The organism is Flavobacterium anhuiense (assembly GCF_001705175.1).
In the GTDB taxonomy this organism is placed as follows: Bacteria; Bacteroidota; Bacteroidia; order Flavobacteriales; family Flavobacteriaceae; genus Flavobacterium; species Flavobacterium anhuiense.
In genome coordinates, this window is record NZ_CP016907.1 from 1,038,086 (window position 1) to 1,268,771 (window position 230,686).

Sequence of the window (230,686 nt, forward strand, 5' to 3'; positions counted from 1 at the left end):
CGACGGATTCATTCAAATGGCAGAGAAAGCTCAGATTTACGACTTAAAGTTTAAAACTCCTACTTCATCTTTTACCAATTTCTTAGGCTTAATTCCTTCGGCTTACGCTGCTGGTTTAGATGGCGTAAAAACAACTGGAGATTTTACCGTAAATGGTTTTGCAAAAGGGGAACTTACAGATACAACTGTACCTAAATTTAATATTGAAATCGCATCAAACAATGCTTCTTTCCAATATCCAAACCTTCCAAAATCGGTTCAAAATATTGTAATTGATACGAAAATCATTAACGAAACTGGAATTTTAAATGATACTTATGTGAACCTAGACAAGCTATCATTTAGAATTGACCAAGATGTTTTCAACGCTAAAGCGAATATCAAAAACATTACTGTAAATCCTATTATCGATGCGGCTTTAAAAGGAACAATCAACTTAGCTAATCTTTCAAAAGCGTATCCAATTAAAATGGATAAACCTTTGGCGGGTATTTTAAAAGCAGATGTTACTACCAATTTTGATATGGCTTCTGTAGAAAAGAGCCAGTACCAAAACATCAAAAATGCTGGTACAATGAGCTTGTCAGGATTTAAATATACTGATGAAAACAATAAATCGATGAACATCAGCACAGCGTTGGTCGAATTCAATCCGAGCAAAATTAACTTAAAGCAGTTTGATGCTACGACTGGAAAAAGCGATATCAGTATTAACGGAGTTTTAGAGAATTTCTATGGTTTTATGTTTAAAAAACAAGAACTGAAAGGAAACTTCAATATGAGCTCAAACCAATTAGCTGTTGATGATTTCATGACTGCTGGCGAACCTGCAAAAGAGGAAACCAAAACTCCTGCAAAACCAGCTGATGCAATGAAGATTCCTGCTTTCTTAAACTGTACGTTAAATGCAAAAGCAACAACAGTTTTATATGACAATCTGAAACTAAAAGATGTTTCTGGAAGATTGCTTATTAAAGATGAAAAAGCAACGCTTGAAAACTTTAAAACAAACATTTTCGGAGGGTCTATCGGTCTTAACGGAGCGGTTTCTACAAAAGAAAAAGTGCCGACTTTTGACATGAATTTGGGTTTCAATCAAGTTGATATTGCACAGACTTTTACACAATTGGATATGATGAAAAAAATTGCGCCAATTGCCGGAATCATTAACGGAAAACTGAATTCGACTATCAAACTGAATGGTAATTTGGATGCAAAAGAATTGACACCAGATTTAAAATCGATTTCAGGAGACTTATTAGGTCAGCTGTTATCTACTACGGTAAATGCCAAAAATTCAACAGTTTTAAATTCACTTACTTCAAACGTGAAGTTTCTGGATCTAAACAAATTGAATCTAAACGATTTAAAAATGGCATTGACTTTTGATAACGGAAAAGTAAATGTTAAACCGTTTGATATTAAATACCAAGACATTAAAGTAAGCGTTGGCGGAACTCATGGCTTTGACCAAACCATGAATTACAATCTAAAATTTGATGTTCCTGCCAAATATTTAGGAACTGAAGCTAATAATTTAATTGCGAAAATGTCTCCTGCAGACGCTGCAAAATTAGATAACATTCCAATTAATGCTTCTTTGACAGGGAATTTTTCAAATCCTAAAGTCAGTACAGATATGAAAGCTGCTGTTAGCAATTTGACTACGCAATTAGTCAACCAGCAGAAAGAAAAACTGACTCAAAAAGGAACTTCAGCACTTACAGATTTGATCAACAAAAACACTAAAGCAAAAGATACGACTCAGGCTGCTAAAACTGAAAAAGAGCAAAAAACTCAGGAAGTAACTAAAAAAGCAAGTGATTTATTGAATGGATTGTTTAAGAAGAAGAATCCATAAAGAAAGATGCTGAGATGCTAAGCTTCTAAGATACTGAGTTTATTCTAAAGCTAAAAAATCTTAGAATCTTAGAATCTTAGAATCTTAGAATCTTAGAATCTTAGAATCTTAGAATCTTAGAATCTTAGAATCTTAGAATCTTAGAATCTTAGAATCTTAGAATCTTAGAATCTTAGAATCTTAGAATCTTAGAATCTTTAAAAAAAATCCTGTTCATTTTGAACAGGATTTTTTTTATATCGCTTTTGACAAACCATTCAATCTACCGTTATTTAAAATAGTATTTATCGTTTTTATGTATTTCTTTTTCGTGTAGAGATTTACATCTATCCCAATGCTGCAATTATCGTACGGCTCATATTTTTTCAAATTTGATACGGAAAACAGCCCAATAGTTGGTGTATGTACCGCACTCGACAAGTGCATAATGCCACTGTCTGCACCAATAAACAACTCTGCATTTGCAATAACAGATCCTATTTCGCGAATATCTTTACTATAAAATGATGGTGCTTTAAACCCGATTTGCGATACATTTTCTACCGGCAGAATTTCAATAATATTATAATCTTTATATTCTGCAGTAAGCTGAGAATAAAATTTTTCCCACCACTCTTCCGAAAGACATTTTGCTCCTGTCGCATAAGTAAAAATGCAAATCGTTTTTTTATCGTTGTCTGTAATTTCTTTTAGTTTTTTTCTACCTTCTGTAATTTCAGAAGCAGACAATTTGAGATCTATAGGCGCAATTATTTTATTGCTGTTTGTTGGCAACCTAAGTTTTGATAAAAAATTTCGAAAATTATAGACTGGATATTTTGCAATGTGTTCAAAATCATTCTTTTGTTCTACAGACTCATCGATGGAATCTCCAAAAAACTTGTATTTTGCATTTGAAAATTGAACTGCCAATCGGCCCGAAGAAGAATTTTGATCTACATTAATAGCTAAATCGTAGTGTGCTTTTTTTAATGAAATCCAAACTTTTGAGTATTCTACCAAACTTTTAAATGGCTTTTTAGGCAAATGAATTATTTTGTCAACGCTATCATATTTTTCAAAAATAATGGGAGCTAATGTGCCTTTTACAAATAAATCGATTTTACAATTTGGAAACATTTCAGACACTTCTTGAACGAGTGGGGTAATCAATAAAAGGTTACCTAACCTTCCATTTGGTCTGCAGATAAGAACTTTTTTGATTTCACTCTTGTCGACCAAAATAAAATCGTCCTGTATATTTGCTTTTCCAACATTCTTTGTCAGGTTCCGCATTATGTTTCTTCTGTGTACATTAATTTTGCTTAAAACACTCATTTATGGAATAATTTAGGGGGATTACAAATCTCAATTAAAATTTAAAATAGTGGCAAACTCAAATCTACCTCCTTTTATTTTCTAAAAATAAATTCTTCCAATAAGCATTTGTTACAAAATTGTAACGAAATGTATCAATATTTACATCTTTTTGTTTTTGGAATTGAGTTAAAATTACAATAAATTATAATATATTTAACATTTTAATAGACGTATACATAAAAATTATCGACAAATACCGACTAAACCTAGACATTAATTGTGACAACATAACCTTCAGAACCGCGGATATTAAATACTGTTCCGTTCTCAAATAACAAATACTGGCCTTTAATCCCCGTTAGTTTCCCACTGAAAGAAGGTGTTTTATCTAAATTTAAACTATTCACTTTTGCAGGATAACTTAAAACTGGATATTGAAGTTCGTAAACATCATTTTTTTGAGCATAAAAATAATCTTTAACTTCTGACGGAATCAAACTTTCGATTTTGGCTTTTTCTGCAATCAGGTCAAAAGTCTCAACAGAATTTTGCAGCATTTTTCTCCAATTCGTCTTATCTGTATAATGATCTTTTAACGCCACCTCTGTTATTCCAGCCAAATATCTGTTCGGAACCTCAACAATTGCAATAGCTTGCGAAGCGCCTTGATCTATCCAACGAGTTGGCACTTGGGATTTCCGCGTTACACCCACTTTTATCTCACAAGCCGAAGCCAAATACACAATGTGGGGCTGTAACTGCGCTTTTGATTCGTATTCTAAATCTCGGTCTGCAATTCCTAAATGTGCTGTACTCAATTCTGGCCTCATAATCCAATCTCCAACAGCTGGACTTGAATAAAAGCATTCGTAACAAAAACCTTGTCGGTATATTTTTTTCTTCTTCCCGCAATTCAAGCATTGACAGCCTACAAAATTGATTTCAATTTCTTTGTCTAATAATTGATTCACATTTAAGAAACTATCTTCGAACACCAAATAATATTGAATTGGACTTCCAAGTTCAGTTTGCATTTTTGTCAGTACGCCTTGATATTGCATTCGTTTTTTTTTATAATTGCTGATTTAGATTTATCAAAAGATTTAAAATTTTTTGTGTTAAAATTCGTTTATATAGTTGGAATCTTTACTTCAAATAGAATTGTTTTTTACAAAAAAATAGTATTTTTGATATGAAGACAAAGTTACTATTTGTCTCTCGATATTCAAATTTTATGTTTTTTGTTTTGCAAAGATTGTAAGATTTAAAACCTAAAATCAGTTAACTTAAAAACAAATTCATGCCTTTATCTATTATCAATTCGTTTGCATCTTGGGTCCTAAAACAAAGGATTCATCAAATAGAGCTTTTTTTAAAATACCCTAATGAAGTTCAGGAAGAATTATTGCACAACTTATTGACGGCATCTGAGAATACAGTTATTGGAAAACAATATGAATTTTCGAGTATTAATTCTTATCAGACCTTTGCAGAAAGAGTTCCTATTGCAACTTATGAAGAACTGCAGCCACTTATTGAACGCACACGTTTAGGCGAACAAAACGTTTTTTGGGAAAGCCCTATTAAATGGTTTGCCAAATCGAGTGGCACTACAAATGCTAAAAGTAAATTTATTCCGGTAAGTAATGAGGCTTTGGAAGATTGCCATTATAAAGGCAGTAAAGATCTTCTTTGTCTTTATTTGAATAATAATGAAGATTCTGAATTGTTTTTAGGAAAAAGTCTCCGTTTGGGAGGAAGTTCTCAGATTTACGAAAACAACAATACTTACTTTGGAGATTTATCGGCAATTTTAATTGAAAATATGCCAATTTGGGCAGAATTCAGCAGTACCCCAAGCAGCAAAACTTCATTGATGAGCGAATGGGAAACCAAACTTGCAGCTATTATCAACGAAACCAAAAATGAAAATGTAACTAGTTTTGCAGGGGTTCCATCTTGGATGCTGGTTTTAATGAATAAAGTTTTAGAGAATACCGGAAAACAAAACTTATTGGAACTTTGGCCAAATCTTGAAGTATATTTTCATGGCGGTGTGAGTTTTTCTCCATATAAAGAACAATACAAGAAAATTTTACCTAGTTCAGATTTTAAATATTACGAAATTTACAATGCTTCAGAAGGCTTTTTTGCGATTCAGGACCTAAATTATTCGAGCGATTTACTACTGATGCTGGACTACGGAATCTTCTACGAATTTATTCCGATGGACACTTTTGGAACTCCAAACCAAAAAGTAGTTCGTCTGGCAGATGTTGAATTAAATAAAAATTACGCTATTGTTATTACCACAAATTCTGGTTTATGGCGATATTTAATTGGCGATACAGTTCGTTTTACTTCTTTAAATCCGTACAGAATTAGAGTTACAGGAAGAACGAAGCATCACATTAATGTTTTTGGTGAGGAATTAATGGTTGAAAACACCGATCAAGCTATTGCAAAAGCTTGTCAGGTGACTCAAACTGAAGTTATAGATTACACAGTTGCTCCTATTTTTATGCAGGACAAAGAAAAAGGCGCGCACGAATGGATGATCGAATTCAAGAAAAATCCTGCTGATGTAGGTCTTTTCCAAAAAGTGCTTGATGAGACTTTACAAACGTTGAATTCTGATTACGAAGCGAAACGCTACAATAATATGACTTTAAATCCTTTGGTAGTTAATGTTGCCCGTGAAAATTTATTCTATGACTGGCTAAAAGAGAGAGATAAATTGGGGGGTCAGCATAAAATTCCCAGACTTTCGAATCAGAGAGATTATTTAGAACAATTAAAAGAAATGTGCTAAAAACAATATAAAATGAAAGACACAAAATTTAGCGAAATGACCACTGAAGAACTGATTAAAAATCAGAAAACACTAAAGACCGTGAATACCGTATTTTGCGTTGTGCTTTTTATGTTGTTCATTCTTAATATATTCATCGTTTTCATGAAGGGTTTTAGTGCCATGAATGTTATTCCTGTTGCCTTATTGCCTATTCTTTTCTTGAATCTTAAGAATTTGAAGGAGATTAAAAATGAATTGGAATCTAGAAAATAAAACGTTAATTCCACTAAACCCGCATGAGGGATAGAAGTGGAAATCCTTTTTATTTTTTCTTTAAAAATAAAAAGATTGAAACGGATAGCCCGACCCGGAGGGACATGCCCATAAAAAACAAACCTCAGCCTTTTATTGCAAAGACTGAGGTTTGTTTTTTATTTTGATTATGGAATTCTGAATGCTATTTCTTCTTTGTCGAATAATAGATGAATTTACTTTGTCAGGCTGAGCGGAGTAGAAGCCCTTTTCTACAAGAAATCCCTCCGACTCCGCTCAGGGTGACAGATTGCAAATTACATCATATCAATATATCTATCGTGATATCCTAATAAGTATAAAACACCATCAAGACCTAAACTTGAGATGGATGTTGAAGCGCTTTCTTTTACTTTTGGTTTCGCATGGAAAGCGATTCCAAGACCTGCTAAGTTTAGCATTGGCAAGTCGTTGGCTCCATCTCCAACTGCGATTGTCTGATTGATGTGAATTCCTTCTTTTTCTGCGATTGCTTTTAGATATTCGGCTTTTTTCTGGCCATCTACGATGTCTCCTAAATATTTTCCCGTCAGTTTACCATCTTTTATTTCTAATTGATTGGCGTGAACGTAGTCTATTCCTAATTCTTTTTGAAGATATTCTCCGAAATAGGTAAATCCTCCTGAAAGAATTGCAGTTTTATAGCCATAATATTTTAAAGCTTTCATCAAACGGTGTGCTCCTTGTGTTATTGGCAGATTTACGGCAACATTTTGCAAAACTTCTTCGCTGAGACCTTCTAATAAAGCCATACGCTTTTTGAAACTTTCGTTAAAATCAATTTCACCGTTCATAGCCGATTCTGTAATAGCACGAACTTGATCTCCTACTCCATTCAATTCCGCAAGTTCGTCGATTACTTCGGTTTGAATTAAGGTCGAATCCATATCGAAGCAAACCAAACGGCGGTTTCTTCTGTAAATATTGTCTTCTTGGAAAGAAATATCAACGTTTAGCGTTCTGGAAATTTCCATAAAACTCGCTGTCATTATGATCTTGTTTACAATTTCACCCGTTACAGACAATTGAATACAAGAACGCGGATATTCTTCTTTTTCTACAACAGAAGTTCTTCCTGTTAATCGAATAATCGAATCGATATTTAAATTTTGGTCTGACAATATTTGGGTCACTGCAGACAATTGTGAAGCCGCCAGTTTTTCTCCCAAAATATTGATAATATAACGTTGTTTTGATTGTGATTTTACCCAAGTTTCGTAATCTTCTATAGAAATCGGAATAAATTTCACTTTGATTTCCAATTCGTATGCTTTAAACAAAAGATCTTTTAAAACAGGTGCAGATGATGATCCTGCGGCAATTTCGAACAAAATTCCTAGAGAAAGCGTATCGTGAATATCAGCTTGCCCGATATCTAAAATATTGGCATCATATGCCGCCAATACAGCTGTTAATCCTGCTGTAACTCCAATTTTATCGTGTCCAGAAACTTTTAGTAAGATTATTTCTTTGTCTTCTGCTGCCATTTTTCTTTCTTGATTATGAAGCGACAAAAATCGACAATCTCTCGATGATAAAAAAGAATAATCTTTGTTTTTTTGAAACAAAAAAGCACATTTTCATGTGCTTTTTTGAGTAATTTAACAATTATGTCCCGCTATTAAAATAACGTAACTTTTATGTTATTTCATTCCTTCGTTTTTGTCAAAACTCACCATCCAGTTGATGCCGAATTTATCTTTAAACATTCCGAAATAAGATCCCCAGAAAGTGTCATTCATCGGCATTTCTACTTTTCCACCTGCCGAAAGTCCGTTGAAGATTTTGTCTGCCTCTTCTCTGCTTTCTGCATTAATAGAAACAGAAAAATTATCTCCAAAACCGACATCTCCATATCTTGGATGTGTGTCGCTTCCCATTAAAATACTATTTCCAATTGGAAGCGATACGTGCATAATTCTATTCAAAGCTTCTTCAGAAAGCACCTCGCCTTCTTCTGCTGGAGCATCTTTAAATTTTCCGATATAAGGAAAATCTCCGCCAAAAACTGATTTGTAAAACAGAAATGCTTCTTCGCATGTTCCGTTAAACATTAAATATGGATTTACCGCTGTTGCCATGATATTTTGTTTTTAATTGTTAATTATCAGTATAAATTGTAAATTCTCTTTCTTCTATTCTCTTTCTTCTATTCTCTTTTCACTCTCTTCTGACTTTACTTCTCTGACAATTCTTTAATCAATTCTACCGCTTTTGGAAAGGCATCTTTGAAATAATCAATATGTTTTTCGATTACATCTACCTCAACATGAAGATCTACAAGATCTCCTTTTTGAGTCAGTCTGTATGTTTCCATAGAACCACTCCATTTTTCCGTTTCCTCATTTGGCGGCACTTCTTTAAAATCTTTGATTTCGCCAAGATGTTTAAAAGCCATATATTCGTTTGGAATTTTAGTCTCAATAAGACTATTCATCCCTGTTCCTCCAGGTCCAAGAAAATAAATTTTGTCCCCTTCGTTCCAATTCGATTCAGCGTAACTTCCTTCACAAAAAGCGCTTGTCCACTTTCGGTAAGTTTCATCATCCCATAAGACTTTCCAAATTTTTTCTTTAGAAGCCTTTATCTCAGTATTAAATATTAATTTTTCCATCTTAACCTGGTAATTTACTAAAATCCATAAATAGAATATTCCAACGATGACCATCCAAATCGGCAAAACCACAGCCATACATCCAACCTTGGTTTTCTGCAGGAGGAGCAAAAATGGTTCCGCCAGCTTCTTTGACTTTTTCAGCTAATTCATCAACTTCTTCCCTGCTTTCTGCGTCGATTGAAATCAAGACTTCCGAACTTGAATTCGTATCGGTAATGTTGTTCTTGGAAAAACTTGAAAAAAGCATTTCTTCAAAAAGCATTATCACAAAATGTCCTTCACCTACAACCATGCACGTCGAACTTGGCGTATCATGTTGTTCATTAAACGAAAAACCAATTTTCCAGAAAAAATCTTTCGCTTTTGCCACATCCTTTACAGGAAGATTCAACCATATTTGTTTTGTCATTTTTTTGTTTTTTTTTGTTGGGTTAGATATTTATTTCTTTTAAACCATATGAGTAATGCAAGCTAATTTAAGTTTGTAATCTTTGAACCTTTGTCACTTTGAGACTTTAGAGTCTAAAAACTAATTCGCTTCAATGTAACTTTTAAAATTATCCAAAATTGCCTGCCAGCCAGCGCGCTGCATCTCTTCTGGATTTTGTGTTTCTGGATCGAAACTTTCAATTATTTCAACACCTTCTGCTGTTTCTGTAAAAGTAATTTCAACCTTTCTTCCGTCTCCCATAACATACGAAAGCGCTTGGTTTGGTTTTACTAAAGTAAATTCGCCTTCAAAGTCAAAACTCATACTTCCGTCTTTTGCAGCCATAGTTGATTTGAATCTTCCTCCTTCTCTCACATCGGCTTCTGCATAAGGCGTGTGCCAATCAGGAGAAGCAAAGCTCCATTTTGTAATATGTTCTGGAGTGTTCCAAAAATTCCAAACTTTGTCAAGAGATGCATTAACGGTCTTTTTAATTGTGATCATTTTTTAAGTTTTTTAATAATTTATTTTCCGTTTGATTTTGTTCTTACTTAATTACATGTTTTCTGGAATCTGACTTTCATCCATAAAGAAAACTTCCCAATGATGTCCGTCTACATCTAGAAAAGTTCTTTGGTACATCCAGCCATAATCTTGAGATTGCTCGTAATCTGTTCCTCCAGCCTTAACTGCCTTCTCAATCATTTCATCTACCTGTTCTCGAGTTTCTACAGAAAGTGCCATAAGCGCTTCGCTGGTTGTTGTAGAATCACAAATTTCCTTCTTTGTAAATGTTTGATAAAACTCTTTTACCAAAAGCATTACAAAGATGCTTTCGCTTATAACGATACAAGCTCCTTTGTCATTAGTAAATTTCGGATTAGTTGGAAAGCCGAGTTCGTTAAAAAAAGATATTGCGCGATTTAAATCTTTTACAGCAAGATTTAAGAAGATTTTTGTTTTCATCTTTATAAAATTACGAATTAATTAAAACAAATTTAATTTTTTAAGATTACTTAAAAATGCCAATAAAAGTCATTTTTAGGGGCATTTGAGACAATTTGCTTATTTTTGTAAGATACTGAAATTCCAAAAGACCAAAAATCATGAGCAAGAAACTAGGATTAATCGTACCTCACGACTATAAATTACTGAGCATTGCTGCAATATTAGAAGTATTCGAAACCACAAATAAACTTACGTCTGGAGATGAGAAACCATTCGAAATTATGATTTTTCAATCCCAAGAGCAGTCCGATCAAGGAAATGTATTTGGATATAAAAGCAATGCCATTGAAACTTCGGATAGTATTCTAGACTTAATTTTAATTCCCGCCTTTACTACCGACAATATGAGCGAAATGATCAAGAAGAATAAAAGTTTTATTCCGTGGCTGCAAAAACAGCACAAGGCAGGAGCCGAATTGGCGAGTTTTTGCACGGGAGCTTTTTTGTTTGCTGCTTCTGGTTTACTAAATGAAAAATTGGCCACCACACATGTTGATGCTTGCAGCGCTTTTACAAAAGCTTTTCCGATGGTAAAACTAAAACCTGAAGAAACGCTAACTGCAGACGGAAGTTTATACACCAGCGGAGGATCAACTTCAACTTTTCACTTATTAATTCTTTTGGTTCAGAAATTCTGCGGTAATGAGATGGCTGTTAAAATCGCCAAAATATTTTCTATCGATTTGAACAGATACAAACAAAGCTATTTCAGTACTTTTAGACCCAATCATTTACATAATGATTCTTTAGTAGCTATGCTACAGCAAAAAATTGAAAGTCAGTACCATTCCATCGAAAAACTGGAAGAAATCACGAAAGATATTCCGACAAGTGCTCGAAACATGACACGCCGTTTCAAACAAGTGACAGGAATTCCGCCAATTGAATATTTACAGAATATTAGAGTTGAAAGTTCGAAGAAATATCTAGAGCAAACCCAACTTTCAATCTCTGAGATTATTGAAAAAACAGGTTACAACGATCCTAAAGCTTTTAGAAAAGTGTTTTATAAAATGGTCGGCATGAAACCTATTGAATATCGCGAAAAATTTAGAGTGCAATAATAAAAAAACCTGCTCAAATAAATGAGCAGGTTCTATAATTGAACTTTGTCAAAGTTATTTTTTACTTTAAGAAGCAATTTCCATACGCTTCAATAAGTTTTTGCTTAGCGTATGTTCTGCATATTCTTTGTCGATTGTCAAACTTATATCATCTGATGTTGGCAGTTCGTACATGGCATCTGTCAAGATAGCTTCACATAATGAACGCAATCCACGAGCTCCTAGTTTATACTCTAAAGCTTTATCTACAATAAAATCTAAAGCCTCGTCTGTAATCGTAAATTCAACATCATCCATTAAGAATAATTTCTGATATTGTTTGATCAATGCATTTTTAGGCTGTGTTAAAATCGCACGAAGCGTTGCTTTATCCAAAGGATCCATGTGCGTTAAAACTGGCAAACGTCCAATAATCTCAGGAATCAAACCAAAGTCTTTGATATCTTTTGGTATGATGTATTGCAATAAATTATCTTTATCAATATTGTCAGTGTTTTTAGAAGTAGAGTAACCAACTGCCTGACGGTTTAAACGTTTTGAAATAATACGTTCTACTCCATCAAAAGCACCACCAGCAATAAATAAGATATTTTGAGTATTCACCTCAACGAATTTTTGGTCTGGATGTTTACGTCCTCCTTTTGGAGGTACGTTTACGACTGTTCCTTCCAATAACTTCAATAATGCCTGTTGAACACCTTCTCCAGAAACGTCACGAGTTATAGATGGATTATCACTTTTACGAGCGATTTTATCGATTTCATCAATAAATACGATTCCTCTTTCTGCTTTTGCTACGTCATAATCTGCAGCCTGAAGCAAACGAGTCAAAATACTTTCAACGTCTTCTCCAACATATCCAGCTTCTGTCAATACAGTTGCATCAACAATTGCCAAAGGAACGTCTAACATTTTAGCAATAGTTTTTGCCACTAATGTTTTCCCTGTTCCTGTCTGACCAACCATAATGATGTTGCTTTTTTCAATCTCAACTTCATCATCCAATTGCTGTTGCATTAAACGTTTGTAGTGATTGTAAACCGCAACCGACATTACTTTTTTAGTCTGATCTTGACCAATAACATATTGATCTAGGAAAGCTCTAATTTCTTTTGGTTTCTTCAAAATCAAGTCCCCAACTAGTTTCGCGCTTCCGCTAGATTTTAATTCTTCTAAAACAATTCCGTGTGCCTGTTCAATACACTTATCACAAATATGTGCATTGATACCAGCTATTAATAAATTAGTTTCTGGCTTCTTTCTTCCACAAAACGAACATTCTAATACTACTTTTGCCATTCTATTTAAGTTACTAAGCTGCAAAGATACTAAGTTTCTAAGCTTTTTGATTTAATTAAAACTTAAAAACTTAATTCTTTGCAGCTTAATATTTATTTTTTGTTTCAAGTTTCAGGTTCCAAGTTTCAAGTTGGTTTGTGTTATACACCAAATTTGAACTTGAATCCTTAAACAATTTAAAGCTTAAAAAATTATCCTCTTCTTAATACCTCGTCAATCATTCCGTATTCTTTTGCTTCGTCTGCTTTCATCCAGTAATCACGTTCACTGTCTTTGTGAACTCTTTCGAAAGTCTGACCAGAATGATGAGAAATAATATTGTAAAGCTCATCTTTTAATTTTAACATCTCACGTAAATTGATTTCCATATCTGTTGCAACACCTTGCGCTCCTCCAGACGGCTGGTGAATCATAACTCTTGAATGAGGCAATGCAGAACGTTTTCCTGCAGCTCCAGCACATAATAAAACTGCTCCCATAGAAGCTGCCATTCCTGTACAAATTGTCGCTACATCAGGCTTGATGTATTGCATAGTATCGTAAATTCCTAAACCTGCGTAAACACTTCCTCCTGGAGAGTTTAAATAAATTTGAATATCTTTTGAAGCATCAGCGCTTTCTAAAAATAACAACTGAGCCTGAACGATATTAGCAATCTGATCGTCAATACCAGTTCCTAAAAAGATAATTCTGTCCATCATTAATCTTGAGAAAACGTCTAATTGAGAAATATTCAGCTGACGCTCTTCTATAATATATGGAGTCATGTTGGTTGGAGTCATTGCCGCTACGATTTTATCGTAATACATTGCGTTTACCCCTTGGTGCTTTGTAGCAAATTTTTTGAATTCTTTACCGTAGTTCATATTTTTAGTTTAAAGTTGAAAAGTCTAAAGTCAGAAAATGACTAAAACGAATTAAACAAAGTTCATACCTTTTTATGAAGGATGCCAATTTGTCTTCTTTTTTTAAGATGCTAAGATTCTAAGGCGCTAAGGTTCTAAGTTTTTTTGCTAAGGAACATTTACCAACTTGAAATCTGAAACAAAAAAAGAACGTCAACAGAATAAAAATTCCATTGACGTTCAAATATAATTATTTTTATCTTTCAGTTTCTGTAATAAAATCTTAATTTTTAAAAAGTATACTTCCTAACTTTCGACTTAAAAACTTTTGACTTTTCAGACTTAGATTTATTCACCGTAAGAAGCTGCGATAAATTCTTCGTAAGTAACCTCTTTAGTAGTTGGGTTAGCTTTTTCTTTGAAGATTTCCAACATCTTAGATGCTACAACTTGCTCAGAAAGTCTTTTCACTTCATCTTGGTTAGATAAAACTCTAGCTACGATTCCTTGAACTTCTTCGTCAGTTGGGTTTGTTTGACCAAATTGAGCCATCTGCTGTCTGATTGCGTTTGATGTAAACTCTTTCAAATCTTCAAATGTAATTTGGATATTGCTTTGAGCTAAAGCTTTTCCTTCAATTAGTTGGAAACGTAAACCTTTTTCAGATCTTGCGTATTCTACCTCAGCTTCTTCTGGAGTTAATTTCTTCTCTCCAACAGTTTGCAACCATTTTTTCAAGAATTTAGCTGGTAAATCGAATTTTGTGTTTTCGATTAAGAAATCCTGAACATCTAATAATAATTTTTGTTCTGCTTGCTGCGCGAATTGTGCTTCAGCATCTTCTTTAATTTTAGCTTTTAAATCTTCTAAAGAAGCTACTTTTCCTTCTCCAAAAAGTTTATCAAATAATTCTTGGTTCAATTCAGCTGGTTCAGAACCGTTGATAGCTTCGATTGTGAAGTTTACCTCAACATCTAAACCGTGAACACCTTCGTGACCTACTTTTAAGTAATCCATTAATTGGTGATCGTCATCAAATAAACCTTTTGTGCTTACTATAACAACATCTCCAACTTTTTTACCTATGAATTGTTTTTGAGCTTTTTTGCTAAATGTATCAACAGAAATTGTAGTAGTATTATTGATTCCGTTTGCTTCGCTTGCGAAAGTTCCAGTTAAGTCAGATTTTGCATCAGATACTTCTTGTGGAACTGCTTTTCCAAATTGTTTTTGTATACGCTCAACTTGTCCGTCGATTAATTTATCGTCAGCAGTAACAACGTATTTTACGATATTATTTTTAGCTTCCAAATCAATTTCAAAGTTTGGCACTAAACCAATTTCGTACTCGAAAGTTAATTCTTCTGCATCCCAGTTAAAATCTTCGTTTACTTTTGGAAGCGGAGTTCCTAAAAGATTTAATCTTTCAGATTGAATATAACGCTCTAAAGCCAAATCAACTACTTTTTTGATCTCTTCTTGCTTAATAGCTTTTCCGTATTGTTTTTCAACAAGATCTTTAGGAACTTGTCCTTTTCTAAATCCTTTTACTTGCGCTAAAGGCATTTTTTCGTTGATTCTTTTTGCTACTTGACCTTTATAATCCATATGAACAACGTTCATAACAATCGTCTCGTTTACAGCGTCTATTGCTACTCTTTTAATATCCATCTTCTTCTTTAATTTACGTAATAAAATTGGGTTGCAAAATTATAAAATTTTTGCAACCCAACCAAGTTTTTAATCTATTGTATTTGAAGCAGTTTTAATCTGCTCGATTTGTTTTTATTTATCGTCTCCCAATATTTTATAAGTAAGGGATTGGAGTATAGACAAAATAATACTGAATATTAATGCTGTCCAAAATGAATTTACTGCAAAACCGCCTACAATATTAGTGCACAGCAAAATAATTACCGCGTTGATCACCAGCAAAAACAAACCTAATGTGACCAATGTAACTGGCAAAGTTAAAATCACTAAAATTGGTTTTATAAAAACATTCAGTAATCCTAAAACTACTGCAACAATTAGAGCTGTACCAAAACTAGCCACATGCACTCCAGTCAAAATATTAGACAACAACAAAACTAAAGCAGCAGTAACAAGGAGTCTAAGTAATAATTTCATGGTTCTTGAGGTTTAAAATTTATTTAAAAGTAATAAAATTTCATCAAAAAGAACTACTCTTTTAAAAACGTAGTGGTCAATTCGAAAAACAGCTGCGGATTTTCAGCATGAAGCCAATGCCCAGCATTTGGAATCGTTTCTAATTTTAAATTTGGAAAATGCTTTCGGATTCCGTCAATATCCTGATCTTGAATATAGCCCGAATTTCCTCCTCTAATAAATAATGTCGGATTATTAAAAACCAGATTATCTGCCAAAGGCTTCCCAATAGCATCTAAATTATTATTGAAAACCTCTAAATTAAATCGGAAAGCCAATTGCCCAGGTTCTTTCCAATATAAATTCTTTAGCAAAAACTGGCGCGTTCCAAAATCTGTTACATATTGTGATAAAATTGCCTCCACATCATTTCGACTTGGTTTTACCGAAAAATCAACAGCATTTAATCCTGCCAAAATATCTTGGTGATGCTGTTTGTAGAATCTCGGACCAATATCTGCCACAATCAATTTGTCTACAATTTCAGGATGAGTCGTTGCAAAAAGCATCGCTACTTTTCCTCCCATTGAATGGCCTAGGATATCAATTCGCGTTAGATTATTTGCCTGACAGTATTCATAAACATCTCGAACCATCGCCTCGTAACTCCATTCATCCGAATGAAAACTGCGGCCGTGGTTTCTTAAATCTAAAATATGAACTTGAAATCCGGCTTCTACATATTGTCCCGCAAGAGTTTTCCAGTTATCAGACATTCCCAGAAAGCCATGCATGATGATAAATGGTTTTCCTTCGCCTTCTATTTTTGAATAAAGCATATTTTTATTTTTTTCCTTTAAACGAATTATTTCAATTTATTCAGATACATATTTACAGTATTATCCAGACCAAGATAAAGCGCCTCTGAAATTAAAGCATGACCAATAGAAACTTCTAATAAACCTGGAATATTCTGTTTGAAAAACTTGATATTATCTAAACTTAAATCGTGTCCAGCATTGATTCCTAGGCCAAATTCATTTGCCAATTCTGCCGCTTTAGTGTACGGTTCAATTCCTTTTTCGTTTCCTAAACTATATTGATGCGCAAAAGATTCTGTATACAATTCAATTCTATCTGTTCCTGTTTTCTTTGCACCTTCAATCATTTCTAAAATCGGATCAACAAAAATAGACGTTCTAATTCCGTTTCTTTGAAATTCCTGAATAACTTCAGTTAAATAATCTTGATTTTTAATGGTATCCCATCCTGCAGATGAAGTTATCGCTCCAATTGCATCTGGAACCAATGTCACTTGATCTGGTTTGCATTCTAAAACCAAATCAATAAAATTATGCTGCGGATTTCCTTCAATATTATATTCTGTTGTAACAATAGCTTTTAAATCACGTGCATCTTGATAACGAATATGACGCTCGTCTGGACGAGGATGAATTGTAATTCCCTGCCCTCCAAAACGCTGAATATCTGTCGCTACTTTTAATAAATCGGGAACATTTCCGCCGCGGGCATTTCGAAGCGTTGCTATTTTATTGATATTTACACTTAATTTTGTCATATAAATAGATATTAATTCTAGTAACATTATATTTGTTACGACAAAAATACAAAGTAAAACAGAGCGGTTTTCGGTATTTTTTGATTATTTTGCATCAAATATCCTCAATTGATTTATGACAGAAATTACAAACTATATCACAAACGATTTCAGGGCAATTGACAGTCAGGAAACAATAGCGTCGATTCAGGACTTTTTTGTCGATGTAAATTTTTCTCATTTTCCGATTTTAGAAGATGGTGTTTTTATTGGAAGCATCTCTTCTGACGATGTTGAAACATTTGACATTGAAAAAAAAGCAATTGATTACAAATATACTTTAGAACGTTTTTTTGCCAGAAAATCGATGATTTGGCTAGACGTTCTAGAAGTTTTTGCCAAAAACCACACCAACCTTCTTCCAATTCTTGACGAGAATAATAATTACATTGGATATTACGAAATGGAAGACATCATGAAATTTTTTCAGGAAACTCCATTTTTAAAAGAGCCAGGCGCGATTATTATTGTTCAAAAAGGCCTTTTGGATTATTCTATGAGTGAGGTGACTCAAATTGTAGAAAGCAACAATGGTAAAATTTTAGGATGTTTTGTTTCGGAGGCTGATACAGAGAATGTTCAGATTACTGTAAAAATTGGTTTAGGGGCAATTAATGAAATCATCCAAACCTACAGAAGGTATGGTTACGAAATCATTTCAGAACATCAGGAAGACACCTATATTAACAGTTTAAAAGAACGATCAGATTACTTAGACAAGTACCTTAATATATAAGTTATGAATGTGCCAATGGGAAAATTAGATAATTAGATGATTTTAGCATTTCCTAATTCTCTAATTGAAACATTGACCAATTCTCTAATTTAACAACGAATGAAAATAGCCATTTACGGACAATATTATCAGAACAGTACCGAACCTATCATAAAAGACATTTTCAATTTCTTTAATACCAATAATATCGAGATGGTAATTGAAGAAAATTTTCTGAATATGCTTTATGAAAAACAGCTTGTAAAAAAAGAATACAAAACTTTTTCCCCAAGTACTGCTTTAGACAATAGTTTCGAAATGTTAATCAGTATTGGTGGTGATGGAACAATTTTAAGAGCCGCTGCTTTCGTTCGTAATTCTGGCGTTCCTTTATTAGGAATCAACGCTGGAAGATTAGGTTTTTTGGCTAAAGTTCAAAAAGAAAACATCGATATTTTGCTTCAATATGTTATTAGCCAAAACTATACAACTTCTGAAAGAACCTTATTAGGAATAACATGTGAACCGTATAACGAAGCTTTTAAGGAACTAAATTTCGCTATGAACGAAGTTACAGTGAGTAGAAAAGACACGACTTCGATGATTACAGTTGAAACTTACTTGAACAACGAATATTTAAATTCTTACTGGGCCGACGGACTAATCATTTCAACGCCAACCGGATCAACTGGTTATTCTCTAAGCTGTGGCGGGCCAATTTTAACACCAGATGTAAAGAGTTTAGTTATTACACCAATTGCCCCACATAATTTAACCGCTAGACCGCTTGTTATTCCTGACGATACCGAAATTACATTGCGTGTTACAGGAAGAGAAGACCAATATTTGGTTTCTTTAGACTCGAGGATTTCTTCTGTAAAAAACGAGTCTATTTTAAAAATAAAAAAAACAGATTACAAAATTAAAATGGTTGAAATACCAGGCGAAACTTTCTTGAAAACCTTAAGAAATAAATTGCTCTGGGGAGAAGATAAAAGAAATTAAACTCTTTTCTGATTCTTCACTATACGATAATACCACATTTTCTCGTTCTGCATGTAGTGAATCATCATTAAATGGCTCAAAATCATATCATAAAATGAAAAAAAAGCACATTTAACTAAAGGAACTTTGATTCGTATTGATAATTATTATATTTGCACGCAATTTTGAATTAAATGAAGAAAATTTTTAATTTATTGTTATGTTTTTTCCCTCTTATTACACTAAATGCTCAAATAAACGAGATTGGTGTTTTTTTTGGCGGAAGTAACTTTATAGGCGATGTTGGAAAAACAACCTACATCTCACCTGAAAAACCAGCTTTTGGTATTCTTTACAAATGGAATAGAAGTCCAAGGCACTCTTGGAGATTTTCTTACACACAATCAAATATTACTGGAAATGATTTTAAATCTGATGAAACAGGAAGAAATCAAAGGGGCTATCGTTTCGACAATGACATTAAAGAGCTATCTGCAGGATTAGAATTCAATTTTTTCGATTTTAATCTCCACGATTATCATACAAAAATAACGCCTTATGTTTTTACAGGATTAAATTACTTTTTCTTTAGCAACTTATACCGATACACTACAAGCCCAAACACAGTATACGAACTAAAAAATCAAAGCTCTATAGCCATACCTATTATATTAGGTATAAAATCAAATATATCGCCACGTTTTATTTTGGCCGCTGAAGTCGGGGCGCGTTACACTTTTACTGATAATATAGACGGAAGCAATCCTAATACAAGTAATCCAAATATTATGAAATTTGGAAATTTAAATAATAATGACTGGTATGTTTTTTCAGGTGTTACTTTAACGTACACCTTTGGACAGAAACCTTGCTATTGCCCAGAATAAAATGAATTTAATAGAATCAATAGATCACACAAACTTACCTAAACACCTTGCCATTATCATGGACGGCAATGGACGCTGGGCAAAACAACAAGGCTATTTACGCGCGTTTGGCCATGAAAATGGGACAAAATCTGTAAAAGAAATCATCAAAACCTCAGCCAGACTTGGAATTGAATATTTAACCCTATATGCTTTTTCGACAGAAAATTGGAATCGTCCTAAATTGGAAGTACAGGCATTAATGAAAATATTGATCAATTCATTAAAAAAAGAGCTTGTTACCCTTCAGGAAAACAATATCAGACTTAATGCAATTGGAAATCTTGATAAATTACCAAAAACAGCCCAAAAAGAACTTTTGGATGTTATGGAAAAAACTAAAAATAATACTCGTTTAACCCTTACCCTCGCTTTAAGTTATGGCTCCAGAGAGGAACTGGTGAATGCTGTAAAAGCAATTAGTGATAAAGTTAAAAATAATATAATTTCAATAGACACTATTGACGATTCAATTATAAATGAGCATCTTTACACGCAAAATTTACCTGACGTAGATTTATTAATACGAACAAGTGGAGAACATAGAATAAGTAATTTTTTGCTGTGGCAGATTGCCTATGCAGAATTATATTTTACTAATGTCTTGTGGCCAGACTTTAAAGACCAAGATTTATATGAGGCTATTATTAGTTATCAAAAAAGAGAACGTAGATTTGGAAAAACCAGTGAACAAATTAAATAATTTTTTAGTGTTGCAAAAAAAAATACAAATAGTCCTTACCCTTTTACTATTGGGTAGTTTTTCACAAATTAAAGCACAAGAAAGAGTTCCTTTTGATCAAGGGAAAAAATATATTCTAGCTAAAGTTTCTGTTGTTGGTAAAATAAGCTTCAATGAGCAGACTGTTGTTACCTTTTCTGGGCTTCAAAAAGGTCAGGAAATCACTGTTCCTGGAGAAGAAATCAGTAGCGCAATTAAAAAATTAGGTAAACTGGGCCTTTTTGACGAAATCGCTTTCTATGTTAATAAAGTAGAAAATGATAGTATTTATTTAGATTTAGATATTGTTGAGCTTCCTAAATTAAACGAGGTTAAAATTGTTGGTGTTAAGAAAAGTAAAGTCGAAGGCTTAATTAAAGATAACAACCTGACAAAAAACAAAATTGTCAACGAAAACTTAATTACAACGACCAAAAATTACATCGAAAACAAATACAAAAAAGAAGGGTTTTATAACACAAAAGTTACTATCACCAATACTCCAGACACTATCAACGGGCATCAGGTAAACATGCTTGTCAGGATAGATAAAGGAGACAAAGTAAAAATCAGCAGCATTGATTTTACAGGAAATAAACAGCTTACAGACAACCAATTGCGAGCTGCAATGAAAGACACGAAACAGAAAAATTTCATTCGCGTATTTAAAGCCTCTAAATTTATTCCTGAGAAATATAAAACTGACTTAGAAAAAGTAATCGCAGCCTACAAAGAAAAAGGATACCGCGATGCTCGTATCATCTATGACTCTGTACAATATAATAAGAAAAAAAATACGCTTGCAATTAAAATTGACGTAGAAGAAGGAAACAAATACTACTTCGGAAATATTAAATTCTTAGGTAATACGGTTTATTCAGATCAGCTATTGAGCCGTTATTTAGGAATCAAAAAAGGAGAAACTTATAACGGAGTTTTACTTGAAAAAAGAATTGCCGATAAGACAAAACCAGACGCAGAAGACATTACCAATTTATACCAAAACAATGGTTATTTGTTCTCAAACATTAATGCTGTAGAGGTAAAAACGGTTAATGACACTATCGATTTTGAGATTAGAGTAACAGAAGGTCCTATTGCTTATTTCAACAAAATTACAGTTGTTGGAAACGACAAAACAAATGACCACGTTATTTACCGTGAGTTAAGAACAAAACCAGGCGAAAAATACAGTAAAGAACAATTAGTTAGAACGATCCGTGAGATTGGTCAATTAGGTTTCTTTGATCCTGAGGCAATCGATCCTAAATTCAAAAACGTTGATGCTGGAGCTGGAACTGTTGATATTGAATACAACGTAGTAGAAAAAGGATCTAGCCAAGTCGAACTTCAAGGAGGTTATGGCGGCGGAGGTTTCATAGGAACTTTAGGACTTTCGTTCAACAACTTCTCTGCTCGAAAATTATTTGACAAAGAAGCTTACAAGCCTTTACCAATGGGAGATGGACAAAAAGTAGCGCTTCGTTTACAAGGAAGTACTTATTTCCAAACCTATAGTTTATCTTTCTCAGAACCTTGGTTTGGAGGAAAAAAACCGGTACAGTTTAGTTCATCTATTTCATACAGTAAGCAATTTCTTAACAATTACATCACTAGAACTGTTGATAAAAGCAAAAGTTTTAATATTTTTACAGTACAAGTTGGTTTAGCAAAAAGATTAACAGTGCCAGATGACTACTTCGTATTATCACAATCTGTAAGTTATCAGCACTATGACTTGAACAATTATAATACTGGTTTGTTTACTTTTGGTAATGGTGCATCAAGAAACTTAGCGTATACTATCGGACTTTCAAGAAGCAATAAAGGGGTAAACCCAATATTCCCGACATATGGTTCTGAATTCAGTATTACAGCAAAAGTTACGCCTCCATATTCATTATTTAATGGAGTTGATTATGGTGATTTACAAAACCAAAAAGAATATAAAACACAATATACAGGAACATCTGGAAGTGGTATAGACGGAAAACCGCTTAATAATGGTGACTACGTTAAAACAGAAACCATAAATGGAACAACTGGATATGTAAGCGTTGGATCTGATTATGCAAGCGCTGATACAGATGTAGCAAAAGTCGATCAGAAGAAATATAACTGGTTAGAATATTATAAAGTTAAATTTAGAGGAGACTGGTATACTAAAGTTTATGGAAAACTAGTATTAAGAACCTTAACAGAGTTTGGTTTCTTAGGAGCGTATAATCAAGAAAGAGGTGTAATTCCGTTTGAGCGTTTTTATTTAGGAGGTGATGGTATGGCAAACTACTCAATGGACGGTAGAGAGACGATTCAGTTGAGAGGTTATCCAAACAACTCTTTGACTCCTGTAAATGCAAATGGAGATGCAATTGGAGCAACGATTTACAACAAGTTCTCGATGGAATTGCGTTACCCAATTACATTAAAAGCATCTGCTTCGATTTATGCCTTAACGTTCTTAGAAGCAGGTTCATCATATCCAACGTTCAAAGATTATAACCCATTTGACTTAAGCCGTTCTGCTGGTGCTGGTTTACGTGTATTCATGCCTGCATTTGGTTTATTGGGTATTGACTTTGGTTACGGATTTGATGCTCTTCCAGGACAAACAAAAGCTAATGGTTGGGAAACACACTTTATCATTGGACAACAATTTTAGTGAAATAACGTTTGGTTAAAAATCATCAAATAAAGTTATGTTATGAGAAAACAATTTTTATTTATATTTTTAGCCTTGATTGTAGCAAATACAAGTCAGGCACAAGGAAAGACTACTCGAATTGGCTACATCGACATGGAATATATTTTAGAAAATGTTTCCGATTATAAAGAAGCTAAATCACAATTAGAGCAAAAAGCTCAAAAGTGGAAACAAGAAGTTGAAGCCAAAAAATTAAATATAAATAATTTGAAAGAAAGCTTAAAAACAGAAAAAGCTTTACTAACAAAAGAATTGATAGAAGAAAGAGAAACAGAAATTAAGTTTCTTGAGCAGGAAATGATGGATTATCAGCAGAAGCAATTTGGTTCTGATGGAAATCTAATGAGACAAAAAGCGGCTTTGGCAAAGCCAATACAAGATCAGGTTTTTACTGCCGTACAAGATATAGCCGAAGCAAAAAACTATGATTTTGTTTTTGATAAATCATCAGATCTAACTATGCTTTTCAGCAATAAAAGATTTGACATCAGCGATCAGGTTTTAAGAATCTTAAACCGTACTGAAAAACGTGAACAGCTGACCAAAAAGCAATTGAAGGAGCAAGAGGCTAAAGAAAATATGGAAAATGCTATTGACGAAAATCCAGCAATGGCCGATCGCCAAAAAGCACTTGACGAGAAAAGAGCTGCAAGAGAAAAACTAATTCAGGATAGAAAATTAGAACAGGAAGCTAAGAGAAAAGAATACGACGACAGAAGAAAAGCGTTGCAAGAAGAAAGAGAAGCTAAAAAAAATGGCACGGTTTCTGGAACAGCTCCAGCAGTAGTCCCTGCCTCAGCTGCAGATGCTGCCAAAACAAACTCAACTGCTAAAACTGCAACGCCAACAGCAACTGGAGAAACACCTGCCGCTCAACAGCCAGCAATGACAAAAGCAGAGGAAAGACAATTACTTTACGAACAGCGTAAAAAGGAATTGGAAGAAAGAAGAAAGAAAATTTTAGAAGAAAGAGAAGCGGCCAAAAAAGCAAAAGAAGCCGAATCGCAAAAAACAAATACGACCAATAATTAATTAATATTTTAAAAATGATGAAACAAATCAAAACTTTACTAATTGCTGCAATTCTTATTTTAGGAGCAAGTAACACAATGAACGCACAAGCGAAGGTAGCTCATGTTGATGTAAGCGAGATCATGTCGAAAATGCCTGCTATGCTAGATGCTCAAAATCAACTGCAAAAATTAAGTGGTACATATGATGCTGAATACAAAAAAATGGTTGACGAATATCAAGTGAAAATTAAAAAGTACGAAGCTGAAGCTGCAACTGTAACAGATGCTGTAAACGGTGAGCGTTCTAAAGAAGTTCAAGATATGCAAAAGAGAATTGTTGATTACAGAGACAATGCTCAAAAAGAATTACAACAAAAAGAAACAGATATCGTAAAACCTTTAATGGAAAAAGTAAGAGCTTCTATCCAAAAAGTTGGAAAAGCTAAAGGTTTCCAATATGTTTTAGACGGTTCTACTTTATTATTAGCTGATGGTCCAAACATCACTGCTGATGTTAAAAAAGATTTAGGATTCTAAGAAATTAAATTCCGATAATTAAGCTGCTCAATTTATATAATTTGAGCAGTTTTTTTTTACAAAAAATTAAACCTAATTTTTGGTATTATTTCAAGATTTCGCTTAATTTAGAATAACGAATTTTATTAAAAAATATTAAATTTGCTTTATGATAAACAATAATCCTATAGGTGTTTTTGATTCTGGCATTGGTGGAACTTCCATTTGGAGCGCCATTCATGACCTTCTTCCAAATGAAAAAACCATTTATCTGGCTGACAGTAAAAATGCTCCTTATGGGCAAAGAAGCAAAGATGAAATTGTTGCATTAAGCAAAAAAAATGTAGAATTTTTACTAGAGAATAATTGCAAGCTAATTGTTGTTGCTTGCAATACCGCAACCACAAATGCTATAGTAGAACTTCGCGCAGAATATGATGTTCCGTTTGTGGGAATTGAACCTGCTATCAAACCAGCGGCCAACAATTCTCAAACTCAGGTTATCGGAATTTTAGCTACAAAAGGAACTCTTAATAGTGAGCTGTTTAATAAAACTGCTGAGATGTTTCATAACACAAAAATCATTGAGCAGGTTGGGCATGGACTTGTACAACTTATTGAAGATGGCAATTTGTATTCGCCAGAAATGACTCAATTGTTAGAATCATATCTTCAGCCCATGATTGAAGCTAATATTGATTACTTGGTTTTAGGATGCAGCCACTACCCTTATCTGATTCCTCAGATAAAAAAAATTCTCCCAGATCATATTAAAATAATAGATTCAGGAGAAGCTGTTGCGCGCCAGACTAAAAATCTGCTTAAAGATAAAGTTGGATTTTCTGAAAGTACAGATATTGATCCAGTGTTTTATGTCAATTCTGACCCTAAAGTTTTAGAATCAATTTTAGAATATAAATATCCAGTAATCAAAAAAGACTTTTAGATTATTATTCGAATTTTCGCTTGACGAACCAAATTCCGTCTAACGATAGATTGAGTGATATTTTATGGTAGTTTTCTTTTATTAAATCATTTGCGATTCTCCCTTTCTGTCCATAAGAATAAGAAATATTGAGTGACGAAAACGTATTTTCAATTGGCAGATTTAGTCCAATAGAAATAGAAGCACTGTTAACACGCTGTTTGTCAACTTCGAGATAACCATTGTCAAAGTTTATACCTGCCGCATATCCTACTCTATCCCAATATCTTCTAACATTCTTTTTGGTACTGTAAGTAAACCCCAGCGCAAAACGATCCTGATTTACAAACTTTCCATAAAGCTCAGACTGGTTGGTATCTTTCCATAAACTCCTTTCGTAATCTAAAGTTACATTCAGATTATTTTTAAATCGCTTACTAGCTCCAAAACCTATTTCTAAAGGCATATAGTAATCATCTACGTCTGTAGCTTTGTCCGTTTCTATAGAAGTCTCTACTTCATCTGCAATACTTGTTACCGTTTGCACTTTGGAAGCATTTATCCTTGTTGGAACTTTAACTGTAGTTCCAATTGTAAATGTAGAATCTATTTTATATTGAGCACCCAAAGTTGCGCGAACTCCTCTATAATCTGTTTTTTTATGTATCGTAGTAATTGTATTTGAAATTAAAAAAGCGCGATCATCAACCGTGTTTCCAAAAAGCACTGTTCCAGTCGCCCCTACCGTTAATTTTTTTCCAAATCGATATCCGTATGAAAAATCCAGATTGTTTAAACCTCCTGATCCTTGTGCTGTTACATAGTAATATTCCTGACTGTCAGCAATTGGAAGTTTTAAATTAGAAATTTTAAATACAGAACTAGAATATGGACGAAGCGCTAAACTAAAACCAGAATTTTTAGAAACCGGAAAAGCAAAAGCCAAATGAGAAAATTGAAAATTATTTCGCTTTTCTGTGCGATTACTACTCTGATATGTGGTTGCGATAGCTTTTCCGCCAATATCAAAAAGAAAGTGATTCTGATACATAAATCCTAAAGAAGCTGGATTTAGATTATTGATAAAAGTATCTGAAGGCAAAGCAATTCCAGAACCGCCTATGGAAGGCAGATAACCAAAATCTGAATCATATAAACTTCCAACACCGTAAAGCGAATATGGAGAACTTGAAATACTTTGAGAAAATGAAGTCAGCGACATTAGAAAGAAGCAGCTCCATAAAACAATTCTATTTTTCATTTAGTAAGAGATGTAATAAATTTTCAGCTGAATTTTGTTGTTTGCATGTTTTTGGTTACCCAAAACAATTCGGTCAACAGATTTAGAAATTCCAGATAATGTCAAGATGAGAGATGATCTTGAATCGGATTGTTTGAGCATTTCTTTCTGAAGGAAATTCCCTATTGGAATGGTATAACCAACATTTTCATTAAACTCATCACTTTTTTTATTCAATATTCCGTAAACAGTGCTTCCAGCAGAATTTACCAATGTTCCGCTTATTCGATTTAAATTATCACCCACATACACAGCCAGCGAATCTGCCAATGGATATTTCTCAGAATAAGAATTATTTACTGGCTTCAAAATCAGTTCAGCATTTACAATAGCTCCATTAGTTGAAATATTTTTAAACTGCTTAATATTAGGAAATTCAACTCTGCAGGCTACTCCAGTTCCAGATTGAATAAACCCTTGGTTATTTGTAAGGTTACTTGATAAATTGCTGCTCGAGATGGGAAGATTTTGCAGCATTGTCCCCGTTTTATTCAAAGAAATAGAATTAAACTGCTTTGCATGATCTATAATCGTAAAATCAAGAAAAAAAGAATCCTGATCTGAATCTCCCATATATTTTGAATAATACAATCTTACTTTGCTATTTCCCGCACTAAATCCAATTACACTTGAAGAATTGGAGGTTTCTGGAACTAAAACCAGCCCTTTCAAATATTCGGTAAAGCTGTCAAAATCTGTAATTTCTCTTTTTTTTATTTTCTGAAAAAGAGCATCTCCAAATTCATTGCTCATTTTAATATTTATAGAGTCCTTTTCGGTTGGCCTTGGTATAAAAGATATTTTTCCCAAGCTTTCGGGACTATAACTTAATGTAGAATTATTGTAAAAACTGCTGTCGTCAGTATTAGGCTTCACCTTCTGAATTAAGCGATGAATATCAAATGTTTGCACTTTGGTCGTATCTCCATAATAATATTTATCATATTTAAGAATCATAGAAATCGAATCGAAAACATAATTTATCGATTCGGTATCGGAACCCGAACTATTTAAAGCATAATTAGTACCTGAAAGCTGAAAATAACTGTCTGATTTTACTTTTCCGAAAATAGGATCATCGTAATTTCCTATCAAGATTCTACTCATGTTCGAAGTTACAAGCGAATCAAAATTGATGGTTGACATTTCTACCGTAACAGTATCTATCATGATCACTTTATTGCTTAAAGCCAAATAATCTGACCCAACAGTAAATTCTCCAGTATCTGTATCTGTACCGCACGAAAATAAGCTAAGTACAAAAAGCAGTATCAAAATAAACTTGTGCATAATTTAATTTTTGAGCAAATATAAATTGCACGCTTTGGCGACACACTATAACATATACTACTGCGCTTTTTATGGCTACAAACTGTACAAAACAATCTATAATCTGAATTCTATTCTCAAAATTTAATTCGACCCTAAAAACGGCGATTTTGTCTATCAAAACACGTCATATATATATCTTCTTTTTTTTAAGGACTTCATCCGTCTAATTTTGAGCCAATAAAATAAGTAATGAAAGTAAGGTTTTTAGTTTGTTCTCTTTTTTTGATTTCATTTTTAGGTTTAAAAGCTCAGGAAAATTTTGGCGCCGCTTTTAATTTAAGAACCGAGCCAACAGAAAAGATAAATTTTAGCGAAACAGACCTTGCTATTTTTTATCAGAAAAAATTAGGAGCAAAAAGCAAAATAGCGAACACTTTAGAATATTCTAATTTGAAGGTGAATTACGAATTGAATCCTTATAATTTTTATGCGGATCAGGATAAATTCAACCAAGTTCAAAACAAATTTGAATATTCATCTGAAATAGCAGAAAGAACAAATTGGAAACTTTCTGTTATTCCGACGGCAAATTTTCAAAGCAAATTGGATTTTTCAGAAGTTACTGTTTTAGGAAGTTTAGAAATCATTCAGCAAATCGGTTCAAAACTGAGTGTAATTGCCGGAGTTGGCAGAACATCAATTTTTGGAGCGCCCAAGATTACACCAATTGTTGCTTTTGATTATAACATGAATGAGAAAACCGATTTTAAAATTGGATTCCCCGACTCAAAGATTTCTTATTCTAATAATGATCGAAACAAATTTAGTCTTGCGAATAGTTTTAATGGAAATTTTTATCATTTGGATAAAACATCTAGTACAGGAAACAATGCTGAAAAAGCTGTTTTATCGAAAATGACTTCGGCTTTAGAATACGAAAGAAATGTTGCCGGCAATTGGTTTTTAAATTTTAAAGCTGGTTATGATTTCAACAAAAAATACAATTTACTAGATAGTAATGACCATAAGGTTTACGACTATAATACCGGAAACGGTTATGTTTTAGGAATAGGGATCAAATACAAACAATAAATTAAATACACTATGATTAATCTAAAAAAAGGAATTTTATTCACAGCGCTTTTTTCAAGCCTCTTTTTTATAAGCTGCAGCAATGATGATGACGATGATGATTTGGTAGGAAACTGGATTAAAAAATCAGCCTTTGATGGCCCTGCAAGATCTAGTGCTACAAGTTTTGTTATCGGAGATTATGCTTACGTAGTAGGTGGTTATACTGGCGACGTTTATTTAAAAGATCTTTGGGTTTACAATTCAAATGGAGATTATTGGGAACAGAAAGCTGATTTTGGTGGCATCGGAAGAAGTTCTGCTTCTAGTTTTGCATTAAACGAAAAAGGTTATGTAGGTCTTGGTTATGACGGAACAAACAAGCTGAAAGACTTTTATCAATACGACCCTACTGCAAACAGCTGGACACAAAAAACAGATTTTGCAGGAACGGCACGTTATGCAGCTGTAGGTTTTCAGGTTGGCGGTAAAGCGTATTTTGGAACAGGTTATGACGGGAATTATCTGAAAGATTTTTATCAATACGATGATCAGGCCAATACTTGGACTCTAGTAAATGGTTTTAGCGGTAACAAAAGACGTAATGCAACTGTATTTACAATTGCAGACAAAGCATATTTAGTAACTGGTGTAAATAATGGTGTTTATCAAGAAGATTTCTGGGAGTTTGATCCATCAACAGATGTTTGGACAAGAAAACGTGATATTGATAAAGATACTGATGACGATTACAGCTACAACGACGATTATGCGATTGTACGTTCTAATGCTTCAAGTTTTTCTATGAATGGTCTAGGATATGTTGTAGGAGGTGAAAACATCAAAACAGTTTGGGAGTACAATCCGTCAACAGATTTATGGACAGAAAGAACTCCAATGGAAGGTGCTACACGAACAGATGCTGTTGGTTTCTCAATAAATAATCGCGGATTCTATATGCTAGGAAGAGTTGGTTCTACGTACTTTGATGATGCTTGGGAATTTAAGCCATTAGACGAACAAAGTGATGACGATAACTAATATTAAACAATTCTTCTGGAGTAATGTCCAGAAGAATTTAATGGTTTTTACAGTTTTTTTACTTTTTGCTGCGTGTGCAAAAAAAGAAGCTTTAACTGCCACATCTTTTAAAACAAATTCTGGATGGGGATATTCAATTGCCTACAAAGAAAAAGTTTTAATTAAACAATCCATTATTCCCGTAATAAGCGATACTAAAAGTTTTGAAACAGAAAGTGATGCTCTAAAAGTTGCAGAGCTTGTAAAGCAAAAACTCAAACAAAACTTATCTCCAACGGTAACCAAAAATGAACTAATTTTATTAAAAATAAAATTATAAATGCAGATCGATACCATTAAAAATACAGGCTATAACAAAATATTATTCCATTTCATGATTTGGATTTTCTTTATTCTGACTTCATTAATTCAGTTTTATGAAAGTCCGTTTAAGCTCGACAATGATTTTTATGCCCAATGGCTTTCAGGGATTTTCTTGTTTTATCTGAACTATTTTTATTTGGTTCCAAATTATTTGCTGCAAAAAAAATATTGGCTGTACGGCGCATTTGCCATTGGTCTGATTGCGCTATTTATGGTAATACGGTTAAATTATTTTATTCCTGAATTTAGACATTTAAGGCCGGAAAACATGATGCATGCTGACACCATTATTCGTGATCCGCATTTTTTTCCAAGAGGAGGCAGAATGCGTCACAGAATAGAAATGAGACAGCCATTTTTTTTCAAGATTGCTCCATCATTTTTCTATATCCTGATTATTACGATTTCTGCAATTATTAGAACATTAACTGAATTTTATAACAATCAGCAAAATAAACTGATTGCTGAAACTCATAGAACAAATACTGAATTAATTTATTTGCGCAAACAAACCAATCCGCATTTTTTATTTAATTCGCTAAACAGTATTTATTCTTTGGCACACAAAAAATCTGATTTGGTCCCTGATGCCATCGTAACCTTGTCTGAACTAATGCGCTATATGCTGTATGAAACAGACAATAAAACGGTGGCTTTAGAAAAAGAGGTCAATTATATTCAGAACTATATCGAATTGCAAAAACTGCGATTAAATAATATTGAAGACATTGTCATCAATGTTCATGGCGATACTAAAAACAAATTTATTGAGCCTTTACTATTGATTTCATTTGTTGAAAATGCTTTTAAATACGGAACCGATTATAAAGGTGCAGCTCACGTAAAAATCAAAATTCTGATTACAGACTACAATCTTGATTTTTGGATTGAAAATACAATTGAAAATTATGTGAAAGATCCTGAAAATTCAGGAATTGGATTAGTAAACATTCAAAGCCGTCTTGATCTTCTTTATCCAAACGCACACGAACTGACCATTACGCAAGATGATAACTATTACCGAGTCCATTTGAATTTAAAATTAGATGAAATTAAAACCGCAATAGATTAAAAAATGATTTCAGTGAGCAAAAAATCAAAATATTTTTTACTCACAAAAACGATAACACTTAACGCTTAATTTGATTTGTAAAAACCAGTATTTTATGAAAATTTTAAAACTTAATTTACTGGTTTCAAACTACTTTTGAATGCGAAATGAAATTTTAAAAACTAATCCAGAAAAGATGAAATGTGTAATTATTGATGACGAACCTTTAGCGGTAGAACTATTAGAGGATTTTGTCAAAAAAGTAGATACTCTTGAACTGATCAGCACTTTCAATAATGCTATCGATGCCGTTTCATTTATCAATCAAAATAATGTTGATTTGATTTTTCTGGATATTCAGATGCCCCATTTTTCTGGAATTGACTTTTTAAATACTATAGAGAAAAAACCTCTAGTTATTTTCACGACCGCTTATTCAGATTATGCTGTGGAGGGATTTAATCTTGGCGCGGTCGATTATTTAGTAAAACCGATTCCGTTTCATCGTTTTTTAAAAGCGGTAGTTCGTGCTCAGCAAGTTTTACAGCCTGCGGCAACTCCAGCACTTACAGAAAGCACTAATACGCCAGAAATTGAACAGGATTTTATGTTTGTTAGAGCTGAATATGAAAACGTAAAATTGAATTTTGCCGATATTCTTTTTATTGAAGGCCTTAAAGATTATGTCAAAATTTACACTACAGACAATAAATTTACACTGACATTAATCAGTTTAATCAAACTTGAAAATTTGCTTTCAAGCAAAGGTTTTGCGAGAATTCACAGATCGTATATTATTAATATCAAACATGTAAAATCAATTCAGAAAAACAAAGTGTTAATAAGCGATAAAAGAATTCCAATTAGCGAAAGTTATAAGAATACTTTCTTTGAAAAAATCAACCTCTAAATTTTTTAAATTCCAATAAAAAAAAATCCAAATTCCAAAAAGCTAAAAACTCTTGGAATTTGGAATTTCTATTTTGAGGTTTCCATTTTGAATTTCTATTCTTCGTTTTTGAACCAACTCGAATACATCACGTAATTATTCGAAATGCGTTCAATTTCGCCAGCAAAATCAGACTGATCGATGTCTTTAACTTTTTTGGCAGGAACACCGGCATAAATACTTCCAGAAGTTACCACCGTATTTTGTGTTACTACAGCTCCAGCAGCAATTATGGCATTGCTTTCTACCACGCAATTATCCATTACAATTGCTCCCATTCCGATTAAAACATTATCATGAATTGTACAGCCGTGAACTATTGCATTGTGACCAATTGAAACGTTATTTCCTATAATCGTTGGGTGCTTTTGATACGTACAGTGGATTACAGCTCCATCTTGAATATTTACTTTGTTTCCAATTTTAATAAAATGAACATCTCCTCTCACAACAGCATTAAACCAAACGCTGCAAGATGTTCCAAAAGATACATCTCCAACAATAGTAGCATTTTCGGCCACATAACAATCCTCTGGAATAAGAGGCGATTTTCCGTTTACAGATTTAATCAGCATAAAAAATAAATTTAGTTAATGGCAGGACAGTTACAGTCGTAGCGTTCTTTTTTACAGAATAAATTAATTCCTAAAGTAATTTGATGATATCCTCCAGTGTCAAACTTAACATCTCCCATTACTTGAGAATACGTATAAGCGAACATAAAGTTCTTGTAGTTAACCCCAATAATGGGTGTAAAGTATTGTAATTTTTGAGACTCTACACCGCTTCCTGAAATATATTGTGCTCCATCAAAACCTCTCCTATACGATAAAGCAGCCCACAGACTTCCAAAATCCATGTTTTTATAGGCTTTCATATTTATGTCAAGTGTTTTTTCTTTCGTCTGGTCAAACAGCTGAAAAAGGATCGAAGGCTCCCAAGCCCAATTATCATTTTTACCAAACACATAACCAGCGCTTAATAAAAACTTCCTCAAGTTATCACTTTCATAATCTGAATATAACTCTCTCCTCGTTTCCAATAGACCTTGAACTGTTGCATGTGCATAGAAATTCAAATAATTATAAGAAGCTCCAACATCAATATTGAAATAGGAATCTTTCTGAATGGAACCAAAAACTATTGGATCAAATGTGTTGCCAAATTTTGTTTCGTCTAATTGGTTTTGAATCAAGCCTCCGCTAATTCCAAAAGACAACTGATTTAAATCCAGTTCATCTCTCGAAAACATAATATGATGTGCATAAGTCAATTTTACCCCTTTTTCAGAATGGTATCCGTTTTTGTCATTAAAAACAATAATCCCAGCTCCAGAACGCTCTCCTATTCTTCCATTAAAACTCAAAGTTTGAAGCGATGGAGAATCTTCTTCTCCAAACCATTGTTTTCTAGCTGTTAACCGCACTTTGGCACAATTGGCTGCACCAGCCATAGAAGGATGAATAAGGTAATAATTATCAGACAAATAATCAGAATAAACAGGGATTCCCTCTTGGGAATAAGAGTGAAAAACAGTAATGAGAAAAATTAATAAAACCCTGATTTTTAATTTCATAAAGACAAAATTCTTACTATATATTTTTCACTCTTTCAATTTAACACGATTTATTTGAAAAGAGTCTTAATTATTTCATTAAAAAATCAAATATAGCCATTAGTAGAAAATAACTTTAGTAAATTTGCAAAAAATATATTATCATGACTAAAATCACTATAAAAGAGACTCAAAATCCAACAATTTTAAAGTTTGAATTTGAGGATTTCATCACTCAAAATCAAAATTTTGAGTTCAAAAATATTGATGAAGCGCAAGCTTCTCCGCTAGCTCAGCAATTATTTTATCTGCCGTTTGTTAAAACAGTTTATATTTCTGGAAATTTTATCGCTATCGAAAGATACAGCATTGTAGATTGGGATGATGTAAAAGATGCTGTAGCAGAACAAATCAGCGCTTTTGTTGATAAAGGTGGCGTTATCATTAAAATTGATGAAACAAAACCAAAAAAACAGCCTATTACGGTATACGGAGAAACCACTCCAAATCCATCCGCATTGAAATTTGTTGTGAGCCGAATGCTTACTCGCAATGCCGTAGAATATAAAAATATTGATCAGACTGCTTCTTCTCCTTTAGCTCAGGAATTATTCAAATTTCCTTATGTGAAAGAAATTTTTATTGATGAAAATTACATTTCGGTTACAAAATATGAAATCAATAACTGGGACGAAATTACTTTAGAATTGAGAACTTTCATTAAACAATTTATTGAAAACGGAGGAACTGTTTTAGATGAAAGCTTAATCGAAACTAAAGCGAAAACTGAAGCAAAAAAAGATGAAGCTTTTGATAAGTTGGATGTTACATCACAACAAATCATTAACATCTTAGAAGAATATGTAAAACCAGCGGTTGCTGCTGATGGAGGAAACATTGCTTTTGAATCTTATAATGAAGATGACAAAACGGTAAAAGTATTATTGCAAGGTGCTTGCAGCGGATGTCCTTCATCTACATTTACTTTAAAAAGCGGAATTGAGAATATGCTGAAAAGCATGCTGAATGATGAAGCTATTAAAGTGGAAGCTGTAAATGCTTAGTTCACTAAAACACTTATAAAAAGCGCCTCATTTGAGGCGCTTTTTTATTGTTAATCTCTAGCTTTCAATTATTTATCATTAAAAAAACAGTAATTCTATAAAATTAATTAATATTGTATTCTTAACCAATTAATTAAAAACCATGGGATTATCTGCTGGCGCGAGCGTCTCGCTGGTGCCAGCAGGGAATTTCATTTACAAATAAACATTTCAAATGTTATTTATAGGAATCATTAAATTCCCGTTTACTGTTAGGATAAATTCTAATACTATCAACCTCCAATTTTTGATTGTTTAATAAAACCTCCAGGCTTCTATTGTCTTTGTCAATTTTCACCTGAATTTCATTATCTCCTGAAAGTCCTTTAAAACGGTTGAAAATCTCATTTTGATTGAAGAAAATCCTGCCTTCAAATTTTTGTCCTATTCCGGTCTCCCAGAAAAACTGAAAGACATTTGGCAGTGCCCTGTCTCTCATTTTATTTTCCAGCAGCCAGGGACGCATCATCTGGTCTTTTTCTCCATTATAATACTCTGTAATTATTGTAAATAATCTGAAATTGGGATTTTCAGAAGTGAATACGGGTTTCCAATTGTATCGCAGACGAAACATATCCCATAGCTCGCAATTGGCATCTGGAACAGAAAATTCTTTTGCCAACTCATCAAAGCGGGCAGGTGAAAAACGCCAGATCTCTAAATACCTTTTCTTTGCCGATTCCAATTCTTTTGGGTCAGTTATCACTTTAGCCTGATATCTGCCAATTTCTATCACTGTCAAGCCATAGTTTACCCAAACCACTACCATGCCTTTTGGTGCAAATCCAAAAATAAGGCTGGACATTCTATCATAGGATTTGTAAGCCCCATCTGTATCATCCATAATGTATTGCAAGTCACTATCACCATCATATTTGTATTCCTCGATTGCTTTGTTTTTTACTTCACGATAGGCATAATTCCTCCTTACCAAATCTTTCATCCGCTCTACAGGAAAATCAATTTTTAACCTGTAAAAAGTATTATCATAACCGGCATAGTACGTTAGGTCTGCCCCTATGGGCGTACCGTGCTGTTCCGTCCACATTCCTCCAGAATCTCCCCATCTGCCTGAGGAGCCACCGTAAGGCATGCCTGCGCGGGCTCCTTCGAGAGTAAAAATTTGGTCTTTTACCATGTCAATTCTATACTCATTTGCAGGGTGGCACATTTCGGCATGCCACTCGGGTATTTTTTCATTTTTCATCTGACAGCTATTTATCTGTATGCCTAATAAAAAGCATACTATTATTTTTATATATTTATTAGCCATTGTGTATTTCATTTACAAATAAGCATTTCAAATGTTATTTATAGGAATCATTAAATTCCCGTTTACTATTAGGATAAATTCTAATACTATCAACATCCAATTTTTGATTGTTTAATAAAACCTCCAGACTTCTATTGTCTTTGGCAATTTTCACCTGAATTTCATTATCTCCTGAAAGTCCTTTAAAACGGCTGAAAATCTTATTTTGATTGAAGAAAATCCTGCCTTCAAATTTTTGTCCTATTCCGGTCTCCCAGAAAAACTGAAAGACATTTGGCAGTGCCCTGTCTCTCATTTTATTTTCCAGCAGCCATGGGCGAAGCATTTGGTCTTTTTCGCCATTATAATATTCTGTATTTATTTCAAATAATCTGAAATTAGGATTCTCAGAGGCGATTACGGGTTTCCAATTGTATCGCAGACGAAACATATCCCATAGCTCGCAATTGGCATCTGGATTGTATAGTTTTTTCGCTAGTTCATCAAAATATTCTGGAGTAAACCTCCATGTTTCCAGATGTCGGTTTTTTGCCGATTCTAATTCTTTTGGGTCAGTTATTACTTTAGCCTGATATCTGCCTATTTCGATCACTGTCAAGCCATAGTTTATCCAAACCACCACCATGCCTTTTGGCGCAAAACCAAAAATAAGGCTGGACATTCTATCATAGGATTTGTAAGCCGCGTCTACATCATCCATAATGTATTGCAAATCACGATCACCCTCATATTTATATTCCTCGATTGTTTTGTTTTTTACTTCACGATAAGCATAATTTCGCCTCACCAGATCTTTCATCCGCTCTAGAGGAAAATCAATTTTTAACCTGTAAAAAGTATTATCATAACCTGCATAATAGGTTAGGTCTGCCCCTGTGGGCGTACCGTGCTGTTCGGTCCACATTTTGCCTGAATCTCCCCATCTGCCTGAGGAGCTCCCGAATGGCATTCCTGCACGAATGCCTTCGAGGGTAAAAATTTCGTCTTTTACCATTTGTACTCTATATTTATTTGCAGGATGGCACATTTCGGCATGCCACTCTGGTGTTTTTTCATTCTTCATCTGACAGCTGATTATTTGCATACCTATTAAAAGGCATACTATTATTTTTAGATGTTTACTAGCCATTGTGTATTTCTCTTTTTCTATATCTCCCTTCAAAAGCACCATCTTTTGCGGGTGCCTGGCTCTCACGGGAGCCCAGCCCCAGTTCGTTGGCTTTTACAGACCAGTGTAAATATTGATTTCTTAATTTTTTTAATACCTCTTCGTCAATATAATTCAGGTAAGATTTTCGTTTGAGTTTTGATAAATATTCTTCATTTATCGAATTTTTATCGTACAGACCGCCATTATACATTTCGATATAGCTATTGCGCAAACCGTTGCAGGCGTTTACATAATTATATAAACTGTTGCTGACTGATTTTATAAATTCATCAACGATGGTATGTCTTTTTTCTAGATTTGTATCATATTTTACTTCAGCATCTTTAGAAAAATGGAACATTAATTGCAGCGGAATTTGGTCGTAAGTATTATATAGATTTCGTGTCCCTACTACCGCGTAAAATCGCTCTGAGTCTTCTACAGATCCTTTTTTTATTTTATCATCAATGGCAGATTTATGCAAAACCCCAGCTTCAATCTGGTGTTTTTTATACCAGCCTTCGCTAATCACTATTTCTTTTAATTTTTGAATCTCTCTGTCTGAGCTATGGATCATTTGGTTGTAAAGCGATTCCCGTTTGTAGTAAAGAGCCGAAACTTCTTTGGCATTGTTTATATAAGAACCCCCAATGTCTGAGTGCACCCCTGGCAAAGTGAGTTCTAAGCCATGCAAGCCGGCGCTCTGGATATTGACTAAATCGAAATTTTCGCGATATTCATCATCAGATGACAGCTGCAAAACAAAACGTGCTTTTTTAACAGCATCTAGATGCAAATCTATACTGTCGTTGCCATGATAAAATCCATAAGAAGCCACAGTATCATAAAGCCCCACAAAATTGATCTCAATTTTTTTTATGTTGAAATCATTATTTAATAAACAAGCGGCAAAAAAGCCATGCCAGTTTAAAAGAGGATTATTTGGTATAGTTATTATGTTGTTTTTATCCTCCATACCCTGATAATATCCAGGTGCCAATACCTGTACTTTATTATCTGGAAGCTGGCTATATATAAAAGCAGGACTAGTGGCAATATGCAAAAAATGTCTGGCCGCGGTTGCACCACGGCTAAACCCATAGACATTTAATTTTAAAACAGATATTTCTTTGCCTCTATATTCTTTCAACATTTCTGGTGCTTTTACACATGCTTTTACCACTTTTGCCACTACGCCACGATAACCCATACCTATAGCAACGTCTGGAAAAACATCATCGCTTTCTAAATCTTCGGTACCAATGCCTTCTATATAAAGTCTCTTTTGAAAAGCAGCAGCAGAATTTATAGCATCATAACCTCTGGCAACATTGGTATACTCGTTTTCAAAACTGTCATCTTTCTTATTCCCTACTTTTAGATAAGCATCATGATCTTTTGAATCTGTTTTTTTAGCATCGGTATTGGTTTTATTATTCTGAGTGCCGTCAAAAAAAATATTTAAGCTTACATTAATAGTATTATTTAAAGAGTCCTCGGGATGCAAAGGCTTATAATCTTTCTCAAAAATCCCTTTTTCGCCACCAACCCAGCGATTTTTTCCTGCAGCGTGAATTATATAATCTCCATCTGTGGCACGCAAATCCATTTTGCTCGTTGTGGTGTTTTTCATTTCACCCTCAACAATTCTTAAAATACTCATCAGTTATGAATTTATTGAATTTTCTCCGCTGTATTTATTCAAGTTTTTAGAAGCATGTACATTTATATGTTCTTCTGAACTTATTAACGAAGCTGTTTTGGCAATTTCTTTTCGTTCTCCTGTCTCGGATTCCCTATTCCCTTTTACAAATTCTGTTAGATTACCTATTACTTTTGTCATAAAATCGATTCCTATAGTGAGGAATTTTGAACCTGTAATACTTTCTGTATAGTCACCTCCAACATTATCAGTTTTATGAAGCCCTACATTAGTATTCATATTATGCCCGGCATTTGTATTGATATCTTCTCCTGCATTTAGTGTTAGATTTTTAGGAGCATCGCAAGTTGTATTACCTTTACCATCCATAAAATATTTGTTACCACTCGGATCCTCAATCAAGACACTTCCTTCTGCATCATTCATAACGATTTTTATTCCAGAACGGGTGTGCACAGCTTTAATGTCATTTTTTGGTGTGTTGTAACCAGAAGATTCGTTCCCATTGTAATGCGTTCCCATTACATAAGGATTTTGTGCATTTCCGCCTTCAAAACCAACAAGCACTTCCTCTCCAATTTCTGGGATAAAATAAGTGCCTTTTCCAGCTCCTGCATGAGGCTGGATCATTCTTATCCATTGGCTTGACTTGGTTCCTTGTGCCCAGTAAAAATCTACTCTTACCCTGCCAAGCCCTTCCGGATCGCTGTTGTCCCTTATTTTTGCAGGCTGGGTTTCCGCTCTGGCGAAAGCTTTTGTGTCCGTATAATGCGGTGCCGAAACATCTGCAGGAATGGCTTTGAACTCGCAGGTATAGTTGCCATGCACTTCTGAGTGGTGCGTTGCTTCTATGCAAACCAAATGGTGCTCTATAGTTTGGTTTACAATGGTAAAAATCTGACCTAATCCTAACGGAAAATAGGATATTCCGCTGTAATACACGCTGTTTGCATCGCTTCCTGCTGTCTGAAGCGCTATCATTTCCTGCATTTCTTCTTTATTCTGTGCGTTGCTGGTGTAAGCTCCAACACTCAATTCGCCTTGTGTTACAGTGCCCTGATTAAAGCCTACTATAGAAGCAAAACTGTCTTTGCTTCCTGTATTCGTTTTTGCAGACGCATCCCGAATGCCAGACGCATTTTTGTAATCATAACCCGCCAATGAAATGTTATGCGCGGCCATATTGGTCTGTATCTTAAAGCTATGCAGAGAAGCTCCGTTTATGAGTTTGATTTTAGAATTCTTAAGCTGTCCGAACTGCATGCGCATTCCGTCAAAATAAAACCATTGCCCATATCTGGCAGCGAGCCTTTTAAGAAATTCAAAATTGGTTTCATTGTACTGCGCCATATAGCTGAATTCTTTCAGATAAGTGGACCTGATAGCATCTCTCTGATAAAACTCTGTCGGACCTTCAGACAATAAATCCAGAACAATGTCATCCATTCCCCTTTCCAGATAGGTTCTCGATTTAGGCATGTCATCAATCACTTTGCTATGGCTTATTCCTGCAATATGAAGCCCTGCCGGACTGCCATTCCTGTCGATAGAAGATACCTCGGTAATGATTCCTTTGCTCATCAGCCTGATTCCGGTTAAGCTTTTGAAAGTAAAAATAACCTCATCTCCAATGTATTTTCGCATTGCCTGCGCCTGGTCTTCTGGCTTAATGACGGCCTTGCCCGTATATTGCCAGACAAATGAAAAATAATGATGGTCTGCCATTTTCTGCGACAGCCTTAAATCGTAGTAAATAATATTTTGCGTAAAACTTCCAATAGAAATATGCACCTGATCCGAAAAATGTCCCATAAAGCACTTTTAAATGTTTAAAATATTTAAATAAATTCTTACAATTTAAGCGGTTTTATTAAGTGCCACAATACCTAGATTTAGGGATTTTTCGACAAAAATTAGGGAAATCGTATTTTTTTTAAAAAACTCATATACTTTTAACAATCAATATTTTACATCAATTTTTTATTAAAATCATTAAAAAAGTTTAATATTGTATTCTTAACCAATTAATTAAAAACCATGGGATTATCTTCATTTTTTAAAAATTTATTTGGCTCAACTAAAGAGTCTGTAACTGAATTGGCAAATAATGCCGAAGAGACTTTTGAACAAGCAAAAGAAGCTGCCGCTCCGTATATTGAGAAAGCTGAAGCTTTTGCAGAAGAAACAATAGAAAAAGTAAAAGAAGTTTCGGATCCGATTATTGACCGCGCTTCAGAATATGCTGAAAAAGCAAAAGAAACTGTAAGCGAGTATGCAGATAAAGCATCTGAAGCCATAAATGACGTTGTAGATACTGTTAAGGAGAAAACGGCTTCTCTGGCTTCTGAAACCCCAGAAACTATTTCTGAAACCGTTGTTGATGTAAGCGAAAAATCTGTTGCAGAAACAGAAGAAATAGCCGACGAAGCTGCTGAGAAAGCATAAACACAGTTTTCTGATAATGTAAATATTTTTATATTTGCACCGCTAATATACCTTCTCTTTTGAGAAGGTTTTTTATTTTAAAATCATGAATCTTAGTCCAGAACAAGTCAGTAAATACATCAGTCGATTTATTGACATTTTAGTTGATTATTCGCCAAAACTTATTTCTGCATTTTTAATTCTATTTGTTGGTTTATATGCCATCAGATTAATCAACAGAATCATTCGAAAAGTAATGATTCAGCGAAATCTAGATCCTACATTAACAAAATTCTTAGCCGATATTTTATTGTGGGCGCTACGGATTTTATTATTTGTAACCTTTATTTCTAAATTAGGAATTGAAACCTCTTCGTTCGTAGCTATTTTAGGAGCAATGGGTCTTGCTGTTGGTTTATCATTGCAAGGATCGCTTTCAAATTTTGCCGGCGGAATGCTTATTATCGTTTTCAAACCGTTTAAAGTTGGAGACACTATAGAAGCTCAAGGAGTTATTGCAACTGTTCTTGAAATTCAGATTTTTGTAACTAAGATGCTAACTGGAAATAACCAGACGGTGTTTGTTCCGAATGGCGCATTATCTAACGGAAACATCATTAATTACTCTATGCAGGGAGAAAGAAGAGCCGATTTGACCTTCTCTATTTCGTATGATTCTGACATCAAAAAGGCTAAAGAAGTACTTTTAGCGGTTTTGAACAATAATCCAAAAGTATTAAAAACGCCTGCACCAGAAGTTTTTGTAAAAAATCTTTCTGCAAGTTCAATAGATTTTGCTGTTCGTCCTTGGGCAAAAAACGCCAATTATGGAGCCGTTTTTTCTGAAACATTAGAAAATTGCAAAACAGCTTTAGATGAGGCAGGAATTGCTATTCAGCCTTACACAATACAGAAATAAAAAATATTATTCCTTTTTTGAAGGAGCAGTAATAATAAAATCTTTTAAATAATAAGGTTCAAAATAAGCGACATCTACAGTGTCGCTTTTTTGATACTTATCAAAACTGATTTTACTCATAGCTTGTGCTGATGGGTATTTTATATTTTCTAAAAACACAAAGTTGTCTTTAGTCAGAACCGTTTTACATTTTTCTGCACAATCGCCAACAAAGTAAAGTTTGTCTGTATATTCCTGAAATGAATTTTCATCAATAATTTCGGCTTTAATAGCTCTTTCGACAGTCAAATCAGAATTAAAAATGGCACTGTAAACTTCCATACGGCGCGCATCTAGCATAGGTATAATTTTTCCGTTTGTCACTCCTGCTTGCGATGCTAAAGTCTGCATCGTGTCAACAGCAATCAACGGAATATTTAAAGCATAACACAAGCCTTTTGCCGCCGAAACGCCAATTCTCAAACCTGTATACGATCCTGGGCCTTGGCTAACTGCAACAGCTTTTAAATCCTGCGCCGATATTCCCGCTTTTGCGATTACTTCTTCAATAAAGACATGAAGTTTTTCGGCATGCGAATATCCTTCATCAGCCAATTCGCTGCAAACAATGGTCTGACCATCTTTTGCAATAGATACTGAACAATTTTTAGTAGCCGTTTCGATATTGAGAATAAAAGACAAAGTATTAAATTTTAAATTATTGTGGTTTTATATTATTTCTTTGGAGCTTCAGCTTTCTTAAGCTTTACCTTGTCTCCAGAATTTAGTTCTTTAGAAACTGTTGTGTATGGACCTGTAATAACAACATCACCAGGTTTTAATCCCGACATTACTTCAATATTAGTATCGTCCTGAATTCCAGTTTTAATGATCCTAATTTTAGCTTTATCTCCAACTTTTACAAAAACACATTCGAATTTTTTATCGCTTTTTGGAGCTGCTTTTTTATCTTCATTTGGATCTTCAACCTTAAAATCTTTCACCGCCGTAGTATCTGATTTTACTACAACAGAACTAATTGGCACTGCCAAAACATTTGTTTTTGTTGTCGTAATAATATCGACTGTAGCCGTCATTCCAGGTCTGAAAGGAGAGTATGTGCTTGGCTTTCCTTCTAACAAATCTTGGTAAGAATCTTTAAGTATACGAACTTTAACTTTAAAATTAGTTACCTGATCTGAGGTTAAGGTAGTACTCGCAGAATTAGAAATGCTGGTTACAACACCTTTAAATTTCTTCTTCAAATAGGCATCCACTTCAACATTTGCTTCATCCCCTATTTTAATTTTTACAATGTCATTTTCATTCACATCAACTTCGACCTCCATATTGTTTAGGTTGGCAACACGCAAAAGCTCAGTTCCTGCCATTTGCTGCGTTCCTAAAACTCTTTCTCCCAATTCTACATTCAATACAGAAATAGTTCCGTCAGCAGGAGAATAAATCGTTGTACGTCCTAAGTTATCTCTGGCTTCTGTAACAGATGCCGAAGCACTTTGAACATTATAATAGGCGCTTTGTTTTGTTGCTTTTGCAACTTCAAAAGTAGAAACCGCTTTATCCCAATCTGATTTTGAGATTACTCCTTTGTCATACAATATTTTATTACGCTCATAATTTGCTTTTGCTTCTTTAAAACTCGCGTCAGATTGAGTAAGACTTGCTTTTGTTCCAGCTAAATTTGCAACAGATCTTTCTAATCCTGAAGTATATAAATCTGGATTTATTTTTACCAATAAATCGCCTTTTTTAACCACCTGCCCCTCTTTTACATTAAGTGAAATAATCTCGCCCGAAACCATCGAGGCAATTTTAACTTCAATTTCGGGTTGGATTTTCCCTGTTGCAGAAACTGTTTCAACAATTGTTGATGCCGTAACTTTTGCAGTTTCTACCTCTTTTCCTTCGTCCTTATTCCCTATTACTCCAGCCTTAGAAAGACCAACCAAAGCCACAATAAGCACTACTGCAGCACCTAATAAAGAATAAACTGTTTTTTTCTGCATAATAAATTATTTTGTAATAATTGGAACGATTGGAATTCCGAAATAAAACTCTAATATTTTAATTTTAAACATGTAATCGTATTTTGTCCTGATAACATCAGACTGCGCATTGGTCAATAAGGTTTGAGCTTGCGTAAAGTCAAATGAATTCATCAAACCAACATCATACTTTTCTTTTGCATAGTTGTAAGCTTGCTGTCTTGCTTCTAAAGTTACAGTAGCCGATTCATAAGTATTTAAAGCTCCTCTTGCATCGGTAAATGCTGTATAAACGTTACGCTGCAAATCTAAACTTTTTTGTTCTAAATCTATTTTAGATTTTTCTAAACTTACTTTATTACGCTCTACATTGTTTTTAACTGAGAAACCATTAAAAATAGGAACATTTAATTGTAAACCAAAATTATGTCCTTTATTATCACTAAACTGTTTGAATATAGGATCTGGCCCAACAGTGTACGGATTACCGTTTTCATCCACCTTAACCTGATCACTGTAACTAGCTCTTGTATTAAATCCATAAAAGCCAGAAAGTGTTGGCTGATAAGCTCCTTTAGCTATAGCAACATTTTTTTCAGCAATCTCAAGATTAGTTTGAGCTAATTTTAATTCTGTTCTCGTTTCTTTAGCTTTGTTATAGATTTCAAGTGGAGTTTGCGCTAAAATATTATTTTCATCCGATACATTAGTATCATCAACTACATCAAAATCTGCGAATTCTTTTAATTGTAAGAGCTGAGCCAAACTCAATTTAGAAATCAGTAAATTGTTTTCAGAAACTGCTATATTTTGTTTGTCTGTTGCAACGGTAGCTTTTAAGTCGAACAAATCTCCACGCGGAATGGTTCCTGCATTTACCATTTCTTCAGAACGAGCAAATCTTTTCTCATCGATTGCCAACTGTTCTTTCTTAACTTTTAAATCTTCTTTATTAGATAAAATTTGCAAAAATGCACTAGCCACATTTAAAGAAATATCTTCTTGCATTTTTAATAGCTGATAATGAGAGGCAATGATACTTAATTTTGCCTTCCTCATTGTGTTTTGATTCTGCAGACCTTTGTAGATGTCAACTCCTGCATTTATCCCAACTGAAGAGTATTGTGTAGTTTGATTACGTAAAATACCTGTTGTAACATCTTGGTTCAAACCTATGTTCCAAGAGTGAGAAGCATTCCCGTTTACAGATGGAAGATAGTTCCCTAAAGCTCCTCTTTTATCAATCTCAGCATTTTTTACATCTAATTCAGATAGTTTTACTGTGATATTATTTTCAAGTGCATATCTCACACACTCTTCTAGTGTCCATTTCTTTGATTGCGCCTGCCCAGTTAATCCGAAACCGAATAACAATGCTATAACCAGACTATTATATTTATTTATTTTCATATACTTTTAATGAAGGCGCAGTAAACCGAACTACGCAAATTTAACATTTTTAAAACCAAAAAGATCCTTAACCTTCAAATTAGCTTATTTTTTTTCTTTGTCTCCTTCGTTAATTAAGCCTTGATTCCAGATTTTAATTTTATCTGTATCATTTACACCGCTTTTAACTTGAACGTAGATTCCGTCGCTTACCCCAAGAACCAAATCTCTTCTTTGAAATTTCTGTGGAGCAGTTTCAACTTCTACATAAGGCTTTTGTGTTTTTTTGTCAAATTGAACTAAAGACTCTTTAATTGCCAAAACTTTCTCTGCTTTTTCTAAAATAATTGAAGCATTGGCACTTAAACCAGCTCTAATAAAAGTATCATCTCTGTTAACCATTTGTGCTTTGATTTCAAACTGGATTGCTCCATTTTCAGTAACTCCTTTTGGGGCAATATAGTTTAAAACTGCATCAAATTTTTTATTTTCGATTGCACCAATTGTAATCTCAATTGGCATTTTTTCTTTAATTTTTCCAACCTCAGATTCATCGATTTTTCCAATAAAAATCATTCTTCCAACATCAGCAACACTTGCAATTGTGGTTCCTTCGTTGAAGTTATTACTTTCGATAACTTGGTTACCGACTTTTACCGGAACATCCAATACCATTCCGTTAACTGTAGAACGAATTAATGTATTAGCATAACTTCCCAAAGAAGAAGTTGTTCCTGTTTTAACGATATCTAAACCTTGTTTTGCAGCCAAATAATTTTGTTTTGCCTGATTGTAAGCCAACAAAGCCGCATCATAATCATTTGCAGAAATCACATCTTTCTCAAATAATGTTTTCTGTCTTTTATAGATTTTTTCCTGATTGTCTAATGCAATTTTAGCGGTCTGAACCTGGTTTTGAGAATTGCTTACATTCGAAACGTTTGCTACAACTCTAATTTTAGCAATCATATCGCCGGCTTTAATTTTTTCACCCGCTTTGATGTACACTTCCTCAATAATCCCTGAGATATTTGGTTTGATTAGAACTTCTTCATCAGGCTGAATATTACCTGTCGCAATAGTATTTTTTACGATGGTCTTAATTTCTGCTTTTTCCGTTTTAAAAACAATCGGCGATTCTTGGTTTTTAGCATACAAATAGTAAAGCGCGCCAAAAAAAACAATTGCAATAAATATTAAAATGGTTACGGTTACTCCTTTTTTCATTTGTTCTGGGTTTAATCGATTTATTTTGATTGATAATTTATTCTGTTCTTAGTGCATCTACAGGTTTTACATTGATCGCAGTCTGTGCTGGGATAAATCCGGCAAGCAAACCAGATCCGACCAAGATGATTAATGCAACAAATACAACTCCTAAATCTACAGTTGGATTCGCAAACATAGTATTTTGATCTGGAGGCATCGAGTCTAATACCATATTTAAAACCGCTATAATTCCTGTGGCAACAGCAATTCCGAGCATACCCGAAATAATAGTTAAAAATATAGACTCTGTTAATATTTGACTTCTAATTGCTCCAGGTGTTGCGCCTAAAGCTCTTCTGATTCCGATTTCTTTTGTACGTTCCTTAACCACAATCAACATGATATTCGAAATTCCGATTACACCAGAAATCAAAACTAATGTCCCTACGAAATAGGCAATTACTTTTAAAATATTGAACAAGCTTTGCACTTTGTTAAACTGCTCGTACAAATCAAAATTTCCAACTGCCCTATCATCTGTTGGATTTATAGAATGCAATGATTTTATAATTTCTAAAATTTTAGGCTTTAAATCGGTTATAGAAGTTTCATCTTTCGCGGTAAGCGCCATCCACCCTACTTTATCGCCATAATTAAAGGCTTGCTGAAAAGTTGTAAAAGGAATAAAAATATTCTTCTGTTCCTGCTCTGCATTTCCTCCTTGTTGTTTGGATTTATAAACCCCGACTACCATAAAATTGATGCTGTTAATCTTGATATATGTTCCAACAGCTTCTTCTTCTTTTCCATAAAGTTCACTGATAACCCCTTTTCCAATTACACAGACTTTTCTTCTTTGCTCAATATCCTGCTGATTTACAAATCTTCCTTTAATGATATCCATTGGTTGCTGTTTAATCAGCTCTGGATAATCGCCATAAATTGTAAAAGCCGAAGTTTTAGTACCTCTTACAACGTTATTTGTTCCGTTAAAATCACCTAGCTGATTTCTTGGCGAAACATATAATAGATCTGGCAATGCTGCTTTTAAAGCTGTTACATCACTATTTCTAAAGTCATAACGTCTTGTTTTTGGCAAACCTTTATAAGCTTTAGAAGTAGTCTGGCTCCACATAAACATAGTATTGGTCGCAATTCCATCAAAACCTTTTTTAATACCATTTTCCAAGCCATTACCCGCAGCAAGTAAAATTACCAAGATAAAAATACCCCAAAAAACACCAAAAGCCGTCAGGATAGTCCTGAAAGGGTTGGCGGTTAAGGCCTGTAAAATCTCGTCCCAATTATCTTTTTTAAACATAATTATTCGTCTCTAAGTGCTACAATAGGTTTAATTTTGGCTGCTCTGTAGGCTGGGAAAAATCCTGCCATTGCTCCTGCAAAAACAAGTAATACCAAAGTAGTTAAAGCTACACTAAAATCTACTTCAGGATTTCTGAAATATTCACTCTGAACCATTGGCCCAACAAATTCCAATAATGCAAGACTAGCCAATAGTCCAACAAAACCTGCAATGGTAGTAATAAAGATAGATTCATGAAGAATCATCGTGATAATTGAAAAAGGCGAAGCTCCCAATGCTTTTCTAATTCCAATTTCTTTTGTTCGTTCTTTTACAATAATAAGCATGATATTACTTACTCCAACCACTCCTGCAATGATAGTACAAATACCTACCCACCAGAAAAACAATCTTATATACAAGTTTAAATCGTAAAACTGTTTGGCATCTTTAACTGAATTGTAAACTCCTACACCACCATCATCTTCAGGAGCCACAACATTTTTACTCTTCAATAAATCTTTTAAATCTTGGGTAAACTTTTCCGATTGAGCCAGCGCTTCATCATAATCTTTTGTCTTTTTTAAAGTAAAAAACAAATTGCTGATTTTGTCGCCTCCGCCAAATGTTTTCTGGACTGTAGTCAATGGCAGATAAGCACGAGTTTCTTCTCTTTCACCTCCTGGATCCGTAAAAACTCCAACTACTTTAAAGTTGATATTGTTAATCAGAATTTCTTCCCCTATTGCCTCTTTGTCTTTAAGCAAATCGTTTTTAAGTTTCATTCCAATGACAGCCACTTTTGCATTACTTTCTAAATCCTTAGCATTGATATAGCGACCTTGAACTATGGTTAAATTTTCTATTCCACCATAATCTGGATTTACACCTCTAAACTGGTAGCTTCCAGATTCCTTCCCGTAAGCAAAAGACTGTCCCCAGTAATTATTGGTTGAAGCTCTCAGATCTAATTTATCTTCAAATTTCTGTACCGATTGATTGTAATCGCTATTGCGAAATTGAATCTGTCTTCCTGGATTTAATCCTTTGTATTCTTTAGTTGTTGTTCCAGACCAAACTTCAATAATTCCAGCTGCATCACGCTCAAATTGTTTTTCAATTCCGTTTTGCAAACCTTTACCTGCCCCAAGCAGGATCACCAAAATAAAAATTCCTGAAGCCACAGAAACACCTGTTAAGAATGTTCTTAAACGGTTTTTAGAAATGGCTTCAAATATTTCCTGCCAGCGTTCAATATTAAACATAAGACGAAGCTCTAACTTGTTCTACTTTTTTATCATCGATAATTAATCCATCTTTTAGGACTACATTTCTTTTGCACATTGCTGCAATATCAGGTTCGTGTGTAACAATCAAAATTGTTTTTCCCTCATCATTAATTCCTTGAATAAGTTCCATAACTTCATAAGAGGTTTTAGTATCTAATGCCCCTGTCGGCTCATCGGCAAGCAAGACTTTCGGGTTTGATGCCAATGCTCTTGCAATAGCCACACGCTGTTTTTGACCTCCGGAAAGTTCGTTTGGCAAGTGGTGAACGTGAGAACCTAAACCTACTTTTTCCAAATATTTCATTGCAATATCGTAACGTTCTTTTCTTTTAACACCTTGATAGTATAGCGGCATTGCAACGTTGTCTAATGCAGATTTATAATTGATTAAGTTAAAAGATTGGAAAACAAAACCTAAAAATTTGTTACGGTATTTTGAAGCAAGGGTTTCATTTAATTTTTTTATCGGAGTTTTATCTAAAATATAACTTCCAGAATCGGCTTCATCCAAAATTCCCAAGATGTTAAGAAGTGTTGACTTACCAGAACCAGACGATCCCATAATCGCAACCAATTCTCCTTCTTCTATATTAAAATTAATGCCTTTTAATACATGTAATTCTGAACTTCCCATCTTATAGGATTTGTGTAAATCTTTAATTTCGATCATGGTATTGTTAAATTTTTTAGACAATAATAACGTTTTTATTAAGTAATTTATGATAATAAAAAGTTAATACTTTTGTTACCTATTTTGTATTAGACTGCATTTTTTTGTTATTGTTACACTTTTTACATAAAATATGATTGTTTTCGTAATTTTACCTCGTAATAAAAATCATCTTAAATGAAGCTTAGTTCTATTATTTCAATGTTTATAGTACTTGCGGTACTAACGAGCTGTTCATCGGCTCAAAAATTAGAAACATTAAAACCTGAACCAGACGATGCCAGTCCGTTAATTTATGACAGCAATCCTTCTTTTATTAACCTTCCTATAACCATCAAATTAAGCGATATTGAAAATCAGACCAACTCTTTGCTTAACGGTTTAATTTATGAAGACAACAACATCGAAGACGATGATATCGAAATGAAAATCTGGAAACAGGCTCCAATTAAAATTCAAAATGATCCTTCAAATCTTGACAAAAGAATCAAGACCATTTTACCGCTTAAAGCGAATATCAAGTACCGAATTGGCACAAAAAAACTGGGAGTAGAATTGTACGATGTGAGAGAATTTAACTTAAACGGAGTTATAACACTTTCCAGCGAAACGGCTTTAACCAATTGGAAACTGACCACGAAAACAGAGTTTAAATCTCTAGATTGGAACGAAAGTCCAACTATGACCATATTTGGCAAGAACATGCCAATTACGTATTTGATAAATCCTGCGATTTCTATTTTTAAAAGCAAATTGGAAAAGAAAATAGACGAAGCAATTGAAAAATCAATGGATTTTAAACCTAATGTTCTTCAAGCGGTTGAAAAAATCTGCACTCCTTTTCAGATGAGTGACACTTACGAAAGCTGGTTACGAATTGTCCCTATCGAAATATATTCGACAAATGCCAAACTTAAAAACGATTCATTCCTACTTGACATGGGTATGAAATGCAACATGGAAACTATCGTTGGCAAACAGCCAGAATCAAAATATAGCGCTAGTAAAATTGTTCTGAAACCTGTTGCTAAAATTCCAAATCAGATTTCTGCCAATATTGCCGCCATTTCAAGTTATGTAGATGCCTCTAAAATTATGACCAAGAATTTTGCAGGTCAGGAATTTGGTTCTGGCAGTAAAAAAGTGACTGTAAAAAATGTTTCTATCTGGCATAAAGATGGCAAAATGGTAATTGCTCTAGACGTTTTAGGCTCTATCAACGGAACACTTTATCTGAATGGCTTTCCTTCATATAATGCTCAGACAAAAGAAATTTACTTTGAAAAATTAGATTATGTTTTGGACACCAAAAGCAAATTGATGCGCACAGCAAACTGGCTTGCACAAGGCTACATTTTGAGAAAAATGGAAGAAAGCTGCCGATATTCTATTCAGCCGAATTTGGATGAAGGCAAAAAAAGCATGGCAAGCTACCTGAAGAATTACTCGCCAATGCCAGGCGTATTTGTTAACGGAAAAATGGAAGATATTCAGTTTGATAAAATTCAGCTAACCAATCAGGCCATTATAGCTTTCATCAAAATAAACGGAACAGTGAATGTCTCAGTTAACGGACTTAAATAAAAAAAAGCAGTGTAAAATTACACTGCTTTTTTCTTTTTAGAATACATTCGATAAATCAAATATCCTATTATCAATACGAGTAAATATGGAATCACCATTAGGTAAACAATCCCATCATTTACTGCTTCAGCTTTTTTAATATTAGAATCTCCACCTAACGCAGCACGACACATCGCACATTGGGCATTAACTGAAATTCCAATTAAAAAAATACAAATCCCAAGAATGAAACTTTGGAATCTGGAATTTGATTTTTGGATTTTATTTTTAGTGTACATAATAAGGCGAAATCATTAAATAAACCACTACTCCCGTTACAGCAACATACAACCAAAGCGGAAAAGTGATTTTAGCTATTTTTCTATGTCTGTCAAAACGTTGTGCAAGCGCTCTTACGTACGTAATTAAAACAAGAGGAATAATGGCAATTGACAGTAAAATATGCGTTATAAGAATAAAGAAATAAATGTAACGCAACGCCCCTTCTCCTCCATACTTTGTAGAATCCGAAGTCATATGATACGCTACATACATAACCAAAAACGCAACCGACAATGCAATTGCAAAAGTCATTAATCTTTCGTGTAATTTTTGGTTTCCCTTTTTAATTGCTAAAACAGCCCAAACCAGTACTACAGCTGTAATACCATTTGTAGTTGCATAAATAGGAGGTAAAAAAGATAGGGGCTCTATATTAACTCCAAAATCTTTTAATTTAACTCCAAACAAAATTGCTACAACAACAGGGATTATTATTGAAACCGCAATAATAAATTTACTAAATTTTTTCTCTAAAGTATTATCTTCCATTTTTATTCTGCTAATAAAATTTTAATGTCTTCTTGAATATCTCTTACTCCTTTTTTATCTAGACCATCATAATAAATATTCGGATTTCCGTATTCATCTTTTCTGCAGCGGATATTTCCATCTTTATCAATTAAAGCAAACAAACCAGAATGCTCAAATCCACCGCTTACTTTATCATTTTCTCCTGCATAAAGATTAAAGCCTTTATTAGACAAATCCATAATTACGTTTCTGTCTCCAGTCAAGAAATTCCAATTAGAAGACTTTACCCCAAGTAATTTTGCGTGATCTTTTAAAACCTGTGGCGTATCATGTTTTGGATCGATTGTAATCGAAACAATTCCGAAGTTCGGATTTCCGAAAAAGGTCTTTTCTATCTCCAGCATACTCATATTCATCTTTGGACAAATTGATGGGCAAGTTGTGAAGAAGAATTCCAAAACATATACTTTTCCTTTATAGGTTTCATTTGAAACTTTAACATTATCTTGGTTTGTCAATTCGAATTTTGGCGCTGGGCCAATTGTCAAAAGTTTAGCTTCTTTGGAAGATTTTGCTCCAACATTATCCAAACGGTTTCCTTTTACTACGTCCCCGTTTTTAATTCTATCAACAATTTTAGGTACGGCGTAAATCCCAAAAATCAGAATGACAAAAGAGATCCCAATATATGATTTGTTCTTAAACATTATAAATGATTATTAAAGTTGCTTTGTAGCGTTATGATTCTTCTTTAAAGCGGCGCGGTATTCGTAAAGGATAATCTTAAAGTCATCCAGCATTTCATTGCTTAACTCAGACGGATGAAAAGTATCGTAGCCTTCTTTGTATTCTTTAGGATCCTTTCTTCCTCTTAAATTACGTTCTTTATCAATAATATAAACATTGGAAGTTCCAAGATTCTCATTCAGTTTTTCTTTTAAATGTAATCCGTCATAAAATTTCTGAATATCTTCTTTTGAAGCAAAAACAAAGTTCCAGTTTTTAACATCTGTAAAAGGAGACAAAGCATCAACAATTTTTTGAGCTTCCGCTTCAGTTCCAGTTGGACACAGCACTACAAACTGAAGATCTTCAAAACCATTATAACGTTTGTAGATTTTTTCGTTTAAATTGAAATAATTACCTCTATTTTCAAGAATGTTTGTACCAGAAAAACCTAATACTGTAATTTTTTTATCAAGGGAGATTTTTTTTCCGTTTAATGAATTCCAATTTCCAAAATCAGCCACTTTAGGTGTTATTACAGGAAGTGTCGTAAAACTATTTACACCAGAAGCAAAAAATAAATACGCTACAATTGGCAATACAAAAAGTACAAAGAGAACTATATTTTTTTTCATTGTATTAACGGAGAATTATTGAGGTACAAAAATAAAAAAATCCCGATGTTATCGGGACTCTTTTCGAATTAATATCATGTTAAAAATTCCATTTAATAGTAGAATCTTTAAAAACCCCATAAATATAATGTCCTTCTGTTAACAGAATAAACAATAAATATAAAACTAGGAAGATAACAGGAGAAACTACAGACCATCTAAGGCTGCTTTTTTCACCTTCCATGTGCATAAATGCCCATACAATATAATATGCTTTGAAAATTGTAAGGATATAGAAAATCCAGTTTAACAAATTCAAACCAATAAAATGAGTAAATTCTAATGATGCAGGTTTGTAGATACCTAAGATAACTTCAATTGTAGTTACTACTGAAAGCAATCCGAAAACAAACCAGATTCTTTTTGTATTTGATACGTGCTCGTGTGACATAATAATTAAATTCTAAAATTAAACTAGGTAGAAAACTGTAAATACAAATACCCAAACTAAATCTACGAAGTGCCAGTATAATCCAACTTTTTCTACCATCTCGTAGCTTCTTCTCTTCTCGTAAGTACCTAATAATACATTAAAGAAAATAATGATATTGATGATAACTCCAGAGAATACGTGGAATCCGTGGAAACCTGTAATAAAGAAGAAGAAATCAGCAAATAATTTATTACCGTACTCGTTTCTAATCAAGTTAGCACCTTCTACTACATATTTAGCACTAGCTAAATGTTTTTCAGATTCTTCTCTTGATAAGATTGTCTTTTTCTTTTTATCTGTAAGTTTTTCTGTTCTTATTAAAATTTCAGGATGAGCTTTAAAACCAGCCTGAACTTCAGCAACTGTGTAAGTAGGAAGAGTCTGAGCATCTTCCATAAACCAAGTTGATTTGCTTCTTGTTAAAGCTTCTCTTTGCTCTGGCAATTTAACAGCAAAATCAGCTAAAGCTACTCTTTTACCATCTTTATCCACAAATTGAAGTAAACTTCCTCCAACTGTTTCAACTGCACCATATTCTCCTTTAATGAAGTTTTTCCATTCCCAAGCTTGAGAACCAACGAAAATTAAACCTCCAATAATAGTTAAGAACATATAGATTGCAACTTTTGTCTTTTTCAGTTGGTGTCCTGCATCAACAGCTAATACCATTGTCACAGAAGAAAAGATCAAAATAAAAGTCATTAAAGCTACATAATACATTGGAGCCGCAACACCATGCATAAATGGGAAGTGAGTGAACACTTCATCAGCCAAAGGCCAAGTTTCGATAAATTTAAATCTAGAAAAACCATAAGCTCCTAGAAATCCAGAGAATGTTAAGGCATCTGATACGATAAAAAACCACATCATCATTTTACCATAACTTGCTCCTAAAGGCTCATTGTGACCGCCTCCCCAAGTTTTTTCGTCGTTGTTTGCAGTAGTAACTGTCGCTCCCATAAAAGATATTCGTTAAAAAGTTCCCAAATTTACGTTTTTTTCTTATTTAAAGAAATATAAAAATAAAAATAAATATACCCATAATAAATCCAAAAAGTGCCAATACATCGCACCTAGCTCTATCCCAAGAGTTTGAGTCGAATTGTATTTTTGTTTAAAATGATTATAAATTATAATTAAAAGTGAAATTAATCCGCCAGCCAAGTGCAACAAGTGTGTAACTGTCACCACATAAAGGAAAGTTGTAGTAATCGAACTACCTTCTCCTGTAAAGTAATACCCTTCAGCAACGATTTGTCCAAATCCTTTGAATTGCAATACCACAAATAAAACCCCTAAAGCTAAAGTGCCAAGAAGCAATCCTGTAACTGCGCTTCTATTGTCTTTCTGAATAGCTTTTTTTGCCAAGTGAAAAGTAACGCTACAAGCAATAATTACTGCTGTACTCCAATAGAAAGCAGAAGGAAGTTCAAAATTCTTCAACCAGTCTGCTCTTGATTTACTTACTACAAATGCGCTTGTCAAACCAGCAAACATCATGGTCATACTAACCATTGCGAAAAGCAGAATCAGTTTTGCTGATTTTGATTTTCTTACTTGTTCTTCATTTGTTTTTAATGTCATTTCCATAACTATCTTAAAAATTTATCTACTATAAATACAATCTGCAGAAGTGAGATGTAAGAAACACTCACCAGCATTAATGTTCTCGCTGCTTTTGGAGTTCTCAGCTTATACAAACGAACTGCATAAAAAAGCATCCAAATCCCCAACAGAAACACTAAAACCGCTGCAATTGGAGAAATAAACAATTGTCCCGTAAAACCTAATACTGGTAATAACGAAGCTATAATAAGCCAAATTGTATACAATATGATTTGCAATGCTGTCCCTTTATCTTTTTTACCTGTCGGAAGCATAAAAATTCCTGCTTTCTCATAGTCTTCATATAAAAACCATCCGATAGACCAAAAGTGTGGAAACTGCCAAAAAAATTGAATTAAAAATAAAGTTCCTGCCTCAATACCAAATTCGCCTGTCGCCGCTACCCAGCCCAACATGAACGGAATCGCACCAGGAAAAGCTCCAACAAAAACAGATAACGAAGTTACTGTTTTTAATGGCGTATAAACACTTGTGTATAAGAATATAGAAATTGCAGCAAACATTGCCGACTTCGCGTTTATCGTATAAAGAAGCGCAATTCCAACAATAGTAAGCAGGCTCGCCACTAACAAAGCCACTTTAGGAGACATACGCCCTGAAGGAACGGGACGATTTTTAGTACGATCCATTAAAGAATCGATATCTTTTTCTATTACTTGATTGAAAGCGTTTGAAGCTCCAACCATACAATAACCGCCAACTGCCAAAACAGCCAAAACACTCCATTTAAAAGGATGATCAGCATCTACTCCCAATAAATATCCAGCAATAGAAGAGAACAAAACACTAATAGCCAAACCCGCTTTAGTAATCTCCTTAAAATCTAGAAATATTGATTTGATTGATAATGTATTTTTTGCAGCGTTCAATACCGTTGTATTTTGTGTATTTTTTTTTGAGTGGTGCAAATGTACAAATTAGATTGTAGAATATTAACCTATAAAAATAGATTTTTTTCAATAAAACCTTTACAAATTAAGATCTCAGCATTCTTTAACACTATTATTTCGAAAAATCTTATTAAAAAGACTAGTAATCGAAATACCAGTTAAAAATATCTGAACGTAAACCAATACTAAACCAAGTGGTACTTTGTTTAAAAGTTGTCGCTGTTTCTTGAGTCGGGTCAAAATTTCTGTAGATTAAACTTCCAAACAATTTCAAATTTGTCATTGGGTTAATTAAATATCCTCCTTGAATATCAGCAATAAAAACATTAGTTTTATTTCCTTGTCCAATTTTGACACCTGTATCATAAGGACGTTTTACATCATAGCTTTTATAAATATTTCCGCCATAGTTATATGAGTCTGTAGCGGTATCAAAATCTAAGCCTCTTGTGCCAACAGTCAGTTTGGCATCGGCAAGCCAGCGCCCTTTATGATATCTTGCAATTGCAATAAGTTCTTTAAAATTACCTCCCCATTGGTGTCCAACACTCTGATTGTTGTGTCCGTAATTTGTAATAACGGCACTGTGCGAGTATACATAAGGACGCACTCGGTTGTACTCAACCTGCACTAACAAATCTTTTACATTAAATGCATTAAAGTATTTTGCTCCAAACTGAAATCCAAATTTGTTTTTCCAGCTTTGATTTCCTGCCCCAACATCAGAAACAGAAAACTCGTCAATCAAAAACTGCGAATACAGATTTATACTATTATTCCATTTGTATTTACCAGTAATTCCTAAAAGCGCGTTTCCACTTTTAGATGAAGAACCAAATTCTACCGCTCTGTAGAAGATAATCGGATTCACAAAATTAGCATCAAAACCTCTGTTATTAGTATTTGTCCAAACTACAGATTCAAAAAACCCTAAGTTTACTCTATTGGAAACATTCCAGCTCAAATAGTGATTGGCCATGAATTTTGTTGCGTAAGTCTTTTCGGCCGTTACTTCTGGACGAACATCTTTCATCCACATATACGTATTGGTGTATTTGATTTTCCAGAATTTGGTATTCAGTTTAAAATATGGATACGGACTTGCCCCATCGCTTTCTAACAAAGAACGATAACCGTCACCAATAAAATTTCTTCCGTAACCCAATTGAAAATCAAATATTTTTCCTGGTGCGAAAGTAATATTCGCTTCCGCTAAAGGAAAATCGTAAGCATCTGTTTTGAATCTTTTTGCAATTCCAACTCCTGGAATGATCGCTGGATTTCCTCCTGATGGCTTAATAGATTCAGCATAATCGTTAAAATATCCTGCAAATCTTCCTTGGCTTTCAAAAAATGTAGTCGTAAAGTTGATCTGTTTTCCCAAACCTCCTCTAAAATTAAGAGCTCTGGTATTTACGTAAGTGTAAGAAGCATCCAAATCTGAAGCTTTACCCATTTGTAAATCTACAATCGGATTTAAGGCAAACCAATAGTCTTCTCCCTGAATCTGCACTAAATTTTCATTCCACCATTTTCTTCCTAACCAAGTCGATGTCTTTTTCTGCAACGATTCATTCACTGCTCTCAAATTATAATACTTTGAAACCTCAGCATAAGTATATGGCTTAGAAGCTGTATGGTTATTGCTTCCAACTTGATTCATCTCTGCATCAAACTGAGCATAATAACTATGCGAAAAAGGAATATTTAAATGACTTTCAAATTCTGGATTATTGTATTTTTTGTATACAATACTATCCAATTCTGTCATTGGTTTTTCGGCTGGTTTTAAAATTTCTGCCGCCGCCTGAGCTTCTGCTTCAAGCTGTGCCGCACTTTTTAGCGGAATATCGATAGAAATTGTATATTTAGAATACGTTGGTTTTCCGTTGTAAGTTGAAGGTTTTATTTTTGGAAATGTCCCAAAAACCCTTTTAGCTTCTTCAGACAATTCTTCTGCTTCTGCAGAGACATAAATTACTTTAAATTCTCCTTCTGCATTTACTTCAAAAAGTAATTTTACTGCCCCTTTATAATTGCTCTGTTTTAATTTTTCTGGCACTTGAAAATTGTTAAAAACAAAATCTTGAACTTCTTTATAAAAACAGGTTTCTAATTTTTTACTATCTAAATTTTCGCAGTTAGGAAAAACTGGAAACATTTCTGCCGTAAAACCGGGTTGAACTGAAGAATTGCCATTTTGCTGAGAAAAAACAATAGAGAATGAAAAAATTAAGACAAGGGACAAAAAAAACTTATTCACTTAAAATTGGGGTATTTATTTAATATTGATTTGGGGAAATTTCTCCGTTGGCAATTGCTTTCGCAGCCGAAGTTCCGATACGTTTTACTCCTAAACGAATCATCTCAGCCGCTTCTTCAAACGAACGGACTCCGCCGGCAGCTTTTATTGAAAGCGGAGAAGCATTTTCGAGCATCATAATTATTGATGGAACCGTTGCGCCATTCGGAAGGTCATTTTCTGTTTTGTAAAAACCAGTAGAAGATTTTACAAAAACCGATTCAAAATCATCTTCTTTAAAATTAGATACTACAACATGTTTTATTAAGGCAGATAACTGTATAATTTCTTTATCTGTTAAGGCTGCAACTTCAATAATCCATTTTACTGTTTTATCGTTTGCTAATCCAATTTGTGTTCCGATCAGGATTTCTTTTTTTACTAAATCGAGATCGCCATTTTTGAATGCTTCGTAATTACATACAAAATCTAAATCATCTGCTCCGTTAGCAATGGCTTCATTTGCTTCTTTAATCTTCTCTTCTAGGCTTGACTTTCCTTCAGGAAAATCGATTACGGTTCCAATTAACAAAACGGAATTGGCTTCTACAATCATTTCTTTTGCCATTGCCACATATTCCGGGCGAATCATAATCAGCTTGAAACCTTCATGAATTGCTTCGGCAATTGCATTTTTGACCACAATAGTATTTTCTGCTTCCGAAAGACCAGCTTGCGATGCAGTTTTTAAATACGTAGAGTCCAAATATTGCTTTACATTCATTATGATTAAAGTTGCAGGAAACCAGCACAAAAGTACATTTTATATTGAAAAAACATAGCTTTTTAACTGCTTGATTTTCTTGTAATAAAAAACCCACCGAAGTGGGTTTTATAATTATATTTTATCGATTTGCTTTTTAAATCCTATTGCAGAGAAAACTGCCACAACTGCTCCAAGCGCATTTGCCAAAACATCTGTAACATCTGAAGCTCTTGTAACTGTAAGAGCACTTTGGAGAATTTCGATTGTGATTCCAAAAAAGACAGAAAATATAAAAGAAATCAAATACGCTTTATAATCGTCTGCATCTTTTCCTTTTAATTCTTTTTTGAAAAATAAAATCCACGAAATTGTAAATCCAAAATGAAAACAGAAATGAACAATTTTATCAATACTTGGAAAATTAACCGCCGGTATATTACTAGAATCTGTAAGACAAAAATAAGTAATGATTCCAGAGCAGATAATTGCCCAAATTAATAAGAGTTGTTTAGGCACCGATTAAATTTTTATAAGCTTCATCAGACAATAAAGAATCTATTTCTGATGCATCAGCAATTTTTATTTTAATCATCCATCCAGCTCCGTAAGGATCTGAGTTTACTGTCTCAGGAGCACTTTCTAAATCGTCATTAAAAGCAATGATTTCACCTGTTAATGGCAAGAATAAATCAGAAACTGTTTTTACAGCCTCAACAGTTCCAAAAACCTCATCTTTTGAAAGTGTCTGATCTAAAGTTTCTACTTCAACATACACGATATCTCCTAACTCTTTTTGTGCAAAATGAGTGATTCCCACTGTTGCAACATCACCTTCGATGCTAACCCATTCGTGATCTTTTGTGTACTTTAAATTTGCTGGTATGCTCATAATAGTTGTGTTTGAAAATTGATTGTTTAAAATTTAAGCCACAAATGTAATAATCTTCTAATAAAATCTAGTTTAGAAACTCAAATTTAATTTCCGAAATTATAACGAAGTGTGAAACCTGATCTGATATTCGTTAAAGGGAAAGAAGTCGAAATAACTGCTTTCGAAAACGAATGGTCATAATAGAATATTGCTGTTAAGTTTTTACTGAATGCATAATCTGCCGTCAATTTCAACGTCCAGATATTCTGTCCTGCTGCCAGCTGATTATTATCGTAATCTAAATAGCGAACCAGAGTTTCGTTATTTCTATATGAAAAATCGGCTTTTATGTTGATATCACTTTTAATAATTCCAGTTGGATTATCTGCCAATCTTGATGAAATAATTACGTCTTTAAAACGGTATCCTACTCCTACAACGTACTCTACTCCTCTTACTTCGGTCAATAAATTATTGTCAAAACTCATAGACAAAGCACGATCTTTTTTAACTTCTGTCAATAAGCGGAATGAATTCTTCAACTCAAAATCAACTCTAAGAAGCGGACTAAACTGTTCTACTAAGTTGACATTAGACATAATGGTTTTATTGAAGAAGTTCGTATTTACATCTTGGCCCGTTGGATTTTCATAATAATCAAAATTAGATCTAAACTGGCTAATCGTATATGATGCTCTATAATTATGCTGTAAAGAAAAACGTCTAAAATGATCTTTGAAATATTTATAGCGCATTAATCCATTATACTTCACATTCCAGTTCGGAATAGGGAAACTTCTAAAAATACCCGTTGAGCTCTTAGAAGCGTCTGCTCCAGTATAAGCCGCCATAAACGAAGGCAATAAGACAGCCTGATTACTTTTTGAGAAACCAATAGGATATCCTTCATTGGCTACATATATTTTATAATTAGGATCTGTTTCTGCCGGAATTGGGTTATTTGCATCTCCATATCTAGGAATTTCTCCGCCACCATAATGCTGTTCTGCCAAACGGTTTGCAATAACCAAACGATTGCTTCTAAAATCATCAAATGCAGACGATTCCGTTTCTGTACTTGTTGAAAAAGCCGTTTTAATTAATACGGTCGAAATAGAAAACATTCCGTAAGTATATGGAGACAACGGCACATATTCATTTGTTGCAGGATCTACACTATATTGTTCTGACGAGTTTTCAGAATAAGCACGATCCATGGCCAAATCAATTTTTAAATCTGGCAGTAAATCTACGTTTGCCGTTACTTTTAACAGTTTGTTGCTTACCTGCGTAAAGTTTTGGTTAAAATTCTGATAGCTGGTCAACCATCCGTTTTTAGCCGCTTCAAAACGCACATCATCTTGGCTACCAAATACAAATCCCAAAGAAGGTTTAGATGTACCAAAGAAACCTACACCAGGAATGTAACCTGGTAAAACTGTTCCGCTGTTTTTGGTATAGTTAATCTGAACGTTTTTAATACTTGTCAACACTCCTATCAAACCATCATAAAACGGGTTACTGCTTGTAACTGGTTTAGCCGTGTTTACAATTTTCTCACCTGGCTTTGGCGGCGCAGCAGGTTTTGCTTTTGCTGGTTTTGAACCTGGCGTTAGACCTAAATATTTATACAGTGTATTCATATTTAATGTCGTAGAGAAAGTGTTCGAATTTGCATTTTGAACTGTATTTCCTAAGTCCCAAGACACTCCATTTTCGTCAACATATTGCGAAAGCGCAGTTGATGATCTCTGCCAGTTATAATCGGCTGTATAAGAATAAGTCGCTTTTACAAAACTAAATATTGGAATTTTATTAATTGGAATATCATAATTCAAAACCAATTGCTGTAAATGCTGATTTGGTATACCAATGTCAAAATAATCATCCCAGATATTAAAATCTTCTTTTGGCGTATTATCGTCATTCAAGAAATTTCTAACAATATTGTTTGATGCTGCTGTATAGTTCAGTTTTAATGATTTTGTCAAATTAAATCCAAATCCATATTGGTAATTAAATGCAAAATTTCTTCTATAAAGCGGATCAAGTCCGATGCCTTGAACGTCTTCAACTTGTCTATATTGCTGACGGTTGCTTTGTCTTAAAATATTAGTATTAAACGAAACATTTGAAGGAAGATAATTAAAGTTAAAGTCACTCAGCATTTTCCAATAATCACTTTTTTTCATGAACTGGGTTTGCTTAAACGGCACCACCTCTTTTGGCTGGAAAGTATAAGCATAGTTTACAGCAGTATTAGACTGTTCATCATTATAATTCTCCACTTCATAATCGTGTCTTTCCACCTGATTGTATGATTGAGAAAAAGTAAAGTTTTCTACATCGTAAACATGAGGTTTCTTCTCTGGCGCTCTATCTTTTCGTACTCCAATAAAATTGATGCTTTTACGCTTAGTGTAATCAACTGCACGTGTTCTAATATTTTCTTTTTCTGCTGGATCTGTAGTTTCTTTAATCAATTGATCTAACTTGATATCCTGATTAAATGGATCGTATTCTGGCGTAATAACTTCTTCTCCAATTGCATAATTGAACGGAAGATTAATACCCCATTTTGGAGGCAGCAACTTTCCTAAATTTATATTGGTTACAATGTTATACTGCTGAATATCTTCACGGTCTCTTTCGTTTGCTCCCTGTTCCAGAGAACCAAAACCAATCGTGCTCTTTTTACCAGACGCAGACAATGTCATTAAGTCGGCCATATTGGTGTCTACATTCAATAATGCAGCCATACCACCCTTGTTTTCTAAGTCTGACATACGAAGTTCGTTAAACCAAACTTCTCCCATAATATCTTTATGATTAGCCGCACTTTTTACTCCGACCATTAAATTTCGAACTAAACCAAAGTTTGGATTTCCTTTAATACCCAATGTTAATTTACCGTCTTGGTCACCGCCTTTAACATCTGGATCTCGATCTGGATAATAAATACCATTTATATCTCTTTTTGGCGAATTGATATCGATATTCATTCCCAAAATCTTCATTCTTGTCAATAAAGACAAAGCTAAATCAATATTATTTTCTTCTAGCCAAACCTGATCGGCACTGATGGTACAAGATCCGCCTGTTCTTGTTACTTTTAATGGAATCTCTACCTGATAAAAGTTTTGCGTAAAGTCGTTACCAAAACGAATAAATCCGATCATTTCATCATCTAAAAGCTGAGTTTCATTTGGAAGCGATTCCGCGTGAAGGAACATTTTCAGCTTTTTGTACTGCCGCATATCAACACTTACATTCTTGAAAACCGCTCTAGAATCTTGATATTCTAATCCTGTACCTCCAATTCTAACTGCTAACGACTGCTCATTTTGGTTAATGATTGTATTGTTATTGTACAATTGTTCTCTTTGAACTCCTGGCGGAATAACATAGTTTACAGGACATTTTGTACCGTTTTCTTGAATATTTACAGCCGCAACATCAAATTGGGTTCCATCATCATCAGGATTAGTGTCGTTTGCATCTAACGTCCCTGTGTATTTTCTCCATTCTCCTCTAACTAGATCTAAAGCTCCAAAACGAACTGTCATTTGATCATTAAATCCAGTCATAAACATACGCATGAAACGAATCGATCTAAAGTCTGTAATATTTCCGATGGTATTTTGAGGTTTAGAAACTGGAATCTTAAATTGAATCCATCTTGCATTGGTTGAACCTCCATTCGGAAGTTCTACGTTTTGAACGTCTCTAATATCCGTAATGTAATTTTCTCCAACTTGCATTCCCGGTCTCATATCAATACTGTATTCATAATACGCATTGATTGTACTCATGGTATTGTCACGATTAATATCTTCAACATCTGGAAGAGTTGTCGAACCACGGTTCGGATCATCAACACTTACTGCAGAGTTTCCTTCTGTTCCGTTGTATCTTTTATATCGCTGTAAAACGCCTCCTTCTGTATTTAAGAAGTATTTATAGTTATCCGCCGCAGGATCTTCTTCTCCTGCATAGTTGGTATAAATCGATGCTTCTTTTGCATCTGGCAAACCGTCTAAACCGACATCTTGATTCTTACGATTGTCTGGATTGGTATCAAATGCATAAATCAAGGATTGAGATGCTGGCACGTCTCCCCAAATTGGCTGAGGGTTTACCATAATTTGATCTGGTCCTAAACCATTTTCGTATTGTTTTCTTCCGTCTTTTAAAACGTCTTCGGAAACTTCACCTAAATTGAAATAGATTTTTCCGTTGTTAGTTGGCAATGCTTGTCCAGTACCAACATAAGGATCAAGAACCCAAAACTGAATATATTCAACATTCCCCTGCTCAAAGTTAGTTGAGTTTAATGCACGCATAATTCCACCAAAATTGGCAGATGGATTACCTAAAGCAAAATCAGGGTTATTATTATATGGCCCTCTATCTGATGGATAATAGGTTAAATCCAAAGTATTAATCACCTGAATCTGTCCTTGTGCAATATCTGTATTTGGATAAAGCTCTTTACTATAAATTCTTCTGGTTGTATTTAAAGATAAATCATCATTTGAAATTCCAGATGGTTTTGAAGTATAAAAAATCGGGTCAATACTATACCAAGACAACTTAGCACGTTTGTAACCGTACTCTAGTGTATTTGAATTAGCGTTAAAAGTGTTATCGTTAGCCGAATTAATAAATGGTGTCGAAGCCAGACTCCAAGCATAAGCAGATCTCATATCGATCGTAGTCTGAGTTCCTTCAAAATCATCAATATAAATAGTAGCCTCGCCTTCGAAATCACTTGCTTTTGGAGCGTCTGGCTTCAAAAATGCAATTTCCCCACGAATCGAAAGATTAGAAGGAACATCTGTATCTATATTTGGCAGTTTATTAGCTAATCTTGTTAAAAACGGAACTTCTGTTGAGTAATTTCCATTAAAACCAAAAATGGTATTATTTACAGATTCTTGTCCGTAGCTTGATTTTTGAGTAAAAGGGCGTTCTGTCATTTTTAAGAAAGTACCTCCCACAACAAACTTTTCAGAGATTTTATGTTCAATATTGAATCCCATGAATCGTCTTGTCTGTTGTCCAAAAATTGAATTGTTCTCTAACGAAACCTCAATTGGAGTATTAGAAGCTTGAAGTGATGGATCTAATATCTGTACTCTTCCTAATTGATAATCGACACTATAATCTATACCTTCTACCAAAACTCGTCCTGCAGCTGTTACAACCACAGATCCTTGAGGCACGTTGAAGGCGCCAATAGGAATTCCATTACTTCCAGAAGATTTATACTTACCTCTTAATAAGAATTTGTTTTTATCGCTATCCTGCAAAGCACCCGCCTGAGTGTTTCGATACATATTTCTAAACACATACTTTCTCTGGTTTGGGTTGTATGTACTTGGATCATTATAATTTTCACCAGTTCCTGTGTTTAATTTTCTAAATAAAAGTTCTCCAAAAGGTTCTTTTGTCGTAAAAATAATTCGTGCGTTCTGTACATCTACAGTTACTCCTGGCACATAATCAAAGAATCCGTCTCCTCCGGTCTGCGGGTCATTATTGTAATTTAAACGGTCAAGATTAAAAACATTCAATAATGGCGTTTGATCTAATTTATCATCTGGTGCAGGATTTGGAGGGAAAGAGCTTCCTTGAACCGGCGTAATATAATTGATTGGAGATGGATCTGTATAAAGAATATTAAGTCTGAAATCTTCTTGTTTGATTTGGTAGGCTTGCGGAATTTGATAGACATTTTTCATCATCAAGTTCCAAACCGGATTCTGTACGTTTGTCAAACTACTTTTCAGCATTTTCAAAACCAAACTCTGTGTTATAATAGCTTGATTTCCATTATTATTTCCTGTAACTACCGTTCCATCGACACCATCACTACCAAATTCCCCAACTTGGTACACTTTTCCTCCAACCGTATATTCAAATGCAACTGCCAAAATCTCATCATTGGCCAAGCGTTGCTGTAAAGAGATATAACCCAATTGTGGATTGAAAGTATATTCTTGCGTCGTTAATTTTCTAGCATTTTCTAGAACAGAATAATCTGTGCCTTCATTTGTATTCGCATTATTAAATCCAGATTTTGCTGTTACAATTTCTCTAATGTTAGAATTTAAATAGCTTCCCGGTTTTCCAATTGCTGCAGGATCGTATTTATTATTGGTATTGTCTGTTGGAGAATCTATAGGGTTATTAAAGAAACCTGTTGGATCTGTAATTACAACCACTTCGTCATCTGGAACTCCAGAAACCTGGCCTTCTCCTAAATCCTGAAGTGCAATAATATTTCTTAAGTTGTTATTTCCTGTTGTGATTCTGTTTTGCTTATTGGTTACCCAAACTTCAATCCTTGTAACTTGAACACGGCTGTCGATTAATGGATAATTTTTTAGCGAAGCATCATACTTATTTCTAAAGTATTGTGATAAGAAGAAATGTCGGTCATTATCATAATCTAAAGCAAATAAATCAAAGTTTTGCACGGTTCCGCCACCTTCTGCGACTATACTTTTGGTTTGAGACTTTTGTTCTGAGAAAACTCCAGTAACAGTTGTCTTACCAAATTGCAGCTGTGCTTTGACCCCAAATAAACTTTGCGCGCCTCGAATAAGTGTACTGTTTAAAGGCATGCTGACGTTACCTACCTCAACTTTCTGAACAATGTCGTCTTCTGAAGGCGTATACGCCAGTTTAAATAAGTTTTGAAAAGCAAACGTTGATTGTGTATCGTAGTTGGCATTTACTTCAAGACGAGTTCCAATTTTACCCATCAAACTCATACTGATCCTTTGATCAAAATCAAAAGTGAGTGAAGATCTGTTTCTTGGAGAAAATGAAGGATTATCTTGTTTAGTATATCGCAAACCCAAGTCCATTTCTACTGATCCTGTGGGTTTTACATCTATAGTGTTACTTCCAAAAATACTTTCGAACAAACTCGAATTGATATAATATCTTGGCAATAAATCTTTTTTGGCAGCTTCGGCACCAGCTTTTTTGCCATCAATGGCATCCGATTTTTTTCTAAAATAATTTCGTCTAGATTCTTTTAGAACTAAATCTTCGTATTCTTTTGGCGTTAAAATTAAAGGGTAATTGATAGAAAAACCATCTACAGAAGTGGTGTAAATATAGCGATCTGTAATAGGATCGTACTTATATGCCGAAAGTACACTTGGAGGATCTTCGAGATCTATCTTACCTACTGAAAACTGAGTTTTAGTTGTATCTTGAGTTACCGGTGTAACCTGTGCACGCAAAACATTACCGCAGAGCAATACCAGCAACAAAATACAAATTTTACGCATAGAATTCTTTTATATAAAATGAAAATTATAAGCTTTTTAAAGCCTTTTTGATAATTGTTTCAGCAGTAGCTTCAGGATCTTCTTTTACGATTCTTTCTACCACTTTTTCAGAAGCTTTTCGCACAAAACCTAGAACTTCTAGAGCAGATAACGCTTCATCTCGATTTCTATTGTTTTGAACAGCAAAAACTTCATCTATATCATACAATTTAACAACTTTTTCCTTTAAATCAAGTATAACCCTTTGTGCTGTTTTGTTTCCAATCCCTTTGATAGACTGAATTATACCTACATCTCCAGATGCAATGGCATTTATAATTTGCTTTGGCTCTATAGACGAAAGCATTGTTCTTGCGATTCCAGCTCCGATTCCTGAAACAGAAATCAGCATCCTGAAAATTTCACGCTCGGTTTTTTCGGCAAAACCATATAAAGTATGCGCATCTTCTTTAATTTGAAGATGCGTATACAATTTTATATTTTCAGAATTTGGAATTAAAGAGAAGGTATGCAGCGATATATTCACCTGATAACCAACTCCTCCACAATCAATTACAACCTCTGTAGGATTCTTTTCTACTAATCTCCCCTGCAAATGTGCTATCATAAATATAGTTTATTAGTATCAAATATAACAAAAATGCCATAAAACTACGACAAATTTGTTCAATCCTTGTAAGAACGTTTTATTGTGTTATTTTATTCTTTTTAATTTCTTTTTCTTGTGCATCAATAACGGCAATTGCTGCCATATTCACCATTTCTTCAACGCTAGCACCCAATTGGAAAATGTGAACTGGTTTACCCATACCCATCATAATAGGCCCAATTGAGTTCACTTTATACAATTCTTTTAATAATTTATAAGTGATATTTGCTGACTCTAAATTAGGGAAAACCAACGTATTTACTTTTTTTCCAGCTAATTTAGAAAATGGGAATTTCTCTTGAAGCATTTCTGGATTCAAAGCAAAATCTGCCTGAATTTCTCCATCAACAATTAATTCTGGATGATTTTTATGCAAGTAAGCTACAGCTTCTCTCACTTTTGATGCGCTCTCACTTGTTGAAGAACCGAAGTTTGAGAATGAAACCATTGCAATAACTGGCTCAATTCCGAACATTTTTGCTGTTTTTGCCGTCATAATCGCAATATTAATCAAATCTTGTGCAGATGGATTAATGTTGATTGCTGTGTCAGACAAGAACATTGGTCCGCGAGATGTAAGCATCATGTTTGCAGTTGCAATAAGTGAAGCGTTCTGTGCTTTTGGAATTAATTGCATCATAGGTTTTACAACAGAAGGATAACTTCTTGAGTGCCCTGTTACCAATGCATCTGCCTCTCCTTCATTAACCATCATGGCTGCAAAATAGTTTCTTTCACGCATGAATTTTTCTGCATCCAGTTTAGAAACGCCTCTTCTTCCTCTTGTTTCCCAGAATGATTTCGCAAATCGGTTACGTCTTTCTACTTCTTCATCTGTTTTAGGATCAATGATTTCAAGATCAGCATCAAAACCTAATTCTTGTTTCAATTCTAAAATCACTTCTTTGTTTCCTAATAAAATTGGGAATCCGATTCCGTCTTCGTAAACAATTTGAGCTGCTTTTAAAACGTTTAATTGATCTGCCTCTGCAAAAACAATTCTTTTCGGATCTAATTTAGCACGGTTTGTAATCAAACGCACCATTTTGTTATCGTTACCCATACGCTCGCGCAATACATCTTCGTAAGCTGCCCAATCTGTAATAGGATTTTTTGCCACTCCAGATTCCATTGCTGCTCTTGCAACTGCAGGTGCTACAACAGTAATCAATCTAGGATCGAATGGTTTAGGAATGATATATTCTTGTCCAAAACCAAGTTTTGTTGCACCATAAGCTACGTTAACTTGCTCTGGAACTGGTTCTTTTGCCAAAATAGCTAAAGCTTTTACAGCCGCCATTTTCATTTCTTCGTTGATTTTTGTCGCTCTTACGTCTAGTGCTCCTCTAAAAATATAAGGGAAACCTAATACGTTATTTACCTGATTAGGAAAATCTGAACGTCCCGTAGCCATAATAACATCTTTACGAGTTTCTACAGCCAAATTATAGTCGATTTCCGGATTTGGATTTGCCATTGCAAAAACAATCGGATTGTTTGACATTGTCAATAACATTTCTGGTGAAAGAATATCTCCAGAAGATAATCCGATGAAAACATCTGCACCTTTTACGGCCTCGTCTAAAGGAATTTTAGCTCCGTCGATAGCATATTTTAATTGTAAATCTGAAAGTGCTGGATTGTCTTTTGTTAAAAGTCCTTTACTGTTGTACATTAAAATGTTCTCAACTTTTACTCCAAGCGAAACATATAAATCTGTACAAGCAATTGCAGCAGATCCTGCACCAGAAACTACCATTTTTACATCTTCAGCTTTTTTACCTGCTAATTCAAGTGCATTGATTAAAGCTGCAGAAGATATAATTGCTGTTCCGTGCTGATCGTCGTGCATAACTGGAATGTCCAATTCTTCGATCAATCTTCTTTCGATTTCAAAAGATTCTGGAGCTTTAATATCTTCCAGATTGATACCTCCAAAAGTTGGAGCAATATTTTTTACAGTCTGAATGAATTCTTCAACATTTTCTGTATCAATTTCGATATCAAAAACATCAATGTCTGAGAAAATTTTAAACAATAAACCTTTTCCTTCCATTACAGGTTTTCCTGCTTCTGGACCAATATTTCCAAGTCCTAAAACAGCTGTACCGTTTGAAATTACGGCTACTAAATTTCCTTTTGCTGTATATTTATAAACGTCTTCTTTATTTGCTGCGATTTCTAAGCATGGTTCTGCAACTCCTGGCGAATAGGCCAATGATAAGTCTCTCTGTGTTGCATATTTTTTTGTTGGAACTACCTGAATTTTTCCTGGAGTTGGTTCTGCGTGATACAGTAACGCTTCTCTTCTTTTACTCTCTTTGTTCATTGTTTTTAGCTTTTATTCTAGCTTACAAAGATATAAGTCTTGTTTTAAAATGGCGTCTTTTTAGCGTTTTCTTTTCCTAAAATCTATTCGAATAAATAAAAAAAGTCCAATAGAAATTGGACTCGTTTGAATTTTTATCGTTTTTAGGTATGCTTTATTGAGAAATATAAGAATTCAAATGGTTGATTGTGTCTTTCTGAATTTCTATAATTGCCTTCACTACATCGCTAATTGAAATGACTCCAACCACATTTCCGTCTTCTAAAACAGGCAAGTGTCTTATTCTTTTTTCGCTCATAAGTTCCATACAATCTTCAAGATTATCTGAAAGTTTTACTGTAAAAACATGACTTTCCATAATCTCATGAACAAAAGTTTCTTTTGAAGATTTATCTTTCAGTACAATTTTTCGGGCGTAATCTCTCTCCGATAATATTCCTTTTAAAACATTATCATCCATCACTAAAATTGCCCCAATGTTTTTTTCTCCCATAACTTTTAACGCATCATAAACCGTTAAATTGGAGAAAATAGAATAAACATTTCTTCCTTTTGCTTTAAGTATTTGATCTACAGTCATAATGAAAAATTTTTAGATTTATAAAGTTAAAACAAAAACCAACACAATCTGCAACGAAATCGATTTTTTAAAATCATAACCAATTCATTTTAAACATAATACATCAAAATTTAAATTTTCAAAATTATAGTGTAAAGAATGAATTTGTTTAGAATTGTTTTTTGAGGAAAATTAGATTTTTTAACTTTTACCAACCAGAAACTCCTAGCGGAGTTTTTTTCATTTTTTGACCATTAACGATACTATAGCCTACTGGGAATCAAGGAAATAATATTTTAGATTAAAAATCAAGCAATTCACTTATTGAAATTTCTAACCCTTTAGCCAGTGCAAGTAAATAAATATAAGTAGGATTAAATTCACCTGCTTCAACTTTATGTATAGATTGTTGATCTTTCAATATCAACAATCCTAGTTTAGCTTGTGATAATCCTTTGGCATTTCTAAGCTCTTTAATTCGAGCTCCTAAACGCTTTAATTCTTCTGACTGCTCCACTTCTTTTAATTTCAGACAATTTGCGTTTTCTATTTATTATTTTTAACATACTATAGTATGTTATTTAAAGTTTTTCGTACATTTGAATTTCATCATAGAAATACTAAACATTATTATGGAAGCGACCGAAATCAAAAATTTAGATAATCTAAAAAAATTAACCACTTTATATTTTCATACTTTAAAACCAGCAAATGATAAAACCGATTCAAATGTTGCTCAGATTAAATTTCAAAATTATTCTGAAATGGGTTATTTCATTTCCGACATGCTGAAAATGTGTATTTTGGCTTTAGATCAAAACGCTCATAATTTTTTAGAGAATAATAAAAAACAGTCTATAAATGTGAGTTTAATATTAGAAACTATATTGCAATTAATTCCTTTGGATGAATTTGAATTTTTAAGTGAGATTAATGAAATAGTAATGAACGATTCTAATTGTATTAATTCATAAATAAAACATTATTTCACTGATTTTATTAACCAATCAAATGTCCCTACGGGACATTATAAATACGGATAAACATTTGCATTCTACCAATCAGTCACTCCTAGCGGAGTGTTTTTTTCACACATTATATATAATTCGAAACCCACTCCGCTAGGAGTGACTGATCGGTAGAAAAAAAAAAAAAAATCACACCACCCATCCATTATCCCGTAGGGATTATTTCTAAACAAAAAAACCTTTTCTAAAATTTAGAAAAGGTTTTTTGTAATTTATAAAGAAATGATTTTTACATCGATACAATAATAAACTCGCTTCGTCTATTTTGCATGTGTTGTTTTTCTGTACATTTTACACCATCAGCACATTTATTTACTAATTGCGTTTCGCCATAACCTTTTGCAGTTAGTCTGTCTTCGCTAATTCCTTTTTGAATCAACCAATTTTTAGTTGACTGTGCTCTTTTCTCCGAAAGAATCTGATTGCTTTCTGAAGAAGAACGGCTGTCTGTATGCGAACGAATATCTAGTTTCATGGCTGGATATTCATTTAAAAGATTGACCACTTTCATTAATTGCGGTTCTGATGTTTTCTTGATGGTTGCTTTACCCAAATCAAAGAAATTCATAGGCAGGTTTAGCAATTTTGCAATATCTACTCCTACTCTTATAGAACCTACTTTAACAGGACTGATTGTCGTTTTTTTGATCGCTACAGTTTTTGCCGCAAGTGGCTTAAATACTTTATTTAATGCAATCATTTGAGTAGTTTCTCCTTTTTCTTTAAGGATTGCTACCAAAACTTCTTTGGCATTATAATCGTTTTTAGCCGTTCTAATAGTATATTTTTTACCGCATCTTAAATCAGGAAAAATGTAATTTCCTTTTTCGTCTGTAGTGATTGTTCCTACTGGATCAAATTTTTCGTTAAACAAAGTCAGAGATGTATTTGCTAAGATTTCATTTGTTTCTGCATCGGTAACCGTTCCAGATAAGTTTTGTTCGCAGATTAATCTTCTTGTTTCTGTAAATCTATAAATATCATCTAAACCTAGTCCGTTTTCTCTGTTTGAAGAAAAATAACCGCTTCTGCTTTTACTGTCAATGCTAAAAGCAAAATCGTCTTGCTTGCTGTTTACAGGTTCTCCAACATTTAAAACGTCATCAAAAGTTCCGTTTGCTTTTATACGAGAAGCAAAAATATCCAATCCGCCTAAGCCTGGACGTCCGTCAGAAGCAAAATACAATTCGTTTTCTCCAGAAATGAACGGAAAAGTTTCTCTTCCTTCCGTATTAATTGCTGGCCCTAAATTTTCTGGCGTACCAAAAGTTCCATCTTGATTGATTGCAACTTTATAAATATCAGACTGCCCTAACGTTCCCGGCATATCTGATGCGAAATACAACGTTTTTTCGTCCACACTTAAAGCTGGATGCGCCGTACTATATTGGTCGCTGTTGAACGGAAGTTCTTTTACATTTTGCCATGTGTTATCGATAAGTTCTGCTTTGTACAATTTAAGAAGCGTTACGTTTTTATCATTGCTTCTTCTTTTACCGTCTGTAAAATTATTTCGCGTGAAATACATCGTACGTCCATCTTTTGTAAAAATCGGACTTGACTCATTGAAATTGTCTTTTTTCCTTTTTACTAAAAGCTCTGGTTTTCCAACGCTTCCGTCTGGCATTAAATCGGCTGTGTACAATCTAGAAAACGATCTGTTTGTCCATTGAAAATTGGATTTCACAACTCCGCCCGTATCGCGCGCAGAAGTAAAAACAATTTTGTTATTGTAAACAACGCTTCCGTAATCTGAATATCTAGAATTGACTCCTGCATCGGCTATTTGAAATCGGCCTGAGTTTTCTTTGATATCTTCTAGATAGTTTTTATCACTTCTGATTAAATCTGCTCTTTTTTCTGCACTTGCCTTATGATTGAATTTCTGTAAAATCTCATCAGACTTACGATAATCTCCAGCTGATTTTAATGATTGTGCATATCGATATAAATATTCAGCATCTTGGTTTTCGTTTATTATAAATAATTGCTCATACCATTTTAATGCGCTTTTTAGTTCTCCATTAAAATAATATGAATTTGCCAAACGCTGAATTATTCCTTGATCGGTAGTCTGCTCAGTTACCAAACTCTCGTAAACTTTTATGGCATCCGCGTAAGCGTACTCTTCGTATTTTTTATCTGCATATTTTATGTTCATGTTCGTGAATGGGTTTTGTGCATTCACATTTGAAATAAAACTAGACAGTAAAAAGATCAAAATTAATTTTATAGCTTTCATAGGTTGTATTAAAAGAATCTTGGGGATATCATTTTATTGTAATTATTGAAGAATTCGAATCTTAAGAAAATCTCATGAGATCCAGAATTGTATTTTCTTAACTGTGTAGTTTCATGATCGTAACCATAACCTATATACATTCCTTTTGTCACTTGAAATCCTGCCATAGCACTAACAGAGGCACTCCAACGGTAAGCAAGTCCTAAAACGAATTTATCATTGAACATGAAGTTTCCCGAAACATCTACTTGCAAAGGTGCTCCTTCTACCATTTTGGCCATTAAAGCCGGTTTGAATTTTATGTATTCTAAACGATCCAAATTAAATACGTAACCTGCTATTAAATAATAATTGATTTTATCTTTAAAAATAGCCACGTCATTTGAATCATAACGATTTGTTTCTATAAAATTAGGAACCGATAATCCGATGTAAGCTCTGTCTGAATGATAATAAATTCCAGCTCCAACGTTTGGTGAAAATTTATTTTTTAGATTCTGAAATTGCGGATCATCTTGATCTTCATAGCTCAATTTATTAATATCGATATTGAAAAGATTGGCTGTTCCTTTTATACCAAAAGACAAATTCCATGATTCTGAAGTTGGAATCGTATAAGACAAATCTGCCGATAAAGTATTCTCTACGGTTGGTCCAATTTTATCATTTACCAAAGAAACTCCAAGTCCTAAATCGCTATTTTTTAAAGGTGTATTAACCGAAAATGTGCTCGTTTCTGGCGCTCCGTCAAGTCCAATCCATTGTGTACGATATAAACCAAAAACGCTTAAAGCTCCTCTTGAACCTGCATACGCTGGATTGACTTCGATTGTGTTGTACATGTATTGCGTGTACTGCGCATCTTGCTGCGCATTGGACACAATCGAAAAAAACATAAAAACTAAAATTAACTTTTTCATTTATTAAGTTTTAGAACGGCTTAGCTTTACCTAAGCCGTATTCCATTTTATTTATTAAGGTATAAGTAACCAGATTCTTGGTGAGACTTCTGAGCGTTGTCTTTGTATTTTAAGATATAGAAATACGTTCCAACTGGAAGACCATCTGTTTGTTTGATTGTAGAACGTCCGTTAGAATATCCGACAAAAACTCTATCATTATTGTTATACTGATCTATACTGAAAACCAAAACTCCCCAACGGTTATAAATTTCAACCGTATTGTCTGGATAACATTCTATTCCTCTGATGTAGAATCTCGCATTCTTGCTGTCTCCGTTTGGAGAGAAAGCATTCATTACTTTAATAGAACATCCGTTTAAGTCCAAGACTGTTGGACTATCTCCGCTATTGCTTGCATCGTCTGACTGATCTTCAACTACAACTCCTCTTACACTGCTTCCTTTTACGGTTGCCTGATTACTCACACTGCCTCGATTAATATCTTCTTGAGTGATTTTGTAAATCGCTGTGAAATTCGTTTCATTAGATTCGTTTACACCCAAATTAATTGCTTGTCCTGAAACTACAACTCCTGGCAATGGATCGTTTATTGTGATTCCAACTAAAGGCACATTTCCTGTATTGGTTACTGTAAATTTGTATGTAATGGTTTCTCCTGCATTTGCAAAACCGCTCTTATTTTCGTCATTGAAAACCGCTGTTTTGATAACCGAAATAGCTGGCACTTCAACAAAAACATTTAATACGGCTGTTGAACAATTTGTACCATTAGCTTTTTCACAAACCTGATAAGTCAACGGATAATTTCCTCCTGGTGTGTTTGGCTTAACATTTACTGTTCCGTCAGCATTCCATTCAAAATATGGACTTTCTGTTACAGGTTTAATTGTAACATCTGCAGGATTTATTGGCTTACCGTTTATCAAGTCATTGTCTAAAACATTTACAAATTCTAATGAACCGTTAATTCCGTCGGCACTAACATCACTATCATTGTTCAGAGTAATTTTGTTATCTGTCGGCGTAGCTGGATCTACAACATTGTCTACTATAATCTTAATTACTGCTTGACTGCAATTTGATATATTTGCAGCTTCACAAATCTGATAAGTCAATTCGTAAACTCCATCTGCTGTATTTGCAGCGATGTTGATTGAACCGTCTGCATTCAATGAAATATTTGGATGCACAACCGGTACTGATAAAATAACATCTGAAGCTTTTATTTTTGCTCCATTTAATAAGTCATTTTCAAAAATATTAATCGTAGCATTTGCTCCTTTTTTCACATTTATAGGTCCTGCTTCATCATTATTTGCTTTAATGCTAAATGTTGGACGCGCATTACAATCTGGCGTTGCTGGCGGATAAGCCACAGAAACTGTAACTGTCGGATTTAATGAAAACTGAATTTTTACTCCATTTCTGGTAGCCTCAAATCCGTCTGCTCCTTCTGCCCATATTCCGTTATCTAAAATCCATCCTGGCCAATCTGTTCCATTTTGTTTGCTATCAATCTCAGCTCCCGGCCATAAAATGTTTCCGCTTAATGGCAGATTTGTCTGAGTTGCCACAACATTATTATTACTATCAATCCATTTAACTGTTAATAAGTTATTTGTCGTGAAATTGTCTGGCGTAACAGTATAATTAACATAAGGAACATTGTTTGAGCAATAGCTATTTGCAACTACTGTCATTTTTGGTTCTGTTACGGTAACTTTTACAACATTTGAATCACAGTTATTTGGATTTAATTTTTCGCATATATTGTATGTCAATTCATACTCTCCTGCAGGCGCATTAGGTGCTAGTACAACATTTCCGTCTGCATCAACAGTTAAGTATCCTTTTGGATCTGCTTGAGTTACTTTAAGATCTACATCAGATGGCACTAATTTATTTCCATCTTTAGTATCATTCTCAAAAACGTTGATTACTTTCTGCGGAACGTTTACTCCAACTGCCGGCACAAGATCTTCATTCGCTATAAGATTTCCACCTGTAACTTTTATTATTGTAATTACAGAATCACAATTTGTTGGATTTGTGTTTTCACAGATTTTATACTCCACATTATAATCCGCAGCTGGCGTATTTGGTGCAACAGTGATAGTGTAATCTGAATTTAAAGTTAATCCCGCTGGAAGCGTTCCGATAATTTCAAACTTAACTTCTCCTGCTGCTGTTCCAACTGTGATTGGGCTTCCGTTTAATTTATCATTTGCAATTAATGAAATTGTTTTTCCTCCGATATTTCCGTTTATCGAAGCTACCGCATCTTCAACCGCATCGATTACTGGAGCTCCTACCGTTACCTTCACAGTATTTGAGCTGCAGTTGTCCGGATTTAATTTCTCGCAGATTTCATAAGTCAGCTCATAATTTCCCGCTGGAGGATTTGCCCCTAAAACAATGTTTCCGTTTGCATCTACAGTCAGATATCCTTTTGGATCTGCAACCGTAGTTTTCAGAGTAACATCCGATGGATTTAAAGGCTGGGCATTTTTAGTGTCATTGTCAAAAACATTTTTCCCTAATGTCTGAGGAGCATTCGATCCTAAAACTGACGGAATTTCATCTGCATTTGCAACCAGATTCCCTGCCGTAACCGGTACGGTGATAATTACTGAATCGCAGTTTGCTGGATTTGTGTTTTCACAGATTCTATATTCTACATTATAGTTTCCTTTTGGCGTATTTGGCGCAACTATAATCGTATAATCTGAATTTAAAGCTAATCCCGCTGGAAGCGTTCCGATAATTTCAAACTTAACTTCTCCTGCTGCCGTTCCAACTGTGATTGGGCTTCCGTTTAATTTATCATTTGCAGTCAATGAAATTGTTGTCCCTCCGATATTTCCGTTTATCGAAGCTACCGCATCTTCAACCGCATCGATTACTGGAGTGCCAACTGTCACTTTCACAGTATTTGAGCTGCAGTTGTCCGGGTTCAATTTCTCGCAGATTTCATAAGTCAGCTCGTAATCTCCCGCTGGAGGATTGGCTCCCAAAACAATGTTTCCGTTTGCATCAACAGTCAGATATCCTTTTGGATCTGCAACCGTAGTTTTCAGCGTAACATCTGCTGGATCTAATGGCTGAGCATTTTTAGTGTCATTATCAAAAACATTTTTGCCTAATGTCTGAGGAGCATTCGATCCTAAAACTGACGGAATTTCATCTGCATTTGCAACCAGATTCCCTGCCGTAACCGGTACGGTGATAATTACTGAATCGCAGTTTGTTGGATTTGTGTTTTCGCAGATTTTATATTCTACATTATAGTTTCCTTTTGGCGTATTTGGCGCAACAGTGATAGTGTAATCTGAATTTAACGTTAAACCTGTCGGAAGCGTTCCGATAATTTCAAATTTAACTTCTCCAGCTGCTGTACCAACTACGATTGGATTTCCGTTTAATTTGTCATTTGCTGTCAATGAAATTGTCGTTCCTCCGATATTTCCGTTTATTGGAGTTATTACATCTTCAACCGCATCGATTACTGGAGTGCCAACTGTCACTTTCACAGTATTTGAGCTGCAGTTGTCCGGGTTCAATTTCTCGCAGATTTCATAAGTCAGCTCGTAATCTCCCGCTGGAGGATTGGCTCCCAAAACAATGTTTCCGTTTGCATCAACAGTCAGATATCCTTTTGGATCTGCAACCGTAGTTTTCAGTGTAACATCCGATGGATTTAAAGGCTGGGCATTTTTAGTGTCATTGTCAAAAACATTTTTCCCTAATGTCTGAGGAGCATTCGATCCTAAAACTGACGGAATTTCATCTGCATTTGCCACAAGGTTTCCTGCCGTAACCGGTACGGTGATAATTACTGAATCGCAGTTTGCTGGATTAGTGTTTTCGCAGATTTTATATTCGACATTGTAATTTCCTTTTGGCGTGTTTGGCGCAACTGTAATCGTGTAATCTGAATTTAAAGCTAATCCTGTCGGAAGCGTTCCCACGATTTCAAAATTAACTTCTCCAGCTGCTGTTCCAACTGCAATAGGGTTTCCGTTTAATTTGTCATTTGCTGTCAATGAAATTGTCGTTCCTCCGATATTTCCGTTTATTGGAGTTATTACATCTTCAACCGCATCGATTACCGGCGTGCCAACTGTTACCTTCACAGTATTTGAACTGCAGTTGTCCGGATTTAATTTCTCGCAGATTTCATAAGTCAATTCATAAGTTCCTGCTGGAGGATTAGCTCCTAAAACAATGTTTCCATTGGCATCTACAGTCAGATATCCTTTCGGATCTGCCACAGTAGTTTTCAGCGTAACATCTGCTGGATCTAATGGCTGAGCATTTTTAGTGTCATTGTCAAAAACATTTTTCCCTAATGTCTGAGGAGCATTCGATCCTAAAACTGACGGAATTTCATCTGCATTTGCCACAAGATTTCCTGCCGTAACCGGTACGGTTATAGTTACTGAATCGCAATTAGCAGGAACTGCGTCTATTTCGCAAATTCTATACTCTACATTATAATTTCCTTTTGGCGTATTTGGCGCAACAGTAATAGTTCCATTTGCATTTAATGTCAATCCTGATGGTAAAGTGCCAACAATATTTATTGCAACTTCTCCAGAATTGATTCCAATTGCAGCTTGTTTTCCATTTAATGTATCATTTCCTATTACAGATACCGTTGTTCCGCCTATATTTCCATTAATTGGATCAATAGCATCTAGTACTGCGTCTATTGTATTTACAACTTTAACTTCCGCTGTTGCTGTTTTACAGTTTGCATGATTCGCGTTTTTCTCACAGATTTCATATGTGATGCTGTAAGTTCCGCTTGGCGTGTTTGCCGCTAGAGTTACATCTCCGTTTGCATCAACACTCAATGGTCCCGATGTACCCGCCGTAACAACTGTATTGGCTGCAGTAACCGATGCACCATTTAAAGTGTCATTTATTTTTACATTTCCGATAGATGCCGATGCTGATCCCGAAGATTTTGTACCAAAATCATCGTTAACCGCAATTAGACCGTTTACAACTTTAACTTCCGCAACTGCTGTTTTACAGTTTGATGGATTTGCATCTTTCTCGCAGATTTCGTAGGTAATGCTGTATGTTCCGCTTGGCGTATTTGCTGCTAAAGTTACATCTCCGTTTGCATCAACACTCAATGGTCCTGATGTGCCCGCCGTAACAACAGTATTGGCTACCGTAACCGGTGCACCGTCTAAAGTGTCGTTTGTTTTAACATTTCCGATAGATGCCGATGCTGATCCCGAAGTTTTTGTTCCGAAATCATCATCATTAGCACATAATATTGATTTAATAACAAAACTCACATCGCCAGAAGAACATCCATTAGAAGATACAGAAATAGTATAACTTCCTGCAGGTGCTGTAATTGTACCTGCATTATTTGTAACTCCGGCTGAAGGAGTTATTGTGTAATTATAAGTTGAATTGTAATTATTAATAGTAAAACTTCCCATCGCATCTAAACATGTTGGCTGTGTTATAGCACTTAATACTGCCGTAGACGGCGTAGTATTCACCGTAACCGATACTGAAGCTCTTGAACTCTCGCATCCGTTTGATGTCTGGCTTACGTAATACGTTCCTGTCGCAACCGCTTCTGTTCCTGCATAAAGAGTGCCGCCTGTGCTGGCGCTGTACCATTTATATGATGCTCCTGATGGAGACAGGTCGCCTACTTTTTTATTGTCCGATGAACAGAATGTTTGAGCTGAAGCTGTTGGTGCTGATGGCGTTGCATTTACCGTAACCGATACTGAAGTTCTTGAGCTCTCGCATCCGTTTGAAGTCTGGCTTACGTAATACGTTCCCGTTGCAAGCGCTTCTGTTCCTGCGTATAAAGTTCCGCCCGTATTGGCGCTGTACCATTTATACGATGCTCCCGATGGAGACAGATCGCTTACTTTTTTATTGTCCGCCGAACAGAACGTCTGAGCCGAAGCCGTCGGCGCTGATGGCGTTGCATTTACCGTAACCGATACTGAAGTTCTTGAACTCTCGCATCCGTTTAAAGTCTGGCTTACGTAATAGGTCTCAGTTGAAAGCGTTTCTGTTCCCGTGTACAAGGTGCCGCCTGTGCTGGCGCTGTACCATTTATATGATGCTCCTGATGGAGACAGATCGCTTACTTTTTTATTGTCTGATGAACAGAACGTTTGGGCAGAAGCTGTCGGTGCTGATGGGGTAGTATTCACTGTAACCGATACCGAAGTTCTTGAGCTCTCGCATCCGTTTATTGTTTGGCTTACGTAATACGTTCCCGTTGCAAGCGCTTCACTTCCCGTGTATAGGGTGCCGCCTGTATTAGCGCTGTACCATTTATACGATGCTCCCGATGGAGACAGATCGCTTACTTTTTTATTGTCCGCTGAACAGAACGTCTGAGCCGAAGCCGTCGGCGCTGATGGCGTTGCATTTACCGTAACCGATACTGAAGTTCTTGAACTCTCGCATCCGTTTAAAGTCTGGCTTACATAATAGGTCCCAGTTGAAAGCGTTTCTGTTCCCGTGTACAAGGTGCCGCCTGTGCTGGCGCTGTACCATTTATATGATGCTCCTGATGGAGACAGATCGCTTACTTTTTTATTGTCTGATGAACAGAACGTTTGGGCAGAAGCTGTCGGTGCTGATGGGGTAGTATTCACTGTAACCGATACCGAAGTTCTTGAGCTCTCGCATCCGTTTATTGTTTGGCTTACGTAATACGTTCCCGTTGCAAGCGCTTCACTTCCCGTGTATAGGGTGCCGCCTGTATTAGCGCTGTACCATTTATACGATGCTCCCGATGGAGACAGATCGCTTACTTTTTTATTGTCCGCTGAACAGAACGTCTGAGCCGAAGCCGTTGGTGCAGATGGCGTTGCATTTACCGTAACCGATACCGAAGTTCTTGAACTCTCGCATCCGTTTAAAGTCTGGTTTACGTAATAGGTCCCAGTTGAAAGCGTTTCTGTTCCCGTGTACAAAGTCCCACCTGTGCTTGCGCTGTACCATTTATATGATGCTCCTGATGGAGACAGATCGCCTACTTTTTTATTGTCCGACGAACAGAATGTTTGAGCTGAAGCTGTCGGTGCTGATGGTATAGCATTTACCGTAACAGTTGTTGCTGTTGAAAATGCACTATAACATCCTGAAGCATTAGATACTTTAACACTATAATTTCCTGAAACTGATACAGTAATTGATTGTGTTGTTGCTCCTGTTGACCATAAATAACTGCTTCCTCCCGTAGAAGTCAAAGTTATACTATCTCCTTGACAGAAAGTTGTTGCTCCATCTGCTGAAATGGAAGGTGCTACAGGTGTAGGGTTTACAGTAACTGATACTAAAAGTCTTGTGCTTTCACAGCCATTAAGTGTTTGGCTTACGTAATAGTTCCCTGAAATTAAAGTTTCATCCCCTAAATATTGTATACCGCCCGTACTGGCATTATACCATTTTAAGTTAGATCCTGTTGCAACTAAATCTTTTACTTTTTTATTTTCTGATGAACAGAAAGTCTGTGCTGATGCTGCAGGTGCCGCCGGAGTTTGATTTACAGTTATATTTACAGCTGTTCTTAAACTTTCACATCCATTTGCTGTTTGGCTTACATAATAAGTTCCTGTTACAAGTGTTTCATTTCCTCCGTACAAAGTCCCGCCTGTGTTAGCATTATACCATTTATATGATGCTCCTGAAGGAGATAAATCACTTACTTTTTTTAATTCTCCAGAGCAAAAAGTTTGAGCTGAAGCTGTTGGCGAAGTCGTATTATTTATTGTTACAGATACAGCTGTTCTTGCACTCTCACCGCAACTATTTGTTTGACTTACATAATAATTCCCCGATGATAATGTTTCAGTTCCTGCATATAAGGTACCTCCTGTAGCGGCACTATACCATTTATAAGTAGCTCCTGAAGGCATTAAATCGCTTACTTTTTTATTATCATTTGCACAAAATGCTTGAGAAGAAACCGCTGGTGCAGAAGGTATAGAATTTATAGTAACGGTAACCTTCGTTCTCTCACTTTCCCCACAACTATTTGCTGTTTGGCTAACATAATAGTCTCCATTACTCAAAGCTTGTGATATTGCAAGTGCTGTTCCTCCTGATGATGAACTGTACCATTTTAGATTAGCTCCTGTAGCTTGCAAATTTTGAACTTTACTATTCTCTGCAGCACAAAATGATTGTGACGCAGCAGCAACTGGAGCCGAGGATTTAGAATTTACAGTTACTCGTATTCTAGTTCTTAAGCTTTCGCATCCATTTAAAGTTTGACTTGCATAATAATCTGTGTTATTAGTCAATGCTAAATTTGATGCTAATGCAGTATTACTACTATTACTACTATACCATTTTATAGCACTTCCTGTTACAGCCAAATCACCTACAGTTTTATTCTCTGAAGAACAAAATGTCTGATCAGTTGTTGCAGGTGCAGGCGAAAAATTAACTGTAACAGGGGCTGAGCTATTACTAACGCAACCTGAACTATTTACTATTTGAAGAGTATATGTTCCATCAGTTGTAACCGTTATACTTTGTGTAGTAGCACCAGTTGACCATAAATAAGAAGTTCCATTATATGAAGCGGCAGTATTATCTGCCTTTAAAACTGTAGAAGCTGAAGTTACACACAATGTCGCGTTTCCATTAATTTTTGGAGTTAATGGTTGCGAATTAATTGTCACCATAACTGGTTTTACAAATGTACATCCATCTGCAGAAACTGCTTTTATGTAATAAGTTCCTGAAGCAGTAACAGCATTCGGTGAAGATAATGCTGTTGTTGCACCTGAGTTTGTCCAATAAGAAAGTGTTAGGTTTGAAGAACTTCCTGCTGTCACAGCAGAAGCTGTCAAATTAACAGTCGAAGGTGCACAAACTGAAGCTGGATTAGTTACAACAAGATTCGCAGATTTTGGATTTACCGCCGCACTCGCAGAATTGTTTGCTGTATTGTTATCTACTCCATTTGGCAATGATGCTGTATTGGTATAATTTCCAGATGCATTCACCGTTGCAACAATCTTTAATGTCATTGAAGATTGAGCCTCTACATCACCAATCGTCCAAATCCCTGTTGTTGAATCATACACTCCAACTGATGGTGTTGAACTAACATAAGTATAACCAGAAGGAAGCAAATCGGTTACTGAGATTCCAGATACATTGTTTCCTCCCAAATTACTAACTTTAACTGTAAATTCTACATTAGATCCAATACAAGGCGTTGCATTATCAACTGTTTTAGTAATTCCTAAATCTGTACATAAAGTTACTGCAGCTGTTTTAGAAGGGGTTTGGGCTCCACATGCCAATGTATAAGACACTGAATAATTACCTGTCTTTGTTGCAATATATGTCGAAGAATTAGCTCCACTAATTGCCACGCCATTGTAATACCATTGATAAGGATCAAAACCTGATTGTGTTGTTAATTTGGCAGTATTGTTTGTACATCCACCTCCTTCAATATAAGTTAAAGTAGGATCTTCTGGTAGAGATGCAAACGTCGAGAAAAAACCAGCCATCGAAAAACCTCCTGCTTGCTGCACGATAGAAACGGTAAGTTTGGCTTTACTCTCAATTGAAAGAACTTCAGGTCTTCCAATTTGTTCACTATTAAAATTTATTATGTACCAGCCTGTAGAACCAATCTGATAACGAGCCCCAACTCCAGATATGCTGGTTGTTTTTACACCATTAATTGTAACATCCTCAGTAGCACTTCTCAATAAAATATATCCAAAATAATCTAAATTAGATGAGTTATAGCTTTTAAATTTGGTAGTTTCTACAAACTCTGAACCACCACATTCTGATACTGGTGCAATTGTCGAAATATCAACTTCGCAATTTTGTGCAGTACCTGAATAAACTGCTACTCTCTTATCTGCGACAATTCTCGAAGCTGTAAAATTTGTATTTTGCACACCATTAACAAAAGTGTAAAAAGAGCCGGCCAATGCTAAATTCTTAGTTGTTCTATTTACTAAAACTCCTGTAGTTGAGTAACTCTCCACTGTAATATTAGTATCATCTTTTGTAGCCACAACTGTAGTTTGTTCAGCAGTATCATTACCTGTTCCTCTTTCAAGAAAATATTCAGTTCCTAATACTGATTCGGGCGGAATTTGATTAAAAGCACCATCTCCACAACCACCAGGCATGTCTATCGCTGCTGACGTATTCATAACTGCCGGATTCGATGACTCCACTAATGTTCCAATCGGAGCTTTAAACAAATAGCTCTGACCTTGATTTAGTGTAGTTGTAACAGCATTATTAATTTTTATCGTAGTGTTATTGGCTGTAGCCATAATACTATATATCGGTCTTTGATCTCCAAAAGTGCTAAAGGATCCCAATGATCCATCTCGATAGTAGCCTACCCTAAATCTTATTCCAAGTCCAGCATCTCCAAAACTTGTCAGAGCTGCATTTCCTTTAATATTGGCATCTCTATTTTCATCATTACTATAATCATCTGAAGCAATATTCCTCAAGTTTACAGCTGTAGGCCCAGTACTTGTTACGATTAATCCTGCTCCGTTAAGAACAGTATTCAAAGCATTCATAGGAAGATTTCTTGCTAAGAGTGAAAACCTATAAACTGCTGGATTTCCTTTTTTAGCCTTCAACGTTGTCACTGTTGTACCATCACTTTTCGCGACTGTAATGTCAATTTCGGTAAGCGAATTTGTAGAAATTACAATTTCATTGGCTTTACTGAAATATTGCCAAGGTGCTGGTGCAATGTAATGCTTAGTATAAAATTGAGCTGAAGCACTGTGTACCGTTAGTAATAAAAAAACAATAAGAAAAATTAGTCTAGAAAATCCAGACTTACAAAAAGTAGAGTTACGCATAGACGATTTGTGTTTGTGGAACAGAAATTTCGGACACTAAAAAACGGATGATCGTTTTTAGCATATGTGTGAGATACGTGAAAAAAAACAAATTGGATTTTGAAAAACTTGAAAAAGTTTTTCTAAGACTTACACAAAAAAAGGATATTATGTAGACCATTACATTGTATTAAAAAGACTAAAAAAGTCTCTTTGGTTTTAAATTACGTAGATTTGGAAAGCGCGAAAGTATATCGAGGAATGAAACCTTACATCATTATTTCGACAAAGTGCACATAAAGTCGTCAAACAACAGTTTTTAACAATTGTTCATCGCTTGAAAATCAAATTTTTATAAATATTTGATAATGAAATAGCTGAATTTTCTTAAATAATTATGACAATTTAAAATTCTTACAGAATTTGTTGACAAATAAGTAAATTAACGTAAGAAACAATAAAGCCAAAAAAAGAATGGCACATTAAATGAATACGCTGAAAATCAACAACATAAATACAAAACAATCAATAGCTAAATGCTATTTCAAAAAATTGATATTGCGTTTTAAACCGTCAAATTTTGTTCTTTTGATAGGGGAATTTTTAAAGACTGTTCTGAAAGTTTCCTCTGTAATTTCTAACCAGTCTTTTTTGGTAAAAGAAAGCAAGTCTGGATTCGGATTAAACAAAGGTTCTGAATGTGGTTTTGAAAATCGATTCCATGGACAAACATCTTGACAGGTATCACAGCCAAACATCCATTCATCAAATTTTCCTTTCATTTCTTCTGGAAGGTTTTCTTTTAATTCGATGGTATAGTACGAAATGCACTTACTTCCATCTACAATGTAAGGAGCTACAATTGCCTGAGTGGGACAGGCATCGATACAGGCGGTACAAGAACCGCAATGATCTGTTACAGCATGATCGTATTCTAATTCTAAATCAATAATAAGCTCGGCAATGAAATAAAATGAGCCAACTTTTTGAGTAATTAAATTGCTGTTTTTTCCAATCCAGCCCAAACCGCTTTTGGCCGCCCAAGCTTTATCCAAAACAGGTGCAGAATCAACAAAAGCACGTCCAGAAACTTCACCAATATTTTCTTGAATAGAATGAAGAAGTTCTTTCAGCTTATCTTTAATTACAAAATGATAATCTTGTCCGTAGGCATATTTAGAAATCTTAAAACTCTCATCATTTTGAAAAGAATCTGGATAATAATTCAGTAAAAGCGAGACAACACTTTTACCATCATCAACCAATAAAGTCGGATCTAAACGCTTGTCAAAATGGTTTTCCATATACGCCATCTGACCATTCCGATTATTTTTTAGCCAATTTTCAAGTCGAGGAGCTTCTTGCTCCAAAAAACCTGCTTTCGAAATACCGCAAGAAAGAAATCCAAGTCTTTTGGCTTCTTCTTTAATAAATTTCGAATATTTCTCTTTAGCATTAATCATCTTTCAGAAAAAACAACTTCAACACCAACAGGCTTTAAGGTAATCAAAGGATTAAAATTGACTGTATTTTGCACTGAAACAACTTTATATTTTTTTATGATATAGGAAATAGCCAAGCACATTTCATAGATAGCAAAACCAGCACCAATGCACATTCTTGGTCCTGCTCCAAAAGGATAAAAATATTGCATAGAATGTTTCTTCTGCTCTCCTAAAAAACGATTTGGGTCGAATTGATCTGGATTCTCCCAATATTTCGGATTTCTATGTAATTCATAAAAAGAAACACCAATGAGCGTATCTTTTTTGATAGTAAACTTTCCTAAAACATCATCGTCAACATTTTGACGATCTGTAATCCAAGCAGGCGGATACAAACGCATTGATTCATTCAAAACTGCATTTATATAAGTCATTTTTTGGAGTTGCTCTACAACATCCTCACTTTCCGATTCAACTTTAAGGATTTCTTCAAATACTTTTTGCTGCACATCTAAATGACTTCCTAGCAATTGCAATGTAAAAGTCAAAGCATTAGCAGTTGTTTCATGTCCAGCTATAAAAAGAATTTTAATCTCATCTATTAGCTGCTCAACAGACATACCTTCGCCAGTATCTTCATAACGGGTTTCCAAAAGCATGTTCAACAAATCATTCACTTCATTTTGAGAAGCAACTCTTTCGTCTATGATACCTCTTATGATCTCATCGTTTTCTTCTGCTAACTGAAGGTGTTTTTTTACTTGGCCACTAATCGAAAACCACCATGCCTTATGGGGTAATCTAATTTCTTTGATTAGAAAATTCTGAACAGCTTCAATAATGTATTTTATACGATTAAGCTTTTCTTCTTCAATAGAAAATTGAAATAATGATTTAGCAACAACATTAAATGCTACTTCACTCATTATAGGAAAAAGATCAACTTTTTTATCTGTAACAATTTCTTTTAGCTCAGACACTATAGTTAGCTTCATGTTATCAACTAACTGATTCATTTTTTGCTTATGAAAAGCAGGTTGAATAAGTCTTCTTTGTTTCAGCCAAAATTCCCCATCAACCGTTAAAAGACCTTTGCCTAAATATTTAGAAAGATAAACAGATTGAAATTTGGATTTATAATAATTCCTCTGATTTTTTTGCAGTATATATTGCGCCACTTCATTGTCCCTTGACAAAATAATGTGTCTCGATTTTCCAATTCGTATAGAAAAAGAATCTCCAAAACGCTCAAAATATCTTTCATGATAAGGTATCGGATTTCTACGAACTCCTTCTGCATCAACAAAAAATCTTAAAATTGAGAGCTTAGGCGGATAATTATATTTTTTACCTATAGACATTTCTATCAGTATTAAAACAATTCTCCTTGAGTATTTGTATTTACTTTACCAAGATGTTTATAAGCCTTATCCGTAACTTCTCTTCCACGAGGTGTTCTCATTATAAATCCTTCTTGAATTAAAAAAGGTTCGTATACCTCTTCGATGGTTTCGCTACTTTCACTAACGGCCGTTGCCAAGGTTGAAAGTCCAACTGGACCTCCCTTGAATTTATTGATTATGGTCAGTAATATTTTATTATCCATTTCATCCAGACCGTGAGCATCTACGTTAAGCGCTTTTAAAGCGTATCTGGAAATTTCTAAATCAATTCTTCCATTTCCTTTAATTTGAGCAAAATCACGTACTCGTCTCAATAAAGCATTTGCAATACGAGGAGTACCACGACTTCTACCTGCAATTTCAATTGCCGCTTCCAAATCAATAGGCATTTTTAATATAGACGCACTCCTCTCAACAATTGTAGTTAAAAGTTCAGTAGTATAATATTGTAATCTGGAAGATATTCCGAAACGGGCACGCATTGGAGCTGTTAGTAATCCAGATCGCGTTGTCGCTCCAATCAAAGTAAATGGATTCAAATTGATTTGAACTGTCCTTGCATTTGGTCCAGATTCAATCATAATATCTATCTTGAAATCCTCCATTGCCGAGTACAAATACTCCTCAACAACTGGACTTAATCTATGAATTTCATCAATGAACAAAACATCTCTTTCGTCTAAGTTAGTCAGCAAACCAGCCAAATCACCAGGCTTATCCAATACTGGACCAGAAGTAATTTTAATGCCTACCTGCAATTCGTTGGCTAAGATATTCGCTAAAGTAGTTTTTCCTAAACCTGGAGGACCATGAAAAAGCGCATGATCAAGCGCTTCACCACGTTGATTAGCTGCAGCAACAAACACTTTCAAATTTTCCAAAACTTGATCTTGCCCAGCAAAATCATCAAATGACAGCGGACGCAATCTTTTTTCAAGATCTAACTCTTCTGAGTTATATCCTTTAGTAGTAGGATCTAGATTTTCATTCATCCCACAAAGATATATAAACTAATCAGTTTCTAAAATAGTTAAACTGAACGATTAAAACTTTAACTAAACAAAAAAGGCTGTCATTTCTGACAGCCTTTGATTATTTCTAGTGGTGTAAAACTTCTTCACCTTCTTTCATTGGTACATTTTGAGGAACAAAATCTACATCGTGATTAGGGTTACTGTAGTCATACGGCCAACGGTATACGTGAGGAATTTCTCCTGGCCAGTTTCCGTGAATATGCTCAACTGGAGTAGTCCACTCTAAAGTAGTAGATTTCCATGGGTTTTGAGTCGCTTTTTTACCGTAGAAAATACTGCTAAAGAAGTTATATAAGAATACTAATTGGAACGCACCTCCTACAAGAGCAAATGTTGTAATTAAAACATTCACATTTTGTAAATCATCAAATAATGGGAAGTTTGTATTAGTATAGTAACGTCTTGGTAAACCAGCTAATCCTATAAAGTGCATTGGGAAGAAAACTCCATAAGCACAAACTGCAGTTACCCAAAAGTGGATGTAACCTAAGTTTTTGTTTAACATTCTACCATACATTTTAGGGAACCAGTGGTAAATACCAGCAAACATTCCGTAAAGTGCAGAGATACCCATTACTAAGTGAAAGTGAGCAATTACGAAGTAAGTATCGTGAACGTTAATATCTAATGTACTATCTCCTAAAATGATTCCTGTTAAACCTCCAGTGATGAAAGTAGAAACCATTCCAATAGAGAATAACATTGCAGGGTTAAATTGTAGGTTACCTTTCCATAAAGTTGTAATCCAGTTAAATGCTTTTACAGCAGATGGAATTGCAATCAATAAAGTTGTAAAAGTAAATACAGATCCTAAGAAAGGATTCATTCCTGAAATAAACATGTGGTGACCCCAAACGATAGTTGATAAGAATGCAATTGCAAGAACTGACATAATCATCGCTCTGTAACCGAAAATTGGTTTACGAGCATTTGTAGCCATAATTTCTGAAACAAGACCCATCGCTGGTAAGATTACGATATAAACCTCAGGGTGACCTAAGAACCAGAATAAGTGCTCGAATAATACTGGAGAACCTCCTTGATAGTGCAAAACTTCACCAGCAATATAGATATCAGATAAAAAGAATGAAGTACCAAAACTTCTATCAAAAATCAATAATAAAGCAGCTGATAATAATACTGGGAATGAAATAACACCAATAATAGCTGTTACGAAAAATGTCCAGATTGTAAGAGGAAGTCTGGTCATAGACATTCCTTTAGTTCTTAAGTTAAGTACAGTAACGATATAGTTCAAAGATCCCATTAAAGAAGATGCAATGAAAATAGCCATAGATACTAACCATAAAGTCATACCAGTTCCAGATCCAGGAATTGCTTGTGGTAAAGCACTTAAAGGAGGGTAAATTGTCCATCCTGCAGATGCTGGTCCAGCTTCAACAAATAAAGAACATAACATTACAACTGCTGATAAGAAAAACAACCAGTATGAAATCATATTCATAAATCCAGATGCCATATCTCTCGCTCCAATTTGAAGAGGAATCAATAAGTTACTGAATGTTCCACTCAAACCTGCCGTCAGTACAAAGAATACCATGATGGTACCGTGAATTGTAACTAAAGCCAGATAAATATCATTTGCCATTACACCATCAGGTGCAAATTTATCTCCTAATAAAACATTAAATATTTTGAAAGACTCTTCTGGCCACGCTAACTGCATTCTGAAAAGCAAGGACATTGCAATCCCAATTACTCCCATAACAATACCAGTAATCAAGTATTGTTTAGCAATCATTTTGTGATCAATACTAAAAATATATTTAGTAATGAACGTGTCTTTATGATGATGTTCGTGCTCGTGATCGTGTCCGTGATCGTGACCGTGCGCTTCTGCTGACATATATTTGTACTTTAAATTTTCTTAATAATATTATTTCATCGCAACTTTAGCTACAGCAGCTTTAACAGTATCAACAACCGTTTTAACAGTGTCAATTACTTTTGCAGCAGTATCTGTAGTTGGTGCAGCTCCTTCAGCTGGTTTCTCAGCAGCAGCTGCCGCTTTAATATCTTGAGCTAAAGTAGTTTTCTCACTTAACCATTTTTTGTAATCTTCTGGAGTATCAACTACCACTTTCATTTGCATGTTATAGTGAGAAGCTCCACAAATTTTATTACATAATAATAAATAATCAAATGTGTAAGGATCCAAAGCCGTACCTCCTTTTGCAACTAACTCAGCGCTTCTTTCAGCTCTAAGTTTGTTAATGTTTGCAACTTTTTCAACCATAAATGGTAATTCTCTATATTCCGCAGTAGTATAAGTTGGAACGAAAGCAAATTCAGTAACCATACCAGGAACACAGTTCATTTGTGCTCTAAAATGAGGGAAGTAAGCAGAGTGCAATACATCCTGAGAACGCATTTTAAAGTGAACTTTTTTACCTTTAGGGATGTGCAGTTCTGAAACTACAATATCATCTTGAGCATTAGGATCAGACATGTCAACTCCTAATGTATTTACACCTTCAATTAAACGTACGTTAGCTTTCCCCAAAACATTGTCTTGTCCAGCATATCTTGCAGTCCATTTAAATTGTTGAGCGTATAATTCGATTTCAATTACATCTTCATCTTTATCAACGAACATAATGTTATTCCAAGCGTATAATCCGTAAAGAATTAAACAAGCTAAAACAACTGAAGGAATAATACTCCAGATTGCTTCTAGTTTATTACTATCAGCAAAGAACAATGCTTTTCTATCTTTGTTCCCTCTATTTTTAAAAGAAAACCAGTATAGCAAACCTTGTGTAATTACTTGAACTATAAAAATTAAAACCCAAGTAATATTCATTAAATTATCTACTAAACTACCATGCTCAGAAGCAGGAGTATGAAGTGCCAAATTACCCCATTTTAGTAAACCATAAATCGTAAATATATAAATGAAAGCTAAAAAGCCAAACATAATATATCCCTGAACGTTATTGTCATTATCCGATGCAACCTGAGAATCATCAGAAGAAGCTCCTACCTGAGTAAGATCAAATATCTTCGTCAATTGCCATAATGCAACTGCTAATAAAACTAAAACTATAATTACCAACAAACTTGTCATCTGTTTACTTCTTTAAATATTAATAATGAAAATGTTTACTTTCTTCGATGAAAGGATTTCTTTTTGCTAGCAAAGGAGATTTAGTTAATGCAGTAAATACAACAAATATAAATAAACCTAAGAAGAAAAGAATCGATGCAATTTCAGGAACTCCAATAAACCATTTGTCTCCTACTGTTCCAGGCATAATCATATTAAAGAAATCAACATAATGACCTAATAATATTACAATACCAGCCATTACAACAACCCAGTTAAGACGTTTGAAGTCAGTATTGATTAATATTAATAATGGGAAAACAAAGTTCATAACAACCGCTCCAAAGAAAGGAAGGTTATATAATTGAATTCTTGTTACAAAATAAGTTACCTCTTCTGGAATGTTAGCGTACCAAATCAACATGAATTGAGAGAACCATAAATAAGTCCAAAATACACTAATACCAAACATGAACTTAGCTAAATCATGGATATGACTTGTATTTACATACTCTAAATATCCTTTAGATTTTAAATAAATTGTTACTAATGCAATAGTTGTAATACCACTTACAAAGAAAGAAGCAAATACATACCAAGCAAACAATGTACTAAACCAGTGCGGATCAAAAGACATAATCCAATCCCAAGCCATGATAGATTCAGAAACAATGAAAAATACTAAGAATCCTGCTGAAGCTTTGAAGTTCTTTTTGTAGTAAAGATCGTCATTTGCCTCATCTTGCGCTAAACAGTTTTTTCTTGAATAATAACGGTATAAGTTCCATCCTAATAAAAAGATAGCCGCTCTTACAATCCAGAAAGGAAAATTTAAATAACCAGATTTTCCAGTAATAATTGCATCATAATTAGCGTTTTTAGGATCTGTTACACCTTCACCTAACCATACAAAGATATGATTGAAGTGTAATCCGCATAAAACTAATATGATAAAGAAGATAACAGAACCAGCTGGTAAATAAGCTGTGATACCTTGCATAACTCTAAACAAAACTGGAGACCAACCCGCTTGAGCAACTTGTTGGATAGCATAGAAGGCTAAAACTCCCATTGAAAGCAGTAAAAAGAAAATACAAGCCACATAAACAGCAGACCAAGGCTTATTTTGCAATTGGTGTAATACGTGCTCTAAATGTTTTTCGTGCTCATTTGCACCAGAAACTTCAGCATGTGCAGCTCCCTTGTGAGCGTCCTGTGCAGCTTCAGCAGCTTCATGATGACCTGCTTCTTTGTGAGATGCCTCCGCTTTTTCTTCATGTGCAGCACCATGCGAACCATGTTCATCTGCAGCTAGTATTTTTTCAACTTCTTGAATATCTTTTGGTGCACTTAAAAAACCATACCCAATTCCTAATAAACCAACGGCCATTAAGATGATAGAAAAAGTTTTTAATTTACTTGAAAATGTATACATATCTATTACGATCAGTTTGTTCAACAATTATAATTGGCTTTTTAGTTTCAGAACATAGTCAGCAACTAACCAACGTTCGTGAGCACTTAATTGATTTGCATGTGAACCCATTGCATTTAAACCATAAGTCTCAACATGAAAAATACTTCCTTCAGTGATCTCTCTGTCTTTATAGCTAGGTACTCCAAGAAATTTTTCTCTTTCAACCAATTTACCTTTACCGTTACCAGTAGCACCATGGCAGCTGATACAGTAAATTTCGAAAAGTTCTTTCCCTTTTTCAGAGTTTTTCTCTTCTTCTGTCAATGGAGATTTTAAATTAGCTTTTGCTAATTCATAACCAGCCGTTGAGTTTTCATATTCATAAGGTTCAAAACCTCTATTGATAGTTCCTGCAACAGGAAGCTGTCCTTCTTTTCCTCCCTTAAATACTTTTGCTTCTGAATATGGCTCGTAAGCAACAGACTCATACATATTTGGGAAATACTGATAGTTCGGTGCCGAATTATTGTGGCAAGATGAAACTAAAATAGTTATACCAACTAAAAGTGTTATTTTATATATCCTTTTCATAGCTACAATTAATTCTTTTCTATTACTTTAACTTCAACAGCTCCAGTTCCTTCGAAGAAAGAAACTAATTCAGCTTCGTTATCATTTACAGCAACCTCCATTAAAAAGTGGTCATCAGTTGTTCTAACATCTGGGTTTTCAGCTTGTTTAAAAGGCCATAATCTACTTCTCATATAAAAAGTAATTACCATTAAGTGAGCTGCAAAGAATACAGTCATCTCAAACATAATTGGCACAAAAGATGGCATATTTTGGATAAAACTAAAACTTGGCTTACCTCCAATATCCTGCGGCCAGTCATGAATCATGATGTATCCCATCATTGTTGTTGCAACAGAAATACCAACACATCCATATAAAAAAGCACATATTGCTAATCTTGTTGGTGCTAATCCCATGGCTTTATCCAATCCGTGAACCGGGAATGGAGTAAAAACCTCTTCAATATGATGATGAGCAGCTCTAGTTTTCTTTACTGCATTCATCAAAACGTCATCGTCATTATAAATGGCGTATATAACTTTATTACTCATGATGTGAATCTTTACTGTTTGCTCTTTCTCTAATGTAATTATCTCCTGTTCCTTTCAAAATTGTTTTAACCTCTGCCTGAGCAATTACAGGGAATGTCCTAGAGTATAATAAAAACAACACAAAGAAGAAACCAATTGTTCCGATGAAAATTCCAATATCAACAAATGTTGGTGAGAACATTGTCCAAGAAGATGGAAGGTAATCTCTATGTAAAGAAGTAACAATAATTACGAATCTTTCAAACCACATACCGATGTTTACTACAATCGAAATGATGAATGAGAACATGATACTTGTTCTTAATTTTTTGAACCACATGAACTGAGGAGAGAACACGTTACATGTCATCATTGACCAATATGCCCACCAGTAAGGTCCAGTAGCTCTGTTTAAGAATGCATATTGCTCATATTCTACCCCTGAATACCAAGCTACAAATAACTCAGTGATGTAAGCCACACCTACGATAGATCCAGTAATCATGATAATGATGTTCATTAACTCGATATGCTGTAATGTGATGTATGCTTCAAGGTTAGATACTTTTCTCATAACAATAAGCAATGTGTTTACCATCGCGAATCCAGAGAAAACCGCTCCAGCAACGAAGTATGGAGGGAAAATTGTTGTATGCCATCCAGGAATTACAGAAGTTGCAAAGTCCATAGATACAATTGTGTGTACAGAAAGTACAAGTGGAGTAGCCAAACCAGCTAATACTAAAGATACTTCTTCAAAACGCTGCCAATCTTTTGCTCTACCGCTCCATCCAAAACTTAAGATAGAATAAACTCTTTTATTAAAAGGAGTAATGGCTCTATCACGAAGCATTGCAAAGTCAGGCAATAAACCAGTCCACCAGAAAACTAATGATACTGAAAGATACGTTGAAATCGCGAATACGTCCCAAAGTAAAGGTGAGTTAAAGTTTACCCATAAAGATCCAAATTGGTTTGGAATAGGTAATACCCAATATGCTAACCATGGACGTCCCATGTGAATGATTGGGAAAAGACCAGCTTGTACTACAGAGAAAATAGTCATAGCTTCTGCAGAACGGTTGATGGCCATTCTCCAACGTTGACGGAAAAGTAATAATACCGCAGAAATTAATGTTCCGGCGTGACCAATACCAACCCACCAAACGAAGTTAGTAATATCCCAAGCCCAGCCAACTGTTTTATTTAATCCCCATGTTCCGATACCGGTAGATACGGTGTAAATTATACAACCTAACCCCCAAAGGAAGGCTATTAATGCGATTGAAAATACAATCCACCATTGCTTGTTTGCAGGCCCCTCAACAGGTGCAGCTACATCTACAGTTACATCGTGATAAGATTTATCACCTATAACTAAAGGTTTTCTAATGGGTGCTTCGTAGTGAGACGACATAATCCTTTATATTGTTTCTTAATTAATAATTTTACTAAGTATTTCTAACTTTAACATGGTAAACCACATTAGGTTTTGTACCTACATGCTCTAATAAGTGGTATGATCTTTCATCAGCAGCTAATTTAGCAACTTTACTTTCTTTATCATTTACATCACCAAATATCATCGCTCCTGAAGAACAAGCACTAGAACAAGCTGTTTGGAATTCACCATCTCTAACTGGACGGCCTTCGTTTTTAGCTTTCAATTTAGTTGCTTGTGTCATTTGGATACACATAGAACATTTCTCCATAACACCACGAGAACGTACGTTAACGTCTGGATTAAGAACCATACGTCCTAAATCATCGTTCATATGATAATCGAACTCGCTGTTTTTGTTGTATAAGAACCAGTTAAAACGACGTACTTTATATGGACAGTTGTTTGCACAGTAACGAGTACCCACACATCTGTTGTAAGCCATATGGTTTTGACCTTCACGACCGTGAGAAGTTGCAGCAACAGGACAAACTGTTTCACAAGGTGCGTGGTTACAGTGTTGACACATTACAGGTTGGAATGCAACTTGAGGATTATCTCCTGCTTTTTCCATTTCATTAAATGTAGATAATGAACTAGATAAACCAGCAATTCCTTCTTTTCTTTCATTATCACCTTCAAAAGTACTTTCAGAAGAATAGTATCTATCGATACGTAACCAGTGCATATCACGGCTTCTTCTTACCTCTGCTTTACCTACAACTGGAACGTTGTTTTCAGCATGACAAGCAATAACGCAGGCTCCACATCCTGTACAAGCATTTAAGTCAATTGAAAGATTGAAGTGGTGACCAGTTGTACGATCAAATGATTCCCAAAGATCTACAGTAGTAGCCTCAACTTCTTGGTGATCTAGAGATACCATTGGCTTTTCATTCCAATGTTCAGCATCTTTAGTATTGAATATTTCTAAAGTAGTTTCTTTAATAATATCCCCTCTACCCATTAAAGTTTTCTGACCTTGAACACAAGCAAATTCGTGTACTCCACCAGCCTTAACGATAGACACAGATTGAACATTATTGAAACCTTTATATAAAGCGTAAGCGTTTAAACCTACTTGCATTTCTTCTTTAAGAGCAGCTTTACGTCCGTAACCAAGAGCTAGACCTAAAGTACCAACTGCTTGACCTGGCTGAACAATAACTGGAACGTTTTCCAATTTAGTTCCGTCTACTGTAATAGTAGCATAACTACCATTTAAACCTCCATTTGCAACAATTTCGTTAGTCAAACCAAGTTTTTTAGCATCTGCATTAGAAACTGTTACATAGTTATCCCAAGAAACTCTTGTGATTGGATCTGGAAACTCTTGCAACCATGGGTTGTTAGCATGTTGCCCATCTCCTAATCCTGTTTTAGTATATAATACTAATTCAAAATCGCCAGCAGATTTAGATCTTGCAACCGCATTTGCAGCAGTAGCAGCATCAATAGCTCCTCCTGATAATGCTGAAGCTCCTAAAACAGCTACACCATCGTGCAATACTTTATTCCAAGAACTACCTGCAGTATAAGCTCCAGAATTTGCTTTTAAGTAGTCATAATAAGTACCAGCAGTACCATTTACTGACAATAAAATATCTTGAAATTGTTTTGTATTGAAGATAGGACGAATTGTAGGCTGAGTTAAGCTATATGTTCCGCTTGTAAGCTCAAGATCCCCCCAAGACTCTAAATAGTGAGGAGCTGGCGCAGCAATTGAAACAATTGATGCAGTTTCGTCTTCTTTTAATGAAAAAGCAACTGACGTTTTAACTTTTTTCAATCCAGAAACAAAAGAAGCTGAATCAGCTAAAGTATAAACTGGGTTAACTCCACTCATAATTAAAGTATGAACACTTCCTGCATTCAAATCTTTAATTAATTGTGCAACTGCAGCATTAGAACCTTTTCTAATTTGTCTTGCTCCAGCAGTACTAAAAGCTTCACTAGCCAATACTTGATTGATAGCTAAAACTAATAACTGAGCATTTTTATCTTCAATTCCAGATACTAAAACTCCTTTTGAACCAGCAGCTTTAAGCTGTTGTGCAGCTTTTACTACTTCAGCTTTAAAGTTTCCTTCTAAAGCTACAGGAACAGAAGCACCTACAACAATATTATAAATTTGAACTAAAGCTTGCTTTTGAGCAGCTACAGTCATAGGAACACGCTTATCAGCAGCTGCTCCAGATAATGTCATGTTTGATTCAAACTGAAAGTGACGAGACATTTTTCCGTTTTGAGGAATACGTCCTTGCGCATATCCAGCATCATATCCTCCACCTTGCCAGTCTCCTAAGAAATCAGCTCCAACAGATACGATTAAAGAAGCTTTTGAAAAATCGTAATCAACTAAAGCTCTTTGACCATAAACAGCTTCAAAAGCATCTAAAGCTTCAGATGAAGAAACTGCATCATATACAACGTGCTTAGCGTTTGGATTTTTTGCAATAAACTCACCAATTAATTTTTCTGTAGATGGACTTGCTAAAGTATTAGTTAATAATACAACTTGACCGCCTTTAGCTTTTGCCTCTGCTAAACTAGATTTGATTTTCAAATCAACAGCTGACCAAGAAGAATTTTTACCGTCTACTTTTGGCTCTTTTAAACGAGTGCTATCATACAAACCTAAGATAGATGCATGAATTCTAGCATTCGCTGAAAATTTAGCTCCAGCAATTGTATTGTTTTCAATTTTAATTGGACGACCCTCACGAGTTTTCACCAAAAGATTAGCAAAATCAAATCCATCAAAAACTGTAGTTGCATAATAATCAGCAACACCAGGAATGATCTGCTCTGGTTGTAATACATAAGGGATAGACTTGTGAACCGGACCTTCGCAAGCAGCTAATGTTACAGCCGCCGTACTAAACCCTACGTACTTTAAAAAGTCACGACGTGAAGTTCCTGAAGTAGATAAAGCCTCAGCATTACCTAAAAACTCATCAGTAGGAATTTCTTCAACAAATTCGTTATTTCTAAGCGCCTCAACAATAGAGCTATTTTCTAGCTCCTCAACACTTTTCCAGTATTTTTTGTTTGATGACATTGTATATATATATTAAAATCTTAATAAATCGATTAATAGTGGCATTTACCACACTCTAAACCTCCCATTTGCGCTGCAGTTAATTTCTCTACACCGTATTTTTTAGAAAGCTCAGCATGAATTTTGTCATAGTAAGCATTACCTTCCATCTTAACATCAGTTTTTCTATGGCAATCAACACACCATCCCATTGTTAATTTAGAGTATTGCTTCATAATTTCAAATTCCTGTACTGGTCCATGACAAGTTTGACATTCAATACCTGCAACAGAAACGTGTTGCGAGTGGTTGAAGTAAACAAAGTCAGGTAAGTTGTGAATACGAACCCATTTTACAGGCATTGTTTTTCCAGTATAAGCTTGTTTAGTCTTATCCCATCCAACAGCATCATATAATTTTTGGATTTGAGCATCGTAGAATGCTTTGCTGTACTCAGGAGTAGCAGTAGTTTCAGCAACCTCAGAAATATTTTTATGACAGTTCATACAAACATTTAAAGAAGGAATACCAGCTGTTTTACTTACACGAGCAGCAGAGTGACAATATTTACAATTGATTTCATTATCACCAGCGTGAATTTTGTGAGAGTAGTGAATTGGCTGAATTGGCTCATAATTCTGATCTACACCTACTTGCATTAAGTATCCGTAAACAAAATAACCACTAGCCAAAAGCAAGAAGATTGCAGTTACCAAAACCAAGAATTGGTTTTTAGCGAAAGCTTTCCAGATTGGTAGTCTTGCTTCTTTTGGAGCAATCTCAATACCGTTTTTATTAGCAACTTTAGTTAAAACTTTGTTTACCATAAACAACATTACAACTAAAATAGCCATTACAAGAGCAAGAGCTCCTAAAATAATGTTATTTGAAATAGCGCCATCTTGAACATTTGTTCCAGGAGGAGTTGCAGCACCTCCCGCAGCCGCAGCAGGCTCAGCCTTAGGCTCAGAAGTATACGCTATAATATTATCAATATCTCCTTCAGACAATTGAGGAAACGAAGTCATAACAGCTTTGTTATTTTCCTCAAAAAGTTTAACAGCAACAGGATCACCTGACTTAATCATGTCAGAACTGTTATGCACCCACTTGTAAATCCAAGCCATATCATGCTTAGAAGCAACCCCCCTTAAAGCAGGACCAGTTGATTTAGCATCTAATTTGTGACATGCAGCGCAATTTGCATTAAAAAGTTCTTTCCCTTTTACTGGATCACCGCCTCCTGCAGCTGGAGCAGCCGCAGCAGCCTCAGGCGCCGCCGGAGCAGCAGCTTCTTGAGCAAATGAAGTTAGGGAGAAAATTAACGTTAGCGATAAGCCAAGCAGCAATTTTCTTGAGATCGAATTATGGTTACCCACCTTTTTCATATAGTATAAATAATTGTCTACTAATTTTTGGTATGATTTTTTCTGTACTAAATCCAGCAAAAACCTATACCCTCTTTTAAAACTTGCACAAAAATACGACTTATGAGCTATTCTCAAAACCTTAAAATAGTCTTAATTATCAATTTATATCAATTCTAAATAATATTAAAATTTTACACTCAAACTTTAAATAGTATTTTTGCATAAAAACCATCACATTATGAGAATTTTAAGTCCTTCAAAAAGCCTTTTATTAACAATTACAACGATTGCTTTAGCACACAATATTAATGCTCAAGACCAAAATTTAACACTAAATCAAGATCCTAAATTTGAGCAATTACTAAACGAGAAGCGCAAAATTAACACGTCGATAAATACAAACGACACCTATAGAATTCAAATCTTTAGTGGTAAAAGCGACGAAGCAAAAAAAACGTTATCGGATTTCAAAAAAGAAAATTCTGATATTGACGGAACCATTATTTTCAGCACTCCAAATTATAAAGTAATTGTTGGGAATTTCAAAACCAGAATAGAAGCTGAAAGAAATTTAGCAGAAATCAAAAAAAGATACAAAAGCGTTTTCCTGCTTAAACCTGGAAAATGATGCAAGCAGAAACAAAAAAAGCGAGATATAAAAATCTCGCTTTTTTTGTTTCTATTTTAGAATTACAACTTTTAAATCTAATTTACCACTTTGATCCCGCTCGCTAAAAAGCGTATTTCTTCTTTTGGCATTTTAATCGCATCTATTTCTGCCTTTGTTTTCTTAGCATCTTTTGCATAATGCTTAAGTTCCTCAACAGATGTTACTTTCTTTTCAGCATTTCCTTCTAAAACTACATTTTTACCTTTTAATGCAGTAGGTACAAAAAAAGCGTAATCTTTCATTTTTACAAAGAAAGATTCACCATCTTTAGTCTTTAGAGTTATCCAGCACCCTTTTTTCGCACAAACATCCGTTACTTCACCTTTTACTGCAATTCCTTCTATTGTTTTTGTGGTTTTTAATTCCCCTTCAAGTTTTTCAACAGAAACAGCATTATTTACCACAGCTCCAGAAACATCTGTTCCATAATAATCCCCAACTAAAGCATCTCCTGCTGGCGGCGTAGGTTTCTCAACATTTTCTTGTGAAAAAGATAATGCCGTAAAACTTATAAAAAACAAGCTTGTGTATATTAAAATTCTTTTCATTTTTATATTATTTATACCCAAAAATAATACTAAAATTTGAGATATCATTCTAAATTTAAAATCACTAAGCCTTTATTCTAAATTAGAATCTAAAATCTCCTGTATTTCTTTTTTAACACTATCCCAGTCAGCCAGAAAATCCGAATTACCCCAAAGACATTCAACAGTCGCCTGCCCCATAGTTCTTCCCATTTTAACATCACTATACCAATGTACATTACAAACAATACGACTTTCACCAAAGTCATGCCCGCGTTTCAAAATCTCTTTTTCTTTTTCAGGGAAAAGCTTAATTAAAACCAATGACCACGCCCAGCCAACAGCAGCATGACCAGAAGGAAACGAACCAACTTTATATAATATATTTTCCTGATCGGGAGTGCATGTCTTTTGATTATTTACCATAAATGGCCTTTCCCTTTTGTAATAATTTTTAGCCGCATAAGTAGACAATCCCGCATCTGTCATCACCCTTCGCATTAGCACGTAAAGTTTAGGAGTTTTTGACTCACTAATCTGCATACCTATAATTGATTCAAATGATTTAACCGCAAAAGGAAAGGACAAGTCTGCATCTATGGCCGCCTGCAAAAAACGTGCTTCGTCCTTAGATTCCAATGCTTTTCTTGCATGTTCCAAATCTAACTCAAAAAAACTGGAGTTGTGTTCGGGAGGAGGCGATAACAAAAGAAAACTGTTTGGCATTTCCGCTTCAGTCAAATACCCCTCAAGCAAAGCAGGCATTATTTCTCTTAACTGCTGAACATTTGTAAAATTACTAACGGAATTCTCTGATTTAAAACGCCTGCCAAAAATTGCATTCACAATATGATTTATACTTACCCTCATATCAGTATAGATATTTCATTCGACGAACTATTTTCTTAATTTCATTTCATCTAAAAAACAAAAGAAAATTACTACACAAAGAAACAGACATTCCACGAACCAGACCGTAGCCAAATCTCTCATTTATGTTTCATATTATAAAATGAAACACATTACAATGACTAATTTCCTAACACCACATTCATTAATATCATAATTTTAAAATAAAAAAAGTCCCAATTTTCATTGGGACTTTTTTTATATGAATTGAATTTATTTCAATTTCTTTTTAATTGCTACTTCGTGGTAAGCTTCAATAACATCATTAATTTCGATATCATTAAATCCTTTTATTTGGATACCACAATCGTAACCTTTAGTCACTTCTTTCACATCGTCTTTGAAACGTTTCAAGGCAACTAATTCACCTGTATGAACAACAACCCCATCTCTAATTACTCTAATTTTAGAAGTTCTTAAGATTTTACCGTCTGTCACCATACATCCAGCAATTGAACCCACTTTAGAAATTTTGAAAATCTCACGAATTTCAGCATTACCTAAAACTTCTTCTTTCATTTCTGGCGCTAACATTCCTTCCATCGCATCTTTCAAGTCATCGATTGCCGCATAAATAATAGAATAGTAACGGATATCAATTTCTTCTTTATCCGCAAGCTGCCTAGCATTTCCTGCAGGACGAACATTAAATCCGATGATGATTGCATCTGAAGCAGAAGCCAAGTTAACATCTGTTTCTGTAATCGCACCAACACCTTTATGGATAATATTGATTTGAACTTCTTCTGTAGAAAGTTTAGAGAACGAATCTGATAATGCTTCAACAGAACCATCCACGTCTCCTTTAAGAATTACGTTCAATTCTTTAAACTGACCAAGAGCGATACGACGTCCAATTTCATCAAGTGTAATATGTCTTTGAGTACGAACAGACTGCTCACGCATTAATTGAGAACGTTTTGATGCAATTTGTTTTGCTTCTTTTTCGTCTTCAAATACGTTGAACTTATCACCCGCTGTTGGAGCTCCGTCTAAACCTAAAACTGATACAGGGGTTGAAGGTCCAGCTGATAAAACTGTATGCCCTCTTTCGTCATGCATTGCTTTTACCTTACCATGGTGTTTACCAGCAAGCATATAATCTCCAATTTTCAAAGTACCTTGTTGCACTAAAATTGTAGAAACGTATCCTTTTCCTTTATCTAAGTAAGCCTCAACAACAGTTCCCTGCGCCGCTTTATTTGGATTTGCTTTTAAATCTAAGATTTCAGCTTCTAATAAAACTTTCTCTAATAATTCTTTAACTCCCGTTCCGACTTTTGCAGAAATATCATGTGACTGAATTTTTCCACCCCAATCTTCAACAAGTAAATTCATACCAGCCAAACGTTCTTTAATTTTGTCAACATTCGCGTTTGGTTTATCAATTTTATTGATTGCAAATATAATTGGCACTCCCGCAGCTTGTGCGTGAGAAATTGCCTCTTTTGTTTGTGGCATGATATCATCATCCGCCGCAACTACGATAATCGCAATATCCGTAACTTGAGCTCCACGTGCACGCATCGCTGTAAACGCCTCGTGACCTGGAGTATCTAAGAATGCAATTTTTTGTCCGTTATCCAAAGTAACTCCATACGCTCCAATGTGCTGAGTAATACCTCCAGATTCACCAGCGATAACATTTTCTTTACGAATGTAATCCAATAAAGACGTTTTACCGTGGTCAACGTGACCCATTACTGTCACAATTGGCGCTCTTGTTACTAAATCTTCTTCTCTATCTTCTACAACTTCTATTGCTTCTTCAATATCTACTGTGATAAATTCAACATCATAACCAAACTCATCTGCTACAATAGTTAATGTTTCAGCATCTAGACGTTGGTTCATGGTAACCATGATACCAAGAGACATACAAGTTCCAATTACTTTAGTAATCGGCACATCCATCATGATTGCAATTTCACCTACAGTAACAAACTCAGTAACTTTAATTGTTTTACTTCCTTCGTCAAGAGCTCTTTGCTCGTCATCAGATTTCTGACGGTGTGTTTCTCTTTTATCTCTTCTATATTTTGCCGCTTTAGATTTTCCTCCTTTACCTTGAAGTTTTTCAAGAGTTTCTCTAATTTGGTTTTTTACTTCTTCCTCAGTTGGCTCAACTTTAGCCACAATCGCAGGACGGTTTCCTTTTACAAAACCAGGTCTTTGGCTTCTGTTAGCATTAAAGCCTACCCCATTGTTATTTTGAGCCGGCTTGTTTGGATTCGGTGTTCCAGGCGCATTACCCGTAACAGGCTTTGGTGCACCAGGCACACCCGGTTTTGGACCAATTCTTTTACGCTTATTTTTATTGGCGTTATTATTATTCCCAACTCCAGGAGTTCCAGGTTTATTCTGAGCCGCTTTAGGATCTTCTTTCTTTTTCTTAGGTTTATTAAATTGAGATAAATCAATTGTCTGACCTGTAAGAGTAGTTCCAGTAAGCTTTTGATATTGAGTAGTAATAGTTTCCTCCGAAGTTGTTGGATCAGTAGACACGATTGGCTCCTGCGCAACTTTAGATTCTGCTTTAACTTCTTTTTTCTCAGTAATAATAGGTTCTTCTTTTTTAGTTTCAGCAACAGGAGTTGAAACAACTGGTTCAGATTTCACTGTTTCATTTTGAACAGGTTTTTCTGGCTGCACAGCAGCAGCAACTTTTGGTTCTTCAACCTTAGCTGCTTCCTCAGAAGGAGTAACCGCAGGTTTTTTTGGATTCAAGTCAATTTTACCAACTTGTACAGGCCCCGAAACAACAGCTCTTGCTTTAATTATTTCTTGCTGTTTTAGACGCTCTTCTTCTTGTCTGCGTTTGTCTTCAATTTCTTTCTCACGCTCTACACGTAATGCCTCTTTTTCCTTTCTTTTTTCTTCTCCAACCTCTTTAGAAGCCTCCTTATTCCCCTTATCGCCCGCAAATTGGCTTTGAAGGATATTAAATTCCGTGTCAGAAATTTTCGCATTAGGATTTGCATCAATAGCAATTCCTTTATCTTTTAGATAATCCACAGCTCTTTCTAACGAAATATTTAATTCCCTTAAAACCTTGTTTATTCTTATTACTCTCTCTTCAGACATATAACCTTTTTATTATTACCTTTTTCGTTGTGTTGTTAGAGCAGATGCAAGCTTTTAGCTTAACTATCAAACTCTTCTTTTAGTATCTTCATAACATCTAGAATTGTTTCCTCTTCTAAATCTGTTCTTCTTACTAAATCTTCTACGTCGTGTTTTAAAATACTTTTTGCAGTATCTAAACCTATTTTTGCAAACTCTTCAATTACCCACTCTTCGATTTCATCTGAAAACTCTGTTAATTCAACATCATCTTCATCTGCAACGGTTCCAGCGATATCTCCTTCACGGATAACATCTAATTCATAACCTGTCAACTGACCTGCCAATTTAATGTTGTGACCACCTCTACCAATTGCTTTTGAAACTTCTTCTAATTTCAAGAACACTTCAGCTCTTTTGTTTTCTTCATCAATTTTGATAGAAGAAACTTTTGCTGGGCTTAATGCTCTTGTAATAAATAATTGAATATTGTTTGTATAATTGATTACATCAATATTTTCATTTCCAAGCTCACGAACAATTCCGTGAATACGAGAACCTTTCATTCCAACGCAAGCTCCAACTGGATCAATTCTATCATCATAAGAATCAACAGCTACTTTTGCTTTTTCGCCCGGAATACGAACTACATTTTTCACTGTAATTAGTCCGTCGAAAACCTCTGGAATTTCTTGCTCAAATAATTTTTCCAAGAACTTCTCAGAAGTTCTAGACATAATAATCTGAGGCTTGTTCCCTTTTAATTCAACGCTTTCAATAATTCCACGAACATTATCTCCTTTACGGAAGAAATCTGATGGAATTTGTTTTTCCTTTGGAAGCACAATTTCATTTCCTTCATCATCCACTAAGATAACTACTCTTGGACGTACGTGGTGTACTTCAGCTGTATAAATATCACCGATAATATCTTTAAACTGCTTGTATAAGTTTGTATTATCGTGTTCGTGAATTTTAGATATAAGATTCTGACGAAGCGCTAAGATAGCTCTTCTTCCTAAATCAATCAATTTTACTTCTTCAGAAACTTCTTCACCAATTTCAAAATCCGCCTCAATTTTTCTTGCTTCAGTCAATGTAATTTCCTCATTTTCAAAATCAAGATCCTCATCGGCAACAATTACTCTTCTTCTCCAGATTTCCATATCACCTTTATCAGGGTTTATAATGATATCGAAATTTTCATCTGAACCGTATTTTTTCTTTAATGCATTTCTAAATACGTCCTCTAAAATTGCCATAAGCGTTACACGATCAATAAGTTTATTATCTTTAAACTCTGAGAATGAATCGATTAATGCTAAATTTTCCATGCGAATTTTTTAATTAAAATTAAAATGTTACCGTAACAACTGCCTCTTTAATTTCTGTATAAGGTATTTGTTGCTCTTTTTGAACTGTTTCTTTTCCTTTTCCTACTTTTTTCGGTTCTCTTGCTTTCCAAGACAAAATTATAAAAACATCATTAGCTTCTACCAATTCCGCTTCGATTTTTTCTGTATTTGTGGTAACAATCAGCGTTCTACCAACATTTTTCTTGTATTGTCTTATCATTTTAAGAGGAGTTCCGACTCCAACCGATGCTACTTCAAGCGAGAAATCCTGTTCTTCACGATCAAGATTATTCTCGATTGCGCGACTGATATCTATACAGTCTTGCAGCGCCACTCCATTATCTCCGTCTAAACCAACACTAATCTTAAAAGAATCCGAAACAGCCAGATCAACCAAAAAGATTGATGGTTTTTCCAGAAGAGCTTCCGTAATTAATCCGTTTACTTTTTCTTTAAATGTCATAATTTTATAAAAAGAGGGGACACTTAGTCCCCTCATTATTTAGATTTTAATAAATAACAGTGCAAATATAGTGATTTTTTTATAAATCAAATAAATTGATTGCTCTAAAATAATTTCTTATCTTTATTATAGCATTAAAACGCGAATTATTCATAATTTTTAACCCTCAAAATCATGAAACGAATTTTAGTACCTACCGACTTCTCAGAACATGCAGAAGACGCTCTAAGAGTTGCGGCTCAAATTGCAAAAAAGAACAATTCTGAACTCATTCTTCTTCATATGCTTGAATTGCCACAGCAATCAAACGACGCTATATTGGGAGGAACCAGCATTCCTGAAACCATGCTTTTTATGAAGAAAGCAAACGAAACGCTAGACGAAGTTGCCTCTAGAGATTATCTAGAAGGAATTCCGGTAACTGAAATTGTAAAAATGGACAAACCCATACGCGGTATTACCCAAATAAGCAAAGATTACGACATTGATCTAATTATTATGGGCTCTCATGGATCTTCTGGCGTCGAAGAACTCCTAATAGGCTCAAATACAGAAAAAGTAGTTAGAAACTCAGAAATCCCTGTTTTAGTCATCAAGAAAAATATTCCAAATTTTAATGCATCCAACATTGTTTTTGCTTCTGATTTTTCAGATGAGGCAAAAAAACCATTTGAAAAACTTTTAAATTTCACCAAACTATTTGATTCAAAACTACACTTAGTCACTATTTGCACACCCAACAGCTTCAAACCAACTCATGTTAGCGAAAAAGCAATGAACGATTTTGTAGAGGAATTTAATATCACCAATTACACAACTCAAATTTACAACGACACCAATATCGAAAAAGGAATCATCAATTTCTCAAACAAAATAGACGCTGATGTTATCGGAATGTGCACACATGGCAGAACTGGTTTTGCACACTTCTTTAATGGAAGCATCAGCGAAGGCTTGGTCAATCACGCCGTTAAACCCGTTATAACTTTAAAAATCTAACATGATTATTTTTTCTCCTTAAAGCTTCTCCAGTGAGAAGCTTTTTTTATGCAAAAAAAATGAGCTTCTCAACAAAGTTTAACTGAGCTTTTCAACAAAACGGTCAATCCATTTAATGCGGAAATTTGTCAAATAAAAATTCATTAAAAACAACAAAATGAAAACAATAGACAAAATTTACATCAATGGAGAATTTGTTACTCCAAAAGGAACTGAATATTTCGACCTTATTAGCCCAGTAACAAATGAAAAATTAGGAAAAGTTCTTTTGGGCAATACCGAAGACACTCAAAACGCAATCGAAGCAGCGAAAAATGCCTTTAAAACTTTTTCTAAAACAACACCTTCAGAAAGAATCCAATATCTTGAAAAAATCAAATCTTCTGTTGAAAAAAGGAAAGATGACTTTATTAATATAATGACAGAAGAATACGGAGGCACATTTCAGTTTGCCAGTGTAAGCTACGATTACATGCTGAAGAGCTTTGACTCCGCAATCAATCTCCTCAACTCTTACAGCTTTATTAAAACAATGGGCGAATCTGAAGTTCAAATGACACCCATAGGCGTTGTTGGAATTATTATTCCGTGGAATTCGAGCAATGGCTTCATTTGCAGCAAGCTATCTACAGCAATTGCAGCAGGATGCACAACCGTAATTAAACCTAGCGAAATGAGCGCTCAACAGACTCAATTAATGATCGAATGTTTACACGATGCACAACTTCCAAAGGGAATTGTAAATATTGTAAATGGATTAGGAGAAATAGTTGGTGCCGAAATAAGCAGAAATCCAGATATTTCTAAAATTTCTTTTACAGGATCAACAAACGTTGGAAAAATTATTGCAAAAGAAGCCATCAACACCATGAAAAGAGTTACCCTTGAACTTGGCGGAAAATCTCCAAATATCATTCTAGATGATGCAGATTTCTCAAAAGCTATTCCGCTTGCCATTGCCGCAGCATTTATGAATAGCGGACAAGCATGTATTGCCGGAACTAGATTATTAATCCCAGAAAACAAATTAGACGAAGTAAAATCTCTTATTAAAGAAACGATTCCAAACTTCATTGTGGGAGACCCAAAAAATCCAAACACTGCAGTTGGCCCAATGGTTAGCGAAAAACAATTTAACCGTGTTCAAGACTATATTCAGACCGGAATTAACGAAGGCGCAGAAATATTAATTGGCGGACTGGGAAAACCAGAAGGACTTGAAAGCGGGAATTTCGTAAAACCAACTGTTTTTATCAACGTAAACAATCAGATGCGTATAGCAAGAGAAGAAATATTCGGCCCTGTTCTATCTGTCATTACTTACAAAACAGAAGAAGAAGCCATTGAAACTGCCAATGACACCACTTATGGTTTGCAAGCCTATGTAAGTTCGTCAGATTCAAAAAGAGCATATAATGTCGCTTCGCAAATTAACGCTGGCCGTGTTCAGATTAACGGAATTGGCCATGACCCAATGGCTCCTTTTGGCGGATTTAAACAATCTGGAATCGGGCGCGAGTTTGGAACAATTGGCCTTGAAGCTTATTTAGAACCAAGAGCATTGATTCAGCCAAAATAATCTTCATCAATCTGGAAATCTTTAATCTAAAGATTTCCAGATCTTTTAGTATTTTTACAATATGAGCATCAAACCAAATACAAAGCCCAAAATCCTTTACTCGTGCTATTACGCACGCAGTCGAGAAGGCGAGCATTTTATACCCGAACATGTTTTCAGCTATCAGATTTCTGGCGAAATGATCGCTTCAGACAGCAAAAACACCTTTCATTCAAAACCGGGAGATTTTCGCTTTAGCAGAAGAAACCATTTGGCAAAATTTACCAAGATTCCGCCAGAAGGAGGAGAATTTAAAACCATTTCTCTTTTTTTGGATCAGGAAATTTTAAAAGAAATTAGCAAAGAGTACAATTTGAAAGCTGACAAAAAAGCTAATACAGAAGCCATGTTTTCACTAGCACCCAACCCACTCTACAAATCCTTCATGGAATCGCTGATTTCTTATCTCGAAGTCGAAGAAGAAAACAACGAAACTTTGTTCAATTTAAAAATTAAGGAAGCCATTCATCTTTTATTAAAAGTGAATCCAGAATTAAAAGACATTTTATTTGATTTTAATGAACCTGGAAAAATTGACTTGGAAGCTTTTATGAATAAAAATTTCCATTTCAATGTTCAAATGCAGCGATTCGCCTATCTGACTGGAAGGAGCTTGGCAACATTCAAAAGAGATTTTCAAAAAGTATTTCAGGAAACACCTGGAAAATGGCTTTTAAACAAAAGACTTCAGGAAGCTTATTATTTAATCAGCCAAGGAAATCCGCCATCTGAAGTATATATTGGCGTTGGCTTTGAAGACCTTTCGCATTTTTCATTTTCATTTAAAAAGAAATTCGGAATTGTTCCTTCTTCTTTAAATCATAAATAGATCCGCAATAAGCCTGCCCAAAAATATGTCTTTCGTAATACGTTCCAGTGGTTGAAACCACTGGCTATATTCAAAACAAGACGCATAAAGCCTAACAAACTCTATATTCTAAAAAAAACTTAGCGCGCTTTGCGTTAAAAGACCTAACTTTAAAGCATAAAAAAAAGCCTCTCATTTCTGAGAGGCTTTTCTGTTGGTCTACTAGGACTCGAACCTAGAAAGACGGCACCAAAAACCGTAGTGTTACCATTACACCATAGACCAGCAGTGCGGTTAAGCGGGTGCAAAATTAAAACTTTATTTAATTTATGCAAATTTTAAAGAAAACTTTTTTCAAATAAAAAAGCCTCTCATTTCTGAGAGGCTTTTTCTGTTGGTCTACTAGGACTCGAACCTAGAAAGACGGCACCAAAAACCGTAGTGTTACCATTACACCATAGACCAGCAGTGCTGTAAAGCGAGTGCAAATTTAAGTCTTTATTTAGTTTGTGCAAACTTTTTGGCCAAAAAAAATCATTTTTTTTGATTTTCTTCACATTCAAATCCGCTTCAATATTAAAAACTCCTCATAGACAACGCATTACTCATTACGCATTGTTTTATAGAATTTTTTGTTAATGCTCGTTTCTTTACATAAAAAAACATTTTCTTTGTAGGATAGAAAAACATTCAAATTTTTAACACCTAAATATGGCACAATTCAATTTCAATAAATGGAATACAATTATTGGTTGGTTTGCATTTGCAATCGCTTTAATAACTTACACCTTAACAGTAGAACCTACAATGAGCTTTTGGGATTGCGGAGAATATATTGCTACCGCAGCCAAACTTGAAGTGGGACACCCACCAGGAGCTCCACTTTTCCAAATGATGGGCGCATTTTTTGCCATGTTTGCAATAGATGCTCAACATGTGGCTCTAATGGTTAACATGATGTCTGTTTTCTCTAGCGCATTTACCATATTATTTATGTTCTGGTCATCATCTATGATTTTGAAAAAAATCGTAGGTCGCTTTACCGAAATTGACCAAAATAATTCGATTGTAATTTTAGGAAGTTCTTTTGTAGGTGCTTTGGCTTACACTTTCTCTGATAGCTTTTGGTTTAATGCAGTAGAAGCCGAAGTTTACGCAATGGCTTCTTTATTAATCGCATTGCTTTTCTGGCTTGGCTTACGCTGGGAGCAAGACATGGACAAACCAAAAGGAAATAAATGGCTTTTAATCATTTCATTGGTAGTTGGTCTTTCGTTTGGAGTTCACTTCATGGCTCTTTTGACCATTCCTTCTATTGGATTCTTATACTATTTCAAACACTACGAAAAAGTTACGATTAAAAACTTCCTTATTGCCAATGTAGTTGTTATTGGAATTTTATTATTCATTTTCAAATTACTTCTTCCTCTTACTATGGCATTTTTCGGAAAAACCGAAATTTTCATGGTAAACAGCATGGGACTTCCGTTCAACTCAGGAACCATCTTTGTAGCATTATTATTTATTGCGTTTTTCTATTTTGGATTAAAATACACTAGACAAAAAGGTTTAATATTCTATAACACTATTATATTATGTATCTTATTCATTTTGATTGGTTTCTCAACTTGGTTAATGCTTCCTGTTCGTGCAAATGCCAATACGGTTATTAACGAAAACAAACCATCAGACGCTACAGAGGTTTTAGCTTATTATAATCGTGAGCAATATGGTGTAAATCCTTTATTTTATGGACCTCAATACACTGAACTTTTTGCTGGTCTTGATGCTAAAACGCCTTATTTAGATAAAAAACCAAACTACGAAAGAGATTATAAAACAGGTAAATATATTATTACCAATAATTATAAAAATGCAGAACAAAATTCTGATGACAACCAGAAAGCCATCCTGCCAAGAATGTGGAGTACAGAAACGGGACACATTCAAAACTATATCAACTTTACAAATCCTCCAAAGTTCCGAATCAATCCTAATTATAATTATGATGAAGATTTGGCAAAATACGGAATCGACGCTAGTCAATTAAGCGAAGACGAATACAACAAAGCTACAGCTCAATTGCGTAATGAAGTTGAAAAAACAGTTTCTGAGTTTAGAAGAGCTTATGCTCAAAAACAAATTGACAACGAAGGTTATATAAAATTCTTAAGAAGCTACGGAGAATATTTAATTATCGAAAAACCATCTACAGCGGACAACTTCAGTTTTATGTTTGAATACCAGTTTGGATACATGTACTGGAGATATTTGATGTGGAATTTTGTTGGACGCCAAAATGATGTTCAAGGTAAATATGATAATTTGGACGGAAACTGGATCAGCGGTATCAAAGCTTTAGATTCTGTTCATTTAGGCTCACAAGACAACCTTCCAGCAGATGTTTTAAACAACAAAGGTCGTAACGCTTATTATTTCCTACCTTTTATTTTAGGATTAATTGGTATTATGTATCATGCAAACAAAGATTTGAAGAGCTTCTATGTACTTTTAGCTTTATTTTTATTTACAGGAATTGCACTAAAAATATATTTGAATGAAAGACCTTTTGAACCTCGTGAAAGAGATTATGCTCTTGTAGGTTCATTCTATGTCTTTGCCATCTGGATCGGATTTGGTGTTTATTCGCTCTATGAAAGTTTGTATAAATACTTGGCTCCAAAAATTGCTGGACCGGTAATTATTGCTGGAAGTTTATTAGCTGCGCCTGTTTTAATGGCTTCTCAAAACTGGGATGATCACGATAGATCTGGAAGATATACAGCAGTTGCAATGGCAAAAGCTTATTTAAGTTCTTGCGACAAAGACGCAATCTTATTTACCATTGGAGACAATGACACCTTCCCTCTTTGGTATGCGCAGGAAATTGAGCATTTTAGAACCGATGTGAAGATTGTAAATACGAGTTTATTTATGACAGACTGGTATATTGACCAGATGAAGGCGAAATCTTATGAATCAAATCCGTTGCCTATTTCTTTTGTTCATAGCCAATATGTGGGAGATAACTTGGATTACACAGCTTATATTCAAAAAATTGATACTCGTTGGAACATTAAAGATTTTATCGATTTCATTAAAAATCCTAAATCGACTGTTGGATTGCAAAACGGACAAACTATCCATTTCTACCCAACAAACAAGATTAGAGTAAATGTGGACAAAAACACTATTATTCAAAATAAAGTAGTGAATCCTAAGTATTACGATTCTATTGTTCCTTACTTAGACATTGATATCAAAGGAAGCGCACTATACAAAAACCGTTTAATGATGCTTGATATTTTAGCTAATAACAATTGGAAGAGACCAATTTATTTTAGCGGCGGAGCTTTTGATGATGAAGATTATTTATGGCTAAAAGATTATCTGCAATTGGACGGAATGGTATATAAATTGGTTCCAATTAAAAATACTCCTTCTAAAGATGGCGGACCATTAGATATGGGACAAATTGATGCAGATAAAATGTACGATATTGTAATGAAATGGGATTGGGGCAATAGCAATGGAAACATCTATCACGATCCTGAAACTAGAAGAAATAGCATTACTTACCGTACTAATCTTTCGAGATTAATGAATCAGCTTATTGCAGAAGGTAAAATTGACAAAGCTAAAAACGTAATCAATTTAGCAATGACCAAAATGCCTTTAGACAAATATGGATATTATTCATTAGTTGAAGCTTTTGCAGATGGTTATTACAAAGTTGGAGAAAAAGCCAAAGCACAAGATCTATTAAACAAATTGGTTCAGAAATATAAAGAGAATCTAAACTATTACAGTACATTGACTCCTTCTGATCAAACTGATTTGGCTGTAGACATCATTACAGATATTGAGCGTTACAGAAGCTTATTGCATGTAATGGATGACAATAAAGACACTGCTTTTTACAACCAGCACAAAACAACATTTAATACTTACGTGAATGTTTTTGAGCGTTTTGGACGTGAAAAAGAATAAATAATATACGAAAATCTTACTTATTAAAAAAATGCAGCGCTGTTTGATAAATAGCGCTGCATTTTTTAATTTTATGCATACTAATACAATTTTAATTCAAAATGAGCTTTTATTGGGTAAAAACTAACGCATTTATAAAAAAGGTATTTTCTAAATATTGCTGGGACATCCCTAACAACGAAAAGAAAATATACTTGACTTTTGATGATGGCCCTACTCCAGAAATCACAGACTGGGTCTTATCTGAATTAAAAAAATTTGATGCAAAAGCTACTTTTTTCTGCATCGGTAAAAACATTAAAGCGAATCTGGCTTTATTTGAAAAGCTAATTACAGACGGACATTCCATTGGCAACCATACGATGAATCATGTAAATGGATGGAAAATCCATACCAATGAATATATCGAAAATGTAAAAAATTGTGCCGCTATTTTGGATGAGCAAGAAAAAGCTCCTCGCCGTTTATTATTCCGTCCTCCTTATGGAAAAATTAAAAAAGCGCAATCTAAAATCCTTAGAAGTTTGGGCTATAAAATTGTAATGTGGGATGTTTTAAGCGCTGATTTCGATCAAAGCATTACTCCAGAAAAATGCCTTGAAAATGTAACCAAAAATGTAAAATCTGGCAGCGTAATTGTTTTTCATGACAGTATTAAAGCTTCTCCAAATTTAAGATTTGCTTTGCCTAGAACACTGCATTTTTTAAAAGAAAACGGATATAAGTTTGACATTATCCACTAAATAACATCAACAAAAGAGAAGTTATTTAGACGTTAAATTGTTCCTGAACAATTCCGATTATAGTATTGGCATCAAGCTCTCCAGATTGTCTCCAGATCATTTGGCCTTCTTTGTAAATCATTAAAGTTGGAAGCCCTTTAATACGAAGTGCTTCTGCTAGTTCCTGATTTTTATCTACATCAATTTTGATTACTTTGGCTTTATCGCCAAGCGCAGCAGCTACGTCCTTAATGACAGGATGCATAGAAACTGAAGATTCATTCCAATCTGTGTAAAAATCAATTAACACTGGAACTTGGGCATTTATTAGTTCTCCAAATTTTGACATAAAACCAAAAAATTAAGTTTTTTAAATCTCTAAAAGAAATAAATATTATACAAATGTAGCATTTTTAACGAATTAACCGACATTCTGGCCTTTTTTTAGTTCAATTACTGTTATTTCGGGCATAATTCCAACTCGTCCTGGATAAGCATGAAAACCAAAGCCGCGGTTAACATAAACGTATCTTCCAACATTTTCGTACAATCCTGCCCATTGTTTGTAAATGTATTGTGCCAAACTCCATTTAAAATAGCCTGGGATTTCAATTCCGAACTGCATACCGTGCGTGTGGCCTGCAAACGTAAGATGGAAATTCTTTGGGTGATCTTTGATTTCAGCATCCCAATGGCTTGGATCATGGCTCATTAACACTTTAAAATCGTCTTTGTGAACATTTTCAGAAGCTTTATTTAAATCACCTGCTTTCTTAAAATTCACTCCCCAGTTTTCAACACCAATCAGAGCAATTTTATCATCACCTTTTTGAATGTAAGTATGTTCATTCAGCATTAATTTAAAACCAATCTGGCCATACAAATTTTTAATTGCCTTAAAATTTTCGTCTTTTTCTTTTTCAGATGGCCAAGTCACATACTCGCCATAATCGTGATTTCCTAAAACCGCAAACTTTCCATATTTATAATCTTTAATACGGCTAAAGGTTTCCAACCATGGATGCATTTCTTTAGCATGCGTGTTTACAATATCTCCAGTAAACAAAATCAAGTCAGATTCTTGTTCATTGATTAAATCAATAGCGTAATTTATTTTCTCAGGATTATCAAAACTTCCGCTATGAACGTCTGAAATCTGAGTAATTTTAAATCCATCAAAAGCATCTGGAAGATCTGGAAAAAACACAGTTTGTTTGATTACTTTGAAATTATATTTGCCTTCAAAAATTCCGTAGATAATAGAGAGAAATGGAATCGCTGCCAAACCTAACGCCAGTTGGCTGACAAATTTCCTTCTGTCAGGCATCATTTCTTTGCGTGGAGTATTGTAAATAAAATAATTTACGATACTGGCTCCTATTCTAAAAATATCTTCACTAAACATTATTAGCGTAAGCAAAATTTTAGGCACGTAAACCGTTAGCATTAAACCAGTGGTAAACATAAATTGCCTAGTTTGACCGACAGATCGATCTACCTGCGAAAAAGAATAAATAATAAAAATTAAAACCAGTAAGCTTATAACCTGATAACCAATCAAAATCCAGCGTGTTTTGATTAAAGTTCGAAAAGCCTGATAGGAATAGAACTCAATAAATAATAAAAGAGCACATAGAATTATAAAACGAAAAATCATTTAATATATAGTTTTAAACAAAGTAACAAAGAATGAAAATTCTATTTCTTTTTATTATAAAAAATTTAACGCTGTTAAAATAAAAAAGCTGAAAGAGTGATCTTTCAGCTTCAATCTACCAACCTTTAAAACTATTTAATTTTAAGATTTAAAATCTCGTATTATTTTGCTTTTGGAGTTTCTTTTTTTGCAGCTTCTGCTTTTTTCTCTCCTTTAGCTTTTTTGTTTGCTTTTTTATCTTGTTTTTCAGTTTTTACCTCTTTTGTTTTTGCTGGTGCTGGAGTTGTTTGTGCGCTTGCCATTGCAAATGTTCCTAAAACTGCTACTGTTAAAATTGCTAATTTTTTCATGACTTTAAATTTTTATGATTTGTTATTTTCATTATTTATAAGTCAAAAGTATAACCAGAAAATGAAGACAAAATGAAGAAAAAGTCTTACAGAAAAGTTTAACTTTTAATTGTGATTTTGAAACCATAATTTAAAAGAAGTTCCTTTTCCTAATTCAGATTCAACAGTAATTTCTATATGATGAAAAGAAGCAATACTCTTAGCAATTGCAAGACCTAAGCCCTGCCCTTCCTGATCGGAGTTGATTCTGGCAAAACGACTGAATATTTTCTCAAGCTGTGATTCATCCATTCCAATTCCGGAATCCTTTACCGAAATAAAATAATGATGATCTGCAAAACCATCTTCAACAATAATCTTTCCTTGCGGTTTATTATATTTTATGGCGTTGGTTACCAAATTATAAATCAGGATATGAATTAAAGTTTTGTTTCCGGTAAAAACAAAATTGTTTTCCATTTTATTTTGGAAGTGAATTTCTTTATCGTCAATACGATCTTGAAGATCCTCTTGCAGATCAGAAATAATTTCGCGAAGATTAATTGCTTCATTCAATTCATACTGATTATTATCTATTCTGGAAATCAGCAATAAATTATTGATAATCTTTTTGAGCATATCCAGCGTCTTTAAAGAACCCGCAATTTTATCAACCGCATTGTCATCTAAAGATTCATTCTGCAACAAGTTTTCTAGTTTATTTTTGAGCAATGCTATCGGTGTTAAAAGTTCGTGCGAAACATTCGAAATAAACTGTTTTTCTTTTTTAAAAACCTCCGCAATTCGATCCATCATTTGGTTCAAAACAAAATCCAATTCTCTGAAATCTCTTGAAGCCGCTTTTATCGGAGTATGGTCAAACGTTTCAGGTTCGTTTACACGCCTAATTTTGGTATCAATTATTTTATAAAATGGCTTTAAAAGGTATTCAATAAAAAAAGTATCAGCCAAAAAAGTAATGAATAGAATCACCACAAATACAATTATAATGAACAGTCTGATTACAAAAGTCAAATCGTTGACTTCGCTGAGACTGCTGCCTATTTCAAGCTGGTAATCTACACCTTCATAAGTAAAATGATGCTGTAATATTCTGTATTCGCTTTCTTCATTTTCAATCTTACGATATTCGTTCGTAAAAGTTGATTTTTTCTGATGTGGCTTTATAGGAACCCTAGACAGCACCAAAAACTCACTATGCAAAGTTGAAAATTCAGCAAAAGTCTCAGTCGTGTCATCTGGGTTTTCTATAAAATCATTTATTTCTTCTTGATTAAGATGTTCAATAAATTTTTTCTTTTTCTCCAGCAATGTGTTATTAATATGGTGATATACCACATTTTCGACCAAAATAGGAAGCATTAGCCATAAAATCAAAATGACCACCAATCTGGTCATGGCATTAAAAATGGCTAATTGATGTTTTATTTTCACAAGAACAAATTTATTCGTTTATACGATAACCCACATTTCGAACTGTTTCAAACCAATCTATTGAAGTATGTTTGTCTAATTTTTTTCGGAGATTTCGAACATGGACATCGATAAAATTAGAATCTGAATTGACTTCTAAAATATCACCCCAGATATGTTCGGTCAATTGCAATCTTGTAATGACACGGTTTTTATTAAGAACTAAATACTGGAAAATATCAAACTCCTTTTTGGTAAGACTTAAAGGAATTTCATTAAAACTTACTTTATAATCTTGGAGCTGTAGCAAAAAGCCATGAATACTTAAATTGTTTAAGGTAAAACCATGAATCCTACGAATCACTGCAAACAATCTTGCCGCCAATTCTGTCAAAGCAAAAGGCTTTGTTAAATAATCATCGGCTCCAAGATGAAGTCCGTTAATCCTATCATCCAATTCTCCTCGGGCGGTGAGCACAATTACTGCGATTTTTGATTTAGTTTTTCGAATTGTCTGCAAAACCTCAAAACCGTCTCCGTCAGGCAAACCCAAATCCAACAGCATGGCATCATAATCATTGCTTCCAAATTCCTCCAAAGCATCTGCACAACTATTGGCAATTTTACAGATATAACCTGCATTACATAAAAAATCGTAAATTTCTACAGCAAGCTCTTTATTATCTTCAACAATTAAAACATTCATAAACAAAGCATTTAAGCACAACTAAAATTAATCAATTATCAAAAATCCAGCTGTACATTATTAAAAAATTAACGAATGAAAAAAGCTGACAAATTTCTTCATCAGCTTCTTCAATCGCATTCTCATAATCATTATTCCTGTTTTTGCCTCCGTTACAATGCTTCGAAAACAAAACGAGAGCAATTCTTATTTTTTCACAGCTGCTGCCTCTTCTTTTGGCGCTTCAGCTTTTGCTTTTTTGTTTCCTTTATGATGATGATGTTTGGTTGCTTTAACTTCTTTTGCAGGCGCTGCCTGAGCTGGAGTTGTTTGAGCGTTTACCATTACACTTGTTCCTAGAACTGCTACTGCTAATAAAACTAATTTTTTCATGATCTTTAAATTTTTAAATTAACCAACTTTATATATTAAATTATTTTTTTGCTTCTTTTTTTGTTTCTTTATTTACTTTTGCTGTTTCTGTTTTTGAAGCTTCACTTTTTCCTGATTTTACTTTTTTATCAGATTTGTTTTTTGGGTGTTTTGTTGCCTTTACCTCTTTTGCAGGAGCATCTTTACCATCTTTTGCAGGAAATGCGTGAACCATTGCACTTGTTCCTAAAACTGCCACTAATACCATTAATAAATTTCTCATGATTTCTAAGATTTAAGAATTAATACCTTTTATTTTACAGATCAAAATTACCTTCGCAACATGAAGAGAAAATGAAGAAATCCCTGAATAAAAAATTTTAACTTGATATTAACGCTTTGCAGATTTTCACCATATAAGGTATATAAGTTCATTTTAAATATTCACTATAAAATAATATTACAGATGAAATAGAAGACGCACTACGGTGCTTCTCTACAGACGCATCTCAGCTAAAATGAACTTATATACCTTATATGGTAAAAAATTTCTTTTTTGATTAATTTTTGCAACCTCAATTGTTTATTTTTACAGACTAATATTTTTAATATGTCAACTCAAAAACGCCTTTTTCTTCTAGATGCTTATGCATTAATTTTTCGTGGTTATTATGCATTTATAAAAAACCCGAGAATCAACTCAAAAGGAATGGATACATCTGCAATTATGGGTTTTATGAACTCACTTTTAGATGTTATTAAAAGAGAAAAACCAGATCATTTGGCTGTTGCTTTCGATAAAGGGGGAAGCCATGTGAGAACCGAAATGTTTGTAGAATACAAAGCAAACCGAGATGAAACTCCAGAGGCAATTAAAATTGCTGTTCCGTATATTCAAGAGCTATTAAGAGCCATGCATATTCCGATTATTGAACTTGAAGGTTGCGAAGCCGATGATTTGATTGGAACAATTGCCAAACAAGCCGAAAAACAAAACTATCAGGTATTTATGGTAACGCCCGATAAAGATTTTGCGCAATTGGTTTCTGAAAATATCTTTATGTATAAACCTGCCCGAATGGGTAACGGAATCGAAATTTGGGGAGTTCCTGAGGTTTTGGCAAAATTTGAAGTTGAAAGACCTGAGCAAGTAATTGATTTTCTTGGAATGATGGGCGATGCAGTGGATAACATTCCTGGATTGCCCGGTGTTGGTGAAGTAACAGCTAAAAAATTCCTGAAAGAGTTTGGTTCTATGGAAAATCTTTTGGCTAATACAGACAAGCTAAAAGGTAAAATGAAAGAAAACATTGAAGCGAATAAAGAAAAAGGAATTCTTTCTAAAAAACTGGCGGCCATTATTACAGATTGCGACGTTACTTTTAATGAGGAAGATTACGAACTTTCTCGTCCAGATATAGAAAAAACAGATGCTATTTTTCAAGAATTAGAATTCAGAAGAATGGCTGAGCAGTTCGACAATTTATTTAGAACAGATGGCGCTCAGACTGCCAATGCTGCTCCAGATGCAAAACCAGCTAAAAAAACTCCTGCCAAAAATGAAGATCAATTTGATCTTTTTGGAAGTGCTAGTGCAGATGAAGATACAGAGGCTCCAAGAACTTCTTTCTATAACACTTTAGAAAACACAGAACATTCCTATCAGACCATACAAGGTGATTTAGGAATTAAATTGCTTTTACAGAATCTGCAAAAACAGTCTGCAGTTTGTTTCGATACAGAAACTACAGGAATCGATGCTTTGCACGCAGAATTGGTAGGAATGTCATTTTCTTACGAAAAAGGAAAAGCATTTTATGTTCCGTTTCCTGAAAATCAAGAAGAAGCAAAAGCTTTGATTGAAAAATTTGTTCCGTTTTTTGAAAATGAAAACATTGAAAAAATTGGGCAGAATTTAAAATATGATTTAAAAATCCTTTCTAATTACGGCGTTACTGTAAAAGGAAAGCTTTTTGATACTATGATTGCACATTATCTGATCAATCCAGATATGCGTCATAATATGGATATTTTAGCAGAAACTTATTTGAAATATTCTCCAAAATCAATTGAAACTCTAATTGGTAAAAAAGGAAAAAATCAGCTTAATATGCGTGATGTGCCTTTGGAAGACATTAAAGAATATGCTGCTGAAGATGCCGACATTACATTACAACTGAAAGAAATCTTTACAACTGAACTAGATAGAACTGAAACTAAGAAGCTGTTTGATGATATCGAAATTCCACTAGTAAGCGTTTTGGCTGATATGGAAATGGAAGGCATTCGTTTAGATGTTGATTTCTTAAAACAAATGTCTAAAGAAATGGATGTTGAAATCAAATCTTTGGAACAGAAAATATACGAAACAGCTGGCGAAACATTCAACCTTGCTTCTCCAAAACAATTAGGAGATATTTTATTCGATAAACTTAAAATTGGCGGAGCTAAGCAAAAGAAAACCAAAACCGGACAATATGCAACTGGTGAGGAAGTTTTGACTTATTTAGCAAATGACAACCCAATTGTAAAAGATATTTTAGATTGGCGCCAAATGGTAAAGCTGCAAAGTACCTATATATTAGCATTACCAGAACAGGTTGACAAAAAGACCTTACGCGTTCATACCGATTATATGCAGGCAGTTGCGGCAACTGGTCGTTTGAGTTCTAACAATCCAAACTTACAGAACATTCCGATTCGTACTGAAAGAGGACGCCAGATTCGTAAAGCTTTTGTGGCACGCGACGAAAACTATACTTTAATCTCTGCCGATTACTCGCAAATTGAATTAAGAATTATCGCAGCTCTAAGTGGCGAAGAAAATATGATTAAAGCTTTTCAAGACGGAGAAGATATTCACAGAGCAACCGCTGCAAAGGTTTTTAATGTTGCTTTAGAAGAAGTTTCCCGCGAACAAAGAAGCAATGCCAAAACGGTAAACTTCGGAATTATCTATGGTGTTTCTGCTTTTGGACTTAGTAGCCAAACTTCACTTTCAAGAAGCGAAAGTGCTGCTTTGATCGATGCTTATTACAAAACTTATCCACGTCTTAAATCTTATATTTCAGATCAAGTAGATTTTGCAAGAGAAAAAGGCTATGTGCAAACTATTTTAGGACGCCGTAGATACTTAAAAGACATTAATTCTGCTAATGCCGTTGTAAGAAGCGCCGCAGAACGAAATGCTGTCAACGCGCCAATTCAAGGAAGCGCTGCCGATGTGATTAAAATTGCGATGATTAATATTCATAAAAAACTTCGTAATGAAAACTGGAAATCTAAAATGTTGCTGCAAGTGCATGATGAGCTTGTGTTCGATGTTCATAACGATGAACTCGAAAAAATCCAGCCTATGATTAAACACGAAATGGAAAATGCTTTTAAAATGTCGGTTCCTTTAGAAGTTGAACTTGGAATGGGTAAAGATTGGTTAGAAGCGCATTAATATATTTTAGTTTTCAGATTAGATTGTTGATTTTAGATTTATAACTAAAAAATCATCCAATCTTGTCTATTTCGACGAAGGAGAATAACGTATAAAAAAAGGACTGCTCACACAGTCCTTTTTTTGTCAAAATATATTTATTTTATTTTTTTCGAGTTGATTCTCTTTCTTTCAATTTTGTTTTGATGACGATTGTTTCGTAATCTGAGACTGTTCCTTCTGGCTCTTCTAATCTTTCGATTAATCTTTTGGCAGCCACTTCTCCAATTTCAACTCCATGCTGACTTACTGTAGTCAAACTTGGCGACAAACGTCTTGAAGCTAAAATACCGTCAGCAAAACCAATGATCGAAATATCTTCTGGAACTCTGTAGCCTTTTTTCAAACTTACTCTTAGAGCTGCAACCGAATCATTTTCGTCCAAAGCAAAAATTCCATCAATTTTATTCTCAAAAAGCGCATCTATTTTGGCTTTCATGTCTTCTTCAGAATCGGTACGAAGAATAATTTTTTCGTTAACTGGAATATTATTGTCTTTTAAAGCTTTTAAATAACCATCAGCTCTTAGTTTTCCAACACTTAGATTATCTACAGAAGATATTAAAGCAATATTTTTACATCCAAGATTAATTAAATGCTGAGTCGAGTTTAATGCCGAATCGAAATCGTCTACCACAACCTTATCACAATCAACTTCATCAGCAATACGATCAAACATCACAATTGGAGTTCCGTCATTAATAATTTCCGAAAAGTGATTGTAATCTTGAAGTTTTTGAGCTTCTTCTGAAACCGAAAGAATAAATCCGTCAATTGTTCCATTGCTTAACATTTCAAGCGTGTGGATTTCTTTCTCTAAAGATTCGTTAGAGATACACGTAATTACATTATATCCTTTTTTATCAGCAACTTTCTCAATACCGCTAAAAACTTTCGCAAAGAAAGAATTTAAAATATTAGGAATAATTACCCCAATCGTTTTTGTCTTACGATTTTTTAGATTCAAACCAATAACATTCGGCTTATAATTTTTGAGTTTGGCATACTCTTTAATCTTCACCTTTGTTTGTTCACTAATTTCTGGACTGTCATTCAACGCTTTAGATACAGTCGAAACAGAAACACCAAGTTCCTTCGCAATTTGTTTTAGAGTTGCTTTAGCTTTCATCCAATTGAATTTTATGTAATTAATACAAATATAGTAGAATTACCTAAAATAAAACAAAAAACACCTATCAGTATTTAAAATAATCAAGCCTTTTCCAAAGAAAACCAGCAAACGATATGATTTTTCTGAAATCTATATTATAAATTGTTCTATATACCTTATAAACAATATTTTTGCACAAAAAACATACAATTTCAAAAGCTTTCTCCATCAAATAATTCAAATACTTTTTTGAATGTTTTAATTAAAAAACTGAAGTCCTGATTTTCAGCAGATAAAATATTCTTTTCAGGTATTTGGTTTTAAAATAATTAATTGTACTTTTGCATCCCCTTTATTGGGGATGGAATGTTTAATTAAAATAATATTATGGACGCATTAAGCTACAAAACAGTTTCAGCAAGCAAAGCCACTGTAACTAAAGAGTGGATTGTTGTTGACGCTGAAGGTCATAACTTAGGACGTCTTGCTTCTAAAGTTGCAATGATCTTAAGAGGTAAGTACAAGCCAAGTTACACACCGCACGTTGACTGTGGAGATAACGTAATTGTTATCAACTCAGAAAAAATTAACCTTACAGGTACAAAAATGAATGACAAAATTTACATGCGTCATACAGGTTACCCAGGAGGACAAAGAACTTTAACTGCTAAAGTATTGCAAGCTAAAAATCCAGCTGCATTAGTAGAAAAAGCTGTAAAAGGTATGTTGCCTAAAAACAAATTAGGTGCTGAACTTTTTAGAAATCTAAATGTTGTTGTAGGATCTGAGCACAAACACGGAGCTCAAAAACCTAGAACTGTTAACCTAAATGATCTTAAGTAATGGGAGTTATTCACAAAATCGGTAGAAGAAAAACCGCTGTTGCACGTGTATACGTTTCTGAAGGAACTGGAAACATCACTGTAAACAAAAAAGAATTCGCAACTTACTTTCCAACTGCAACTTTACAATACAAAGTTTTACAACCGCTTTCTATGACTGAAAACGCTAGTAACTTTGACGTAAAAGTAAACGTTTACGGAGGTGGTACAACTGGTCAGGCAGAAGCTGTAAGAATGGCATTAGCACGTGTAATGTGTGAAGTTAACGCTGAAAACAGAGCTATCCTTAAACCAGAAGGTTTATTAACAAGAGACCCAAGAATGGTTGAACGTAAGAAATTCGGTCAGAAGAAAGCTCGTAAGAGATTCCAATTCTCTAAACGTTAATATTACCTGTCTTGTTCAGATGGAACAAGACATTATCAATTATTTATTGAAATTAAAAAACACAGTTATTGTTGCTCTCCTATTGAGGTAGGATATAGTTTAGCATCTAAATGTATGAAGCCAGAGAAATCGCCATTCACACATTGCTAATCAACAGAACGTAAACTAGTACAAAAATGGCAAACAAAATAGAAGTAAAAGAATTACTAGAAGCAGGTGTTCACTTCGGACACATGACTAGAAAATGGGATCCAAACATGGCTCCTTACATTTATATGGAGCGTAATGGTATTCACATTATCAATCTATATAAAACTGCAGCTAAAATTGAAGAAGCTAACGAAGCTTTGAAAAAAATCGCTGCATCAGGTAGAAAAATCTTATTCGTAGCTACCAAAAAACAAGCAAAAGACATCGTTGCTGATAAAGCAAAAGCTGCAAACATGCCTTACATCACTGAAAGATGGCCAGGTGGTATGTTGACTAACTTCGTAACTATCAGAAAGGCAGTTAAAAAAATGTCTTCTATCGATAAAATGAAGAAAGATGGTACTTTCAACACTTTATCTAAAAAAGAGCGTTTACAAGTTGATCGTCTACGTGCTAAATTAGAGAAAAACTTAGGTTCAATTGCTGATATGTCTAGACTACCTGCAGCATTGTTCGTAGTAGATATCAAAGCTGAACACATCGCAATAAAAGAAGCTCAAAAATTAAACATTCCAGTTTTCGCAATGGTTGATACGAATTCTGACCCAAGAGAGGTTGATTACGTGATTCCTGCAAATGATGACGCTTCTAAATCAATTGACAAAATTTTATCTTTAGTAACTACTGCAGTAATCGAAGGTCTTTCTGACAGAGGTGCTGAAAAAGAAGTTGAAGCTGCTGAAGAAGCTCCTGCTGTTGAGGCTGAAGCTGCTCCTGCAACTGAAACTGAAGAATAAATCAAATTTTAAATTCCAAATTTTAAATTCCAAATTCCAAATACAAAATTAAAAACGTTATGTTGATAATTTAATAAAATTGGAGTTTGGGATTTAAAAGCTGGAATTTTTTACTTTTAACATTAAAAATTCAAAATATTATGTCAACAATTACTGCTGCAGACGTAAATAAATTAAGACAATCTACAGGTGCCGGAATGATGGACTGTAAAAAAGCTTTAGTTGAAGCTGAAGGAGATTTCGATAAAGCGATACAAATCCTTAGAGAAAAAGGACAAAAAGTTGCTGCTAACCGTTCTGACCGTGAGTCTGCTGAAGGAGCTGCTGTTTCTTTTATCAATGCTGACAACACTAAAGGAGCTATCATCACTTTAAACTGTGAAACTGACTTCGTAGGTAAAAACGAAGCTTTCGTTGCTTTAGCTAAAGATTTAGTAGAAAGAGCTATCAACTTCTCTACAAAAGAAGAGTTATTAGCTTCTGATTTCAACGGAATTACAGTTGCTGAGAAATTAATCGAGCAAACTGGAGTTATCGGTGAGAAAATCGAAATCGGTGGTTTTGAAATTTTAGAAGGTGCTTACGTTGGATCTTATGTTCACGTTAACAAAATTGCTGCTTTAACTGCAATTTCTGCTCCAGTTGCAAACGCTGAAACTTTAACAAAAGACATCTCTATGCAAGTTGCTTCTATGGGAGCTGATACTTTATCTTACAAAGATTTTGATCCTGCTTTCGTTGAATCTGAACTAGCTGCTCGTATTGCTGTAATCGAAAAAGACAATGAAGAAGCAAAACGTTTAGGAAAAACTTTGAAAAATGTTCCTAAATACATTTCTTTTTCTCAGTTAACTCCTGAAGTTATTAAACAAGCTGAAGAAGATGCTAAAGCTGAATTAAAAGCTGAAGGAAAACCAGAGCAAATCTGGGACAAAATTCTTCCAGGAAAAGTTCAACGTTTCATTTCTGACAACACTACTTTAGATCAAGAGAAAGCTCTTTTAGATCAAAACTTCATCAAAGATGATAGTAAAAAAGTTGGTGATTATGTTAAAGGATTCAATGTTGAAATTACAGGTTTCAAAAGAGTTACTTTAGGTTAATATATTATTTTCAATATAAAAAGCCCGAATATTTTATTTATTCGGGCTTTTTTATTTTCATATAAAGCTAATTCTCAACTGGAAAATTTCTTGCTCGCATTAATGCATCAGATTTTGGGGCATGTCCCCTGAAATTCTCATACATTTCTTCGTTATCAATAGTATTTCCGACACTTAAAACTGTTTTATAAAGACGTTCAGAAACACTTTTATCAAACGGCCCATCTGCTTCCAGAAAAGCCTCATAAGCATCTGCATTAATGACATCTGCCCATAAATAGCTATAATAGCCAGCCGCATATCCGTCGCTTGAGAATATGTGAGCAAACTGCGGAATTCTATGTCTCATTACAATTTCTGACGGCATATTAATCTCGTCTAAAACTTTCTTTTCAAATGCATGCGGATCAATCGTTTCTGTCGTTAAATGCAATTCCATATCGACAAACGAACTTGAAATCGTTTCTACCGTGGCAAATCCTTCATTAAAATTAGCCGCCTTCCCTATTCTTTCCACCAATGACTGAGACAATGGTTCATTTGTTTTGTAATGAAGTGCAAACTTATTTAAAACCTCAGGCGTTGCTAGCCAATGCTCTAACAGCTGAGATGGAAATTCCACATAATCTCTGGCAACAGAAGTCCCTGAAAGACTTGGATAAGTAACATTTGAGCACAAACCATGAAGCGCATGGCCAAATTCATGAAATAATGTCGTTGCATCATCCCACGAAATCAAAACAGGTTCTTCGCTATTTCCTTTTATAAAATTGCAATTATTCGACACAATAGGAAGTACATTCCCTTTTATCTTCTGCTGATCCCTATGCGAATTCATCCATGCCCCTGAACGTTTTCCTGTACGCGCATAAGGATCAAAATACCAAAGTCCTATCGCTTCTCCTGTATTTTTATTATTCACCTCCCAAACTCGAACATCAGGATGATAAACCGGGACATCAAATAATTGCTTAAAACCTAAGTTAAACAATTCACCAGCTGTCCAGAACATTCCTTCGCGCAAGTTTTCAAGCTGTAAATACTGTTTAATTTCATTTTGATCTAAATCGTATTTTGCTTTACGCACTTTTTCTGCATAAAAACGATAGTCCCAAGGCTGAATTTTAAAATTTCCGCCTTCTTCATCAACCATTTTTTGCATGGCTGAAACATCATTTTTTACTTTTTCTACAGCTGGTTTCCATACAGAACGCATCAAATCGAGCGTTTTCTGTGGATCTTTAGCCATTTTATTTGATAAACTCCATTCTGCAAAGTTTTTAAAACCTAAAATCTTTGCCTTTTCAGCCCTTAATTTTAGAATCGACACAAGTGTTTTGTTTGTATCATTTTCATTCTTATTATCGCCTCGTTTAACGAAAATATCAAAAGCTTTTTCTCTTAAATTTCTTCTGTTTGAGAAAGTCAGAAAAGGTTCAATTGAAGATCTAGTGTTTCCAATACAGCCTAAAGCAGTCAGATTTCGCTCTTTTGCCTCTGCAATAGCAGCATTTTTAAATTCTTCAGGTAAACCCTCAAAATCATCTTCTGTTTTTAATTCTATATACTGATTGTTTTCTTCTGCCAACAACTTTTGACTGAAAGCTGTAAAAAGTGTTGCCAATTCCTGATTGATCTTAGCCACTTTCTCTTTATTCTCTTCATTTAGCTCTGCTCCTTCCCTAACAAAATCAGTATAATACAACCAAAGCACACGCTGCTGTTCCTTGGTTAAATTTTGCTTTTCATCTGATTTGTATAAGCTTTCAATTCTAGAGAACAGTTTTTCATTCTGAAACAGTTTATCATTAATCTCTGCCAATTTTGGAGACATTTCGGTATCAATCGCATTAAATTCTGGAGTACTTAAATTGGATCTGTAAATACCATAAACTGCGTGAATTCTATCCAATTTTTCGCCAGAAAGTTCCAATGCTTCAATCGTATTTTTAAAGGTCGCCTCTTCTGGATTATTGGCAATTGCATCAATTTCTTCTAATTTTTCCTTAATAGCAAATTCTATTGCGAGCTTAAAATCTGAAACTTTGTAGGCTGTAAAATCTGGAACGCCTCCATAAGGTCCAGACCAATCTTTTAACAATGGATTATCTAATTCTATAGGTGTTTTCATAACAAATGCATTAATTAATTTTATGCAAAATTTGACTGGCAAAAAATGCAACAGAATCTCAAAATTAACTAATCAAGAGCAAACTTCATATGCTAAAAAATTATAGTTTCAAAGATTTAAAGAAATAGTTTATTTTTGAAACATCAATACCAAAAATCAAATGTTTAGAACCAGAAAAGAAATTGTTTTTGTAATTTTAGCAGGAATATTTATAACCAATGCCGTTGTGGCTGAGTTAATTGGAGGTAAATTAATCCAAATTGGACCTTTTGTGATGAGTATAGGAATTTTGCCATGGCCAATTGTATTTCTAACCACCGATTTAATTAATGAATATTTCGGTGAAAAGGGTGTAAAAAAACTTTCTTTCATAACCGCATGTCTGATTGCTTATGCATTTTTGATCCTTTTTATGGCCATTACTATTCCCGCTGCAAAAGGAATTAGTCCAGTAAATGATGATCAGTTTCAAGCAGTATTTGGGCAAAGTATGTGGATTATAGTTGGGAGTTTAATAGCCTTCATGGCTTCGCAGCTTATTGATGTTTGGATATTTTGGTTTTTTAAAAACAGAACTGGCGAGAAGAAAATATGGCTGAGAGCAACCGGTTCTACTGTTATTTCGCAATTATTTGATTCATTTATTGTTTTAGGAATTGCTTTTTGGTTGCCTGGAAAAATTGATTTTGACACCTTTGTATCTTCAGGATTAATAGGATATACTTTTAAATTAGCAATAGCTATTTTATTGACTCCAGCGATATATTTAGGACACCATCTAATTAAAAAATATTTGGACGAAGATCCTACACATAAAGGATAAAAAAATATTTAGGTCATGAAAAAAAATTACTTTTATATTTTATTCTCTGTTACCTATCTCTTTTTCAGCTGTGGCAATGACGAAAAAAAACAGCCTAAAAAAGTCATTCAATCTGTCAATAAGTTGACACCTGCTTCTGTAAAAGTAAATCCTAAAATTTCTTCAAAAAGCATTACGGCGCCAAAAGAGTTTGACTCAAAAAAGACTGTTGTACAAAAAGATCCTTTTGCAATCAAAAACCCAATAGAATTTAAACCATTAAGTTCGCAAACCACAAATAACATAGCCACTCCACCAACTCCTATAAAAAAGGAAGTTAACGAGAAGCTATTAAATTTTGTCAATATTCGCAAAATATTAGATAAATGTAAAATGGGCCAGACCATGACCCAAAAGCAGTTAACTGAGAACTTTGAAATTCCGGAAGAAGCTCTCAAATTAGTAAAAAGTGTAACTAAAACAGCAGAAAATGAATTGGCTGTAAAATGGCAGTCTACTTGGTTTGTCGAAAGAGTCTCTGATGCAGAACTGGAAGACGGCAAAATGAAAGTAGTCTTTAAAGCCAATAAAATGTATACTTCTGGAAATGCGATTGGCATTAAATACAACAAAAAAGTTTACAATAATTTAGTTATAGTTGGACGTTCAGCTTATATTCCTAGTGTAAAAGGATATAGCTGGCAGATTGGAAGATAATTTAGAATAAAAAAATGGAACCAATAAGATGTGGCTGGTGTTCTGCTAGCGATTTATATAAAAAATATCATGACGAAGAATGGGGAACCCCTGTTTATGACGACCCAACTATTTTTGAGTTTTTAATTCTAGAAACTTTTCAAGCAGGTTTAAGCTGGATTACTATTTTAAATAAAAGAGAAAACTTCAAAACTGCTTTTGACAATTTTGATTATAAAAAAATCGCCAATTATTCTGAAGATAAAGTCGAAGAATTAATGCAGAATACAGGAATTATTCGCAATAAACTTAAAATAAACTCTGCCGTTTCAAACGCTCAGGCTTTTATGAAAATTCAAGAAGAATTTGGGACCTTCTCTGAGTACATTTGGAAATTTACTAATGGAAAACCAATCGATAATAAACCAAAAACTCTAAAAGATGTTCCAGCCACAACTCCAATTTCTGATGCCATAAGCAAAGATTTAAAAAAACGCGGCTTTAAATTTGTAGGTTCAACAGTCATTTACGCTCATATGCAAGCCACTGGAATGGTCAATGATCATGTAGAAGATTGTTGGACGAGAAATAAATAGTTATCAGTCGCAGCCACAGTTTTCAGTGCTAATTTTGAGTATTTCAAAACTTGAAACTATATTTTAAGGACTGCAAACTGAGACCGAGACTAAAAACTTAAAAAAAATTACATATATTTGCTTCACACTTTAGGGGTGTCTGCATCACGCAGGCTGAGATTTTACCCTCTGAACCTGATCTAGTTCATACTAGCGTAGGGAAAAGTAAGATGACTTCTTGAACGCATTTCTGTGCGTTATTGCAGCCATTCCTAACGTGTATCTATACACTAAACTTAAAAGGAATGGAACTAAAAATCAATCAACAAACCAAAAAATTCAATGCTGAATCGCTAAGCGTTCAATCATTGCTCGATCTCGAAATTCCGAATAAACAAAACGGAATCGCCGTTGCTGTCAACAATACCGTTGTTCCAAAACTCAAATGGAACGAATTCCTCGTACAGGAAACTGACGAAATTCTGATTATTTCTGCAACACAAGGTGGTTAAGATTTAAATTCTAAATCAAAAAATAAAAATTCCAATTATATACTGGGTGTTGATGCACTGCAGCGCACCTCTACGATTAACAACGTGAAATACCCCAATCAGATTAAACATGAAACTTGAAACAAAAAATACTATGACTACAGAAGAACAAATATCCAGAACCCCATTTCCGAATTCCAAAAAAGTTTATATCGATGGTGAAATCCATCCTATAAAAGTAGCCATGCGCGAAATTGCCTTGAGCGATACCAAACTTTCAAATGGCGGAGTAGAAAAAAATCCTCCCGTAACGGTTTATGATACTTCTGGACCATACACAGATCCAAACGTTGAAATTGATGTTAGAAAAGGGCTTCCTCGTATAAGAGAACAATGGATTTTAGATCGAAATGATGTTGAGATTTTAGACGAAATTACTTCAGATTATGGCCAAAGTCGACTGAAAGATGAAAGCCTGAATCATCTTCGTTTTGAGTATCTGCATCAGCCAAAACGCGCTAAAAAAGGCGCAAATGTAACACAATTGCATTACGCAAAGCAAGGCATTATTACTCCAGAAATGGAATATATTGCTATTCGTGAAAATCAGCGTATTGAACTTTTAAACGAACAAACCAAAGCGATGCAATGCCAGCATAATGGAAATAGCTTTGGCGCTAATACTCCAAAAAACAAAATCACTCCTGAATTTGTGCGCTCTGAAGTTGCTGCTGGACGAGCTATTATTCCAAATAACATCAACCATCCAGAAAGCGAACCAATGATTGTGGGACGTAATTTCTTAGTGAAAATCAATGCCAATATTGGAAACAGTGCCGTGACTTCGAGTATTGAAGAAGAAGTTGAAAAAGCCGTTTGGGCTTGCCGCTGGGGAGCTGATACGATTATGGATTTATCTACAGGAAAAAACATTCACGAGACCAGAGAATGGATTATCCGTAATTCTCCTGTTCCAATTGGGACTGTTCCGATTTATCAGGCTTTAGAAAAAGTAAAAGGAATTGCAGAAGATTTAACTTGGGAAATTTTCCGCGATACGTTAATTGAACAAGCAGAACAAGGTGTTTCCTATTTTACAATTCATGCTGGGGTTTTGCTTCGTTACATTCATTTAACTGCAAACCGTGTTACAGGAATCGTTTCACGAGGCGGATCGATTATGGCAAAATGGTGTTTGTTTCATCATAAAGAAAACTTCTTGTACACACATTTCGAAGAAATCTGTGAAATCATGAAACAATACGATGTTGCTTTTTCTCTTGGAGATGGTTTGCGCCCAGGTTCGATTGCAGATGCGAATGATGCTGCACAGTTTGCCGAATTGGAAACTTTAGGCGAATTGACTAAAATTGCATGGAAACATGATGTTCAGGTTTTCATTGAAGGCCCAGGACACGTCCCAATGCACATGATTAAAGAAAACATGGACAAACAATTAGAACATTGTCATGAAGCGCCATTTTACACTTTAGGTCCCTTAACCACAGATATTGCACCAGGCTACGACCACATTACTTCTGCGATTGGCGCCGCAATGATTGGCTGGTATGGCTGTGCGATGTTGTGCTATGTAACGCCAAAAGAACATCTTGGCTTGCCAAACAAAAAAGACGTAAAAGACGGCGTAATCACGTATAAAATTTCGGCTCATGCTGCCGACTTGGCAAAAGGTCATCCAGGAGCGCAATATCGTGATAATGCTTTGAGTAAAGCGCGTTTTGAATTCCGTTGGGAAGATCAGTTTAATCTGGCTTTAGATCCAGATACAGCAAGAGAATTTCATGATGAAACACTTCCTGCCGATGGTGCAAAAGTGGCGCATTTCTGCTCGATGTGCGGACCAAAATTCTGTTCAATGAAAATATCACAAGAAATTAGAGATGTCGCTGCCGCAGAAAAAGGAATGCAGGAGAAATCAGAGGAATTTATTGAGCAAGGTAAAGAGATTTATATTTAGAGTTTTAGAAAATAGAGGAAAGAATATAGAAAAAAGATATGATTGTAATTTCTAATCCTTTTTTTGTTGAAGATGAAATTGAAATGCTGAATTCTTTATTAGAAGAAGGGTTGTCTTTGCTTCATATTCGGAAACCTGATTTTTCAGAAGTAGAAATGGCTCAATTTATTCATCAGATAAAACTAGAATTTCGAAATAAAATGGTTTTGCACAATCATCATCATTTAGCAGAAGATTTTGGCATTAACCGATTTCATTTTTCTAAAAAAGAGAGAAAAAGTAATTCTATTGATCCTGCAAGGTTTTCAAAAATTTGTAGGTCTAAATCAACGTCAACACATTCGATTGAAGATTTTAACTCGTTAGAAAATGATTTTGAATATGCATTCTTAAGTCCTGTTTTTAAAAGTATTTCTAAAGAAAATTATTATCCAGAAATTGATCTCTTCGAAGCTTTAAAATCAAAAACCAACAGTAAAACAAAAGTGATTGCTTTGGGCGGAATTGATGCTGAAAACATTCAAAAAACACTTGAAAATGGTTTTGACGATATCGCTCTTTTGGGAAGTATTTGGAACAATGAAAATCCTGTAAAACAATTTAAATTATGTCAGAAAATCGCCCTTTCGTACTCACAATCGCAGGTTTAGATCCGTCTGGCGGTGCTGGGATTTTGGCTGATATCAAAACATTTGAACAGCATAAAGTTACTGGTTTTGCCATTGCGACAGCTAACACAATTCAGACAGAAAATGAATTTCACAAGATTGAATGGGTCAATATCAATTTTGTGATACGATCTATTGAAATTTTATTTAAAAGCTATAAAATCAGCGCCGTAAAAATCGGAATTATACCTTCTTTGTCTTATTTAAATCGGATTCTTTCCTGTATAAAACTAGTTTCACCAAGCACAAAAATTGTTTGGGATCCAGTTTTAAAATCAACCACAGCATTTAATTTTCTTACTATTGAAGATCATTCAAACTTAAATCAAGTACTATCCAAAATCGATTTGATTACGCCCAATTATATAGAAATTGAACAATTGATTCCTGGCTTTATAAAAGACCATCTTTGGATTGAGAATGAAATTTCGACTGCTATTCTGCTTAAAGGAGGACATAATTTAAATGAAGTTGGAAAAGACCAATTGTTTATAAAAAATAAGATTATTGAATTATTCCCAACAGAAAAAAATTGTTCGGAAAAACATGGCTCTGGCTGTGTGCTTTCTTCTGCAATCGCTTCAAATTTAGCACTAAATCAAAATATGGAAACTGCCTGCAAAAATGCTAAAATCTATATCGAAAATTACCTGAGTTCAACGTCAACTTTAATCGGATATCATTATGTATAGCAAACTTCAATATATCTCGCAGGGCGAAACTATCGAAAAACAATTGTACAATATTCATCAAGCGCTGGACGCAGGGTGCAATTGGGTGCAAATGCGCTTTAAAAACCAGACACAAAAGGACGCTTTTACTTTAGCGGAAGCGGTAAAACCTTTATGCGAAAAATATACAGCCAATTTTATTGTAAACGACAATTTGCAACTCACTAAAGAAATAGACGCTGACGGCATTCATCTAGGTTTAACTGATACTAAAATCGACGAAGCTAGAATTTTTCTGGGCCCTTCAAAAGTAATCGGAGGAACGGCTAATACTTTTGAAGACATTCAAAATCACGTCAAAAATGGATGTAATTATATCGGATTAGGTCCTTTTCGCTTTACTGCCACAAAAGAAAAACTGAGTCCAATTTTAGGCTTATCAGGTTATTATGATATTCTACAAAAACTGAAAAAAAATAAAATAAGCATTCCTGTTTATGCCATTGGTGGCATCACATTACGTGATGTAAGTCCGTTAATGGAAACCGGAATTTTCGGAATTGCCGTTTCTGGAATCATTACTGAATGTGATGAAAAGGAAAAATTAATTCAACAACTAAAAGAAAAATTGTATGCAAACATCATTGTTTAATATAGGAGACAAAAGCTTCAAATCTCGTTTGTTTCTCGGCACGGGAAAATTTGGTTCAAATGAAGAAATGGAAAGCGCCATTTTAGCTTCAGAAAGCGAATTGGTTACCGTTGCACTAAAACGCATTGATCTCGAAACAGATACTGATGTTATCTTATCGCATTTAAAACATCCAAACATTAATTTACTGCCTAATACTTCGGGTGCAAGAAATGCCAAGGAAGCTGTTTTTGCGGCACAATTGGCTCGAGAAGCTCTAGAAACAAACTGGGTAAAACTAGAAATTCATCCCGATCCGAAATATTTAATGCCAGATCCGATTGAAACTTTAAAAGCCACAGAAGAATTGGCAAAATTGGGATTTATTGTGCTTCCGTATATTCACGCTGACCCTGTTTTGTGCAAACATTTAGAAAGTGCTGGAACTTCTGCCGTAATGCCTTTAGGATCGCCAATTGGAAGTAACAAAGGCTTAAAAACGATTGATTTCCTTGAAATCATAATCGAACAAAGTACGGTTCCCGTTATTGTCGATGCTGGAATTGGAGCTCCTTCTGATGCTGCCAAAGCAATGGAAATTGGCGCTGATGCTGTATTGGTGAATACAGCTATTGCTGTTGCTGGAAATCCGAAATTAATGGCCGAAGCTTTTAAAGAAGCTGTTATTGCTGGAAGAAAAGCTTTTGAAGCTAAAGTTGCTCATCAGCAAAATTATGCTTCGGCTTCTAGTCCTTTGACTTCTTTTCTTTATGAGTAATTTTTTTCTAACGCAAAGTTCGCAGAGTTTTCCCGCAAAGTTCGCTAAGCTTTGCGAACTTTTTGTCAAAGACAATAACTTAAAGCTTGGTGATCTTTGCGTATTCTTAGCGCGCTTTGCGTTAAAAAACTTTTGCAGTAAAACTAAACTAACATGAATACTTTCAAATCTATTTTCGAGCAATATAACTGGGATGAAATCCAATCCAGAATATACAAAACCACATCAAAAGATGTCGAACGAACTTTGGCTAAAACCAAATACAATCTTGATGATTTTTTGATTCTGATTTCGCCTGTTGCACAAAATTATTTAGAACAAATGGCTCAAAAATGCCACGAAATTACCAAGAAACGTTTCGGAAAAACCATCCAAATGTACGCTCCACTATATCTCAGCAACGAATGCCAAAATATCTGCACATATTGCGGATTTAGTTTAGACAATAAAATCAAAAGAAAAACACTTTCTGACGCTGAAATAAAACTGGAAGTCGAAGCCTTAAAAAAAACTGGTTTTGATCATGTTTTATTGGTTACAGGAGAAGCAAATTATACCGTAAACATCAATTATTTTCTGAAAGCAATTAACTTAATCAAAGAGGATTTTTCGATTATTTCTGTTGAAGTTCAGCCACTTTCTACAGAAGATTATCAGCGTTTGCATGAGGCTGGAGTTTATTCGGTTTTGGTTTATCAGGAAACGTATCATCAGGAAGTTTACAAAAAGTATCATACAAAAGGCAAGAAATCAAATTTTGATTATCGATTGGAAACTCCTGACCGCATTGGAACTGCTGGAATTCATAAAATTGGCTTAGGCGTTTTATTAGGTTTGGAAGACTGGCGAACAGACAGTTTTTTCAATGCTTTGCATTTAGATTATTTGCAGAAGAAATATTGGCAAACGAAATATTCTGTTTCTTTTCCTCGTCTGCGTCCAGCGGAAGGCATTATTGAACCGAATTTTATTATGGATGATAAAGATTTGACGCAATTAATCTGCGCATACAGATTGTGGAATGAAGATTTGGAAATTTCGATTTCAACTCGGGAAAATGAAAAATTCAGAAACAATATCATTCCGATTGGCGTGACGAGCATGAGCGCTGGTTCTAAGACAAATCCTGGCGGTTATGTTGTTGATCCGCAATCTTTAGAGCAATTTGAAATCAGCGATGAACGCTCAGCAGAAGAAATTTCAAAAATCATAAAAAATGCAGGCTACGAACCTGTTTGGAAAGATTGGGACAAAGCTTATAGTTGAAATGTTTCAAGTTTCAAGTTTCAAGTTTGAAGACTTAACATTTTACAATTCACAATTCACAATTAAAAAAAATGAGCATCATAAAAGAATTCCTTCGTTACAACAGACAAACCATTCTTCCTGAAATTGGAGACGAAGGCCAAGAAAAATTAAAAAAAGCTAGAGTTTTAGTAATTGGCGCCGGTGGTTTAGGCTGCCCGATTTTACAATATATTGCAACCGCTGGAGTTGGTTTTATCGGAATAATGGATTTTGATACGATTGAAATTCACAATCTTCACCGACAGATTTTATATACTGAAAATGAGATCGGACAGCATAAATCTATCGTAGCAAAAGAAGTCGTTTCAAAACTAAATCCGTTGATTGAAGCTGTTGCAATCAATGAAAAATTAACTGCTGAGAATGCTTCAGAAATCATTCAACAGTATGATATTGTTGTGGATGGTTCTGATAATTTTTCGACCCGTTATTTAGTAAATGATACTTGCGTTCAGCTAAAAAAGCCATTGGTTTACGGAAGCATTTTAAAATTTGAAGGTCAGATTGCTGTTTTCAATCATAACGGAAGTAAAAATCTCCGTGATTTATTTCCTGAAATGCCAGACCCGAAAGATGTCCCGAATTGTAATTTGAATGGCGTTTTAGGAACATTGCCCGGAATTATCGGGAATATGATGGCGCACGAAACTTTAAAATTAATTTTAGAATTGCCAACCTTGAAAAATGAATTGGTAATTTTTAATACCTTAAACTGGAACTTTACAAAGCTGAATTTCTAAAAAACAACTTCATCACCAACAGAAATAATTCCCGAATTCAAACTCACAATATTAGTTCCGAATAAAACCGAATTATCAACATTTCTGTATTTGCTCAACGTTTTTAGAGGTTCTTTTTTTAAACGCCCATTTTCTGGATCATTGTTCACCATAACGCATCTTCCGCAGGGTTTAATATTTTTAAACTGAACTTCTCCAATTGTAAAAGTGGTAAAATCATCTTCTTCATGAGGATTTTCAGTGCTTACTACTAGGTTTGGGCGAAATCTTTTTATGGTAATTTTTTCATCCAATTTGTCATTCAAAAAATCTAAGCTTTTGGTTCCGATTAATAAATACGGGTAACCATCTGCCAAACTCACATTGAATGTTTCTTTTAATCTGGAACTTTCATGTTTGCGCGCCCCATTTTTAAGTATTTTGACCAATTTACATTCAAAACCTAAATGCTGGCTAAACCATTTTGAAGTTTCAAGATTTACCTCAACAACTTCGCTTTTGTCATCCCAAACATTTACCTCAATTGCATTTTCTAAATGTTCGTCAACAGAAAATTCATGCTTTTGGTTCTTAAAAGTAATGGTAATTTTTTTATCTGAAATCTTCGGATAAAACTGGCTCATAATTCGATGTTCTCTCTGTGTCAGCATTTGGTTTTCTGCGTCAATCAGCATCCAACGGCGATCGTTTTCAAATCCCATTTCTTCAGCTTTTGCAGACTCCAAACTGATTCCTGCCAAACTTTTTACCGGATAAATATAAATTTCTTTTACTATGTAAACTGCACTCATTTTCTATTTGCTTTTTAAAATGGACATAAACGCATCACGATCAATTTCGCGGCATCCTAAACTTTCCAAATGCGGATTATAAACCTGACAATCCAATAACTTGTAATTTTCTTTCTTCAAATATAAAGCTAAAGCAATAAAAGCCGTTTTCGAGGCATTTGAAACTTTAGAAAACATACTTTCTCCGCAAAATATATTTCCTTTTCCTAAATCAATTCCATAGAGACCACCAACCAAAACATCATCCTGCCAAACCTCAACAGATTTTGCCACTCCTTCTTCATTCAATTTGCAATAGGCTTCAATCATTTCATCCGAAATCCAAGTTCCATCCTGTCCTTCTCGTTTTATCTGCTGGCAGTTTAAAATTACTTCTTTGAAATTTTTATTATAAGTGACTTTAAACATCTTCTTATTCAGAATCTTCCGCATGCTTTTGGATATCGCCAATTCGTCAAAAAACAACACCATTCGCGGATCTGGTGCCCACCAAAGAATTGGTTCTCCTTCATTAAACCACGGAAAAATACCGCTTTTGTAAGCCAATAGTAAACGCTCTGGACTTAGATCTCCTCCTATCGCTAAAATTCCCTCTTCATCAGCTTCTGTAACTGGTGGAAAATATAAATCGTTGAATAAATAGTACATTTTTAAAAATAATCAATTTTTAAATTCCAATACTGAAATTCCAAATTCCAAACTATATGCAAGTTTTGGTTTCTTAAACAAAAGAAATCAAAAATAAAATTCCAAATTCCAAATTCACGAGAATGAATTGGAATTTGGAATTTAGTAAATTGAATTTTAAACTTTTAGAATGGCAAATCGTCTGGTTCGTCTTCGTTTAAGTTTGTTGCTGGAGCAAAAGTTTCTGCTGTTGGCATTGGCGGTGCTTGTGTAGGAGCATCAGCGCCCATTCTTTCGATTCTCCAACCTTGAATACTATTGAAATATCTAGTTTCTCCTTGCGGATTAACCCATTCTCTTCCTCTTAAATTGATAGAAACTTTTACCGCATCTCCTTGTTTATAGCTACTCAATAAATCGCATTTATCTTGTGTAAATTCGATTAAAATATGCTGTGGATATTGTTCCTCAGTAGTAACAACTAACTCTCTTTTTTTGAATGAGGCACTAACTTGCTGCTCTGGGTTAACCACTTTTACTTTTCCTGTAACTTCCATCTTCGTCTATATTAATTATTGTTTCTATTTCTTTTATTTTTTAGCTAAAAGCACTTTCCAAGCCGATTCTACATCGCCATTATCTAGGTATTTTTTGGCTTCTAAATGTACTTTTTTCTGGTCGTCTGAGCTTAAAACTCCTTTGACTGCGAAATTTTCTTTCACAAATATACTAACTTCTTCTTTTGTAGGCAAGGATTCAATGTTGCCTAATTTACCTAAATCATTCCCGTCAAAAACAGGGCTTTCTTTTACAAAATTTGGTATCGCATCTACTCCAACTCCCAATGTTGTCAAGGGTTTCGCTACTTCAAAAAGTCCTTGGTTTGATCTTGAATACCAGTTATTTCCCAACCTCGAAACTAAATCAATTTTATGCTGATCAATCGCTCCATTTTCATCCAAAATAGATTCGTCAATATGAATTTTAACCACTTCGCATAAAATCAAATTTCCTGCTCCTCCTTCTATTCCTAACGGAATAATCTGCGTAATCTTGCATTCAAATTGAACAGGTGACTCTTTTACGCGATATGGTTTCACCAAATCTGAAGGAATTTGAGTTAATCCCGCTTTGATAAATTCGTTTACACCATCTGCATATTCTGTACTTGCCAATGAAGTTTGCTGTACTATATCATAATTAACAACATTTATTACCACTTCGCGAGTTGCTTCGGCATTAATCAAAGTGTGTTTAATTGTATTATCGCGAACACGTCTTGAAGGCGAAAAAACCAAAATAGGCGGATTAGCACTAAACACATTAAAGAAACTAAATGGAGATAAATTAGGAATACCATTTTCGCTAATTGTGCTTGCAAAAGCAATAGGTCTCGGTCCGATTGAACTCTGGAGATAGCCTTGCAATTTGGCCGTTGGAATCTCTTTTGGGTTAATACTGATCATACTTTAAAATTTAGGCAGAATCTCATTTTAGTAGCTACAAAAGTATTGAAATGGTTTAATTCGAAGAAATAGTTTTACAGATAAAAGCGAAAAAACTTTCCGTATCGGCAAAATATAAAATGTGTATATTTCGTTATATTTATACCTCAAAAAAACTGATATGTCTTTTTCTGAAAGAACAAATACAACCCGCTGGATTATTATTTCGGTATGTTTTATAATCATTTCTTTAATTCTTTGGAACACCTATACTTTCTTCCAAATATTTAAAAATGAAGAGCGTTTGAAAATGAACCTTTTTGTGAAGGCGCAAATTACAATAGTGAACGCTGATGAAAATACCGATGTCGAACTTCCTCTTCAGATTTTCAACAATAATACTTCGATTCCGGGTATAATAATGCTGTATGATAAAGTAGTAAGCGCAGTGAATGTCCCAGACGAAATTCTTAACGACAAGAAAAAAAGAACTGCTTTTTTAAATAAGCTGAAAAACGAAAATGAACCTATCACTTTTGAATATGCTCCAGGAAAATATCAGACATTGTATTATGGGAATTCTTCATTATTAAACAAACTGAAATATTATCCGATTGCTCTTCTACTTATTATATTCTTATGCATCGCTTTAATTTATAATTTTTACAAAAGCACTAAAATGGCGACCCAAAACAAACTTTGGGCAGGAATGGCAAAAGAGACAGCACATCAGATTGGAACTCCTCTATCTTCACTAATTGGCTGGGTAGAAATATTAAAAACCGAAAATATTGATTCGTCGATTAGCACCGAAATTGAAAAAGATATTGAACGCCTACAAACTATTACAGATCGTTTTTCTAAAATTGGTTCGGTACCAGTTTTGGAACTTCATGACATTGTAGAGGAAACTAAAATAGCTTATGAATATTTACAATCTCGTTTTTCTAAACAGGTTGCATTTTCATTTGAAGCTCCAAAAGAACCTATTCTGGTTATGACAAACCCAACTTTGCATAGCTGGACAATCGAAAACTTGGTTAAAAATGCTATTGATGCCATGAAAGGAAAAGGAACTCTAGATCTTCAAATCGAGCAAGATGCACATCAGGTAAAAATTAATATTAAAGATTCTGGAACTGGAATTCCTAAAAAGCAATTTAAAACCATTTTTGAAACTGGTTTTACCACAAAAAAACGCGGTTGGGGACTTGGACTTTCTTTAACGAAAAGAATTGTAGAAGACTATCACAACGGAAAAATTAAAGTTTTACACTCTGAAATTGGAAAAGGAACTACTTTTCAGATTGCTTTAAATAAAAAAGTGCAGTAATCAATTTACTGCACTTTTAATTATTTGTTTTGTTAGACTGAGCGAAGTCGAAGTCTTTACAAATTTGATTGAATATCTTTTGCTAAAGCTTCAAACTCTTCTTTTGAAAATGAAACTTTATCAATAAAACGCATTTCATCCATATGGTTTAACGGAATCAAATGTACGTGTGCATGAGGAACTTCCAATCCAACAACGGCAATTCCGATTCTTTTGCATGGAACTGTTTTTTCTAAAGCCGCAGCGACTTTTTTAGAAAACTTCATTAAACCTAAATACAGTTCTTCATCCATATCAAAAATCTTATCGATTTCTTGTTTCGGAATACAAAGTGTATGTCCTTTTGCGTTTGGATTTACATCTAAAAATGCTAAATAGTTTTCATCTTCAGCAATTTTATATGCAGGAATTTCTCCGTTTACTATTTTAGTGAATATTGATGCCATGGTTTTTTGGGTTAATCGTTTAACTGTTTATTCGTTTAACCGATTAAATAGTTAAACTTTTAAAAATCTTAATAGTGTGATTGCTTCGTTCCTCGCAATGACTTAGTCTCTCGTTATTTCAAGAATTTCAAATTTCAAAACTCCGTTTGGAACTGTAATTTCTGCTACTTCTCCAACAGATTTTCCTAGCAATCCTTTACCAATAGGAGATGTTACAGAGATTTTTCCTGTTTTTAGATCTGCTTCACTTTCAGCAACAAGCGTATATTTCATTTCCATTCCGTTACTTTGATTTTTGATTTTTACATTCGATAAAACCAAAACTTTAGAAACGTCTAATTGAGATTCGTCTATTAATCTTGCATTTGCATATACTTCTTCAAGTTTAGCAATTCTCATTTCTAATAAACCTTGCGCTTCCTTTGCTGCATCATATTCTGCATTTTCAGACAAATCTCCTTTATCTCTTGCATCTGCAATATCTTGAGATGCCTTTGGACGCATTACACTCTTTAAATGCTCCAATTCATCTTTTAATTTTTTTAATCCTTCTGCTGTATAATAAGATACTTTACTCATAACTTCATCGTTTATATAAATACAAAAAATCCCATCGCGACGGGATTTTCTTACCACAAATATACTATAATTTTTAATAGTACATAATTATATGTTAATCATATATAGATTTCAAATCTAAATAAATTATTTTTGTTTTAACTAATTCTTATTCAAATAATGAAAAAAATCTGGTTCTTTATCGCATTTACCGCAGTTTTATTTGCTTGCAGTGACAATAATCGAAGTAATAATAATCCGTACATCCCGAACTATTCGATAAATGCTTATCTCGACACAAATCTTCCGACTTACAACAAACTACTCTATCCGAGCAACCCTGTTTATGTTGCCAATTATGGTGCAAAAGGAATTATTATCATGAAAACCGGTGAAGGAACTTATACGGCTTTTGATGCTGCATGCCCAAATCAGGCCTTAACTTCTTGTACAGCAATGACAATCGATGGAATTTACGCTGTTTGCTCTTGCGATAAGACTCAATACAACTTATTTACAGGACTTGGCGGAAAAGAATATCCAATGAAACAATATCGCGTCGAATCTTCTGGAACAGTTGTTCATGTTTATAATTAAAAACAGAAAAGCCTGAAAATAGTTTTCAGGCTTTTTTGTGTCTTCCTTGATTAGAATTTCAAATTCAAACCAATTAAGAAATTTGTTCCTGCTTGCGGATAATAGTACGGATAAATATCCCACATGGCTCCATTTGAAACATATTTTTTATCAAAAATATTATTTACTAAAGCTGTAATCGTTATAGATTGAAAAATGGTCTTTGGTTTAATTTCGTAAGACGCATTAAAATCGTTTACAAAGTAATCTGCTAATTTTGCTGCTGGAAGTTCAATATTGTTCATGTATTGCTCACCAACATATTTTTGTAACAATGATAGATATAATCTTTCTATAGGCTTATACACGATTACGTTTCCTGCAATTACTTCTGGAGAATAGGCAATTTTCGTTGTTCCATAATATTCACCATCAACAGCTAAATCAACATTTTTGTTGCTGCTTAAAGTAAAGTTAGGTCTTAAAGTAAATTTCTCAGAAAGTGCAATTGTAGCATCAAATTCAAACCCTAAGCGGTAACTTTTTTCAGTATTCGCACGAATCGGATTTCCAACATCGTCTAATCTTCCAGTTAAAATCAACTGGTCTTTGTATCCCATGTAATACACATTAGAATTCAATTGGAATTTCTCTGAATTAAATCTCCAACCCAATTCAAAATCATTCAGTTTTTCTGGTTTTACATTTCCACCTTCGTAGTCTGTTCTATTTGGTTCACGATTTGCTCTCGCGTAAGAGAAATATAAAGTATTCTTTTCGTTGAAAGCATAATTCAAACCAGCTTTTGGATTGAAGAAATTGAAAGTATCATCTACCAAACCAGTCTCAGCGCTATTGGCTTTGTAACGAACTCTTCTATATTGCAAATCTCCATAGAAACTTAACTTTTCTGTGAATTGATAATTTGCTTTAGCGAAAATATTACCATCTGTTTTTGTTGAATAATCATCGTAATAATGATCTCCTAATTCTGATTGAGAAGCATATCTTGCCCAGATTACTTTTCCGAAATGATCGCCTTCATATTTATTCCAGCCTCCGCCTAAAATAACATTTATTTTTTCAGTCACATATTTAGCAGAAAAAGTAGTTCCGTAGAAATCATTATCTAACCATTTCTGACGAATTAAATCAGTTTCTGTAACTGTCCCAACAGAATTTAAGCCATACTCGGCCATATCAGAATCTTCTTTATAGTTTTCGTAGTATCCTTTTCCTTTAGTATAATGAAGCGCAAGGTTTGTACTCCATTTATCAGAAATGGATTCACTCCAGTGTAATTGATAATGATCTTGGTTGTAATTATCCGTCTCATTATCATAGAAACGTACATTTCCCGCTTCATCTGTGTACATTCCTGCAGAATTAAAAGTACGATTCGTGTTTAAAGTCTCGCCATCAATTCCGTTCCAAGATTGATACGTTTTTTCAGTTCCTCCAAAAACCAATGCTTTAATTAAAGTTGTTTTCCCAACGTAAGTCCCTTGCAAGAAATATGATTTTAAATCTGAACTTGCTCGATCAATAAATCCATGAGATTTTATGGTAGACAAACGTCCCGCGATTTCAAAATGATCATTCAATAAACCAGTACTAAACTTTACTGTATTTTTAAATGTATTAAAAGATCCAGCAGAACTTGAGATTTCGCCAGTAGCTTTATTGGCATAACTGTCTGTTAATAAATTTAAACTAGCACCAAATGCTCCCGCACCGTTTGTTGATGTTCCCACACCACGCTGCAATTGCAGACTTTCTACAGAAGAAGCAAAATCGGGCATATTTACCCAAAAAGTTCCCTGACTTTCTGCATCATTGTACGGAATTCCGTTTATGGTTACGTTTACACGTGTAGCGTCGCTTCCACGCACTCTGATCCCTGTATAACCAACACCATTACCAGCGTCTGAAGTAGTTACAACTGAAGGGAGATAGTTCATCAGAACTGGAATGTCCTGACCTAAATTTCTATATTTAATTTCCTTTTTGTCCATATTACTAAAACTAACTGGAGTTTTTGAAGTAACACGAACCGCAGAAACTAAAACATCATCAAGCTGATTCACTTTTGTAGAATCTTGCTGTTGTGCAAAAGAGAAAAGAGAAAAGAAGATAGATGAAAGAAATAAAATAGACTTGGTTCTGCTCATTTTTCGAACCTTAGAACCTTTGAAACTTAGTACCTCAGTACCTAAAAAAATAGTTTTCATTCGTAAAGAATTACGAATAAAAGGGGGAATTATTCTTTGTTAAATTAATAAATGTGTTTCCCGACAAAATAAAGTGTGCACGCTCGATAGTGTCGTTTTTCCCTTAGCAACATTACTCGCTCAGGTTCTTTGGGTATGATCTCAGCTCGTTATTTAGAGCACCCCTTTGAGACAGTACAAATGTAATGTTAAAAATTACAAAAATCAAATTCCAAATTCCAAAAGCTGCCTTGAAGGGTCTTTTTTGGAATTTGGAATTTTAAAATTAAGATTTAATCTATATTTGGTTTTCTTCTTGATTGCTTTAAATCAGAAAGATTCTTTTTGTCTTTGATTCTTTTCTTAATTACTGCTTTCGGGACTTTTGTTGCTTTCCTGACTTTAGGAACATACAATCCTTTTTTGATAATTTCCAGAAATCGTTTCGTAACAATTTCTTTGTTTTTAAGCTGACTTCGGTCTTCGTCGCAATTTAAAATTAAGATATTTTCAGAAGTCAATCTTGCTGAAATGTTTTGTTGCAACAATAATTTTTCTTCATCAGACAAGGCTTGAGAAGCATTCAGATCAAAATTCAGAACAACCTTAGACGAAACTTTATTCACGTTTTGTCCGCCAGAACCACTGCTTCGAACGGCTTTAAAGTTTAATTCCGATATGATTTTGTCTGAATCCATATTATTGTGGTTGATGTGCTGCTTTCAACAAATCATTTACCGTTTTTACGGGATTAAAAGTAATTAATGGAACAGATACAAAAACAGTTAACCAATTAGCCATTGAACCGTTCCATAGACCTGGCAATTCGTAATTTTTTACCAATTTTCCATCAACACTTTTTTCTACAATGAAACCCGCTGTTTGATCTACATATTGAAGCAGATTAAATTTTTCATTTCTGTAGTTTTTTATGCCACAAACTAAATCTACTGGATTAAAATGTGTTGCCTCAGCTAAAATCTTTTTTTGTTTTTTATCTTCTAAATCAACTTGTGACGTTTCTACAATTTGAAGTGATTTTATTCCTTTTTTATTCATAACCCAAAAAGGACCTCCTCCTGGCTCTCCTTCGTTTTTTACCATTCCGCAAATGCGAATTGGTCTATCTAATAATTCTTTTAGCTTACTTATTTTATTTTCAAAAGTAAATTTACCGAAGTCATTATTCATCTCAACATTTAGCTCTTCTTTTAAAAATAAAATAATATCTGCTAAATGATTTTCTTTAATCTCATTTTCGTCAATTGCCTTTAAATAAGAAAAAACTTTTTGTTGTATTTCGATTAAAACGCCTGCCAGTGCTTTTTTGTATAATGTAATTTTATCAATATGATTCTGAATGACATTATCTATATTTTTAATGAAGATCACATCAGCGTCAAGATCATTTAGATTTTCAATCAAAGCACCATGTCCACCTGGTCTAAATACTAAATTATCATTTTTATCTTTTACTAATTTGTTTTCCTCATCAATAGTGATTGAGTCTGTACTTTTATTTTGATAAGAATACCCAATATTAATTTTAACTCCAGCGGGTTCTTCAATTTTTTCTATAACCTCATCAACACCTTTGTAAAACAAATCTTGGTGAATTTCTGACACAGTAAAATGCAAATTAGACACCTTATTTGAACTAGCATAATGTATGCATTCATTTAAATGCTCTTCAATTGGAGTCGCAATATGCGTTTCGTACCAGTGAAAAGGCAATACCGCTTTTGGTTTATTAGCAAAGTTGAAATAATCAGGAGATAATAATAATTTTATAAAATAGTAATTTTTGTAATCTCGTTCAAGCGTTTCAAAATCAGGATAAATTTCTCTTAATTTTTGATCTATAGCTTTGAAGAAAGGAAACTTATCCATCCCGATGATAAAAATAGCGAGTTCCTTATCTTTTTTTCTATTGATATAAGCATTGATAGTTTCTTTTTGAATATCAAAATCATTCAAAAACGCATTCAAAAATTTAAACATCCTCGTTGCCGCTCCAGAAGCAGGAACAAACTTTTTAATTTTTAAGTTTTCTTTCTGTTCATCAAAAAAGACTGCTTTTTCTTCGAACTCATTTTCCGACAAACTTAAAATTCCATTAGCGGTTGTGGCCGGACTAACTAAATTACTTTTTGTAATTCCATTGTCAAGGATTTCCAGCTGTTTTAGAATTTTTTCAAAAGGAATTCCCCTATCATAAATTTGAACGAAATCTGATGATGTAAATCCTTTTTCTTTAGCAATCGTCAACTCATCAATAATAGCTGTTGCTTTTGCCAAACGTGTTTCTTTGTCGCCAGATAAGGTTATAAAAGGCTTTTTTGTATCGATTAAAGTTTGTTTAAAAACAGAAAATACCGTCTCTCTTCCTTCTGGGGTATCACGAATATCGTCTTTCTCCCAAGGAACATCAATATCTGTCAGGAAAAACAAATCATATTCGTGTTTTAGTGCCGCTTCATATAAAAGTGGGTCACAAAAACCATAATACATTTCAGAAAATACTTTGGTTACCATTAAGTTAGTATCACAAAACAGGTATTTATTTGCATTTGTCAGTTTCTCGTTTTCCAATGCAGTTTGACCATACGCAATTGGCATCATATCATCGGCTACACAAATATGCTTATTCTCCTCCCATTTTTGCTGTAAATAGTCGCGCGCAAACTCAGGAACCCATTCGGTTTCGTAATAGTCTGCAAGCTGTTTTGCTAAGGTTGTTTTTCCTGTACTTTCAGGACCAAACAAAGCAATTTTTACGATAGTTGTTTTTTGCTGTCTAAGATCTTTCTCCATTCTAAATAAGCTGAAATAGCCAAAATTGTAAAAATTATATACTGAAGTGACAGCATCCCTAAACCACGATAAGCATAGAGAGGCACAACAATAATATCACCAATAATCCAAAGTGTCCAGTTTTCTATTTTTTTTCTGGCCATATACCACATTCCCGCGAAAAATATTCCAGACGAAATCATATCAATATAATTGTCGGGATGTATTTCGTAATCGAAATATCTATAAATCCCGAAAACTACAAAAACAGTCACAATAAACAGTAAGATTCCGATTATTTTTTCATTAAAATTGGTACGTGTAATTGGCAGATTATCATCAACTGGTCCGCCTTTTGCCCAAACGTACCAACCGTAAATACTCATTATTGAAAAATAAGCATTAATAATCATGTCTCCGATATAACCTGCAACGTAAAGAAGATAAACCGATATTACAGTGGCTATTAATCCTGTTGGATACACCCAGATATTTTCTTTTTTTGCAAACCAAACACTTAAAATTCCACATACAAAAACCAAAAACTCTAAAGCAATATGCCATAAAGGTGCATTTTTGTAACTATCTAGAAAAAAATCTATCATTTAAATGTGGTATTTAACATTTATAACTCAAAAAAACGACTGTTATTTTCAAAAGCAGTTCCGATAACAACCAAATCCGCGCCAGCCTTATATGCTTTTTGAATTCCGTGCAAATCTACAATTCCTCCTCCAACAATAACAGGAATTTGAATGTTTTGAGCAACAAGCTCAATCATTTTTGTCGGAACAGACTGTTTTGCACCGCTTCCCGCTTCTAAATAAATCAGTTGATTTCCTAGCATTTCTCCCGCCTGAGCTGTCGCCAAAACCAAATCAAGATTTTCACGACTTAAAGGTTTTGTTTTACTTACACGGGCAACGGCAGTTTCGTTACCGCTTTCTATTAAAATGTATCCTGTAGAAATAACTTCAAGATTAGTTTTTTTAAGAATTGGGGCGGCTTGAACTTGATATTCAATCAAATAATCTGGATTTCGGCCAGACAATAAAGACAGAAACAAAATACCATCGGCTTTTGGTGAAATCTGAGAAGGATCGCCAGGAAATAAAATAACTGGTAGATTTGTTTTTTGTTTTAATGCAGTAATTAATTCTTCTAAAATAGTATTCTGAACAACGCTACCTCCAACAAAAATATGAGTTGCAGGCGATTGGTTAATTTTCTCAATTAAATGATTGATATTTTCCAATACAATTTTATCAGGATCCAAAAGCACTGCCAGTAATTTTTGGCCATTGCTTTTAGCTTCTAAAATCTGTTGTCTAATAGTGAGAATTTGTTCTTGCATACGGGGTGTAAAAGTAAAAGATTTTTAATGCAGAAGAACTATTTTGAATGAATTATATTTGTTCAACGTCTATTGACAATATAAATAACACATTATGATTACAGTTGAATTACTAGAAAAGTATGGAGTTATAAAAAAATCATTTGATAAAAATGATATTATTTTCGAAGAAGGAAATCTGCCCTTGCATTATTACCAAATTATTTCTGGCGAGGTAAAAATGAGCAATTATAATGATGATGGACGTGAATTTATACAAGGCATTTTTTATAACGGGCAATCTTTTGGCGAGCCACCATTATTTTTAAATCAAAAATATCCAGCAAATGCAATTGCTGTAGAAAATACCGAGATTTTTATTCTTCCAAAAGAAAACTTCATAAAGCTTTTAGAAGATAACCCAAAAGTAAGCATCAAAATAATCGAAAATCTAGCGCAGAGATTGTATTATAAATCGGTTATGGCAGCAGAAATTTCTACACACGAACCCGAACATCGCGTATTAAAACTCATTGATCACGGAATCGCTTATTTCAATTTTCAAAAAGATAAAAATGGTTATCACATAAATTTTACCAGACAACAAATTGGCGATTTAACTGGTTTACGTGTAGAAACGGTTATTAGAACTATAAAAGCATTGGAAAAAAAAGGTGAGTTGAAGATTATTAACCGAAAAGTATACAGATAAAAAAAATCTCGTTTTATGATTTTAATCATAAAATGGAGTACTATTGTAGCTGTAATTTTGTTGATATAAAAAACTGAATATCATGACACTATATCAAACAACATTCGACATTTTCAATAGAAATTATATGGGCTCTGCTGCAATGGCAGTAATCGGACAAAGCTGTTTAGGAGGCGCTGCAGCCATGTATGTTTTAGCCAACGGAACTTCTATTCCGCAAATGATTCAGCTAGGAATCATTGTTTTAGCTTGCGTTTTCGCAAATACATCTATCTTAGCACAAATGAAACACAAAGTAGTTTTCAATCTTATAATGCTAAGTGCATCTTTAAGTTTGTTCTTTATACTTTTGAATAGTTTTATTCTATGAAAAAACAAATAGAAAATAGAGCCGATGTTTCCTTTTTGGTTCATCAGTTTTATGCTAAAATAAGAGCCGATCGAGAAATCGGCTTTTATTTTAATGAAATGATTTCTGATTGGGATGCGCATCTCGAAAAACTGACTGATTTTTGGGAAACTAATCTATTTGGCGTTCGCAAATACAAAGGAAATCCGCATGCTGTTCATAATGAAGTTGATGCTCATTTTGATGAAAAAATTACACCAAATGAATTCGGAATCTGGTTAAATCATTGGTTCCAAACCATTGACGAGCATTTTGAAGGAGAAAACGCTGAAACACTAAAAAGACGCGCCCGTAAAATGAGTACTTTTCTATACATGAGCATGTTTCAGCACAGACAAAAAGAAAGTGAAGTTTAAACTAAAAACTGAGACTGAGACTAAAATCTATTTCTCAAAAGCATAAACCAAAGTAAAAGTTCCATCAAAATTATCAGATTTGACTTCCTGATAATGTACATCAAAATCTTTAACTAAATCATCAAAATGAAGACTTGCCTGCGTTTGGGTTTCTCCTAAAGAGAAGTTATTTACATTAATATGATCTTTAAAACTTATACCTTTTTCATTTCTTATTTTAAAGATCGCCTCTTTGGCTCCCCAGATTACGGTAAGTTTTTTTATGTATTCTTCTGTAGATTTCGGTTCTAAATACTTGCATTCATAATCGGTAAACTTGTCTGCAATTCTCTGGATTTTCTCTCGTTGTAATTCCATGTCAATTCCAACCTTTTCTTTGCTTATAATAATCGCTGCAAAATGGTACGAATGTGTAATTGAGATATGATTATCACAGTCAAAATACGGTTTTCCGAACTCATCATAATGCAGGTCTTTATCTGTAAAACCCATTTCCTGAATCAGCATTCTAACGCTCAAGAAAGCACGCTGATGCATCTGCGACTTCATTCCATCCAATCTACGCTGTGTCTTTTCTTTCAAAGTTACTCTGTTATACAATTCCTCAAAAGATTCGGTTATTTCCCAAATTAAGATTTTAGTAGTTGCATTGAATTGTATGGTCTGAAATAAAGGCATTACTTTTTAATTATGAATTATTGGTGGTAAATTTTAAACCATATAAGCCATTTAAGAAAATATGGCTGGCGGCTTAAAGAATGCATTAGTAAATATAAGCAATTCGCAACAAAGGTAATAGTTTCCGAATCTTTTTTAAATGAACTTACATCACTTATACGATTAAAAACGATTTTTAGATTAACATTCTAGAGATTAAGAAATTAAAGATTTCACAAATCTTACAGAAATTAGTAAAATTAAAAACCTATTACGTAAATTTGCAAAAATTTTACAATATACAAATATACTATAAATGAGTACTACAACTACGCCTTATGTGGCTTATAAAGTAAAAGACATTTCTCTAGCGGCTTGGGGAAGAAAAGAAATTGAACTAGCTGAAGCTGAAATGCCAGGTTTGATGGCACTTCGTGCTGAATACAAAGACGAACAACCATTAAAAGGTGCTCGTATTGCTGGATGTTTGCACATGACGATTCAAACTGCTGTTTTGATCGAAACTTTAATTGCTCTTGGTGCAGAAGTTACTTGGTCTTCTTGTAACATTTTCTCTACTCAGGATCAGGCTGCTGCTGCAATTGCTGCTGCTGGAATTTCTGTGTACGCTTGGAAAGGTTTAAACGAAGAAGAATTTGACTGGTGTATTGAGCAAACGTTATTCTTTGGCGAAGACAGAAAACCATTGAACATGATTCTTGATGATGGTGGAGATTTAACTAACATGGTTATTGACCGCTACCCAGAATTGGTTCCTGGAATTAAAGGTCTTTCTGAAGAAACTACCACTGGTGTTCACAGACTTTACGAAAGAGTAAAAGCTGGAACTTTACCAATGCCTGCCATCAACATTAACGACTCTGTTACTAAATCTAAATTTGATAACAAATACGGATGTAAAGAATCTGCAGTAGACGCTATTCGTCGTGCAACTGACTTAATGTTAGCTGGAAAAAGAGTAGTTGTTTGCGGATATGGTGATGTTGGAAAAGGAACTGCTGCTTCTTTTAGAGGTGCTGGTTCTATTGTAACAGTTACTGAAATCGATCCAATTTGTGCTTTACAAGCTGCAATGGACGGTTACGAAGTTAAAAAATTAGATACTGTGATTGCTAATGCTGATATCATCATTACAACTACAGGAAATAAAGATATCGTTGTTGGAAGTCATTTCGAGAAAATGAAAGACAAAACTGTTGTTTGTAACATCGGACACTTTGATAACGAAATCGACATGGCTTGGTTAAACAAAAACCACGGTGCTTCTAAAATCGAAATCAAACCTCAGGTTGACAAATATACTATCGCTGGAAAAGATATCATTATCTTGGCTGAAGGTCGTTTAGTAAACCTTGGTTGTGCTACAGGTCACCCAAGTTTCGTAATGAGTAATTCATTTACAAACCAAACTTTAGCTCAAATCGAATTATGGAACAACAGTGCAGCTTACAAAAATGAAGTTTACATGTTACCAAAACATTTAGATGAAAAAGTTGCTGCTTTACACTTAGCTAAATTAGGCGTTGAATTAGAAACTTTACGTGAAGATCAAGCGGCTTACATTGGCGTTGAAGTTCAAGGTCCATTCAAACCAGAATACTACAGATATTAATTGATTTTAGATTGAAGATTTCTGATTTTAGATTTTAGATTTCTTTAATTACATATTTCAAACCCGACAGGTTTTAAAACTTGTCGGGTTTTGTTTTTAACGGTCAAAAAAGATTTCTATAAAAAATATACTTTGTAAAGAATAACTCCTTAATTTTAGTAATTAAAATAAGTTACTATTTCTCAACTACATAAACACTGTAATCTTGAAAAAAACATCTTATTTATTCGTCTTCTTATTTTTACTTACACTTCCACAGATTATTTTTTCTCAAGAAAAAAAGCCTAAAGTTGTATTGGTCTTAAGCGGTGGAGGCGCAAAAGGAATTGCACATATTCCTCTTTTACAAAAACTAGATTCTCTACATATTGTTCCAGACCTTATTGTTGGAAACAGTATGGGAAGCATTATAGGTGGTTTATATGCAATGGGATATTCTGGTGACAGTATAGAAAAAATCACTAAAGATATTTATTGGGATAAACTCTTAGGCGGAGGCCAATCATTACGAGCCGTAAGTGCTGAAGAAAAAAGAGAATTTCAAAGGTATTTGGTTGGAATAGGTGTTAAAGACGGAAAACTTAACAGCATTGGTTCTTTGTTAAATGATCAAAACTTAAGAGAATATCTTTCCGAATTAACCTTTCCTGTTTACAATGTTAAAGATTTTGACAGTCTGCCGATTCCTTTCAGAGCTATGGCTACAGACTTAGTCGAAGGAAAAGAAGTTATTTTAAGCAAAGGAAGTTTATCTTACGCCATGCGTGCCAGCATGTCGTTACCAGCTATCTTCAAACCAATGCCTTACGGAAAAACAGTTTTGGTCGATGGAGGAGTATTAAATAATTTCCCTACTGATGTCGCCAAACAAATGGGTGCCGATATTATTATTGGAAGTGATGTCGGAGGCGGAATGGAACCTGTAGATAAGCTTAACAATCTTATGACCATATTGATGCAGACTAGTATGTTTCCGAGTAACATCAAAAATCCTGCGAATCGCGATTTATGTACAATATTGGTTGATCACTTACCTAATCTTCGTTTTTCTACTGCCGATTTTACCAATAGCAATGAAATCTACAAAGACGGCAAAATTGCCACAAATCAAAATCTTCCCGCTTTAATCGCATTATCAGAAAAGTTAAAAGGATTTCAGCAGAGAACTCATAAACTGCCCGATATGCCAAATGAGTTTGTTCTCGATACAATTGTTTACAAAAAAATAAGTCCTGAAAATATGCCTCTTGTTGTAGGAAGGGCAAACCTTAAAACACATGTAAAATATACTACCAAAGATTTAATAGCAGGCATTAACAGAGCCATGGGAACTAATCTTTTTGATGAGATTACGTATAGTTATTTCATTAAAGACGAAGACAAATTAGGCATCACCTTATTCGGTTTTGAACGTGCTAAAAACCAATTAAATACCTCAATCCACTATGACACTTACAGAGGTGTTGGAATAATTTTTAACTACACAGGAAGAAATGTCCTTGCAGATGCATCGCGTCTTCTCTTAACCGTAGATATCGCCGAACAGCCAAAAGCAAGAATTAATTATCAGAAAAATTTTGGACAGCATAGAGAATGGTGGTGGATGTCGGAAGCTTATGGGGCTCTATTGCGCCAGGAAATATATATCAATGGCAAAGCATCAGACAATATACTTTACAACACTCTTGAAATCAATAATGAGATAAACAGAAATTTAAATTCTCTAAAAAGTTATGTCGGTTTTGGACTAAACTACAGTTACACAAATCTAAAACCAAAATATGACCGCGAATACAATCCCAATTCTTTAAGCATCAATAACTACAGCTTTAACAATATTGAATTCAACTTGCATTATTCTTATAATGACATGGATAAAGTTTTCTTTGCCACAGAAGGAACTATTATAAAATCAAATTTGGCACGATCGTTTCTAACCGATCTTGATGTCTCACTTTACGATCCAGACCTTTCACGTGTTTCTGGCTCAACAAATGGCTACACCAAATTGGGCCTAACCTATGAAAAGAGATTACCCATAAAAAAGAAAATTACAGGAATTGTAGGATTCGATACTTATTTTATTTTTCAGGATAAAGTTAAAAATGAGGATCTTCCATTTTCAGGACTTGGCTATGCAGCAAAATATTTTATAGGTGGCATTATCCCAAATTCTGGCAGCAACCGTTTCTCATTTGCAGGGCTCCATGAGGACGAACTTAATGTTACACAATATATGGGACTCAAACTTGGGTCTCAAATAAACTTAACCGGAAAAATTTACCTCACCCCTCACTTCAATATCGCATCTGTCGGTTTTGACACTTTTAACGACTATATAAACCATGCCTTTAATCCAAAAGGAAATTGGGATGATAATTTAGAAACCAGTCTTGTAATATCAGGAGGCGCAGCGATCTCTTATCAGTCCATTTTAGGTCCGATTCATTTTGATACTTCTTGGATCAATAATATTGACAAAGTAAGATTATTTTTCAGCGTAGGATTATCACTAAACCCTTAAGACAAATAATCAAATAAGTAAAGAATTATAGTAAATTCGTTATAACACTTCACAAAGACAAAGAATCGCAAAATTTTATTTTAAGTTTATAATCTTTGTAAAGTTATTTGAGATCCTTCGGCTTAGCTCAAGAAGGCAAAATTGAGAAAAACCTTTGTGCCTCTGCGTCTTTGAGATTAAAAACATCGCGAACTTTGCGTATCCCGATAGTTATCGGGATTGCGCGGTTTGCGGTTAAAAAACTCAGCAAGTTTCGGATTTTATACTTGTCAAAACCAATCGATCTTTGCCTTATAAAATGGAAGAAAAATGAACACACAAGAAACCATTAATTATAACCGTATTGCAGAAGCAATTGATTATATCAAAGCAAATTTTAAAGATCAGCCTAATCTAGATGAAGTGGCAGAAAAAGTACATTTAAGTCCGTTTCACTTTCAAAGGCTTTTTAGTGAATGGGCAGGAACTAGTCCGAAGAAATTTTTACAATATACAAGCATCGAACACGCCAAAAAATTACTCAAAGAACATCAGGCAACCGTTTCTGAAACTGCTTTTGAAACAGGATTATCAGGAACAAGTCGCCTTCATGATTTGTTTGTAAACATCGAAGGAATGACTCCTGCCGAATATAAAAACGGCGGAAAAAACTTGGCCATCAATTATAGTTACGCAGAAAGTCCGTTTGGAAATATTATTGTTGCATCGACTTCAAAAGGCGTTTGTTTTATGGCTTTCGCCGAAGATGAATTAACCGGATTTCTTGCATTGAAAGATAAATTTCCGAATGCATCTTTTACCCAGAAACTAGATTTAGCGCAGCAAAATGCATTATTCATTTTCCAAAATGATTGGAGTAAATTATCAGAAATAAAACTGCATCTGAAAGGAACAGACTTCCAACTGAAAGTTTGGGAAGCTTTACTTAAAATTCCAATGGGACAGCTTTCTACTTACGGTTCGATTGCACACCAAATTCAAAAACCAAATGCATCGAGAGCGGTTGGAACTGCCATTGGAAGTAATCCTGTTGCGTTTTTAATTCCGTGCCATCGCGTGATTCAGTCTTCTGGAACCTTTGGCGGTTATATGTGGGGAAATACCCGAAAAACAGCCATAATTGGCTGGGAAGGTGCACACATAAATCTTTAATTTTTTTAGCCACGACCCGAGTGATAGCGAACGGACGAAGTAATTCACGAATTATTTTTAAAATCTATGTGCATAGAATTAGTTTAATTCGTGAATTACTTCGTCCGTTCGCTATCACTCGGGTCATGGCGAAAAATCCCAAATCTCAAAACCGCAAGTTTCGGATTTTTTACCCTTTCCAATTTTAGAAACTTTGCATTCTAAAATCATACGAAATGGAAAAACTAAAAAACAAAACCGCTTTTATTACAGGCGGAACCAACGGAATGGGATTTGCAACTGCTCAGGAATTTATCAATAATGGAGCAAAAGTAATTATAACCGGACGCAGTGAAAAAACAGTAAATAAGGCCGTTGAAGAATTAGGAAAAAACGCAATCGGAATTGTTTCGAACGCAGGACAGTTATCAGACATTTTCGAACTTCAAAATCAGATAAAAAAGCATGCCGATAAAATAGATGTTTTGTTTGTAAATGCTGGATATGGAAAATTCAATTCTATTGAAAATGTCACAATCGAAGAATTTGATGAAGTTTTTGATATGCTGGTTAAAGGAACTTTTTTTACCGTACAGCAGATTTTGCCATTAATGCCAGAAGGAAGTTCAATTATTTTAAATACTACTTTTTTAACCGATATCGGCCAGTCCAATATGTCAATTTATACAGCTGCAAAAGCTGCTGTTCAATCTTTTATCAAAACTTTTGCCTCTGAATGCACTTCAAAAAAAATACGCGTAAACGGAATCAGTCCAGGTTACATTGCCACAAATATTTTCAATAATACGGGTATGAGTCAGGAAAATATCCAAAATACAATCGATGCCGTTACACCTTCTCTACCGTTTCAACGTTTTGGAGAGCCATCTGAAATTGCCAAAACAGCACTTTTTCTAGCTTCAGATGATGCTTCTTACATTCACGGAATCGAAATAAGAGTTGATGGCGGTTTATCAAAAACAAAACCATGAAAACAAAAATAGAATCTCTAAACTGGGAGAGCATCACCGAATCTATGCACGAAAATGGATTCGCAATCATTCCAAAAGTGCTTAATAATGAACAATGCGAAGACTTAAAATTCGATTATGACAATCCAAATTTATATAGAAAAACAGTTGTAATGGAACGTTATAGATTTGGTTTAGGCGAATACAAATATTTCAATTATCCGCTTCCAGATTTAATCCAAAACATTCGAACTTTAATTTATCCCAAATTGGCACCAATCGCAAATGCATGGATGAAAGCTTTAAATATAGACACGACATTTCCAGCAAAACATGATGATTTGCTAAAACAATGTCATGCCAATAATCAGCTGAAAGCTACAGTTTTAATTCTGAAATATGGCAAAAGCGGTTTTAATACTTTACATCAGGATTTGTATGGAGATGTTTATTTTCCTATTCAAATTGTGCTTTTTCTAAATGAACCTGATGAAGATTTTACTGGCGGTGAATTTGTTTTAACACAACAAACGCCAAGAGCACAATCTAAAGCGATTGTTTTAAAACCAAAAAAAGGAGATATTTTGATTTTTACCACCAACTTCAGACCTGTAAAAGGCACGAAAGGTTATTATCGCGTGAATATGAAACATGGCGTAAGCGAAGTCCATTCGGGTGAAAGATATACATTGGGAATTATTTTTCATGATGCCCTTTCGTGAATATTTTTTCTGCCACGAATTCACAAATTAAACAAATTCGATCCGCATAGATTTTAAAAATAATTCGTGAATTCGTGGCGGAAAAACTTTAAACGCACTGCAGTGCGTCTCTACGATAAAAAAAACGAAAAAAACAAATGCTGCAACACAACAAAATAACCGATTCAGAACTTCGAAATAAAATTAAAAATGGCGAAATTTGTTTCGGTGGCAACCAAAAATTAAAAATCTACGGAACACCTAAATGTTCTTCGGGAAAAAGAATGAAAACGGAAAATCGTGTCTTCTTTTCTTCTGAAAAAGATGCCAAACAAAATGGTTTCAGGCCTTGTGGTCATTGTATGAAATCAGACTATCAAAAATGGAAAAATGGACTTATTTAATCCGCAAATAGACGAAACAACAAATCTGCTTCCGAAAGATGGAACGGTGAATTATTACGGAAAACTATTTTCGAGAACAGACGCCGACTTCTACCGTGATATTTTATTAAATACAATTGAATGGAAAAATGATGAAGCCGTCATCTTTGGTAAATTAATTTTGACCAAACGAAAAGTTGCGTGGTATGGCGATCAGGAATTTGAATACACGTATTCGAATATTACCAAAAAAGCTTTGCCTTGGACTCCTGAACTTTTAGAATTAAAAAAAATTATCGAAGAAAAAACAGGAGAAACTTTCAATTCTTGCCTTCTGAATTTATATCACACTGGAGAAGAAGGAATGGCTTGGCACAGCGATGCCGAAAAAGATTTAAAGAAAAATGGCGCAATTGGATCGGTAAGTTATGGTGCCGAACGCAAATTTGCTTTCAAACATAAAGAATCTAAAGAAACCATTTCTCTGATTTTAGAACATGGAAGCTTGCTGGTTATGAAAGATGAAACACAAACACATTGGCTTCACAGGCTTCCTCCAACAAAAAGTACTCAGAAACCAAGAGTTAATTTGACTTTTAGAACCATTGTGAGATAGAAGTTTACTTCTTTTGCGAAGCCACAGTTTCGTAAGATCGGATCAAGGCATCTTCAAACATTTCTGGTCTTACTCTTGAAAGTTCGACAATTGTCCAGCCTTGTTTCCCCCATTTGTTTGGAATTGGATAAAAAATCTTTTCGCTCGACGCACAAAAAACTGATTGATCGATTTCGTTTAATTTTAAAACGGCATGATGATTTTTTTCGTCAAAAGTGGCAAAAATCTTCTTTTTAACTCGAAAGGAAGTTTTCTCAAAATGAGGTTCTTCAGTTGCATTAGGAAATGATAACGCTAATTTTCTAAAGTTTTCAATGTAATCATATCGGCTTTTTTATCAGACCTAACAGGTTTTAAAAACCTGTTAGTCTACGTTATGTTAAATTTACCAACCTTGATTTAATCCGTTCTTCAAGACTTCTTCATATTTATCTTTATCAAAAGAATACAAGTTTGGAGCTTTGTGCGCTACATTGCTTTTCTTTTCGTCAAGTTTTGTTAGAATTCCGATATTAGTAATTTTGCGCAAAAAATTTCGGCGATCCAGCTTTTTGTCCAAAATCGTTTCATATAATTTTTGCAATTCTGGAATAGTAAATTTCTCTGGCAATAAGTTGTAACCAATTGGCATTAAATTCAATTCTATTCTTAAAGTGTCCAAAGCTTTATCCAAAATTTCACGATGATCTAGAATAAGTTCTGGAACTTCTTTGTGATCAATCCATTCAACAACTTCAAATCTGCCTGCCGGATTTGGATGAATTTTAGAAAAATCTACCAAAGCATAATAGCCAATCGTCACAAAACGTCGGGTGAGCCACTTCGCTTTTTCTTCTTCAATTTGAAAGTATTCCAGCGTTTTTTTATCAAAATGCTGATCATTTCGATTCACTTTTCCAAAAGTTGCAAATTGCCTTAAAAACACTCCATCAACACCAGTTCTACTATTCAGCACTGTAATCGCCGCAGCATCTATGTCCTGATCAACAGGAATAAATCCGCCAGGCAAAGACCATTTATTGGCTCGTTCTACTTTAATCAATAAAACTTTTAACTGATTATCGTGAAAACCAAAAATAACGCAGTCAATAGAAAGTCCAGGCTGATAGTTTTCGTTATTATCTAAAATGTCTTTTAACATCAAAATCTTATAAATTTTCTTTTAATAACTCTGCAATTTACTTCAATTTTAGAAAACTAAAGTGATTTTCAATTAAATCAGAAGTGTCGAAATTACAATTTTAACGAAAATTTAAATTCAAATTTAAAAAAAATAAGTACATTGCGTCAGAATAACACATTAATGATTTCGATTGTTAAAAATTGAAAACAAAAAACAACAAAAAATAATACCAACTACCATTTATCTTCAAAGTGAGTGTAGAAATTAAATGTAGAAAGTTATGAATGCCAATCCTTTAAAAAATTTTAATCAAAAGATTAGAAGTAAAATTCTAAATTCTTTTGGATTTGTTTCTAAAACCTATCTCTTAGAAGCTTCATTGAAATACAGTGAAGAACAGGAAAGAATTTTCAATGAGATGATTATTGAAACTGATGCGAAAAACAAAAAAGAAAAGCAAGAAGCATTCGATAAAGCTTTGTATGCTTCTTATAAAGGAATTGGCGCTATGGATTTTGTAAATACTGTTATAAAATAACCCTGTGCTGTTTATAATTTATAATGTGGCCTCACTCTTTAGTGAGGCTTTTTTTTATTATAAATTTCACATCATTATGAAAGAAAATCATTATTTATTAATTATTTTAGCCTTTTTTAAAAGTAAGAATATACCCCTATAGAAAAAGTACATGGAAAACATCATTGAATCAGAAAGCTACAAAATTCAAAAACCAGAAAGCTGGGCACCTACAATTAACGACGATCAACTTATTGAATATATAAAAGAATCGGATTTCTCTAATAAACAAGTTGACGAAGGGCGTGATTTCTGCTATTTCTTAGATAAAGTTTATTACACAAGTGATACTGAAAACAGCGAATATGCCTGCGTTGCCTATACACTTAACGAACCATCAAACCTAGAAAGCGCTTCGGTAAGAGATGTTGTTGTCGAAGAAAATGAGACGTATGTTATACACCGAATCAGCGTTTTGAGAGATGGCGTTTTGATTGATAAAATTGCCGATACCAAAATTAAAGTTTTAGACAGCGAAAATCAAAGTGAAGGCGGTATTTTGAGCAGCAACAAAAAAGTAAATATTACCATCAAGGATTTACGCCTCTATGATGTTTTAATTACTGAAGATTCTCGCACAAAGGTTTTTACAGATCGCGATTTTATGCGAAAAGAGTTTCTTAAATATGTATACGTTACACCAAGTTCATATTGGGCTTATGGAAAATATAAATTTTCATTTATCAATGATAGAAAAGAAACAATCGCTTACAAAAAAACATTTTTCAGAAATGAAGAGGGAAATGTCATAGAACCAGAAATCAATTACCTGAAAAAAGGAGAGCGATTTGTAATCGAAAAAGAAAATTACATTAATTCGTTTGATGTTAATAGAGAAATTGCGCCTTTTATTGATTTTGCCACAGATCGAAATTGGATTGATTTATCTAATTATATTTCTCCATTTTATGAAGAAATCTACAGTAAAGCTTCTCTAAAAGAATTTGCTCCAAATCTTGTTGAAAAACTAGATGCTATTGCAGATCAAGACGAAAAGTTACAGTTTGCTATTGACTATGTTCAGAGTCATGTTTACTATATTTTTAATGCTGATGAAATGAACGGCCACAAACCGCAGGAACCATCAGTAACTTATGAGAATAAGCAGGGGGATTGTAAGGCAAAATCGGTTTTATTGAAAGTCGTTTTAGATTACATCAATGTCGATTCTTCTGTAGTATTGGTAAACTTCAACTCAGATCATTACATCAAATATTATCTTCCGTCTCTATTGACTTTTAATCACGTTATTGTAAAAATCAATTACAAAGGCGAAACTTATTTTGTTGATGCCACTTCGAGAGATGAATTTGGTTTAATTGAAAACCGTGGCTACATCTATTTTATGCATTATTTGGAAGTGAAACCAAATCAGGAATTGGCGATTAAAGAACCTCATAAATTTTCTTATTATGGCATAAATGAGAAAGTAGATTTTAGTGCTCAAAATAATACAGGAAAGTTAAAACTGGTTACGACTTACAAAGGAAATCGTGCCAATTATATGCGTAAATATTTCAAAAACACCAACAAAAGAGAAATAATAGACAGCTGGAATAATTTCTTGTTTTATACTTTAAATTATTCTAACGATAGAAACGGAACAGATATCAGGACCATTTTTAAAGATGCAACAATTGAGATTGTAAGCGATGACAAAAAGCTAAACGAGTTTACAATTCAGTACAACACTTCGATTGAAAATCCGTATTTTGTCGATGCAGAAAAAAATCGTTTTTTAATGTATTTTGATCGAAATGTGGTTAAAAATGCAGCACGTGATTTTATGCACAATGACCTTTCGTTCTGGCATAATTTTGATAACGAGAAATACGAAATCAATTTAACGACAGATCAGAAGATAGACACCCAGGAAAAATATACTATTCAAGAAAGTACTATTGTAAATCCGTATTTTGATTATATAAGCCGTAAAAAAGTGACCAAAAACGGCGCTTCTATAAGTATTGATTATAAACCATTAATCAATCTAGAAATTCCAATTGAAGATTTTGAAGATTTTAGAAATGCACATCATGAAGTTGCTGACAGTAATTTCGGAATTGGAATCGACATTATTGAAGAAGGCTTGTTGAATATGCTGAAATACAGTTTTAAGAAACGTCTTAAATAAAATTTGGATATAGAAAAAGCGAGGTTTTTAAAGCCTCGCTTTTTTATTTAATGCATTTATATAATTATTTTTAACACATAGAAACATAGTTTGAAGACTTAAAAAAAAGGCGTTTCACTAATTTAAACACACATAGTTGTCTATGTGTAGAAACCTGTTTCTTTTGTTCTTTTTTTACAACACAAAAATCTATGTTTCTATGTGTTAAACTTTACTTTTTAATTTTAGCCAATGAATTAATTTACTAATTCAAAATCAGATTTTAATTTTATATCTGCTGACGAAGCTCCGATCATTACTTCAAAATCTCCTGGTTCAGCAACCCATTCTAATTTATTATTGTAGAAAGAAAGTTTTTCTTTGTCAATTATAAATTCGATTGTTTTAGATTCACCTGCATTTAATTTCAATTTTTGGAAATCTTTCAATTCTAAAACTGGTCTCACAACAGATCCAAATTTATCTTTCAAATACAATTGAACTACTTCTTCTCCAGCAACTTTTCCAGTATTTTTCAATTGGAAAGAAACTTTAATTGTTTCATTGCTTTTTATTTTATTTGAAGATAATTTTAGACCAGAATAATCAAACGTTGTATAGCTCAAACCGTATCCAAAAGAAAATTTTGGAGAATTTTTCAAATCGATATAAGCCGAAACATAGTTAGTTGAATTTTCATCTTTTGCAGGTCTTCCCGTACTGAAGTGATTGTAATAAATTGGCACTTGCCCTACTTCTCTTGGGAAAGTCATTGGCAATTTTCCTGATGGATTGTAATCTCCAAATAAAACATTCGCAATTGCATTTCCAGCTTCAGTTCCTAACCACCAAGTGTACATAATTGCAGGAACATTGTCTGCTGTCCAATTGAAAACAAGAGGTCTTCCTGCATTAATTAAAACTACAACTGGTTTTCCTGTAGCCATAACTGCTTTTATCAAATCTTCTTGAACTCCTGGCAAATGAATATCGCTTCGGCTTTTTGCCTCACCGCTCATATCGTGTCTTTCACCAACACTCAAAATAACAACATCGGCTTGTTTGGCTGTTGCAACAGCTTCTGCAAAACCATCTTTATTGTCACCTGTAACCTCACAGCCTTTTGCGTACAATAATTTAGTGTTTTTGCCTACTTTATTTTGCAAACCATCCCATTGTGAAACTACCCATTTATCATAGTTTACTTCTGGTAATTCAACAGCCCAAAATCCCATATTGGCTTTGTATTCTTTTACCATTGGTCCGATAAAAGCAATTGTTTTCGTGCTTTTTGAAATTGGTAAAGTTTGGTTTTCATTCTTTAATAAAACGATACTTTTCTCAGCCATTTCAAGAGCCGCTTTTCTATGCTCTGGATTTGCTAAGGCTTTTTCTTCTCTCTTTGGATCTGAATATTTGTAAGGATCATCAAACAATCCTAATTCAAATTTCTTGCGAAGAATACGTCTTACAGCGTCATCAACCAAATCTATAGAAACTCTGCCTTCTTTTACTAATTCTGCTAAATTCTTACGATATGCATTGCTTTCCATATCCATGTCGCTTCCTGCAGTAATAGCAGAATATGCAGCTTCTTTAAGATCTTTAGAATAACCGTGAGCAACCATTTCTCCAATTGATCCCCAGTCTGAAACTACGAATCCTTGAAAATTCCATTTTCCTTTTAAAATATCTCTTTGCAAATGCGCATTTCCTGTTGCAGGAATTCCGTTAATATCGTTGAACGAATTCATGAATGTCGCCGCTCCAGCGTCTAAAGCGGCTTTGAAAGGCGGCAAATACGTTTCTAAAAGCATTCTTTCGCTCATATCAACAGAGTTATAATCTCTTCCTCCAACACCTGCTCCATAAGCTGCAAAGTGTTTTACGCAAGCCATAACCGAGTTTAAATCTCCTAATTTATTTCCTTGAAAACCTTTTACTCTCGCATAAGCAATTTTAGAACCTAAATAAGTGTCTTCTCCTGCGCCTTCCATTACACGTCCCCAACGAGGATCGCGTGCAATATCAACCATTGGAGCAAATGTCCAATGAATTCCACTTGCTGCTGCTTCGGTCGCAGCAACACGTGCACCCAATTCAATGGCCGCTAAATCCCAGCTTGCTGCTTCAGCTAAAGGTAACGGAAAAGTGGTTTTGTATCCGTGGATAACATCCTGACCAAACAACAGCGGAATTTTAAGTCTTGACTGCATTGCCAATTCTTGATATCCTCTGGTATATTTTGTTCCGATAACATTTAGCATCGAACCGATTAAACCTGCTTTTATTTCCGCTTGTTTGTTTGGATTTATGGTAATTGGTCCCGTAGCCTGATTATCGCCAGTATATTGATTCAACTGGCCGACTTTTTCTTCAATTGTCATTTTTTTCAACAGATCATTGACTTTCTGATCTATTGTCTGCTGTTGTGCCGACGCCAAAAGCGAAAGCATAAACAGCGTAATTGTGGTTACTTTTTTCATAGCTTAAGTTTTTACCAAACGAAAGTAGCAACTGCACCTGCGTTTAGTGTGGTTGTAGTTTGTTTTTGGTTGTATTTAATATTAAATGTTTCTGCCGAAGCGCCATCATTTTCTACAATTAAAACGGTTTGTCCTGATGGAGTTTTGAAAGCCACATTATGTAAGTTTCCTGCAATATTACTTCCAATTCTTACAGAACCTTCTGGAACAAATTTAGAAGCATGCCCAATAATATAATATCCAACTTCTCTTTTGATATTTTGATTTTGATCAATCATCAAAGCTCCTTTACAAGTCGAACATCCTCCTGGCGTAAAAGGTTTGTAGAACTCATCATTTGCCAATCCCCATGAAAGTGCATTTTTACTCCAGTTTCTCATTGAACCAATTACTACATTTTTCACGCTCCATTTTAGGTCTGTTTCAAAGTTAGTTCCCGATCCTGTATATTGTTCGGTAAAATACAAATCTTTATTTGGAAATTCATTATGAACAGTTGTCAAAGCACTAATGTCTCCTTCGTACAAGTGAAAAGCTGATCCTGTTACAAACGGATTTGCTTTTGGATCTCTTAAAATCGTCAAAGGATATTCTGGTTTGTTGCAGTTATGGTCATAAACAATAATTTTGGTTTTGATTCCTGCTTTCGCGAAAGCGGGACCTAAATGATTTCCAATAAAATCTGCCTGCTGTTCTGCCAACATTAACATACTTGGATTGTTTCCTGGATGTAATGGCTCATTTTGAGGTGTAATGGCGTCAATAACAATTCCGTGCGATTTCATTGCTTGAATGTATTTTACAAAATACTGCGCATAAACTCCGTAATATTTTGGCTGTAAGCTTCCGCCTTTAGAACTTCCGTTGTCTTTCATCCACACTGGAGGTGACCAAGGAGACCCCATTATTTTAATCTTAGGATTTATGGCTAAAATCTCTTTTAAAACCGGAATAACATCGTTTAAATCTGGACCAAGATTAAAGTGTTCCAAATTCATATCTGTTTGTCCTTCTGGCATATCATCATACGAAAAAACTTTTTCATTCAAATCTGATGCTCCAATACTTATTCTTAAATAACTTAGACCAATTGCATTGTCTTTTCTTGAAAATAATTCCTGAAGTAACGCTTCTCTTTTGGCCTTATCTAATTTTTTGATAGCCTGAGCGCTTCCTCCTGTTAACGAGAATCCGAAACCTTCAATGGTTTGAAATTTCTCAGCTGGATTTACTTCAATTGTCTGATTTGAGTTTGTTTCTGAGCTAAAAACCAAATCAGTTTGTTTTTTAAGTTTTGAAGTTTCATCTGTAGTAGTAATCCAAGATTCTACTTTTCCAGAATTGGCAGTAACACTTTTTGAAGATCCACAGTTAAACTGCATCGCAATTAATGGCAGCAAAACTAGGATTTGAAGTTTTTTGTTGATGTTTTTCATTTTTAATCTATTTCTATTAAGACAGGCAAATGATCCGACGGATATTTTAAATCTTTAGAATCACTTAACACTGCGTGTTTTTGAACTTTTAAACCACTATTTTTTGAAATAAAAATGTAGTCTAATAATAAGGTTACGGGTTGGTCGTGTTTGAAATCATTGAAAGTTCCAGAAGGTCCGAAAGGTTTTTCTTTTGAAACATCTTTAGTATCATCCATCACTTTTTTGATTTCGCCAATTTGCGTTGTGTTTGGTTCAGAATTGAAATCACCCATTAAAAAAGCGGGATAATTTTTAGTGTTCAATTCTTTTATTTTAGAAAGAACAAGCTGTACGCCTTTTACCTTTGCTTCTTCACCCATATGATCCAAATGCAAATTGAAAACCCAAAATATTTTTTTAGTTTTTAAATCTTTAAAAAGTCCGTAAGTACAAACTCTATTGCAAGCTGCATCCCAACCCCTTGAAACCACATTTGGAGTTTCAGACAGCCAGAAAGTGTTAGATTGTTCGACTTTAAAACGATCTTTTTTATAGTAAATCGTACAAGCTTCTCCCAATCCGCCTTCTTCTCTTCCTAATCCAAATCTGTTATAATTTGGCAGAGCCGATGCAATATCTAAAACTTGATTTGGCGTTGCTTCCTGAACTCCAAAAATTTCTGGACTGTAAAAACCGATCTGAGCTGTGAAATAATCCTTTCGTTTTGGCCACGCATTTTCTCCATCTGAAGCAACATCCAAACGAATATTATAAGTCATAATTTTTAAATTCTGACCATAAAATGAGTTCACGGCTAAAAGCAGCATCACTGCAAAAACAAGTTTGTTTATCTTTTTCATGTTAAAAAATTTTAATCTTGTAAAGCTAGTGTTTACGAGGCTTTAAAGAAAAAAATCTATTTAAAAGTTATGTTAATTATACACTCTTACGTAATCAATTTCATAAGTGGCACTTTTGAAATTTGGATCTACGGCTCCTCCGAAATTTCCTCCCATTGCTAAATTTAAAATCACAAAGAATTTCTGATTGAACGGTGTTGTACTTGAGTTTTTATAAGTGTAAAATAAATTATCGTCTACATAAAATTTGATGTTTTCGGCATCCCATTCGGCAGCATAAATGTGAAACTCAGTTGTCGAATTTGGAACTGTTGTTGTTTTGGTATCTGGCGTATTTCCTGAACGTCCTGGAGAATGCAGTGAAGAATGAATTACGTTTGGATTGTTTCCAACTGATTCTAAAATGTCTATTTCTCCGCATGCTGGCCAGCCCACAGTACCAATATTGTCTCCTAACAGCCAAAAAGCTGGCCAAGTCCCGCCACCAGATGGTAATTTTGCGCGAACTTCTGCTCTTCCGTATTTAAAAGAAAATTTACCTTTTGTCAGCATTCTTGTCGAAGTGTATTGGCTTCCTTGATAATTTTCTTTGATTGCTGTAATCTTTAAAAGTCCATTTTCAATTTTTACATTCTCAGATCTATCAGTATAATATTCTAATTCGTTATTTCCCCAGCCATTTCCAGTTCCCAAATCGTAACCCCATTTTGAAGAATCAGGAGCTCCATCTGTATTAAATTCGTCTGACCAAATTAATTTTCTGGCTACGAAAATATTTACTGTTGTAGAAGTATTAGTATATTTTATTCCATTAAATGCCGTAACATCAATAATGTAGGTTTTGGTTCCTGGCTGAGTAAATTCATATGAAAAATTGCTAGTTGTAAACTCTTTTGTTTCATTGTTTACCACAACCTTATATGACTTTGCATTAGGAGCTTCGATCTTTAAATTAATTTTTCCGCTTCCGTCTCCATTTGGCATTTCGGCAGTTTTTCCAATTACATCAACTTGTACTGAGATTTTATCAGGAGCTACGACAGGACTATCGGTCGTATCATTATTACTGCTGCAAGACTGAAATACAAACAATAGGATTAAAGTAAATACTGCTGCTCTATTGGCGAGATTGATTATTTTCATCTTTTTATTATTTAAATGGTTTAGTTAATAAATTGAATATCAAGATAAATATTATTTCGTCTACTTTTTGTTTTTGTTCATAACAAAGTCAAAATAGTTCAGATTAAAACCTCCTTTTTCAAATACAGCTTTTACTTTATTTGAACCTGATCTCAATACAACATTAGATAAAACAACTGTTTTCCATTTATCATTTCCTCCAGTTGAAGGAAGTGATATCACTGTTGATTTTGCTCCTCCTTCAGTCTCTAAATACAATTTCCCTTCTCCTTTTTCGCTCGAATAACGAATCGCAACATTGTAAGTTCCTTCTTTTGCGTCGACAGTGTACTGAATCCATTCTCCATCTTCAATAAATGAAACTTGATAACCGTTTGAATCTTTATACTTGCATGGCAAAATATCAACGCCATCATTTCTCATACTGTTACCGCGATTCCATTGCTCGTCTTTTCCAGTTACCGATCTGTAATTTATAAAATCAGTATCTGAATATGCTTTTCCGTTTGTACCTAAATCATAATGCGTTGCCGCAATTTTTCCCGGAACTGCGTTCTTCTTGTATGGTTTTGTATCGTCTGTCTGCACTTGTCTAAACATAGCATCTATTACATCTGGCTTAACAGTTACGTTTTCCATTTTGTAATTGTCTGCTATTTTCATCAAGGTCTTTTTTGCAAATTCTGGAGATGGTTTTGGTCCGCCGTCTTTCCAATATTTCAATAAAACATCATATTCTGGAATTTTAGTAACAGAAGTTACTCCAGCAATGTTGTCTATTTTTTTCATCGGCCAAAATGCCCATCCGATATTGTTTGTTTCAACCAAAGTCAGAGCATCTTTAAACCAAACATTAGAATTTTCTCCACTTTCTCCCATCCAGATTGGCACATTATATTTTTCTCTGTAGCCCAACATCTGTTCAATCGAAGCTTTGTCGGTATAATTCCAATATTTATGGAAACTTAAAGCTAGATTGTCATCCCAAAGAGGAAAAATTCCGTTGTAGTTATTTCCCCAGCAGTTTCCTTCAATAAAAATTAAATGATTGGTATCGACTTCGCGAATGGCTTTTGTAACCGCAACCATCAAATCTCTTAAAGGTCCGTTTGAATTTTCGTCACAGCCATTTTTGTTTAATCCTGTAAAATTCCAGTTTGGCTCGTTGATAATATCATAAGCGCCAATCCAAGGATTATCTCGGTAACGAGAAGCTAATTTCTTCCATAATGCAATCATTTTTTTCTGATTAGCTTCGCTTTGCCAAAGTGCAGGTTTTGTCGTGTCAAAGTCCGAAATTGCCGCATCGTTTCCTTGTCCGCCTGGAGCAGCGTGCAAATCTAAAATCAGGTATATTTTATTTTCTGCACACCATTTCAGCAAATTGTCTGTCATGGTAAAACCTTCTTCGATCCAAGTGATTTCACCGTTTTTCTCCTGCTCGATTGGTGGAGTATAAAGATTGTAATGCATTGGAAGACGAATAGAATTAAACCCCCATTTTGCTAGAGAATCGATATCTCGTTTTGTGATTCCGTTTTCTTTATAGGCTGCGTAGAATTCCTTTGTTCCCTCTTCGCCAATTACATCTTGTATTTTTTGTCGAATTTGATATTGCGGACTGGCAAATGGCTGGGTCTTCAACATATAGCCTTCCTGCACCATCCATCCGCCAAGGCCTAAACCTCTTAAAAGAACATTTTTGCCATTACCATCAACAATTTTTTGTCCATCTCTGTGCAAGAAACCTTGTCCGAAAGAAGCAATCGAAATGAGAAGCTGTGCTGCTAAAATTATTTTTTTCATACGAATGGCTCTAAATTTATTTCCAAGTATAAGTCCCAACTGAACCTGCATCAAGCGAAGTTGTTGCCCATTTTCCATTAAATTTAATGTTGAAAGTTTCTGTTGCAGAACCATCATTTTCAACAATCAGGACTTTAGAACCAGAAGGCGTGATAAAAGCAACATTTTGCAAACTTCCGCCAGAATTGCTTTCAATTCTAGTAGATCCCATTGGGACAAATTTTGAAGCATGTGCAATTATATAATACGCTACATTGCGTTCAAAACTATTGCCTGAAGTTATAGTTATAGCACCTTTACACATTTCACATCCTCCATCTGTATGAGGACCAAAACTTGCATTATTTGCTAGATTCCACTCTAATGCATTTTTACTGTAATTTCTCATTGAGCCGATAATTACATTTCGAAGATGCCATTTTAAATCGCCTTCAAACTGCCCTTGTGATGAAGTCCATTGCTCTGTAAAATAAACATTTTTGGCTGGATACGAATTGTAAACATTAAGTAAAGCTGTGATGTCACCAGCGTATAAATGGAACGCAGATCCATCAACATAAGGATAAGCCTCTGCATCTGCTAAAATGGTTTTTGGATAATTTGGATTATCGCAATTGTGATCGTAAGCAATGATTTTCACGTTTAGATTTGCTGTTTTAAAAGCCGGCCCTAAACTATTTTTAATAAAATTGGCCTGATCTGTAGCAGACATATACATACTCGGATTGTTTCCGTCATGCAAAGGTTCGTTTTGAGGAGTTACAGCATCAATTGTAATCCCTTCTGCTTTCATCTGCTGAATGTATTTTGCAAAATATTTAGCGTAAATATCATAATATTCTGTTTTCAGTTTCCCTCCTTTAAAACTTGCGACATCTTTCATCCAAATAGGTGCAGACCAAGGTGTTGCTAAAATTAAAATTTTAGGATTAATTGCCAGAATTTCTTTTAGCATGGCAATTAGATTTTTATCTTTTTCTAAACTAAATTTATCTAGATTTAAATCTGTTTCTCCTGTCGCAAGATCATTATAAGTAAAAGGCGTTGCATTTAAATCTGAAGCTCCAATACTGATTCTGATATAACTTACTCCAATTGAGTTTTCTCCATTCCCGAATAATTCTTGTAAAAGAGCAGTTCTTTTTGTTGCGTTTAATTGGTTTATAACGTCTACGCTTCCTCCTGTCAAAGTATATCCGAAACCATCAACGGTCTGATATTTTTGAGCGGCATTTACTTCAATATTAGCATACGCATTCACTGTTGTGCCAAATCCTAATTTTACTGTTTGTTTCTCTAACAATGCACTTTGATTTCCTTTTGTCAACCAGAAATCAACATCATTTGCAACTACTACTGGCGGATTTACCACAGGCGGATTTTCTACAGGATCACTTGACGAAGAGCATTTAACCTGAGACATGACGACTGCCATGACGAAAAACGCTTTTATGGTATTCTTTAAATTAAATTTCATTTTCTGTGGTTTTTTAGTTAGTCTGACAATTAGTATACAATAGTCTGTATAGCATGTGCCGGAATGGTAATTGTGGTTTTTCCTGTTTGATTTTCTAAAGAATAAACAATCTCTTTTCCAGATTGATTCATTACAATCGTAATCAATTGTCCGTCAGAATTTTTAAAAGAAGTACTCAATAAAGATTTATCGCTTATGGTTTCAAGCACTCTTTTTGCGTTTGGTCTAATGAATTTTGAGAAATGCCCAATATAATAATACATTGGAGTATAAATTAATTCATCTTTTGTTGTATCTGCATGGATTGGCGCAAAACAAAAATTCCCAACATGATTTGGGCCTCCGTTCTGGTCCAATAGAATATTCCAGTCTGTCCAACCAACTGTTCCGTTATTAAAATCATGAATCATATTGATTCCGTAACGCTCTGCATTTCCCCAGAATTGATATTTTGAAGCATCAAATTTTTCGATACAGCCTTCTGTAAAAAGCAGATTTTTGTTTGGAAAAGCTTCATGAACTTTTGCTACCGATTCAAATTGAGGCGGGCCTCCATTCCAAGTTTCATACCAGTGAAATCCAATTCCCCAAGCATATTTAGAAACTTCAGGATCTGAGAAAACAAGATTGGCTCTTTTAGTTAGCATGTCTCCTCGGTTATGATCCCAGATAATGACATTTTTAGAAACAAGCCCTTCTTTTTCTAAAGTTGGACCAAGATGATTTTTAAGGAAATCTCTTTCTGCTTCTGGAGTATAGATGCAAGATTCCCATCTTTGCTTGGCCATTGGTTCATTCTGAACGGTTAGCCCCCAAATTGGAATTCCTTCTTTTTCGTATTCTTTTATGAATTTGGTGTAATACAATGCCCAAGCTGGAGCAAATTCAGGCAATAAAACGCCGCCGTGCAAAATATCATTATTGTCTTTCATGAAAGCTGGGGGACTCCATGGGCTAACAAATAACGTTAGTTTCCCGCCGGCTGTTTCAATTGCTTTTTTGATTAAAGGAATTCTATATTTTCGATCGTGATCTATATTAAAAGTCTTTAAGTCTTTGTCTCCTTCAGAAACATAAGTATAGCTATCACTGCTGAAATCACAGCTGTGAATGTTTGTTCTTGCCAAAGTATACCCGATACCTTTATTTTTATCGTAATAAGCATTTAAGAATTCCTGCTGTTTTTTTGGAGATAATTTTGCAAAAACTTCAGCGCTTGCATCTGTAATTGCTCCTCCGATTCCCAGGAATATCTGGTCAGTTTTATCAGTATTTACTAGAATAGATACTCTTGATGTTTTTTGTTGTTGAGTGTTGTTTTTTGAAATTAAATCATTTGATAATGATAATTTCAAGTTGGTATTTTCGGCAGTAGTGTAAACCTTTATTTTATTATTTTTTTGAGCTGTTATTTTTGAGGTGAAACAGCTTAATTGCATTAATACAAAGGCTGATAGAAATATTTGAGAGGTAATTTTCATGTTGCTTAAATAATCGTTTTAAAATTAAAAGCAAGAGAAGACTAAAATGGATGATTCAAATTAGTCCTCTACATTACTTTACTACAAAATATTAATAAACAAGTGTTTGTATAGCGTGTGGCGGAATTTTTACTTCTGCCTTTTTATCTCCAATAATCAAATTGTAGGTGAGGTCGTTTGCAGATTGATTCATAACAATAGTTGCCATGGTTCCATCAGCATTTAAAAAAGAGGTACTCAATAAAGCGCTTTTGCTTACTGCAGTGCTTACTCGAGTAGCATTTAGGCGGATAAACTTTGAAAAGTGTCCGATATAATAATAAGATGGCGTGTAGATTAATTCTCCTGTAGTAATATCTGCATGTATCGGTGCAAAACAGAAATTCCCAACATGGTTTGGTCCACCATTCTGATCTAGAAGAATATTCCAGTCAGTCCAAGCAACTGTTCCGTTATTAAAATCATGGATCATGTTAATTCCGTAGCGTTCTGCATTACCCCAAAATTGATATTTCGATGCATCAAATTTTTCAATACAGCCCTCAGTAAACATCAGTTTTTTGTCTGGATAAGCTTCATTTACTTTACCTACATTATCAAACATTGGCGCTCCGCCTGACCAAGTCTCGTACCAGTGAAATCCCATTCCCCAAACATACTTTGATGCTTCAGGATCTGAGTAAATTACGTTAGCACGATAATTCATCAAATCACGGTTATGATCCCAAACAATTATTTTTTTATCACCAAGATTTTCTTTTTTCAAAGTTGGCCCAAGATAATTTTTGATAAAGTCTCTTTCGGCTTCAGCCGTATAAATACAAGATTCCCAAGTCTGTACAGCCATTGGCTCATTTTGTGTCGAAGTTCCCCAAATCGGAATTCCTTCTTTTTCGTAGGCTTTAATAAATTTTACATAAAAGTTGGCCCAAGTCTGATAGTATTCAGGAAGCAGAGTACCGCCTTTTAATACATTTTTATTGCTTTTCATAAAAGCATTTGGCGACCAAGGAGCAGCGTAAGTCATCAATTTTCCACCTGCTTTGTGTATAGCTTGCTTTATTAAAGGAATACGAAATTGCTTGTCGTGATCAATAGAAAAAGTCTTCAGCTCTTTGTCCCCTTCTTCGATATAAGAATAGCTTCCACTGCTAAAATCAGAACTTTGAATTGTTGTTCTTAGCAAAGAATAGCCTATTCCTTTTTGTTTATCGTAGTAAGCATCTAAAAATTCTGCTTGTTTTTCTTTTGAAAGTTTAGCAAATATTTCGGCGCTAGCATCTGTAATAGCTCCTCCGATTCCCATAAAAGTCTGAAACTTTTTAGATGGTTCCACAAAAACAGAAGTTTCTGTTTCTAAGGGTTGTTTTGCAGCAGAAAAAGTCAAATTATCTGTAGTTGTTAATCTCAACTTTGAGTTTTCTGCGGTAGTATAAACGGTTATTTTTTTGCCGTTGGTTGTAAACTCTTTTTTTGTTTTTGGCTGTTGCGCAAATGCTGCAGCAGAAAACAAAAGGCATAAAATTTTTAGGCTATTTTTTTTCATTCGCTTCCAATTATTATGTTTTTAAATTGAAGTTTAGAAGAAATCAAAATAGAGTTCTACCTATAAAGGATTTAAAAAATAGCCCATACTCATAATGATTATGGGCTATTTACAACCAAACTTAAACTTAAACTTAACTTAACTTTTTATTTTCGTCGGAATTCAACTTTTATTGATAGTTAGGATTTTGTTTCAATTTAGTACCGTTAAGTTCTGTGTACGGAATTGGGAAAATCTCATCTGTTCCAGCATCAAAGCCTCTGTCAGACAATGCAGCTGCTGCATCTCCCCATCTTACTAAATCAAAGAATCTATGTCCTTCACCTGCTAATTCCATTCTTCTTTCGTGCTTAATAGCAACTAATGTTACAGGAACTGAAGGTAATCCAGCTCTTTTTCTAACTGCATCAAGTAACGCTTGCGCTCTTGCTCCAGATCCTAAAGCTTCTGCCTCCATTAGGTAAGTATCTGCAAGTCTGATCACATAAGAGTTTTGTTTGTAGTTCAACTCTGAGTTACCACCACCTGTACTAACATCTGACTGTCTTGGAAGGTATTTGTTCAAGAAATATCCTGTATCTTGGTAAGCTGGAATATAATTTGCTTTACCTGCAGCTTTTAATGCTTTTAAATCAAGAATTGTAGCATCTTTACGTGGGTCACCTTGCATTGCATCATACAATTTCTGAGTCGCAACGTTGAAAGCCCATCCTGAAGGAAGATTTGGTGCATCAGAACCTGTTGGTCTAGAATAACCTCTAGGTCCAACCATAATGTTTAATGAGTTTCCTTCGTCTCTACCAGATCCCCAGAATGTCCAATCAGAGTTACCTGCACTACTGTGAGATACTTCGATTAATGACTCAGCATTAAATTTATTAGATGTAATCCATAAGTCGCTAAAATTATCTAACAATTTATTTCCGTATTGGTTTGTCTCGCCAGGAGTACCATTTACTTCTGCTAAAACTGCAGCTGCTTCAGTTTTTTTACCTTCAAACAAATACACTTTTCCTAAAAGTGCTTGAGCCGCTCCTTTGTTGAATCTTCCTGCTTCAGTATCCTTAATAACAGTATTTGGTAAAACTGCAATAGCCTCAGTTAAATCTTTCTCTATTTGAGCATAAATTACTTCTGGTGCAACTTGTTCAGGAGTATAAATTGTTTCTGTAGATAATGGCTCTAAAACTAATGCAATGTTTTTAAACATTCTTACTAGGTTAAAATAGTAAAGCGCACGTAATGTTTTAGCTTCTGCAGCAAATCTGTTTCTAACAGCATCATTCATTGAAGCTGCAGGCAATTTAGACAACAAAATATTTGCTCTAGAAATACCTTGATAGTGGTCATTCCAGTAACTTCCTGGGATAGTAATTGAAGTAAGCGAATGTGTAGAGAAATTCTGGATTCCAGTTCCATCTGTAGAACTACCACCTCCAGCATAAAAATCATCAGAGCCTGCATTAAGCATTGCTACCATATTTTCAAAACCTCCAGTATTTTTTCTCATTGGATCGTAAACTCCAATTAAAGCAGCATAACATTGCTGTTCATTAGAAAAGTACGTATTTGTATCAAATTTTCCTTGTGGGTCAATGGTCACAAAATCTTCAGAACAAGATCCTAAGACTGCCAATGCCACAGCTATATATATATATTTAAATTTTATCGTTTTCATGATTCTTTAATTTTTAAAATTGAACGTTAGCTCCAAACAGAATAGATCTTGCTTGCGGATAAACTCCTTTATCTACACCATAAACCTGACCTCCAATTTCTGGATCAAATCCAGTGTATTTTGTAAAAGTGATTAAGTTCTCTCCTGTTAGGTAAAAACGAACTTTATCAGCTCCAATTTTAGATGATAAATTAGTTGGCATTGTATACCCAAGAGTTACCACTTTCAAACGTAGATAATTTCCATTTTCAAGATAAAAATCAGACATGTTAGTGTAGTTTTTATTTGGATCATTATTTGTTAATCTTGGATAATCGTTTGAAGTTCCTTCTCCATTCCAACGATCTAAAGCTTTTGTTTGGTAGTTAGCATTCAATACATCTAGCCTTCTTAAACCTTGGAAAATTTTGCTTCCAGCTGCTCCTTGAGTAAATGCCATAAAGTCAAAGTTTTTGTAATCTAAATTTACTGTAAAACCAAAAGTATATTTAGGCAAGTTTGTTCCTAAGAATTGTTTATCATCATCAGTAATTTTTCCATCACCATTAGAATCTACCCAACGGAAATCTCCAGGTTTAGCATTTGGCTGAATTAAACCGCCTGATGCATTTTTATATGCAGCAACTTCTGCATCATTTTGGAAAATTCCTGCTGTTTTAAATCCATAAAACTCATTAAATGAATGTCCAACTTGTGTTCTTGTTACAGGTCCCATAGATTGGAAAGAAGCATCTCCAACAATGAAATTTGTAGATGATCCTACATATGTAATTTCGTTTTTCAAGTAAGCAAGGTTTGCATTAACTCCTAAATTGAACTCACCAAGTCTTTTCTTGTATCCTAATTCAACCTCAATACCGCTGTTATCCATATCTGCAATATTTGCAGATGGAGCATCAACTACCCCAACATATCCAGGAATTACGATGTTTCTTAAGATTCCTTTTGTTGTTTTTTTGTAGTAATCAAGAGTAAGAGAAAAATCATTGAATAATTTTGCATCAAGACCAACTGTTGTCTGAGATGTTTCTTCCCATCCTAAGTTTGCGTTTGGAAGAGTAGAGTTTCCGTAACCTGTAGTAATACCACCAGAAGTTCCCACAGCATAGTTATAACCTCCAACAACTGTAGCTCTATATTTGAAGTCATCAATATTATCATTACCTACAACTCCATAACCTCCACGCAGTTTTAAAGTATTCACTACATTGTTTTCTTTCCAGAAGCCTTCTTTTGAAACCACCCATCCTAGAGAGAATGAAGGAAAAACTCCCCATTTTTTGTTTTCACCAAAACGAGTTGATCCATCACGACGAATAATACCCGTGAAAAGATATTTTTCCATGTAATCATAGTTAGCACGTAAGAACAATGAAGATAATTTATGCTCTGTAAAATCACTTGCTCTATTAACTCTATCCGACTGCGGAATATCAAAGTTAAAAGAAGCATCTTTATAGCTAGTAATTGGCAATCCGAACATTGTTACTCCAATAGAACCACCAATATTTTCAACATAAGCTCCTTGTCCAGCTAAAACACTTACATTGTGATCTCCAAATTTGTTAGCATAACTTAAAGTATTTTCAAGTGTCCATGCTAAAGATTTGTTATTATTCTGGCTGTAGTTATTTCTATCAGCTTTCATGTTTGGATTTAAGAAGAATACCGGAGTAAACATTTGATCTCCCCAATAAGCTAACTTACCACCAAGTGTAGTTCTAAATTTTAAGTGGCTTGTAATATTAGCCTCTAAATAAGCATTCCCTACAAAGTCATCTGACCAGCTGTATCCTCCTAATCTTGTTTGAATATATCCAAGAGGATTTGTCATCTCTTGTTGCACTAAAGAAGATATTCCATAAGGATTACCATTTGCATCTCTAACTACATTTGGATTAGTATAAAATCCTGAATTTGCTTCGGTAGGATCAGTAACTACAAGTGGAGTAAGCGGATCTAAGTTGATTGCAGAGCTTAAAGGTCCACCAAACTCACTGTTTGTATTACCAATACCTTTTGTTTTTTGGTGTGTATATCCAAAAGTTTGTCCGAAAGTAAAGTAATCAGAAATTTTGTGTGTTGAGTTTAATCTGAAGTTTTTCTTTGTGTAGTTAGAAATATCTGTTGTAACAATACCTTCCTGATCTTGAATTCCGAAAGAAGCATAGAAAGTAGATTTTTCACCACCACCACTAATACTTAACTCGTGAGTGTATCTGAAAGCAGAATCATTAAAGATTGCATCTTGCCAATTAGTACCTTTTCCAAATGCTGCAGGATTTGTGTATTTAATAGCGCCTCCGTCATTTAAAGATTTTTCATTCATTAAAGTTGCATACTGAGTAGCATTCAACATATCTAATTTTTTAGCTGGAGCAGATATACCAGCAAAACCATTATAGTTTACAGAAATTTTCCCTGATTTACCTTTTTTAGTAGTAACTAAGATAACCCCTGTAGCCGCACGAGTACCGTAGATTGCAGCAGAAGCAGCATCTTTAAGAACCTCAATAGATTCGATATCACTTTGGTTGATAAAACCAATTGCGTTTGCATCTACAGCAATACCATCAACAACCCAAAGAGGATCATTTCCACCTTCTCTAAATGTAGTGATACCTCTTACACGAACTTTTGAGTTTGCCCCAGGCTGTCCAGAAGTAGCAGCAACAGAAACCCCTGCTACTCTACCTTGTAAAGCTTGCTCAACTCTTCCGTTTGGTACTTTTTCTAAATCAGCCGATTTTACACTAGAAATTGCCCCAGTTACAACAGATTTCTTTTGAGTACCGTATCCAACAACAACAACCTCATTTAAAGATTGTGATTCTGGTTTTAATTGAACTGTAATTTTTGTTCTTCCGTTTATAGCTTCAGTTACTGTAGCATAACCAATAAACGTAATTGTTAATGATCCGCTTGAAGGCGCTTGAATCTGGAATTTCCCGTCAAAGTCTGACGCAGTAGATTTTGTAGTACCTTTTAATAAAATTGTTGCACCTGGAACAGGCATACCATTTTCATCGTTAATTATTCCATTTACTGTGACATCCTGAGCCACAGCTATAACCGAGAATAACAAAGATGAAATACAAAAAACAAGTAATTTTGTTAATTTCATTTTTCTAAAAATTTTGGTTAATTAATTAGTAATTTGATGCAATACTAAAACTAAATTTTCACTTTTCACATCTTGAAGTCACTACAAAAACACATCAAATTAAAAAAAATAATATTATAAAAACACATCAAAAAAATCATAATTATTTGATTATTAAACAATTAAAAAAACAAAAAATAGTACTAAAGAAAAGTTAATTTTAAAAAATAACACTACACTATATTTCTTTATGAAAAGTGTATTAAAAATTATCAAAACTACAACGTGATAGTAGCACTAACAAAGCCATAAACAACTATACTATAGACAATTACAACAACATTAAGTTCAATTTTAACAAAAATCAAAAAATAGAGAATATCATATTTTTACCCTACTTTTTTTACATTATTGACAATATTTTTTATAGAAAGAAAAATCTTATTTTTAATAAATTTATAAGAAATATTTTACATTTAAGATAATTTGTAAATAAAAATTTGAAAAAAATCACTTCAAAAAATGAAGAAAAAAGATGTTTTTTACTGAAAATAATGAAGTGATGGTCCTTTTCTATAATATCCCAAAATTTAAGATCTCTCAGAAGATTGATTAACTTATAATACAAGAGAAGAAACAATTTCTAATAATCATTCGAAAGAGATAGCAAAATGATCGAGCTTACTTCTCAAATTCTTTATTGCTCTACACGAAAAAATATAGAATTGTATCCGAATACAGTGCTAAGTTGAATTAGAGCAAAGATTTCACTTCTTTACATTCTCTTTTATAGGCATATTTCACAGTTATTTACTATTCCAACTAGAACAAAAAAAATAGCCCATAATCGAAATTATGGGCTACCCAGGCAATAAACTTAACTTAAACTAACCATAGTTTAAATTTTAAAATATGCTTCTACAATTAAAGAAGCATAAGATGTTTGAAATTCGAAAAAGGAATCTTTTAGTCTTCCTTTTTCGAAATAACTAACACAAAATATTATTATTCAGGTCTGTAAACAAATGTCCAACCAGTTCCTGCATCCTTTAAACTTCTAGGAACATACAGTACTAACTTATCTTCAGTAAGTGTAATAATAGTATACTCGTTAGCAGCATTTCCAGCTTCATATCCTAAAATTTTTGAATCCTTGATGAATAGCTTTTTATTAGCAATATCCAAAACAAAACTTCCCTTTTCTGCTGTTGCAGAAGCAGTTTGATAATGATTATAATTTGCTGCTCCATTTAAATCAAAATGCATTTTACCATTAACATCTAACGGAGGACAGCAATCACCTGCATTCCACCATGCACTCATAGCTGAATCTGGATTATCTGGAGGAGACATAAACCAGTACATATCACCTGTGCCAGCAACACCATCAAAAACCCATGTTTTACCAGCCGAAGTGTTTGTACTTACTAAATCATACCAATCCTGCTCTAATGGAGTGTCAAGTCTGTCCACCTGCACATCGATTTTTTTAGTAAAAAATTCTGCTCCTAGAGTCCCTACGAATGTAAAAGTCGATTTACCTGGAATTGGATAAACAATAGTTACTTCGTTAGTCAGCGCTTTTCCTAAATTATAATCCCAATAACCTGTAACTCCAGGTGTATTCATGCTCAATGTGATCTTGTTTCCTCCTGCAGGGCTTTGTTTAGCAACTAATTCAACTCCCGCGACATCAGTAGAATTTTTTAAATGCTGTTCATCCACAATGGGATCGCAAGCCGAGAAGACTAGCACAAATGCAGCAATTAGTAAATATTTTATATTATTAATTTTCATCTTTCTTGTTATTAATAGTTATTGAATTACCAACCTGGATTTTGTACATAAACTCCATTTAAAATTCTCATTTCTGTTTCTGGAATTGGAACCAAACCTTTTGTTTCAGGTCTATACTTCACGCTATAATTAGCCTCAACACCAGAATTTCGAACTGGAATTACATCATTAAATGAGCTTTCAACATCTCCCCAACGAAGTATATCGAACCAGTGGATACCTTCAAATGCAAATTCATGAAGACGTTCATCTTTAATAGCCTCCAGAGAATATCCAACTGGAGCCAATTTTGCTCTAGCTCTTACAGTATTCATACCATCGGGAGTTTTTGTAATTTCAGAATGCATTAACAATACATCGGCAAAACGCATAAAAATAAAATCTTGAGCATGCATTAACTGCATATCTGTATTTGCCCATGCATATAATTGAACAAACATACCAACATTTGATCCTGAACCATTATCGTGCTGAATAGATGTATATTTTTTATTAAAATAACCAGTTTCGTGATCTCCTTTATCTTTCGCATATCCTGCAGTTCCCTGATCTGCTCTTCCAACTTCAAGAATAGAACCTCTTTTTCTCGGATCCAGGTCTGACCATGAGCTGTATAATTTTGGATTTATAGTACACCATCCCCAGCCTTCACCAAACGGAACTAATGAATTACCGCGCATAGAATTAAATAAAACAAGTCTATTGGTATAGATATTACCGTTAGTCCATCCCCAGTCCCCAAAAGAAAATCTCTGTACAAACATAGTTTCTGGATTTCCTGTTCCAAATGTTGGACTAAGACCATCTTGCCCTACCCATGACAACCCCTCAGTAGCTGCCCAAGGCAATACATTGTTTCCTGCACTTTTATTGACATAAGAATAAGGCCATAGATTTCTAAAATCTGGAACCAATTTATGCCCACTATTTTTAATACAATCATCTAAATAAGAAGCTACTTGCGTTGCTGTTATACTACCTCCACCTTGAAGAGGCAAATCTGTAGTTGATTGTTTTTCAACATTAGTCATATATCCTGTATAAAACAAGTAAACACGCCCTAAGTATGCCTCAGCAACCCATTTGTTAGCATGTCCATATCTAGCTGTTGGAATACTAGTGAAAGGCGTTGAAGGCATGGTCTCAATAGCAGCTTTTAAATCAGAAGCTATAACTGCAAAAGTCTCAGAATAAGTTGATCTACCTACATATCTATCTGCATCATACGTCATAATAAGTGGCACTCCACCAAAAAATTTAGCCAATCTGAAGTAAAAGAAAGCTCTCATGAATAATGCTTCTCCTAATGCCTGTTTCTTAAAGTCTTCTGCTTCAGCAGCAGTTTTAAAATACTTAGAAAAATCTGCTTTTGGAACTGACTCTATAATAGCATTAGCTCTCGAAATACCGTTATAAGATTGTTTCCACATATCATGATAGGTATCTTCTGCCGGATCTTCAAAATTATCAACCCATTTGGCTGTTTTATCATCGGGACCACCGCCACCAAGCATCATATTGTCCATCAAATTGGCTGCAATCTGTTCTTCGCTATGGATATTTGCTGTGTAAATGGCATTGTAAACACCTGCCATTGCTTCTTCAATATCTGTTGGCGTCTTATAATAAGTCTCCAAGCCTTTTTCTCCAAGATTATCCTGATCCAGATAATCATCACAACTTGTTGCGATAAAAATTGCAGAAACCGCTATAATATATTTTAGTTTTTTCATTTTCGTTGTATTAATATTAAAAATCAGCGCTAAGTCCAAACATCACTGTTCTTGCTTGCGGATATAAACCTAAATCAATTCCAGAAGCCCAACTTGCATCATGTCCAAAACGAACATCTGGATCCATACCATCATATTTAGTGAAAGTGTATAAGTTGTTTACTGCTACGTAGAATTTCAGATTACTTATAAACTTGACATCTTTCAATATTTCATTAAAATTATAACCTACCGTTAAATTATTAATTCTAAGATAATCTGCATTTTGCATATAGATATCAGATATCTCGTTTGTATTTCTATTAGAAACTGAACTTAAGCGAGGCATTTTGTTTGAAGTTCCTTCTCCGTGCCAACGATTAAAGACATCTGACGTGTAGTTTTGTTTTGGCATATCAGAGAATGATCTATAAGACTGCATTATTTGCATTCCATATTTTCCAGACATTGTAGTATTTAAGTATACATTTTTATATTCTAAGTTTAACTGAATACCCAATTGAAAATCTGGATTTGGATCTCCTATCATTGTTTTGTCTTTTTCATCAATAACACCGTCATTGTTTAAATCTACAAAACGAACGTCTCCTGGGCGCTGATCTGCAAAATATGGCTGACCAGTTGGGCCAACATAAGCATTAACTTCTTGTTGGTTCTGCAAAATTCCCGCAGTTTTAAATCCATAGAAGTATCCAATTGGGTAACCTATCTGTGCTCTCGAAACTTCTGAAGTTCCTTGAGACAAAACATGGCTTGGTCCATGAATTATTCCATCAGCATTTGCAACCTTAGTAACTTTATTTTTGTTAGAAGCTCCACTTAAAGTAAGTCCATATTTAAAATCACCAATTTTATCTTTCCAGCTTACAGAAATTTCAAAACCTTTATTTTCAATATCTCCACCGTTAATATAAGGAGGTGCTGCACCAGATGTTCCTGGAGGTTTAGCTTCAACTAACCAATCTCTTGTAGTCTTATTATACCAGTCGAATGTAATTCCTAATCTAGAATCAAATAAGCTTGCATCTAATCCGAAATCTAACTGTTCTGATGTTTCCCAGCTAACATATGGATTTGGAACTCTAGCAGGATATGATGTCGGACCTGAAACTGGTTTCGTATCTCCAAAAAAGTAACCAGGAAAAGCATATGCAATAGTAGAAGAATAAATAAATGGAGGAATAGCCTGATTACCATTTTGCCCCCAGCTTCCTCTTAATTTCAAGAAGTTAAGAACTTTTGAAGTGCTTGCCATAAAATCTTCTTTTGAAATAACCCAACCCGCAGATACAGAAGGGAAATTACCATATTTATATCCATTTCCGAAATTAGAAGATCCGTCACGACGTATGATAGCAGAAAGAAGATATTTTTCTTTGTAATCGTATTGTGCTCTTGCAAAATAAGACATAATACCACCTCCGCCAGCAGCAGAATCAAATCCAGAAGTATTGATATCTGCTATAGAAGTTGGGCTCTTAGTATTGTTAATATATGCATATCTTGGATCCCCTGGATATAATAGCCCATTTCGAGAACCACTTAAATTATTGTTTGCTATATTTTTAAATTGCTCGATTCCGACAACAGCATTAACATTATGATTACCAAATTGCTTTTGATATGAAACTGTATTAGTCCAAGTCGAGTTAGCTCCAAAATAAGAATATTGAGAAGCTCCATCAACATTATCATTATACAATACTCCTAAATGATATGTTGGATTCATAGATCTACCATTTCCAAACCAAGAATCTATACCAAAAACCGATTTAAATCTAAGATTAGCAATGGGTTCAATCTCTACAAAAGCGTTTCCTGCAATTTTATAATCTTTAGGATAGTTGTAATTACTTCTATAGAATAACACTGCTAAAGGATTTGTTTGATTTGTAGATAAACCATCTAAAGTTGGTGAAAAACCAAATTCATTAATATTTCTTTCAATACCAGGCTCCCAATATGCCGGTTGCAATGGATTCTGAACAATGGCATTATGCAAATCGTTACCATAAATATTACCAGACGATACTCCTCTATTTTGAGTATTTGTAAAAGTTAAGTTCTCACCTATGGTTATAATACTATGGTTATCATTCTTTTTTAGAACCATTTGAGTATTCATTCTTGCAGTTAACCTTTTGAATCCGGCATCTACAATATTACCTCCAATTATACCATCTTGATCATAGTAGGAAAGACCAACTGAGTAAGTAATATCTTCACTTCCTCCTGTGATATTAAGCGCATGATTTACAACAGGAGCATTCTTTTTTGACATTTCATCCACCCAATTTGTTCCTTTCCATCCATTTTGAAGCTTTTCCCAAATTTCATTTCCATATTGAGTTCCAGCTCCTGGGTAATTATTCTCCAACCAACTATTATTTGTTAAAATAGCTTTCCAATCATGAGGAGCAAGTCCGTCATTAACTCGTCCTTCATCCATAATATACATATACTCTTGTGCATTTAGAGGATCTACGTTTTTATACGTGTTTTGAATTCCAAAAAATGAATCATAACTAATTCTAGCTGGTTTTCCTTTGCGACCTTTTACAGTAGTTACTAAGACAACTCCGTTTGCTGCTCTAGACCCATAGATTGCGGCGGAAGCAGCATCTTTAAGAACATCAATAGACTCAATATCTGAAGGGCTCAAATAATCAATATTTCCAACAGTTACACCATCAACAATATATAAAGGATCAGAATTTCCTACGGTTCCTAATCCACGAATGGTAACCTTAGTACCAGCACCCGGAGCTCCGCTATTTCTAGTAATACTAATACCTGGCGCAATACCTTGAAGCGCCTCCATTGCAGATCCTGTATTTAACTCTTGAAGTGTCTCTCCTTTAAAATTCGAGGAAGCGCCAGTAATTAAAGCTTTCTTTTGTGTTCCGTATCCGATAACCACAACTTCATTTAAACTTTGAGATACTGCCTTGAGAACAATAGTAAGTTTTGTTTTTCCGTTTATTGCCTCATTTAAAGTTTCAAAACCAACGAAACTAATTGTCAAAGTTCCATTAGAGGGAGCGCTAATCTGAAATTTCCCATCAAAGTCAGACGCAGTTGCCTTATTGGTTCCCTTTACTAAAACCGTCGCACCTGGGACGGGTAATCCACTTTCATCATTAATGATTCCATTTATGGTCACATCCTGAGCAAAGGTGACAACAGAAAACAGTAAAGACGAAATACAAAAAATAAATAATTTTGTTAATTTCATTTTTCTAAAAATTTTGGTTAATTAATTAGTAATTCATTGCAATTATAATGTTAAATTTTAATAAGTATTAGATTAAATTTCTTTACAAAAACACTTCAAATTAAATTTTAACACACTACAAAAACACAACATTTATTACATAATTAATTAATTTTCAATAATTTAATTTTGAAAAAAAAATGTTACAAAAATGTTAATTAAAAAAAACGTATATTACAGTAGTTTAGCAGTAAGTAATACGTTATAAATTAAAAATAATTTAAAAAATTCGATTTATTCTGTTTGATAAATCAACAATTTAAAATCAAAATAAAGCATTTATAATAAAAATATATTTAAAATTTTATGAAATCCGTAGTTAGATCTTTCGCATTGTTTTTGTTATTTTTCTTACAAACGAAAAGTTTTTCTCAGGTAAAAAATATCGGAATTCCAGATATAAAAAATTATAAAAGATCAGAGTACAAAGGTGGAACTCAAAACTGGAGTATTGACCAAGATAAAAATGGAAATATTTATTTCGCAAATAACAGCGGTCTAATCCAATTTGACGGCTCTAACTGGCATAAATACTCTTTACCTAACAAATCTGAGATCAGAAGCTTGAAAATTGATGCCTTAGGAAGAATATTTGTTGGAGGAAATAACGAATTTGGTTATTTTAAAAATGATGAAAAGGGAATTTTAAAGTATCATTCTTTATACAATCTATTGAGCCCAATAGATAAAGAAAATATAAATCTCATTTGGAGAATTCATATTTTTAATGGAGAAGTTATTTTTCAGTCTTTTAGTAAAGTATTTTTTCTTAAAAATGAAAAAGTTACCACTCTAACCGCTCCTCACAAGTTCCAATTTTCTTTTTTGGTTAATAACCGTTTGTATTTTCAAGATAAAACGTTAGGAGTACTTGAATACAAAAACAGAAAACTTACAGCAATAAAAGGAACTACTGTTTTTAATGACAAAGAAATATGGTCTCTTTTTCAATTGCCAAACAACAAATTATTATACGCTACTTTAGAAAAAGGGTTGTTTATATCTGAAAATGGGATAATTAAACCGTGGGCAACAGAAGCCAACGAGTTTGTCAAGAAAAATACTTCGCTTGGCGGATCAATAATCAAAAACAAATTTATAATTCTTAATTCTGTATTGGACGGAGCCATTATCTGTGATTTAAACGGAAAAATAATTCAGCATTTAAATCGTCAAAAGGGTATTCAGAACAATACGATTCTCGCCTCTTTTGTTGACAAAAAGAGCAATATCTGGCTTGGGCTTGATAATGGTATTACCTTTGTAAATGAAAATTCGCCCTTTTCCTATTTTGATTACAGTTATAACATCGGTACAGTATACGCCTCAACAACACATAACGGAAACCTGTATGTAGCTACCAATCAGGGGTTATTTTACCATCCTTGGGGCGCTTCATTTAAAGACAGTCCATTCTCAAGAGTTGAAGGAACCATTTCTCAAGTTTGGAATATTCAAGTCTTAAATAATGTTTTAATATGCGCCAGTAATAGTGGGGCATTAATTATCGAAAACAACAGGGTGTCAAAAATACTAGACAATAAAGGATACTTTGGATTTAAAAAAATACCAGATCACGAAAATTATATTATAGGAGAAAGCTATAACGGATTCTCTGTTTTTAAACGATCGGCCACTGGATATGACTATCTGCATCAAGTAAAAGGATTTGATGAAACGACCAATAATTTTTCTGTAGAAATTGACGCAAATTATTTATGGCTGAAAAAAAATCCTTTTTTATATCAAGTAAAGTTATCCGAAGATTTAAAAAGATTTGATTTCATAAAAAAGCATGTCAACATTTCAGAAAAATTTAAAGGAATAAACAGTCTCCAAAACATTAACGGTAAAGTATATTTCCAAGTAAAAAATCATTTTTATAGATATTCTGTCGAACAAGAAACGTTTTTTGAAGATAAAAAAATAACGAAATTATTTGAGGGCATACCTACTATCAACACTTTAATTGAGGATTCTGCAGGAAACCTTTGGTACGCGTTTAATGAATCTCTTGGCGTATTAGTCAAAAATAATAATGGAACTTTTACCAAGAAGCAAGCGATATTTTCGAATTTAACAGGGAATTTGGTAAATAACTACATTTCGGTTAACGCAATAGATCCACAAAACATTTTCATTGGCTTAACAGATCGTTTGGCGCATTACAATTCGACTATTCCAAACACTTTTATGACAAAACCGAAAGCTTTTATTGAAAGCTTTACGAATCCTGGAGATACAATTTTGACTGGAAATCTAACAAATAAATTGGAATCATACAGCATACCGTACAAACACAATCGTGTCAAATTTACTTTTGCATCGCCAACGTACGAAAATCAGGAAAATGTAATGTACTCCTACAAATTAGAACCCTTTGAAGAGAACTGGCGCGGTTGGTCGTCTACAGCTATCAAAGAATACACGAATTTAAGGGAAGGCAATTATCTAATGAAACTAAAAGCCAGAAATAGTTATGGCATAGAATCGAATATTACCGAAGTCGAATTTACGGTATCGCCTCCTTGGTACAGACACTTTTTGGCTTATTTATTTTATTTGGTACTCATTTTACTTGGCGCTTATCTAATCTCAATCAGAATCAAACTGAAGATTAGAAAAAACAGGTATTATGAGACCATCGAACAGAGAAGATTATATCTTGAAAAGGAAGCGAAAATCAGACACGAACAGCATGATTTGGAAAAAGAAATTGAAAAACTGAAAAACGATAAGCTCCAAATCAAAATTTTAGCAAAAGATAAAGAACTAGTAAACAATTCCCTACAAGTTGTAAAAAAGAATAAAGTTTTAAATGGAATCATCCATAAACTAAAAGATATCGATACTGGAATTCTAGATGAAACCACTAAGGCCGAATTCAGCAAACTGCATAAAAGCATTGTAAAAGAAGTAAATACCGACAAGAGCTGGAAAGACTTGGAAAAACACATTAAAAACGTACATTTCGAGTTCTTAAAGCGTTTAAAAGGCCAATATCCAACTATATCTCCTAGAGAGTTGGATTTGTCAACTTATTTATTAATGAATATGTCGACCAAAGAAATAGCAGAAATTATGAATATTTCGACAGGCGGCGTTGAGTTAGCCCGTTACCGTTTAAGAAAGAAATTGGGATTAAACAAAAAAGAAAACCTAATTGGATTTTTAATGAGTATATAAAAAAAGAAAACCATTCAGTTTGAATGGTTTTCTTTTTTTTAAATATAATCTAAAGTTCGCTCTAAGGCCATACCTCTCGAACCTTTTATCAATATCATGTTGGAATCAAATTTGAAGGTTTTTAGAAATTCTGCAAAGGCGTCAAATGTCTCAAAAAACTGAATATTTTTATTTGAAATCTTATTGGCAAAAAATGATTTTCCTATTAAGAAGCATTGTGCCTGTTTTTGATCTGCCAAAGAATCAACAATAACCTTATGCTCATAAAGGCTTTCGTCTCCCAATTCAAACATATCTCCAAGAATCATAATCTTATTTTTCTTGTCTAACTGTAAGAAATTAGTAATGGCAACAGCCATACTGCTCGGATTGGCATTATATGCATCTAAAATGATCTCATTTGATCCTTTTTTCATCATTTGAGATCTATTGTTGGCCGGGATATAATTTTCAATAGCGCTCTTTATATCGCTCTCTTTTACATCAAAGTATTTTCCAATTGCTGCAGCCGCATTAATATTATTAGCATTATAAAGTCCAATCAAATGTGATTCTACAGAAAAATCATCATAGTCAATAGCTACAAAAGGATTAGCAGCAATATTTTGAATATTTAGATTAGCATTTTCCTTTTTTACCCCGAAAGTAAATGATTTTATTCCTCTTGATTTCTCAATCTGAATAGGATCTTCAAGATTTACAAAAACAGTTTTCTGGTACGCTGCAAGATATTGATACATTTCACTTTTACCAGCAATCACCCCTTCAACTCCTCCAAAACCTTCCAAATGAGCTTTTCCGAAATTGGTTATGTAGCCAAAATCAGGCTGTGCAATCTGGCATAGAAATTCGATTTCTTTTTGGTGATTGGCTCCCATTTCTACAATCCCAATTTCTGTTTCTTTGGTAAAAGAAAGCAAAGTTAATGGCACGCCTATATGATTGTTTAAATTGCCTACAGTCGCTTTTGTTTTAAACTTTTTTGACAGTACAACATTGATTAATTCTTTTGTAGTTGTTTTTCCATTGCTACCCGTTAAGGCAACAATTGGTAGAGCCAAATAAGTTCTGTGAAATTTTGCCAATTCTTGAAGCGTTTTCAGACTGTTTTCCACCAAAATCGTCCTATCATCAATAAAATAAGATGCATTGTCAATAACAACAAATAAAGCACCTAAATCTAATGCTTCTTTAGCAAATGTATTCGCATCAAAATTCTCTCCCCTAATGGCGAAGAACATTGAATTCTTTTCGATTTTTCTTGTATCAATAGACAGGGAACTGCACTGTAAAAACAAGTTATGAATGTCTTGAATATTCATTTATATATTTTTTAATAAGTCATAAAAGTAGAAAAAAACAATAAAAAAATTCCAAATTCCAGACTGAATATTCAGCTTTTGGAATTTGGAATTTTTAGTATTTGAATTCCTAAATCTTAGTTTCTAGGAGATTTTCTTTTTTCAGATTTTGAACCTACTCTAGACATTGCACATCTGAAACCAATATAGTCAGTCGCCATATCTTGAGGGAAATATCTTCTTTGAGCTGGATCTAACCAGTAAGCTCTATCTCTCCAAGATCCTCCTTTGTAAACTCTTACTTTATCATCGATTAAAGTTGTACGTTTACTAGAGTTATCATATTTTCTAATCATTTTTCCTAAACTGTCTGTTGTAACATTGTGTTTAGGAGAGTTGTACATTGCCTGATCTGCTTTTGGCCCAGACTCTGAATCACCAAAATCGAAAAATCTAGAAGATTGCTTATCACCATCTCTGTAGTTGATGTTATCGCTTTGGCTAAAATTTTGTCTTAAATAAGTTTCTTGTTCGTCAACTGGTACTTGAGCAATTTCTCCTGGAAGGTTTCTTGCAATAACTTTACCGTTACTTAAAGTGTCATATTTAATTGTAGATGTTGTAACAATTTCAATTTTACCATCTTTACCAATTTTGTTTTTAGCATATTGGTTACCTCTATAGTAGTTGAAATCATTTGCTTCGTTATCAATGATAGGTCTGTAAACGTCAGCTACCCATTCTGCAACGTTTCCTGCCATATCGTATAGACCGAAATCGTTTGGCGCATAACTTTTCACAGCATTTGTGATATCTGCTCCGTCATCTGACCAGCCTGCAATTCCACCGTAATCACCGTTTCCTTGTTTAAAGTTAGCCAATTGGTCACCTCTGTTTTTACGTTTGTTAGAACGTGTGTAATCTCCAGACCAAGGATATTTCTTTTGTCCTTTGTAGATATTGTATTCTCTTTGTCCAACGTCAGCTGCAGCTGCATATTCCCACTCAGCTTCTGTAGGAAGTCTATATTCTGGTAAAATAATTCCAGATGAACGTTGTGCGTAAACATTTTTCTCTTCTGGCACAACACCGTCTTTACCAGCTTTAGGTCTTCTTCCAGTTGGATTTTTCTTTAAAACGATTTCTTCGCTTGCTCCACGTGATGTACTTGGAGACATTAAGTATCCTTCTGTATTAAATGCATTTTCAGCATTTACATCATTTGTTTTAGCTCCTTTTTTAAGATATCCGTTTTTCTCTAAAACAGCCTCGTTAACACGGTCTGTTCTCCATTTACTAAATTCAACTGCTTGAATCCAGTTCACACCAACTACAGGATAGTTAGCATAAGATGGGTGTCTTAAATAGTTGTTAGTCATCGTTTCGTTGTATCCTAAACGATTTCTCCAAACTAATGTATCAGGAGATGCTCCTTCGTAAATGTTTTTGTAATTTTCTTCTGTTGGCGGGAAAACTTTCTTTAACCACTCTAGGTATTCTAAGTACATACCGTTCGTAACTTCAGTTTCATCCATATAGAATGATTGAACGTGTTGTTGAGTTGGCGTGTTATTCCAATCGTGCATAACATCATCCTGTACTTTACCCATAGTAAACGTACCTCCTTCAACAAAAACTAAACCAGGACCAGCCTGTTGTTTTTTACCTGCATTTCTGGCAGCAGTTCCATTCTGACTATCTACATCCCAGCCAGTAGCTCTAGAAGCGTGAGTGGAACTCGATTTTTTGCTACAACTAGCCGTGCCCAACATCAATACCATTGACATCATTAACTGCAAGACTACAATTTTGTTTACTTTCATACTCATTCTTAGGTGATAAATTTAGGTGCTGCAATATAATAATTAACATTTAATTGGCAACATCTGTTCTAATAATTTTATTTAGCTGTTTTTTACCAGAAAATAACCTTTAGTTACGAACGCAAAAATATACTTTTTATTATTACTATAACATGAAATACTATATTTTTACTTACTAATTATTTTTTAATTAAATTTCGCCTTTTTAACAGATGAAGCAAGCATTTCTAATTTACATTTTTTTAATCCCAATTCTCTCATTCTCACAGTTAAATGGGACGATAACAATCGATTGGCAAAATAAGAAAGAGGTAAATTATGGCGAAAACAAAATTATAATTCCATACTTCTCAGGAAGCAGTTTCCGCTTCGACATTACAAAAAAAAGCATAACATTGCTTCAAAACTTAAATCAGTCTGGCATTTCAAACGGCAGTTCAGCACAAATTAACAACATAGTTTACGAATCAATTTCTCGAGCTGATTTAGGAGATTTAACACCCGAAAACATACCTGAAAAGCCAAATGAATCTGTAATAATTACAAACGCAAGAGATATAAAATATTCTTTTCTTTCTTTGTCTCCTATAATTAAGGAAGGAAACAGCTACAAACGCATAAAATCCTTTTCTTACTTTATTAGCAATTCAAACTCACGAACTGCATCGACTTCTTCATTTCAAAAATCGGCAGCAATAATAAATTCTGTTTTGGCCTCTGGCGAATGGTATCGGTTTTATATTCAGAAATCAGGCGTTTACAGAATAGACAGGTCTTTTTTACAAAGTTTAGGATTTGACGCTTCTAAAGTTGACCCAAGAAGAATAAAAATTTATGGAAATGGCGGAAGAATGCTTCCTCTTGCCAACAGTACTTATTATCCCAATGACTTAATAGAAAATGCCATACAGATAGCTGGCGAAAACGATGGTGTTTTTAACAACGAAGATTATATTCTTTTTTATGCCGAAGGAACTGACAGCTGGAATTCTGAAAGCCAGACCAACTTAAATTTATATGATAGCAAATCCTACTATTATATTACCGCTTCTGGAGGAGATGGAAAACGCATTCAAAATCTAAATCAGCCGACAGGAAACAGCACTTTAGAGTTAAACACGTTTGATGACTATCAATACCACGAAATTGATCAAACCAATATTGTGCATCTTGGACGCCAGTGGCTCGGAGAATCATTTGATATTAACCAAGAACAGGAATTCTCCTTCAGCTTTCCAAACCTCGACACTTCTGTACCTGTAAAAATGGAAGTGAGCGCAGCAGCTGCATCATTAACCACCACTTCTTTTGCCATAACAGCCAACGGACAAAATGCAGGTTCGATAAGCTTTCCGCCGTTAATAGCCAACTCTGACACCAAATACACAACAGGAAAGCTCCCTTCAAATACCGAATTTACCGGAGCCGACAATATCAAAATAAAACTTACCTATAATAATAATGGTGTTCCAGGATCAAAAGGCTATTTGGATTACATCAACTTAACCGCAAAACGAAAACTGTTAGGCACTGGCAAGCAATTCCATTTTCAACACAATGCGGCTGGTTCTGCGGCTGGAATCGTCAATTACACAATTGGAAATGCATCACCGATAACGCAAATCTGGGACGTCTCAGACCTATATAATGTTTCTAAAATTGAAAATGCCAATCAGTCTTCTTTTAGCTTTAAAGCTAATTTAGGAGAAGTTAGAAAATACGTTGCCATAGATCCTTCTGATTATTATGCTCCATTAAAAGAAAATCAATCAAAAATTGCCAATCAGAATTTAAAAGGAACACTTTTTAGAAACAGTCAAAATGTTTTTCAAGATATTGATTATGTTATTGTGACCCCAAAATCTTTAGCGTCTCAAGCCGAGCGATTAGCCAATTTTCATAGAACAAACTCCGGCTTAAACGTAAAAGTTATTTCTTTAGAAAACATCTATCAAGAATTTTCTTCAGGTAAACAAGATATTGCCGCTATTAGAAATTGTGTCAAATATATTTACGACAATGCTTCTTCATCAGACAAGAGAGTACGTTACTTAAATTTATTTGGAGACGCTTCGTACGACTACAAAGACAGAATTTCAAACAACACCAATATTGTACCTATATATCAATCTCTAATAAGCAATACTGTAGGCGAAGCTTCATTTCCCTCTGATGATTTTTATGGACTAATGGATGTTAACGAAGGAGTTATTATTCCGTCTCTTGCTGGGATTGATATTGCTTTAGGAAGAATGCTGGTTTCAGACAACGCACAAGCTCAGGAAATGGTAAACAAAGTCATAGAATATCATGACACAAAATCTTATGGAAATTGGAGAAACAATATCGTTTTAATTAGCGATGACTCTGATAGATCTGGCGACCAGACTTTACAAGCAAACCAAAATGCTCTCGCAGATCAAATCGCGACTGAAAAGCCTTTTTTTAATATTGATAAAATTTTTCTGGACGCCTATACACAGGAAGCTTCCGCTGGTGGATCGCGATATCCGAAAGCAAGAACAGATTTTTTTAATGCTTTTGAAAAAGGCGCTCTTATATTTAATTATTTAGGACATGGTGGCGAAGATGGACTGGCTAGCGAAAGAATTTGGGAGAAATCTGACGGGCAAAACCTTGCAAATCAGTACAAATATCCGCTATTCATTACCATTACATGCGAATTTTCCCGTTTTGACGACCCGACAAGACCAACAGCTGGAGAATATGTGTATTGGAATCCAAAAGGAGGCGCAATTTCAATGCTGACCACTGTTAGAGAAATCGGACAGACAAATGCTGAAGAATTCAACAAAACAATTAGCAAAAATCTTCTTTCTTATGGCTCAAATCAATATAACACTATCGCCGAATCTTTAAGAATATCCAAAAATGAAAATCCGAGCTCTTCGAGCAATGTTGTCTTTTATATAGGCGATCCTGCTTTAATGCTTTCCATTCCAAAACCACGAATTAATTTAACGAAAGTAAACGATATTGTGATTTCACAAACTATTCCTGATTTAAAATCATTATCAAAAATTAAAATTTCAGGAGAAATCACAGATGAAAACAACACTCTTTTAAGCAATTACAATGGAGAATTAGCCACAGCTATATTTGACAAATTAATTACAAACACTACTTTAAACAATGATGGTTTTAGCCCACCAATGCAATTTAAAACACTTGGAGAAACCATTTTTAGAGGAAATGCATCTGTAACCAACGGACAATTTGAATTTAGTTTTGTCGTTCCTAGAGACATTAGAATTCCTGTTGATAATGGCCGAATCAGTTTTTATTCGAAAAAGAACGAATCATTAGAAAACCAAACTGGCTACAACAACACAATTAAAATTGGAGGAATAAACGAAAATGCACCACAGGACAATATAAGTCCAAAAGTGAAGTTATATATGAACGATGAAACTTTTGTATCGGGAGGAATTACAAATGAATCGCCATTTCTTTTGGCATTTTTAGAAGACGAGAACGGAATAAATACAGCAAGCGGAATCGGCCATGATATTGTCGCCATTTTAGATGGAGACGTGAGTAATCCTTATATTTTGAACGATTACTATCAGACAAAATTAGACGATTACACCAACGGAAATCTACGTTTTCCGTTCCGAAATTTAGCTCCTGGACTGCATACCATAAGTTTTACTGCTTGGGATGTTTACAATAATCCCGTTACGAGTGAAATTCAATTTACAGTTGTCGGAGACGATTCCTTGACATTATCACACGTTCTTAATTACCCAAATCCATTTTCAACTTATACACAATTTTGGTTTTCTCATAATAGACCTTATGAGCCATTAGATGTGCAAGTTCAGGTAATGACTATTACAGGAAAAGTAGTCTGGACAAAAAATCAAACCGTTACGACAGAAGGATTTTTATCGAGAGAAATAACATGGGACGGAAGAGACGATTTTGGCGATAGAATCGGAAAAGGAGTGTATATTTACAAACTGACTGTAAAATCTAATTTAACAAATAAAAAAGCAGAAAAATACGAAAAGCTTGTCATCCTATAATATTATATATATTTGCATCACCAAAACACTAATCCAATAAATGAAAAAACTATCACTTTTATTAATTTGTATTTTTAGCATTTACACTTCAAAGGCTCAGGAATCAAGGCCTATAGTCACTGGAGTGCCATTTTTATTAGTCGCTGCTGATGCTAGAGCAGCAGGTTTGGCTGACCAAGGTGTTGCCACTTCTGCAGACGTTTTCTCACAACAATGGAATCCTGCTAAGTATGCATTTTCTGAAGATGCACAAGGTCTTTCTATCAGTTACACTCCTTATTTAACCGATCTTGCCAATGATATTTCATTGGGTCAAGTTACGTATTACAACAAAATCAACGAACGAAGCGCGTTTGCAGGAAGTTTCCGTTATTTTGGTTTTGGAGGAATCGAGCTAAGATATACTGGAGATCCGAATGAGGCAGTAAGAGAAGTTAATCCTAACGAATTTGCTTTAGACGGATCATATTCGCTTAAACTAAGCGACAAATTCTCTATGGCTGTTGCTGCGCGTTTTATTAATTCGAATTTAAAAGTTGCTTCAGAAGAAGTTGACGCCACATCTGCAAGCTCTTTTGCTGTTGATGTAGCCGCTTTTTATCAATCAGAAGAAATTGCTTATCAGGATTTCAACGGAAGATGGAGAGCTGGTATCAACCTTCAGAATATGGGGCCAAAAATCAGTTACGACAATGATAATGTAAGCTCTAACTTCTTACCTGCCAATTTAAGATTAGGAGGAGGATTTGATTTTATTTTTGACGATTACAACAAACTTACCTTAAGTGCCGAGCTTACTAAACTTCTAGTTCCGACCCCTCCAGGAATCGGAACCCCAGTTGACGTAAATGGCGACGGAGATTTTGACGATCCAGAAGATATTTCTCAACAAGAAGCAACAGATATTGGCTATAGAAATTATAACGATATTGGCTGGTTTGAAGGAATGTTCAAATCTTTTGGCGATGCTCCAGGCGGATTTAAAGAAGAAATGAAAGAGGTAACTTACAGTATCGCTGGGGAATACATGTATCAAGATGCATTTGCTTTCCGTTTAGGATATTACCACGAAAGCCCAGAGAAAGGTGCTAAGCAATTTTTCTCTTTAGGAGCAGGATTTAAATACAACATCATGAAAATTGATGTTTCGTACCTATTCTCTGCATCTAAAATAAAAAATCCACTAGAAAACACGCTTCGTTTCTCTTTAACGTTTAACTTTGGAGACAAATACGACAATTACTAAAGAAAAAAAGATTACAATAAAAAATAATTCAATCCAAATTCCGGCATTTTAGGAATTTGGATTTTTTTTCCCTTATAAACAGATGAAAGAAATCAATATAACCTCTTCATTTACAATATTTGACAATTTAAATGAACTTCCAGCCGAAATTCAGAATTTAATGAATCAAGCTGTAGAAATCAGAAAAAAAGCTTATGCACCTTATTCAAAGTTTAAAGTTGGCGCTGCTTTACTTCTAGATAATGGAAAAGTTATTTTAGGTTCCAATCAAGAAAATGCGGCTTATCCTTCTGGACTTTGCGCTGAACGAACCGCTATTTTTTATGCGGGAAGCGCTTATCCTGAAGCAAAAATCTTGAAAATGGCAATTACAGCAGCTTCAGACACCAATCAGACCACTGCTCCTATTCCGCCTTGCGGATCTTGCCGGCAATCAATAGCAGAATATGAGATAAAACAAGACACTCCTATAGAAATCTATTTTATGGGAGAAATTGGCGAAGTTTACAAATCTTCATCTTTGAAAAACTTACTCCCTTTGATGTTCGACAAAAAGTTCTTGTAAAAAAAAGCCAAAAAGTAGTCATTTAATTTTAGTTCTTAAATGTAATGTCTTATTTTTGCATCCCGACCTTTCGGGCGCAAATTTGTGGGAGGAAACTATTTTGCGTTACAGGCACAATAATCGATAACACAAACAACTTTAGCAAAAGAAAGAATTCAGATGAAAGAAGTTACAAAAGAGGTATATTTAAAGTGGTATGAGGACATGCTGCTTTGGAGAAAGTTTGAAGACAAACTTGCAGCATTATACATCCAACAAAAAGTTAGAGGTTTTCTACACCTATATAATGGTCAAGAAGCTGTATTAGCTGGCGCATTGCACGCTATGGATTTGACCAAAGACAAAATGATCACTGCTTACAGAAACCACGTTCAGCCAATCGGTATGGGAGTTGATCCTAGAAACGTAATGGCAGAACTTTTAGGAAAAGCAACAGGGACTTCTAAAGGTATGGGAGGTTCTATGCACATTTTCTCTAAAGAACATGGTTTTTATGGTGGGCACGGAATCGTAGGTGCTCAAATTCCTGTGGGAGCTGGTATTGCTTTCGCAGACAAATATTTTAACACTGGCGGTGTTACCTTAACTTATTTTGGTGACGGAGCTGCTAGACAAGGTTCTCTTCACGAAGCTTTCAATATGGCAATGTTATGGAAACTTCCAGTTGTGTTTATCGTTGAAAACAACGGTTATGCAATGGGAACTTCTGTAGAAAGAACTGCAAACCACACTGACATCTGGAAATTAGGTTTAGGTTACGAAATGCCTTGCGGACCTGTTGACGGAATGAACCCTGTAAAAGTTGCTGAAGCAATGCACGAAGCTATCGAAAGAGCTCGTCGCGGAGATGGACCAACTTTCCTTGAAATGAAAACGTACCGTTACAGAGGACACTCTATGTCTGATGCACAATTATACCGTTCTAAAGAAGAGGTTGAAGAGTACAAAAAAATCGACCCAATTACTCAAGTTCTTGATGTAATCTTGGATCAAAAATATGCTACAGAAGAAGAAATTGAAGTAATTGATCAAAGAGTTAAAGACTTGGTTGAAGAATGTGCGAAATTTGCTGAAGAATCTCCATATCCAGACTTACAACAATTATACGATGTAGTATACGCACAGGAAGACTATCCATTTACACCTCATAAATTATAATATCATGGCGATTAAAGTAACTATGCCTCGTTTGAGCGATACTATGACTGAAGGAACGGTAGCAACTTGGCTTAAAAAAGTAGGCGACAAAGTAAGCGAAGGTGATATCTTAGCTGAAATTGAAACAGACAAAGCAACAATGGAGTTCGAATCTTTTAACGAAGGAACTCTTTTACATATCGGAATTCAAGCTGGAGAAACTGCTCCTGTTGATTCATTATTAGCAATCATTGGTAAAGAAGGAGAAGATATTTCTGCTCTTTTAGCTGGTGGTGGCGCTCCAGCTGCTGAAGCTCCAAAAGCGGATGTTCCTGCTGCTGAAGCAAAAACTGAAGCTGCTGCTCCTGCAAAAGCTGCAGCTGAATTACCAAAAGGTGTTGTAGTAGTAACTATGCCACGTTTAAGTGATACAATGACAGAAGGTACAGTAGCAACTTGGTTGAAAAAAGTTGGTGATACTGTAGCTGAAGGAGATATTTTAGCAGAAATTGAAACTGACAAAGCTACTATGGAGTTTGAGTCTTTCAATGCTGGAACATTATTATACATCGGAATTCAAGAAGGAAGCACTGCTCCTGTTGACAGCTTATTAGCTATCATCGGACCTGCAGGAACTGACATTTCTGGAGTTGCTGATAACTTTACTGCTGGTGGCGCTGCAACTGCAAGTGCTCCTGCTGCTGAAGAAACAAAAGCTGCTCCTGCTGCTGCGCAAGCTACAGAAGCTGTTGCTGAAACTTCAAACGGAGGAAGAATTTTAGCTTCTCCATTAGCTAAAAAAATTGCTTCTGATAAAGGAATTCAATTAAGCCAAGTTAAAGGATCTGGAGAAAACGGAAGAATCGTAAAAAGCGATATCGAAAACTTTACTCCATCTGCTCAGGCTCAAACGACTGCTTCAGCACCTGCTGCTAAACAAGAAGCATCTGCTCCTGCTGCTCCAAAAGTATTTGTTCCTGCTGGTGAAGTTTACACAGAAGAGATCAAAAATTCTCAAATGCGTAAAATCATTGCAAAACGTCTTTCTGAATCTTTATTCACTGCGCCTCACTACAACTTAGTGATCGAAGTAAGTATGGACGAAGCTATGCAAGCTAGAGCTGCTATCAACAGCGTTCCAGATACAAAAGTATCTTTCAACGATATGGTAATCAAAGCTTGTGCTTTAGCATTGAAAAAACACCCAAAAATCAACTCTACTTGGAAAGAAGATGCTATCATCATCAACCACCACGTAAACATTGGTGTTGCTGTAGCTGTTGAAGATGGATTAGTTGTTCCTGTATTGAAATTTACTGACGCTATGAGTTTATCTCAAATTGGAGGTTCAGTGAGAGATCTTGCTGGAAGAGCTAAAAACAAAAAATTGGGACCACAAGAAATGGAAGGAAGTACTTTTACAGTATCTAACCTTGGTATGTTTGGTATCACTGAATTCAATTCAATTATCAACCAGCCAAACTCTGCAATCCTTTCTGTAGGTGCAATTGTTGAGAAACCAGTAGTTAAAAACGGTCAAATCGTAGTTGGAAACACAATGATGTTATCATTAGCTTGCGACCACAGAACAATTGACGGTGCAACTGGCGCTCAGTTCTTACAAACATTAAAACAATACATCGAAAGCCCAGTTACAATGTTGGCGTAATCGTTGTTAATTTTATAATTAAATCCCATTTTGTTTATTCAAAATGGGATTTTTTATTTAATTTTCATCCTCAAATTCAAAACCTCGCAAAATGAAGAAACTAATTCTTGTCGCTTTATTTCTGACAGCAATTGCCTGCCAGAAAAAAGAGAAAACAGAAAAAACTGCTGCTGTTACAGACGAACACAGTTACTCTAAACCAGAACTCGCTGTTGCAAAACATCTTGATTTGGACATCAAAGTTGATTTTGACACTCAGACCATTTCAGGAAAAGCATCTTGGACAATTGACAACATCAGTAAAGGAAATGAAATTATTTTCGACGAAAACACTTTAAATATTACCAAAGTAACTTTAGGCGACGAAGAAAAAGAAACTAAATTCGAGCTTGGAAAAGACACAGAATTTCACGGGAAACCGCTTCATATCACTATTGAACCCAACACGACTAAGGTAAACATTTACTACAACACCACTAAAGATGGTGTTGCACTACAATGGCTTAAACCAGAACAAACTGCAGACAAAAAGAAACCTTTTGTTTTCTCTCAAGGCGAAAGCGTTTGGTCTAGAACTTGGATTCCATGTCAAGATTCGCCAGGAGTTCGTTTTACTTACAATGCAAAAGTTACGGTTCCGAAAGATTTATTAGCGGTTATGAGCGCTGTAAATCCGCAGAAGAAAAATGAGACTGGAGTTTATACTTTCAAACAAGACAAAGCAATTCCTTCTTATTTAATGGCAATTGCAGTTGGAGACATCGAATTTCAGGCAATAGACAAAAGAACTGGAGTTTATGCAGAACCATCTGTTTTAAAAAGCGCTGCTTATGAATTTGCTGAGCTAGGCAAAATGGTAAATGCAGCAGAAAAATTATACGGACCATACAGATGGGGACGTTATGATGTTTTGGTTTTACCTCCAAGTTTCCCTTATGGCGGAATGGAGAATCCGAACTTGACTTTCTTAACTCCAGGAGTGCTTGCTGGAGATCGTTCGCTAACAAGCTTATTAGCACACGAATTAGGACACAGCTGGAGCGGAAACTTAGTTACAAATGCCACTTGGGATGATATTTGGTTAAACGAAGGTTTCACTACTTATGTTGAACACAGAATTGGAGAAGCAATCTTCGGAAAAAAAGAATTTGACATGCAAAACGTTATCACCAACAAAGAATTGGTTGATAATGTTGCTGAATATGGAGATACAAATCCAGATACAAGATTAAAAGTTAGTTTGACAGGAAGAAATCCTGACGACGGAATTAGCATGATTCCTTATGTAAAAGGATACTCTTTTTTAAGAGTTATTGAAAATGCCGTTGGACGCGATAAATTTGATCCGTTTATCAAAAATTATTTTGATTCTCATGCTTTTCAATCTATCACAACAGAAGATTTTGTAAAGTATTTAAACGAAAATCTTATCAAAGGAGATAAAGCTTTAGCAGATAAAATCCAATTAGACAATTGGATTTACAAACCAGGAATTCCATCAAACATCGTTCCTGTAAGTTCAGCAGAATTTGACGCAATTGATGCCATCCAAAAAAGCTGGAGAGAAACTGGCGTTGCAGGTTTAAGCAAAAAAATCACAACTACTGCCGAAAAACAGCATTTTATAGATCATCTTCCAGCTGATATTACAGCAAAAGAAATGGAAGCAATTGACAAAGAATTCAACTTTACTAAAGGAGGTAATTTCATTATTAAACGCCAATGGTTTGTTCAGGCAATTCGTCATCAATACAAAGCTGCTGATCCTGCAATTGAGCAATTCTTAATTGGAAGCAGCAGAACTGGATCTATCATGATGCTTTATAAAGAAATGGTCAAAACTCCAGAAGGAAAAGTTTGGGCTAAAAAAGTTTTCGATAAAGCAAAATCTGGTTATCACGCAACAACAATTCAAGATGCTGCAAGTGTTTTGGAATAGTTTTTTCAAAATTATAACTCTAAAAAGAGGCTGTTCTTTAGGAACAGCCTTTTTTTTACGCCTTATTTGTCATTTCGACGAAGGAGAAATCTTCACAAGAAGCTCGAGAGATTTGATTTTCGTTGCGGAGTTACTTGCGAAGATTTCTCCTTCGTCAAGATTGCGTGAATTGTTTGCAGAATTTCTAAGTGCGATCCTTCCTTCATCTGGATGACAAACTAAACGAAAACAATCTTATAAAAACGAGAGCCCTAGCCCCGATAGAAGTGGAAATCCTTTTGTGCCGGGGTTCGGCACAAAAGATTGGAACGGATAGCGGGAAATAGCTCCTAAAAAAACCTCAGGGAAAATTGTCCATTACATAGCGTACATTCTCCATGTTCTAAAATCTGCAATCGTTGCAACTTTGTAATGTCAAAAGACAACAACAAATAACAACTTTAAAAAATTAAATAAAATGGCACGATTAACAGCATTAAACCCAGAAGAAGTAACAGGAAAAACTAAAGATTTATTCAACGCAGTTCAAGCAAAATTAGGCGTTGTACCAAACATGATGAGAACAATGGGGAATTCTCCAGCGGTTCTGGAAGGATATCTAAACTTAAGTGGCGCTTTGAGCCACGGAAAATTAAGCGCGAAAACTGGTGAATTAATCGCTTTAGCAGTTTCAGAAAGCAACTCTTGTGATTACTGTTTGGCAGCACACACTTTTATTGGAGAAAAATTAGTAAAAGCAGATCCAGCAGTTTTAAAAGCAGCAAGATCTGGAAATTCTGAAGACGCAAAAACAGAAGCGATTTTACAACTGGCTAAAACATTAATCAGCAAAGGCGGTTTAGTAAACGATGAAGATGTAAATAAAGCTAAAAATGCTGGAGTTTCTGATGCTGAAATTGCAGAAACTATCGGTCACGTAGCTTTAAACGTTTTAACAAACTACTTTAATAATGTAGCAAATACTGAAATAGACTTCCCAACAGTTTAATCAAGATTTACACATTTACTATAACAAAAAACAATTTATAAAGATAGCTACGGATTTATTTCATGGCTATCTTTATGCTTTAAAAAACAAAAACTCATGAGTTCTCAAAATGTTTTTACTTTAATCAATCCGCAAAACGGGAATTTGGCTTTTAAAATTCTCCCTTTTGATGACAACAGCCATTTCGACCATTTACAGCGCAACAATTATTATTCTTTGATTTGGGTCACTAAAGGAAAAGGCAAAGTAAAAGCTGATTTTGCAGAACATCATTTTGAAGAAAACTCACTTCTCGCCTTTTCTCCGTATCAGCCTTTTATGCTTTGTGTAAGCGAACCGATTGAAGGAATTGCCATTCATTTTCATCCTGATTTTTACTGCATTCATATGCATCAAAAAGAGGTTTCGTGCAATGGTGTTTTGTTCAATAACATTTACCAACCTCCATATGTGCAAGTTACAGAACAAGCTTCGCAAACTTTTAATATGGTTATTGATCAAATGAAAGCTGAAATTCAAAACGCAGAATTGGCACAATATGAATTGCTAATTTCTTATTTAAAGATTTTTCTAATTACGGCTTCAAGGCTAAAAACAGAGCAATTGGAAGAAATGAAATCGGTTCCAGATTCAAAAGAGCCTTTCATTCTTCAAAATTTGAAAGATGCCATAGAACTGAATTTCAAAACCAAACATTCAGCCGGAAATTATGCCGAATTATTGAATATTTCTCCAAAAGCATTAGCGAAATTGTCTAAGAATTATTTCAATAAAACTTTAACTGATTTAATTTCGGAAAGAATTATTATTGAAGCTAAAAGAGAACTTTATCTAACCAACAAAACTGTAAAAGAAATCGCGTACGAATTAGGCTATGACGATGAGCATTATTTCAGCCGTTTCTTTAAGACGAATGCCGATGTTTCTCCTCAAATGTATCGTGAAACAGTAGGTTTTGGCAAAATGGATGCTTAAAGTTTGAAGTCGCAGTTTATCAGTAATCACAGACCTGAAAACTGAGACTATTTATTCTTCGCTTCAATCCATTTGGACATATACATTGTACTTTTAAACGCATGATGCTGCAGCAGATTTCCCATAAAATTGTGAAGACGATGACTTTTGGAATCAATCAAAAGAGAATTTACCAATGAAATTAATTCATTTGAGTAATTACTTTTCTGATAACATTTATTGATGATTTCGATTCCGGTTTTTTGAGACTGCTTCCAAAGATTTTCATTTTGATACAGCGCAATAGCTTTTTTAGCAAATTCTACTGCATCATCTTCAATACAGCCATTCCAAGGCAGACCGCCGTGCATAGCTTCAGAACCAACAGATGTTGTTGCGCTTGGCGTTCCGCATTGCATAGCTTCTAATAATTTTCCTTTCAGACCTGCTCCAAAACGAATTGGCGCTAAAACTACTTTGGCATTTTTCACAATTTCATTAGCATCTTCTGCCCTTCCCATAATGAAAAACCCGTTTTTAGGCTGATGCAACTGCAATACTTTTTGCGAAGGATAAGCACCATAAACCTTCAAAACTGCTTCTGGAAAATCTTTTTTTATAGTAGGCCAAATGGCTTCTTTTAGATATTGAACGGTATTCCAATTGGGCTCGTGAAGAAAATTTCCAATAAAAACAAAATCATTTCGGTTTTCAAAAGAAGGCAATTGTAGCAAATCTTCTTCGTTCATTTCATCAACCAAAAAAGGAAGATAAAAGAGTAAATCCTCATTGATTTTAAAAACCTCTTTCAGAATATTCATTTCAAATTCTGATATAATCAAAGATAAATCGCAACGTAAAATACTGGCAATTTCTCGTTTTGCTACTTCTTCAGACAGTAAATCCTGAAGCTCAAAAGCTCGATTTTCTTTAAAAGCTTTTTGCCTTGCGGTTCGCAGACAATGCAAATCTTCAGTATCTAAAATTCGGATTGCATTTGGGCATTTTTCAACAACTCGCCAACCAAACTGTTCTTCGACCATAAAACGATCAAATAAGACAACATCTGGATTTAATTCGGCTACAAAATCATCAAAACTTGAAGAATTAAGTTCGATGCTTTTTTTTATTACTCCAAATTCAGACAAATCAACCATAAAATCGCTGTCCTGAGCCGCACTTGCAAATGTGATTTCAAATCCATTTTCCTTAAAAATAGAAATCAATTGCATCATTCTTCCGCCTGCTGCAGAAGACTTTGGCTCGGGCCAGACAAACCCAACAATTAAAAGTTTTTTTATTTGATTCATAAACTTTGTTTCACATTACAAAATAATGCTTTTTTCCGCGGATTTGCACCCAATTTCCTGAAATTCGGTCGCAAAAAAACACTAATTTTGCAAAATCTAAATGCTGGGAAATTATGTTGGGATTAAAATTAGCTACAGACCCTCGCTGGGTAAATATCGTTGAGTCAAATATCGAAGAAATTTTAACGGATCACGCCTGGTGCGAACAAAAAGCGGCTTCAAACGCGATTAGTATCGTCACTTACAACTCTGAAATCGAAGAATTGGTAACCGAAATGCTTGAAATTGCCAGAGAAGAACTGGAACATTTTCAGATGGTTCATAACATTATAAAACAACGCGGACTTACTTTGGGACGCGAAAGAAAGGATCATTATGTAAATGAACTTTTCAAATTCATGAAAAAAGACGGAAGCAGAAGAGACGCTCTCTGTGACCGATTATTGTTTTCGGCAATGATTGAAGCCAGAAGCTGCGAACGCTTTAAAGTGCTTTCGGAAAATATAAAAGACGAAGAATTGGCTAAATTCTACCGCGATTTAATGATTTCTGAAGCAGGACATTACACTACTTTTTTAGGATTTGCCAGAAAATATCAAGACAATATTGACATTGATAAAAGATGGAAGGAATGGATTGAATATGAAGGTTCTATCATTACCAATTATGGTAAAAGTGAAACCGTTCACGGATAAATTATATTCTTTTTCAATTCTATTTTAATATAAAAACCACAATTCGCTATGCAGAAAAATAAATCCAGATCAATCGTTTTTAAAATTGCGAAGTATACCGGAATAACCTTTGCGGTAATTATCGGATTATTATTTTTAACGCCTATCGTCTTTGAGGATCAGATTAAAGAACAAATTAAGAAAACGGCTAACGAAAGATTAAGTGCTGAACTGAATTATTCTGATGTTTCGGTGTCATTTTTTCACCATTTTCCATCACTTACCTTGACCTTAGACAACTTAAGTTTGAATGGTTCGGCTCCATATACCAACGAAAAATTCATTACCGCAAAAGAGGTTTCTTTCGGAATAAATGTAGCGAGTCTGATTTTCAGCAAATCGGTAAAAATTGATCAGATTTATTTATCAGATTCTTTTATAAACGTAAAAGTAAATCCGGAAGGAGAAGCGAATTACAACATCTACAAATCACAAGAACAAGCTTCTAAAGCTAAAGACAGCAGTGATGCAGCGCTAAAACTAGAACGAATCGAAATTTTAAACAGTAAAATTGTTTATGATGATAAATCGACTAAAGTCCATTTTGACGCATACGGATTTAACTATTTAGGAAAAGGAGATTTAAACAAAGCTGTTTTCGATTTATATTCTAAAGCGAACATCGAAAAATTAAATATCGTCTACGAAGACGAACCATATTTAATGAACAAAAAGATCGATGCTGATCTGATTACAAAAGTAAACATCAACTCGCTTTCTTTCTTTTTCCAGCAAAATAACCTTAAAATCAATCAGCTTTTGGTCGATTTTAAAGGGAAATTCGATATTTTGAAGGACGGCTACAATATGGATTTCGTTATTAAATCCAATAACAGCAAACTTTATGACGTCTTTACAGCATTGCCTCCAAAATACATTACATGGCTTTCTAAGACAGATTTAAAAGGAAACACAGATTTGCTGTTAACTTTAAAAGGAAAATATATTACTTCTGAAAACATTGCGCCAGATTTAGATTTGGATGTAAAAGTAACTGACGGTTTTGTTAATTATAACAAAAGCGCATTTCCAGTTTCAAATTTGAATTTAGACATCAAAACAACTGTCCCTTCTCTAAACCCAGATTTAGTAATTGTTGACGCAAAAAACTTATCGCTAAACATCAATCAGGATTATTTAAAATCGAAATTCTTGATTAAAGGCATAAACACGCCAGATATTAATGCTGATTTTAAAGCTAAAATTGATCTTGAAAAATTAATCAAGGCACTTGGGATTCCTGATATTGAATTAAAAGGGACTTTGGCAGGCGATGTAAAAGCAAACGGAATCTTTGATCAAAAAAACAAACGTTTTCCTGTTACAAATGGAGTTCTTAATTTGGACAATGGATATTTAAAAACGCCATATTATCCAAATCCTATTACCAATATTACAATTAAATCGAAAATAGAAAACCAGAAAGGAACATTTGCCGATTTAAAAGTAAACTTAACGCCAACTCAATTTACTTTTGAAGGCAAACCTGTTTTTGTACAGGCCGACTTAAGCAATTTTGACGATTTGACTTATGATGTAAAAGCCAAAGGCGAATTGGATATCAGCCGAATTTACAAAGTTTTCTCGCAAAAAGGTCTTGATCTTGATGGTTTTGTAAAAGCTGATGTATCTTTAAAAGGAAAGCAAAGCGATGCCGAAAAAGGAAATTACAGCAAATTAAACAATAAAGGAACGCTCGAATTAAGAAATATCGGAATTGCTTCTGAATACCTCCCAAAGAAATTTATTATCAAAGAAGGAATTTTTAAAATCAATCAGGATAAAATGTCTTTCAATAATTTCCTCGCCGCATACGGGCAATCTGATTTTAAATTGAATGGATATTTACAGAATGTTTTCAATTACGTAATGACTAATACAGGCGTTTTAAAAGGTTCTTTTAAAGTTACTTCTCGATATATAAATGTTGACGAATTCATGTCGAGCGTAGATCCAAATACATCTGTAACACAGACTTCTGCTCCTAAGAAAGAAGCAAAACCATCTGAAAACACTCAGACTGGCGTTATCATTATTCCAACCAATTTGAACTTACAGTTGATTGCCAATGCTCAAAAAGTATATTTTGACAAATTAAATCTTCAAAATGCAACTGGAAATCTAACTATGAAAAATGGCAAATTGACCATGCAGAATACTGGCTTTAATTTAATTGGATGCAATGTATCTATGAATGCCAATTATCAAGCTGTAACGCCACAAAAAGCCAATTTTGATTACGCCATCAAAGCAACCGATTTTGATATAAAACGAGCGTATAATGAAATCGAAGTTTTCAGAAAAATGGCAAGTGCCGCAGAAAAAGCGCAAGGAATTGTTTCATTAGATTACCAGCTTAAAGGCCGTTTAAACGGAAATATGGATCCTGTTTATCCTTCTCTTATTGGTGGCGGCACTCTTTCTGTAAAAGATGTAAAAGTTAGAGGTTTGAAAATGTTTAATGCCGTAAGCAAGCAAACCAATTCTGAATCGATGAAAAATCCCGATCTTTCTAAAGTGGACATTAAAACAACGGTTAAGAACAATATTATAACGGTAGACCGCTTTAAATTTAAGTTTGCAGGCTTTAGACCAAGAATTGAAGGCACAACAAGCCTAGACGGAAAACTGAACTTAAAAATGCGCTTAGGATTGCCTCCTTTTGGCATTTTCGGAATTCCATTAACGGTTACCGGAACTCAAGATAATCCGAAAGTAAAAGTGGGCAAGAAAACAGAAGATCTGGAAGAAACTAAGGATACTGAGGAATAAATGTTTTAAATTCCAAATTCCAATCACACGAAAAATCTTTATAGTCTTTGTCAAAGTTTAAAACTCTGACAAAGGTTTTTCTTTTACAGATAACTAAGCTGCAAATATTTGCTTTGAAACAAACAAAATCCCTTTACCCATCAGCCACAATAGTAAAGCTAAACCAAGAAGTTTCCAAGCCCAGCCTTTTCCTCTTTTCCCAAAAGAAAAAGCTTCCATGTACTTTAGTATTATAAACAAAGTTGATCCTATAATTGTAAACCAGATCACTTCATTTAAGTGAAGATAAAAACCGTACATAAAAACGGCGCTAAAAAACAGAAGCGTAACTAATTGTATAAAATAATAGTTTCTTAAACTGTATTTATGATTCATTTTTAATGATAAAATTAAAAATGACAATATCAATAAACCAATTAGAGCCGAGATAATATTATAAAAAATAAGATTTTCTTGCAGTGCCAATACTATCATGACAATAACCGTAACAACAGTGCAAGCCGCAAGAGAATTAACGCTTCTGTCTCTATCATCTTCTTTATAAAAGGGAAATAAAACAGGATAAATATATTTTTCTAAGGAACGCCAGAAAGGCAAAGCATAAACCGCAGCAATTCCAGACAAAACTACTTCGTAATTATAAAAAATATCGGCAGGAACTTTATACAGCACATATAAAAGTGCAATTGTAACTATAAAAACCGGAAAACATATCGTTTTTATGGTTTCCCAAGAATCTTTGCCCCAAAAATTATTTTCTATTTCATAAGCATACTTCTTAATCCAGTATTCTTTTGTAAACAAAGCCGTAGACTGACTCCATAACAAAAACAAGCCTAGATGTATAATTACGGTCCGCAATACAAATTCTTCAACAATACAGCCATAAATTACACAAGCTGCTCCAATTAAAAGCAATTCAAGAGTCAGTAAAACCGGTGAAAACAAAATCCTTACTATAGGAGCCAAATGATTCACCAAAAATCGAATTAGTAGACTCCAATATTTTTTAAACAAAGCAATAACAGCACAAATAGCTATAAATGCAGAAAGATAAAACATCCAATTGGTTAGCAATTGCGTCTGCATCCACAATTGAACAGCAGAATCTTTTTGCGAAGTATAAACAATATCTGAATTTAGAAAAATCTCTTTTGCTAGCTCATCTCTTAGATTATTACTTAAATCAGGAAGTTCATTTTTATGCGCATTCCAAAACTTATTTGTATTGAAACCATTCTTTTTTAGAACTTCAAATTCATACAGAACATTTTTCTTCTTATTGCTTAAAACACTCAAATGAATAGCAACACTATCTGATACAACTTTACCGTAAGTGCTTATACAGAACAAAAGGGCAAATAAGAATATTTTTTTCAACTTATAACATTTAAAAAGTTTGAAGATATCCAATTATCCCCAATTTTACAAATGTAAGTTTTTTACTTAACGCAATGTGTTGAAAATAAAAAACCCGATCTTTACAGAACGGGTTTTTTATAAAAAGTAATCTATGATTATTATGCCTCGAATGGGATAATAGATACATAAGATTTGTTATCTCTTTTCTTTTGGAACTTAACAACTCCATCAACTTTAGCATGTAAAGTGTGATCTTTACTGATGTAAACGTTTTCACCTGGATTGTGTTTTGAACCTCTTTGTCTAACGATGATGTTTCCAGCAATAGCAGCTTGACCACCATAAATCTTAACGCCTAGACGTTTTGATTCTGATTCTCTACCATTCTTCGAACTACCGACACCTTTCTTGTGAGCCATGACGTATGAGTTTAAATATTGTTATTATTCTTTAGTAGTCTCTTTTTTTGCTTTTGGAGCTGCTTTTTTTGCTTTTGGAGCTGCTTCTACTTCTTCAGTAGCTGCTGCATCTTCTGCTACAACTGCTTTTTTAGCTGCTGCTTTTTTTGTTCCTCCTGCTGCAGTAATACCTTCAATTACAATTTGAGTAAGATATTGTCTGTGACCATTTCTTTTTTTGTATCCTTTTCTTCTTTTCTTTTTGAAAACGATAACTTTATCTCCTTTTAAGTGTTGTAACACTTTAGCTTCTACTGAAGCACCTTCTATAGCTGGGGCGCCTAAAGTTACATTTCCATTGTCATCTAACAAAAGAACTTTGTCAAAAGAAACTTTTGAACCTTCTTCGTTAGCTAAACGGTGAACATAAACCTTTAAGTCTTTGCTTACTTTAAATTGTTGCCCTGCTATCTCTACGATTGCATACATATCAAATTGATTTATTGAATTTTAAGGTTGCAAATATACAACTAATAATTTACTATGCAACCCATAAAAGCAAAAATATTTTCTGCTAAAAAATCCTTGTTTTTCAAGCAGTTCCGCACAGAAAACAAAATTAATTTAAAGTAAAAGATTGTTAAAATAGCATTTATTTGAAAACAATTCTGCAATACATAACTAAAAAAAACTATTTTTGATGTAACTAAAATCAACTCTTGTCTACCTACTATTGTTGATATTTTAAAATTATTAATCTTTATGAAAAAATCAATAATGATGTTAAGTGCAGCATTAATGCTTGGCGGAGTGGCTCATGCCCAAAAAGTAGCTTTTGAAGAATACGATTTAGACAATGGATTGCATGTCATTTTACACAATGATCCGTCTGCTCCTGTTGTTATCACCTCGGTAATGTACCATGTTGGATCAAAAGACGAACGTCCGGACCGAACAGGTTTTGCACACTTCTTTGAGCATTTATTATTTGAAGGAACTCAGAATATAAAACGCGGGGAATGGATGAAAATCGTTACCGCAAATGGTGGAGTTAACAATGCTAACACTTCTGACGATAGAACGTATTATTATGAAGTTTTTCCCTCTAACAGCTTAGAGCTTGGCTTATGGATGGAATCTGAGAGATTAATGCATCCTATCATCAACAAAGTTGGCGTAGATACACAAAATGAAGTTGTAAAAGAGGAAAAAAGAATGCGTTACGACAATCAGCCGTATGGAAATATTCTGGCAGAGGTTAAGAAAAACATGTTCAAAAATCACCCTTATAGATGGACGACTATCGGTTCAATGAAAGATTTGGACGCGGCAACTCTGGAAGAATTTCAGGCTTTTAATAAAAAATTCTACACACCAAACAATGCCGTTTTAGTGGTTGCCGGAGATTTCGAAAAAACAAAAACAAAAGAATGGATTCAGAAATATTTCGGACCAATTCCAAGAGGTGAAGAAGTTAAAAAGCAAACTTTTACTGAAGAGCCAATTACACAAACCATTAAGGCTACTTACGAAGATCCGAACATTCAGATTCCGATGATTGTGGCTTCGTACAGAACGCCTTCAATGAAAACTAGAGACGCTAGAGTATTAGACTTAATTTCTTCTTATTTGAGTGATGGGAAAAGCTCTAAACTTTACAAAAAAATAGTTGACGATAAAAAAATGGCACTACAGATTGGCGCAGTAGGATTTAGCCAAGAAGATTACGGAACATACATTCTTTACGGCCTGCCGATGGCTCCCTACACCATTAATGATATTTTAAAAGAAATGGATGAGGAAATTGTAAAAATCCAAACCGATCTTATTTCTGAAAAAGATTATCAAAAATTACAGAACAAATTCGATAACAATTATGTAAACGCCAATTCAAGCGTGGAAGGAATTGCAGAAAATCTTGCTTCGTATTATTTACTTTATGGAGACGTTAATTTGATCAATACCGAAATCGACATTTATCACTCGATTACAAGAGAAGAAATTAGAGAAGTTGCCAAAAAGTATTTGAACCCGAATCAGCGTTTGATTTTAGATTATATTCCAGCAGCCAAATCTCAAAACTAAGAATATCGAATCATGAAAAAAATACATACTTTTTTAATCCTTATTTTCCTAACTGGAATTATGCAAGCACAAGATCGTCCACAACCCAAACCAGGAAATGCCCCAGTAGTCAACATCAAAAAACCTCAGACCTTTGTTTTAGCAAACGGTATGAAAGTTTTGGTTGTTGAAAACCACAAATTGCCAAGAGTGAGCTATACACTTACTTTAGATAATGCTCCATTTACTGAAGGAAATAAAAAAGGGGTTGATGAATTAACTAGCAGCTTAATCGGAAACGGAACCAAAAAAACAACTAAAGAAGCTTTTAACGAAGAAATTGATTTTTACGGAGCTAATATCAATTTCACTTCTCAAGGTGCTTATGCAAGTACATTATCAAAATATTCGGGACGTGTTTTAGAACTTTTGGCAGAAGGAGCCTTACAGCCAAATTTCACTCAGACAGAATTTGACAAAGAAAAAGCAAAACTTTTGGAAGGATTAAAAGCCGACGAAAAAAGCGTTCCTGCCATTTCAAATAGAGTCGTAGATGTTTTGGCTTTTGGAAAAAATCATCCAGCAGGAGAATATCTTTCTGAAGAAACTGTAAAAAATGTTACGCTGGCAGATGTTCAAAACAATTACAATACTTACTTTGTTCCAGAAAATGCTTATTTGGTGGTTATTGGCGATGTAAAATTTAAAGAGGTAAAAACAGCTATTGAAAAATTATTCAGCGGATGGAAAAAACAGGCAGCGCCAAAAAACACTTATCCAAATCCGACGAATGTTTCAAATTTACAAATAGATTTTGTTGACGTTCCAAATGCCGTTCAATCTGAAATTTCATTGGTGAATACTATTAATTTAAGAATGAGCGATCCTGATTTTTTCCCAGCAGTTATTGCTAATCAAATTTTAGGAGGCGATTTTAACAGTTATTTAAACATGAATCTTCGCGAGCAGCACGCATGGACTTACGGCGCAAATTCAAGCATTGGAAGCGGAAAATATGTGACTAAATTCAAAGCGTCTTCGGCCGTTAGAAATACTGTTACAGACAGTGCAGTTGTTCAGTTTGTAAAAGAAATTAAAAGAATTAGAACCGAAAGAGTTGATCCAGAAGTTTTAAGAAACGTAAAAGCAGGTTATATAGGAAGATTTGTAATGCAGGTTGAAAAACCTCAAGCTGTTGCACGTTATGCCTTAAATATTGAAACAGAAAAACTTCCTGCTGATTTCTACGAAAAATACATTCAAACCATCAATAACGTAACTGCTGATGATATTTATCGCGTTGCCAACAAATACTTTTTATTGGACAATATGCGAATTGTTATTGTTGGAAAAGGATCTGATGTTATTCCTGGTTTAGAAAAACTTCAGATTCCGATTTCGTATTTCGATAAATACGGAAATCCAGTTGAAAAACCATCAGCAAAAAAAGAAGCACCAAAAGACATTAGTGCAAAAACAGTTTTTGAAAACTACATTAATGCTATTGGCGGAGAAAAAGCAGTTACAGCCGTAAAAACATTATACATGAATGGTTCCACAACAATTCCGCAAGCTCCTACTCCATTAACTTTTACATCTAAATTAGATTCAAAAGGAAAAATGATGGTTTCGCTTTCTATGGGAACAATGAATTTAATGAAACAGGTGGTTAATGAAAAAGGCGCTTACGTTGAACAGCAAGGGCAAAGAAAAAACCTTGAAGGCGAAGATTTAGCTGAAATGAAAGCCAATGCAGCTCCTTTTGAAGAATTGCAGCTTGTAAAAAGAACCGATCTAAAAGTAGAAGGAATTGAACCAATTAACGGAAGCGATGCCTATGTCATTAAAGACGGCAAAACAAAATATTATTACGACGTTAAATCGGGATTAAAAACAGCTGAATCTAAAGTCCGAGAACAAGGCGGAAAATCAGTTGAACAAATCACTAATTTCAACGATTACAAAGAAGTAAAAGGCGTTAAAGTTCCTTTTAACTTAGTTCAAAATGTTGGTTTTGAATTGGATATTAAAATGTCTGATATTAAGATTAACGAAGGAGTTTCTGAGAAAGATTTTTTATAAGACGCTAAGATACTAAGGTACTAAGATTTTAAGGCTTTGTCAAAGTTCGAAACTTTGACAAAGCTTTTTTATTTCATCATGTTTGTCAGGCTGAGCGGAGTCGAAGCCAATCCACTTACTCATAATTTATAATTCATAATTCAAAAATCACTTCTTAGCCGACAGATAAACCCCAATCAAAATAATAAAAGCACCAACAGACTGAATTGGCGTTAGGAATTCATTATCTAACAATCCCCAGAAAAAAGCAACTATCGGAATCAAATACGTCACTGATGTTGCAAAAACTGGCGATGACATCTGAATCAATTTAAAGAAGAGAATATTCGCGATTCCTGTTCCTAGAATACCTAAAATTGCCACAAAAAGTATAGAATGTTGCGTTTCTGCAAAATGTATTTTCTGGCTGATATCGGTTGTGCTTAAAATGATTAATGCAGGCAAAAGCAAAACCGCAAAATTTCCTGTTGTGATACTCACCGAATTTAAATCGTGTAGATATTTTTTAATCAGATTGACGTTGATGGCGTAGCTAAGCGTTGCTATAACCACCAATAAAACATATAGATAATTTTGAGTTCCGCTCTCAGAATCTCCACTTAAAACCAAAAGCAGACATCCTAGAAGTCCAACAAAAACGCCCAAAACTTGTCGTTTTTGAAATTGAATTCCAAATGCTATAATTCCTAAAACCAAAGTATTTAAAGGCGTTAGCGAATTTAAAATCGCCACAATAGAACTATTTACCTGAGTTTCTGCAATAGCAAAAAGATACGCTGGCATAAAAGTTCCGAAAAGCGAAGTTATGGCAACAAATTTCCATTGACGGCGTGAAATCTTTTTTAGACTATTAAACCCTACAATTAGCAAAAACAAAGCGGCAAAAATGATTCGGAACGATCCTACTTGAACAGCGGTTAAACCAACCAATCCTTTTTTGATCAGAATAAAAGAGCTTCCCCAAATAAGAGAAAGAATCGCTAAGTAAATCCACTTTAACTGTTTTGTTTCCATAAATCGAATTTTACTGCAAATTTGTAATTATTTTACGAACTGACCTCTCTCTTTTTATTAATTTTGCAAACAAGTAATTAGCAATCTAAAATTTAATATATAATGAAAATTTCAAAAATCTTATTCGCTGCAGCAATCACCGGTTTAGTGTTCGTTGGCTGTAAAAAAGCAGAAGACAAAAGCCTTGAAGTCGTAAATAAAGAAAAAAGTGCTCCAAAAGAACACAAACCAATCGCAGCTGAAAATCTTCAAACTGCAAGCTTTACAATTGACGGAATGACGTGTGCCGTTGGATGTGCTAAAACCATCGAAGAAGAATTAGCAAACCTAGACGGAGTTGAAAAAGCAACAGTTGATTTTGACAAGAAAACAGCAACGGTAAGTTTTGACAAAACAATTCAAAATCCAGAATCTTTAACTAAAGTGGTTCAAGAAACTGGAGATGGTAAAACATATAAGGTTTCAAATTTTAAGTCTTAAATTCTAAATTAACAAACTTCAAAAGGCGCTCAAATTTGAGTGCCTTTTTTTAATTTATATTTGTTAAAAATTAGAAAATATAAAGTTCTCCAATCTACATGCTAAACTATATTTACATGCTTTTTTTCTTGTCACTAAATATTTATATTTATGTGTATTTAAATAAAGTGTCAAAACTAAAACCTGTTTTTCATTTCTTGATAACATCAATATTTGTAGTTATAATTTTATTACATGAGCTAGAGTTTATAACATTCAAAATAACAAGGCCTCAATTTAATCGTATATTCTTTTTTAGTTATATGCTAATCCTTTTCTATTTTTTCAATAAACTGCTCATCCGTGAAATTGCAAAAAAACAATCTTTTAATGCCTTTAACACTTTAATAGTTTCTACAATTGAGAGAGGGATTTTTTTGAAATTCATTTTTCTAGTCAGTTCTATAATACAATTACAGATAATTTACAAACTGAAACAATTATCAAATCTTTAATTATACACGAGCGAGACGCTCGCGCTAGCGAGGGAATTGGTGGCCGAGGCGAAATACATGTCGAGATTCCAGTTAGAAAAATAGCCAATTTTCTTAATGATCAATTAAATTAAATTTTATAAATAATGTCAGTAAATTTCATATTAACCGTAGTATACGGTTTAGTAAATTATCTAATCTTAAAAAAAATAATATTAAATGATTATTTTAGTTATAAAAATTTTTTCCTAATAAGCGTTTACTTTTTTCTATTCTTATTTTTAATAAAGTTTTTTTACTTTGATGAGTATATAAAACAGCCCAACGCAAAAAAAATAAAAATAATTTATTTAACCTTAATTAGCTATGGAATCATTTTTTTTAATGCTATAAAATTTCTATTTGACGAAGCATTTACAAACTATATACAGAACTTTAATATTAAAAAACTTAGCCAAACAAAAGAGAAAAATTATAGAAGAGCACAGTCTATTATTGCTTTTTCTTGCATAAGTACTTTGCAGCTTTTTTACATTTGGAAATCATAATTATAATACAAGACAAAAAATAATATTAATATCTAGAATAATATGCTGAAAAAATATTCCCGATAGCGCGGATTTGCAATCCGTGCCCGCAGCAATGAGACACGATACAGAATATTAAATATAAAAGCGTTCGGGTTAATATATTATTTTTGAAACGCTCAACTGTTGCGCTTACTAAACTTTGTCGGCACAGATTGCAAATCTGCGCTAACAGACGGATAGTGGTACAATTATAAACCCATAATTATGAAATTACAAGAGTTAAAAAACAAATATGAAGCAAGCGTATTTAATGAGTTATCAGACGAAAGTTTAGTGGAAAAAGCAGCTGAATGGGAGTACCATTCGGCTATTCATCTAAATGGAATAATAGCAATTGGATGGCTTTCAGATGATAATATTTTGCTGATTAATGCAGATGGAATTTTTATTTATGATATTCTTAAAAAGAATATTATATTTAGTGATTATGAGAATTCATTTAAAAAAAGTATATCTGATGATAATCTGACTTTTTTTGTTCAGAGTAAGTCTGAAACTGTATTTGTTTTTGGATTAAGGGGTGGTGGTGGAAATTTATTAACAAAAGATAATATATGGAAAATAGAAGTTGTTGATATTACTTGGAACATTAAGGTGCCAACACTCTTAAATTACAAGACTGCAGAAAAATATTTTTTAGAGTTGCAACAAAATAGTTACGAGGGAAATAAATATTTAGGATTCTCAAAGTCAGAAAATTATTTTCTAATTATGGGAGATGGCGGTGTTGACATTTTTTCCAGATTACCTAAATTACAATGAACCAGATAGCCCGGATATATCAACACGATGATAAGACACAATCAAATTAAATGAAAGTAAACTTTTATCTGTTTGCTTTTTACTTCCACTTCAATGTTTCCATCAAACGCTGCATATCATTTTTAACATAACTCGCAGCAGGCATAATCGAATCAAAGTTTGGTTTTGCGTAAAAGTACATCGAACCAATTAAAAAGTGTTTGGTACTGTCGGTAACGTAAAACTGAGAATTTGTCGCTGCATTTCCATCTACTTGATAAAACATTCCGTAAACCTTTTTCTGTGGATTTAAGTACGGCTGTTCCAGAATATCATCGGCTTTAATAACGTGCTCGTAAGTCAGTTTTTGAGCGTCGCGTAGTAATTTATCAATATTGCCATTTACTGGCTTGTACGTCAAATAAATGGTCGCTTTCATCTTTGGATACGTGATGGCAAAACCGCATTCTTTTTCTCCTTTGATAATCGCATCCTCGTTCATTTGAAAAGTGAACGGACAAGTGTTTTCAAAATTCACATATTTTGCTTCTGGATAATCTAATCGCAGGAAACTCGCTGGTTTAGGCAGAACATCATTTTTACAGCTTATAACCGTTAGCGCAAGCAAAATTGCTGTTATTGAAAGTATTTTATTAAGCATTTTTATTTATCGTTACTTTTATTTGTTTTACACGCTTTTTGTCTACTGTTTCTACGGTGAAAATACAGTTTTCAAAAGGCACTTTCTGATCTTTTTTCGGGAAATTACCTAAAATTTCCAGAATAAATCCAGCCAATGTTTCTGCTTCCCCTTTATGGGCTTCAAAAACATCTTCGTCAACATCTACAATTCTGTAGAAATCTTTCAAGTTTATTTTTCCTTCAAAAAGAAAATTATTTTCATCAATTTGAGAGAAGTTGAGATTTTCATCATCAAATTCATCACTAATATCACCCACTATTTCCTCGATAACATCTTCTAAAGAAACCAATCCGGAAGTTCCGCCATATTCATCAACCACGATTGCAAGATGGCTTTTTAAACTCTGAAAATCCTTCAATAGATTATCCAGTTTTTTATTCTCCGGAACAAAGAACGCTTCTCTGATCAAAGAAGTCCAATCAAATTCTTCTTTATCAATATGAGGCAATAAATCTTTTACGAAAAGTACGCCTTCAATTTGATCGATATTATCTCGATAAACTGGAATTCTCGAAAATCCTGTTTCAATTATTTTAGGATAAATTTCTGCGAATGTTTCTGATATTTCCAATGCAAAAATATCAATTCTTGGACTCATTACCTGCTTTGTATCGGTATTTCCAAAAGAAACAATTCCTTCAAGGATTTTCTGTTCTTCTGTTGAAGTCCCTTCCGAATCGGTAAGTTCCAATGCCTGAGAAAGTTGATTGACAGAAAAATTACTTTTTTGCTTTCCTAATTTGTTTTGAAAATATATCGTAACAGCACGCATTGGCAAACTGATCGGAGAAAGCACTTTATCTAAAAATGCCAGCGGATAAGCGACACGTTTGGCAAATCGAATGCTATTTCTGCTTGCATAAACCTTAGGAAGCACTTCGCCAAATAATAAAATTAAGAAAGTAACCAGAATTACTTCGAGCGTAAATTTAAAAGCTGGTGAACCTACATTGGCAAAAATATTTTGTCCTATATACGCAAATAGGATCACTACTCCGATATTGAAGAAGTTATTTGCAACCAATAAAGTTGCTAGAAGTTTTTTAGGCTTATCTAATAAATTTGAAATAATTTTTCCTTTTGCAGGATTATCGTTTAAAGAATTGTCGATATCTTGCTGTGACAAAGAAAAAAGAGCAACTTCAGCACCAGAAACGATTGCTGAAAGAAATAACAAAATAAATATTCCGACGAAACCAATAATTAAATTGGCGTCAAGATTGGTAGAAAAAAGTAAACTGGGCTCTGGGTCCAAATTGCATAAAATTAGTTAAACATCACTCTAGAAAGGCAAATCATTAATTGGAAGCCCTTCGTTAGCAGCATCAAAGTTAGTATTTTTTGCCGACTCTACATCCTGGTTTTGTTTTGTATAAGCAGTTTCTTTTTTGGTTGTCAGAAAAGTAAACTCTGTAACCTGAATTTCGGTCGTATATTTTGTCGTTCCATCTTCTGTCTGCCACTGACGAGATTTTATTCTTCCTTCAACATAAATTTTATCTCCCTTAGAAAGATATTTTTCGCAAATCTCTGCGGCTTTATTACGCACAACCAAATTATGCCATTCTGTAGAGGTAATCTTCTCATTGGTCGTTTTATTGATATACACTTCATTTGTAGCCAGCTGAAAACGTCCGATGCAGTTTCCTCCATCAAAATAATGCATCTTTACATCATCGCCTAAATGGCCAATAAGCATCACTTTATTTAATGTTCCGTTCATAGTTTTTGGTGGTATTTCTACCAAAGATACATTTTTTTAGCAATTTATTTCTTGCTTTTCTATAAAATTATATATCGCAATAGGAAAAGGAAAGGTTTTTAATTTTTGGGAATCTATTCCGTTTTCGATTTTTTCTTGCACTTTGATTTTCCAGAATTGTATATGCAGATGCTGATGCGAAAGCTTATGTACAATGGTCGATTTACTGTAATCTTCTATACTTATAATAGTATATTCTGGAAAAATTTCATCTTTTGCTTTTTTGGAAACTTCGTTAAAACCAACAATTGATTCCGTTTCCAACAACGGAAACTCATATAAATTATGCCAGATTCCTTTTTGGGTTCTTTTCTGAATTAATGTATTTCCTAAAACATCTTCCAAAATCAGATAATTAAAATATCGATTGGTCACTTTAAGCTTTTTAGATTTTACAGGAAGCATATTTACCTTTCCTTTTTGCAATGCAGCACAACTTTCGTTAAAAACGCAAACAGAACAATCAGGGCTTTTAGGCACGCATTGCAACGCTCCAAACTCCATTATTGCCTGATTGAAAAGCGCTGGATTATCCTTTGGCATTAATTCTTGTGCCAAAGCCGCGAACTCTTTTTTAGTTGCCGGAACCGCAATATCAGATTCGATATCAAAATAACGAGCCAATACTCTAAATACGTTTCCATCAACGACAGGAACAGGTTCATTATAAGAAAAAGAAGCTATTGCCGCTGCGGTATATTCGCCTACCCCTTTAAGCTTAAGCAGTTCTTTATAAGAATCAGGGAAAATTCCATTTAAATCATTACTTATATATTGAGCTGTTTTATGAAGATTTCGAGCACGCGAATAATATCCTAAGCCTTGCCAGAGTTTCAAAACCTTCTCTTCTGGAGCATCTGCCAAATGTTTTACAGTAGGAAATTCCTTTATAAATGAGAAAAAGTAAGGCATTCCTTGCACAACTCTCGTCTGCTGAAGCATAATTTCTGAGAGCCAAATTTGGTACGGATCGACGGTTTTTCGCCATGGCAAATCGCGTTTATTCTGTAAATACCATTTTATCAATATGTTATGAAAATTCATTGCAAAATACTTAGATTGCAAAAGTAAATGTTTATGTAATTAAAATTTAACGAATTAGCTTGATTAATTATTTTTTTAATTCCTATATTTGCAAACTCAAAAAAATAGTACACCATTTATAAAATAAAATAGGAAAGAAAATGACGAAAGCAGATATCGTAGCGAAGATTTCAGAGAAACTAGGTCTTGAAAAAGGAGACGTTCAAGCAACAGTAGAAACTTTTATGGAAGAAGTTAAGACTTCTTTAGAAACTGGAGACAATGTATACTTAAGAGGTTTCGGTAGTTTTATCGTTAAAACTAGAGCTGAAAAAACTGGAAGAAACATTTCTAAAAACACTACTATTAAAATTCCAGCACACAACATTCCTGCGTTTAAACCTGCAAAAGTTTTTGTAGAAGGAGTTAAAACTAACAACGAAGCAAAATAATATTAATTAACATAAATCTGACACAATATGCCAAGTGGTAAAAAAAGAAAGAGACATAAGGTAGCTACTCACAAACGTAAGAAAAGAGCGAGAGCTAACCGCCACAAAAAGAAAAAGTAGTTTTAAACTACTTTTTTCTTTTTAAACGTTCATTGAAATTGGAGTTTGATAGTCTCAGTCACAGAATACAGTTTGCAGCTTAAACTGCTTACTGAGACTGAAAACTGGCAACTAACTCCACCGGGTTAATACCTGTTAAAATATTGTTTAATCCATCCTTACAATTCAGTTATGAGTTATGAGTTATAAGTTATGAGTTGTAAAACTTGAAACTTGAAACTTAAAACCTGAAACTAAAAGTCTGGATAAAAATTTACAGTGTGAATAAAGAATTAATCATTAGATCTAGTTCTGATGCAGTAGATTTTGCCTTATTAAAAGATGGAAAACTAATTGAATTACACAAAGAAGAAGAAAAAAGCAACTTTCAGGTTGGTGATATTTTTATTGCAAAAATCAGAAAACCAGTTGCGGGACTTAATGCTGCTTTTGTGAATGTAGGTTTCGAAAAAGATGCCTTTTTACATTATCATGATTTGGGTCCAAATCTAGCTTCTCAGCTGAAATTCATAAAACTTGTAAGCGCAGGTAAATTAAAAGATTTCTCCCTAAAAACCTTTCAGTTTGAGAAAGAGATTGACAAAGATGGCATCATTACTGATATTTTAAGTGCCAATCAATCTGTCTTAGTTCAAGTAGTTAAAGAACCTATATCAACCAAAGGCCCAAGAATAAGTGCTGAGCTTTCTCTTGCCGGAAGATTTATCGTTCTAGTTCCTTTTTCTGATCGTGTTTCTATTTCTCAAAAAATAGAAGACAAAAAAGAAAAGGATCGTCTTAAAAAACTTGTTCTATCGATCAAACCTAAAGGATTTGGTGTTATTGTTCGTACAGTAGCCGAAGGCAAAAACGTAGCCGAATTAGAAAAAGATTTGCAGAACCTGCTTGGCAGATGGTCTGCAATGTGTAAAAAATTACCAACTGCTCATCATCCATCAAAAGTATTAGGAGAGCTTAACAGAGCTTCTTCGATATTAAGAGATGTATTTAATGATACCTTCAGCGGTATTCAAATAGATGATGAAGAGTTGTACCACCAAACGAAGGAATATTTGCAAGAAATTGCACCTTCAAAACAATCGATTGTTAAGTTTTATCAATCAAATGATACTCCGATTTTTGAGAAATACAATATAGAGAGACAAATCAAAACTTCATTTGGCCGAACTGTTTCCATGAGTAAAGGTGCTTATCTTATTATTGAACACACCGAGGCTCTTCACGTTATTGACGTAAACAGCGGAAACCGTTCTAATAAAGCGACCAACCAAGAAGACACAGCCATGGAAGTAAATATGATTGCCGCAGCAGAAATCGCTAGACAGCTTCGTCTGCGTGATATGGGCGGAATAATCGTAGTTGATTTTATCGATATGTCTAATCCTGAAAACAGGAAAGTTTTGTTCGACTTCTTGCGAGAAGAAATGAGCGACGATAAAGCAAAACATAAAATATTACCGCCGAGCAAATTTGGTTTGGTCCAAATTACAAGACAGCGAGTAAGACCAGAAGTGAATATCAAAACCAGAGAGGAAGATCCTAACAAACATAATGGTGAAATTGAAGCTCCAATTTTAATCATTGATAAGATCACCGCTGATTTAGAAAGACTTTTAAAAACCCACAACAAGGTTGTGCTTAATACACATCCGTTTGTGGCTGCATACCTCAGCAAAGGTTTTCCATCATTACGTTCAAAATGGTTTTTTGAACATAAGAAATGGGTGAAAATCATACCTCGTGACGCTTACACGTACTTAGAATACCATTTCTATGACAAAAAAGGAAATGTTATTACAGAATAAAAACATCAAACCGTCCCGATGCATCAGGACGGTTTTTTTTATGCTTTTTCGGATCTCATTTTTATGTCCTATAATGGCATATAAAAAACTTCTATCAGCCATCTAATTATCTACCATACATTATGTTTGTCATATTTTAATTGATTTATATGACAGCTACTACATGTCTTTTTTCGTTAGCCAAAACAAAAAACATCCATTACCTGGTTATTCTTTTTTTGTTTTCATTCAAACTATCGGCACAAAATGACACTATTTATTTTAATTCGGAATGGAAAACTACTGTAAAAGATTCTGCTATTTATTACCGATTGAAACCTGTTAAAATAAAAACAAGAAAAGCCATTGGACGAAAAATACCATATGTAGATTCTCTTTATGTTATTAAAGATTACTATGTAAAAAATAATGCATTGCAATTTGAAGGTTACACAAAAGATGTGGAGGGAAACGATAATGTCGGAAAAGCAAAATGGTTTAAGGAAGACGGCAATGTTCTTTACTCAAGAGATTTCAACAAACCTGCTCCAGGAACATTTAGAGTGCCCAGTCCGCCAATCGCTTATATAAATTATAGCGTCACTGACAAAAGTCTTCTAACTGCAGGTTATGAATTTTGCTTACACTGCA

General features: G+C 34.4%; 188 protein-coding genes, 2 tRNA genes and 1 riboswitch (2 of these 191 cut by a window edge). Of the genes, 76 read left to right on the forward strand and 114 right to left on the reverse strand.

The annotated features are described in order from the left end of the window. A protein-coding gene (locus BB050_RS04390; RefSeq protein WP_066032752.1) for an AsmA-like C-terminal region-containing protein crosses the window boundary here: on the forward strand, nt 1-1,861 show its 3' portion. 746 nt of this gene lie to the left of the window's left edge; only the last 1,861 of its 2,607 coding nucleotides appear in the window; its start codon lies off the left edge, out of view; it ends in the stop codon at nt 1,859-1,861. A 234-nt stretch (nt 1,862-2,095) separates the two neighbouring features. On the opposite strand, the gene BB050_RS04395 is transcribed toward BB050_RS04390, so the two are convergent. Then, nucleotides 2,096-3,178, reverse strand: a complete 1,083-nt coding sequence (locus BB050_RS04395) for a glycosyltransferase family 9 protein (protein WP_066032753.1) — start codon at nt 3,176-3,178, stop codon at nt 2,096-2,098. A gap of 248 nt (nt 3,179-3,426) precedes the next feature. Beyond that, nucleotides 3,427-4,221, reverse strand: a complete 795-nt coding sequence (locus tag BB050_RS04400) for a DUF2797 domain-containing protein (protein ID WP_066032754.1) — start codon at nt 4,219-4,221, stop codon at nt 3,427-3,429. Between the two features lie 239 nt (nt 4,222-4,460). On the opposite strand from BB050_RS04400, the gene BB050_RS04405 reads away from it, so the two are divergent. Beyond that, nucleotides 4,461-5,972: a GH3 auxin-responsive promoter family protein gene (locus BB050_RS04405; protein ID WP_008467294.1), complete on the forward strand. Its 1,512-nt coding sequence runs from the start codon at nt 4,461-4,463 to the stop codon at nt 5,970-5,972. A gap of 12 nt (nt 5,973-5,984) precedes the next feature. Further along, nucleotides 5,985-6,227, forward strand: coding sequence for a redox-active disulfide protein 2 (locus BB050_RS04410; RefSeq protein WP_066032755.1), 243 nt, complete (start codon nt 5,985-5,987; stop codon nt 6,225-6,227). A gap of 296 nt (nt 6,228-6,523) precedes the next feature. Here the strand turns inward: BB050_RS04410 and serB are convergent, their stop codons facing one another. The 6 genes from serB to BB050_RS04440 form a co-directional block, all read right to left on the reverse strand. Continuing rightward, complete coding sequence (gene serB / locus BB050_RS04415; RefSeq protein ID WP_035691791.1) at nt 6,524-7,753, reverse strand: phosphoserine phosphatase SerB; 1,230 nt, start codon at nt 7,751-7,753, stop codon at nt 6,524-6,526. A 156-nt stretch (nt 7,754-7,909) separates the two neighbouring features. Further along, a complete protein-coding gene (locus BB050_RS04420) occupies nt 7,910-8,347 on the reverse strand; it encodes a VOC family protein (protein ID WP_066032756.1) in 438 nt (145 codons plus the stop codon). Between the two features lie 95 nt (nt 8,348-8,442). Beyond that, entirely contained in the window at nt 8,443-8,880 is a 438-nt protein-coding gene (locus BB050_RS04425) for an SRPBCC family protein (RefSeq protein WP_066032757.1), read from the reverse strand. Nucleotide 8,881: 1 nt separating this feature from the next. Beyond that, a complete protein-coding gene (locus BB050_RS04430; protein ID WP_066032758.1) occupies nt 8,882-9,292 on the reverse strand; it encodes a VOC family protein in 411 nt (136 codons plus the stop codon). 120 nt (nt 9,293-9,412) lie between these two features. Beyond that, a complete protein-coding gene (locus BB050_RS04435; protein ID WP_008467303.1) occupies nt 9,413-9,817 on the reverse strand; it encodes an SRPBCC family protein in 405 nt (134 codons plus the stop codon). Between the two features lie 51 nt (nt 9,818-9,868). Continuing rightward, entirely contained in the window at nt 9,869-10,279 is a 411-nt protein-coding gene (locus BB050_RS04440) for a VOC family protein (protein ID WP_066032759.1), read from the reverse strand. Nucleotides 10,280-10,419: 140 nt separating this feature from the next. On the opposite strand from BB050_RS04440, the gene BB050_RS04445 reads away from it, so the two are divergent. Further along, on the forward strand, nt 10,420-11,385 hold the full coding sequence (locus BB050_RS04445) for a GlxA family transcriptional regulator (RefSeq protein WP_066032760.1): 966 nt from the start codon (nt 10,420-10,422) through the stop codon (nt 11,383-11,385). Between the two features lie 66 nt (nt 11,386-11,451). Here the strand turns inward: BB050_RS04445 and clpX are convergent, their stop codons facing one another. The 6 genes from clpX to BB050_RS04475 all read right to left on the reverse strand — a co-directional run bounded on the left by clpX (nt 11,452) and on the right by BB050_RS04475 (nt 17,217). Next, nucleotides 11,452-12,684 (reverse strand): ATP-dependent Clp protease ATP-binding subunit ClpX, encoded by a 1,233-nt coding sequence (clpX, locus tag BB050_RS04450; protein WP_008467306.1) that lies wholly within the window; start codon nt 12,682-12,684, stop codon nt 11,452-11,454. A 191-nt stretch (nt 12,685-12,875) separates the two neighbouring features. Further along, nucleotides 12,876-13,550 (reverse strand): ATP-dependent Clp endopeptidase proteolytic subunit ClpP, encoded by a 675-nt coding sequence (gene clpP / locus BB050_RS04455; RefSeq protein WP_008467307.1) that lies wholly within the window; start codon nt 13,548-13,550, stop codon nt 12,876-12,878. Between the two features lie 327 nt (nt 13,551-13,877). After that, nucleotides 13,878-15,200 (reverse strand): trigger factor, encoded by a 1,323-nt coding sequence (locus tag BB050_RS04460; protein WP_066032761.1) that lies wholly within the window; start codon nt 15,198-15,200, stop codon nt 13,878-13,880. A gap of 114 nt (nt 15,201-15,314) precedes the next feature. Then, a complete protein-coding gene (locus BB050_RS04465) occupies nt 15,315-15,659 on the reverse strand; it encodes a phage holin family protein (RefSeq protein ID WP_008467309.1) in 345 nt (114 codons plus the stop codon). A gap of 53 nt (nt 15,660-15,712) precedes the next feature. Next, complete coding sequence (locus BB050_RS04470; protein WP_066032762.1) at nt 15,713-16,477, reverse strand: alpha/beta fold hydrolase; 765 nt, start codon at nt 16,475-16,477, stop codon at nt 15,713-15,715. A gap of 26 nt (nt 16,478-16,503) precedes the next feature. Continuing rightward, entirely contained in the window at nt 16,504-17,217 is a 714-nt protein-coding gene (locus BB050_RS04475) for a pyridoxine 5'-phosphate synthase (RefSeq protein ID WP_066035096.1), read from the reverse strand. A 115-nt stretch (nt 17,218-17,332) separates the two neighbouring features. On the opposite strand from BB050_RS04475, the gene BB050_RS04480 reads away from it, so the two are divergent. The 8 genes from BB050_RS04480 to murI all read left to right on the forward strand — a co-directional run bounded on the left by BB050_RS04480 (nt 17,333) and on the right by murI (nt 25,781). Then, complete coding sequence (locus BB050_RS04480; RefSeq protein WP_008467315.1) at nt 17,333-17,992, forward strand: CBS domain-containing protein; 660 nt, start codon at nt 17,333-17,335, stop codon at nt 17,990-17,992. A gap of 99 nt (nt 17,993-18,091) precedes the next feature. Next, the gene (locus BB050_RS04485; RefSeq protein WP_008467317.1) at nt 18,092-18,976 is read left to right on the forward strand and encodes an NAD kinase; all 885 of its coding nucleotides are present in this window, start codon (nt 18,092-18,094) and stop codon (nt 18,974-18,976) included. Nucleotides 18,977-19,149: 173 nt separating this feature from the next. Next, the gene (porG, locus tag BB050_RS04490; RefSeq protein WP_008467319.1) at nt 19,150-19,842 is read left to right on the forward strand and encodes a type IX secretion system protein PorG; all 693 of its coding nucleotides are present in this window, start codon (nt 19,150-19,152) and stop codon (nt 19,840-19,842) included. A gap of 1 nt (nt 19,843) precedes the next feature. Next, on the forward strand, nt 19,844-20,584 hold the full coding sequence (locus BB050_RS04495) for an isoprenyl transferase (protein WP_008467320.1): 741 nt from the start codon (nt 19,844-19,846) through the stop codon (nt 20,582-20,584). Then, complete coding sequence (locus BB050_RS04500; RefSeq protein ID WP_066032763.1) at nt 20,517-23,264, forward strand: BamA/OMP85 family outer membrane protein; 2,748 nt, start codon at nt 20,517-20,519, stop codon at nt 23,262-23,264. Before BB050_RS04495 ends, BB050_RS04500 begins: the two co-directional genes overlap by 68 nt. A 42-nt stretch (nt 23,265-23,306) precedes the next feature. Next, a complete protein-coding gene (locus tag BB050_RS04505) occupies nt 23,307-24,338 on the forward strand; it encodes an OmpH/Skp family outer membrane protein (RefSeq protein WP_066032764.1) in 1,032 nt (343 codons plus the stop codon). A 14-nt stretch (nt 24,339-24,352) separates the two neighbouring features. Further along, on the forward strand, nt 24,353-24,856 hold the full coding sequence (locus BB050_RS04510; RefSeq protein WP_170830271.1) for an OmpH/Skp family outer membrane protein: 504 nt from the start codon (nt 24,353-24,355) through the stop codon (nt 24,854-24,856). 148 nt (nt 24,857-25,004) lie between these two features. Next, nucleotides 25,005-25,781 (forward strand): glutamate racemase, encoded by a 777-nt coding sequence (gene murI / locus BB050_RS04515; protein ID WP_008467324.1) that lies wholly within the window; start codon nt 25,005-25,007, stop codon nt 25,779-25,781. A gap of 4 nt (nt 25,782-25,785) precedes the next feature. On the opposite strand, the gene BB050_RS04520 is transcribed toward murI, so the two are convergent. Continuing rightward, nucleotides 25,786-27,021: an aromatic hydrocarbon degradation protein gene (locus BB050_RS04520; protein ID WP_066032765.1), complete on the reverse strand. Its 1,236-nt coding sequence runs from the start codon at nt 27,019-27,021 to the stop codon at nt 25,786-25,788. Next, the gene (locus tag BB050_RS04525; RefSeq protein ID WP_066032766.1) at nt 27,022-28,350 is read right to left on the reverse strand and encodes a DUF4270 family protein; all 1,329 of its coding nucleotides are present in this window, start codon (nt 28,348-28,350) and stop codon (nt 27,022-27,024) included. It lies immediately after the preceding gene. A gap of 231 nt (nt 28,351-28,581) precedes the next feature. Between BB050_RS04525 and BB050_RS04530 the strand changes: the two genes are divergently transcribed. From BB050_RS04530 to BB050_RS04550, 5 genes are all read left to right on the forward strand, one after another. Then, nucleotides 28,582-29,424: a DUF6268 family outer membrane beta-barrel protein gene (locus tag BB050_RS04530; RefSeq protein ID WP_066032767.1), complete on the forward strand. Its 843-nt coding sequence runs from the start codon at nt 28,582-28,584 to the stop codon at nt 29,422-29,424. Between the two features lie 12 nt (nt 29,425-29,436). Next, a complete protein-coding gene (locus tag BB050_RS04535; protein WP_066032768.1) occupies nt 29,437-30,444 on the forward strand; it encodes a Kelch repeat-containing protein in 1,008 nt (335 codons plus the stop codon). After that, complete coding sequence (locus BB050_RS04540; RefSeq protein ID WP_066032769.1) at nt 30,431-30,763, forward strand: DUF4907 domain-containing protein; 333 nt, start codon at nt 30,431-30,433, stop codon at nt 30,761-30,763. Before BB050_RS04535 ends, BB050_RS04540 begins: the two co-directional genes overlap by 14 nt. Next, nucleotides 30,764-31,879 carry a sensor histidine kinase gene (locus tag BB050_RS04545; protein ID WP_008467335.1) on the forward strand — a complete coding sequence of 372 codons (1,116 nt, stop codon included), beginning with the start codon at nt 30,764-30,766 and terminating at the stop codon, nt 31,877-31,879. A 139-nt stretch (nt 31,880-32,018) separates the two neighbouring features. Next, complete coding sequence (locus BB050_RS04550; protein ID WP_236940418.1) at nt 32,019-32,768, forward strand: LytR/AlgR family response regulator transcription factor; 750 nt, start codon at nt 32,019-32,021, stop codon at nt 32,766-32,768. Nucleotides 32,769-32,863: 95 nt separating this feature from the next. Here BB050_RS04550 and BB050_RS04555 read toward each other — a convergent pair whose 3' ends face one another. Together BB050_RS04555 and BB050_RS04560 are read right to left on the reverse strand one after the other, a co-directional pair. Further along, nucleotides 32,864-33,382, reverse strand: a complete 519-nt coding sequence (locus tag BB050_RS04555; RefSeq protein WP_066032770.1) for a gamma carbonic anhydrase family protein — start codon at nt 33,380-33,382, stop codon at nt 32,864-32,866. 11 nt (nt 33,383-33,393) lie between these two features. After that, nucleotides 33,394-34,383 (reverse strand): PorP/SprF family type IX secretion system membrane protein, encoded by a 990-nt coding sequence (locus BB050_RS04560; RefSeq protein ID WP_066032771.1) that lies wholly within the window; start codon nt 34,381-34,383, stop codon nt 33,394-33,396. 143 nt (nt 34,384-34,526) lie between these two features. Here BB050_RS04560 and BB050_RS04565 point away from each other — a divergent pair, with 143 nt between their 5' ends. Further along, the gene (locus tag BB050_RS04565) at nt 34,527-35,426 is read left to right on the forward strand and encodes a NifU family protein (protein ID WP_008467344.1); all 900 of its coding nucleotides are present in this window, start codon (nt 34,527-34,529) and stop codon (nt 35,424-35,426) included. 217 nt (nt 35,427-35,643) lie between these two features. Here the strand turns inward: BB050_RS04565 and BB050_RS04570 are convergent, their stop codons facing one another. The 4 genes from BB050_RS04570 to BB050_RS04585 all read right to left on the reverse strand — a co-directional run bounded on the left by BB050_RS04570 (nt 35,644) and on the right by BB050_RS04585 (nt 41,363). Further along, the gene (locus tag BB050_RS04570; protein WP_236940419.1) at nt 35,644-36,672 is read right to left on the reverse strand and encodes a DUF2931 family protein; all 1,029 of its coding nucleotides are present in this window, start codon (nt 36,670-36,672) and stop codon (nt 35,644-35,646) included. A gap of 100 nt (nt 36,673-36,772) precedes the next feature. Beyond that, nucleotides 36,773-37,801 carry a DUF2931 family protein gene (locus tag BB050_RS04575; protein WP_236940420.1) on the reverse strand — a complete coding sequence of 343 codons (1,029 nt, stop codon included), beginning with the start codon at nt 37,799-37,801 and terminating at the stop codon, nt 36,773-36,775. Nucleotides 37,802-37,859: 58 nt separating this feature from the next. After that, nucleotides 37,860-39,551 (reverse strand): phospholipase effector Tle1 domain-containing protein, encoded by a 1,692-nt coding sequence (locus BB050_RS04580; RefSeq protein ID WP_083219807.1) that lies wholly within the window; start codon nt 39,549-39,551, stop codon nt 37,860-37,862. A 3-nt stretch (nt 39,552-39,554) separates the two neighbouring features. Beyond that, nucleotides 39,555-41,363: a type VI secretion system Vgr family protein gene (locus tag BB050_RS04585; RefSeq protein ID WP_066032775.1), complete on the reverse strand. Its 1,809-nt coding sequence runs from the start codon at nt 41,361-41,363 to the stop codon at nt 39,555-39,557. A gap of 225 nt (nt 41,364-41,588) precedes the next feature. Between BB050_RS04585 and BB050_RS04590 the strand changes: the two genes are divergently transcribed. Together BB050_RS04590 and BB050_RS04595 are read left to right on the forward strand one after the other, a co-directional pair. After that, a complete protein-coding gene (locus BB050_RS04590) occupies nt 41,589-41,996 on the forward strand; it encodes a YtxH domain-containing protein (RefSeq protein ID WP_066032776.1) in 408 nt (135 codons plus the stop codon). Between the two features lie 85 nt (nt 41,997-42,081). Beyond that, the gene (locus BB050_RS04595; RefSeq protein WP_008467348.1) at nt 42,082-42,894 is read left to right on the forward strand and encodes a mechanosensitive ion channel family protein; all 813 of its coding nucleotides are present in this window, start codon (nt 42,082-42,084) and stop codon (nt 42,892-42,894) included. A gap of 6 nt (nt 42,895-42,900) precedes the next feature. Here the strand turns inward: BB050_RS04595 and tsaB are convergent, their stop codons facing one another. From tsaB to BB050_RS04630, 7 genes are all read right to left on the reverse strand, one after another. Next, the gene (gene tsaB / locus BB050_RS04600; protein ID WP_066032777.1) at nt 42,901-43,575 is read right to left on the reverse strand and encodes a tRNA (adenosine(37)-N6)-threonylcarbamoyltransferase complex dimerization subunit type 1 TsaB; all 675 of its coding nucleotides are present in this window, start codon (nt 43,573-43,575) and stop codon (nt 42,901-42,903) included. Nucleotides 43,576-43,607: 32 nt separating this feature from the next. Beyond that, on the reverse strand, nt 43,608-44,900 hold the full coding sequence (locus BB050_RS04605; RefSeq protein WP_066032778.1) for an efflux RND transporter periplasmic adaptor subunit: 1,293 nt from the start codon (nt 44,898-44,900) through the stop codon (nt 43,608-43,610). Between the two features lie 6 nt (nt 44,901-44,906). After that, entirely contained in the window at nt 44,907-46,289 is a 1,383-nt protein-coding gene (locus BB050_RS04610) for a TolC family protein (protein ID WP_066032779.1), read from the reverse strand. 84 nt (nt 46,290-46,373) lie between these two features. Then, nucleotides 46,374-47,495 (reverse strand): efflux RND transporter periplasmic adaptor subunit, encoded by a 1,122-nt coding sequence (locus BB050_RS04615; RefSeq protein WP_066032780.1) that lies wholly within the window; start codon nt 47,493-47,495, stop codon nt 46,374-46,376. A gap of 37 nt (nt 47,496-47,532) precedes the next feature. Further along, nucleotides 47,533-48,798, reverse strand: coding sequence for an ABC transporter permease (locus tag BB050_RS04620; RefSeq protein WP_008467355.1), 1,266 nt, complete (start codon nt 48,796-48,798; stop codon nt 47,533-47,535). A gap of 2 nt (nt 48,799-48,800) precedes the next feature. Further along, nucleotides 48,801-50,045, reverse strand: a complete 1,245-nt coding sequence (locus BB050_RS04625; protein WP_066032781.1) for an ABC transporter permease — start codon at nt 50,043-50,045, stop codon at nt 48,801-48,803. Continuing rightward, nucleotides 50,038-50,739 (reverse strand): ABC transporter ATP-binding protein, encoded by a 702-nt coding sequence (locus BB050_RS04630; protein ID WP_008467357.1) that lies wholly within the window; start codon nt 50,737-50,739, stop codon nt 50,038-50,040. The genes BB050_RS04625 and BB050_RS04630 overlap by 8 nt, the downstream gene beginning before the upstream one ends. Nucleotides 50,740-50,916: 177 nt before the next feature. Here BB050_RS04630 and BB050_RS04635 point away from each other — a divergent pair, with 177 nt between their 5' ends. Then, nucleotides 50,917-52,323 (forward strand): DUF4403 family protein, encoded by a 1,407-nt coding sequence (locus tag BB050_RS04635; protein WP_066032782.1) that lies wholly within the window; start codon nt 50,917-50,919, stop codon nt 52,321-52,323. A gap of 17 nt (nt 52,324-52,340) precedes the next feature. On the opposite strand, the gene BB050_RS04640 is transcribed toward BB050_RS04635, so the two are convergent. The 17 genes from BB050_RS04640 to BB050_RS04720 all read right to left on the reverse strand — a co-directional run bounded on the left by BB050_RS04640 (nt 52,341) and on the right by BB050_RS04720 (nt 72,704). Next, complete coding sequence (locus BB050_RS04640) at nt 52,341-52,601, reverse strand: hypothetical protein (RefSeq protein WP_066032783.1); 261 nt, start codon at nt 52,599-52,601, stop codon at nt 52,341-52,343. Beyond that, nucleotides 52,591-53,133: a DUF420 domain-containing protein gene (locus BB050_RS04645; protein ID WP_066032784.1), complete on the reverse strand. Its 543-nt coding sequence runs from the start codon at nt 53,131-53,133 to the stop codon at nt 52,591-52,593. Before BB050_RS04645 ends, BB050_RS04640 begins: the two co-directional genes overlap by 11 nt. A 2-nt stretch (nt 53,134-53,135) precedes the next feature. Then, nucleotides 53,136-53,822: an SCO family protein gene (locus BB050_RS04650; protein WP_008467361.1), complete on the reverse strand. Its 687-nt coding sequence runs from the start codon at nt 53,820-53,822 to the stop codon at nt 53,136-53,138. Nucleotides 53,823-53,834: 12 nt separating this feature from the next. After that, complete coding sequence (locus tag BB050_RS04655; protein ID WP_066032785.1) at nt 53,835-54,476, reverse strand: hypothetical protein; 642 nt, start codon at nt 54,474-54,476, stop codon at nt 53,835-53,837. A gap of 79 nt (nt 54,477-54,555) precedes the next feature. Next, nucleotides 54,556-54,906 carry a cytochrome C oxidase subunit IV family protein gene (locus tag BB050_RS04660; protein ID WP_008467363.1) on the reverse strand — a complete coding sequence of 117 codons (351 nt, stop codon included), beginning with the start codon at nt 54,904-54,906 and terminating at the stop codon, nt 54,556-54,558. Nucleotides 54,907-54,924: 18 nt separating this feature from the next. Continuing rightward, nucleotides 54,925-55,908 (reverse strand): cytochrome c oxidase subunit 3, encoded by a 984-nt coding sequence (locus BB050_RS04665; protein WP_066032786.1) that lies wholly within the window; start codon nt 55,906-55,908, stop codon nt 54,925-54,927. 42 nt (nt 55,909-55,950) lie between these two features. Next, nucleotides 55,951-56,538, reverse strand: a complete 588-nt coding sequence (locus tag BB050_RS04670; RefSeq protein ID WP_008467366.1) for a cytochrome c oxidase subunit 3 — start codon at nt 56,536-56,538, stop codon at nt 55,951-55,953. A gap of 2 nt (nt 56,539-56,540) precedes the next feature. Further along, a complete protein-coding gene (gene cyoE, locus BB050_RS04675) occupies nt 56,541-57,443 on the reverse strand; it encodes a heme o synthase (RefSeq protein ID WP_008467367.1) in 903 nt (300 codons plus the stop codon). Between the two features lie 160 nt (nt 57,444-57,603). Beyond that, nucleotides 57,604-59,727: an energy transducer TonB gene (locus tag BB050_RS04680; protein WP_066032787.1), complete on the reverse strand. Its 2,124-nt coding sequence runs from the start codon at nt 59,725-59,727 to the stop codon at nt 57,604-57,606. A gap of 19 nt (nt 59,728-59,746) precedes the next feature. Next, complete coding sequence (gene deoC, locus BB050_RS04685; RefSeq protein ID WP_066032788.1) at nt 59,747-60,490, reverse strand: deoxyribose-phosphate aldolase; 744 nt, start codon at nt 60,488-60,490, stop codon at nt 59,747-59,749. Nucleotides 60,491-60,604: 114 nt separating this feature from the next. Beyond that, nucleotides 60,605-60,988 (reverse strand): VanZ family protein, encoded by a 384-nt coding sequence (locus BB050_RS04690; RefSeq protein ID WP_008467371.1) that lies wholly within the window; start codon nt 60,986-60,988, stop codon nt 60,605-60,607. Further along, nucleotides 60,981-61,361, reverse strand: coding sequence for a glycine cleavage system protein GcvH (gcvH, locus tag BB050_RS04695; protein WP_008467372.1), 381 nt, complete (start codon nt 61,359-61,361; stop codon nt 60,981-60,983). Before gcvH ends, BB050_RS04690 begins: the two co-directional genes overlap by 8 nt. A gap of 86 nt (nt 61,362-61,447) precedes the next feature. Further along, the gene (gene sov / locus BB050_RS04700; protein WP_066032789.1) at nt 61,448-68,650 is read right to left on the reverse strand and encodes a T9SS outer membrane translocon Sov/SprA; all 7,203 of its coding nucleotides are present in this window, start codon (nt 68,648-68,650) and stop codon (nt 61,448-61,450) included. Between the two features lie 25 nt (nt 68,651-68,675). Then, complete coding sequence (gene ruvA, locus BB050_RS04705) at nt 68,676-69,257, reverse strand: Holliday junction branch migration protein RuvA (RefSeq protein ID WP_008467374.1); 582 nt, start codon at nt 69,255-69,257, stop codon at nt 68,676-68,678. 79 nt (nt 69,258-69,336) lie between these two features. Then, a complete protein-coding gene (locus tag BB050_RS04710) occupies nt 69,337-71,628 on the reverse strand; it encodes an NADP-dependent malic enzyme (RefSeq protein ID WP_066032790.1) in 2,292 nt (763 codons plus the stop codon). A 154-nt stretch (nt 71,629-71,782) separates the two neighbouring features. Next, nucleotides 71,783-72,208 (reverse strand): CBS domain-containing protein, encoded by a 426-nt coding sequence (locus tag BB050_RS04715; RefSeq protein WP_008467377.1) that lies wholly within the window; start codon nt 72,206-72,208, stop codon nt 71,783-71,785. A gap of 280 nt (nt 72,209-72,488) precedes the next feature. Further along, nucleotides 72,489-72,704, reverse strand: coding sequence for a helix-turn-helix domain-containing protein (locus BB050_RS04720; RefSeq protein WP_008467378.1), 216 nt, complete (start codon nt 72,702-72,704; stop codon nt 72,489-72,491). A gap of 115 nt (nt 72,705-72,819) precedes the next feature. Between BB050_RS04720 and BB050_RS04725 the strand changes: the two genes are divergently transcribed. After that, nucleotides 72,820-73,161 (forward strand): hypothetical protein, encoded by a 342-nt coding sequence (locus BB050_RS04725; RefSeq protein ID WP_008467381.1) that lies wholly within the window; start codon nt 72,820-72,822, stop codon nt 73,159-73,161. A 283-nt stretch (nt 73,162-73,444) separates the two neighbouring features. Here BB050_RS04725 and BB050_RS04730 read toward each other — a convergent pair whose 3' ends face one another. The 14 genes from BB050_RS04730 to BB050_RS04795 all read right to left on the reverse strand — a co-directional run bounded on the left by BB050_RS04730 (nt 73,445) and on the right by BB050_RS04795 (nt 102,565). Next, nucleotides 73,445-75,457 carry an OmpA family protein gene (locus BB050_RS04730; RefSeq protein ID WP_066032791.1) on the reverse strand — a complete coding sequence of 671 codons (2,013 nt, stop codon included), beginning with the start codon at nt 75,455-75,457 and terminating at the stop codon, nt 73,445-73,447. Nucleotides 75,458-75,465: 8 nt separating this feature from the next. Next, complete coding sequence (locus BB050_RS04735; protein ID WP_066032792.1) at nt 75,466-76,377, reverse strand: PorP/SprF family type IX secretion system membrane protein; 912 nt, start codon at nt 76,375-76,377, stop codon at nt 75,466-75,468. A gap of 47 nt (nt 76,378-76,424) precedes the next feature. Next, nucleotides 76,425-87,248, reverse strand: a complete 10,824-nt coding sequence (locus tag BB050_RS04740; protein ID WP_066032793.1) for an Ig-like domain-containing protein — start codon at nt 87,246-87,248, stop codon at nt 76,425-76,427. Nucleotides 87,249-87,766: 518 nt separating this feature from the next. Continuing rightward, nucleotides 87,767-88,690, reverse strand: coding sequence for a tRNA epoxyqueuosine(34) reductase QueG (queG, locus tag BB050_RS04745; RefSeq protein WP_066032794.1), 924 nt, complete (start codon nt 88,688-88,690; stop codon nt 87,767-87,769). Beyond that, nucleotides 88,687-90,033, reverse strand: coding sequence for a cytochrome P450 (locus BB050_RS04750; RefSeq protein WP_066032795.1), 1,347 nt, complete (start codon nt 90,031-90,033; stop codon nt 88,687-88,689). The genes queG and BB050_RS04750 overlap by 4 nt, the downstream gene beginning before the upstream one ends. Nucleotides 90,034-90,044: 11 nt before the next feature. Then, entirely contained in the window at nt 90,045-91,067 is a 1,023-nt protein-coding gene (gene ruvB / locus BB050_RS04755) for a Holliday junction branch migration DNA helicase RuvB (protein WP_008466849.1), read from the reverse strand. A gap of 106 nt (nt 91,068-91,173) precedes the next feature. After that, nucleotides 91,174-92,976 carry a cytochrome c oxidase subunit I gene (locus BB050_RS04760; protein ID WP_008466848.1) on the reverse strand — a complete coding sequence of 601 codons (1,803 nt, stop codon included), beginning with the start codon at nt 92,974-92,976 and terminating at the stop codon, nt 91,174-91,176. Nucleotides 92,977-93,006: 30 nt separating this feature from the next. Further along, entirely contained in the window at nt 93,007-94,197 is a 1,191-nt protein-coding gene (locus tag BB050_RS04765; RefSeq protein ID WP_066032796.1) for a cytochrome c oxidase subunit II, read from the reverse strand. Between the two features lie 19 nt (nt 94,198-94,216). Then, nucleotides 94,217-95,611 carry a quinol:cytochrome C oxidoreductase gene (locus BB050_RS04770; protein WP_066035098.1) on the reverse strand — a complete coding sequence of 465 codons (1,395 nt, stop codon included), beginning with the start codon at nt 95,609-95,611 and terminating at the stop codon, nt 94,217-94,219. A gap of 27 nt (nt 95,612-95,638) precedes the next feature. After that, on the reverse strand, nt 95,639-96,184 hold the full coding sequence (locus tag BB050_RS04775; RefSeq protein ID WP_066032797.1) for a c-type cytochrome: 546 nt from the start codon (nt 96,182-96,184) through the stop codon (nt 95,639-95,641). 8 nt (nt 96,185-96,192) lie between these two features. After that, complete coding sequence (locus BB050_RS04780; protein ID WP_066032798.1) at nt 96,193-96,717, reverse strand: DUF3341 domain-containing protein; 525 nt, start codon at nt 96,715-96,717, stop codon at nt 96,193-96,195. Next, the gene (gene nrfD, locus BB050_RS04785; RefSeq protein ID WP_008466839.1) at nt 96,710-98,113 is read right to left on the reverse strand and encodes an NrfD/PsrC family molybdoenzyme membrane anchor subunit; all 1,404 of its coding nucleotides are present in this window, start codon (nt 98,111-98,113) and stop codon (nt 96,710-96,712) included. The genes BB050_RS04780 and nrfD overlap by 8 nt, the downstream gene beginning before the upstream one ends. A 34-nt stretch (nt 98,114-98,147) precedes the next feature. Next, entirely contained in the window at nt 98,148-101,198 is a 3,051-nt protein-coding gene (locus BB050_RS04790) for a TAT-variant-translocated molybdopterin oxidoreductase (RefSeq protein WP_066032799.1), read from the reverse strand. A 32-nt stretch (nt 101,199-101,230) separates the two neighbouring features. Beyond that, on the reverse strand, nt 101,231-102,565 hold the full coding sequence (locus tag BB050_RS04795) for a c-type cytochrome (RefSeq protein WP_008466837.1): 1,335 nt from the start codon (nt 102,563-102,565) through the stop codon (nt 101,231-101,233). A gap of 220 nt (nt 102,566-102,785) precedes the next feature. On the opposite strand from BB050_RS04795, the gene BB050_RS04800 reads away from it, so the two are divergent. Next, on the forward strand, nt 102,786-103,175 hold the full coding sequence (locus BB050_RS04800; RefSeq protein ID WP_008466835.1) for an SPOR domain-containing protein: 390 nt from the start codon (nt 102,786-102,788) through the stop codon (nt 103,173-103,175). Nucleotides 103,176-103,252: 77 nt separating this feature from the next. Here the strand turns inward: BB050_RS04800 and BB050_RS04805 are convergent, their stop codons facing one another. From BB050_RS04805 to rimP, 5 genes are all read right to left on the reverse strand, one after another. Further along, the gene (locus tag BB050_RS04805; RefSeq protein ID WP_066032800.1) at nt 103,253-103,765 is read right to left on the reverse strand and encodes a DUF4920 domain-containing protein; all 513 of its coding nucleotides are present in this window, start codon (nt 103,763-103,765) and stop codon (nt 103,253-103,255) included. 72 nt (nt 103,766-103,837) lie between these two features. Then, nucleotides 103,838-104,614, reverse strand: a complete 777-nt coding sequence (locus BB050_RS04810) for an acid phosphatase (RefSeq protein ID WP_008466833.1) — start codon at nt 104,612-104,614, stop codon at nt 103,838-103,840. Nucleotides 104,615-104,866: 252 nt separating this feature from the next. Further along, nucleotides 104,867-107,737, reverse strand: coding sequence for a translation initiation factor IF-2 (gene infB, locus BB050_RS04815; protein WP_066032801.1), 2,871 nt, complete (start codon nt 107,735-107,737; stop codon nt 104,867-104,869). A gap of 59 nt (nt 107,738-107,796) precedes the next feature. Then, nucleotides 107,797-109,050 (reverse strand): transcription termination factor NusA, encoded by a 1,254-nt coding sequence (nusA, locus tag BB050_RS04820; RefSeq protein WP_008466828.1) that lies wholly within the window; start codon nt 109,048-109,050, stop codon nt 107,797-107,799. A 19-nt stretch (nt 109,051-109,069) separates the two neighbouring features. Further along, complete coding sequence (gene rimP, locus BB050_RS04825; protein WP_008466827.1) at nt 109,070-109,534, reverse strand: ribosome assembly cofactor RimP; 465 nt, start codon at nt 109,532-109,534, stop codon at nt 109,070-109,072. A gap of 174 nt (nt 109,535-109,708) precedes the next feature. Here rimP and BB050_RS04830 point away from each other — a divergent pair, with 174 nt between their 5' ends. The 3 genes from BB050_RS04830 to BB050_RS04840 all read left to right on the forward strand — a co-directional run bounded on the left by BB050_RS04830 (nt 109,709) and on the right by BB050_RS04840 (nt 112,980). Further along, nucleotides 109,709-110,533 (forward strand): universal stress protein, encoded by an 825-nt coding sequence (locus tag BB050_RS04830; protein ID WP_066032802.1) that lies wholly within the window; start codon nt 109,709-109,711, stop codon nt 110,531-110,533. Nucleotides 110,534-110,690: 157 nt separating this feature from the next. After that, nucleotides 110,691-112,112: an aldehyde dehydrogenase family protein gene (locus BB050_RS04835; RefSeq protein WP_066032803.1), complete on the forward strand. Its 1,422-nt coding sequence runs from the start codon at nt 110,691-110,693 to the stop codon at nt 112,110-112,112. Nucleotides 112,113-112,173: 61 nt separating this feature from the next. Continuing rightward, complete coding sequence (locus BB050_RS04840; RefSeq protein ID WP_008466823.1) at nt 112,174-112,980, forward strand: helix-turn-helix domain-containing protein; 807 nt, start codon at nt 112,174-112,176, stop codon at nt 112,978-112,980. A 193-nt stretch (nt 112,981-113,173) separates the two neighbouring features. On the opposite strand, the gene BB050_RS04845 is transcribed toward BB050_RS04840, so the two are convergent. Next, nucleotides 113,174-113,244, reverse strand: a tRNA-Gln gene (locus BB050_RS04845). Between the two features lie 109 nt (nt 113,245-113,353). Further along, nucleotides 113,354-113,424: transfer RNA gene (locus BB050_RS04850), tRNA-Gln, on the reverse strand. A 246-nt stretch (nt 113,425-113,670) separates the two neighbouring features. On the opposite strand from BB050_RS04850, the gene BB050_RS04855 reads away from it, so the two are divergent. Continuing rightward, the gene (locus BB050_RS04855; RefSeq protein WP_066032804.1) at nt 113,671-116,949 is read left to right on the forward strand and encodes a glycosyltransferase family 117 protein; all 3,279 of its coding nucleotides are present in this window, start codon (nt 113,671-113,673) and stop codon (nt 116,947-116,949) included. Between the two features lie 101 nt (nt 116,950-117,050). Next, nucleotides 117,051-117,692, forward strand: a complete 642-nt coding sequence (locus BB050_RS04860) for a polysaccharide deacetylase family protein (protein WP_066032805.1) — start codon at nt 117,051-117,053, stop codon at nt 117,690-117,692. A 25-nt stretch (nt 117,693-117,717) separates the two neighbouring features. Here BB050_RS04860 and BB050_RS04865 read toward each other — a convergent pair whose 3' ends face one another. The 7 genes from BB050_RS04865 to BB050_RS04895 all read right to left on the reverse strand — a co-directional run bounded on the left by BB050_RS04865 (nt 117,718) and on the right by BB050_RS04895 (nt 122,431). Then, nucleotides 117,718-118,020: a thioredoxin family protein gene (locus BB050_RS04865; protein ID WP_008466807.1), complete on the reverse strand. Its 303-nt coding sequence runs from the start codon at nt 118,018-118,020 to the stop codon at nt 117,718-117,720. Between the two features lie 72 nt (nt 118,021-118,092). After that, a complete protein-coding gene (locus tag BB050_RS04870) occupies nt 118,093-119,328 on the reverse strand; it encodes a metallophosphoesterase (protein ID WP_066032806.1) in 1,236 nt (411 codons plus the stop codon). Nucleotides 119,329-119,489: 161 nt separating this feature from the next. Continuing rightward, entirely contained in the window at nt 119,490-119,678 is a 189-nt protein-coding gene (locus BB050_RS04875) for a hypothetical protein (RefSeq protein WP_066032807.1), read from the reverse strand. Nucleotides 119,679-119,783: 105 nt separating this feature from the next. Then, nucleotides 119,784-121,112 (reverse strand): sensor histidine kinase, encoded by a 1,329-nt coding sequence (locus BB050_RS04880; RefSeq protein ID WP_236940421.1) that lies wholly within the window; start codon nt 121,110-121,112, stop codon nt 119,784-119,786. 10 nt (nt 121,113-121,122) lie between these two features. Continuing rightward, on the reverse strand, nt 121,123-121,797 hold the full coding sequence (locus tag BB050_RS04885; RefSeq protein ID WP_008466799.1) for a response regulator transcription factor: 675 nt from the start codon (nt 121,795-121,797) through the stop codon (nt 121,123-121,125). Nucleotides 121,798-121,983: 186 nt separating this feature from the next. Continuing rightward, nucleotides 121,984-122,169 carry a hypothetical protein gene (locus BB050_RS04890; RefSeq protein ID WP_066032808.1) on the reverse strand — a complete coding sequence of 62 codons (186 nt, stop codon included), beginning with the start codon at nt 122,167-122,169 and terminating at the stop codon, nt 121,984-121,986. A gap of 40 nt (nt 122,170-122,209) precedes the next feature. Then, nucleotides 122,210-122,431, reverse strand: coding sequence for a hypothetical protein (locus tag BB050_RS04895; RefSeq protein WP_008466797.1), 222 nt, complete (start codon nt 122,429-122,431; stop codon nt 122,210-122,212). A 327-nt stretch (nt 122,432-122,758) separates the two neighbouring features. On the opposite strand from BB050_RS04895, the gene polA reads away from it, so the two are divergent. Further along, nucleotides 122,759-125,596: a DNA polymerase I gene (polA, locus tag BB050_RS04900; RefSeq protein WP_066032809.1), complete on the forward strand. Its 2,838-nt coding sequence runs from the start codon at nt 122,759-122,761 to the stop codon at nt 125,594-125,596. 142 nt (nt 125,597-125,738) lie between these two features. Here the strand turns inward: polA and BB050_RS04905 are convergent, their stop codons facing one another. Next, nucleotides 125,739-126,764 carry a LacI family DNA-binding transcriptional regulator gene (locus tag BB050_RS04905; RefSeq protein WP_008466794.1) on the reverse strand — a complete coding sequence of 342 codons (1,026 nt, stop codon included), beginning with the start codon at nt 126,762-126,764 and terminating at the stop codon, nt 125,739-125,741. Between the two features lie 369 nt (nt 126,765-127,133). Between BB050_RS04905 and rplM the strand changes: the two genes are divergently transcribed. From rplM to tsf, 4 genes are all read left to right on the forward strand, one after another. Next, nucleotides 127,134-127,589: a 50S ribosomal protein L13 gene (rplM, locus tag BB050_RS04910; protein WP_008466793.1), complete on the forward strand. Its 456-nt coding sequence runs from the start codon at nt 127,134-127,136 to the stop codon at nt 127,587-127,589. After that, entirely contained in the window at nt 127,589-127,975 is a 387-nt protein-coding gene (rpsI, locus tag BB050_RS04915) for a 30S ribosomal protein S9 (protein WP_008466792.1), read from the forward strand. The genes rplM and rpsI overlap by 1 nt, the downstream gene beginning before the upstream one ends. 176 nt (nt 127,976-128,151) lie before the next feature. Beyond that, nucleotides 128,152-128,922 carry a 30S ribosomal protein S2 gene (rpsB, locus tag BB050_RS04920; RefSeq protein WP_008466790.1) on the forward strand — a complete coding sequence of 257 codons (771 nt, stop codon included), beginning with the start codon at nt 128,152-128,154 and terminating at the stop codon, nt 128,920-128,922. Nucleotides 128,923-129,062: 140 nt separating this feature from the next. Further along, nucleotides 129,063-130,025 (forward strand): translation elongation factor Ts, encoded by a 963-nt coding sequence (gene tsf, locus BB050_RS04925; protein ID WP_008466788.1) that lies wholly within the window; start codon nt 129,063-129,065, stop codon nt 130,023-130,025. A gap of 67 nt (nt 130,026-130,092) precedes the next feature. Here tsf and BB050_RS04930 read toward each other — a convergent pair whose 3' ends face one another. Then, nucleotides 130,093-132,156, reverse strand: a complete 2,064-nt coding sequence (locus BB050_RS04930) for a M3 family metallopeptidase (protein ID WP_066032810.1) — start codon at nt 132,154-132,156, stop codon at nt 130,093-130,095. Nucleotides 132,157-132,316: 160 nt separating this feature from the next. On the opposite strand from BB050_RS04930, the gene BB050_RS04935 reads away from it, so the two are divergent. The 11 genes from BB050_RS04935 to BB050_RS04985 all read left to right on the forward strand — a co-directional run bounded on the left by BB050_RS04935 (nt 132,317) and on the right by BB050_RS04985 (nt 141,494). Next, on the forward strand, nt 132,317-132,979 hold the full coding sequence (locus tag BB050_RS04935; protein ID WP_066032811.1) for a queuosine precursor transporter: 663 nt from the start codon (nt 132,317-132,319) through the stop codon (nt 132,977-132,979). A gap of 15 nt (nt 132,980-132,994) precedes the next feature. Beyond that, the gene (locus BB050_RS04940) at nt 132,995-133,675 is read left to right on the forward strand and encodes a hypothetical protein (RefSeq protein WP_066032812.1); all 681 of its coding nucleotides are present in this window, start codon (nt 132,995-132,997) and stop codon (nt 133,673-133,675) included. Between the two features lie 14 nt (nt 133,676-133,689). Further along, nucleotides 133,690-134,250, forward strand: a complete 561-nt coding sequence (locus BB050_RS04945; protein ID WP_066032813.1) for a DNA-3-methyladenine glycosylase I — start codon at nt 133,690-133,692, stop codon at nt 134,248-134,250. A gap of 121 nt (nt 134,251-134,371) precedes the next feature. Continuing rightward, nucleotides 134,372-134,468: riboswitch (TPP riboswitch) on the forward strand. A gap of 66 nt (nt 134,469-134,534) precedes the next feature. Continuing rightward, on the forward strand, nt 134,535-134,741 hold the full coding sequence (thiS, locus tag BB050_RS04950) for a sulfur carrier protein ThiS (protein ID WP_008466777.1): 207 nt from the start codon (nt 134,535-134,537) through the stop codon (nt 134,739-134,741). Between the two features lie 133 nt (nt 134,742-134,874). After that, nucleotides 134,875-136,698, forward strand: a complete 1,824-nt coding sequence (gene thiC / locus BB050_RS04955; RefSeq protein WP_066035100.1) for a phosphomethylpyrimidine synthase ThiC — start codon at nt 134,875-134,877, stop codon at nt 136,696-136,698. Nucleotides 136,699-136,736: 38 nt separating this feature from the next. Next, nucleotides 136,737-137,348, forward strand: a complete 612-nt coding sequence (locus BB050_RS04960; RefSeq protein WP_008466772.1) for a thiamine phosphate synthase — start codon at nt 136,737-136,739, stop codon at nt 137,346-137,348. After that, entirely contained in the window at nt 137,306-138,058 is a 753-nt protein-coding gene (locus tag BB050_RS04965; RefSeq protein WP_066032814.1) for a hydroxymethylpyrimidine/phosphomethylpyrimidine kinase, read from the forward strand. Before BB050_RS04960 ends, BB050_RS04965 begins: the two co-directional genes overlap by 43 nt. Then, entirely contained in the window at nt 138,051-138,689 is a 639-nt protein-coding gene (locus BB050_RS04970; RefSeq protein ID WP_066032815.1) for a thiamine phosphate synthase, read from the forward strand. Before BB050_RS04965 ends, BB050_RS04970 begins: the two co-directional genes overlap by 8 nt. Beyond that, nucleotides 138,670-139,446, forward strand: coding sequence for a thiazole synthase (locus tag BB050_RS04975; protein WP_066032816.1), 777 nt, complete (start codon nt 138,670-138,672; stop codon nt 139,444-139,446). Before BB050_RS04970 ends, BB050_RS04975 begins: the two co-directional genes overlap by 20 nt. A gap of 153 nt (nt 139,447-139,599) precedes the next feature. After that, a complete protein-coding gene (thiH, locus tag BB050_RS04980) occupies nt 139,600-140,712 on the forward strand; it encodes a 2-iminoacetate synthase ThiH (protein ID WP_066032817.1) in 1,113 nt (370 codons plus the stop codon). Between the two features lie 71 nt (nt 140,713-140,783). Continuing rightward, nucleotides 140,784-141,494 (forward strand): HesA/MoeB/ThiF family protein, encoded by a 711-nt coding sequence (locus tag BB050_RS04985; protein WP_066032818.1) that lies wholly within the window; start codon nt 140,784-140,786, stop codon nt 141,492-141,494. On the opposite strand, the gene BB050_RS04990 is transcribed toward BB050_RS04985, so the two are convergent. From BB050_RS04990 to BB050_RS05005, 4 genes are all read right to left on the reverse strand, one after another. Further along, complete coding sequence (locus BB050_RS04990; RefSeq protein WP_066032819.1) at nt 141,491-142,285, reverse strand: MOSC domain-containing protein; 795 nt, start codon at nt 142,283-142,285, stop codon at nt 141,491-141,493. The genes BB050_RS04985 and BB050_RS04990 overlap by 4 nt on opposite strands. Nucleotides 142,286-142,288: 3 nt before the next feature. Further along, nucleotides 142,289-142,933, reverse strand: coding sequence for a leucyl/phenylalanyl-tRNA--protein transferase (aat, locus tag BB050_RS04995; RefSeq protein WP_066032820.1), 645 nt, complete (start codon nt 142,931-142,933; stop codon nt 142,289-142,291). Between the two features lie 164 nt (nt 142,934-143,097). Beyond that, complete coding sequence (locus BB050_RS05000) at nt 143,098-143,469, reverse strand: DUF3127 domain-containing protein (RefSeq protein ID WP_008466752.1); 372 nt, start codon at nt 143,467-143,469, stop codon at nt 143,098-143,100. A 33-nt stretch (nt 143,470-143,502) separates the two neighbouring features. Next, a complete protein-coding gene (locus BB050_RS05005) occupies nt 143,503-144,378 on the reverse strand; it encodes a flavin reductase family protein (RefSeq protein WP_066032821.1) in 876 nt (291 codons plus the stop codon). Between the two features lie 160 nt (nt 144,379-144,538). Here BB050_RS05005 and BB050_RS05010 point away from each other — a divergent pair, with 160 nt between their 5' ends. Then, nucleotides 144,539-145,690 (forward strand): sensor histidine kinase, encoded by a 1,152-nt coding sequence (locus tag BB050_RS05010; protein ID WP_008466747.1) that lies wholly within the window; start codon nt 144,539-144,541, stop codon nt 145,688-145,690. Nucleotides 145,691-145,746: 56 nt separating this feature from the next. Here the strand turns inward: BB050_RS05010 and BB050_RS05015 are convergent, their stop codons facing one another. Both BB050_RS05015 and greA read right to left on the reverse strand, forming a co-directional pair. Next, complete coding sequence (locus BB050_RS05015; protein WP_008466745.1) at nt 145,747-146,136, reverse strand: HIT family protein; 390 nt, start codon at nt 146,134-146,136, stop codon at nt 145,747-145,749. Nucleotides 146,137-146,238: 102 nt separating this feature from the next. After that, a complete protein-coding gene (gene greA / locus BB050_RS05020; protein ID WP_008466743.1) occupies nt 146,239-146,715 on the reverse strand; it encodes a transcription elongation factor GreA in 477 nt (158 codons plus the stop codon). A gap of 159 nt (nt 146,716-146,874) precedes the next feature. On the opposite strand from greA, the gene BB050_RS05025 reads away from it, so the two are divergent. Continuing rightward, entirely contained in the window at nt 146,875-147,291 is a 417-nt protein-coding gene (locus BB050_RS05025; protein WP_066032822.1) for a Rieske (2Fe-2S) protein, read from the forward strand. 50 nt (nt 147,292-147,341) lie between these two features. Here BB050_RS05025 and BB050_RS05030 read toward each other — a convergent pair whose 3' ends face one another. From BB050_RS05030 to BB050_RS05050, 5 genes are all read right to left on the reverse strand, one after another. Beyond that, nucleotides 147,342-149,501: a TonB-dependent receptor gene (locus tag BB050_RS05030; protein WP_066032823.1), complete on the reverse strand. Its 2,160-nt coding sequence runs from the start codon at nt 149,499-149,501 to the stop codon at nt 147,342-147,344. Between the two features lie 272 nt (nt 149,502-149,773). Continuing rightward, entirely contained in the window at nt 149,774-150,178 is a 405-nt protein-coding gene (gene arfB, locus BB050_RS05035; protein ID WP_066032824.1) for an alternative ribosome rescue aminoacyl-tRNA hydrolase ArfB, read from the reverse strand. A gap of 1 nt (nt 150,179) precedes the next feature. Next, nucleotides 150,180-152,294, reverse strand: a complete 2,115-nt coding sequence (locus tag BB050_RS05040) for a DUF4301 family protein (protein ID WP_066032825.1) — start codon at nt 152,292-152,294, stop codon at nt 150,180-150,182. Further along, entirely contained in the window at nt 152,255-152,878 is a 624-nt protein-coding gene (pnuC, locus tag BB050_RS05045; protein WP_066032826.1) for a nicotinamide riboside transporter PnuC, read from the reverse strand. The genes BB050_RS05040 and pnuC overlap by 40 nt, the downstream gene beginning before the upstream one ends. Nucleotides 152,879-152,898: 20 nt before the next feature. Beyond that, nucleotides 152,899-153,627: a phosphoglycerol geranylgeranyltransferase gene (locus tag BB050_RS05050; protein WP_008466736.1), complete on the reverse strand. Its 729-nt coding sequence runs from the start codon at nt 153,625-153,627 to the stop codon at nt 152,899-152,901. 94 nt (nt 153,628-153,721) lie between these two features. Here BB050_RS05050 and BB050_RS05055 point away from each other — a divergent pair, with 94 nt between their 5' ends. From BB050_RS05055 to BB050_RS05065, 3 genes are all read left to right on the forward strand, one after another. Next, the gene (locus tag BB050_RS05055; RefSeq protein WP_066032827.1) at nt 153,722-154,318 is read left to right on the forward strand and encodes a Crp/Fnr family transcriptional regulator; all 597 of its coding nucleotides are present in this window, start codon (nt 153,722-153,724) and stop codon (nt 154,316-154,318) included. Between the two features lie 82 nt (nt 154,319-154,400). Continuing rightward, a complete protein-coding gene (locus BB050_RS05060) occupies nt 154,401-154,688 on the forward strand; it encodes a hypothetical protein (protein WP_008466731.1) in 288 nt (95 codons plus the stop codon). Next, on the forward strand, nt 154,685-155,083 hold the full coding sequence (locus BB050_RS05065; RefSeq protein WP_008466728.1) for a group III truncated hemoglobin: 399 nt from the start codon (nt 154,685-154,687) through the stop codon (nt 155,081-155,083). The genes BB050_RS05060 and BB050_RS05065 overlap by 4 nt, the downstream gene beginning before the upstream one ends. A 27-nt stretch (nt 155,084-155,110) precedes the next feature. Here BB050_RS05065 and BB050_RS05070 read toward each other — a convergent pair whose 3' ends face one another. Continuing rightward, nucleotides 155,111-155,761 (reverse strand): 4'-phosphopantetheinyl transferase family protein, encoded by a 651-nt coding sequence (locus BB050_RS05070; RefSeq protein ID WP_008466726.1) that lies wholly within the window; start codon nt 155,759-155,761, stop codon nt 155,111-155,113. A gap of 295 nt (nt 155,762-156,056) precedes the next feature. Between BB050_RS05070 and ahcY the strand changes: the two genes are divergently transcribed. From ahcY to BB050_RS05105, 7 genes are all read left to right on the forward strand, one after another. Next, entirely contained in the window at nt 156,057-157,373 is a 1,317-nt protein-coding gene (gene ahcY, locus BB050_RS05075) for an adenosylhomocysteinase (protein ID WP_008466725.1), read from the forward strand. Nucleotides 157,374-157,578: 205 nt separating this feature from the next. Then, the gene (locus BB050_RS05080) at nt 157,579-159,897 is read left to right on the forward strand and encodes a patatin-like phospholipase family protein (RefSeq protein ID WP_066032828.1); all 2,319 of its coding nucleotides are present in this window, start codon (nt 157,579-157,581) and stop codon (nt 159,895-159,897) included. A 309-nt stretch (nt 159,898-160,206) separates the two neighbouring features. Continuing rightward, entirely contained in the window at nt 160,207-161,049 is an 843-nt protein-coding gene (locus tag BB050_RS05085; RefSeq protein WP_008466723.1) for a bifunctional helix-turn-helix domain-containing protein/methylated-DNA--[protein]-cysteine S-methyltransferase, read from the forward strand. 215 nt (nt 161,050-161,264) lie between these two features. Further along, nucleotides 161,265-162,020, forward strand: a complete 756-nt coding sequence (locus BB050_RS05090; protein WP_066032829.1) for an SDR family oxidoreductase — start codon at nt 161,265-161,267, stop codon at nt 162,018-162,020. Continuing rightward, entirely contained in the window at nt 162,017-162,721 is a 705-nt protein-coding gene (locus BB050_RS05095) for a 2OG-Fe(II) oxygenase (RefSeq protein ID WP_008466721.1), read from the forward strand. The genes BB050_RS05090 and BB050_RS05095 overlap by 4 nt, the downstream gene beginning before the upstream one ends. A 137-nt stretch (nt 162,722-162,858) precedes the next feature. Continuing rightward, complete coding sequence (locus BB050_RS05100; protein ID WP_066032830.1) at nt 162,859-163,104, forward strand: Ada metal-binding domain-containing protein; 246 nt, start codon at nt 162,859-162,861, stop codon at nt 163,102-163,104. Continuing rightward, nucleotides 163,091-163,699 carry an alpha-ketoglutarate-dependent dioxygenase AlkB family protein gene (locus BB050_RS05105; protein WP_066032831.1) on the forward strand — a complete coding sequence of 203 codons (609 nt, stop codon included), beginning with the start codon at nt 163,091-163,093 and terminating at the stop codon, nt 163,697-163,699. Before BB050_RS05100 ends, BB050_RS05105 begins: the two co-directional genes overlap by 14 nt. Before the next feature lie 4 nt (nt 163,700-163,703). Here BB050_RS05105 and BB050_RS21565 read toward each other — a convergent pair whose 3' ends face one another. Together BB050_RS21565 and BB050_RS05110 are read right to left on the reverse strand one after the other, a co-directional pair. Continuing rightward, nucleotides 163,704-164,015, reverse strand: a complete 312-nt coding sequence (locus BB050_RS21565) for an MmcQ/YjbR family DNA-binding protein (RefSeq protein ID WP_083219900.1) — start codon at nt 164,013-164,015, stop codon at nt 163,704-163,706. Between the two features lie 69 nt (nt 164,016-164,084). Further along, entirely contained in the window at nt 164,085-164,840 is a 756-nt protein-coding gene (locus BB050_RS05110; RefSeq protein WP_008466717.1) for an NUDIX hydrolase, read from the reverse strand. A 262-nt stretch (nt 164,841-165,102) separates the two neighbouring features. Between BB050_RS05110 and BB050_RS05115 the strand changes: the two genes are divergently transcribed. Together BB050_RS05115 and BB050_RS05120 are read left to right on the forward strand one after the other, a co-directional pair. After that, nucleotides 165,103-165,360, forward strand: coding sequence for a hypothetical protein (locus BB050_RS05115; RefSeq protein WP_008466716.1), 258 nt, complete (start codon nt 165,103-165,105; stop codon nt 165,358-165,360). Nucleotides 165,361-165,511: 151 nt separating this feature from the next. After that, nucleotides 165,512-167,533, forward strand: coding sequence for a hypothetical protein (locus tag BB050_RS05120; RefSeq protein ID WP_066032832.1), 2,022 nt, complete (start codon nt 165,512-165,514; stop codon nt 167,531-167,533). A 236-nt stretch (nt 167,534-167,769) separates the two neighbouring features. Here BB050_RS05120 and BB050_RS05125 read toward each other — a convergent pair whose 3' ends face one another. The 13 genes from BB050_RS05125 to BB050_RS05185 form a co-directional block, all read right to left on the reverse strand. Then, nucleotides 167,770-169,998, reverse strand: a complete 2,229-nt coding sequence (locus tag BB050_RS05125; RefSeq protein ID WP_066032833.1) for a glycoside hydrolase family 3 N-terminal domain-containing protein — start codon at nt 169,996-169,998, stop codon at nt 167,770-167,772. A gap of 11 nt (nt 169,999-170,009) precedes the next feature. Further along, the gene (locus BB050_RS05130) at nt 170,010-171,434 is read right to left on the reverse strand and encodes a glycoside hydrolase family 30 protein (protein WP_066032834.1); all 1,425 of its coding nucleotides are present in this window, start codon (nt 171,432-171,434) and stop codon (nt 170,010-170,012) included. A gap of 2 nt (nt 171,435-171,436) precedes the next feature. After that, on the reverse strand, nt 171,437-172,276 hold the full coding sequence (locus tag BB050_RS05135; RefSeq protein ID WP_066032835.1) for an endonuclease/exonuclease/phosphatase family protein: 840 nt from the start codon (nt 172,274-172,276) through the stop codon (nt 171,437-171,439). A gap of 72 nt (nt 172,277-172,348) precedes the next feature. Further along, nucleotides 172,349-173,419 (reverse strand): glycoside hydrolase family 16 protein, encoded by a 1,071-nt coding sequence (locus tag BB050_RS05140; RefSeq protein ID WP_066032836.1) that lies wholly within the window; start codon nt 173,417-173,419, stop codon nt 172,349-172,351. 60 nt (nt 173,420-173,479) lie between these two features. Further along, complete coding sequence (locus BB050_RS05145; protein WP_335583313.1) at nt 173,480-175,303, reverse strand: cellulase family glycosylhydrolase; 1,824 nt, start codon at nt 175,301-175,303, stop codon at nt 173,480-173,482. Beyond that, the gene (locus tag BB050_RS05150) at nt 175,242-176,702 is read right to left on the reverse strand and encodes a glycoside hydrolase family 30 protein (RefSeq protein WP_066032837.1); all 1,461 of its coding nucleotides are present in this window, start codon (nt 176,700-176,702) and stop codon (nt 175,242-175,244) included. Before BB050_RS05150 ends, BB050_RS05145 begins: the two co-directional genes overlap by 62 nt. A 29-nt stretch (nt 176,703-176,731) precedes the next feature. Then, on the reverse strand, nt 176,732-178,183 hold the full coding sequence (locus BB050_RS05155; RefSeq protein ID WP_066032838.1) for a glycoside hydrolase family 30 protein: 1,452 nt from the start codon (nt 178,181-178,183) through the stop codon (nt 176,732-176,734). Between the two features lie 91 nt (nt 178,184-178,274). Continuing rightward, nucleotides 178,275-179,729: a glycoside hydrolase family 30 protein gene (locus tag BB050_RS05160; RefSeq protein WP_008466698.1), complete on the reverse strand. Its 1,455-nt coding sequence runs from the start codon at nt 179,727-179,729 to the stop codon at nt 178,275-178,277. A 169-nt stretch (nt 179,730-179,898) separates the two neighbouring features. Beyond that, complete coding sequence (locus BB050_RS05165) at nt 179,899-181,407, reverse strand: RagB/SusD family nutrient uptake outer membrane protein (protein WP_066032839.1); 1,509 nt, start codon at nt 181,405-181,407, stop codon at nt 179,899-179,901. Between the two features lie 13 nt (nt 181,408-181,420). Beyond that, entirely contained in the window at nt 181,421-184,531 is a 3,111-nt protein-coding gene (locus tag BB050_RS05170) for a SusC/RagA family TonB-linked outer membrane protein (RefSeq protein WP_066032840.1), read from the reverse strand. A gap of 984 nt (nt 184,532-185,515) precedes the next feature. Then, complete coding sequence (locus BB050_RS05175; RefSeq protein ID WP_066032841.1) at nt 185,516-186,307, reverse strand: hypothetical protein; 792 nt, start codon at nt 186,305-186,307, stop codon at nt 185,516-185,518. Nucleotides 186,308-186,333: 26 nt separating this feature from the next. Then, nucleotides 186,334-188,040, reverse strand: a complete 1,707-nt coding sequence (locus BB050_RS05180; RefSeq protein WP_066032842.1) for a RagB/SusD family nutrient uptake outer membrane protein — start codon at nt 188,038-188,040, stop codon at nt 186,334-186,336. Nucleotides 188,041-188,056: 16 nt separating this feature from the next. Then, complete coding sequence (locus BB050_RS05185; RefSeq protein WP_066032843.1) at nt 188,057-191,275, reverse strand: SusC/RagA family TonB-linked outer membrane protein; 3,219 nt, start codon at nt 191,273-191,275, stop codon at nt 188,057-188,059. A 345-nt stretch (nt 191,276-191,620) separates the two neighbouring features. Here BB050_RS05185 and BB050_RS05190 point away from each other — a divergent pair, with 345 nt between their 5' ends. Beyond that, entirely contained in the window at nt 191,621-194,500 is a 2,880-nt protein-coding gene (locus tag BB050_RS05190; protein ID WP_066032844.1) for a helix-turn-helix and ligand-binding sensor domain-containing protein, read from the forward strand. Nucleotides 194,501-194,538: 38 nt separating this feature from the next. On the opposite strand, the gene BB050_RS05195 is transcribed toward BB050_RS05190, so the two are convergent. Both BB050_RS05195 and gldJ read right to left on the reverse strand, forming a co-directional pair. Further along, nucleotides 194,539-195,822, reverse strand: coding sequence for a UDP-N-acetylmuramoyl-tripeptide--D-alanyl-D-alanine ligase (locus tag BB050_RS05195; protein ID WP_066032845.1), 1,284 nt, complete (start codon nt 195,820-195,822; stop codon nt 194,539-194,541). A gap of 116 nt (nt 195,823-195,938) precedes the next feature. Beyond that, nucleotides 195,939-197,624, reverse strand: a complete 1,686-nt coding sequence (gene gldJ, locus BB050_RS05200) for a gliding motility lipoprotein GldJ (RefSeq protein ID WP_008466671.1) — start codon at nt 197,622-197,624, stop codon at nt 195,939-195,941. 212 nt (nt 197,625-197,836) lie between these two features. Here gldJ and porU point away from each other — a divergent pair, with 212 nt between their 5' ends. The 8 genes from porU to BB050_RS05245 all read left to right on the forward strand — a co-directional run bounded on the left by porU (nt 197,837) and on the right by BB050_RS05245 (nt 210,192). Beyond that, on the forward strand, nt 197,837-201,673 hold the full coding sequence (porU, locus tag BB050_RS05205; protein ID WP_066032846.1) for a type IX secretion system sortase PorU: 3,837 nt from the start codon (nt 197,837-197,839) through the stop codon (nt 201,671-201,673). Between the two features lie 40 nt (nt 201,674-201,713). Continuing rightward, complete coding sequence (gene porV / locus BB050_RS05210; protein ID WP_008466669.1) at nt 201,714-202,919, forward strand: type IX secretion system outer membrane channel protein PorV; 1,206 nt, start codon at nt 201,714-201,716, stop codon at nt 202,917-202,919. A gap of 82 nt (nt 202,920-203,001) precedes the next feature. Beyond that, nucleotides 203,002-203,484 carry a cytidine deaminase gene (gene cdd / locus BB050_RS05215; protein WP_066032847.1) on the forward strand — a complete coding sequence of 161 codons (483 nt, stop codon included), beginning with the start codon at nt 203,002-203,004 and terminating at the stop codon, nt 203,482-203,484. A gap of 159 nt (nt 203,485-203,643) precedes the next feature. Next, nucleotides 203,644-204,642 (forward strand): pyruvate dehydrogenase (acetyl-transferring) E1 component subunit alpha, encoded by a 999-nt coding sequence (gene pdhA, locus BB050_RS05220; RefSeq protein ID WP_008466667.1) that lies wholly within the window; start codon nt 203,644-203,646, stop codon nt 204,640-204,642. 4 nt (nt 204,643-204,646) lie between these two features. Beyond that, nucleotides 204,647-206,290 (forward strand): dihydrolipoamide acetyltransferase family protein, encoded by a 1,644-nt coding sequence (locus BB050_RS05225; RefSeq protein WP_066032848.1) that lies wholly within the window; start codon nt 204,647-204,649, stop codon nt 206,288-206,290. A 91-nt stretch (nt 206,291-206,381) separates the two neighbouring features. Continuing rightward, on the forward strand, nt 206,382-208,229 hold the full coding sequence (locus tag BB050_RS05230) for a hydrolase/aminopeptidase (RefSeq protein WP_066032849.1): 1,848 nt from the start codon (nt 206,382-206,384) through the stop codon (nt 208,227-208,229). Nucleotides 208,230-208,686: 457 nt separating this feature from the next. Beyond that, complete coding sequence (locus tag BB050_RS05240) at nt 208,687-209,217, forward strand: carboxymuconolactone decarboxylase family protein (RefSeq protein ID WP_066032851.1); 531 nt, start codon at nt 208,687-208,689, stop codon at nt 209,215-209,217. A gap of 96 nt (nt 209,218-209,313) precedes the next feature. Next, on the forward strand, nt 209,314-210,192 hold the full coding sequence (locus BB050_RS05245) for a helix-turn-helix domain-containing protein (protein ID WP_066032852.1): 879 nt from the start codon (nt 209,314-209,316) through the stop codon (nt 210,190-210,192). 47 nt (nt 210,193-210,239) lie between these two features. Here BB050_RS05245 and BB050_RS05250 read toward each other — a convergent pair whose 3' ends face one another. Further along, nucleotides 210,240-211,481 (reverse strand): glycosyltransferase, encoded by a 1,242-nt coding sequence (locus BB050_RS05250; protein WP_066032853.1) that lies wholly within the window; start codon nt 211,479-211,481, stop codon nt 210,240-210,242. A 113-nt stretch (nt 211,482-211,594) separates the two neighbouring features. On the opposite strand from BB050_RS05250, the gene BB050_RS05255 reads away from it, so the two are divergent. Continuing rightward, a complete protein-coding gene (locus BB050_RS05255) occupies nt 211,595-212,176 on the forward strand; it encodes a MiaE family protein (protein WP_066032854.1) in 582 nt (193 codons plus the stop codon). A gap of 48 nt (nt 212,177-212,224) precedes the next feature. Continuing rightward, a complete protein-coding gene (locus BB050_RS05260) occupies nt 212,225-214,987 on the forward strand; it encodes an AsmA-like C-terminal region-containing protein (protein WP_066032855.1) in 2,763 nt (920 codons plus the stop codon). A 93-nt stretch (nt 214,988-215,080) separates the two neighbouring features. Here BB050_RS05260 and BB050_RS05265 read toward each other — a convergent pair whose 3' ends face one another. From BB050_RS05265 to rplU, 3 genes are all read right to left on the reverse strand, one after another. Next, on the reverse strand, nt 215,081-216,367 hold the full coding sequence (locus BB050_RS05265; protein WP_236940422.1) for a hypothetical protein: 1,287 nt from the start codon (nt 216,365-216,367) through the stop codon (nt 215,081-215,083). A gap of 140 nt (nt 216,368-216,507) precedes the next feature. Continuing rightward, entirely contained in the window at nt 216,508-216,768 is a 261-nt protein-coding gene (rpmA, locus tag BB050_RS05270) for a 50S ribosomal protein L27 (RefSeq protein WP_008466657.1), read from the reverse strand. Nucleotides 216,769-216,792: 24 nt separating this feature from the next. Beyond that, nucleotides 216,793-217,236, reverse strand: a complete 444-nt coding sequence (gene rplU / locus BB050_RS05275; RefSeq protein WP_008466656.1) for a 50S ribosomal protein L21 — start codon at nt 217,234-217,236, stop codon at nt 216,793-216,795. Nucleotides 217,237-217,509: 273 nt separating this feature from the next. On the opposite strand from rplU, the gene BB050_RS05280 reads away from it, so the two are divergent. Together BB050_RS05280 and BB050_RS05285 are read left to right on the forward strand one after the other, a co-directional pair. Continuing rightward, nucleotides 217,510-218,832, forward strand: coding sequence for a M16 family metallopeptidase (locus tag BB050_RS05280; RefSeq protein ID WP_066032857.1), 1,323 nt, complete (start codon nt 217,510-217,512; stop codon nt 218,830-218,832). 12 nt (nt 218,833-218,844) lie between these two features. Beyond that, entirely contained in the window at nt 218,845-220,893 is a 2,049-nt protein-coding gene (locus tag BB050_RS05285; RefSeq protein ID WP_066032858.1) for a M16 family metallopeptidase, read from the forward strand. 147 nt (nt 220,894-221,040) lie between these two features. Here BB050_RS05285 and BB050_RS05290 read toward each other — a convergent pair whose 3' ends face one another. Next, nucleotides 221,041-221,907: a DMT family transporter gene (locus tag BB050_RS05290; protein ID WP_066032859.1), complete on the reverse strand. Its 867-nt coding sequence runs from the start codon at nt 221,905-221,907 to the stop codon at nt 221,041-221,043. 102 nt (nt 221,908-222,009) lie between these two features. Here BB050_RS05290 and BB050_RS05295 point away from each other — a divergent pair, with 102 nt between their 5' ends. Together BB050_RS05295 and BB050_RS05310 are read left to right on the forward strand one after the other, a co-directional pair. After that, complete coding sequence (locus BB050_RS05295; RefSeq protein WP_066032860.1) at nt 222,010-222,387, forward strand: heavy-metal-associated domain-containing protein; 378 nt, start codon at nt 222,010-222,012, stop codon at nt 222,385-222,387. 1,267 nt (nt 222,388-223,654) lie between these two features. Then, nucleotides 223,655-224,212, forward strand: coding sequence for a hypothetical protein (locus tag BB050_RS05310; protein WP_066032863.1), 558 nt, complete (start codon nt 223,655-223,657; stop codon nt 224,210-224,212). Nucleotides 224,213-224,291: 79 nt separating this feature from the next. Here BB050_RS05310 and gldD read toward each other — a convergent pair whose 3' ends face one another. Genes gldD through mutY form a run of 4 tightly spaced genes read right to left on the reverse strand, consistent with a single transcriptional unit; the run spans nt 224,292 to nt 227,700 of the window. After that, nucleotides 224,292-224,852, reverse strand: a complete 561-nt coding sequence (gldD, locus tag BB050_RS05315) for a gliding motility lipoprotein GldD (RefSeq protein WP_066032864.1) — start codon at nt 224,850-224,852, stop codon at nt 224,292-224,294. After that, the gene (locus BB050_RS05320) at nt 224,845-226,149 is read right to left on the reverse strand and encodes a gliding motility-associated protein GldE (protein ID WP_066032865.1); all 1,305 of its coding nucleotides are present in this window, start codon (nt 226,147-226,149) and stop codon (nt 224,845-224,847) included. The genes gldD and BB050_RS05320 overlap by 8 nt, the downstream gene beginning before the upstream one ends. A gap of 27 nt (nt 226,150-226,176) precedes the next feature. Next, nucleotides 226,177-226,617, reverse strand: coding sequence for a single-stranded DNA-binding protein (locus BB050_RS05325; protein ID WP_008466647.1), 441 nt, complete (start codon nt 226,615-226,617; stop codon nt 226,177-226,179). 36 nt (nt 226,618-226,653) lie between these two features. Then, on the reverse strand, nt 226,654-227,700 hold the full coding sequence (gene mutY / locus BB050_RS05330) for an A/G-specific adenine glycosylase (protein ID WP_066032866.1): 1,047 nt from the start codon (nt 227,698-227,700) through the stop codon (nt 226,654-226,656). A gap of 140 nt (nt 227,701-227,840) precedes the next feature. Between mutY and BB050_RS05335 the strand changes: the two genes are divergently transcribed. The 3 genes from BB050_RS05335 to BB050_RS05345 all read left to right on the forward strand — a co-directional run. Then, on the forward strand, nt 227,841-228,131 hold the full coding sequence (locus tag BB050_RS05335; protein ID WP_007805026.1) for an HU family DNA-binding protein: 291 nt from the start codon (nt 227,841-227,843) through the stop codon (nt 228,129-228,131). 380 nt (nt 228,132-228,511) lie between these two features. Beyond that, nucleotides 228,512-230,056 (forward strand): Rne/Rng family ribonuclease, encoded by a 1,545-nt coding sequence (locus tag BB050_RS05340; RefSeq protein ID WP_066032867.1) that lies wholly within the window; start codon nt 228,512-228,514, stop codon nt 230,054-230,056. 149 nt (nt 230,057-230,205) lie between these two features. Continuing rightward, nucleotides 230,206-230,686: the 5' portion of a hypothetical protein gene (locus tag BB050_RS05345; protein ID WP_066032868.1), read on the forward strand. The gene runs 308 nt beyond the window's last position; 481 of the gene's 789 nt are visible here — the first part of the coding sequence; its start codon is at nt 230,206-230,208; its stop codon lies off the right edge, out of view.

Excerpts from the sequence above, each read along its gene's own strand:
- rplU (WP_008466656.1), bottom strand. The coding sequence starts at position 217,236 with ATGTATGCAATCGTAGAGATAGCAGGGCAACAATTTAAAGTAAGCAAA.
- BB050_RS04870 (WP_066032806.1), bottom strand. The coding sequence starts at position 119,328 with ATGATTTTTCGTTTTATAATTCTATGTGCTCTTTTATTATTTATTGAG.
- BB050_RS04960 (WP_008466772.1), top strand. The coding sequence starts at position 136,737 with ATGATTGTAATTTCTAATCCTTTTTTTGTTGAAGATGAAATTGAAATG.
- serB (WP_035691791.1), bottom strand. The coding sequence starts at position 7,753 with ATGGCAGCAGAAGACAAAGAAATAATCTTACTAAAAGTTTCTGGACAC.
- BB050_RS04445 (WP_066032760.1), top strand. The coding sequence starts at position 10,420 with ATGAGCAAGAAACTAGGATTAATCGTACCTCACGACTATAAATTACTG.
- BB050_RS05005 (WP_066032821.1), bottom strand. The coding sequence starts at position 144,378 with ATGATCAGTATTAACCCAAAAGAGATTCCAACGGCCAAATTGCAAGGC.
- BB050_RS05290 (WP_066032859.1), bottom strand. The coding sequence starts at position 221,907 with ATGGAAACAAAACAGTTAAAGTGGATTTACTTAGCGATTCTTTCTCTT.
- BB050_RS04510 (WP_170830271.1), top strand. The coding sequence starts at position 24,353 with ATGATGAAACAAATCAAAACTTTACTAATTGCTGCAATTCTTATTTTA.
- BB050_RS05310 (WP_066032863.1), top strand. The coding sequence starts at position 223,655 with ATGAAATTACAAGAGTTAAAAAACAAATATGAAGCAAGCGTATTTAAT.
- BB050_RS04655 (WP_066032785.1), bottom strand. The coding sequence starts at position 54,476 with ATGAAAAAAAATATAGTTCTCTTTGTACTTTTTGTATTGCCAATTGTA.
- BB050_RS04640 (WP_066032783.1), bottom strand. The coding sequence starts at position 52,601 with ATGTACACTAAAAATAAAATCCAAAAATCAAATTCCAGATTCCAAAGT.
- BB050_RS04975 (WP_066032816.1), top strand. The coding sequence starts at position 138,670 with ATGCAAACATCATTGTTTAATATAGGAGACAAAAGCTTCAAATCTCGT.
- polA (WP_066032809.1), top strand. The coding sequence starts at position 122,759 with ATGTCAACTCAAAAACGCCTTTTTCTTCTAGATGCTTATGCATTAATT.
- BB050_RS04535 (WP_066032768.1), top strand. The coding sequence starts at position 29,437 with ATGATTAATCTAAAAAAAGGAATTTTATTCACAGCGCTTTTTTCAAGC.
- BB050_RS04795 (WP_008466837.1), bottom strand. The coding sequence starts at position 102,565 with ATGAAAAAGGTGGGTAACCATAATTCGATCTCAAGAAAATTGCTGCTT.
- BB050_RS05245 (WP_066032852.1), top strand. The coding sequence starts at position 209,314 with ATGAGTTCTCAAAATGTTTTTACTTTAATCAATCCGCAAAACGGGAAT.
- queG (WP_066032794.1), bottom strand. The coding sequence starts at position 88,690 with ATGATTAATGCTAAAGAGAAATATTCGAAATTTATTAAAGAAGAAGCC.
- BB050_RS04480 (WP_008467315.1), top strand. The coding sequence starts at position 17,333 with ATGACAGAAATTACAAACTATATCACAAACGATTTCAGGGCAATTGAC.
- greA (WP_008466743.1), bottom strand. The coding sequence starts at position 146,715 with ATGAGTAAAGTATCTTATTATACAGCAGAAGGATTAAAAAAATTAAAA.
- BB050_RS04410 (WP_066032755.1), top strand. The coding sequence starts at position 5,985 with ATGAAAGACACAAAATTTAGCGAAATGACCACTGAAGAACTGATTAAA.
- BB050_RS04525 (WP_066032766.1), bottom strand. The coding sequence starts at position 28,350 with ATGCACAAGTTTATTTTGATACTGCTTTTTGTACTTAGCTTATTTTCG.
- BB050_RS04965 (WP_066032814.1), top strand. The coding sequence starts at position 137,306 with ATGTCAGAAAATCGCCCTTTCGTACTCACAATCGCAGGTTTAGATCCG.
- BB050_RS04970 (WP_066032815.1), top strand. The coding sequence starts at position 138,051 with ATGTATAGCAAACTTCAATATATCTCGCAGGGCGAAACTATCGAAAAA.
- BB050_RS04735 (WP_066032792.1), bottom strand. The coding sequence starts at position 76,377 with ATGAAAAAGTTAATTTTAGTTTTTATGTTTTTTTCGATTGTGTCCAAT.
- BB050_RS04580 (WP_083219807.1), bottom strand. The coding sequence starts at position 39,551 with ATGAGTATTTTAAGAATTGTTGAGGGTGAAATGAAAAACACCACAACG.
- BB050_RS05055 (WP_066032827.1), top strand. The coding sequence starts at position 153,722 with ATGATTACAGTTGAATTACTAGAAAAGTATGGAGTTATAAAAAAATCA.
- infB (WP_066032801.1), bottom strand. The coding sequence starts at position 107,737 with ATGTCTGAAGAGAGAGTAATAAGAATAAACAAGGTTTTAAGGGAATTA.
- rpmA (WP_008466657.1), bottom strand. The coding sequence starts at position 216,768 with ATGGCTCACAAGAAAGGTGTCGGTAGTTCGAAGAATGGTAGAGAATCA.
- BB050_RS05015 (WP_008466745.1), bottom strand. The coding sequence starts at position 146,136 with ATGGCATCAATATTCACTAAAATAGTAAACGGAGAAATTCCTGCATAT.
- BB050_RS04420 (WP_066032756.1), bottom strand. The coding sequence starts at position 8,347 with ATGGCAACAGCGGTAAATCCATATTTAATGTTTAACGGAACATGCGAA.
- BB050_RS05050 (WP_008466736.1), bottom strand. The coding sequence starts at position 153,627 with ATGCAAGAACAAATTCTCACTATTAGACAACAGATTTTAGAAGCTAAA.
- BB050_RS05325 (WP_008466647.1), bottom strand. The coding sequence starts at position 226,617 with ATGAACGGAACATTAAATAAAGTGATGCTTATTGGCCATTTAGGCGAT.
- BB050_RS04665 (WP_066032786.1), bottom strand. The coding sequence starts at position 55,908 with ATGGGAGCGACAGTTACTACTGCAAACAACGACGAAAAAACTTGGGGA.
- BB050_RS04780 (WP_066032798.1), bottom strand. The coding sequence starts at position 96,717 with ATGAGTAATAAAGTTATATACGCCATTTATAATGACGATGACGTTTTG.
- BB050_RS04520 (WP_066032765.1), bottom strand. The coding sequence starts at position 27,021 with ATGAAAAATAGAATTGTTTTATGGAGCTGCTTCTTTCTAATGTCGCTG.
- BB050_RS04805 (WP_066032800.1), bottom strand. The coding sequence starts at position 103,765 with ATGAAAAGAATTTTAATATACACAAGCTTGTTTTTTATAAGTTTTACG.
- BB050_RS04560 (WP_066032771.1), bottom strand. The coding sequence starts at position 34,383 with ATGAAATTAAAAATCAGGGTTTTATTAATTTTTCTCATTACTGTTTTT.
- clpP (WP_008467307.1), bottom strand. The coding sequence starts at position 13,550 with ATGAACTACGGTAAAGAATTCAAAAAATTTGCTACAAAGCACCAAGGG.
- pnuC (WP_066032826.1), bottom strand. The coding sequence starts at position 152,878 with ATGATAGATTTTTTTCTAGATAGTTACAAAAATGCACCTTTATGGCAT.
- thiS (WP_008466777.1), top strand. The coding sequence starts at position 134,535 with ATGGAACTAAAAATCAATCAACAAACCAAAAAATTCAATGCTGAATCG.
- BB050_RS04830 (WP_066032802.1), top strand. The coding sequence starts at position 109,709 with ATGAAACGAATTTTAGTACCTACCGACTTCTCAGAACATGCAGAAGAC.
- BB050_RS04605 (WP_066032778.1), bottom strand. The coding sequence starts at position 44,900 with ATGCAGAAAAAAACAGTTTATTCTTTATTAGGTGCTGCAGTAGTGCTT.
- BB050_RS04670 (WP_008467366.1), bottom strand. The coding sequence starts at position 56,538 with ATGGAAATGACATTAAAAACAAATGAAGAACAAGTAAGAAAATCAAAA.
- BB050_RS04810 (WP_008466833.1), bottom strand. The coding sequence starts at position 104,614 with ATGAGGGTAAGTATAAATCATATTGTGAATGCAATTTTTGGCAGGCGT.
- porU (WP_066032846.1), top strand. The coding sequence starts at position 197,837 with ATGAAGCAAGCATTTCTAATTTACATTTTTTTAATCCCAATTCTCTCA.
- BB050_RS05105 (WP_066032831.1), top strand. The coding sequence starts at position 163,091 with ATGGACTTATTTAATCCGCAAATAGACGAAACAACAAATCTGCTTCCG.
- BB050_RS05190 (WP_066032844.1), top strand. The coding sequence starts at position 191,621 with ATGAAATCCGTAGTTAGATCTTTCGCATTGTTTTTGTTATTTTTCTTA.
- BB050_RS04575 (WP_236940420.1), bottom strand. The coding sequence starts at position 37,801 with ATGAAGAATGAAAAAACACCAGAGTGGCATGCCGAAATGTGCCATCCT.
- BB050_RS04400 (WP_066032754.1), bottom strand. The coding sequence starts at position 4,221 with ATGCAATATCAAGGCGTACTGACAAAAATGCAAACTGAACTTGGAAGT.
- rpsI (WP_008466792.1), top strand. The coding sequence starts at position 127,589 with ATGGGAGTTATTCACAAAATCGGTAGAAGAAAAACCGCTGTTGCACGT.
- BB050_RS04760 (WP_008466848.1), bottom strand. The coding sequence starts at position 92,976 with ATGTCAGCAGAAGCGCACGGTCACGATCACGGACACGATCACGAGCAC.
- BB050_RS04890 (WP_066032808.1), bottom strand. The coding sequence starts at position 122,169 with ATGAAAAAATTAGTTTTATTAGCAGTAGCAGTTCTAGGAACAAGTGTA.
- BB050_RS05115 (WP_008466716.1), top strand. The coding sequence starts at position 165,103 with ATGAATGCCAATCCTTTAAAAAATTTTAATCAAAAGATTAGAAGTAAA.
- BB050_RS04800 (WP_008466835.1), top strand. The coding sequence starts at position 102,786 with ATGAGAATTTTAAGTCCTTCAAAAAGCCTTTTATTAACAATTACAACG.
- BB050_RS05280 (WP_066032857.1), top strand. The coding sequence starts at position 217,510 with ATGAAAAAATCAATAATGATGTTAAGTGCAGCATTAATGCTTGGCGGA.
- BB050_RS04730 (WP_066032791.1), bottom strand. The coding sequence starts at position 75,457 with ATGAAAGCTATAAAATTAATTTTGATCTTTTTACTGTCTAGTTTTATT.
- BB050_RS05085 (WP_008466723.1), top strand. The coding sequence starts at position 160,207 with ATGAACACACAAGAAACCATTAATTATAACCGTATTGCAGAAGCAATT.
- mutY (WP_066032866.1), bottom strand. The coding sequence starts at position 227,700 with ATGAATTTTCATAACATATTGATAAAATGGTATTTACAGAATAAACGC.
- pdhA (WP_008466667.1), top strand. The coding sequence starts at position 203,644 with ATGAAAGAAGTTACAAAAGAGGTATATTTAAAGTGGTATGAGGACATG.
- BB050_RS05195 (WP_066032845.1), bottom strand. The coding sequence starts at position 195,822 with ATGAATATTCAAGACATTCATAACTTGTTTTTACAGTGCAGTTCCCTG.
- BB050_RS04405 (WP_008467294.1), top strand. The coding sequence starts at position 4,461 with ATGCCTTTATCTATTATCAATTCGTTTGCATCTTGGGTCCTAAAACAA.
- BB050_RS04545 (WP_008467335.1), top strand. The coding sequence starts at position 30,764 with ATGCAGATCGATACCATTAAAAATACAGGCTATAACAAAATATTATTC.
- BB050_RS04725 (WP_008467381.1), top strand. The coding sequence starts at position 72,820 with ATGGAAGCGACCGAAATCAAAAATTTAGATAATCTAAAAAAATTAACC.
- BB050_RS05090 (WP_066032829.1), top strand. The coding sequence starts at position 161,265 with ATGGAAAAACTAAAAAACAAAACCGCTTTTATTACAGGCGGAACCAAC.
- BB050_RS04740 (WP_066032793.1), bottom strand. The coding sequence starts at position 87,248 with ATGCGTAACTCTACTTTTTGTAAGTCTGGATTTTCTAGACTAATTTTT.
- BB050_RS04540 (WP_066032769.1), top strand. The coding sequence starts at position 30,431 with ATGACGATAACTAATATTAAACAATTCTTCTGGAGTAATGTCCAGAAG.
- BB050_RS04470 (WP_066032762.1), bottom strand. The coding sequence starts at position 16,477 with ATGCTTTATTCAAAAATAGAAGGCGAAGGAAAACCATTTATCATCATG.
- BB050_RS04550 (WP_236940418.1), top strand. The coding sequence starts at position 32,019 with ATGCGAAATGAAATTTTAAAAACTAATCCAGAAAAGATGAAATGTGTA.
- ruvB (WP_008466849.1), bottom strand. The coding sequence starts at position 91,067 with ATGAATGAAAATCTAGATCCTACTACTAAAGGATATAACTCAGAAGAG.
- BB050_RS05180 (WP_066032842.1), bottom strand. The coding sequence starts at position 188,040 with ATGAAAAAACTAAAATATATTATAGCGGTTTCTGCAATTTTTATCGCA.
- BB050_RS04555 (WP_066032770.1), bottom strand. The coding sequence starts at position 33,382 with ATGCTGATTAAATCTGTAAACGGAAAATCGCCTCTTATTCCAGAGGAT.
- BB050_RS04750 (WP_066032795.1), bottom strand. The coding sequence starts at position 90,033 with ATGTCTATAGGTAAAAAATATAATTATCCGCCTAAGCTCTCAATTTTA.
- rimP (WP_008466827.1), bottom strand. The coding sequence starts at position 109,534 with ATGACATTTAAAGAAAAAGTAAACGGATTAATTACGGAAGCTCTTCTG.
- BB050_RS05160 (WP_008466698.1), bottom strand. The coding sequence starts at position 179,729 with ATGAAAAAAAATAGCCTAAAAATTTTATGCCTTTTGTTTTCTGCTGCA.
- BB050_RS05250 (WP_066032853.1), bottom strand. The coding sequence starts at position 211,481 with ATGAATCAAATAAAAAAACTTTTAATTGTTGGGTTTGTCTGGCCCGAG.
- BB050_RS05170 (WP_066032840.1), bottom strand. The coding sequence starts at position 184,531 with ATGAAATTAACAAAATTACTTGTTTTTTGTATTTCATCTTTGTTATTC.
- BB050_RS04395 (WP_066032753.1), bottom strand. The coding sequence starts at position 3,178 with ATGAGTGTTTTAAGCAAAATTAATGTACACAGAAGAAACATAATGCGG.
- BB050_RS05000 (WP_008466752.1), bottom strand. The coding sequence starts at position 143,469 with ATGGAAGTTACAGGAAAAGTAAAAGTGGTTAACCCAGAGCAGCAAGTT.
- BB050_RS05140 (WP_066032836.1), bottom strand. The coding sequence starts at position 173,419 with ATGAAAATAATCAATCTCGCCAATAGAGCAGCAGTATTTACTTTAATC.
- BB050_RS05155 (WP_066032838.1), bottom strand. The coding sequence starts at position 178,183 with ATGAAAATTACCTCTCAAATATTTCTATCAGCCTTTGTATTAATGCAA.
- BB050_RS04505 (WP_066032764.1), top strand. The coding sequence starts at position 23,307 with ATGAGAAAACAATTTTTATTTATATTTTTAGCCTTGATTGTAGCAAAT.
- BB050_RS04860 (WP_066032805.1), top strand. The coding sequence starts at position 117,051 with ATGAGCTTTTATTGGGTAAAAACTAACGCATTTATAAAAAAGGTATTT.
- ahcY (WP_008466725.1), top strand. The coding sequence starts at position 156,057 with ATGAGTACTACAACTACGCCTTATGTGGCTTATAAAGTAAAAGACATT.
- BB050_RS05040 (WP_066032825.1), bottom strand. The coding sequence starts at position 152,294 with ATGGAGAAAGATCTTAGACAGCAAAAAACAACTATCGTAAAAATTGCT.
- gldJ (WP_008466671.1), bottom strand. The coding sequence starts at position 197,624 with ATGAAAGTAAACAAAATTGTAGTCTTGCAGTTAATGATGTCAATGGTA.
- BB050_RS04840 (WP_008466823.1), top strand. The coding sequence starts at position 112,174 with ATGAGCATCAAACCAAATACAAAGCCCAAAATCCTTTACTCGTGCTAT.
- BB050_RS05095 (WP_008466721.1), top strand. The coding sequence starts at position 162,017 with ATGAAAACAAAAATAGAATCTCTAAACTGGGAGAGCATCACCGAATCT.
- BB050_RS05150 (WP_066032837.1), bottom strand. The coding sequence starts at position 176,702 with ATGAAATTTAATTTAAAGAATACCATAAAAGCGTTTTTCGTCATGGCA.
- rplM (WP_008466793.1), top strand. The coding sequence starts at position 127,134 with ATGGACGCATTAAGCTACAAAACAGTTTCAGCAAGCAAAGCCACTGTA.
- BB050_RS05065 (WP_008466728.1), top strand. The coding sequence starts at position 154,685 with ATGAAAAAACAAATAGAAAATAGAGCCGATGTTTCCTTTTTGGTTCAT.
- BB050_RS05185 (WP_066032843.1), bottom strand. The coding sequence starts at position 191,275 with ATGAAATTAACAAAATTATTTATTTTTTGTATTTCGTCTTTACTGTTT.
- nusA (WP_008466828.1), bottom strand. The coding sequence starts at position 109,050 with ATGGAAAATTTAGCATTAATCGATTCATTCTCAGAGTTTAAAGATAAT.
- BB050_RS04485 (WP_008467317.1), top strand. The coding sequence starts at position 18,092 with ATGAAAATAGCCATTTACGGACAATATTATCAGAACAGTACCGAACCT.
- BB050_RS04770 (WP_066035098.1), bottom strand. The coding sequence starts at position 95,611 with ATGTATACATTTTCAAGTAAATTAAAAACTTTTTCTATCATCTTAATG.
- BB050_RS04645 (WP_066032784.1), bottom strand. The coding sequence starts at position 53,133 with ATGGAAGATAATACTTTAGAGAAAAAATTTAGTAAATTTATTATTGCG.
- BB050_RS05165 (WP_066032839.1), bottom strand. The coding sequence starts at position 181,407 with ATGAAAACGATAAAATTTAAATATATATATATAGCTGTGGCATTGGCA.
- nrfD (WP_008466839.1), bottom strand. The coding sequence starts at position 98,113 with ATGTCGTCTCACTACGAAGCACCCATTAGAAAACCTTTAGTTATAGGT.
- BB050_RS05295 (WP_066032860.1), top strand. The coding sequence starts at position 222,010 with ATGAAAATTTCAAAAATCTTATTCGCTGCAGCAATCACCGGTTTAGTG.
- BB050_RS04945 (WP_066032813.1), top strand. The coding sequence starts at position 133,690 with ATGGAACCAATAAGATGTGGCTGGTGTTCTGCTAGCGATTTATATAAA.
- BB050_RS04440 (WP_066032759.1), bottom strand. The coding sequence starts at position 10,279 with ATGAAAACAAAAATCTTCTTAAATCTTGCTGTAAAAGATTTAAATCGC.
- BB050_RS04630 (WP_008467357.1), bottom strand. The coding sequence starts at position 50,739 with ATGATCGAAATTAAAGATTTACACAAATCCTATAAGATGGGAAGTTCA.
- BB050_RS05145 (WP_335583313.1), bottom strand. The coding sequence starts at position 175,303 with ATGGAAAATGGGCAACAACTTCGCTTGATGCAGGTTCAGTTGGGACTT.
- BB050_RS05110 (WP_008466717.1), bottom strand. The coding sequence starts at position 164,840 with ATGTTAAAAGACATTTTAGATAATAACGAAAACTATCAGCCTGGACTT.
- BB050_RS04565 (WP_008467344.1), top strand. The coding sequence starts at position 34,527 with ATGACTAAAATCACTATAAAAGAGACTCAAAATCCAACAATTTTAAAG.
- BB050_RS04650 (WP_008467361.1), bottom strand. The coding sequence starts at position 53,822 with ATGTTTAAGAACAAATCATATATTGGGATCTCTTTTGTCATTCTGATT.
- clpX (WP_008467306.1), bottom strand. The coding sequence starts at position 12,684 with ATGGCAAAAGTAGTATTAGAATGTTCGTTTTGTGGAAGAAAGAAGCCA.
- BB050_RS05135 (WP_066032835.1), bottom strand. The coding sequence starts at position 172,276 with ATGAAAAAGATAAACAAACTTGTTTTTGCAGTGATGCTGCTTTTAGCC.
- BB050_RS05060 (WP_008466731.1), top strand. The coding sequence starts at position 154,401 with ATGACACTATATCAAACAACATTCGACATTTTCAATAGAAATTATATG.
- gcvH (WP_008467372.1), bottom strand. The coding sequence starts at position 61,361 with ATGAGCATACCAGCAAATTTAAAGTACACAAAAGATCACGAATGGGTT.
- BB050_RS04660 (WP_008467363.1), bottom strand. The coding sequence starts at position 54,906 with ATGTCACACGAGCACGTATCAAATACAAAAAGAATCTGGTTTGTTTTC.
- thiH (WP_066032817.1), top strand. The coding sequence starts at position 139,600 with ATGAATACTTTCAAATCTATTTTCGAGCAATATAACTGGGATGAAATC.
- BB050_RS04500 (WP_066032763.1), top strand. The coding sequence starts at position 20,517 with ATGAGGCTATTATTAGTTATCAAAAAAGAGAACGTAGATTTGGAAAAA.
- rpsB (WP_008466790.1), top strand. The coding sequence starts at position 128,152 with ATGGCAAACAAAATAGAAGTAAAAGAATTACTAGAAGCAGGTGTTCAC.
- BB050_RS04460 (WP_066032761.1), bottom strand. The coding sequence starts at position 15,200 with ATGGATATTAAAAGAGTAGCAATAGACGCTGTAAACGAGACGATTGTT.
- BB050_RS04765 (WP_066032796.1), bottom strand. The coding sequence starts at position 94,197 with ATGACAAGTTTGTTGGTAATTATAGTTTTAGTTTTATTAGCAGTTGCA.
- BB050_RS04835 (WP_066032803.1), top strand. The coding sequence starts at position 110,691 with ATGAAAACAATAGACAAAATTTACATCAATGGAGAATTTGTTACTCCA.
- tsf (WP_008466788.1), top strand. The coding sequence starts at position 129,063 with ATGTCAACAATTACTGCTGCAGACGTAAATAAATTAAGACAATCTACA.
- BB050_RS04715 (WP_008467377.1), bottom strand. The coding sequence starts at position 72,208 with ATGACTGTAGATCAAATACTTAAAGCAAAAGGAAGAAATGTTTATTCT.
- BB050_RS04875 (WP_066032807.1), bottom strand. The coding sequence starts at position 119,678 with ATGAAAAAATTAGCAATTTTAACAGTAGCAGTTTTAGGAACATTTGCA.
- BB050_RS05225 (WP_066032848.1), top strand. The coding sequence starts at position 204,647 with ATGGCGATTAAAGTAACTATGCCTCGTTTGAGCGATACTATGACTGAA.
- BB050_RS04625 (WP_066032781.1), bottom strand. The coding sequence starts at position 50,045 with ATGTTTAATATTGAACGCTGGCAGGAAATATTTGAAGCCATTTCTAAA.
- BB050_RS04430 (WP_066032758.1), bottom strand. The coding sequence starts at position 9,292 with ATGACAAAACAAATATGGTTGAATCTTCCTGTAAAGGATGTGGCAAAA.
- BB050_RS05100 (WP_066032830.1), top strand. The coding sequence starts at position 162,859 with ATGCTGCAACACAACAAAATAACCGATTCAGAACTTCGAAATAAAATT.
- BB050_RS04635 (WP_066032782.1), top strand. The coding sequence starts at position 50,917 with ATGAAGCTTAGTTCTATTATTTCAATGTTTATAGTACTTGCGGTACTA.
- BB050_RS04590 (WP_066032776.1), top strand. The coding sequence starts at position 41,589 with ATGGGATTATCTTCATTTTTTAAAAATTTATTTGGCTCAACTAAAGAG.
- BB050_RS04595 (WP_008467348.1), top strand. The coding sequence starts at position 42,082 with ATGAATCTTAGTCCAGAACAAGTCAGTAAATACATCAGTCGATTTATT.
- BB050_RS05070 (WP_008466726.1), bottom strand. The coding sequence starts at position 155,761 with ATGCCTTTATTTCAGACCATACAATTCAATGCAACTACTAAAATCTTA.
- BB050_RS04775 (WP_066032797.1), bottom strand. The coding sequence starts at position 96,184 with ATGAAAAGGATATATAAAATAACACTTTTAGTTGGTATAACTATTTTA.
- BB050_RS04620 (WP_008467355.1), bottom strand. The coding sequence starts at position 48,798 with ATGTTTAAAAAAGATAATTGGGACGAGATTTTACAGGCCTTAACCGCC.
- BB050_RS04940 (WP_066032812.1), top strand. The coding sequence starts at position 132,995 with ATGAAAAAAAATTACTTTTATATTTTATTCTCTGTTACCTATCTCTTT.
- BB050_RS05285 (WP_066032858.1), top strand. The coding sequence starts at position 218,845 with ATGAAAAAAATACATACTTTTTTAATCCTTATTTTCCTAACTGGAATT.
- BB050_RS05025 (WP_066032822.1), top strand. The coding sequence starts at position 146,875 with ATGAAAAAAATCTGGTTCTTTATCGCATTTACCGCAGTTTTATTTGCT.
- BB050_RS04710 (WP_066032790.1), bottom strand. The coding sequence starts at position 71,628 with ATGAACAAAGAGAGTAAAAGAAGAGAAGCGTTACTGTATCACGCAGAA.
- cdd (WP_066032847.1), top strand. The coding sequence starts at position 203,002 with ATGAAAGAAATCAATATAACCTCTTCATTTACAATATTTGACAATTTA.
- BB050_RS05335 (WP_007805026.1), top strand. The coding sequence starts at position 227,841 with ATGACGAAAGCAGATATCGTAGCGAAGATTTCAGAGAAACTAGGTCTT.
- BB050_RS04570 (WP_236940419.1), bottom strand. The coding sequence starts at position 36,672 with ATGAAAAATGAAAAAATACCCGAGTGGCATGCCGAAATGTGCCACCCT.
- murI (WP_008467324.1), top strand. The coding sequence starts at position 25,005 with ATGATAAACAATAATCCTATAGGTGTTTTTGATTCTGGCATTGGTGGA.
- BB050_RS05030 (WP_066032823.1), bottom strand. The coding sequence starts at position 149,501 with ATGAAAACTATTTTTTTAGGTACTGAGGTACTAAGTTTCAAAGGTTCT.
- BB050_RS05125 (WP_066032833.1), bottom strand. The coding sequence starts at position 169,998 with ATGAAAAAAGTAACCACAATTACGCTGTTTATGCTTTCGCTTTTGGCG.
- gldD (WP_066032864.1), bottom strand. The coding sequence starts at position 224,852 with ATGCTTAATAAAATACTTTCAATAACAGCAATTTTGCTTGCGCTAACG.
- BB050_RS04905 (WP_008466794.1), bottom strand. The coding sequence starts at position 126,764 with ATGAAAGCTAAAGCAACTCTAAAACAAATTGCGAAGGAACTTGGTGTT.
- BB050_RS04465 (WP_008467309.1), bottom strand. The coding sequence starts at position 15,659 with ATGAAATTATTACTTAGACTCCTTGTTACTGCTGCTTTAGTTTTGTTG.
- deoC (WP_066032788.1), bottom strand. The coding sequence starts at position 60,490 with ATGAATGTAAAGCAATATTTGGACTCTACGTATTTAAAAACTGCATCG.
- BB050_RS04855 (WP_066032804.1), top strand. The coding sequence starts at position 113,671 with ATGGCACAATTCAATTTCAATAAATGGAATACAATTATTGGTTGGTTT.
- BB050_RS04495 (WP_008467320.1), top strand. The coding sequence starts at position 19,844 with ATGAATTTAATAGAATCAATAGATCACACAAACTTACCTAAACACCTT.
- BB050_RS04985 (WP_066032818.1), top strand. The coding sequence starts at position 140,784 with ATGAGCATCATAAAAGAATTCCTTCGTTACAACAGACAAACCATTCTT.
- BB050_RS04865 (WP_008466807.1), bottom strand. The coding sequence starts at position 118,020 with ATGTCAAAATTTGGAGAACTAATAAATGCCCAAGTTCCAGTGTTAATT.
- BB050_RS04615 (WP_066032780.1), bottom strand. The coding sequence starts at position 47,495 with ATGAAAAAAGGAGTAACCGTAACCATTTTAATATTTATTGCAATTGTT.
- thiC (WP_066035100.1), top strand. The coding sequence starts at position 134,875 with ATGACTACAGAAGAACAAATATCCAGAACCCCATTTCCGAATTCCAAA.
- BB050_RS05175 (WP_066032841.1), bottom strand. The coding sequence starts at position 186,307 with ATGAAAATTAATAATATAAAATATTTACTAATTGCTGCATTTGTGCTA.
- sov (WP_066032789.1), bottom strand. The coding sequence starts at position 68,650 with ATGCGTAAAATTTGTATTTTGTTGCTGGTATTGCTCTGCGGTAATGTT.
- BB050_RS05255 (WP_066032854.1), top strand. The coding sequence starts at position 211,595 with ATGTTGGGATTAAAATTAGCTACAGACCCTCGCTGGGTAAATATCGTT.
- BB050_RS04610 (WP_066032779.1), bottom strand. The coding sequence starts at position 46,289 with ATGAAAATAAATAAATATAATAGTCTGGTTATAGCATTGTTATTCGGT.
- BB050_RS05010 (WP_008466747.1), top strand. The coding sequence starts at position 144,539 with ATGTCTTTTTCTGAAAGAACAAATACAACCCGCTGGATTATTATTTCG.
- BB050_RS05260 (WP_066032855.1), top strand. The coding sequence starts at position 212,225 with ATGCAGAAAAATAAATCCAGATCAATCGTTTTTAAAATTGCGAAGTAT.
- ruvA (WP_008467374.1), bottom strand. The coding sequence starts at position 69,257 with ATGATAGCACATTTGCAGGGGAGATTAGTAGAAAAGAATCCTACAGAG.
- BB050_RS04435 (WP_008467303.1), bottom strand. The coding sequence starts at position 9,817 with ATGATCACAATTAAAAAGACCGTTAATGCATCTCTTGACAAAGTTTGG.
- BB050_RS04990 (WP_066032819.1), bottom strand. The coding sequence starts at position 142,285 with ATGAGTGCAGTTTACATAGTAAAAGAAATTTATATTTATCCGGTAAAA.
- BB050_RS04790 (WP_066032799.1), bottom strand. The coding sequence starts at position 101,198 with ATGTCATCAAACAAAAAATACTGGAAAAGTGTTGAGGAGCTAGAAAAT.
- BB050_RS04530 (WP_066032767.1), top strand. The coding sequence starts at position 28,582 with ATGAAAGTAAGGTTTTTAGTTTGTTCTCTTTTTTTGATTTCATTTTTA.
- BB050_RS04930 (WP_066032810.1), bottom strand. The coding sequence starts at position 132,156 with ATGAAAACACCTATAGAATTAGATAATCCATTGTTAAAAGATTGGTCT.
- arfB (WP_066032824.1), bottom strand. The coding sequence starts at position 150,178 with ATGGATTCAGACAAAATCATATCGGAATTAAACTTTAAAGCCGTTCGA.
- porV (WP_008466669.1), top strand. The coding sequence starts at position 201,714 with ATGAAAAAACTATCACTTTTATTAATTTGTATTTTTAGCATTTACACT.
- BB050_RS05120 (WP_066032832.1), top strand. The coding sequence starts at position 165,512 with ATGGAAAACATCATTGAATCAGAAAGCTACAAAATTCAAAAACCAGAA.
- BB050_RS04585 (WP_066032775.1), bottom strand. The coding sequence starts at position 41,363 with ATGGGACATTTTTCGGATCAGGTGCATATTTCTATTGGAAGTTTTACG.
- BB050_RS05130 (WP_066032834.1), bottom strand. The coding sequence starts at position 171,434 with ATGAAAAACATCAACAAAAAACTTCAAATCCTAGTTTTGCTGCCATTA.
- BB050_RS04895 (WP_008466797.1), bottom strand. The coding sequence starts at position 122,431 with ATGAGAAATTTATTAATGGTATTAGTGGCAGTTTTAGGAACAAGTGCA.
- BB050_RS05240 (WP_066032851.1), top strand. The coding sequence starts at position 208,687 with ATGGCACGATTAACAGCATTAAACCCAGAAGAAGTAACAGGAAAAACT.
- porG (WP_008467319.1), top strand. The coding sequence starts at position 19,150 with ATGAAGAAAATTTTTAATTTATTGTTATGTTTTTTCCCTCTTATTACA.
- BB050_RS04935 (WP_066032811.1), top strand. The coding sequence starts at position 132,317 with ATGTTTAGAACCAGAAAAGAAATTGTTTTTGTAATTTTAGCAGGAATA.
- aat (WP_066032820.1), bottom strand. The coding sequence starts at position 142,933 with ATGTACTATTTATTCAACGATTTATATTTTCCACCAGTTACAGAAGCT.
- BB050_RS04425 (WP_066032757.1), bottom strand. The coding sequence starts at position 8,880 with ATGGAAAAATTAATATTTAATACTGAGATAAAGGCTTCTAAAGAAAAA.
- BB050_RS04885 (WP_008466799.1), bottom strand. The coding sequence starts at position 121,797 with ATGAATGTTTTAATTGTTGAAGATAATAAAGAGCTTGCTGTAGAAATT.
- BB050_RS04475 (WP_066035096.1), bottom strand. The coding sequence starts at position 17,217 with ATGACAAAATTAAGTGTAAATATCAATAAAATAGCAACGCTTCGAAAT.
- BB050_RS05230 (WP_066032849.1), top strand. The coding sequence starts at position 206,382 with ATGAAGAAACTAATTCTTGTCGCTTTATTTCTGACAGCAATTGCCTGC.